We start from the raw sequence: 230,686 nt of genomic DNA, 5'->3' as shown, positions 1-230,686 counted from the left end.
TTAAGTCGCCTGCCTCTGCCAGTTGGGCTACGGGGGCGCGCCCAGTATGCCGCCGCCGCGCACCGTCCGAGCAGAGACCCACTGCCCAGACCACTGCTGCCATCATTGCGGGGTGACCGATGACCCCCGCGCCACCCTGACCCGAAAAGAGGGCCGGGCGAGCTCCGAGCGAGCGACCCTCGACAGCCTGCTCGACGAGGTGCCCGTAGGCGTTCTGTCGACCGTGGTCGACGGTATGCCGTGGTCGGTGCCCATGTTCTTCGCCCGCGACGGCGACCGGGTGCTGCTCCACGGCTCGACCGGTGCGGGCGCCCTGCGCCAGGTGAGCGACGGTGCGCCGGCGACCCTGACGGTCCTCTCGCTCGACGGTTTCGTGGTCGCCTTCAACGCCTTCGAGTCTTCTGCGAACTACCGCAGCGCTGTGCTGCGCGGGACGTTGCAGACCCTGTCTGGGCCCGAAGCAGCCGCCGGGCTGGAGACGCTCACCGACCGGCTGTTCCCCGGTCGCACCCGCGAGGTCGTTCCGAGCACGACGAAGGAGCTCTCGGCCACGGTCTGCCTGAGCCTGCCGATCGCCGAAGGGTCCTGGCTCTACAAGTGCCGCGAGGGCGGGTCGGAGCCACCTGACGGTGAGCCGACGCGGGCGTGGACGGGCGTGGTGCCGCTGCGAGTGACCGCTGGCGAGCCTGAGCGAGATGCCTGGAACACCAGCGGCGCACCGGTGCCCGACTCGGTCCACGCGATCCTGCGCGCCTACCCCCGCTGAAACCGGAACACCCCCTCGCGACGACCGGCTGCCACCCCCGTGCCGAGGCGGCGTCCTAGACCTGGCCGACCCTGCGCGACGCCCGTTCGTTGAGCCGCCGGTGACCGGTGGCCTGCAGCTGGATCGCGGCTCGCGCCAGCGGCGGCACGTACCGCAGCGCGCGCCAGCTGAGGTGGGCCAGGAACCCCACCGGGATGACCGCCTTGTTGGCGGCCAAGCCGTCGACCGCGCGCTTGGCGGTGAGCTCCGGGGTGAGGAACTTCGGCTGCATCAGCCGCACCCGCGACCGGACGCTGCCGCCTGCGAAGCTGGCCGGCGCGGCATACACCTCGTCGAGCAGCGGGGTGTCGACGAAACCCGGGCACAGCACGCTGACCTTCACCCCCTGGCTCGCAGCCTCGGCGCGCAGCGCCGTCGACAGCCCGACGACCGCGTGCTTGGTCGTCGTGTACGGCAGCATGGCCGGGGCGGGGATGAGCCCGGCGAGCGAGGCCGTGTTGAGGATGTGGCCGCTCCCCTGGGCGCGCAGGTGCGGGTATGCCGCGGTCACGCCGTTGATCACGCCGCGCAGGTTGACGTCGATGGCCTTGGCCCAGTGCCGCTCGTCGAGCTCCTCGAGCAGGCCGCCGATGGCGACCCCGGCGTTGTTGACCATGACGTCGAGCCGACCGTGCTCGGCGACGACCCCGTCGACGAGGCTCCGCACCGCCTCGGCGTCGGCGACATCGACGGTGGCCGCGACTGCCGAGGGCCCGAGCTCGCGGGCTGCCGTCTGCGCGGCAGTCCCGTCGAGGTCGGCGATCACCACGAGGCTGCCGCGGGCGACCAGCTCGGCCGCGATGGCGCGGCCGATGCCCGACGCAGCACCGGTGACGATCGACACCTGCGGTCGAAACGACTGAATAGTCTTACGCATCAACGGACTCCCTGTCCTCGGCGGGCACCTGCACGATCTCGAACTGCGCATCGTCGACCCGACGGGTGCGCCACCAGTACCCGATGGTCGAGCCGGGCCAGGTCGAGGTGTTGTGCCCGAACCGGTCGAGGTACCAGCTCCGGCATCCGGTGGCCCACACCGTGTGCTTGGTCCGGCGCAGCATCTCCTGGGTGAACGCCGCCTGGGCGCGCTCGGTGACGACCCGGGCCCCGGCGCGACCGCGGTCGAGGCACTGCAGGACGTACCCGGTCGCCAGCTCGATCATGAGCACCACGGAGTTGTGACCGAGCCCGGTGTTGGGGCCCAGCAGAAGGTAGAGCTCGGGGAAGCCCGCCACGGTGATGCCGAGGTTGGTGTGCATCCCGCCAGCCCAGGCCTGCGCCAGCGACCTGCCACCCAGGCCGGTCACGTCGATGCGCTCGAAGCTGCCGGACACATCGAAACCTGTCCCGAGCACCAGGGCGTCGACCGTATGCCGCGTGCCGTCGGCGGTGACCACCGCATCGCGCTCGACGCGCACGATCGGCTCGGTTACCAGCGACACGTCGTCGCGCTCGAACGTGGGCCAGTAGTCGTTGGAGAGCAGGATGCGCTTGCACCCGATGGTGTAGTCAGGCGTGAGCTTGGCCCGTAGCTGCGGGTCGCTCACCGACGAGCGGAGCTCACGCAGGGCCATCCGCTCCACGAGCCGCGCCAACGACGGGAAGCGCACGAAGAACGGCGCCCGCGCCTCGAGCGCCCAGTAGGTGCGCCAGCGCACGGCGCGCTGGAGGGCCGGCCAGCGGCGGAAGCGGCGCTGGCGTCCCGGGCTCCAGTCCTTGTCGTGCTTGCTCAGGATCCAGGCCGGGGTGCGCTGGAAGACGGTGGTGTGTGCGGCGCGCACGGCGACCTCCGGCAGGAGCTGCACCGCGCTCGCGCCGGTGCCGACGACTGCCACCCGTGCCCCGTCCAGGCCGTCGTCCTCGGGCCACTGGGCCGTGTGCATGACGGCGCCGTCGAAGTCGGAGAGCCCCTCGATGTCGGGCAGCCTCGGCTCGTGCAGCGCGCCGACGCCCAGGACGAGGGCGTCGCAGGTCCAGCCGCGCCCGTCGGCAGCGGTCAGGCTCCAGCGCCGCGCGCGCTCGTCATAGTTCGCCGAGCGCAGGTCGGCGCCGAACACGACGCGGTCGCGCACGGCATACCGGTCGGCGACGTCACGCAGGTAGGCCCAGATCTCCGGGGCGGTCGCGAAGTCGCGCGACCACGAAGGGTTCTGGTCGAAGGAGAACGAGTAGAGCCGTGAGGGCACGTCGCAGGCACACCCCGGGTAGCGGTTGTCGCGCCAGGTGCCACCGACGTCGTCGGCCTTCTCCAGGAGCACGTAGTCCTGGTCGCCCCGCTGCGCCAGACGGATGGCCATGCCGAGGCCGGAGAACCCGGTGCCGACGATCACGACCCTGTGGTGGGGTACGGTCATGCGGGCTAACTTACCATGGGTAAGTTGATCGGGCGAGACGCTACGATCGCCGCGTGAGCCCTGCATCCCCCACCCCGGTCCGCAAGCGGATGCCGCGCGCCCAGCGCGAGGAGCAGATCCTCGTCGCGGCCGAGCAGGTCTTCGCCGAGCGCGGCTACCAGGCCACCACCATGGAGGAGGTCGCCGACCGGGTCGGGGTGACCAAGCCCCTGATCTACGAGTACTTCGGCTCCAAGGAGGGCCTGCTGTCGGCGTGCATCACCCGGGCCCGCAGCCAGCTGCGCGAGGCGACCGAGGCCTCGTGGGCCGCGACCGGGCCGGACGCCCCGCTGGGCGAGGTCTTCCGGGCGGGCGTACGCGCATTCTTCGACTTCATCGACGAGCACGCCACCGCGTTCGTGCTCATCCAGCAGGAGGGCGCGATGGCGTCCCAGGCCAGCCCCCTCATCGAGAGCATCCGCGCGCAGCAGTCCGATGCCACGGCCCGCGCGCTCGCCGGCGCGCCAGGGCTGGGCGAGGTGCCGGACACCCTGCTCGAGGGGTATGCCGAGGTGATCGTCGGCGCGTGCGAGCGGGTCGCGGTGTGGCGCACCCGGCGCCCCGAGATCACCGCCGAGGACGCGACGGACCTGGTCGTGTCGGCGGTCTGGGGCGGCCTCGGGACGCTCTTGCCGCGCACGACCCCCACGACCTGACGGGCGTTCAGGCCCCGCTCGGGCGGCGCTCAACCGCCGTCCTGGGACACCAGCCCGCCGCGCAGCATCGGTCCGGCGAGCAGCGTCGTGATCGCTGACGGCAGGTCGCTGCCGTCGAGCAGGGCCGCCACGACCAGCTGCTCGTCGTGCGTGCCGGCCAGGCCGGAGTTCGGGTCGGGGATGGCGGCACCACTCACGGCACTGAAGTACTGGGGCAGCGCCGAGAAGCTCGGGTTCGAGCTGTAGCCCCCGATGTTGTCCGTGCCGTCGTCGAACTTCTTGCCCGGGACCGGTCGTGCCTGGGAGGTGTTCGGCGTCGGGAGCAGCCCGCAGGAGGCCGGCCGGTGCTCACCCCAGCGAGGCTCCTCGCCCGGGTGGTAGCCGGGTCGCTGCGGCGAGGTCTCGATGGTCAGGTGGAAGGTGTTGTGACGCCACGCGCCATCGATGCGGGGCAACCACTGGACCAGCGACTGGGTGAAACAGGGGTATTGCAGGGAGTACTTGGCGAACACCGCCACCGTCGGGCGCTGCACCCGACCCACCTGGATGATCCGCTCACCATTGGCATCCAAGAAATCCGCCGTCGTGTTCGCAAACCCCGCCGTCCCCGCCAAGAACCCCGCCAGCGCATCCCTACGCTGCACGATCGTCGTATTCGTCGTGATCAAGTTCGTCGCCGCCCGCACCAACGCCGGCGCCGCCACCGCATACGTCGACGCCAGATCCGCCAACCCCGAAATATCCGCCTGGATCACCGGCATCTTCGGGTTCAACGCCTTGAAATACGAATCCACCAACACCAGGCTCTGACCCAGCCGGGTCCCCCGACCATCCAACGCCGACGCCAACGCATCCAACGTCGCCGCCAGCTTCTCCGGCCGCACCGTGCGCAACAACGGCAACAGGTCCGCAAACACCTTCTCCAGCTCGATCGCCACCGACGTCCGATCCTGACCGATCGTCGCCCCCGCCACGATGTGCCCCACCCCAGCACGACCCGCCTCCGGCGACACCAGATCCACGAACCGCTCACCGAACAACGTCTTCGGCAACAACCGCGCCGTCACATCCGCCGGGATCAACGGCACCAGATCTGGGTCGAGCGCCAGGTCCAGCCGGGCACCGGTGGCGGTCGTCTCGATGCCCCGCACCTCACCGACCACCAGCCCCCGCAGCTTGACGTCGGAGGAGGTCTGCAGCTGCGACCCGATCCGGTCGGTCAGGAGGCTCACGTGGACCACGGGGCTGAAGGCCTTGACATACGACGCGACGGCAAAGGCCATGAGCAGTCCGACGACGAGCAGGAACGCCAGGCCGTAGGCACGGTCACCGAGGCGGGCCAGCGGGCCACGGGCCGGGCCTAACGGGGAGATCGGGGTCGTCGGCCGCACGGCAGCGTGGAGCCGACCGGGAGTCGCGGACTCCGGGTCACCCGCCGGTCGCATGCGTTCGTCGTCGACCGTGGTCATCACCCCTCGCTGCGTGATGGACGTCACCCGGGCAACGACCAAGTGGCCGTGAGGTTACGGCTCGTGGCCCGACATCCCGTCCCGAGTTCGACCCTCAGCGCGCGAGGGACAGCGCGATGCCGTCGAGGATGTCGTGCTCGGAGGTGACCACCCTCGTGACCCCCTGGGCCGCCAGCCGCAGGACCACCTGGCGCCAGACCAGCGCACCCGCCCCGATCACGTCGACGCGACCTGGGTGCATGAAGCCCAGTGCCGCCCGCTCGGCCCGGGTCAGGTGCAGCAGCGACTCGCACGCCGCGACGACCCGCTCGGGTGGCAGCTCGGTCAGGTGGATCAGGTCGGGGTCGTAGGAGCGCAGCCCGAGCGCCTGGGCCGTGATCGTGGTGACACTGCCGGCCAACCCCACCAGCGAGCCGATCCCAGTGAAGTCGACCTGGTCGGCCGCCTGGTCGATGGCCGCGTCGATGTCCCGAACCGCCGCGTCGATCTCTGCCTGCGTGGGTGGGTCCGAGTGGAGATGGCGCTCGGTGATGCGGACGCAGCCGATGTCGACCGACCGGGCCGACTCGACCACGGTCTCGCCCCGGACGAACTCGGTGGAGCCGCCACCGAGGTCGACCACGAGGAACGGCCCCGGTATGCCGCGTGCGCGCAGGTCGCCAGTGGCCCCACCGAACGACAGCGCGGCTTCCTCGTCGCCCGAGATGACCTCAGGCGCGGCGTCATAGTGCGTGAACGCCTCGCGCACGCCCTCGACGAAGTCGGCAGCGTTGCTGGCGTCGCGGGACGCCGAGGTGGCCACGAACCGCACCCGGGTGACGCCGAGGTCGCGGCACTGGCCGGCATACTCGCGGGTCATCGCCAGGGTGCGGGACATCGCCTCCGGAGCGATCTGGCCGGTCCGGTCCACCCCGTAGCCCAGGCGGACCACCTCCATGCGCCGCAGCACATCGGTGAGGACCCCGGTCGCCGCGTCGACATCGGCGACGAGCAGCCGGATCGAGTTCGTGCCGCAGTCCACGGCGCCCACCCGGGTCACGGGGTGGCGGGCTCGTCGCCGCCGCTGGCGGGGGACGCACGAGCCGCCGGTCCACCAGTCGTCGAGCCGGGCGAGGGCCTCGTCACCGAGCGGGTTCACCCCGGGCCCGACGGCGAGGGAGTGGGCTACGAGGACGTGTAGGCACTTGACGCGGGTGGGCATGCCACCGGCCGAGATCCCGGCGATCTCGGGGACCTCGCCGAGGCCGGAACGCCGGGCCAGGTAGTCCTCGTGCGCCGCGGCATACCGCTCGGCCAGCTCGGGATCGGCGGCGAGACGGTCGGTCATGTCCTTCATCAGCCCGGTGGACTCGAGGGTGGAGATGGCGCCGGTCAGCTTGGGGCAGGTGGCATAGAACGTCGTGGGGAACGGCGTGCCGTCGGGCAGCCGGGGCTCGGTCTCCAGGACGTCGGGGTGCCCGCAGGGACAGCGGTGGGCCACCCCGGCCACGCCACGGGGCGTCCGGCCGAGCTGGGCATGGACGGCGTCGAGGTCGGCCGGCGAGGGCAGGCCCGACCCCTGGGGCCCCAGGTACTCGCTCACTTCGCGGGCGCGATGGCGGCGGGGCCCGAGTCGGCGACGCGCACCGACTCCCACAGCTGGCCGTACCACGGGTGGTCGCTGCTCGCGGCAGGCGCCGCGGCGACGCCGGGCTCGGTCCGGGCGGCCGGCCGGCCGTCGATCACGGTGTAGGACTTCTCGCCAACCTTGACGAACTTGAGGCGCTCACGAGCCTGCTGGACGACGTAGGCCTCGTCGTTCCAGCGGGCCTGCTCCTTCTGCAGGCTCGTGACGTCCGTGCGCTGGGCGGCGACCTGGTGGCGCAGCGAGTCGATCTGCCCCTGCTGGCGCAGGTAGGACCGCAAGGTGGGCACCAGCGTCACGGCGAGCAGCACGAGGATCGACGCGAGCACGACCGACCGCAGCACAGCCCGGGAGGCGCGGCGCTCCTGCGCGCCCCGCGCGGCCACGGCCTTGCGCATCGCGCCTGAGGCGGTCGCCCGGGAGCGGCCGGGGCCCGCGCCGGGTCGGGCGGCCGCCGAGCGAGGCGTGCTGGGCCGCCCGGCGCCGCTGGCCCGGGGCACGGCGGAGCGGCGGGTGGTGGGACGCCCGCCACCACTGCCCTTGCCGTGTCCTGTGGTTGCCACTGGTCGCCGTCCTCCCCGCCCGGTGCCCGGCCTCAGGCCTTCGGTGAGAAGCGGGGGAAGGCGCCGGCGCCGGCATACATGGCAGCGTCGTCGAGCTCTTCCTCGATGCGCAGCAGCTGGTTGTACTTCGCGACGCGCTCGGAGCGGGCCGGGGCCCCGGTCTTGATCTGGCCGCAGTTCGTGGCCACGGCGAGGTCGGCGATGGTGACGTCCTCGGTCTCGCCGGAGCGGTGGCTCATCATGCAGCGGTAGCCGTTGCGCTGGGCGAGGTCGACGGCGTCGAGGGTCTCGGTCAGGGAACCGATCTGGTTGACCTTGACGAGCAGCGCGTTGGCCGTGCCCGAGGCGATGCCGCGGGCAAGCCGGGCGGGGTTGGTGACGAAGAGGTCGTCGCCGACGATCTGGACCCGGGAGCCGAGGCGGTCGGTCATCGTCTTCCAGCCGTCCCAGTCCTCCTCGTTGAGCGGGTCCTCGATGGAGACGAGCGGGTAGGAGTCGACCAGCCCGGTGTAGTACTCGACCATCTCGCCGGACGTCTTCGCGACACCCTCGAACTGGTAGGTGCCGTCCTCGTTGTGGAACTCGCTCGCGGCGACGTCGAGAGCGAGCGCGATCTGGGTGCCGGGCTCGTAGCCGGCCTTCTCGATGGCCTCGAGGATGAGGTCGAGCGCGGCGCGGTTGGACTCGAGGTTCGGCGCGAAGCCGCCCTCGTCGCCCAGCCCGGTGGCCAGGCCCTTGTCCTTGAGGACGCCCTTGAGCGCGTGGTAGACCTCGGCGCCCCAGCGCAGTGCCTCGCGGAAGGACTCGGCGCCGATCGGCGCGATCATGAACTCCTGGATGTCGACGTTGGAGTCGGCATGGCTGCCACCGTTGAGGATGTTCATCATCGGCACGGGCAGGACGTGGGCGTTGGGGCCACCGACGTAGCGGAACAAGCGGCAGACCGGCGGACTCGGCGGCCGCCTTGGCCACGGCCAGCGAGACGCCCAGGATCGCGTTGGCGCCGAGGTTCGCCTTGTTGTCGGTGCCGTCGAGACCGAGCATCACGCCGTCGACGATGCGCTGCTCGCTGGCGTCGTAGCCGACCAGCTTGGGGCCGATGTCGTCGAGCACCGCGTCCACAGCCTTCTCGACGCCCTTGCCGAGGTAGCGGCCCTTGTCGCCGTCACGGCGCTCGACCGCCTCGAACGCGCCGGTGGAGGCGCCGGAGGGCACCGCCGCGCGGGCGATCGTGCCGTCGTCGAGGGCCACCTCGACCTCGACCGTGGGGTTGCCGCGCGAGTCGAGAATCTCGCGAGCGCCTACTGCCTCGATGCTGGCCACTGCTTCTCCATCGTCTGGTGCCGTCGGATGCACCACCGAGCGCGCGGCGGGAGGTCCCACCGGATGCGCGGGGTACGAGTCGAGGCTACCTGCCCGGGCCCCCCGGACCGGACAGCGACCCGCGTCCGCACGGCCAGGACGAAGGGATGCCAACGGGATGCCGAGTCCTTACCAGAGCGCCCGGACTCCTGACACAACCTTGACGGTCCACAGACCGATGGCCGCCACAGGCAGTTGTTGACTTCCCCCACCACTGACCGTGGCCCACCAGCCGGAACGACCCCCACACGGGACCAGGTCGCCCCGGGAGGACTCGAAAGGACCAACGTTGTTGACTTTCACCACGAAGCGAGGCTCTGCGGGCTTCGTCGGCTTGAGCGCCTTGTGCCTCATGGCCGCCGCCGCCATGGCCACCCCTGCCGTCGCAGCCTCCGCCCAGGGAGCCGGACACTCCGCCGGATCCCGTCCCTCACCCAACCCGTACTCCCCCCAGGCAAACGGCCACGGCTACCGGCACGGCGCCTTCGCCACGCGTGACACCAACTCCAAGATGCAGGCCTGGGCGCATGCCAACATCGCGGCGACCGGCCCGCAGACCCTGTCCTATGGCGGCGGGGTCGACGGGATCGGTGTCACGAGCGGCACTCCGAAGGTGTACCTCGTGTTCTGGGGCACCCAGTGGGGCACCTCGAGCACCGACGGCAACGGCAACCTCGCGTTCAGCAGCGACAGCGCCGGCGGGGCCGGCAAGCTCCAGCAGATGTTCAAGGGTCTCGGCACCAACAACGAGCTGTGGTCCGGCGTCATGACCCAGTACTGCGACGGGTCGCTGGTGGCGAGCGGCGCCACGTCCTGCCCGTCCGGCGCACCGCACGTCGGCTACCCGACGGGCGGCAACCTGGCCGGTGTCTGGTACGACAACTCGGCGGCCGAGCCCAGTGCCGCCACGGGGGCCCAGCTCGGGACCGAGGCGGTCAAGGCTGCCGGCCACTTCGGCAACACCACGGCTGCGAGCAACCGTTACGCGCAGTACGTCGTCCTGTCGGCCAAGGGCCTCAACCCCGACAGCTACAAGACGGGCGGGTTCTGCGCCTGGCACGACTGGAACGGCGACGTCGGCGTCAGCTCCAGCTACGGCGACATCGCCTTCACCAACATGCCCTACGTCATGGACCAGGGCACCAGCTGCGGCCAGAACTTCGTCAACTCCGGGTCGGCCGGTACGACGGACGGCTACACCATGGTCGAGGGTCACGAGTACGCCGAGACCATCACCGACCAGAACCCGGCGGGTGGCTGGACGAACAAGACCGGAGGCAGCTACAACGGCCAGGAGAACGCCGACGAGTGCGCCTGGATCTCCCCCGGCTCGGCCGGTGGTGCCGGCAACGTCGCGATGGCCACCGGCTCGTTCGCCGAGCAGGCCACCTGGTCCAACGACACCAACCGCTGCGACCTCTCGCACACGGTCGTCGGTGGTTCGACGGGCAACACCGTGTCCGTCACCAACCCAGGGAGCCGGACCGGCACCGTCGGCACCGCGACCAGCCTGCAGATCTCGGCCAGTGACTCGGCCTCCGGCCAGACCCTGACCTACTCGGCCACCGGGCTCCCGGCGGGCCTGTCGATCAACTCGTCCACCGGGCTGATCTCGGGCACCCCGACCACGGCGAGCGCCTACACCGTCACGGCCAAGGCCACGGACACGACCGGGGCGAGCGGCAGCGCTACCTTCACCTGGACGATCTCCAGCGGTGGCACCGGCTGCTCCGGCCAGCTCCTGAGCAACCCGGGCTTCGAGTCGGGCGCGACGGGCTGGACCGCCAGCACGGGCGTCATCGGGGTCAACGGTCCGTCTGAGCCGGCCCGTTCGGGTAGCTACGACGCGTGGATGGACGGCTACGGCACCAGCCACACCGACACGATCTCGCAGTCGGTGACCATCCCGGCCGGGTGCTCGGCAACCCTGACCTACTACGTCCACATCGACACGGCCGAGACCACGACCACCTCGGCCTACGACACGCTGAAGGTCAAGGTCGGCTCGACGGTCCTGCAGACGCTGTCCAACCTCAACGCGGCGAGCGGCTACCAGGCCAAGACGGTCAGCCTCTCGGCATACGCGGGGCAGACGGTGACGCTCACCTGGACCGGGACCGAGGACACCAGCCTGCAGACGTCCTTCGTGGTCGACGACACGGCGGTGAACCTGTCCTGACCGGCCAGCGCAGTACCCGCGGGGCGGGCTCCCTCACGGAGTCCGCCCCGCGGCATACCCGGGGCGGTCAGGCAGCGGCGTAGGCGACGGCCAGGGCCGCGCCGAGGCGGGCGTTGTGGCGGACCAGCGCGATGTTCGTGTCGAGGGAGCGGCCACCCGAGAGCTCCACGATGCGGCCGAGCAGGAACGGAGTGATGTCCTTGCCGCGGATCCCGCGCTCGTCGCTCTCGGCGAGGGCCTGCTGGATGAGGCCGTCGATCTCGCCGGCGGGGATCTCGTCGACGGCCGGCACGGGGTTGGCGACGGCGATGCCGCCTCGCAGGCCGAGCGACCACTTGGCCCGCATCATCTCGGCGAGCTCCCCGACGGAGTCGACGCGCAGCGGGGCGCGGTGCCCGCTGGACCGCGAGTAGAACGAGGGGAACTCGTCGGCGCCGAAGGCGACCACGGGCACGCCGAGGGTCTCGAGCACCTCCAGGGTCAGGCCGATGTCGAGGATCGACTTCACGCCGGCCGAGACGACGGTGACGTCGGTCTGTCCCAGCTCGGTGAGGTCGGCGGAGATGTCCATGGTGGTGGCCGCGCCGCGGTGCACGCCGCCCAGCCCGCCGGTGACGAAGACCGGTATGCCGGCCAGTGCGGCGAGGCGCATGGTGCTGGCCACGGTCGTGGCGCCATGGCCGCGGCGCGCGATCACGTGCGGCAGGTCGCGCAGGCTCACCTTGGCGACGTCGGGGTGGGTCGCCAGCGTCTCGAGGTCGTCGCGCTCGAGCCCGATCCGGGGAACCCCGTCGAGGACCGCGATGGTGGCCGGCGTGGCGCCACCGTCGCGGATGATGCCCTCGACCTCGACCGCCATCTCGACGTTGCGGGGGTAGGGCATGCCGTGGCTGATGATGGTGCTCTCGAGCGCCACCACGGGCGCTCCCGCGGCCAGCGCGGCTGCCACCTCGGGGGCGAGGCGGAGCGCGGGGTGGGGGGTGGTCATCGGTTCTCCTTGGTGGGGCGCGGGCTGGGTCGGTGCAGCTCTGCGTCGACGAGCTGGGCGGTGAGGTCGGGTCGGACGGTCTCGGGGCTCGCCACGGTGAGCGCGGCAGCCATCTGTCCGAAGCGCGCCGCGTCGGCGGGGGCGTCGCCGCGCAGCAGGGCGTGGACGAACGCTGCGGTCATCGCGTCGCCCGCGCCGGTCACGTCGGCGACCTGAACGGCCGGAGCCGCGAGCGCGGTGACCGTCACGGTGCCGTCGTCGGCGACGCTGCTGAGCAGGCTGCCCCGGACGCCCCGCCGCACCCAGACGTGCCGGACCCCGAGGGCGTGCAGCCGGCGGGCGGCACGGGAGATGCCGGCCCTGGTGTTGGGGACGGGTTCACCGACCAGGGACTCCAGCTCGTCGTGGTTCGGCGTCAGAGCGGCGAGTGGGCGCGCCGGGGAGAGGCTGACTGCGAGGTGGCTCGCCTTGGCGACGCTGACCGGGTCGAGGACGACCTGCACACCGTGGGCCGCGGCAAGGTCGAGCAGCCACAGCGCTGGCGCGGTCGGCAGGTTCCCGTCGAGGACCAGCAGGTCGGCGTGGGCGAACAGCTCGCGCGAGGACTCGAGCTGGCGGACCGTGAGCTGGTCGGTGACGACCATGTTCGAGACTGCGACGACCAGCTCACCGGTCGAGTCCATCACGGCGAGGTAGGTGCCGGTGGGTCCCTCGGCGGGGATCAGGTGGTCGACGTTGACGCCCGCCGCGCGCGTCGTCGCGACGAGCTGGTCTCCGAACGCGTCGCGGCCGACCGGCGCAACAAGGTGGGTCGGGCTGCCGAGCCGCGCGAGGTTCTCGGCGATGTTGCGCCCCACCCCGCCGGGCGTGGTGATCGCCGCTCCGGGGTTGGAGGTGCGCAGCTGTGCGCGGGAGCTCGAGTGGGCGCGGATGTCCATGTTGGCGCCGCCGACCACGACCACGGAGTGCGTGTCAGGACGCACGACGTAGCCGCGCCCCAGGATCACGCCCTTCTTGGTGAGGTTGGACAGGTGCACCGACGCCGCCGCCTTGGTGCTGCCGACGCGTTCGGCGATCGCTGCTGCGTCCAGCAACGGCTCGGCACGGAGCAGCTCCACGATGTCTCGCTCGCGTTGCGTGAGGCTCATACTTGGGATCATAAAGCATCTTTGGCTTTCCAAGTACCCCTCGGATGCCCTCGACCGCCCTCGACGGCTCCGCCTGGGCAAGAATGGTGCGCATGGCGCTGGCCGTCTGCTTGCTGTTCGACCCCGGCACCGACCGGGCCATCCGCCAGCTGTGGCACCGGCTCGAGTCCGGCGGCACCCGGACCCTCGCCACGCACACCCACCGCCGACACGTCCCCCACCTGTCGTATGCCGTGTTGCGGACCTTCGACGTGGCAGCCGTCGCCGCCGCGCTGGCCGACCTCCCCCACGGCGAACCACTGACCCTCCGGTTCGACGCGGTCGGCCTGTTTCGGCGCGGCCGGGCGGTCCTGCTGCCCTCCGCCAGCGCGGACCTCCAGATGCGCCAGACCGCCGTCGTCGGAGCATGCGAGGCCACCGGCGCAGACCTCCACCGGCACTACCGGCCGGGGGCGTGGATCCCGCACAGCAGCCTGGCCACACGGGTGCGTCGGGCCGAGCTCGGGGAGGCGGCGGCCGCGGCGTTCGACATCCTGCCGATGGAGGCGGTCGCCGAGACGTGCGTGCTCATCGACAGCTCAACGGGCCAGCGGTGGTCGCTCGCACACCTCGTCTAGCGAGAACAGTCAGGGTCGGGCGTCACGCTCGGCGAAGTCGCGAACCGCCCGTCGGAGCAGGTCCTCGGCGGACACACCCTGTTGGCACGCGCGGGCGACGAGGGCCAGCATGGCGAGGCCTAGGTCTGAGTCGGAGGCGGGCTCGTCGGAGGTCGGGGGGTGCGACCAGGCCTGCGAGGTCTCCGCCCGTGCGCTCCCAGCGAGCCAGGACCTTCTCGGCGGCCAGCAGGCTCGGCAACGACCTCGGTATGCCGTGGAGCAGGCTCTCGTGGCCGGCCTCCCCACCCGTGTGGCCTGCCTTCGCGGCGCGCTCCTGAGCCTTGATCTGCTCCCAGGCGCGCTCGACCTCCTCAGGACTCGAGGCGTCCGCGTCGGCGAAGACGTGCGGATGACGGCGGACCAGCTTGTCGACGATTCCCCCGGCCACGTCGTCGATGTCGAACGGTTGGGCGGGGTGCTCCTGGGCCACGCGGGACTGGAAGGCAACCTGGAGGAGTACGTCACCGAGCTCCTCGCGGATGTGGTCGCGGTCCCCCGACTCGATCGCCTCGGCCGCCTCGTGCGCCTCCTCGAGGAGGTACTTCACGAGCGACTCCTGGGTCTGCTCGGCGTCCCACGGGCAGCCCCCGGGCGAGCGCAACCGGTCCATCACGGCCACGAGGTCCAGCAGCCGGGAGCCGGGGACGTCCCACGACCCGACCAGCACCTCCACCTCAGGCGGCTCGGGCAGCCGCGACACCTCGGAGGCCACCGCGTCGGTCAGTCCCGGGTCACCGTCGGCAGAGCCCACCCAGACCACGGTGCGCGAGGCTGCGTCGCCGACAAGGGTGCGAGCCAGCTCGGGTGGGGCCACGGCTCCGAGGTGAGTCACCGGCATACCGGCCTCGACGAGCGCCTCGGCGAGCGGCTCGTCGGGGTCACGCGCGAGCAGCGCGTCGGCGTCTTCGAGGGTGCGCCACGCGGCGCGGGTGAGCAGCCCCGGCGCGATCCGTGGGCTGCCGATGAGCAGCGTGAGGCGCCCGGGCACCGACCGCTCAGCCCTGTGCTGCGGGCGCTGGAATGGCCTTGATCCAGTTGGGCGTGGCCGCCCCGACGCTGAAGTTCTGGCGATCGAGCTTGCCGTAACGGGGGTTGAGCGTGATGTCGGCCTTCTGGAGGGCCTGCAGCACCTGCATCTGCTCCGCCTGGCTGAGCACGGCGGGGTTCTGCGGGTTGAACGCGTCACTCGTGCGCACGATGTCGATGGCCGCGGTGTTGAGCTTGTCGGTCCGGAGCGCGGCCTTCACCGCACTGTCGGACAAGCCCTTGCCTGCACCGTCGGCGACCGTGCGCGTGAACGGCGCGCGCAGCAGCAGCGTGAGGGCGGTGGCGTTGTCGAGGTGCGCCCCCGGCGCCGCGGCGTTGAGCTGGCTCACGGCGGTGAGGAGCTGCTGCTCGGTGATGCGGTCACCGTTGACGACTGCCGCCGTGCCGGCCGTGGCACACCCCGAGACCGCGAGCACCCCCACGGCTACTGCCGCCACGATGGACGCTCGCAGGGCCCCCGAAAACCGGACCCGCGACGATGGTGCCGGACGTGCCTTCACTGACATCCCTCTCTCACGACTCTTCTCCACGACTCGACGCATCTCAACGACTCGATCGGGCCGACATCGCACCCGACTGGGTGCCAACCCGGGCGGCGTCGGCGACGCTGCCCAGCAATACGGCCCGGATCAGGTCGCTGGCCCACTGCAAGACTGCCGTGTCTCGCAGCGGTTGGCCACCCACCCGGGCTGTCATCGGCTTCGGCACGAGAATGGTATGCACCGCGTCCTTGACCAACGACTTCGGGTAGAGCCGCTGCAGGCGGAGCATGCCGGACTCCGGCAGCTCGACCGGGCCGAAGCGGACGTAGTTGCCCTGCACCGAGATGTCGGCCACCCCAGCCTGGCGCGCGACGGTGCGCAGGCGGGCGACCTCCATGAGGTTGCGGACCGGCTCGGGCAGCGGGCCGTAACGGTCGACCAGCTCGGCCTCGATCTCCGCCAGGGCGGGCTCGTCGACGACGCTCGCGAGCTTCTTGTACGCCTCGAGGCGCAACCGCTCGCCCGGCACGTAGTCGTGGGGCAGGTGGGCGTCGACCGGCAGCTCGATCTTGATCTCGGCGGGCGCCGTCTCGCCATCGCCGCGGAAGTCGGCGACAGCCTCGCCGACGAGCCGGACGTACAGGTCGAACCCGACGCCCGCGATGTGGCCGGACTGCTCGCCACCGAGCAGGTTGCCGGCACCCCGGATCTCGAGGTCCTTCATGGCGATCTGGATGCCCGACCCGAGGTCGGTGTGGCTGGCCATGGTCTGGAGCCGGTCGTGAGCCGTCTCGGTCATCGGCTTCTCGGGCGGGTAGAGGAAGTAGCAGTAGGCGCGCTCCCGGCCGCGGCCCACGCGGCCCCGGAGCTGGTGGAGCTGGCTGAGGCCGAGCACGTCGGCGCGCTCGACGATGAGGGTGTTGGCGTTGGAGATGTCGAGCCCGGTCTCGACGATGGTCGTGCACACCAGCACGTCGAACTTCTTGTCCCAGAAGTCGAGGACGACCTGTTCGAGCTTGTGCTCGCCCATCTTGCCGTGGGCGGTCGCCACCCGGGCCTCGGGCACCAGCTCGCGGATGCGGCTCGCGGCGCGCTCGATGCTGGAGACCTTGTTGTGGACCAGGAAGACCTGGCCCTCGCGGAGCAGCTCGCGCCGGATCGCTGCCACGATCTGCTTCTCGTCGTAGCCCCCGACGTACGTGAGCACCGGGTGGCGCTCCTCGGGGGGCGTGGCGAGCGTGGACATCTCACGGATGCCGGTGACCGCCATCTCGAGCGTGCGCGGGATCGGGGTCGCGGACATCGCGAGCACGTCGACGGCGGTGCGCAGCGTCTTGAGCTGTTCCTTGTGCTCGACGCCGAAGCGCTGCTCCTCGTCGATGACCACGAGGCCGAGGTCCTTGTAGCGGATCTCGCCGCTGAGCAGGCGGTGCGTGCCGATGACGAGGTCGACGCTGCCGTCGGCGAGGCCGGCCAGGGTCTCGCGAGCCTCCTTGTCGCTCTGGAACCGGGACAGGGCCTTCACCCGCACCGGGAACTGTGCGTAGCGCTCGGAGAACGTCTGGAAGTGCTGCTGCACCAACAGGGTGGTCGGCACGAGCACCGCGACCTGCTTGCCGTCCTGGATCGCCTTGAACGCGGCCCGCACCGCGATCTCGGTCTTGCCGTACCCGACATCACCGCAGATGAGCCGGTCCATCGGGACTGTGCGCTCCATGTCGGCCTTGACCTCGTCGATGGAGCTGAGCTGGTCGGGGGTCTCGACGTAGGCGAAGGCGTCCTCGAGCTCGCGCTGCCAGGGGGTGTCGGGCGCGAACGCGTGGCCGGCCGTGGCCATCCGCGCCGAGTACAGCTGGATCAGCTCTGCCGCGATCTGCTTGACGTACTTGCGCGCCCGGCCCTTGGTCTTCTGCCAGTCGCTGCCGCCCATGCGGTTGAGCGTCGGCTGCTCACCACCGACGTAGCGAGTGATCTGGTCGAGCTGGTCCGTCGGCACGAACAAGCCGGTCGGCGGGCTGCCCCCGCTTGGAGGGCGCGTACTCGAGGACGAGGTACTCGCGGGTGGCACCACCGACCGTGCGCTGCATCATCTCGACGAACCTGCCCACGCCGTGCTGCTCGTGCACGACGAAGTCGCCGGGCTTGAGCTGGAGGGGGTCGACCTGGTTGCGCCGCCGAGACGGCATCTTGCGCATGTCCTTGGTCGAGCCCCCCTGGCCCGGGGTGCCCGTGAGGTCGGTCTCGGTGATGAGGGCGAACCGGCTTGCAGGAGAGATGAATCCGCTGCCCACGCTGCCGGTCGTCAGGTGCACGACGCCGTCGGACAGATCCGTGAGGTCGGCGTCGAGCCGGGCCGGGACGGACTCACCAGACAGCACCTCGGCGACGCGACGCGCCAGACCGGCACCCTCGGTGACGACCACAACGCGCCAGCCGTCGCTCACCCAGCGCTGCAGGTCGGCGACCGCGTCAGGGGTGCTGCCGCGGTACCGGGGCGCTTCCTCGAGCCCGGTGTTGACGACCGCGGCGTCGTCGTCGGCGAGCTCCTCGTCGGCAACGAACGGGCCGAGGTCCCACCACGGCATACCGGCGTCGCGGGCGTGGGCGCGCAGGTCGGCGAGGTTCCAGAACGACGCGGTGCCCAGGACGCCCTGAAGGTCGATGGGGACGGCGTTGCCGGCGGCCGCGTTGGCCCAGCCGGCCTCCAGGAACTCCTGGCTCGTCGCGACCAGGTCGTGCGCGCGCGTGCGGACGCGCTCGGGGTCGCAGACCACCACGGCGGTGCCCTCGCGCAGGGTGTCGAGAACGCTCTCCATGCCGTCGACGAGCGCAGGCGCAAGGGACTCCATGCCCTCGACCGCGATGCCCTCGGCGAGCTTGCCGAGCAGGTCGACGGCTCCCGGGAGCTGGTCCATGAGGGACCGGGCGCGGTCGCGCACGGCGTCGGTGAGCAGCACCTCGCGGCAGGGCGGCGCCCACAGGCCGTGCTCGGCGACCTCGAGGCTGCGCTGGTCGGCGACCTTGAACCAGCGGATCTCCTCGACGGTGTCGCCCCAGAACTCGACCCGCACCGGGTGGTCCTCGGTCGGAGGGAAGACGTCGAGGATGCCACCACGGACTGCGAACTCACCGCGGCGCTCGACGAGGTCGGTGCGGACGTACGCCGCGGCCGCGAGGTCCTCGACCACCTGCTCGAGCGGAGCCTCGTCGCCCGCCTTGAGCGACACCGGCGTCAGCTCGCCGAGGCCCTGGGCCACGGGCTGCAGGACCGCGCGGACCGGGGCGACCACCACGTCGAGCGGGCCGTACGTCGGGTCGCTCTCGTCGGGGTGGGCGAGCCGCCGGAGCACGGCCAGGCGTTTGCCCACGGTGTCGCTGCGAGGGCTCAGCCGCTCGTGGGGCAGGGTCTCCCACGCTGGGAAGTCGGCGACCCGGTCGGGGTCGAGGTAGCAGCGCAGCGCGCTCACGAGGTCCTCGGCCTCGCGCGTCGTGGCCGTGACCGCGAGGAGTGGGCGACCCGCGCGGCGGGCGATGGCCGCGACCAGCGCCGGCCGGGCGCCGGCCGCCACCGTGATGTCGGCGGTGGGTGCCGGGCGCTGCGCGACGGCGAGGGCACGGGTGACGCCCGGGTCGGCGGCAAGTGCGTCGAGCAGCGGGGCGAGGGTCATGAGCGGGCTCCTGGTGGACAGGCTGCGTCCTTGGACAGCGCAAACGCCCCACTGCAAGCGCTGGCGGGGTCCTCCCAGCCTAACCGTCGCCGCGGACCGCCTCCGTGCTGCCCGGGCTGCCCGCTTCGCGCGCCCGGGGTATGCCGGGATCGGCGGGCTCGCGGCATACCCCGTCGTGGCGCGGGGCTCCCGCGCCGGCCCTCTCCCCGAGCCGGCGCGGGCCCCGCAGTCCAGTGCCGGGTCCGCGGGGACGCCCGCTCCCCGGCTGCGCTGCTGTGCGACACGCTAGCCAGCGGTGTCGATCGGCAACCAGTCTCGTTTGCCGGAGGTGTCCCTACAGCATCAGGTGTAGGACGTCGTGCGGGCCGTGGAGGACCATGGGGCCAATGGGGACAGGGGTCGGCGAACGGACGCCGGACACGACGAGGAGGGGCGTCGGGCACGCCCGGATCCATCGCGCGCCGATCCGGAGCAGGGCGAGCTGGCCGACGTGGCTGGCCTTTGGTCTCACCGTGCTGTTCCTCGCGAACACTGCCCTCGTCGCGACCGGCGTCACCCAGTCGTTCGACGCCCGGGCCGTCCATGCGCTGCGGCCCGGCGACATGTGGGGCCCCTCGCAGCTGCGCTGGGCGCCCTGGATGTCGCGGCTGCGGCCCCAGCACATGTACATCGCGCTCGCTGGCACGTCGCTGCTCATGTCGGTGTGGCGTCGGTCGCCGTGGCCGCTGGCGTTCGGCGCGGTGCTGGCGGGAGCCTCCGCCGGGCTCACGGTGCTCCTCAAGTTCGTCTTCGAGCGGCCCGACCCACACGGCTTCGTGACACCCACGGGCGGCAGCTACCCGTCAGGTCACATCATCGCGGTGGTCGTGTGCCTGGGTGGATGCCTGCTCGTGGTGTGGCCACGGGTGCACTGGTGGCTGTGGACGCCGGTGGTGACGGCTGCGGCCCTGATGAGCGCGAGCCTGCTCACTGCGGCAGCGCACTGGCCCACGGACGTGCTCGGTGGAGTCCTCCTCGCACTTGTCGTGGTGAGCGCCAGCAGCCGGCTCCGGTTGCGTCGCAGAGCGTGTGAATCCCGTTCCGCCACAGAACGTTCAGCTCGGCCATGACAGCCATCGGCCCCGCGAGCGGACGGCAGGACGTCGGTGGTGCTCAGGTCACAGATCCGGACATCGTCATCGCCACGATCATGCGGGAAGTGGGCGGCTCAGGCGTCCAGAGCCACGTCGAGACCCTCCGCTCCTTTGCCCACACTGCGGGCCGGCCAACGACGCTCGTCACGCCGTTCTCCGCGTCGTCACCGCTGCTGCGACCGGTGTTCGCGGCGCGACTTGCAGTGCGCCTCGTGAGCAGACCGGCCGGGGTGTGGTGGTACCGCCACTGGCACGGTCACTACCTCGGCACCGCGTTGTCCGCTCGCCTCCGCACGACTACCGGGCCCGCCGTCGTCTACGCGCAGGACCCCGTGTCCGCGTCGGCGGCACTAGCGGTCCGCACCACGGAGCCTGTCGTGATGGTGGTGCACTTCAACGTCTCGCAGGCGGACGAGTGGGCCGACAAGGGTGAGCTCCCGCGGGGCGGTCGGACCTATGCGTCCATCCGCGCCCTGGAGGAGGACGTCCTGCCGCGGCTCGACGGCCTGGTCTACGTGTCCCAGTTCATGCGCTCCGTCCTCGAGGACAGGATGCCTGCGCTGCGGGCACTGCCGGGCATCGTCATCCCGAACTGTGTCGCGGCCATCGAACGACCGGCGAGTGAGCCGGTCGCGGACCTCGTCACGGTCGGCGCCCTCGAGCCCCGCAAGAACCAGGGCTACCTCCTCGAGGTCCTCGCGGCCGCCGCGCAGCGCGGGCACCGATACTCCCTCACGGTCATCGGCGACGGCCCGGACCGCGGCCGGCTCGAGCGTCAAGCAGCACGCCTCGGGCTCACGGGGCAGGTAAGCTTCGCCGGCTACCAGGCAGATCCGCGCCGGCTCATGGCCGGCCACCGGCTCTACTGCCATACCGCCCGCATGGAGAGCTTCGGGATCGCGCTCGTGGAGGCGATGTCCGAGGGGCTTCCGGTCCTCGCGGCCCCCGTCGGTGGCATTCCCGAGGTCGTCCGCCCCGGGGTCGAGGGGGGAGGCCTGGCCGCTTGCTGACCCGCGGGCCGGAGCGGACCGGTTGATCGCGATGATGGCGGACCCAGCCCGACTCATGGCGATGGGGGCCGCCGGCTGGGCGCGGTCCGTCACGGATTTCTCCTCCGAGGTACAGGTCCCCCGCCTGCTCGACTTCCTCAGGTCGGTCGAGCAGCGGCGGTCAACCGGTCGCTGACGTCCGCAGGGCGCGCTGCAGACCCTCGACCGGGTGGGCCATGGCGAAGCGGTAGATGTCGAGGAGCTGGTCGAGGTTGGCTTCCGGCTGGAACCGACGCTCGTAGCTCGCGCGCGCCCGTCGCCCGAGCTCGACGTAGCGCTGCGGGTCACGGTCCAGATCGGTGAGGGCTGCGGCGAGCGAGGTCGGGTCGCCGGCGCGGTACAGCGACCCGTCGGCACTGTCGCCGATGAGCTCGGGGAACGACCCGCGGTCGGGTGCGATCGGGGCGACGCCGACCGCCATCGCCTCGACCGCGACGAGTCCGAAGGTCTCTTCCCACTGCGAGGTCACGACGGCAGCCAGTGACCGGCCTAGGACGGAGACTGCCTTGTCGCGGGGCACGAGGCCCACGACCTCCACGGAGGGATGGTGTGCCGCCCAGGCGCGGACGGCATCCTCCATGGGCCCGGCACCGACGACCACGAGCCGCAGGGCCGACGACGGGCTCTGGGCGCGGAAGGCGTCCCACGACTGCATGAGCAGCGGGATGCCCTTGGCGGCGTCGAGCCGTCCGACGTAGGTCACCTGGTGCTCGGGCAGGCGTGGAGAGGGCGCGGGCGAAGGCGGCGAGACGACCAGGTTGTGCTTGACGAACACCCGGTCGGCCGGGAGCTCCAGGGCCGACATCAGGTCCCGTTGCGAGGCCGAGATGAACACGTATGCCGAGAGGAGCCGTTGCCACGCCGAGCGGTGAGCGGCATTGGCGGCGACCACCGGGATGGTGGCCAGGTGCGACCCGCGGTAACAGCCGTGCTGCACACCCGGCATGCCGATGCCGGTGGCGCAGTCGTGGCACGGCTGGCCGGCCCGGAAGAAGTCACCGGTCGCGCAGAGCAGCCGGTAGTTGTGGAACGTGGCCACGGCCGGAACACCGGCCTCGAGACAGGCGTGCAGGACCGACGGGCTCAACAAGCGGGAAGGTGTTGTGGATGTGGACGACGTCGGGCCTGGTCGCCGCGATCGACCTGGCCAGGTCACGCTTGACTGCGCCGTTCCACACCACGCGCGCGGGCAACGAGGCCTTGCGCGCCAGCGACCAGCCCGCGATCTCGTCGCTGTCGCGCTCGAAGGTCCCGACCCAGTGACCCGCGGCGCGCAGGGCGCTGCGCTCCTGGTCGGCAACGATGTTCTCACCGCTGGGCGCACTGGACCGGTAGCGCCCGTGGACGACGAGGATCCTCATCGGGCACCGCGAGCCGGTTCGGGGACGAGCAGCGACGCGGCGACGACCAGGTCGAGCAGGTATGCCGAGGCGTCGCTCGTCCCGGTCTCGGTGAACGAGGCGACGATCGTGTACACCGTGAGGAAGAGGGCCACCGCGCGCCTCGGCCCGCGGACATGGGTCACTGCCAGGCCGAGCAGCAGCAGGAGGAACATGACCTGGACGACGATGCCGAACCACCCGAGGTCGAGGTAGCTGGCGACCCAGTTGCTGTCGATGGGCAGTCCGTCGAAGGACTTGTTGGACAGGCCGTTGCCGAAGATCTCGTTGAGCCGTGGGCGTTGGGTCTGGAGCAGGGCCGACCAGACCTTGGTGCGCCCCGTGAGCTGGCTTGCATCCTGGGCCGTCTGCCCACGAGCCGCCCAGCTGACGATCTGCTGGGCGAACACGGTGCCCACGACGACCCCGACGACCAGGGTCGTCGCCGAGGCGCGCCGGACCCGGGCATGCCCGAGGAACAGGCTGGCGGACGCGATGGCCAGGCCGATGAGCACGCCGAGCACCGCAGTCCTCGTGTGGGTCCCGAGGAGCACCGCGATGCTCACCACGATGGCCACGAGGGCGTGTCGGCCGCCGATGACGCGGCACATCCACAGGACCACCGAGGTGCCGAGCAGAAGCCCGGCGTAGTGCGCGACCTGGGGCGACGGGATCGGCCACACCGCGCCGGCGAGTCGGCCCTCGCCGGCGAAGGCCTTGCCCGGGCCGAGCGCGACGCCGAGGATCACCGAGCCCAGGGCGGCCCACAGGCACAGCCGGTGGGCTCGCAGCAGCAGCATGTCGCGTCGCCCCCACCAAGGGGTGAGGAGCCAGAGGCACACGACGAAGCCGACAAAACGCAGCGCCCGGTACGTCGAACCGACGAAGAACTGGCTGTGGATGCTGACGATGAGGGCAACGACCACCATGACGGTGACGAGCACGAGGAACAGGTTGGGCCGGATGACTATTCGCGGGTTGACGAGAAAGACGAGGACGAGCGCGAGGACGAGCGAGCCCTGGGCGAACACCTGGTTGACCGAGTGCGGGATCGGCAGGACGGTGGGGTTGCTTGACGGCGTGAGGACGTTGAAGAACAACGCGGCCCAGGCGAGCAGCAGCATCCGCGGCACCGCGGCGGCGGCGGTGCGCAAGGGCGCCCGGCCCACGGTGTCGAGGCCGGGCGGCCTCAGCCTGAGCCGCTCGACGACGGTCATGGCGCCGTGGTGGGGGTGGCCACCCTCGTCGCCAGCGGATCGCCCAGCCCGAGGCTCTCGTCCGTCTCGTCGACCCCGACCATCATCGCGAACGGCAGGGCGAGCCCTGCGGCCCGGATGAGCTCGGCGGTCGTCTCCAGCAGCTCCGCCGTGCACCGGCCCGCGCTGACCAGCGGGATCACCTGGTCGACCCAGGACCGGAGGTTCTCGACCTCGATGCCGGGGTCGACCTCGACCAGGGCGATGACGACCTCGGCGGCATCCCACGCCTCCCTCAGCGGGTGGCCGACGGGCAGGTCGCTGACCGGTCCGTGTGAACCACGCGGGCCCACGGCCAGGTTCGGAACACCGGTCGGCCTGAACACGTGCGCTGCATCGGCACGGGACACGTGGCGAACCAGGGCACCGCCCGCGCTGAGGTCGACCAGGAAGACCGAGAGACCGAACACCCGCAGGTGGCTCGCGACGGCGGCGATCACCGCGGCTGCGACGCGCGCGTTGCTTCCCACAGCGGCGACGGCCACGTTCGCTGCCCACGGCACCGGGGTCGTCGGCTCCGGCTTCGCCAGCTCGGAGGTGAGACCCCGTGGGACGATCGCGGACTCGAGGCCGTAGACGAGCGCGTCCAGGTCACGCCGGCGCCATGGCGCGCGAGCCCGAAGCCGCTGCCGCGCGCGTCCCCACCGGCGTTCCAGAGGACCGGGCGAGGTGATGCTGAAGCGCACCGGTGCTCCGAGGGCCACGGCGACCTCCTGCCGGCGCCGCAGCCGTTCCGAGGTCAGCGCCCGGAAGAGCACCAGCCCCATCCCGAGCGCAGCACCCCCGATGAGCCCGGAGCCGACGTCGAGCGCCATCGCCTTCTTCGCCGACGGCCGCACGGCCCGGGCTGCGTCGATGACATGCGTCGAGGAGATCGCCGCATCGGTCTGCAGCGTGGCGTCCTCGGAGGCCTGCTGCATGGCGGTGATCTGCGTGTTCAGCTCGGCCCGACGGGTGAGGATGTCCGAGGCCTGGGTCTGGCCGGCCTGCCCCTGCTGGCTGGCCTGCGCGTACTCCTGGTTCAGCACCGTGATCTGCTGCTGCATCGAGGTGACTCGGGCCTGGTACCCCGACACGAGGCCGCTGGTCAGCGATCGCAGCTGCTCCGCGCGGAAGGCCAGGTACTGCTTGGTCACGGCATCCGCCCCTGCCACGGCAGCCGCGTCGGTCGGCGCGGCGACCGAGATCTTGAGGACCTCGGTCGTGACGGGGTCCGCCATGACGGTCGCCTGGAACTCCTCGGGCGACATCCCGAGCTGCAGGTCCCGCACGGTTCTGACGGCGACCTCGCGGGTGGCGAGCAGGCTCACGTCCGTCGCCATCGCGGAGGTCGGGTCCATCGTCGCCGGGTGCGCCATGAGCACCGTGACGGTCCCGGTGCTCACGGGTGGCAACAGGACCACGGCGGCCAACCCGACGTAGGCGCCGAGGACGGCGAGCCCGACCCACGTGTGCCAAGCGCGCCGCAGGGAGTTGCGCAGGTAGTGCCACGTGCCGAGCAGCGGCCGCGGCATACCGGAGAGCTCGGCATCGCGAGCTTCGTCCTCGATGTTCCATGCGATGTCGATCATCGGACCCTCCGGCGGGCCTCCAGCGTCGTCGCCTCCCCCGGACGTGTGGAGCCGGTCATCAGGGACGGGAGCGGCAGGTGCTGGGCCCGCTCCGTCGGGAGCAGGCGTCCCGTGGTGCGGTCGAGCGGGTCGGCGTCGACGATGACGATGCGGTCGATCGCGTGCCCGGCCTCGTCGGCCGCGAGCGCCACCCGCGCGAGGTCCTCGGGCGTGGCTGCCCCGGAGGTCACGGCGAGCAGCGTCACCGCCCGGCCCACGCCGGGGACGGCGAGCTCGGGGTGCTGCCGGTTCGTCACGGCGAGGTGGACGACCAGCTGGGCGGCAGGACGCACGTCGGGCCGGGTGTCCACCCACAGCCGCGGTCGTAGCTGTGCATCCGGCGGGAGGCTCGCGCAGGCGGCCCACAGCGCGTTCGCCGACTCGTGGTGCTGCGCGGTGACGAGCTGGGTGACTGTGCCCGTGGAGGCGGCCAGCGAGGCGAACTGTGGTCCGGCAGCCAGCGCCGGCAGGTCACCGGCCAGGGTGAGGACCACGACCTTGGCGGGCTGCGGCGGATCCTCCAGCTCGCCCGCGAGGCTCACCGGCGTGCCCGGCGTCACGACCCGGAGGAGCTGGCGAAGGGCCCACAGCTCCACGCTGTCGGGCGCATACGACTCCAGCAGGCTGGTCCACCCGGCGACCGAGCGAGGCGCCCGGCTCTGGATCGAGGCGGCGACAGGGATGCCGACGGCGTCGGCGATCTGGTCGCGGGACCGCAGGGTGCTTTCCCGCCGACCGCGCAGGACGAAGAGGAGCCCGGCCAGCAGGAAGGCCGCACCGGCTCCGGCACCACCGAACAACGCCGCCTGCAGGGCGACGGGCCTGCTGATGCCCGGCGATGCTTGCTGGATCACACTCGCGCCGCCGCCCGGCTGCCCGTCGAGGGGCTGTGCTGCGTCGGCTTCCTTCTCGATCTGGTCGATCTGCAGGACGGTCTTGCCCTGCTCGGCCGTGAGCTCGCCGAGAGCGGCGGCATCGGCCTTTCCGGCGGCTGAGGAAGCGCTCTCGTGGGCCAGACGCCCCTGGGTCTTGGCGATCTCGGCGTTCATCGCCGCCAGGCTGTCCTTGAGGGTGCTTTCCCGGGCCGCCAACGCCTTGCGCGCGGCCTGGCCCAGCGAGCTCGCCGCGGCCTGCAGGTAGTCGACCTCCGCCTTCGCCACAGCATCGGACAGGGCTTCGGCAGCCGCCGCGGTCGGCCCGGTGGCCGTGATGCTCAGGACATCGGTCGTCGGCGCGATGATCTGCACCCGGCCGGCCACCTGGCTCGGCCGCAGCTGCGGGCTGACCGAGCGCCCGGCAGGCCCCAGCACGGCCTCGCTGTTGGCGATCTGGACCTGGGTGTCGATGCTGTGGGTGCCCACGGTGCTCGAGGCCTGTGGGATGGGCGGGAGGAGGACGATGCTCGTGCTGAGGTAGGACGGCGGAACCCGATAGCCGAGAGCGCCTCCTGCGAGCGCCCCGAGCACGAGGGCGACGATCAGGGCGCCGAGGTGCCGGCGCAGGATCGCCGAGACCGACTTGAGGTCGATGATCTGCTCGCTCACGGAGCCACCTCACGGTCGGAAGAGCCGGCGTGCTGGGCCACGAGCGTCGGAACGACGGACAGCTCGAGGACGCTCGTGAGGGAGAGCACGCCGGTCCAGGCCCCGGAGCCGACCAGCGTGGCGCTGGGGACGCGTTCGCCGAACCGTGGTGAGTACCACCCGAGGACGGGCGACGTCTCGCCACGGTGCGCTGTCCACGACAGCTGTGGGGGCAGGGACAGACGCCCGCTGCGGCGGTCCATGCCGTCGGCCCAGGAGAGCTCCGCCACCCCGTCGCCCAGCTCCACGTCGACGTCCGGGCCGAGGTGCCAGGCCAGACGCAGGGTATGCCGGGCGGACCCGGTGAGCGTGTCCTCGACCCGCAGCGTCCGCTCGCCGGAGTCGAGCGTGACCTGGCGGTCGTGACGGAGCACCGGGTCGAGACGGGTGTACCCGAGGTGGTGGCCGGACCAGGTCTGGACGTCGCCGGCGAGGTCGGCGTCGTCCACGCCTGACACAGCCGAGCTGGTCCAGAGGAACGGTCCGCCCTCGACGGACTGGCTGGTCCCGTCGACCTCCACCGTGTTGTGGCCGAGGGTGGAGCGGAAGTACGTGCGCCAGTCCGGGTCGCCGTGGTAGCAGTAGGTTCCGGGGTCCGCGAGGACGTCGATCCCGCCGACCCGCACCTCCACCGACAGCGCGTCGGCCTGCCCGTGCGCGGCGATGGACCCGAAGCCGTGCGGGCCGCCGTCGCACCGGCACCAGATCTCTGGCTCCGCTCCGGCGGGGGTGCGGAGCACGTGGGTGCCGGCATCGTGGAAGGCACGAGGCCTGACCTGCGGGCGACCGCGAACCTCGGCCCGGGAGGCGAGCGCGCCGACTGCGGTGCTCGCGACACCGGGCGCGATCGGTGGCCACCAGTCGCCGGCACCGACGATGGCGGCGCCAGTGGCGAGCAGCTGCGCCCACGGGTCGGCCCCAGGTGCGTCGAGCACGAGCCCGCGGCCGTCGTCGCCGTCGCCCTGTCGTGGCGGTCGGCCGGTCGTGTCGAGCAGGGCGGCAGCGGCGTCCAGCGACGAGGCGAGCAGCCGTCTCGTCGGCTCCTCGAGCGGTCGACCCGCGCGATCCGCCTCGGCGAGGGCCAGCAGCCCGAGCTCGGTGACGAAGCGGTGGTAGTCGGTCGCCTGCTCGCGGTTCACCCCACTGGAGAAGGTGTTCGCGGCCAAGGTCGTCTCGAGCTCGGCAGCTGCCGCGGCACCCCACCGCTCGCTCTCCTCGAACCAGGGAAAGGCGCACGCGCCCACAAGCCTGCCGACGGCCTCGGCGACGGCGTGGTTGTTCGCCGACGAACCCCGGCTGCGGAAGGCGGCCAGGTACTCCTGGTGCCACCTCACCTGCCGCAGCGCCTCGTCGTCGTCCTCGAACAGGCTGCTGGCACCGGGCCACCCGTCGAGCAACCGGCGCACCCACACCCAGCTCGTCAGCCGGATGCCGAGCTCGATCCCGCTGGTCCAGTGCACGCCGGAGAGGAACGGGTTGGCCGCCCACCAGGACCGCAGCTGCGCGGCGACGCGCTCGGCATACCGCTCGTCACCGGTCAGCCAGTATGCCGCCGCGAGCACCGTGAGGTGGTGGTGGCGGGACAGCTCCCAGACGGACTTGACGTTCCCGGTGACTCCCTCGTCGCGGTGGTCGATGCGAAAGGCCAACCCGTCCTGCGGGGCCCGACGCCCGGTGACCGGGTCGAGGAACCAGTCGGGGTCGACCAGGTCGTGGCGCAGCACGCCCAGCACCGTCCAGTCGCCCGCGAGCAGGCGGTCCGCGGCGGCAACCACGGCATCGCGGGCTGCGGCGGGCACCTCTGCGCGAGCACTCGCAGGCAGGACCGCGGCGAAGGTGCGGTGCGTCAGTAGCCCGGGGACGGGACCCGTCACGGCTGCCCCCGACGGCACGCGACGGCGCGCCCAGAGTGCCTGTCGGACCCGGTCGCCCACGCGCCAGCCCACCTCGGCGGGCGACATGCCTCGCAGTCGGCGGACGTACCAGCCCAGGGACCTGCTCATGGCGCCACCGCATGCCCAGACACGAGGCTCTCACCGATCGCGATCGTCGCCCGGGTCGTCGCGACGATCGAGTCGAGGTCGATCGGCATCGGGTCGCCGTGCAGCACGGCCTCGAGGAACGCGGCAAGCTCGGCGCGCTGGCCCTTGTCCTGCCCGGCATACGAGCGCTTGGTGTCCTTGCCTGCTCGGCTCCACACGGTCGCGCGGGTGAAGTTGTCGAGCCGGGCGTTGCGGCCACCCCCGGACACGTCGAGCGTCTCCTTCGGGTACCGGCTGTCGCCGTCGGTGGCATAGGTGATGGTCCCCAGGGAGCCGTCGGCGTACCGCAGGGTGACGTGCAGGTCGAGCGCGTTCGCCGTCTGGTGGGCCACGACCTCGACCGGCGGGTGCCCGATCCACGCGCTGAGGGTGTCGATGAAGTGGCCACCCTCGCCGAGGAAACGCGATCCCTCCAGCTCCTCGTTGAGGTACCAGCTGGTCGAGTCGAGGCGCCCGGCGTTGACGAGGTAGCGGGCACTCACCGGCGCCCCGGGCATTCCGAACCGTCGGCGCAGGTCGGTGAACAAGCGGCGCGAACCGGCGGTTGAACCCGACCATGAGCCGGTCGTTGCCGGTGCGGTCCACGACCTCGAGCACGCGGTCGACGTCCTCGCGGGTCAGCGCGAGCGGCTTCTCGACGAACACGGCCTTGCCCTGCTCCAGCGCGCGACACACGAACTCCGCGTGCGAGTGGTGGCGCGTGACGACGAAGACCGCGTCGATCTGGGGATCGGCGAGGACGGTGGCCGAGTCGGTCGTGGCCGTCTGGAAGCCGAACTTGCGGACCGCGTTGACCGCGGACAGCGACCGGGTCGTCGCCACGGTCGCGAGGGTCGCGGCGGGGTTCTTCGCCAGGTGCGGGAGGAGCATCGAGCTCGCGTAGCTGCCCGCACCGATGAACCCGAGCCGCACCGTGGGGGTTGCCGCGGCGCGGGCTGTGGTGGACGGACCGGCGTGGAGCGTCCGCGCGTAGGGCGGCGAGGAGACCGAGCTGCCGTTGGAGTGCGCCTTGGGCTGGGGGTAGGAGAACAGGAACCCGACACCGCGGAGCGACCCGTCGCCCAGGGCGCCGTAGACGGCCGTCGCCTCCGCGACAGGCCGGATGCCGGAGACGAGGGACGCCACCTCGACCGAGCCGGTCGCGAGGAGGTCCACGAAACACTGCAGGTTGCGCCGCTCGGTCCAGCGGACGTACCCAGCCGGGTAGTCGATGCCCTCGAGCTCGTACCGGTCGTCGTAGCGGCCCGGGCCGTAGGAGCGCGAGAACCGGACGTCGAGCTCCTTCTCGTAGTAGGCGTTCCACGGCAGGTCGAGCTTGGTCTTGCCGATGTCGACGACCCGCGCCCGGTCCCGCGCGAGACGTGCCGCGAGCTCCACCGGTCCATTGCTGTCGCCCCCGGCCGCCAGGTAGATCTGGTCAGCGCCGAGGCCGCCGGTGGCCGCGCCGATGACCTCCTCGAGGTATGCCGCGCCCTCGGCATCCGGGCCCACGCAGGCGATCGCGCCGGCCTGCTCCGCGAGGCGGCACCGCTCAGCCACCGTGTCGACACCCACGACGCGGACCCCCGACGCGACGAGCAGGCGCACGACGAGCTGGCCGATCAGCCCGAGTCCGATCACGCACGCCAGCTCCCCGAGCTCCGCCTCCCCACGCCGAACCCCTTGCATCGCAATGGCGCCCACGGTCGCGAAGGCGGCGTGCTCCGGTGCCACGCCCTCGGGCACAGGCACACAGAGGTTGGTGGGCACCCAGTTCAGCTCGGCGTGCAGCGCGAACTCGTTGCCGGCAGCCGCCACCAGGTCCCCGATCGCGAACTCCTCCGCGCCGGGGCCGACCTCGACGACGACCCCGCACAGCGAGTACCCCAGCGGCGTGTAGCTGTCGAGGGTGTTGATCGCCTTCTTGTACGTCGCCACGGGGCCCTGCTGGGCCATCGAGTCCAGCGCCTTCCTGACCTGGTCCGGCCGCGCCCGCGCCTTCCCCAGGAGCGAGAGCCGCGCCTCGGTCACCTTCATCAGCTCGGTGCCGGTCGAGATGAGCGAGTAGAGGGTGCGCACGAGGACCCCACCGGGCTTGCAGGCCGGAGCCGGCACGTCGAGCACCACCAGCTCGCCCGAGCGGTAGTTCTGAGCCACCTGCTTCATCGCGCTTCGCTCCTCATGACGTGCCCACCCCGGCCGACCGGGCGTTGCGGTACCAGAGCTCGAGCGAGAGCAGCTGCCAGAGCTGCTTGGACTCGTCGCGGCGACCGCTGCGCTGGTCGTCGACCAGACGGCGCAGCGGCTCGGGCCGCAGGAACCCCGTGCCCACGAGCTCGCCGCGCACCAGGACGTCGTCGATGAGCTCGCTCAGGTCGTTGGTCACCCAGGCCCGCAGCGGCGCCCCGAAGCTGGCCTTCGGCCGGTCGATGATCTCGTCGGGAAGCCAGGCCCGCGCAGCGTCCTTCAGGGCGGCCTTCTGCACGCGCCCCCGGATCTTGTCCGACCCGGGCAGCGAGAAGGCTGCTGCGAACACGAGGGGATCCACGAACGGCACCCGCACCTCGGTCGACGCCGCCATGCTCGCGCGGTCGGTGTAGGTGAGGTTGAGCCCCACCATGAACATCCGGGTGTCGGCCAGGCACATGCGGCTGACCTGGTCGGTCAGGCTCGTGTCCTCGTAGACCGCCCGGTGCCGGTCCACGACCGCCTCCACGTGCGTGGCCAGCCCGGGGTCGAGCAGACCCGACAGCTCGTCGGTGTCGTAGAGGGTGTAGCTGCGCCGGAACGCCTCCTCCTCCGGGAGCTCGGCGAAGGTGAGAAACCGCTGCGCCCAGCGCACGGTCCGCAGGCCGTGCTGGCCCACGGCCACGGGCAGGGCACGAACAGCCGGGGCCACCAGACCGGTGCGCAGCGGCTTGGGCACCCGGCGGTAGCGCCCCGTCATGAGGGTCGCGAGGTGCTTGCGGTAACCGCCGAACAGCTCGTCGGCCCCCATGCCCGACAGGGAGGACCTTGACGCCCGCTGCTCGGGCGGCGTCGCACATGAGCAGGGTGTTGATCGCGGCCGGGTCACCGATCGGCTCGTCCAGGATGTCGACCATGCGCGGCAGGAGGTCGACGACATCGGGGTTGAGCTCGATCTCGTGCAGCCGAATCCCGAGGTGGGACGCCATGATCCGCGCATAGCGGGCGTCGTCCGGCATCGCCTCCATCCGCTGGTCCTGCGCGCGGAAGGCAATCGTGTACGCCTCGATCGAGGGGTCTCGCCGGTGCGCGAGGGTCGTGATGATGCTGGAGTCCAGGCCACCACTGAGGAAGGACGCCACCGGCGCATCGGAGATGAGGTGAGCCTCGACGGACGCCTCCACGACCGCACGCAGGTCGGCGCGCGGCCCCGCCGCCGCCCGGGCGGCCTCGTCCGCGGTGTTCCAGTACTCGCCCGAGGTCGTGGAACCGTTGCTGGAGAAGGTGCTCCACGTGCCGGGGGGCAGCTTGTAGACCCCCTGGACCGCGTCGTACTCCTGGGGCAGCCAGTAGTAGAGCGCCGACGCCACCATGGCCGCCGAGTTGACCCGCAGCTCGGGCCCGACCGCCGTGAGGATCGCCTTGAGCTCCGAGGCGAAGACGATGCCCTCGCCGCGGCGCATGACGTACATCGGCTTGATGCCCAACGGGTCCCGCACCAGGGTGAGGCTCCGGGTCCGCTCGTCGTGGATGGCGAAGGCGAACATGCCCCGGAACCGGCGCAGTGCGCCTGTCCCCCAGGCCCGCCAGGCCTCCAGGACGACCTCGGTGTCGGACTGCGTCGCGAACCTGGCGCCGAGTGCCTCGAGGTCGCGCCGCAGCTCGCGGTAGTTGTAGATCTCGCCGTTGTAGCTGAGCGTGAGCCCGCCCTTGACGAAGGGCTGGTCCGACGCGGTGCTCAGGTCGATGATCGAGAGCCGGCGGTGCCCGAGCACGACTGAGGTATCGGGGTCGACGAGCTCGAGGACGCCGCGCGCGTCAGGACCCCGGTGGCCGATCCGGTCGACCATCGTCGAGACGATCACCTTGCCGTCTGGTTGCTGAAAGGCCCCTGCGACCCCACACACGGCTAAGCCTCCGTGCGGGCGAGATTCGGGGGCGGGGCCGACCCGGACCCCGAGGCGATCGGCTGGCTGCTTCCTGGGGCGCCGGCTCGTCCGGCCAGCTCGTCGAAGACCGCAAGGTAGCCGGCACGCTGGTGGTCCCACGCCAGCTGCTGCTCGACCCGCTCGCGACCGCGCCGACCCATGTCCGCGCGCGTGTCGGGGTCGTCGACGAGTTCGACGATCGCCCGGGCGTAGGCCTCGACGTCACCCGGCTCGACGTACCGGGCCGCGTCCTGGGCGGAGACCTTCGTCTCCCGCAGGTCGAAGGCGACGACGGGGATGCCGAACGCCATGTACTCCATCGTCTTGTTCATGGTCGACAGGTCGTTGAGCGGATTGAGCGGGTCGGGCGAGAGGCCGACCTCCGCCGTCGAGAGGACCGCCATCACCGTCTCGTCCGGCACCCGGCCCGGCAGGTCGACGTGGTCCTGGAGACCGAGCCGGTCGCGCTCCGCCACGAGGTCGGCATAGCAGTCCCCCGACCCCATCAGCGTGAACGCGATGTCGGTGCGTCCCCAGGTGTTCACGATGACATCGGCGGCCCGCACGACGATGTCCACACCGTCCTGGGGTCCCATGACCCCGATGTAGCCGACGAGGTGCCCCCGGCCACGCCGGAGCTGCGGGTCAGGTTCGGTCCGGCGCAGGCGTTGCGGGTCGGGCCCGGTCCGCACGACGGTGACGTGCTCGGGTGCCTTGCCGCCCCGGGAGGTGGCGATACCGGCATACGACGCGTTGGTGGAGGTGACCCGGTCCGCGGTACGGAAGGTCGCCCGCTCGAGGAACAGCAGGCCCCGGAGGAAGGCGCGCGAGCCGTTCGGGAACCGCGACTCGAACAAGCTCCGGGCACAGGTCGTGGTGGTCGAAGACGAAGCGCGAACCGTCCAGCACCCGCAGCGCCCAGGCGAGCGGCCAGAAGATGTCCGGCGGGTTGCACGCCTGCACGACGGTGAAGGCACCCCGACGCCGGGCCCTGAACGCGAGCCAGGCGGTGGCGAGGAACGAGTACGCGTACTCCAGGAAGAAGCCCGCCGCCCCACCACCCGGGGCGTACGGCGGGTAGGCCAGGATACGGACGCCGTCGACGACCTGCTCGGCCCCCGTTCCCTCGCCGCGGGGGCACACGACGGTCACGTCGTAGCCGGAGCCGACCAGGCTCTGGCACTCCAGCCACACCCGCCGGTCGAACGGGACCGGAAGGTTCTGGACGATGATGAGGACCCGGGGCGGGTCGGCGTCGCGACGACGTCCGATCACCAGCTGACCCCCTCGTATGCCGGGAGTCGCTCGATGTCCTCGCCGAGCCGGCCGTGCAGGTCGATGACCAGACGCGGGTCGGCCGCCTTGAGGGCCGCGAGCGCAGCCGGATGGGAGGAGGCGACGATGACGACCTCGGCACCGTCGAGGGCCTCCTCGGGTGAGGCGGCCAGCAACCGGTTGACGTGCGAGAGCTTGCTCTGCAGGTACCGCAGGTTGGCGCCGACGAGCAGGTCGGGGTTCACGATCGGGTCGTAGATCCGCACGTCGAGACCCTTGCCCACGAAGCGTTCCGCGACCTCGAGGTTGGGGCTCTCGCGCAGGTCGTCGGTGTCCATCTTGAAGCTGAGGCCGAGCAGGCAGACGCGCCGGTACCCCGTGCCGAGCACCCGGTCGACCAGCGAGCGCACCACGATCTCGTTGCTGGTCATCGTGGCTCCGACCATGGGGATCTCCACGCCGTTGTAGCGGGCCATGCTCTGCAGCGCCCGCAGGTCCTTGGGCAGGCACGAGCCGCCGAAGGCGAAGCCGGGCCGCAGGTATGCCGGGGCGATGTTGAGCTTGTGGTCCTGGCTGAAGATCTCCATCACTCGGCGGCCGTCGACACCGAAGGCCGCGAACACCCGCCCCATCTCGTTGGCGAAGGTCACCTTGACCGCGTGGAAGGCGTTGCAGGCGTACTTCAGCGACTCGGCGGTGGCCAGGTCGACGTGGTGGATCTCCTGACCGAGGAACGCGAAGAGCTCGGCGAGGGAGTCTCGGGTGCGCGGGTCCTCGGTGCCGACCACGACGAATGGCGGCGCGAAGAAGTCCTGGACGCCCGAGCCCTCGCGCAAGAACTCCGGACACATCGCCGTGGCGACCGACCACTGGCCCGGGAGCTCGTCCTCGGCGAAGGTGGGGGCCACCACCGACGCACAGGTGCCTGGTGGGACGGTGGAGCGGATGACGACCGAGTGGATGCCCGCTGCTGGCGGCGTCGCCACGGTCATCGCGTCGCGCAGGTCGGACAACGCCCGGCGGATGTAGGTGAGGTCGGTGTCGCCGCGCGGCAACGAGGGCGTGCCGACGCAGATGAGCGAGATGTCGGCGTGCTCGAGGGCCAGCCGCGCGTCGGTCGTGGCCTGCAGCCGACCCGCGGCGACGGCGCTGCGGACCAGGTCGTCGATCCGCGGCTCGACGACGGGGCTGTGACCCCCGTTGATGGTGTCGACCTTCATGAGGTCGACGTCCACTCCGACGACCTCGTGTCCCTGCGAGGCGAGACCCGCAGCGGTGACCGTGCCGACGTAGCCCAACCCCAAGACGGCAACCTTCATGAGCGTGACCTCCCGGTCGAGGTCTGGTGTGTGTGGTGCATTCGGCCCTCCCCCAGGTCCGTGCCGGATCGTCGTGCCGGATCGTCGAAATGCGTACGCGCGCTGCGCTTTCGCGTTGCACCCATTCCACACCAGTCCCCGTATGACGCGGGTCGTCCGGATATCCCGGTCGGCACTGGGCCAAATGGCTGAGAAGGGTTGTCGAGCCGTTCAGGGAGTAGGGCTGGGGACCAGGCGGAGCAGCTGGCCGATCCGCCGCGTGTAGCGGGCCGGGACCGGGAGGATGCTCAGACCGTCGCGGATGATCCGACCCCCGATGAGGCGCAGGAGGACGAGGTTCACGACGACCGTCCCGACGGCGGTCACGACCATGCTGGCACCGGTCGACCCGGTCGCGGACATGGACCGGAGGAGCAGGGTGCCCACGACGATGGTGGCCACCGTGGGCACGAGCAGGGTGCCGAACGGCCGGGCCACCGACAGCGCACCGAGCCCGAGCAGTCGGCCGACCAGCACCCAGCGCACGACGGTGGCGAGCACCGCCACGACGACGAACCCCACGGCGACCGCGCCCAGTCCCCACCGCACGGCCAGGGCCGTCATCGCCACAGTGGCACCGTCGACCACCACGGAGTAGCACAGCCACGCTCCGGGACGACCGAGCCCGTAGTACAGGCCGTGGTCCAACATCGCGCCCAGGGTGATGATCCCGGCGGCCGCCAGTGCCTGCGCGGGAAGGACGCTGGCCAGCCACCGGTGGCCGAACAGCACCGGGATCAGGGCCGGCCCCGTCACGATGATCAGGACCATCAGGGGCGACACGACGGCATACACCAGGCCCAGCGCCTTGAGGTAGGTGCTGCCGAGCCTGGTCGCGGACTCACGCACCTTGGCGAACACGACGGTCGACACCGGGGTCAGCGAGGCGGCGGTGAGCTCCTGGGCCACCTGCACGAGCCGCTGGCTGATGTTGAACAAGCCGAGGGCTGTCGTGCCGAGGCTCGCTGCGATGATCCAGGTCTCGGCCCAGACCCGGCTGCTCGCGACGAGGTCGACGGCCGACACCCGCACCCCGAAGACGGCCATCACCCGGAACTGACGCGGTGACAGGGACAGCGACGGCACCCATCTCGCGCTGCGCCAGGCGAGCACCGCGATCACCCACTGGGACACGATGATCTGGCTCACCAGGGCCCACACCCCACCACCCATGAGGGCGATCACCACCGCGGCGACCTGGGCGAGCACCGCTGCGACGAGCGCCTGCACGGCGACGGCCCGAAACGCCATGGCGCGGCGCAGGAGCGCCAGGGGGACGCCGGCGAGCACCGTGGGCACCACGGACAGGACCAGGGCCCGCAGCACCGGCGTGAGGTCAGGCGTCCTGAAGGCCTGCGCCAGGAGCGGTGCGATGCCGAAGAGCCCGGCCGACAGGACCACGCCGGCCGCCACCGAGGTCCAGAAGGCGGTGCTCAGGCTGCGCTGGTCGGCGTCCTCGGTCTGCAGCAGGTAGGTCGAGAACCCGAGGTCGGACAGGAGGTAGACCATCGGGACGACGGTCATCGCCGCGGCGACGACCCCGAACCCGCGCGGCGAGATCTGGTGGGTCAGGACGATGAGCGTGACGAACCCGCTGACGCGGATCGCCCACTTCTGCGCAGCGAGCCAGAGAACGCCCGTGGCAGCCCGCCTGCCGAGATGCTCCTCAGGCGTTGCCCGTTCCTCCACGCTCATCGTGTGCGCACCTCCCGGTCGTCGCCTCAGGCTGGTCAGGCCGACCCGTGGCGCACGGCCTCGAGCAGCACCTCGACGACCCGGTCCTGCTGGGCGGCGGTGATGCCCGGGAACAGCGGCAACGACAGGATCTGCTCGGCCGCCCGTTCGGTCACCGGGAACCGGCCGAGGCCGTACCCGAGCCCCGCCATGGCGGGGGTGAGGTGGATGGGGACCGGGTAGTGCACCCCCGCGCCCACGCCCTCGGCCTGGAGGTGGCGCAACACCTCGTCACGCCGATCGACCCGGACGACGTAGAGATGCCACACATGCTCGTTGCCGGGCAGCGTCTGCGGCAGCCGGACGTGATCGGCTCCGGCAAGCAGGTGGTCGTAGCGGACTGCCGCCGCCCGACGTTGGTCGTTCCACTGCGCAAGCCGGCGCAGCTTCGCCCGCAGCACCACGGCCTGGAGGGTGTCCAGCCGCGAGTTGAACCCGATGTGGGTATGCCGGTACTTCGACGGGCTGCCATGGGCGCCCAGGAGGCGCACCAGCTGGGCGAGGTCGTCGTCGTCGGTGAGGACCGCGCCGGCGTCACCGTAGGCGCCGAGGTTCTTGCCGGGGTAGAAGCTCGTCGCGGCAAGCGCGCCGAAGGTGCCGGCCGATCGTCCGAACCGGGTCGCGCCCTGCGACTGGGCGCCGTCCTCGATGACGGCGATGCCGCGCTCCTCGAGGAGCGCGGAGAACTGCTCGGTCGGGGCCACCTGGCCGTACAGGTCCACCGGGATCACGGCGCGCGTCCGGGCCGTGATCGTGCGCTCGACCAGAGCCGGGTCGATCAGGAGCGCGTCGTCGTCGACATCCGTGAACACGGGCCGAGCGCCGGCTCGCACGACGGCCTCCGCCGTGGCGATGAAGCTGTTGGCCGGCACGACCACCTCGTCGCCCGGCCCTACGCCGAGGGCACGCAGGGCCAGCTCCAGGGCGTCGGTGCCGTTCGCCACGCCGACGCACGAACGCGCACCGACGAACTCGGCATACTCCTGCTCGAAGGCGGCGACGGACTTGCCGGCGATGAAGTCACCGGCGGCCAGCACCTCCGCGAACCCGGCTTCCACCTCCTCAGCGACCTGGGCGTGCTGGACGGCCAGGTCCACCAGCGGAACGGTCGTCATGACGTCTCCTGCCTGCCGTCGGCGCCCATCACGCGGCCCTCAGTCCCGCAGCGCGGCGGATGAGCGTGACCACACGCTGCTGCTCGCGCTCGGTCATCGTGTGGAAGAGCGGGAGGATCAGGGTGTTGTCGGTCAACCGCTCGGTGGTCGTGAGGTCACCGTGGGCGTGGCCCGCGTAGGCGGGTTGCCGGTGGGTAGCCATGATCCCGGCACGAGCCGAGACTCCTTCGTCGGCCAGGGCCGTCAGGAGCTCGTTCCTGCGCAGGGGGTAGTCGTCGCGCAGCTCGACCCAGAACGACTGGAAGTTCGACTCGCCCCAGGGCGGGTCCTGCACGGTCCGCAGACCGGGGACCTCGGCCAGCGCCTCCTGGTAGTTCGAGGCCAGCTCGCGGCGCCGAACCACCATCGCGTCGAGCTTGCCGAGCTGCACCAGACCCACCGCGGCCTGGATGTCGGTCATCCGGTAGTTGAACCCGACCTCGAGATAGCTCTCGATGACCGGCTGCCGGCTCTGGTGACGGTCGGCCGCACTCAGGTTCATCCCGTGTTCGCGCAGCCGACGAGCGCGCACCGCCAGCTCGGCATCCGAGGTCGTCAGCATGCCGCCCTCGCCGGTGGTGAGCAGCTTGCGCGGATGGAACGACCACGCGGCCAGAGCGGCCTGGCCGCCCGCTGGGGCTCCCCGGTAGCGGGATCCGGCCGCGCAGGCGGCGTCCTCGACCAGCGCGATGCCGCGGCGCTCACACAGCTCGCGCAACGGCTGGACGTCCGCCGGCATACCGCCCTGGTCGACGACGACCACCGCCCGCGTGTGATCGGTGAGCACCGGCTCCACGGTGCGGGCACTGACGTTTCCGTCCGCGACCTCGACATCGGCGAACACTGGTGTGGCACCGACGTACACCGCGCTGTTCGCGGTCGCGATGAAGGAGAACGAGGGCACGACCACCTCGTCGCCCAGGCCGATCCCGAGCAGGTGCAGCGCGAGGTGGAGGGCAGTCGTGCACGAGGAGACGGCGACGCCGTGGGGGGCACCGACGTATGCCGCGAACGCGGACTCGAACTCGGCGACCCGCGGTCCCTGCGCGACCCAGCCGGAGGCCACCGCCTCGGCTGCTGCCCTCGCCTCCTCGTCGCCCAACCAGGGCTTCATGACCGGGATCATGTGCGCTTCCCCTCAGCTTCAGATGTCACGGCGGCAGGCCCCCTGAACCGTGTGCGCGGACGTGGCGACCACGAAGCACGGCTACGCCACCGCGCGCCGGATCACCATCCGCCACAACGCAACATGCCACGCGGATCGGGCTCGACGGCTCAGCCAAATGAGGGAGCACGGCACCCTGCGAGAGCATCGGCCGCCGCGACGCGCAGGCGCGTAGTGTCCCCATCGGACGAGGTCTGACGAGCGGCTTGCTGGCGGGTCGACGACCCGCCACGGTGAGGGGGTCGACATTCGCACGCACGGACAGCCTGGGCCCGATGCCGCCGGCTCGGACCAGGCCGCGTCGCTGCCGCTGGTCGTCGCGACCACCCTGCGCCCGGACGGCAACACCGGCATCCACGCCCATGTCCGACAGCTGCGCCAGTACCTCGACCAGCACGGCACCCCGAGCACCCTGGTCACACCGTTCGACTGGGGTGGCCTGCTGCGGTACCCGGTGTTCGGGGCCCGTCGGCTCGCCCTCGACTGGTGGAGCCGCCCCGCCGGGGTCCTGTGGTACCGGTTCTGGCACGAAGAGTTCCTGCGCAGGGCGCTGCGACGACTGCTCGCCAGCCAGGGTGACTGTGTCGTCTACGCCCAGGACCCGCTGGCGGCCGCTGCCGCGCTCCGCGCGCGTCACGGCCCGCACCAACGGGTGGTGCTGGCAGTCCACTTCCGCATCTCCAACGCCGACGAGTACGCCGACAGCAGCGAACTGGCCAGGGGTGGGCGCGCGTTTCGCGCCGTCCGGGAGTTCGAACGCCGGACGATCCCACGCACCGACGGCCTCGTCTACGTCTCGCAATGGGGGCAGGAGGCGCTGGTGGGCTGGCTCCCCGAGGCGGCCGATGTCCCCGCCGCGGTCATTGGCAACTTCGTGGAACCCCTCCCGCCCACGGCGGACCAGGAGCCGCTGGGCGACCTGGTCACCACCGGCAGGCTGGAACCGGCGAAGAACCACCGGTACCTGCTGGAGGTGGTGGCCGAGGCGAAGCGGCAGGGCCGGCTCTTCAGCCTGGACATCTTCGGCGAGGGGCCATCCCGCGATGAGCTGGTCCGGCAGGCCGGCGCGCTGGGCGTGGACGGCCAGGTCCGCTTCCGCGGTTTCCAGCGCGACGTGCGGACCTCGTTGCCGCGGTACCGGGCGTACGTCCACGCCTCCTACTCCGAGTCGCTGCCGCTGGCGATCATCGAGGCCATGGCCGCGGGCCTACCCATCGTCGCCGGCGACACGGGCGGCATCAACGAGCTCTGCGACGACGGGATCGAGGCGAGGTTCTGGCCGCTGGACGACCCCGCTCGGGCCGCCGAAACGCTCATCGCCCTGATGGACAGCGAACCAGCTCGCCGCAAGGCAGCCCTCGCTGCACACGAACGGTTCGGTCGCGACTTCGATGCCGCTGTCGTGGCCCCGAAGCTGATCGCCTTCCTGGGGGCGTCCGCGGCGATCCGGTAGCGCCTGCTGCCTACTGCCCACCCGATTTCCACGACCGGTCGAGCCACCACGACCCGGCTCGTCGGATGGCCGCCGCAGGCAGGACGAACGGCTGGAGGTAGGGCATCGCGCGGGGCCCGATCCGTCGGCGCAACGCCAGCGCGCGGTAGATCGGGAGTCGGCGGGCCTCCGGCCAGCAGTCGACGGCGAAGGCCACCAGCTCGTCGACCGGAGTCTCGCTGGTGCGACCCCGGTCGTAGGCGCGCGCGGCGTTCAGGAGCGCCTTCCAGGCGAGCTTGCGGTGCACGACGTCGGACAGCGCGGACGCCTCGGACAGCTGGTCGTGGCACTGGGTCAGGACGAGCTCGTGGGCCAGGCGAAACTGCGCCAGCGTGGTCAGCTCGGTGTATGCCGTCGACATGTTCTGCCCGTGCCGCCGGTAGTACGCCTGGTCGGCTCCGCGGACGAACCCCACGTCGGCGTGGGCGGCGAGCCGCAGCCACATCTCCTGATCCCCGACATGCGGGAGTCGTGGGTCGTACCCGCCGACGCGCTGCTGCAGGGAGGTCCGCACGACGACCTCGGGTGAGATGATCCCGGTCTGGGCGTGACGGAACCGGCGCTCCAGCCACTGGTGACCGGGCCACACCGACCACCCCCGGGTCCTGGTCCGGGCCTTGGGTAGCGGCGCGCCGTCACTGAACCAGAGGACGTTGCCGTAGGCGAACCCGGTGTCGGGGTGGGTATCGAGCAGGTCGGTGGCGCGCCGAAGCGCTCCCGGCGTGAGCCGGTCGTCGGCCGACATCAGCACGGAGTAGTCGCCGGAGGCCCAGTCCAGCAACCCCTCGTTGTAGGTCGCGATGTGCCCGCGGTTCGCCGCGTGGGCCGCGACCTCGACACGGGGCTCGCGCGCGGCGATCCCGCGAGCCACCTCGGCGCTGTCGTCCGGGGAGGCGTCGTCGATGATCAGCACCCGGACATCCATGCCTGGTTGGTCGTCCAGCACGCTTCGCACGGCGTCCTCGAGGAAGTGGCCGTACCGGTAGCACGGGATGACCACGCTCACCGAGCCCATCGGACCCCCCTCGCCTCGATCCGGCATCCGGCCGTCGCCGCCCCTCTCATGATGCGCCTCCACCGGCCGGGGTCGCGCCGCTTTGGCCAGGGCGGTAGGTGCTGCCGCTGTCCTGACCGAAGGGACCGGCGCAGTCCCCCGACTGCCGTTCGGCGGGCGAGGCGCACTGGTCGCCCTTGCCGACCGGGCCGGTCCACTCCGACCAGCTCACGGGGTTCGCGTGGCTTCCCTGGTTCCAGGCGTAGAACGTCGACGGACCGGTGTAGACGTTGTCGGACCAGTGGTTGCGCTGGAAGAACGTGATCTGGGTGGGGACCTCCCAGCCCTGGGCGTGGCCGTTCGGTCCCCCCGTACTGGCTGAAGACTCCGTTGGCGCCGCACGCGGGCCAGGCCCGCTTCTCGCAACCGGGGATGTGGGCGGGGGTGAAGTCGATCCGGTTCTGGGTGATCCTGACGTTCTGGGTCTCCCACATGCAGCCGTCCCAGTAGTTCTCGCGCGGCTGGCCCGCGAGGTTGCCCCGGTGGGTGGCGGCGTCGAGGGTCGCGCCGGGCAGGTTCGCGGCGCAGCTGGCCATGCTGAACGGCCCGCGGGCGCCGCCCTTCACGAGCGTGCACGCCCCGTCGAAACCGTCGTTGCAGCGACGGTTCGAGTTCTGCCACAAGAAGATTCCCCCGCCGTTGTCCACCAGGGTGTTGTTCCCGATGACCGAGCGATGTGGGTAGCTCGGCATCCGAGACCGGACGCACGACTCCATCGCGCACCGGGGCACACCACCGTTCGCCGTGTCACTGCCCGACTCCGAGATGTAGATGGCAGGCATGGGGAAGCTGGGGTTGCCCGGCCCGTCGGTGAGGTTGTTCCGCGCGAGGTAGTTGTCGGTGATCGAGAAGTTGTACGACGTCTCTTCCCAGATGGCGCCGTTCTCGTTGTCGGTGATCGTGTTGCCGGTCCACGTGGTGTTGGCGTTGTTGGTGTCGGCCCAGCCACCCACGCCCCAGTTGTGGTGGATCCAGTTGTTCCTGATCATCACTCCGTTGGTGGCCCAGAGCTTGAATCCCCCCCTGGTTGCCGTTTCCCTTGACGGCGCCGCAGTTGCTGTTGCGGTACCGCTCCGGGACCGGGTTGTGGTCGCGCAGACCGAGCGCCGGGTTCTGGATCAGCCCGGACAGGTCACAGGTGTCGTTGTAGCTGATCTCGTTGTGCTCGACCCAGACGTTGTACGGACCACCCGTCAGCGAGTCTCCTCGGATCGTCTGCGCCGACTGGAACCCGTACTGGCCGTTCAGCGTCAGGCAGTTGTCCCTGAGGACGTTGTCGGTGGCAGCGAACATCCCCCCGCCCGGGACGTTCATGGTGACCGTGCTGTTCAACAAGCTTCCATCCACCAGCGCCGGTCTGGTTGACGGCGGTCTGGTCCACCGGGGGCGTGAACCTCTGGATGGTGAGGTACCGGATCGTGACGTCGGTCTGCTCGCCTATGCTGATGTTGCTGTCGATGGCCGTCCTTCGGGAGTACTGGCCGTCGAGGACGCTGGCCACTCCGTCGGCATAGCCACCCACGAACACGTCGCCGGTGTTCGCACTGAAGCTGCCGTAGTGCACGCCTGGTGCCAGGAAGTACACCGTCTGGGGTCGCAGCTGCCAGTTCTGGTACTCGGCAGTCTCCGGCGCGAGCACCTGGCCGGCCCTGGCGCCGGGAAAGTCCGTCCCGGGTGCGCCGAACGTCGGCAGACCCGGCGTGCCCGACTGGTACGGACCAGCGGCCCCGCTGTACCCGTAGGGCGAGCGCAGGCTGGGCTGCCCGCACACCGGTCCTCCGACCGGGCCGGCCGAGGAGGCACCAGCGGTGGGCGGTGGGTCTGCGGTGGAGCCCGATCGCAGCCGCAGGCCCACGGTGGTCACCGCGACGAGCAGGACGCCCACCCCGACGAGGGCGAGGAGCCAGCGCACGTCGATCGGCCTCACCTGCGCTCCCCGGGTCCGGTCATCCGGTCGAGAAGACGACGTCGACCCAGTAGTTCGTGGAGTTGAAGCTGTTGGTGGGGAACGCGCTGGTGCTGCCGTACCGGTAGACGCCGTCGCCACCACTGACGCCGTCCTGCAGCGCGTGCAGCGGGCCGTTGTCGACGCCGGAGGTGGCGAAGTACGAACCGTCACCGGCATAGTGCCCGACCGGGGCGAAGTACGACGCGACGTAGACCGTGCCCGCCGTGACCGCCACCGGGCTGGTGAACGTCACCTGTTGCCACCCGGTCGCGGTCTCACCGGTGAAGGTCGCCGAGGCCAGCTTGGTCCCCGAGGCGCTCCACAGGGTCCCGAGGTGGGTGCCGGTGTTGCCTGAGCCCTTGTAGAACCGGATCCCGGTGATCGACCCGTTGACGTCCACCTTGAACTTCACGCCCAGCTCGACGGCTGAGCTGTCCGCGTGGCTCGCGGTCGTCGGGGTCACCGTCGGCGCCCAGATCGTGCAGGCCGTGCAGCTCACCTGGGCGGGTGTCACGGCGTTCGAGGCCGCAGAGTCCGGCCCGGTGCCGATGGCGTTGGTCGCCGACACGGTGAAGGTGTATGCCGTGCCGTTGGTCAGTCCGGCGACCGTGACGCTCGTGGCCGGCGGGCTGCCGTTCACGATCGTCGCGCTCTGGGCGGTCGACCCGATGAAGGGCGTGACGGTGTACCTGGTGATCGCGCTTCCGCCAGTGGGTGGCGCGGTCCAGCTCACGACTGCCGACGCGTTGCCTGCGGCGGCAGAAACACTGGTCGGGGCGGCCGGAGCAGTCGCAGACCCGGCGAAGACGACGTCGACCCAGTAGTTCGTGGAGTTGAAGCTGTTGGTGGGGAACGCGCTGGTGCTGCCATACCGGTAGACGCCGTCGCCACCACTGACGCCGTCCTGCAGCGCGTGCAGCGGGCCGTTGTCGACGCCGGAGGTGGCGAAGTACGAACCGTCACCGGCATAGTGCCCGACCGGGGCGAAGTACGACGCGACGTAGACCGTGCCCGCCGTGACCGCCACCGGGCTGGTGAACGTCACCTGTTGCCACCCGGTCGCGGTCTCACCGGTGAAGGTCGCCGAGGCCAGCTTGGTCCCCGAGGCGCTCCACAGGGTCCCGAGGTGGGTGCCGGTGTTGCCTGAGCCCTTGTAGAACCGGATCCCGGTGATCGACCCGTTCATGTCCACCTTGAACTTCACGCCCAGCTCGACGGCCGAGCTGTCCGCGTGGCTCGCGGTCGTCGGGGTCACCGTCGGCGCCCAGATCGTGCAGGCGGTACACCCGCTGGACACCGGGGTCACCGGTGCGGAGGCCGCCGAGGCAGGACCGGTGCCGATGGCGTTGGTCGCCGAGACCTTGAACGTGTAGGCCGTGCCGTTGGTCAGTCCGGTGACCGTGACGCTCGTGGCTGGTGGGCTGCCGCTCACAGTCGTCGCCGGCTGCGCGGTGGCGCCGATGAACGGGGTGACCGTGTAGCTCGTGATGGTGCTGCCACCGTTGGACGGAGCGGTCCAGCCGACCACCGCCGAGGCGTTGCCAGCCGTCGCAGTGACGTTCGTCGGAGCAGCTGGCGCCGTCGGCGCAGACGGCGTGACGACGTTCGAGGCAGCCGAGTCGGCGCCCGTCCCGACCGCGTTGGTCGCCGACACCGTGAACGTGTAGGCCGTGCCGTTGGTCAACCCGGTGACGTTCGCGGTGGTCGCAGGCGGGTTGCCGCTCACGGTGGTCGACGCCAAGGACGTGGACCCGGCATACGGCGTGACGGTGTAGCTCGTGATCACGCTGCCGCCGTTGCTCGGCGCCGTCCAGGTCACCGTCGCCGACGTGTTTCCGGCGGTCGCGCTGACGCCACTGGGCGCGCCTGGAGCGCTCGCCTGACCAGAGGCGAAGACAACGTCGACCCAGTAGTTCGTGGCGTTGAAGCTGTCAGTCGGGAACGCGCTCGTGCTGCCGTACTTGTAGACGCCGTCGCCACCACTCACGCCGTCCTGGAGGGCATGGAGGGTCCCGTTGTCGACCCCCGCGCTGGCGAAGTACGCGCCGTCTCCGGCGTAGTGCCCGACCGGGGCGAAGTACGACGCGACGTAGACCGTGTCCGCGGTGATCGCGACCGGCGTCGCGAAGGTGACCTGCTGCCAGCCGGTCGCCGTCTCCCCGCTGAAGGTCGCCGACGCCAGCTTCGTCCCGTCGGACGCCCACAGGGTCCCGATGTGAGTGCCGCTGTTGCCGCTGCCCTTGTAGAACCGGATCCCGGTGATCGAGCCGTCCACGTCGGCCCTGAACTTCACCCCGAGCTCGACCGCTGACGAGTCCGGCTGGTCGGGCGTTGTGGGCGTGGCCGTGGGCGCCCAGATCGTGCAGGCTGCGCAGCTGCCCGAGCTGGGCGTCACCGCGGCGCTCGCCGCCGAGGCGGGACCGGCCCCGATGGCGTTGGTCGCCGACACCTTGAACGTGTAGGCCGTGCCGTTGGTCAGTCCAGTGACTGTCGCCGTGGTGGCGGGCGGGCTGCCCGAGACCGTGGTCGGCGGCTGCGCCGTCGCACCGATGAACGGCGTGACGGTGTAGCTGGTGATGGCGCTGCCACCATCGGTGGGCGCCGTCCAGGTCACTGCCGCGGACGAAGGTCCTGCGGTCGCCGAGACACTGCCCGGTGCGGCCGGGGTCGTCGCCGGCGTCACCGCGGCCGACGCGACGGAGTCACTGCCCGTCCCGACCGCGTTGGTCGCCGCCACCGTGAACGTGTAGGCCGTGCCGTTGGTCAACCCCGTCACGTTCGCGGTGGTCGCAGGTGGGCTGCCGCTCACGGTCGTCGACGCCAAGGCCGTGGACCCGGCATACGGCGTCACCGTGTAACCGGTGATCGGGCTGCCACCGTTCGAGGGCGCGGTCCAGGTCACCGTCGCCGACGCGTTGCCGGCCGTGGCGGTCACGCCGGTGGGCGCGCCAGGGGCAGAGACCGTGGCGGGCGTGACGGCATTGGATGCCGCCGACTCGGGCCCGGTACCCACGCTGTTGGTCGCCGACACCGTGAAGGTGTAGGCCGTGCCGTTGGTCAGGCCGGTCACCGCGACGCTGGTCGCCGGCGGGCTGCCGCTCACCGTGACGGGTGCCTGCGCGGTGTTGCCAATGTACGGCGTCACCGTGTAGAGCGTGATCGGGCTGCCACCCGAGGACGGCGCGGTCCAGCTCACCACCGCGGACCCGCTCCCGGCCGTGGCCGTCACCGCGGTGGGGCTAGCCGGTCGCGTCGCCGGGGTGACCGAGGCGGACTGTGCCGAGGGCAGTCCCGTGCCCACTGCGTTGGTCGCCGACACCGTGAAGGTGTAGGCGGTGCCGTTGGTCAGCCCGGAGATCGTGGCGGCTGTCGCGGGCGGGCTGCCACTGATGATCGTCCCCGCCTGGGCGGTCCCGCCGATGTAGGGCGTGACGACGTAGCTGGTGATCGGGCTGCCCCCGCTGGAGGGCGCGGTCCAGCTCACGGTGGCCGACGCGTTGCCGGCGGTCGCAGCCACACCGGTGGGAGCTGACGGGACGGTCGCCGGCGTGACCGGGGGTGACGCGGCCGAGCTCGGCCCCGTGCCGATCGCGTTGGTCGCCGACACCGTGAACGTGTAGGTCGTGCCGTTGGTCAGGCCGGTCACCGCCGCACTCGTCGCCGGCGGGCTTCCGCTGATGGTCGTGGACGCCTGCGCGCTGGAGCCGATGTAGGGCGTGATCGTGTAGCCGGTGATCGGGCTGCCACCGTCAGCGGGCGCAGTCCAGCTCACGACCGCCGAGACGTTCCCCGCCGTGGCGGTCACGGCCGTCGGCGCGCCAGGGGCGGAAACCGTGGCGGGCGTGACCTGGTTGGACGCCGCGGACTCCGGGCTGGTGCCGATCGCGTTCGTGGCCGACACCGTGAAGGTGTATGCCGTGCCGTTCGTGAGGCCGGTCACCGCGACGCTGGTCGCCGGCGGGCTGCCGTTCACGGTGGCTGGTGCCTGCGCGACGGACCCGACGTACGGGGTCACCGTGTAGAGCGTGATACCACTGCCACCGTCGGACGGCGCAGTCCAGCTCACCACCGCAGACCCACTGCCCGCTGTCGCGCTCACTCCGGTCGGGGCGGCCGGCGCGGCCACCGCCACCGGGGTCACCTGGTTCGACGCCACGGACTCCGGCCCGGTGCCGGCCGTGTTGGTCGCCGACACGGTGAACGTGTACGACGTGCCGTTGGCCAGACCGCTCACCGCGACGCTCGTTGCGGGCGGGTTTCCGCTGATGGTCGTCGACGCCTGCGCGCTGGATCCGATGTAGGGCGTGATCGTGTAGCTCGTGATCGGGCTGCCACCGTTGGCGGGCGCAGTCCAGCTCACGGTCGCTGACGCATCGCCGGCAGTGGCCGTGACCGCAGTCGGTGCGGCGGGCTTGCCGACCGGGGTGACCGCCGCCGAGGGGGCAGAGTCCGGCCCCGTGCCGACGGCGTTGGTCGCCGACACCGTGAACGTGTAGGCCGTGCCGTTGGTCAGCCCGGTGAGCGTCACACTCGTCGCCGGCGGGCTGCCGCTGACGATCGACGGGGTCTGGGCCGTCGCGCCGATGTAGGGGGTCACCGTGTAGCTGCTGATCGGGCTACCCCCGGTCGAGGGCGCGGTCCAGCTGACGACCGCCGAGCCGGCGCCGGCCGTCGCCGTCACCGTGGTGGGCGCACCCGGGGTGGTGGTCGGCGTCACCGCGGCCGACGGGGCAGAGTCCGACCCCGTGCCGACGGAGTTGGTCGCCGACACCGTGAACGTGTAGGCCGTGCCGTTCGTCAGCCCGGTGACCGTCGCCGTGGTCGCGGGCGGGCTGCCGGAGATCGTGGTCGGGGCCTGTGCCGTGGTCCCGACGTAGGGCGTGACGGTGTAGCTCGTGATCCCGTTGCCGCCGTTGCCGGGCGCGGTCCAGCTCACCACCGCGGACGCGTTCGCGGCCGTGGCCGTGACGGCCGTGGGGGCACCAGGCGGCGACACGGAGAACGGGGTGACGGCGGTGGAGGCCGGCGAGTCGGGCCCGGCGCCGACGGCGTTGGTCGCCGACACCGTGAAGGTGTAGGCCGTGCCGTTGGTCAGCCCGGTCACCGCTGCGCTGGTCGCCGGCGGGCTACCACTGACCGTCGTCGGCGACAGAGCCGTCGACCCGGCATGCGGGGTGACGGTGTAGCTCGTGATCGCGCTCCCACCGTTGAAGGGCGCGGTCCAGCTCACCGCGGCGGAGCCGCTGCCCGCGGTCGCCGAGACGTTGCTCGGAGCGGCCGGGGCGGTCGGACCGTTGACGAACGCGATGTCGACCCAGTAGTTCTCGGAGTTGAAGGTGCTCGTCGGGAAGCCACTGGTGCTGCCGTACCGGTAGACGCCGTTGCCACCGCTGACGCCGTCCTTGAGGGCGTGCAACGGCCCGTTGTCCACCCCGGAGGTCGCGAAGTAGCCACCGTCACCGGCATAGTGCCCGACCGGCGCGAAGTAGGACGCGACGTAGATGGTGCCTGCGGTGACCGCGACCGGGCTCGCGAACGTGAGCGTCTGCCACCCTGTGGCCGTCTCGCCGCTAAAGGTCCCGGTCGCCAGCTTGGTCCCCGTCGACGTCCACAGGTTGCCGACGTGCGTGCCGGTGTTGGCAACGCTCTTGTAGAAGCGCATGCCGGTGATCGACCCGTTGACGTCAGCCTTGAACTTCACGCCCAGCTCGGTCGACTGGGTGTCTCCCTCGTCGGGAGAGGCTGGCGTCGCGGTCGCCGACCAGATCGTGCAGGTCACGGCACAGCTGGTCGTGGCCGGCACGACAGGGTTGGAGGCCGCGGACGCCGGCCCGGTGCCGACCGAGTTGGTGGCCGACACGGTGAACGTGTACGCCGTGCCGTTGGTCAGGCCGGTCACGGTCATGCTCGTCGCGGGCGGGCTGCCGCTCAGGGTCCTGGGGGCCTGCGCGATCGACCCGATGTACGGCGTCACCGTGTACGTCGCGATCGTGCTACCGCCGCTGGACGGTGCGCTCCAGCTGACCAGGGCAGACCCGCTCGCAGCACTCGCGGTGACGCTGGCCGGCGCCGCCGGAGCAGTCGGCACTGCCGGAGTCACTGTGGTCGCGGCCGAGGCGGGGCTGCTGCCGACGGCGTTGTTCGCGGTGACCGTGAAGGTGTACGTCGTGCCGTTCGTGAGACCTGTCACCGTGCCGATGCTCGGCGGCGGACTGCCGCTCACCGTGGTCGACGGCTGGGCGGTGGTCCCGACATACGGCGTCACCGTGTAGCTGGTCAGCGGGCTGCCGCCATCAGCCGGCGCGGTCCAGTCGATCGTGGCCGACCGGTCCCCGGGGGACCCGATGACGCCTGTCGGCACGTCCGGTGTGGTCGCCGGGGCCGTGGCGAAGGCGACGTCGACCCAGTAGTTCTCGGAGTTGTAGGTGTTGACCGGGAAGACGCTGGTGCCGCTGTAGGTGTAGACGGCGTTGCCACCGCTGATCCCGTTCTGCAGGGCGTGCAGCGGCGGGTTGTCCACGCCGGCGGACGCGAAGTAGCCGCTGTCCCCGGCATAGTGACCGGCCGGCGCGAAGTAGGACACGACGTACACGGCGCCGGCCGTGACCGCAGCCGGGGTCGCGAAGGTCAGCTTCTGCCAGCCCGACGCGGTCTCGTTGCTGAACGTCCCAGTCGCGAGCTTGGTCCCGTCGGCCGCCCAGAGGTTGCCGATGTGCGTTCCCGTGTTGGCGACGCTCTTGTAGAACCTCATCCCCGTGATCAGTCCGTTGAGGTCCGACTTGAACTTCACTCCCACCTCGATCGACTGGGTGTCGGCCTCGTCAGGGGTCGCCGGCGTCGCCGAGGCCGGCCAGATCGAGCAGGCACTGCAGCTTGTCGACGAGGGCGTCACCGCATTCGACGCCGGTGAGGCGGCGCCCGTTCCGACCGCGTTGGTCGTGGACACCGTGAAGGTGTATGCCGTGCCGTTGGTCAGTCCGGCCACCGTCGCCGAGCTCGCCGGCGGGCTCCCCGTGACTGTCGTCGGAGTCTGGGCGACCCCGCCGAGGTACGGCGTGACCGTGTAGCCCGTGATGACACTGCCGCCGTCCGAGGGGGCAGTCCAGGTGACGACCGCAGACGAGTGACCCGGAGTCGCGGTGACCCCGGTCGCCGCCCCGGGGACCGTCGCCGGGCCGGTGTTCAGCGTGAACATGACGTCGACCCAGTAGTTGCGTGCGGTCGTGCTCCCTGCGGGGAACGTGCTGGTGCTGCTGTTCTGGAAGACGCCGTTCACCGTGCCGCCCGCGTTGCGGAGCGCGTGCAGCGGAGGGCTGTCGACGGTGCTGTAGGTGTCCGGCGTCGGGGACGGGTTGGGATAGAAGTACGAGTCGTCCTGGGCCGTGTGCCCGACCGGGGCGAAGTAGGAGGCGACGTACGTCGTGCCGGCGTTGATCGCCACCGGGGTCCCGAACGTGGCCTGCTGCCACCCTGACGAGGACTCGCCCGTGAACGTCACGGAAGCCAGCTTCGTGCCCGTAGCCGTCCACAGGTTCCCGACGTGGGTGCCGGTGTTCGTGCTCGCCTTGTAGAACCGGATCCCGGTGACCTTGCCCGAGACATCGGACTTGAACTTGACGCCGACCTCGACCGCAGTGGCTGTGCCGGAGTCGGTCTTGGTCGGCGTGGTCCCCGTCCCCCAGATCGAGCAGGTGCAGCCCACGTTGACCACCACGCCGCCGCCAGGAGTCTCGAGGTTGCCCGAGTCGTCCACCGCGCGCGTCTTGATCGTGGTCGTCGGGTTGCCGTGCGCCACCCAGCTGTAGGTCCAGCTCGTGGTGCCGGTGGCGGGATGCCAGCTGGTCCCGCCGTCGGTGGACACCTCGACCCCGGCCACGACGCCGCCGCCGGTGTCTGCGGCCGTGCCGCTGATGGTGATCCTCGTGCCGTCACCGAGGTTCGCCCCAGCAGCCGGCGAGGTGATTGTCGAGGTCGGCCCGCTCGTATCGGTCGTGGCCGTGGCCCGGGTGACCCCGGCGATCGGCGCATACGGCTGGGCAGCCATGTCCGCGAACAGGTTCACGGTGGCCTGTTGCATGGTCGGGTCCGGCGTACCCCCGGCACTGTCGAGCCCCCAGGACCACTGGACAGTCCCGGCGCCGAACACCAACGCCCCGCTCGGCGCGCGATAGAGCGACAGGTGGTGGGTGGCCGTCCCTCCGGTCTTGGTGTTGCTGCCGTAGTCGGTGAACACCTCTGCGGAGGTCGAGGTGGTGGACGACAGGTCGAACAGCCCAGCCGGGCGCGACCCGTTGTCGGGCTCGGTGTCCCACTCGTACCCGAGCGTCCCGACGCCCGGGCCCAACGTGACCGACTGTGACCCGGACAGGTTGGCCACGGCCGTGTTGCGCCAGAACCGCAGCTTCGAGTACTGCGCAGGCACCTTGATGTCTGTGGTGCCGGAGTTGACGACGAACAGCTGCCCCGTGAGAGCGTTCTGTGGCCGGCCGCCATCACCGGGCGGGCTGAACCGCGGGTCCTGGAAGGTGCCGGTCCAGGTCGGCGGGTCCTTGGGGTCGACCACGCCGTCGTAGTGCGTCTCCTTGTAGCAGACCAGGGTGCGGTTGGCAGTGGCCGAGCTGTCGATGCTCGGCTCGGTGCGCGTCTTCCAGAACACCTCGTTACCCGTGAAGAAGGCGAGGTTCACCCCGGCGTCTCGCGCTGCCTCGACGTTGGTGCGTTGCGGGCCCGACCAGTACTCGTCGTGGCCGGCGGTCATGAACATCTTGTGGTTGGTCAGCAGGGCTCCGCCGGATGCCGTGCCGACATCCATGCCCGTCGTGTAGGAGACGTCGTAGCCGTTCGCCTCCATGAACCGGATCATCGGGTACTCGGCATACATCAACCAGCTGCGGCCCGAGTCGTCGTCGGCGCTGTGGAACGGTCGGTTGTACGAGACCTTCGCCGCACCCTTGTAGGCCTGCGGACTCCCCCGCCGGGCAGTTGATCGTGCAGGAGTAGAGGCTGTTGCCGCCGTAGGTGTTGTAGGCCTGCCACGTCTCGTCGTCGGTCTGGAACAGCACGTCCGAGTGGCTCGCGTCGTTGCGAACGATGAACACGATCTGGCTGGCACCGGCGGTGTCATCACGGACGAGGTGGGCGATGTAGACCCCGGACACCGCCGTCGTCGGCACGGTCCAGGAGGCGGAGACGCCCCAGTTGCCACAGTCGATCAGCCCGGTGGGGTTGGTGTCGTTGAGGCAGTTGGGCTGGGTCTGGGGCAGCACCGCGGTGGGGTGCAGGCCAGACGCCACCTTCCGGGCGCCGTTGCCCTGGTAGTACCCGAGCCGCAGGATGTCGAAGTGGTAGCCCGTCGAGGGCGTCTTGATCTTGAACTGGACCGTGTCGCCCGGGTTCACGCTCATCGACGTCGCGAAGCCCTGGATCGTCGTCGATCCCGAACCGGTGATCTGCCAGTCGCTGGCGGGATCGCCCTGCAGGGTGTTCTCGCACGCGATCACGTTGACCACCGGGGGCCCGCATGGCCCCGCGGCAGCCGCCGTGTCGGCGAGGAGGACCTGCAGCGGCGCGAACGCCAGGGCGGCAGCCGCCAAGGTCGCCGCGAGAGCACGGCCGACCCGGAAGCGCTTGAAGCGAGGTCCACTCATGACACGCGTTCTCCCCTGCCGGCGGCGACGGCTTCTCGTTGCGGCTGCCACCACGTGACCAGCTCACGAAGTCCTTGCTCGAGGCCGACTTCCGCGCAGAAGCCCAGGTCGGCGAAAGCAGCTCGGGTGTCCGCGAGTCGACGGGTGACGCCGTTGACGGCCCGATCGGGACCGTGCTCGACCGACAGGTCGGAGTCCATCGCCCGCAGCAGTGCCTCAGCCAGGCCGAGCAGGCTGGTCTCGGTGCCGCTGGCGATGTTGTAGATCCCTTCGCGGACCCCGCTCGTGGCCGCGAGCAGGTTGGCGCGGGCGATGTCCCGGGTGAAGACGAAGTCCATCGTCTGCAGCCCGTCGCCGAAGATGAGCGGCGGCTCACCGTCGGCGACCCGCTCCATCCAGCGCACCAGGACCTCGGTGTAGAGGCCGTGCACGTCCATGCGCGGCCCGTAGACGTTGAAGTACCGCAGGCCCACGTAGTCCAGTCCGGTCATCGCCCGGAAGCTGCGCGCCATCCCCTCGTTGAAGGACTTGGCGGCGCCGTAGAAGGTGTCGTTGTTGTGGTGGTGGTGCCGCTCGCCCGTCGGGAACTCCTCGGCCAGGCCGTAGACCGAGGCCGACGACGCGAAGACCAGCTTGTCGACACGGTGCTCGCTCGCCGCCTCCAGTACCGTGAACGTGCCGTCGACGAGCACCTCGAGGGCCAACCGCGGCTGCTCGGCACACTGCGTGATCCGGATCGCGGCCTGGTGGAAGACAAGGTCCTTCCCGCACGTCACGTCGTGGACGAGGTCGCGGTCGCGCAGGTCGCCCTTGACGAGGCTGACGCGCCCCGACGCCAGCGCCCAGCCGAGGTTCTCGACCCGTCCTCGGACGAGGTTGTCGAGGACGTCGACGTGCGCGACCCCAGCCCGGAGCAGCTCGTCGACGATGGTCGAGCCGATCGTTCCCGCGCCACCGGTGACCAGCACCCTTGCGCCCTGCAGGGCGGTCACCACGCGCCTCCCCAACCGACGCCGGCCGACGTCGCAGCCAGAACCCGGCCCATCGGCATACCCACCGGGGCCATCGCTCCCGCGCGGCGCTGGCTCTCGGACGCGGCCTCGAGCACGGCGAGGACCCGCAGCCCCGCATTTCCGTCCGTCAGCGGGGTCCGGCCCTCGGTGATGGCACCCGCGAACTCGGCCACCATGGCGCCCAAGGCCTCTCGCTCCGGCAGCGCCGGCGCGTGCATGTCGCCGAGCCGGTAGTTCACGTTGACGGCGCGCCGCTCCGCCGCGTCGGCGGTCTCGGCGGTGAGGTCGAGGTCGACGCCGCGGTCGTACACCGAGAGCCGCTGCTGGGGGTTCAGGTCGTCCCAGACGACGGTCTTGCGGCTGCCACCGATGACCGTGTGGCGGATCTTCGTCGGGCTCAGCCAGTTCACGTGGACGCTTGCCATCCCGTGGCCCGGCAGGGGCATCGTCAGGTACCCGAGGCACGAGCGACCTGCGCCGATCGGGTCGGCACCGTGTGCCGACACCTCGAGCGGCGAGAGCCCCTGCGGGAGGATGAAGTCGAGGATCGACAGGTCGTGGGGAGCGAGGTCCCAGAAGACGTCGACGTCCGCCCGGACCAGACCGAGGTTGATGCGCACCGAGTCGACGAACAGGATGTCGCCGAGCTCGCCGCTGTGCGCGAGCGCGCGCAGGTGCTGGACCGCGGGCGTGTAGCAGTACGTGTGGTCGCACATGAGGACCAGGCCCAGCTCCTCGGCGGTCGCCACCATCCGCTCGGCGTCGGCACGCGTCGATGCGAGCGGCTTCTCCACGAGGACGTGCTTGCCGGACGCGAGCGCTGCCAGGGCGATGGAGCAGTGGCTGGCAGCCGGGGTCGCCACGGCCACGGCGTCGATGTCGGTGCGTGCGAGGAGCACGTCCAGGGACGTCTCGACCTCGACGGTGCTGCGGTCCCCGATGACCCGCCGGGCCCGGTCCTGATCCAGGTCGCACACGGCCACTAGGTCCCAGTCCTCGCTGGCGCGGAAGCTCCGCACGAGGTTGGGACCCCAGTAGCCGGCCCCCACCACTCCGACACGAAGCGTCATGCCACAACCCCTTTCGCGGACCGCTCTGCGGCCCCTGCGGAAACACTGGCCGGACGGTGGATCAGGCGCCTCGTCCTAATGCGGTAGTGCGTACGTACTGCAACGGCGGCAAATCCCTTGCAGGACAGTGCAGGCAGGTATGCCGCGTGGCGCGGCGGAGAGCCGGCGCGGCTCCCGTGGGGACCGGTCCGCGCCAGCTCCGTCTGCGACCTCGTGATCGCGGACGCCCCTGCACCGCTCATCACTAGGCCCCTGGGCTGCCCATCAATACGCTCCTGCCCCGCGGAACACGGCTTTCGCTGTGCGGAAGAGGATCTGGAGGTCGAGCACAAGGCACCAGTTGTCCACGTACCAGAGGTCGAGCCGCAGCGACTCGTCCCACGACAGGTCGCTGCGACCACTGACCTGCCACAGCCCCGTCAGGCCAGGCTTCACCCGCAGTCGGCGCACGGCGTCGGGTTCGTAGGCGTCGACCTCGCGCATGAGCGGTGGCCTGGGTCCGACGAGGGACATCTCGCCGCGAGCGACGTTGATCAGCTGGGGCAGCTCGTCGATCGAGAACCTGCGCAGCACCCGGCCCACTCGGGTCACCCGTGGATCGGACTTCATCTTGAACAGGACGTCGTTGCCGGCGTCCGCCTGCAGCGCGGCCAGCCTGGACTCGGCGTCGACGCACATGGTGCGGAACTTGACCATGGCGAACTCACGGCCCTGGGCGCCGACCCGCTTCTGCCGGAAGAACACAGGGCCCGGTGTGTCGAGGCGGATCGCCACCGCGACGACGAGCAGCACCGGCAGCGCGAGCAGCGCCAGCGTGACCGTCAGTACGCGGTCCACCACGGCCTTGACCACTCGCCGCCCCCCGGACATCACGGGCCGCTCGACGTGCAGCAGCGGCATACCCGCGGTCGGACGGATGGACAGCCGAGGACCGGCGACCCCGAGGAGACCCGGAGACACGACGAGGTCGACCTCGCGTTCCTCGAGGGACCAGGCGAGGCGGCGCAGCTCGGGGCCGTGCAGGTCAGGGTCGCTCGAGACGGCCACCACCTCGGCGTCGAACAGGTCCACGGCCGACATCGCCTCATCGGGGTAGCCGAAGACGGGCACGCCCTCCACCTCGGAGGGCCCGTCTCCCGACAGGTCCAGACCCGAGACGCAAGCGGCCACCACCCGCAGTCCCTGGTCGGGCGCCCGCCGGATCTCGCGGATCATCGGCACGACAGACCGGGCGTTCCCGATGATGACAGTGGCCTGCGTCTCGAGACCCTCCGCGCGCCGCCGGTAGAGGTCACGACGCAGCCCGTGGCGCACACACAGCCCCAGCGCGGCCAGCAGGCTCGTCACCACGACGACCACGTCCCGCGGGGCATCCCAGCGCAACGCGTAGGAGACCAGTGCGGCGACCCCGACGAGGATCACGCTCGAGCGCACCACGGCCCGGTACTCCTCGGGGCCCGACCCCAGGTAGCGGCGCTCGTACCCGTGGACCAGCGCCAGCGTCGCGACCCAGGCGACCGGGACGACGACGAGGAGGGCGACCCGCAAGCCGACCGGGTTGTCCAGAGCAACGGAGAAGGAGGCGACCACCCCGGCGATGGTGGCGACGACCAGGTCGCCGAAGAAGGCCCGGCGACGGTAGTGGACGTCCCACGTGCTCCGCCGGACGGCCCGCTGCGGCACTGCAGCGTCGCCGGCACTGCGCGACACGACCCGCGGGGCACCACCACTGGGTCGTCGGGCCCAAGCGGCCACCGACCACCCCGACAGGTCGGATACCTGACTCGACACGAGCGCCTCTCGCCGCCCCCGCCCTGCAGACTCAGTCATACGTGCCTCTCCCCCGAGTGGTTCTGCGAGCACGCTAGCCCCGGCCCCGACGGCGCCCATAGACCATTTGGTGGAGGAACCCGCCGTCGAATGGGCCTATGCCACAACGGAATTCGGCCGATACGCCAGTCAACTGAGCCGCTGCTACCGAGGTCGTCCTACGTCGCCAGCCGTAGCGGAGTCATCCAGGAGAACGAGAGTGGATGACCTCGACCGCGCGGTCGGGTTCGATCTCGTGTGTTTGCGTCCGGCACGCGAACGACGGCCCCGCACCTGCCCCAGGAGCGAGCCCCATCCCTGTCGACGCAAAGATGGTCAGTGACTAGTCACTGACCATCTTTGCGTCATCGGACCCCTTCAGGAGCCACTGCGGCATCACCGGGGACGCGCCGGCACGCCGACCCAGGTCTGCCCCGCGGGCACGTCCCGGGTGACCACCGCGCCCATCCCGAGCACGGCCCCCGCACCCACCGTGACCCGTTCGCGCACCGAGCTCGCCATCCCGAGGTAGGCACCCCGGCCGACCCGGACCGAGCCACCGAGGGTGACGCCGGCGCAGAGCGTGGCGAAGTCCTCCACGACGTCGTCGTGGGTCAGGACGACCCGCGGCATCGCCACGACGTGCCGGCCGACGCTGACGGAGGCGGTGAGCACGACCCCCGCGAGCAGGACGGAGCCCGGGCCGACCGAGCACGAAGCCGGGATGCTCACGGAGGGGTGCACGATGCGAGCAAACCTCGTCGCACCCACGCCCGCCGCCTCGAGGCGCGCGGCGAGCTGTTCACGCACGCCGCCCTTGCCTGCGCACAGCACCAGAGGTGCCTCGGCTCGCGAGACGACCTGCTCGAGGCCGCCCAGGACGGGCAGCCAGCCGCCCGCCGCCGTCCCCCACAGCGTGGCGTCGTCATCGACGCACCCGGCGACCTCAACGCCAGCCGCCAGCGCGGCTTCGGCCACCTCCAGTGCGAGGCCGCTCGCCGCGATCAGGACCAGTCCGCTCGCCACGTCGTCCACGGTAGGACGCGGCCAGCGCGCCGCGCAGCGGTTCGGGCGACCTCAGGCCGGACTGTGGAACTTCTGCTGCGCCACCGAGAGGCCCTCGGTGACCACCAGCTCGACCGCGTCGGCCGCATCGTGCACGAGGAACGGCAGCTCCTTGCGCTCGGTGGGCGAGAAGTCGCGCAGGACGAAGTCGGCGGCATCCATGCGTCCAGGCGGTCGACCGATGCCGACCCGGACCCGCAGGTAGTCCTTGGTCCCCAGGGACGAGCTGATGGAGCGCAGCCCGTTGTGACCCCCCTCCCCGCCCCCGCGCTTCAGGCGCACCTCACCGGCCGGGATGTCGAGCTCGTCGTGGACCACGACCAGCCGGTCCGGCTCGGTGGAGTAGAAGGTCATCAGGGCCTTCACCGGCCCGCCGGACTCGTTCATGTACGACGAGGGGACGGCCACGATGGCCGCCGGCCCCGGCGCACCCCCGGGCAACGTCCCGATGCGCACGGTCGCGGCGACGGCGCGGGCCTTGTGGGTGGTCAGCTTCACCCCGGAGCGCGAAACCAGCTCGTCGACGACCATGGCGCCGACGTTGTGGCGGTTACCGGCATAGCGCGGCCCGGGGTTGCCCAGCCCGACGACGAGCCAGGTGCCCTGGCCTTCAGCGTTCACGGGCGGCAAGTATGCCGCACGACCGGACGGTGACCTGCGGAAGGCCAGGTCCGCAGCGGACCTGGCCTTCCGGCATACGACAGCGGTCAGGCCTGCTCGGCCGTGGCCTCGCCCTCGGCATCCTCGGCGGCAGGAGCCTCGGCACCCTCGGCCGCGGGCTCGCCGGCCTCGTCGTGCTCGATGCCAGCCTCTTCCTCGGCCTCGGCCAGCTCGGCGTCCAGCGCCTCCTGGGAGATCTGGGCGGTGATGTTCACGACCAGGGTGTCCTCGTCGACGACCAGCGTCGAGCCGCGCGGCAGGTCGAGCTCGGACGCCTTGATCTGCGTACCGGCCTGGAGGCCCTCGACGGACACGACGATGTTCTCGGGGATGTGCGTCGCCTCGACCTCGAGCTGCACGGTCTGCGCGTCGAGCGTGACGACGGTCTCCGGAGCGGCCTCGCCCTCGATGTGGACCGGGACGTCGACGGTGACCTTCTCGCCCTTGCGGACGACGACGAGGTCGACGTGCTCGATGACGGGCTTGATGGCGTCGCGCTGGACGTCCTTGGCGAGCGCGAGCTGCTCCTCGCCGTCGATGACGATGGTGAGCAGGGCGTTGGCGACCTTGAGGGCCATCATCGTGTCGTGGCCGGGCAGGGTGATGTGCACCGGATCGGCGCCGTGGCCGTACATGACGGCCGGGATCTTGTGGTCGCGGCGGATCTTGCGGGCAGCGCCCTTGCCGAACTGGGTGCGCGTCTCAGCGACGAGCTTGTTGTCAGACACGGAAATCTCCTGTGCGGTGGGGGACTCGAGGATGCGGTGGGCCTCGACGCGGGGCGCAGCACGGAGACCACACCGCGTCGAATCACGGACGTGCCGGGCCGTGGTGCAGGATGGCCGTGCAGTGTCCCTCGCCGAGGCAACCCCGAGAGTCTAGGCGACGCCTGCGGGCAGAGGGAAATCCGTGTCCTCCGTGCTTGTCGTGACGCCCGCCAGGCGCTGGCGACGCAGCTCGCCGACTCGGACCGCCGCGACCCCTGCGACGATGCAGACGCCCCCACCCAGCTGCATCACACCGGGCAGCTCGCCGAGGATCACCCAGGCGAACAGCACCGCGAACAGGACCTCCGTCAGCCCGACGAACGAGGCGACCGTCGACCCGAGCAGGCGCGCGGCACTCACCCCGAGCAGGTATGCCGCCGCCGCCGCCACGAGGGCCAGCTCACCGACCGCGGCCCACCAGGGCGCCAGGTGGCCCATGAGGGCGACGTCACCGGAGGCGAAGGCCAGCGGGACGACACCCACGGCGCCGAGGAGGCCGAGCAGCACCGCGCCCGCCCCCATGCCGAGGCCGGCGAGCGCCACCGGCGGCAGGCTGCTCTCCTCGGCCGCCAGGACGAAGAACGTGGCCAGCCCCGCCGCAGCCACCAAGCCCCAGCCGACGCCGACGAGGTCGGGACGGGTCTTCCCGGCGAGGTCGAGCACGAGCACGAGCCCCACCACAGCGAGCAGGACACCGAGGCCGGTCAACCCGCTCGGGGCACGACGGGTGCGGATCCACACCCAGAGCACGACCAGCACGACGCCGAGGTACTCCAGCAGCAGCGCCACGCCCACATCAAGGTGCTGGACGGCGTGGAAGTACGCGACCTGGCATCCCGCCACCGCCACGGCGCCGTAGGCGAGGATGGTCGGCGCCGCTGCTCGAGCGAGGTGCCAGCGGCCACGCAGCGAGAGGAAGGTCGGAATGGCCAGCACCAGCGTGGCACCGGTGATGCGGAGCAGGACGATCGCCCCCGAGCTCCAGCCCTCGAGCAGGAGGGACTTGGCAAAGGGGCCGCTGCTGCCGAACGTCGCCGCGGACGCCAGGGCCAGCCACAAGCCGAGGCCGGTCGGTCGCCGGTGGCCGGTCGGTCGCCCCGTCATCGCAGCCTCCACCTGTCATGAGCAAAACGGTTTATACTCATGACGCTAGCGAACGGGGAGGTCAGGAGTCAAGATGCTTTTTGCCCATGACACGGAAATGGCGCTGCGCGGTGCGGCCGCCCTGGTCAACACCGACGCCACCCTGCCCACCGACTCCGACGACCTCACGACCGTCGACCAGCTCGACCGGTTCGTCGCCGAGTGGGAGTGGACGGGCTCGCGTGAGCACGACGAGGCGGAGCTGCGCGCCGTCCGCGCCCTGCGGCCCCGCCTGCGCGCGTTCTGGACCGCCGATGTCGACACTGCCGTGCACGAGGTGAACGCGCTCCTCGCACAGGCCGGGGCACTCCCCCAGCTGGTCCGCCACGGCGAGTGGACCTGGCACCTGCACGCGACGCCGCCCGAGGCCCCGCTGGCCACCCGCATGGCGGTCGAGGCGGCGATGGCCCTGGTCGACGTGATCCGGGCCGACGAGCTCAGCCGGCTGCGGGTCTGCGCCGCCGACGACTGCGAGGACGTCGTGGTGGACCTGTCGAAGAACCGCTCCAAGCGGTACTGCGACGGGGGGTGCGGCAACCGCCGCAACGTCGCGGCATACCGCGCACGCCGGTCCCACCCCGCTCGCTGAGCCGCGCCCGCCCGCTCGATCCCGCCTCCGCAGCAACCTCTGCTTGCAGAGGTTGCTGCGGCACGAGGATGGTGCAACGTACGCCAGCGGCAGCAACCTCTGCTGAGCGCCGGGGAGACCCGCTCAGGCGTGACCGTCGAAGAGGCTCGTCACCGAGCCGTCCTCGAACACCTCCTGGATCGCCCTGCTGATCAACGGCGCGATCGACAGGGTCGTCAGCTTGTCGAACTCGTGCGCCGCATCGATCGGCAGCGTGTTGGTCACGATGACCTCGGAGGCCGTGCACGCCTTGAGCCGGTCGATCGCCGGCCCGGACAGGATCGCGTGGGTGGCCGCGATGACCACCCCCGCCGCGCCCTCGGCCATCAGCGCGTCGGCGGCCTTGGTGATGGTGCCACCGGTGTCGATCATGTCGTCGACCAGCACGCAGATGCGACCCTGCACCTCGCCGACCACCCGGTTGGCCACCGTCTCGTTCGGCCGGTTGATGTCACGGGTCTTGTGGATGAAGGCCAGCGGCGCCCCGCCGAGCCGCTCGGACCACTGCTCGGCCACCTTGATCCGTCCCGCGTCCGGGGACACGACCGCGAGCTGCTCATGGCCGTACTTCTTGCGCACGTACTCCGACAGGATCGGCAGCGCCATGAGGTGGTCGACCGGCCCGTCGAAGAAGCCCTGGATCTGGGCTGTGTGCAGGTCGACGGCCATGAGCCGGTTGGCCCCAGCCGTCTTGAACAGGTCTGCCATGAGCCGTGCCGAGATCGGCTCGCGACCGCGGTGCTTCTTGTCCTGGCGCGCGTAGCCGTAGAACGGCAGGACGACCGTGATCCGCTTGGCCGAAGCGCGCTTGAGGGCGTCGACCATGAGGAGCTGCTCCATGATCGCCTCGTTGATGGGCGTCGTGTGACTCTGGATCACGAAGGCGTCCGACCCGCGCACGGACTCCTCGTAGCGGACGTAGATCTCACCGTTGGCGAAGTCGTACGCACTCGTGGGCACGAGCTCGGTCCCCAGCATGGCCGCGACCTCGCGCGCCAGTTCAGGGTTGGCGCGCCCCGCGAAGACCATGAGGTTCTTCTCGTTCATCTTGAGAATGCCGGTCACGCTGGGCCCTGCCCTTCGGTGGATGCATCGGTATGCCGCGTGGCGGCTGTCGCGGCCTCGACGGCGCCGTGCGCCGCCGCCTCGGCCGCCTCGGCGGTCTTCGTGCCCGGTCGCGCCCGGGCGACCCAGCCGTCGATGTTGCGCTGACGCCCGCGCGCCACGGCGATCTGCCCCGGGTCGACGTCCGCGGTGACGGCCGACCCCGCGCCGACGTACGCGCCGTCGGCGATGGTGACCGGCGCGATGAGCACGGAGTCGGAGCCGACGAAGCTGTGGCGGCCGACGGTGGTGTGGTGCTTCGCGACGCCGTCGTAGTTGGCGAAGATCGTGCCCGCCCCGATGTTGGCGCCCTCACCGATGGTGGCGTCGCCGGCATAGGTGAGGTGCGGCACCTTCGCGCCGGGGCCGATCTTGGCGTTCTTGGTCTCGACGAAGCCACCGATCTTGCCCTGCGCGCCGAGCTCGGTGCCGGCCCGCAGGTAGGAGAACGGGCCGACGCTGGCCTGCGCCCCGATGACCGCGAGGATCGCCTCGGTGCGCTTGACCTCGGCGCCGTCCCCCACCTCGGTGTCGGTGAGCGTGCTGTCGGGCCCGATGGTGGCGCGCTCCCCCACCGTGGTCGCACCGAGCAGCTGGGTGCCCGGGAGGATCGTCGTGTCGCGCCCGATGGTCACGTCGGCGTCGATCCACGTGGTGTCGGGGTCGACGATGGTGACGCCCTCGCGCATCCAGCGCTGCGTGATCCGGCGGTTGAGCTCCTTGCCGAGCCTGGCCAGCTGCACCCGGTCGTTGACCCCCTCGGTCTGCCACAGGTCGTCGATGAGGTGGGCGCTCACGCGGCCGCCCGCAGCCCGGGCGATGGCGAGGACGTCCGTGAGGTACTTCTCGCCCTGGGCGTTGTCGGTGCCGACCTTGCCGAGGGCCTGCTGGAGCACCTGGGCGTCGAACGCGTAGATCCCCGAGTTGATCTCGGTGATCGCTCGCTGGTCCTCGGTGGCGTCCTTCTGCTCGACGATCCCCTCGACGTCGCCCGCGGGTCCGCGCAGGATGCGGCCGTAGCCGGTGGGGTCCTCGAGCTGGGCCGTGATGACCGTGACCGCGCTCTGGGTCGCGACGTGCTCCGCGACGAGCCCGTGCAGCGTCGCACCGTCGAGCAGGGGGATGTCGCCGCAGGTGACCAGGATCGTGCCGTCCAGCCCGCGCGGCAGGGCCTCGAGCGCGCACTCGGTCGCACGCCCGGTGCCCTTGACCTCGTCCTGGTCGGCGATCACGGCCGCCGGGTCGACGTCCGCCACGTGGGCGGCCACGAGGTCGCGCCCGTGCCGGACCACGACGGCGAGGTGCTCGGGACTCACGCCCCGACCCGCTGCGATCGCGTGCCCGAGCAGGGTCCGCCCGCCGATCCGGTGCAGGACCTTGGGGGTCGAGGACTTCATCCGGGTGCCCTCGCCGGCGGCGAGGATGATGACGGCGGCAGGGCGGGGCGAGCCGGGGGCTGGGTTCACGCGCGAGGCTCCAACGGTCTGGTCGGGTGCGACGGGACGGCGTCATGCTACCTGCCGGTTCCGTGCCCCGGGCGTGGAGGTGCGCCGCCCGGCACGCGACAGCGAGCCTCGGTCAGCGAGTCACTTCACGCAGGGTATGCCGCCGCCGGCCAGGTCAGTCAGGGCGCTCGGCGGGGGCCCGCTGCGCCCGCCGCCGACGGCGGAGACCGCCTTCGCCGGGGGCGCGGCCGTGGCGCGGGTGGTCGGCAACCCGGCGCCGGCAGGCGGGTTGAAGTCGGTGCCGATCACCAGGCGCAGGCTGCCCGGGGCGACGCCCGCCCGGATCCGGGTGGGCAGGCCGCCGAGCAGGCTGGACAGTGCGGTCGCGGACGCCTGCTCGCCGGGGGCGTAGTCGATCACCGACGTGGCCAGCTGGGTGGGGTAGGTCGAGGCCTGGCCCTGGGTGTAGCCCTTGCGCGCCAAAGCCGCGAGCACCGAGTGGCCCACGCCCGTGCGACCCGAGGCGTTGACGGCCTCGACGACCGCATGCGGAGCCGGTGCCGTGGTCGTGGGCGAGGAGGTCGGCTTGGGCGAGCGGGGCGAGCTCGTCGCCGCGCCATAGAGCAAGGTGTGCACCGTGCTCTGGATCACCGGCAGGTCGACGATGTTCACCGACTCACCACGCGGATCCGTGCCGAACCGGGCCACCGGCAACGTGAAGAAGTGGAGGTTGCTGCCCGACAGGCTCGCGGCATCCCTGGCGAGCGAGAGCAGGTCGAGGCGGCTGTCGATGGCGGTGTTCTGCTTGGCCACGTCGAGGATGCCGGTCAGCTTGGCCGGGTTGGCGAACGTGTCCGCCTGCTTGAGCTGGTAGAACAAGCGAGGCGATGAAGGCCTGCTGGCGCCGGGACCGGTCGAGGTCGGTGAAGTTCAGGTCCGGGTGCACCGTGTCACGACGCTGACGCACGAAGGCGATGGCCTGCTCCGCGCTGATCTGCTGGCGACCAGCGTGGAACCTCGCGCCGGAGTAGCTGTCCTGGGTGTTCTGCTTGACGCAGACCGTGATCGGCTGGACGACCTGGGAGACCTGGAAGAAGGCCGCCATGGTCACCTCGACGAAGTGGTCGATCGGCACGCCTCCGAGGAACTGCCGAACCGTGTCCATCTCGGCCTTGCGGCCGGCATCGCGAGCCTGCTGTTCGCGGCGCAGGCCGGTCACGCCCTGCTGGGTGAGGCGGTTCGCCGCCTGGTCGAAGGCCAGCCCGTAGGCCTGCTTGATCTTGCCCATGCACTCACCGTCAGGGCAGCCACTCAGCGCCACGTAGTCGTCGCGTGGGATCGAGATCGCCGTGGCCTTGCCGCCGTTGCCCGGGATGTGCAGGAGCATCAGGACGTTCGAGTTGAGGCCACCGTTCGCCTGGTCGCCGGCGTGCAGGGCGGCGTAGAGCTGCTTCGGCAGCGGCTTGCCGTTCTCGTCGAGCCGGCTGTCGAGGCCCATGACGAGGATGTTGATGTCGCCGTGGGCCGACTTGCCGCCAGCGGCCACCACGTCGGACCTCTTGATGCCCGACATGAGGCCCTCGTACTGGAGCACGAAGTAGCCCACCAGCGCGACGACCAGCACGACGGCGGTGAGGGCGGCGATGGTCAGCGGGTGGCGGATGCGGCGTCGACGGGGCGTTGCGTGCACGGGCTGGGGCTGCACCTGAGGGGGCCCTTGGGGTTCACCCGGCAACGGATGCTCCTTGCGTCAGGTCCCGTGGCGCAGTGGTCCACGAGGAGGGATACGGGCCCGGCGATCGTACGGTCCGATCCTTGTGTGCTCACTGAGAACGCGCCCACCCCTGCTCCCCGGGTAGGAATCGAACCTACGTCGCTTGTCCTGATTCAAAGTCAGGCGGGCCCTGCCAGCAGACCAACCGGGGAACGCCCCGTGCAGCGCCTGCCGGGACTCGCCAAGGGTAGCCAACCGAAGACTCGACCCAGGACGCCTCGCTGGTGATGACACCCTACGTATCCGTAGGTTACGGTTGCGTAGGTTGATGGCGTAGCCCCAGACGCCCGGTTCAACGGAAAGGCCCCCGCGATGACGACCGCGACCCCTACCGCCCGCACCACCTCGTCCGCTCCGCCCACCGCGGACCAGGATGAGGCAGTCGCCCCGGAGCGCAAGCACGGTGGCGAACAGGTTGCCCTCGCCCTCTTCATCGCCATCCCGTTCCTCGCGCTGCTGGCGGCCGCACCCGTGGCGTGGGGATGGGGCCTGGGCTGGCACGACATCGTGATCGCACTGGTCATGTATGCCGTCGCCGGCCACGGCATCACCGTGGGCTTCCATCGCCACTTCACCCACGGGTCGTTCAAGGCCCGGCGTGGCCTGAAGATCGCGCTGGCCGTCGCGGGTTCGCTCGCCATCGAGGGCCCGGTCGTGCGCTGGGTGGCCGACCACCGCCGCCACCACGCCTTCTCAGACCGCGAGGGCGACCCGCACTCGCCGTGGCGCTACGGCGAGACCATCCCCGCCCTGGCCAAGGGGCTCTGGTGGGCCCACACCGGCTGGCTCTTCGACGTCGAGCAGACCCCGCGCAGCAAGTACGCGCCCGACCTCATGGCCGACCAGGACCTCCAGCGCGTCGACCGGGCGTTTCCCACCCTCGTGGCCGTCTCCATGCTGCTGCCACCCGTTGTCGGTGGCCTCTGGTCGATGAGCTGGGCGGGCGCCCTGACCGCGTTCTTCTGGGGCTCGCTCGTCCGCGTGGCCCTGCTCCACCACGTCACGTGGTCGATCAACTCGATCTGCCACGCGATGGGCGAGCGGCCATTCAAGAGCCGCGACCGGTCCGGCAACGTCTGGTGGCTCGCCGTGCTCTCCATGGGCGAGTCGTGGCACAACCTGCACCACGCCGACCCCACGTGCGCACGCCACGGCGTGGAGAAGGGCCAGGTCGACTCCAGCGCCAGGGTGATCTGGGCCTTCGAGAAGCTCGGCTGGGCCCGCGACGTCAGGTGGCCCTCGGCCAAGCGCCTCGACGCCCGCCGCGTCGCTGCCTGACCGGTCCTGGTCGTCCTGACCGTCCCGACCGTCCCGGCCGGTCCCGGCCGGCGCCGAACGGCGCACGAGGCATGATGGACCGTGTGACCGAAGCCCAGGACAAGCCGACCACCACGAGCTCGCGCTCCCGGATGACCGGCAAGCAGCGGCGGGAGCAGCTGATCGAAGTGGGTCGAAAGCTGTTCGCGGACAAGGGGTTTGAGGGCACCACCGTCGAGGAGATCGCGGCCAAGGCGAGCGTGTCCAAGCCGGTCGTCTACGAACACTTCGGGGGCAAGGAGGGGCTGTATGCCGTGGTCGTCGACCGGGAGATCGCGGCCCTCCTCGGTGGCATCACCGGCGCCCTCAGTGCCGAGCTCGGCAGCCGCGAGACCCTTGAGCGCGCCGCGGGGGCTCTCCTCGACTACATCGAGAGCAACACCGACGGCTTCCGGATCCTCGTGCGCGACAGCCCCGCCGGCCAGTCGACCGGGTCCTTCGCCAGCCTGATCTCGGATGTCGCCAGCCAGGTCGAACACATCCTCGCCGCCGAGTTCAAGCGCCGAAAGCTCGACCCCAAGACCGCACCCTTGTATGCCCAGATGCTCGTCGGCATGGTCGCGCTGACGGGCCAGTGGTGGCTCGACTCGCGCCGCATGAAGAAGGCCGATGTCGCCGCCCACCTGGTCAACCTCGCCTGGAACGGCCTGGCCGGCCTCGAGAAGAAGCCCTCTCTCACGGGCGACCGGTAGGCCCCGCCACGGGCCGGTGCCCCACGGCGAACACCCGCCGGAACGGGAAGATCACGCCGACCGAGGTGCGGGGGTATGCCGCGCGGAGCCGTGCGTCGTACTCGCGCAGGAACGCCGCTCGTTCGCCCGCGTCCGGCAGCGCCTCGAGGACCGGGCGGAGCCCCGTGCCGGACACCCACTCCAACACCGGGCTGTCTTGCCGCGCAAGGGGATCCAGCACGTGCTGGTAGGTCGTCTCCCACGCGTCCACCTCGAGCCCAGCCGCGCCGAACAGCTCGACGTACGCAGCCGGGGTCGCCACCTCCAGCCGGGCCAGGGCCGGGCGCAGCCGGTCCGCGGCGGGGTGTGCCTGCGCAACCTCTCGCATGAGTGCGTGCGACGGGGCGTCCAGGTTCGCGGGCACCTGCATGGCCAGCCAGCCGTCTGGCGCCAGGGCAGCAGCCCACCGGGTGAGCAGGTTCAGGTGGCCGGGCACCCACTGCAGGGTGGCGTTGGTGACGATGACGTCCGGTGCCGCGCCGAGGGTCGACACATCCCAGGTCCTCACGTCGGCCTCGACCAACTCGACCAGGCCGTGCGAGTCGAGGTCACGGGCGGCGGCGAGCATCTGGGGCGAGTTGTCGACGCCCACGACGCGCGCCCGCGGCCAACGCTGCGCCACGCTGAGGGTCGACGGTCCGTTGCCGCAGCCGAGGTCGACGACGAGCCGCGGAGAGGTGGCCCCGACCCGCCCCAGTAGGTCACCTAACGGGCGCGCCCGATGGTCGGAGAACAGGGCGTACTGCTGTGGATCCCACGTCGTACTCATGCGGCCTTCCTATCTTGATATCAAGATACTTGATGGAAGGTACGCTTCCGGACATGACTCCGCAAGGCGTGGGCGGGCCGACGACGCAGGCCGACGATGTCGACCAGATCGTCGACGCCTGGCGCCGCGAGCGTCCCGACCTCGACGTGGCGCCCCTGCACGTGTTCTCCCGCGTCTCGCGGTTGGCGCGCCGCCTCGACCTCGACCGCGTCCAGGCCTTCGCCAGGCACCAGCTCGAGGGCTGGGAGTTCGACGTGCTCTCGGCGCTGCGACGCGCCGGTGCGCCGTACGAGCTCTCCCCCGGCCAGCTGATCCGGCAGACCCTGGTGACCAGCGGCACGATGACCAACCGGGTCGACCGGCTGGAGCGGCGCGGCTTGGTGGAACGCAGGCCGAGCCCGAGCGACCGACGTGGGGTGATCGTCCGCCTGACCACGGGCGGCCAGGCGACCGTCGACGCGGCCATGGCCGACCTCCTCGACCGCGAGCGCGACCTGCTGGCCGAGCTGCCCGCACGCGACCGCGAGGAGCTGGCCGGCTTGCTGCGCCGGCTCCTCTCGCCGTTCGAGACCGTGTCGGCAGAGACCGCCTCGGCCTAACCGACGATCTCGGCCGCCGCCAGCCACTCGAGCTCGAGCACCTCACGCTCATCCACGATGTCGCGCAGCTGGCCGTTCAGCTCGAGCACCTTCGCGTGGTCGGTCGCGGCCTCGGCCATCGCTGCGTGGATCCGTTCCTCGCGCTCGCCCAGCCGGGCCAGCTGCTTCTCGATGCGCGCCATGTCCTTGCGGGCGTCGCGCAGCTCGGCCGGGTTGGGCGGAGTACCAGTCGACCCCTCACCACCGGCGGACTGCGCTGGGCCGCCCCGGGTGGTGCCGGTCTGGCGCGAGTTCGTAAGTGCTTGCGCGGCAACGGAATCCGCGGCGTGACGCAGTTCGAGATACTGTTCCACGCCACCGGGCAGCTGCCGGATCCTGCCGTCACCCAGCAGGGCCACCTGCGTGTCGCAGACGCGCTCGAGCAGGTACCGGTCGTGCGACACGACGAGCAGTGTCCCGGCCCATCCGTCGAGCAGGTCCTCGAGGGACGTCAGCGTCTCGATGTCGAGGTCGTTGGTCGGCTCGTCGAGCAGCAGGACGTTCGGCTCGTCCATGAGCAGCCGCGTCAGCTGCAGCCTGCGCCGCTCACCGCCCGACAGGTCGCTCACGCGGGTCTGCTGTCGACCGCCGGTGAAGCCGAGCCGTTGGGCCAGCTGCGAAGCGCTGACCTCCTTGCGGCCGAGCTGGATGTACTTGCGCACGTCCTCGATCGCCTCGATGACGCGCCAGTCGGCATACCGCTCGAGCTCGCGGACCTCCTGGGTGAGGTACGCCAGCCGGACGGTGACGCCCTGCTTGCGCTTGCCGGAGGTGAGCGCCACCTGTCCCGCGATCGCGCGCAGCAGCGTCGACTTGCCCGCACCGTTGACCCCGACGATTCCGATGCGCTCGCCCGGCGCGAGGTGCCAGGTGATCCGGTCGAGGAGCAGCCGGTCGCCCAGCGTCACCGACGCGTCGAGCAGGTCGATGACGTCCTTGCCGAGCCGCGTCGTGGCGAAACGCATGAGCTCGACGTCGTCGCGCGGTGGCGGCTCGTCGGCGATGAGGGTGTTGGCGGCCTCGATGCGGAACTTCGGCTTGGTGGTGCGCGCCGGCGCCCCTCGCCGCAGCCAGGCGAGCTCCTTGCGCAGGAGGTTGTCGCGACGCTCGGCAGTGACCGACGCCATCCGTTCGCGCTCGGCCTTGGCCAGCACGTATGCCGCGTAGCCCCCCTCGAAGGCGCTCACCGAGCCGTCGACGATCTCCCAGGTGGTCGTGGCGATGGCGTCGAGGAACCAGCGGTCGTGGGTGATCGCGACCACGGCGTTGTCAGGGCGAGCGCGGTGGCGCACCAGGTGCTCCGCCAGCCACGCCACTCCCTCGACGTCCATGTGGTTCGTGGGCTCGTCGAGCAGGAGCACGGTGGGGTCCTGGACGAGCAGGCGCGCGAGGGCCAGCCGTCGTCGCTCGCCGCCGGAGAGTGGGCCGACGGTCGCGTCCAGCCCACCCATGGCCTCTGCGGCGATTCCCCCGAGCAGGCCGGTGAGCACGTCGCGGATGCGCGGGTCCCCCGCCCAGACGTGTTCGGCCAGGTCGCCGAGCACCGCCTCGCGGACCGTGTGGTCGGGATCGAGGGCGTCCTCCTGGGCCAGCACACCGACGGACGCGCTGCCCGTCCGGGTCACCCGGCCGGAGTCGACCTCGCGCAGCCCGGCCAGGACGTGCAGCAGCGTCGTCTTGCCGCCGCCGTTGCGGCCCACGATGCCGACCCGGTCGCCACCGAGGACCCCCAGGGAGACCTCGTCCAGGACCCGGGCCGTGCCGAGGGCCAGCGAGGCGCGTTCGACCGAGATCAGGTTGGCCGCCATCAAGCCGTCACGCCGGCCGGGAGGCGGTGAGGACATGCGCGCCGTGCGCCGGCCCGGTCGCCCGGCGGACGTCCTGGACCGTGCCCGAGGCCGTGAGCGAGACAGCGAGGTCCAGGGCGGCCTCGTGGTCCTCCGCGAGAAAGGCCACCGTCGGTCCTGACCCCGAGACCACGCCGCCGAGTGCGCCGAACTCAAGCCCCGCGTCGATCACGTCGCCGAGGGCGGGCATGAGCGAGATGGCAGCCGCCTGCAGGTCGTTGTTGAGCGCGGCGCCGAGGGCCCGGGCATCACCGGAGCGGAGCGCGGTCATCATCTCCTGGCTGGGCGACGGCTCGGGGATGGTCCGGCCCACGCGCAGCCGGTCGCACTCGGCATACACCTCGGGGGTGGACAGGCCGTTCTCGCTCACGGCGAACACCCAGTGGTACGTGCCCCGCGCCAGCACCGGTGCCAGGACCTCACCGCGCCCGGACCCCATTGAGGTGCCGCCGGCGAGGAGGAAGGGGACATCGCTGCCGAGCTCGGCCGCCACCTCGTCGAGCCGGGCGCGAGGCAGCCCGAGGCCCCAGAGGGCGTCACAGGCGACGAGGGTCGCGGCGGCATCGGCCGACCCCCGGCCATGCCGCCGGCGACGGGGATGTCCTTGCGGATCGTGATGTGCACAGGCCCCTCGACCTCGCCGAGCTCGGCCAGGCGTCGCGCCGCGCGCGCGGCCAGGTTGGTGCCATCGACGGGCACGCCCAGCGCCTGCGAGCCGGACACCGTGACTCCCCACTCGGGGGCGTTCGTCACGGTGACCTCGTCGTACAACCGCACGGCGTGGAAGATCGTCGACAGGGGGTGGTAGCCGTCGGGTCGCGGCGCTCCGACCAGCAGCTCGAGGTTGACCTTGGCAGGCACCCGGGCCGTCACCGACGACGACACGGGAGCAGCGGAGGTCATGTGCGCCACCCTAACGGGGTGATGGCGAGCCGCCGGTTCACGCGGTCAGCGCCGTCCGCGCGGCGGTGATCGCGGCGAACTGCGTGATCCCGAGCTGCTCGCCGCGGGTCCGTGGGTCGATGCCCGCCGTCCGCAGGCACTCCTCGGCCCGCGCTGCGGATCCGGCCCACCCCGCGAGCGCGGCCCGCAGGGTCTTGCGGCGTTGGGCGAACGCCGCGTCGATGCACGCGAACGTGTCGGCTCGGCTCGCTGCGGTGTCGGGCGCGGGCCGACGCTGCATGGACACCAGCCCCGAGTCGACGTTCGGCACCGGCCAGAAGACGCTCCGGGGCACCGTGCCAGCCAGCCGCACCGCGGCATACCACGCCGTCTTGACGCTCGGCACGCCGTAGGTCTTGGACCCCGGGCTCGCCGCCAGCCGCTCCGCGACCTCGAGCTGCACCATGACGAGGACGCGCTCCAGCGTGGGGAACGCCTCGAGGAACGAGAGCACGACGGGCACCGAGACGTTGTACGGCAGGTTGGCGACGAGCGCCGTCGGCTGGGGGTCGGGGAGCTCGCGCAGGTGCATCGCGTCCGCGTGCACCACCGTGAGCCGCTCGGCGTATGCCGGGGCCAGGCGACCCACGGTGCCCGGCAGCGCCTGCGCGAGGGTCGGGTCCACCTCGACGGCGGTGACGTGTCCCGCGGCGGGCAGGAGCGCGAGCGTGAGCGAACCCAACCCCGGCCCGACCTCGACGACCGAGTCCTCGGGCGTCACCGCGGCGAGCCGGACGATGCGCTTGACGGTGTTGGCGTCGACGACGAAGTTCTGGCCCCACTGCTTGGTCGGCCGCATCCCGAGCCCCGCGGCGATCTCGCGGATCTGCGCGGCCCCGAGGTACCCACTCGCCACCTGCTCGACCATGCCGCCGACTCTAGGGGAAGGCGACAGTGCCCCGGACCACACGGGTCCGGGGCACTGTAGGGGTGCGTCAGGCAGTGCCGAGGTCGGCGCTGAGGTCAGGCCGCGTGCGCACAACCCCAGGGGCCGAGTCCGGCCTTGGCGTAGTAGCGGTTCGCCACCGTGATCTGCTGCTCCCGAGAGGCCAGGTCGGCGCGCGGTGCGAAGTCGGCGCCGCCGTTGGCCAGCCAGGAGCCGGAGTCGAACTGCAGGCCGCCGTAGTAGCCGTTGCCGGAGTTGATGTGCCAGTTGCCACCGGACTCGCACTGGGCGATGCGGTCCCACATCGCCGCGTTCGAGAGGTTCAGCCCGGCGCCGGAGGTGTTCCCGGCAGACGGGGCCGGAGCGGCCGGGGCAACCTGGGTGCCGACCGCGACCACGCGGCCGACGGGCTGCTGGGTGACCTGGCTGTCGAGGATGCTCTTGGTCTCGACCTTGCCGTCGACCTTGGTGATCTTGTAGGTCACGAGCTTGGCGCCGTCGGAGCCGGCCTTGAGGGTCTTGGACTGGCCGACGGGCAGGCTCGAGTCCTTCTGGGTGGTCACGGGGGCGGGAATCGCCTCGGTGACCTTCACCTGGGTCGACGTGACGCGCTGCACGGCGATCTTGAGACCCTCGGTGACGGCGGTGGTCAGCGCCGGCTTCACGCGGTCGGCGGAGCCGAGGGTGACACCGAGCTCGGTGAGGACGTCGGACACGGTCGCGCCGGTCGAGGTCTGGGAGAGGTTCTTGCCATCCACCCGGACGGTGACGTCCTTGGGCGTGGTGACGGACAGGGTCAGCCCCTGGCGGCCGAGGGGCTCGGAACGCGAGGCGGAGAGGCGCGCCGAGTCGGCGCGGATGCCCAGCTCCTGCAGGGCGGCGGCGACCGTCGTGGCGGTCGTCCAGTACTCGCGGGTCTTCCCGTCGATCGTGACGGTCAGCTTGCGGCCGTACCGGACGACGATCTTCTCGCCGTCGGTCACCGGGCTGGCGGGGCCGGGAACGACCACGTCGTGCTCGTGCACGGAGATCTTCTGCGCGCTGAGGATGTCGCCCACCGTGCTACCGAAGGCGTGGACCGTGGAGGCCTTGCCATCAACGGAGAGGACGACGGACTTGTCGAACTGTGAGACGGCGAGGGCGCCTGCGACAAGGGTCGTCACGACCGCGCCTTGGGCGATGCGCCGAACGGGAAGGGTGATCACGGTGCTCCAGAGGTCGTGCTCCCCGGGCATCGGTGTGGGCGTCGTGTCCAGGCCGCCGGGCAACCGGCGGCAATGGAAAGGGGGCGGTTCAGGTGCCGCCGTCCTGGCGGTCTGAGCGCCCCCGCTCACGTCGCCCGGGAGGGTCCGACCCCGGCCAACAGTCATCCACCATGACGACCCTTTCGCGAAAGGTCAAATTTCGGTAACGGTCGTTCCAAGTTTCCCCCAAGATGACACCGGTGGCATTACCGAGGGCGTATCCGGGCAACTCGGACGCGTCACCAGGGGCCGTAGACGGCCTCGGAGTTGGCACTGATGGCTTGGCAGAGGGTCGGCACGGCGACCCCCAGCACGCCCGCCATGGAGCGCACGGTGAGCGGCACGAGGTAGGGCGCGTTGGTCGCTCCGCGCCACGGCGCCGGGGTGAGGTACGGCGCGTCGGTCTCGACCAGGACACGCTCCAGCGGGGTCACCGAGAGCGCATCGCGCAGGCCCCGGGCGTTCTTGAAGGTCACGGTCCCGGCGAACGACAGGTAGTAGCCCCGGTCGACGCACGTGCGGGCCATACCCACGTCGCCGGAGAAGCAGTGCAGGACCGTCTTCTCCGGGGCGCCTTCCTCCTCGAGGATGCGCAGCACGTCCTCGTGCGCGTCGCGGTCGTGGATCTGCAGCGCCTTGCCGGTGCGCTTGGCCAGGTCGATGTGCCACCGGAACGAATCCTGTTGCACCCCAACACCATCGGGGCCGGTGCGGTAGTAGTCGAGCCCGGTCTCACCGATGACTCGCACCCTCGGGTGCGCGGCCAGTTCCTCGATCTCCGCGTATGCCGCGTCGAGCTGGCCCGTCTCGGCCAGCCGGGGCGCTTCGTTCGGGTGCAGAGCCACCCCGCCGAGCATCGCCGGATGACGCTCGACCATGTCGACGGTGAACCGTGCCCCAGGCAGGTCGCACCCGATCTGGACCAGCCGGTCGACGCCGACCGCCTTGGCCTGCGCTACGGCGGCAGCCACGTCGACGGCGGGTTCGCCGTCCCGGGCGATGTCGAGGTGAGTGTGGTTGTCGACCACCGCGATGGGGAGCGGGTCGGGGGCGGTCGGGACCCGACCGTGACCGCCCGTGCCCGGGTCAGCCTTCGCCATCACCAGCGAGGTCGTCGCGCAGGCGTGCCAGCTCGTCGTCGACGACGGTCGGGTCGAGCTTCTGGAAGATCGGTGTGGGCTTGTTCACAGTCGCGCCGACCCGCACCGGACGCGACTCCCAGCGCGGCGTGGTGGAGTACTCGCCCAGGATCACCGGGTAGCTGCGGTCGGCATCGTCGGCGTCGAGGCCCGTGACGGTCTCGAGCCTGGGCATCGGCATGAACTGCCCGTCGCCTCCGAACGTCGCGTGCACGGCGTTGGAGGAGCTCGGCAGGAACGGGCTGAGCATCGTGTTGAGGTCGCTCACGCACTGGGCGAGTGTGTGCAGGACCGTCGCCAGCCGCTCGCGTTGCTCCTCACCCTTGAGCTTGAACGGCTCGGTGTCGGTGACGTACTTGTTGACCTCGCCGACGGTGCGCATCGCCTCGGCCACGGCCGCCTTGATGCGCTGACGGGCCAACAACCCGCCAACGGTGTCGAAAGCGGCCAGCACCGTGCTGCGGATCGCCTCGTCGACCGGCTCGAGGACGCCCGGCTGCGGGATCTCGCCGAAGCTCTTCGCGATCATGGACGCGGTGCGGTTGACCAGGTTGCCCCAGCCCGCGACGAGCTCGGAGTTGTTGCGCTGGACGAACTCGGCCCACGTGAAGTTGGCGTCCTGGTTCTCGGGGCCCGCGGCGCAGATGTAGTAGCGGATCGCGTCGGGGCCGTAGCGGTCGAGCACGTCGCGGATGTAGATGACATACCCGCGCGAGGTCGAGAACTGCTTGCCCTCCATGGTCAGGTACTCGCTCGACACGACCTCGGTCGGCAGGTTCAGGACCCCGAACTCACCGGGCTCACCACCGCGACTGCCCTTGCCGGCATACCCGAGCAGCTCGGCCGGCCAGATCTGGGAGTGGAAGGTGATGTTGTCCTTGCCCATGAAGTAGTACGACAACGCCTCGGGGTCGTTCCACCACTCGCGCCAGCGCTCGGGCTCGCCGAGGCGGCGGGCCCACTCGACCGATGCCGACAGGTAGCCGACGACCGCGTCGAACCAGACGTAGAGGCGCTTGGTCGGCTGGTCGCGCCAGCCGTCGAGCGGCACGGGGATGCCCCAGTCGATGTCGCGCGTCATCGCCCGCGGCTTGATGTCGTCGAGGATGTTCAGGGAGAACTTGATGACGTTGGGTCGCCAGGTGCCGCTCGCCTCGCGGCCCTCGAGCCACTCACGCAGTGCCTCGGCGAGCGCGGGCAGGTCGAGGAAGAAGTGCTGGGTCTCGATGAACTCGGGGGTCTCGCCGTTGATCTTCGAGCGGGGGTTCTTGAGGTCCTCGGGCTCGAGCTGGTTGCCACAGTTGTCGCACTGGTCGCCGCGCGCCTCGGGGTAGCCGCAGATCGGGCAGGTGCCCTCGATGTAGCGGTCGGGCAGGGTGCGTCCGGTCGACGGGGAGATGGCGCCCTTGGTGGTGCGCTCGACCATGTAGCCGTTCTTCCAGACCTGGGTGAACAGCTCCTGCGCGACGGCGTAGTGGTTGGCCGTGGTCGTGCGCGTGTAGAGGTCGTAGGAGCAGCCGAGGTCGGCGAGCTCACCGGCGATGATCGCGTGGTTCTTGTCGACCAGCTCTCGGGCCGTGACCCCCTCCTTGTCGGCCAGCACGAGGATGGGGGTGCCGTGCTCGTCCGAGCCACTGACCATCAGCACGTCGTGACCCGCCATCCGCATGTACCGGCTGAACACGTCGGAGGGCACGGCGAACCCGGCCACGTGGCCGAGATGCCGCGGGCCGTTGGCATACGGCCAGGCGACGGCGGAGAGGACTTTGGTCACAAGGGGATCCTAAGGGTGGCGGGCAATCCACTTTCGGCCGCACGCAAGCGTGGCCAGCTGGCTCCGGTTCGGCGTACGACGGACGACGGCTCGGCCACGGAACCGCGCGCCTCGGCCCTTCGTCTTGTAGACATGTCCCGACAGGTATGCCGTGCCCCTGGAGGTGGCCGATGTTCGCCGCTCTGACCGGCATGGGGCTGTCTGCGGCTGCGGGCCTGAACGCCTACATCCCGTTCCTGGTCGTCGCCCTCATCGCCCGGTTCACCGACTACCTGACCCTGCCCCAGGGGTATGCGTGGATCGAGTCGTGGTGGGCCATCGGGATCGGGGCGGTGCTGCTGCTCGCCGAGGTCGTGCTCGACAAGATCCCGGCGGTCGACACGGTCAATGACGCGGTGCAGACCTTCATCCGCCCCAGCATGGGCGGGCTGATCTTTGCTGCGACGTCGGCTGCCGGAAACCTCGACCACTCCACCTGGATGACGCAGAACCCCTGGGTGGGGGTGGTCCTGGGCATCGTGACCTCGGGCCTGGTCCACGGCGGCAAGACCCTCGCCCGGCCAGCCATCAACGCCGGCACACTCGGGTTCGGGGCTCCCGTCGCGTCGACCGTCGAGGACGGCGCGTCCATCGGGCTGAGCCTCGTGGCCGTGTTCGTGCCGGTCCTGGTCATCGTGCTGCTCGTCGCCCTGGCGTGGGTGCTCGGGTGGCTGTGGCTGACCGTCCGACGGTGGCGCCGCCGGCGCGACCGACGCACGGCGGTCGCGTGAGCGCCGCCGTCATCCCCGCCCCGCCGACGCGCCGACAGCTGCTCACCGAGACGGCACTCGTCCTCGGCGTGAGCCTGGGCGCCTCGGCGGTGTGGTCGCTGCTCTCGCTGGTCAACAAGCTCACCCAGCACGTTGCCCTCAACCGCCAGACGACGGCGATGAACAGCTCCGTGACGCCGGACCGGCCATGGCTGGACCTCACCTACCAGCTCGTGGGCATGCTCATCGCGTTGGTGCCCGTCGCGCTCGCCCTGCACCTGCTCACCCGCGACCGCGCAGACGCCCGGTACGCCATCGGCTTCGACCTGCGCGCGCCCGGCAGGGACCTGTGGCGGGGCCTCGCCCTCGCCGCCGCGGTGGGCCTGCCCGGCCTGGGGCTGTATGCCGCCGCGCGCGGCCTGGGCCTCAACACCACCGTCGCGGCGGCGAACCTCTCAGACACCTGGTGGACGGTGCCGGTGCTCGTCCTCTCCGCCGCGCAGAACGCGGTGCTCGAGGAGGTCGTCATGGTCGGCTACCTGTTCACCCGCTGGCGTCGAGCCGGTTGGTCTGTCCTTGCCGTCGTGGTCGTCTCGGCCATGATCCGCGGCTCATACCACCTGTACCAGGGCTTCGGCGGCTTCGTCGGCAACCTCGTGATGGGCTTGCTGTTCGGCTGGGTCTACACCCGGACCCGGCGGGTCGGGCCGCTGGTCGTCGCGCACACGGTGCTCGACGTGGTCGCCTTCGTCGGCTACGCCCTGCTCAAGGGTCACGTGTCCTGGCTGCGGTGAGCCGCGGCGGAAGTGCCGCGTTGTAGAGCGCCGTCTTCGACAACCCGGTGCTGGCCGCCAGGTCGGCGCACACGTCCTTGAGCCGCTCCCCGGCGGCGACGCGTTCCCGGACCAGCGGCACGGCATCCTCGAGGCTGACCACCTGGGCACGGGCTCCCCCGACGACCACGGTGATCTCACCGCGCACCCCCTCGGCGGCCCATGCCGCCAGCTCGGCCACCCCGCCGCGCCGCACCTCCTCGTAGGTCTTGGTGAGCTCGCGGCATACAGCGGCGGGGCGGTCAGCGCCGAACGCCTCGGCCATCGCGGCCAGGCTCAGGTCGATGCGGTGAGGTGCCTCGAAGAACACCATCGTGCGCCGCTCGTCCGCGAGGCCGGCCAGCACGCGGGCGCGCTCTCCCGGCTTGCGCGGCAGGAAGCCCTCGAAACAGAAGCGGTCGACGGGCAGCCCCGACACGGCGAGCGCCATGAGTACAGCGCTCGGGCCGGGCACGCAGGTCACCCGGACGCCCGCCGCGACCGCCGCGTCGACGAGGCGGTACCCCGGGTCGGACACCGACGGCATACCGGCATCGGTGACGACGAGGACGCGATCGCCGGCCGTCAGGCGCTCGACCAGCTCGGGGGTGCGCGCGGCCTCGTTGTGCTCGTGGTAGCTCACGACGGCGCCGGAAGGGGTCACGCCGAGGTCCGCGCAGAGCCGGCGCAGGCGACGGGTGTCCTCGGCCGCGACCACGTCAGCGGTCGCGAGCTCGTGGGCGAGCCGCGGCGCGGCGTCGCGAGGGTCGCCGATCGGGGTGGCCGCGAGGACGAGCACGCCGGCAGGTGGGGTCACGGTGTCATCCTGTCAGGCTCGGTTGCATACGATGTCGCGCATGACTCGCGCCGAGCAGCTGCGCTCCCGCCTGCTCGGGTTCCGGCCAACAGACACGCTGTGGGGGTGGTTGGGCCCTCTCTTCTTCGCCGCAGTGGGCGGGTTGATGCGGTTCTGGGCCCTCGGACGGCCGCACCAGCTCGTCTTCGACGAGACGTACTACGTCAAGCAGGGCGTCTCGATGCTGGACTACGGCGTCGAGATGCGGGTGCCCGACTCGCTCAAGAAGCCTGACGAGCTGTTCACCGCCGGCACGCCCGACGTGTTCGGCAGCGAAGGCGACCTCGTCGTGCACCCCCCGGTGGGCAAGTGGATCATCGCCATCGGCGAACACCTCTTCGGCCAGACGTCCTCGTTCGGGTGGCGGTTCTCGGTCTGCGCGCTCGGCACGCTCTCGATCCTCATGATCGGGCGCGCTGCCCGCCGGATGTTCGGGTCGTCGCTGCTGGGCACGCTGGCCGCGTTCCTCGTGGCGTTCGAAGGTCACCACTTCGTCCAGTCCCGCACCGGCCTGCTCGACCTCATCGTGATGTTCTGGGCGCTCGCCGCGTTCTGCGCGCTGCTGATCGACCGCGACCGGTCGCGGGCATTGCTGGCCGAGCGGGTGGCGGCGATGTCGCCGCGCGAGCTCGCCCGCGGCACCGGCCCCAGCCTGGGCGCGCGTCCCTGGCGCTGGGTGGCCGGCGTCTGCCTCGGACTGTGCACGGGCACGAAGTGGTCCGGCCTGTTCTTCCTCGTGGCGTTCGGCCTGATGACCGTGCTGTGGGACGTGGGGGCCCGTCGGGCGGCCGGCGTGCGGCACTGGTTCTGGGGCGCGGTCCTGCGTGACGGGTTGTGGGCCGCGCTCGTGATGTGCGGCACCGCCCTGGTCACCTACCTCGGCTCGTGGACGGGCTGGTTCGTCTCCAGCGCCGGGTACGACCGCCAGTGGGGAGCCACCCACCGCTCGGCGTCCACCGCGTGGATCCCCGATGCACTGCGGTCCCTGTGGCAGTACCACGTCGAGATCTACCGCTTTCACGTCAACCTCCACGACAACCACCCGTACAAGACCAACCCCTGGTCCTGGATCATCCAGGGCCGCCCTACGTCCTTCTTCTACGAGGGGCCCAAGGCCGGCGCCGACGGGTGCACCGTGGCGCAGTGCTCCAAGGCGATCACCTCGATCGGCACCGTGTCGATCTGGTGGCTGGGCGCGGCGGCGATCGTCGTCCTCGCCTACTGGTGGCTGTTGCGCCGCGACTGGCGAGCCGGAGCGATCCTGGCGGGCCTCGCGGGTGGCTACCTTCCGTGGTTCGCGCTCGAGGAGCGCACGATCTACTCCTTCTACACCGTGGCGTTCGAGCCCTGGGTGATCTTCGCGGTGGTGTTCGTGCTGGGTCTGGCGCTCGGCCCCGCGACCGCCTCGCGGCGGCGGCGCGAGATCGGCCTGTATGCCGTCGGCGCCTACTGCCTGCTCACGCTGGCCCTCTTCGCGTTCTTCTGGCCGATCTACACCGCTCAGGTGATCCCGCAGTCGCAGTGGTCGGCTCGGATGTGGTTCCCCAGCTGGATCTAGTCCCATCCCCGGTTGGCCACCATTTCGGGAATAGGTGCAGGCCAGCGCCTCGCACTGCCATCATGACCACGTGACGGAGCAGGCAGGGGACGAGCCGCTGGGCAACCGGCTCACCCGGCTTGCCCGCGTGACGGCCTCGCTCGTGCGGGCCGAGGACGTCGCCACCGTCGTCAAGATCGTCGTTCAGCAGAGTGCCGATGCCGTTGGCGCGACGATCGCCTCGATGTCGCTGCGCCAGGGCGACGACCGGGTCGCCCTCATGGGGCTCAGGGGTGGCCTCGACGGCGAGGAAGAGCTCTTCGGGAGCTATCCGATGTCGCTGCGCACGCCGACGACCGACGTCATCCGGTCCGGGCGCCGGCTCATGCTCAGCGACCGGGCCGAGATCCTCGCGCGCTACCCGGAGATCCCGAATGTGGACCGCGGAGAGCGCTCGATCGTGTGTCTGCCTCTCCATGTGCCGACCGGAACGATCGGGGCGATCGGGCTGTCGTTTCCCGGACCCAGGGTCCTGGACGCCGCAGAGCTCGACTTCTTCGAGATCCTGGCCGACACCTGCGCTCAGGCGCTGGTGCGCATCAACGCCGAGAACGACGCGGCCGAGCGCCAGGCCAAGCTGACCTTCCTCGCGGAGGCCTCGGGCGAGCTCAGCAGCAGCCTCGACTACGAGGCCACCCTCGCCAAGGTCGCCCGCTTGGCCGTGCCCACCTTCGCGGACTGGTGCGCGATCGACCTCGTCCGGGATGGCGACCTGCACCGCCTGGCGGTGGCCCACGTCGACCCCGACAAGGTCGAGCTCGCCCGCGAGCTGGCCGAGCGCTACCCCGCCGACCGCGACGCCAAGAACGGCCCGTGGCACGTCCTCAAGACCGGTGAGAGCGAGATGCTGGAGGTCACCGAGGAGATGCTGGTGGCCGGCGCCCGCGATGCCGAGCACCTTCGGATCGCGCGCGAGCTCAACCTGCGTGGCGCCATCACCGTGCCGCTCATCGCCCGCGAACGCGTGCTGGGCGTCATCACCTGGGTGACGGCGGAGTCGGGACGCGTCTACACCACCGACGACCTGGCCTTCGCGGAGGACCTGGGCAAACGCGCCGCGATCGCCATCGACAACTCCGAGCTGCACAGCGAGACGCTCGCGGCAGCGGTGCGCCTCCAGCACGCCGTGCTGCCGGACTCGATGCCGACGGTGCCCGGCTGCGACATCGCCGCCTTCTACAGCCCGTCGGGTCGCACGGACGTGGGCGGCGACTTCTACGACGTCGTGGTGCTCGACGACGGTCGGCTCGCGCTGTTCGTCGGCGACGTCATGGGCCGGGGCGTTGCCGCGGCGGCGGCGATGGCACAGATGCGGTCAGCGGCGCTGGCGTACATCGCGCTCGACCCCACCCCCGAGGTGGTGCTCGAGCGCCTGGACCGCATGCTCCTGCAGCAGGGGGGCGACCAGCTGGTCACGCTGGTCTACCTGCTGGTCGACCTCGACCGCGACGAGCTCCTCGTCGCCAACGCAGGCCACCCCGCGCCGGTCATTCTGCGGGCGAATGGGGGCCACGCCCAGCTTCCGGACGCCGACGGCACCCCCTTGGGCATCATGCGCCAGGAGCGGCTCCCCCACGCTGCACCCTTTCACCCGGGGGACACCGTCCTCGTGTTCACCGACGGCCTCATCGAGCGGCGTACCGAGGACATCGACCGCGGCCAGGCACGGCTGCTCGGCGCCCTCGCAGCGTTGGCCGCTCCGGACCTCGACAAGGGGCTCCACACCGTGGTCTCGCAGGTCAGGGACCTGACCCGCGACGACGATGTCGCTGCGCTGGCGATTCGCCGACAGGTGCGCTGAGCGACGCTCGCTCCTCGTGTCGGCTCTCCGCCGTCCCGAGAGCAGTCGGAGCAAAAGCCCCCGTTCGGACAATCATCGGCCTATCGTCAATGAGGTGCAGGCAAGCCCTCCGCTGGCGTCGACGCACGCACACGCGGTGACTTTTTACGATGACGACCTCGAGGCCGTCGACGGCATCGTGTCGTTCCTCCTCGAAGGGCTCCTGCGCGACGAGGGAGTCGTCGTGGTGGCCACGGCCGACCACCGCGCGGCGGTCGACGAGGCGCTGCTGAGGCTGGGCGCCGACCCGGGTCGTGCCAAGCTCGCCGGTCGGTACCTCAGCGTCGACGCCGCCGAGACCCTCGCGGCGTTCATGGTCCACGGAGCGCCCCATCCCGAGAAGTTCGCCGCGAGCGTCGGCGGCCTGATCACCGACGCCGCGAAGGACGGCGGCCAGGTACGCGTCTTCGGCGAGATGGTCGCGCTGTTGTGGGCTGACCACCAGGTCACAGCGGCCCTCGAGCTGGAATCCCTGTGGAACAGCCTTGCCGACCATCACGAGTTCTCCCTGCTCTGCGCCTATCCGACCAGTGCGCTGAACGAGGCTGGTCTGAGCGAGGTCAGCCAGGTCTGCGACCTGCACTCGCGGCTGCTCCCGCCGACCCGGTACGACTCGGCGCCGCGCCGTGACTCCGGCGCGGCGGGCTGGCAGCGCACGGAGGTCTTCGTCCCGGTGCCGGAGGCTGTTGGTGCCGTGCGGCGGCTCGTCACCCAGGCGCTCGAGGAGTGGGGCGAGGACCTGATCGTGTACGACGCGGCACTGGCCATCTCCGAGATGGCGACCAATGCCGTCACCCATGCGCGGTCTCCGTTCCGCGTGTTCCTGCACCGCTCCCCCGAGGTCGTCATCGTCGCCGTCAAGGACGCGAGGGTGGGCTCCCCCTCGCGCCCACACCGCCGACAGCCAGGACCCGAGCGGACGAGGGCTGACGATCGTCGAAGCCGTCGCCGATCGCTGGGGTTGCGACACCCTGGAGAACGGCAAGGTCGTCTGGGCGGAGTTCGTGGTGTCCCCGGCGCTGGCTTCCCGCGGCCACACCTTGCGGTCGGCGCAGCTCAGAACGTCGCCGTAGCCCAGAACACGCCGTAGCTCAGAACACGGTGTAGCCCCCGTCGATCGTGAGCACCGAACCGGTCATGTATGCCGAGGCGGGGCTAGCCAGGAAGACGACCGCCGGGGCGATCTCGTCCGGGGTGGCGGCCCGCTGCTGGGGCGTGTCGTCGATCCAGCGACTGCGGAACTCGGGACGGTCGATGGGAGTCATCTCGGTCCGGACGTAGCCGGGCGCCACCGCGTTGACCCGCACCCCGAGCGGAGCCCACTCCGCTGCCAGCGACCGGGTCAGGTGGTGCACCGCCGCCTTGGACGCGTTGTACGCGGGCTGCCACTGCGGCCGGTTGACGATGTCGCCCGACATCGACCCGATGTTCACGATGACGCCACCCCCCGCCTCGACCATGCGCCCGCCAAAGACCTGGCAGCCGTTCCAGACCCCGGTGAGGTTGACGTCCAGCACGCTGGACCACTCCTCCTGGGTGACCTCGAGCGCCGCACGGTGGATGCACGTGCCGGCGTTGTTGACGAGTACGTCCACGGCGCCGAAGTCCGACCAGATGTCTTCGGCCGCGGCGTGCACGCTCGCCCGGCTCGCGACGTCGCCCTGGTAGGACCTGGCGACGATCCCCTTGGCCTGCAGCTCGGTGAGGACCTGCGCGCTCACGTCGCGGTCGCGAGCCAGCACCGCGACGGCCGCACCCGCCTCACCCAGCGCATGGGCGAACGCCCTGCCGAGGCCACGGTTGCCGCCGGTGACGACGGCGACCTTGCCGGTGAGCGCGAAACTGTCGAGAACTCCCATGGCACTGCTCCTTGGTGTGGTGGGCCCTCTGGTGGGCCCTGTGGTGGCCCGGTGGTGGGCCGCTGTGGCGGTGTGGTGGGCCCTGTGGTCGGCGTCAACGGGTCCAACGCTGCGCGGCGGCGACCGGGTCGCCGGCATACTCGTGCAGCAGGGCGAGGTTCGGTCGCGAGGGATGCGTGCGGCCAGCGGGGCCGGCCGCGAAGGCGCTGAGCAGGTTGGTCAGCTCGCCCCCGACCACCTGCGCGGTCACTCCGCCTGCCCCGGCCTCGGGCAGCCCGTGCGTGAACCAGTTGCTTCCTGCGGCGAACACGCCTGCTCCACTCCTGACGGTGTAGTAGGCACTGTCGGCGAAGCTGTGCACGCCGCGGCACGTCACCGGCGAGTGCGTCAGGACTTCGATGGTGGCGGGCGTCGGGACGATGGGGTTGACCCGGTCGTACTCGGGCCCGACCAGGTGCGGCAGCCGCAGGCCCCGCCGTGCCGGAGTGTGCGCGAACAAGCCAGCTCGACGGGTCGGTGATCACGAGGTCCGCATCGACGGGGTTGCACTCGTAGAAGACGCCGGTCAGCGTGCTCTCTGGCCTCGGGACCGGGGGCTCGCGCCAGTCCACGGTCACCTCACTGTCGTCGCGCCCGTACCACGGATCCGAGAGCCGCTTGTAGTCGATCTCGAGCCGGTCCGGTCCGAACCACGTCGAGCCGAACCGCATGTGACGGAAGACGGCATTGGCGCCGAGGAACGCGACGTTGGCGCCCGTGTCCCGCGCCTGGGTCACTGCCGCCCGCATGGCACTGGACCAGTACTCGTCGTGGCTGAGGCTGACGAGCCCGGCCGCCCCCGTGAGCAGGCCGGCCACGGCGTGGACGTCGACATCGGTGGCGTAGGCGAGGCAGAGCCCGAGGCGCTCGGCGTGCGCGATCGCGGGCAGGTCCTGCTGGAGGAAACCACCTGACCCGTCGCCTGCGTACGGACGGTCGAAGGAGACGGCCCGGCTCCGGCCAGCGAAGTCGACCTCGCCGCCGAGGCCGTGGTAGAGGCTGAGACCACCCCACTCGTTGTACGCCTGCCACGTGGTGACGTCGTCGACCAGGACCAGCCGCCCCCGCGTGTCGGGCGAGCGCACCGTCAGCGGCACGAAGCGCTGTCCCCGCCTGGAGTCGAGCCGGATCAGGTAGGCCCCCGGCGGCCAGCTGGCGGTGGGGAGGGCCAGGGAGGCCGGCCAGGTGGTCGTCACCGTGCGCGTCGGGGAAGCCATCCAGGAGGCCGTCGAGGGGCGGGCGCGCACCCGTCCGATGGTCCCTGGCGACCGCCACACGCGGGCACCCCCGGCTGCGCCGTACCACCCCATCCGGTATGCCGTGGCCGTGAACGTCGGGGCCGCGCTCGAGACGTGGAGGGCCACGGGTTCACCGGGCAGGACGCTCGTGCGGTCGGCCCACCCCTCCAGGTCGGCCGGCGCGCCGGGCCGGACGATCCGCCAGTGCGGGTCCAGGGTGAGCTCGGGTGGAGCGCAGGGGTTCGCCGAGGCCGGGGCGCCGGAGACCACCGATGGGGGCGCCGCCGGGGTCGCCGGCGTGGTGACGCCCGACCCGGGTCGGGAGCTCCCGGGCACGCCCGGTCGCGCGGGAGGGGCGGCGCTGCACCCGGCGACAAGAAGGCCGAGGAGCAGCGCGACCGGAGGGCACCGTCGCCTCATTCCCCAAGGGTAGGCGGCACCCTCCGACCCGGTCAGCGATCGATGACCACCATGGCCCACGCCTCGAAGGAGGGGACCTCGATGGTGACGACCTCGCCGTCCCTCGTCGCGGCCAGCTCCCGCAGACCGGGGCCCGCGCCGGGGTGTCCGCCGCGGACCCGGACCGTCTCCGAGGCGACGCGCACCGCGAGGCGCACCCCGGTGACCGGCACCGTCTCCTGACGCGGGACGTTCCACCGACCGTCGGCCTGGGACGTGTAGTCGACCAGCTGGATCACGAGCCTGGCTCCGCAGGTGGCCGCCCTGACCCACACCGCGCCGGCCGTGGGACGCAACGCGACCGGGACTCCCTCGACCGTCACGTCCCCGTTGATCCCGCCGACGAGGTGGGTCGTGGCCTCGAGCAGGTCTGGGTCGAAGAGCAGGTCGCCGTTGGCCACCGAGAAGTCGACGAACGCGCGCAGCTCCCTGGTCGCCGGCTCGGTCAGGGTCGCGTAGTTCGGGTAGTACGGGTGCACCAGCACGCCCGCGGACTCGCCGAAGAGAAGGTACTGGCCGCCCTCCGCCCACGTGGTCGCGAGCGCCAGCTTCGCCGCCGCGAGCTCGGCCGGACCGCAGCCGTTCGCGAAGGGTTCGAGGTATGCCGCCAGGATGACCGGGCGCGATGGCGCCAGCGCGCGGGCCCCCCGCACGAGGTCGACGAGGTCGGCGTGGTCGTCGTGGGGCGACCACACCTCGATATAGGTGGCATCCTGGGCCGCCGTGACGGTGGTGCGGGTCGGAAAGTTGTTGACGTTGTTGAAGATCAGGGTCGCGGCAGGCAGGCGTCGACGGACCGCGTCGATGAAGGCCGGGAAGGCTGCTGCGAGGTCGAGTACGCCGCCGGTCGCGGTCGTCGCGAGCTTGGGGTCGCCGTACTGGTCCAGGTGGAGCCCGTCGAAGCCGACGATCTCCACCGCCAGCCCCATCTCCTCGACGATGTGCCTCGACCACGACGAGCCGGCGCTGAGGTCGGTGTTCCAGAGGAAGTCACCGAGCATCCACGGGCTTCCGTCGGGGTGGTGGATCAGCTCCTCCGGGTGGGCGGCGGCGTAGTCCTTGCCCGCCGCGTACACCGCGGCATACGCGAGGGCCTCGGCTCCGGCGTCGTGGACCGCCTCGATGAAGTCGCGCACCACGGCGAGGGACAGCTCGCGACCCAGGGTGTCGACGAAGACGTCCTCCGGGGGCAGCAGCTCGGCGTGCCGGTACATCCAGTCGTAGAACTGGACGTGTGTGAGGTGGAACGCGCGCAGCGACTCGGCCACGGCCTCGCCGTCCGACCGGCCTGGCCGGAAGTCCGTCACGAAGCCGTACCGCGGACGCGTCGCCCGGTCCTCGAGCACGTCGTATGCCGTGTGCGCGACGTCGTCGTCGACCCGCACGGTGACGGCGTAGGAGCCTGCGTCGAAGCGACCCAGCACGATGCGCTGCCGCCCTGCCACGAGGTCGATCTCCCGAGTGAGGATGCGATCTCCGAGGCTGGTGACCGTGAGGCTGGCGCTGCGGGTGGCGGTTGGGGTGGTCGCCATTGTCGATGGCGTGTCGAGCAGGAGCACGACCTCGTCCTGCGGGCGAGCGTCAGAGCGCTCGAGCCTGAGGTCGAGGAGCGTGCTCATCGAAGCCCCAGCTCGTCGACCAGGGTGAGGTACATGGCGTGAGACCACAGCAGGGGTGTCGCCGACGGGCCCCAACGGTCCACCCACTCGGCCACGTGCCCCGGACTCTGGGGATGGGTGTCGACCTGTTCCGGGAGGTCGAGGGACGCGGTCGCCGTCGACTCGACCCATTTCAGGCACTCGAGGGCAGCGTGCTCCCGCCCAGCGGTGTGGTGCGCCCACCCGAGCCAGGCCGTCAGGATGACCCACTCGCCACCCCCGTAGAACGTGTCGCCGAGGTAGCGACGCACGCCGCCAGCCGGCACCTGCAGCTCGCGCTCGACGCGCGCGACGGTGCCCAGGAACAGCGGGTCGTCCGCGGCGACCACTCCGAAAGGAAGCGCAAGCCACAGCAGCGACGCGTCGACCGCGGTCGACCCGTCGTGCTTGACGAACGCACCGTCACGGCTGAAGTCGCGTACCAGGATCTGCTCCAGGCTCACAGCGGTGTCGCGAAATGCGTTCTGCTGCAGCAGGTCCCCGGCGGCCCGCAGTCCCGCGGCGCAGGCCGCGACGGTCGCGGCGTGACGGTGTTCGACGTGCTCCTCCCAGCAGTCGTAACAGCTCTGGTCCCGGGCCGCGTCGAGGTACCGGGCGATGAGCTCTACCGCTTCGAGCTCGTGCGGGCGCGCGACCTGACGGGTGCGGCGCAGGTGCTGGGCGAACGACCACAGCCAGGTGCCGTAGCCGTCGAGCTGGAAGTTGGGCCAGTCCTCCTCACCGGACTCCTCGCGGCCGTCGAGCTCGAACCGCGTGGGCAGCATCGCTGCGACGTCACCGCCACTGGCGGCCGCGACAGCTCGCTCGACCCGGGGACGCATCTTGAGCACCGTGCGACAGACCCAGGCGTGGAACCGGGCCGCCGCCTCGGTCTCGCCGAACCGGTCGAGAGCCTCGGCGACGAAGCTGCCGTCGCGCAGCCAGGCGTAGTGGTACGTGGCGAAGGTCGGGCTGGCCACGAACGCGCCGCTCGCGGCCTGGCCGGCCATGAGCACGCGCAACGAGTGGTCGACCAGCGCGGTGCGGGTCGGCGAGAGGGCGATGGTCATCCCTTGAGTGCTCCTGCCTGGACGCCAGCGACGAACTGCCGCTGGAAGATGATGAACACGGTGATCACGGGCACGACCGCGATGACGGAGGCGGCGAAGACCAGACCCCACGACGTCGCGTGCTGCCCCTGGAACAGGGCGATGGCGATGGGAAGCGTGCGCTTCTCGGGAGAGTCGATGACGGTGACGGCCCAGACGAACTCGTCCCACGCACCGAGGAAAGAGAAGATGCCTGCCGTGGCGAGCGCCGGCCGGCACAGCGGCAGGATCAGGCTCCAGAAGATGCGGAACCGGCCGGCCCCGTCGATGAGCATGGCCTCGTCGAGGTCCCGCGGGATGGTGACGATGAACCCGCGCAGCAGGAAGGTCGTGAACGCGAGCTGGCCCGCGACGTAGAAGAGCACCAGCCCGAGCCGCGAGTCGAGGACGTGCAGGTCCTTCGCGACCAGGTACTGCGGGATGATGAGCATCATCCCCGGGATCATCAACGTCGCGACGAGCATGAGGAAGATCGGGCGCTTGCCCGGGAACTCGAACCTCGCGAACGCGTAGGCCATCATCGCGCCGATCAGCAGGACGCCGGCGACCGTGGACACGGCAACGAGCACGCTGTTGAGGAAGTACGTCGCGAAGCCCGTCGAGCTCCACGCCTGCTGGTAGTTGGCCAGCGTGGGGTCGTGCGGAATCAGCTTCGGCGGAACCTCGAGGACGAAGGTCTGCTTCTTGAACGACGTCGAGACCATCATCAGGAACGGCACGCAGGTGACGACCGCGCCGACGATGAGCACGGCATACCGGAACCACGGCGTGCCGCTGCGCCGTCCTCGGGAGGTGACCACCGCTGTCATGAGCCGACCTCCTGGTCGTAGCGGAACAGTCGCATCTGGGCGAAGGAGAGCGCGAAGATCACGAGGGCGAGCAGGTAGGCGATCGCTGACCCGTAGCCGAAGTCGAGGAAGGTGAAGGCCTGCTTGTACATGTAGGTGAGGACCACCTCGGTGTCGTTGGCCGGCCCTCCGCCGGTCATGATGAAGACCGAGATGAACACGTTGAACCCCCCGATGACGAGCATGACCGTGACGAAGGCGACGACAGGCCGCAGCAGCGGCAGGATCACCGAGAAGAACTGCCGCACCGGCCCTGCGCCATCGACGGCGGCGGAGTCGAGCAGCTCTCTCGGCACCGCCTGAAGCGCGGCCAGGAAGATCAGCATCGACCAGCCGACGCCCTTCCAGATCCCGAGCAGGCTGAGGGTGACCAGGGCCGGCCAGCGCGAGCCAAGCCAGTCCACCGGTGCGCCGATCACGTGAAGCCAGTCGACCAGGACGTGGTTGACCAGTCCGGCCTGGGTGTTGAACAGGTACTCGAAGACGAGGGACACGACCACCCAGCTCGTGATGACCGGCAGGTAGTAGAGCGCCCGGAACACCACCCGCCCGCGGATCGCGCGGTTGAGCAGCAGAGCCAGCGCCATGCCGATCGCCAGCTGTGCCGGCACGGTCGCCACGAGGTAGAAGACGGTGTTGACGGCGGCCTTGCGCAGGATCGGGTCACCCAGGGCGCGGGTGTACTGGTCGAGGCCCACGAACGGGCTCACGGCGCCCTGCACGACCTTCCAGTCGTAGAAGCTGATGCGTAGCGCCAGCAACACCGGGTAGGCGATGAGCGTCACGAACAGGACCAGACCCGGGGCGAGGAAGAGGTATGCCGTGCCGGTCGAGCCGCCCCAGGCCCGCCCGCGCCGCCAGGGGAAACGGCGCGGACGGACCTGGGTGTCTGCGGGAATGGTCATCCGGCGAGGAGGGGGTCGATCTGCTTGGCCGCGTTGTCGAGGGCCTGTTGCACGCTCTGCTGGCCCTTGAACGCCTTCTGCACCTCGGTCGAGATGATCGACTCGATCTTCGGGTACTGCGGGTGCGGGAGCCGGGCCCGGGCCGACTTCAGCTGCTCGGCGAAGATCGCGTAGTACGGCTGGATGTCGGTGAGCTTGCTCCCGAGGTCGGCGAGCACCGGCATCTGGCCCACCTTGGCCATGGCCGTCTGGGCGTCGTCGCTGAGCATGTACCGCGCGAACTCTGCAGCCTGGTCCTTGTGGTCACAGCTCGACGTCATGACGAGGTCCTCGCCGCCGACGACCGACACGGACCCGCCGGGACCGGCCGGCACCATCGCCGTCTTGAGCGCGAAGTTGGGGTTCTGCTTCTGGAAGATCGGGAACATCCACGGTCCGTCGAGGATCGAGGCGTACTGCCCGCTGGGGAGCCCGACCGAGGTGTCGATGCCGCCCTTGCCGCCGAGGATCAGGTCAGGCACCTGGCCCTGCTTGTGCAGGTCGACGAGCAGCTGGACGCCCGCGACGGACTGCGGCGAGTTGAGGTAGCCGGTCGCCTTGGTCATGCCCTTGTCGGTGATGTCGCCGCCGGCCGACCAGATCCAGGGGAAGAGGTTCCAGCCGCTGGTGCCGTTGTCGGCGAAGGCGACGTCCTTGCTGCCCTTGAGCTTGTCCGCGAGGGCGCGCAGCTCGTCGAAGGTCTTGGGGGGCGCGTTCATCCCGGCCTTGGCGAGCGTGGCCTGGTTGTACATCAGGACCCGGGTGTTGGTGTCGAGCGGCAGGCCGTAGTGCTTGCCCTTCCACACGGTGGTCGCCAGGGCGCCGGGGTAGGTGCGGCTCGTGACGGCGTCATAGTCCTTCATCACCCCGTCGAGTGCGGTGATGGCTCCGAGCTGGGCGAGCTCGGGCACCCAGATGATGTCGCTTCGCACCAGACAGGGCAGGGTGCCGCCCGCCGTGGACGTGAGCAGCTTCTGGTGGAGCTGGTCGTAGGGGAAGGCGACCGCCTTGACCGTGATGTTGGGGTGCGTCTTCTCGAACCCGGGGATGACCACCGTGGTGAGGGTGTTCACCTCGGGGCTGTCGGCGCTGTACGCGTGCCAGTAGGTGAGCGTCACCTTCTGGTTGGCATCGGACGACGTGGCGGCCGTGGACCCGCCGGCACAGGCCGCCAGGCCAAGCACCGCGGTCCCGACGACAGCCCACCGGGCGAGGGGGGGATGCATGCGCATGACTCCTCCTTGAGCATGAGCGGGGCGAGAGGGAAGGCGAGCGCCATCCGTCGGTGTTATTTTCACCACGGAACTTAGTTGGCGTCAATAGCTTCCACGACACGACTTGACGCGGTGCATTAGCATCATGCTGAAACGAACGATCAGGATCACGACCGATCACCAGTGGACGACGGCAACGGAGGAAGGCGGGGGCATGGGGACCGACACGGCTGAGGGGCCCTGGACCGGGGCCGCGGGGAGCGGGGACCTTGACGGCCTGGCCCGCGACCTCGCGCTCACCGTCCTGATCCATGGTCCCCTGTCGCGACGGGAACTCGCGGACCGTCTCGGCGTGTCGGCTCCGACGCTGACGCGCCTGAGTGCGCCCCTCGTCGAGCGGGGACTGCTGGTGCCCGCCGACGAGCCGGTCGTCGGCCGCCTCGGGCGCCCGGCGCGACCGCTCGACATCGCCGCGGGCGCCCACTCGTTCATCGGCGTCAAGCTCGCCGGCGACACGCTCCACGCCGTGCGCACCAACCTGCGCGCCGAGATCCAGGCTGCGGCCGAGGCACCCCTTCCCTCGCAGGACCCAGCCGACGTGGTCGAGGCGATCCGGACGCTGCTCCCGCGCCTGGGTGACGTCGACCGCGTCAGCGGGCTGGGCCTGAGCCTCGGCGGAAGCACCCCCGACCACCGGCTCGTCACCCGCGCGCCGTTCCTGCACTGGACAGACGTCCCGCTGGCCGACCTCGCCACCCAGACGCTGGGGCTGCCCACCGTCATCGAGAACGACCTGGTGGCGCTCACCGTGGCCGAGCAGTGGTTCGGAGACGGCCGTGACGTGGACAGCTTCGCCATCCTCACCATCGGCGCGGGGGTCGGCTACGGCCTGGTCACGCACCGCCGCCTCGTCACGAGTCCCGATGCCGGCGTCGGCCTGGTCGGCCACTTCCCCGTCGACCCCGACGGACCGTGGTGCGCCGATGGCCACCGCGGTTGTGCCGACACCATGCTCAGCATCACCGGCGTGACCGCGCAGGCGGCGCTGGCGCTGCGCCGCGACGTGACGTACGACGAGGTCATGCAGCTGGCGCGCGCGGGGGACCCCGCCGCTCGGGCCATCGTGCATGCGTCGGGCCTCGCCCTCGGGCGGCTCGTCGCGGCGGTCGCGAACCTGACCATGTGCGAACGGATCTTCTTGTCCGGCGAGGGAATCGACCTGGCGGTCGTCGCACGCGATGCCGTGCTCGAAGGCGTGCAGCGCGACCGAGACCCGAATGCCGCGCCCGTGGACCTGGTCATCCAGCCGCACGACGCCGACCTGTGGGCGCGCGGCGCGGCGTCGGTCGCGATTCAGCAGTTCGTGCTGTCCCGCGACTCCTAGCCGAGGCCTACCGTGCCTCGATCAGCGTCTTGGCGGTGTCCAGTGCTGCCATCTCGCCGTTCATGGACTTCTGGACCTGCCCGGACATCAGGAGCTTCTTCAGCCCACTCAGCTCGGCACTGAGCGAGAAGGTGACCTCGGTGCCCTCACCGGACGGAGCGAACCGGAACTGGCCCGACGGACGGGCCGGGCCTGCCACCACCTGGAAGGCGTAGAGGCTGGATGGTTCATACCCGGTCACCTCGATGTCCGCCGGGATCCCCCGGCCGCCTGGGCCCTCGATCACCTGGTGGATCTTGGCGCCCGCCGTGGGGGCACCCTGCGCCGAGATCTCCTTGACCTGGGGGCGCCAGGTGGGGTCGTTGGCGGGGTTGGTGAAGAAGGCGAACACCTCCTCGACAGGACGGTTGATCACCACGGTGCGTTGGGCGTTCGGCATCGGCTGCTCCTCGGGCTGGCACAGGCGGAGGCGGTCCTCCGGCGCTCATCGTCGCAGGTCGGCCCGCCGGTGACCACGGGCGCCTCAGTCGGGTCGCCGCAGCCGCTTGATCTCGGAACGCCGCTTCTTGCCCGCGATGCGCCGCTCCACCGACGCGCGGGTCGCTCGAGTGGGGCGTCGCATCCGAGGGGGTGGGGCGATGGCTGCCGCGACTTCCAGCGCGAGTCGCCGCTGCGCGGTCTCGCGGTTGCGCAGCTGGGAGCGCTGCTCGGATGCCGTGACCGAGAGGACCCCGTCGACGAGCCGCCCGGCGAGCCGCTCCAGCGCGCGCGCCCGTTGCGCCGGGCTCAGCGCCGTCGAGTTCGCCACGTCATAGCGCAGCTCGACTCGTGAGTCGGTCGTGTTGACGCCTTGGCCGCCCGGGCCCGACGACCGCGAGAAGCGCCAGACGAGCTCGGCCTCGGGGATGACCACCGAACCTCGGACGTGCAGCGGGCCCGGCATCTCAGCTCCTCGTCCTCCTCGCCGCTGCCACTCAGGAGCGGCCGAGGCGGACCCAGGTCTCGACGACGGAGTCAGGGTTGAGGGACATCGTGTCGATGCCCTGCTCGAGCAGCCATTCGGCGAGGTCGGGGTGGTCGCTCGGGCCCTGACCGCAGATGCCGACGTACTTGCCGCGCGCCTTGCAGGCGGTGATCGCCATGGCCAGCATCGCCTTGACGGCGGGGTCACGCTCGTCGAAACCGGCCGCGACGAGGGCGGAGTCGCGGTCGAGCCCGAGGGTCAGCTGGGTCATGTCGTTCGAGCCGATCGAGAACCCGTCGAAGTGGTCGAGGAACTGGTCGGCGATGACGGCGTTGGAGGGGATCTCGCACATCATGATGACCTGCAGGTCGTTCTCGCCGCGCCGCAGCCCGTGCTCGGCGAGCAGGTCGATGACCCCCTTGGCCTCGGTCACCGTACGCACGAACGGGATCATCACCTTGACGTTGCTCAGCCCCATCTCGTCGCGGACGTAGCGCAGCGCCTCGCACTCCATCGCGAAGCACTCGCGGAACTCCTCGGACAGGTACCGCGAGGCGCCGCGGTACCCGATCATCGGGTTCTCCTCATGCGGCTCGTAGAGGTCTCCCCCGACGAGGTTGGCGTACTCGTTGGACTTGAAGTCCGACATCCGCACGATCACGTGCTTGGGCGCAAAGGCCGCGGCGATGGTCGCCACACCCTCGGCCACGCGCTGCACGAAGTACTCCCGCGGCGAGGCGTACGGCGCCACCGCCGCGTCGACCTGGTCGCGCACCGTCCCGGTCAGCAGCTCGTGGTCGAGCAGCGCCTTGGGGTGGATGCCGATCTGCCGGTTGATGATGAACTCCAGCCGGGCCAGCCCGACCCCCTCGTTCGGCAGTCGCGAGAACGCGAACGCCTGGTCCGGTGTGCCGACGTTCATCATGATGCCGACCGGGATCTGCGGCATGGCCTGCATGTCGGTCTCCTCGACCGCAAAGTCGAGCAGTCCGGCATACACGTAGCCGGTGTCGCCCTCGGCGCACGAGACGGTGACCTCACGCCCGTCGGCCAGCTCGCTCGTGGCGTTCCCGGCACCGACGACAGCCGGTATGCCGAGCTCGCGGGCGATGATCGCGGCGTGGCAGGTGCGCCCACCCCGGTTGGTCACGATCGCGCTCGCGCGCTTCATGATCGGCTCCCAGTCGGGGTCGGTCATGTCGGCCACGAGGACCTCGCCGGGCTGGAAGTCACGCATCTGGTCGGCTGAGGCCAGCACCCGCACCGCGCCGGCGCCGACCTTCTGCCCGATGGCGCGTCCCTCGACCAGCAGCGGCCCGCTCCCGGTGATGCGGTAGCGGGACACGGTGGTGGCGGACTGGCGCGACTTCACCGTCTCGGGCCGGGCCTGGAGGACGTAGAGCTGCCCGTCGAGGCCGTCCTTGCCCCACTCGATGTCCATCGGGCGGCCGTAGTGGTCCTCGATCACCAGCGCATGCCGGGCGAGCTCCTCGACCTCGGCGTCGGTCAGGCTCAGGAGCCGTTGCTGAGCGGGCTCGACATCGACGAACTCGGTCGTCTTCCCCACCGCGGCGTCGGAGGTGTAGACCATCTTGGTCGCCTTGCCACCCACGGCACGCTTGAGGATCGCGGGGCGACCCGCACGCAGGCCCGGCTTGTAGACGTAGAACTCGTCGGGGTTGACCGCGCCCTGGACGACTGCCTCGCCCAGGCCGTAGGACGAGGTGATGAACACCGCGTCGTCGAACCCCGACTCGGTGTCCATGGTGAACATCACCCCCGACGCCCCGATGTCCGAGCGGACCATGCGCTGCACCCCGGCCGACAGCGCCACCGTCTCGTGCTCGAAGCCGTGGTGCACGCGGTACGCGATCGCCCGGTCGTTGTAGAGCGAGGCGAAGACCTCCTTGATCGCCTGCAGCACGGCGTCGATGCCGTGGATGTTGAGGAAGGTCTCCTGCTGGCCGGCGAACGACGCGTCCGGCAGGTCCTCGGCCGTCGCACTGGAGCGCACCGCGAAGGTGGCCTCCGGGTTGTCGGCGACGAGCTGGTCGTAGGCCTTGCGGATGTCGGCCTCGATGTCGGCCGGCAGCGGCTGGTTCACGATGGTCGCCCGCACCCGCTGACCCACCTCGGCGAGCTGCATGACGTCCTCGGTGTCGAGCTGGGCCATCTCGCCGATGATCGTGTCGGCCAGCCCGGACTGGGCGATGAACGCGCGGTAGGCGTCGGCGGTGGTCGCGAACCCGTCCGGCACCCGCACCCCGGCCGAGGCCAGGTTGCTGACCATCTCACCCAGGGAGGCGTTCTTGCCGCCCACCTGGTCGAGGTCCTTCATGCCCAGGGTGGAGAACCACAGCACGTTGCTCATGTCCGGCTTCTTTCGCGAGAGGGTCGGGAACCAAGGGTCTGGAGGATCTGGGTGGACATCTCCTCCACCGACCTCGTGGTGGAGTTGATGACCGGTATGCCGTTGGCACGGTAGAGCGCGTCGGCGCGGCGCAGCTCCCGGGTGCACTGCTCCAGGGAGGCGTACGTCGAGTTCGGTCGACGTTGCTGGCGCACCTCGGACAGCCGCGCCGGGGTCGCGATCAGGCCGAAGCACCGGTCCCCCAGCTCGGCGATGGGCCGCGGCAGGTCGGTGCTCTGGAGGTCCTCGTCCAGCAACGGGTAGTTGGCCACGAACAAGCCCATGCTGCAGAGCCAGGTACATCGTCGTCGGGGTCTTGCCGCACCGGGAGGGCGCCACGAGGATCACCTCGGCCCGGTCGAGGGCGCGCAGGCTCTGGCCGTCGTCGTGCTCGATGGCGTACTCGATCGCCTGCATGCGCGTGTTGTAGCGCTTGACGTCTCCCACCCCGTGCAGCCGGGCAGCCACCCGGGCCCCCGAGACGCCGAGGATCGACTCGACCCGCTCCATGTGCATCTCGAAGAAGTCGATGATGGGACACCGTGACGTCCGCAGGACCTCGCGGACCTCCTCGGTCGCGGCCGTCGTGAACGCCAGCGGGGTCACCGGCCCCTCCATCGCGGCGTCGAGGATGGCGACGACCTTGCGCGCTTCCTCTGCGGTGGCGATGAACGGGATGAGTCGGCGCTCGAACCGCAGGTCCGGGAACTGGATGAGCAGCGCGTTGCCCATCGTCTCCGCACTGATGCCGGTGCTGTCGGAAAGGAAGAAGACAGGAATGGCCTCAGGCTGCACGGCGCCCTCCTCTCGCGAACCACGACTCCCCGTGCAACCTATCGACTCGGCGCGAGTCGCGTGACAGCCAGGGTGGCTTCGCTACAGGTGGAGGCTGTTGATCTTGTCCACCACCGCCTTGGTGATCGCCGCCGCATCGGCTCCCTTCGCCTGCGCCAGCGCCTGCAGCGCGGTCGTGAGCACCGCCACCTGCCCCTCGAGCCGGCGGACCTCACGCGAGTTGACGGTGCCCTCCACGACGGTGCGCCAGATGGTCTGGGCGCCGCCTTGGACGTTGTCCACTCCGGGGAACCCCCAGATCTTCTTGACGTCGTCATCGTTCAGGGGCATGTCGACCTCCAGAAGGGATGGGTTGGTGGTGAGGGCGATGAGGTCGTCGAGGGTGCCGTTGAACCGGTTGCCATCACAGGGCTTGGCGATCCCGGGCCACTGTGCGGCGTCGGTGTTCTGCCAGAGCAGATGGGGCTTGGTCGGCTCGTTGTCCTGGTATGCCGCCAGCCAGTCGATCGCGACGCCCGGCAGGTGGTGCTGCGAGAAGTCGAGGCCCGAGTAGGTCCACTCGACTGGCGCGTGGAGCTCGTCGAGGAACTCGGCCCGGCGAGCCGACTGGTCGCCGTCGCCCTCCTCGAGGTCGAGGATGGCGACCTCGCCGGGCAGCAGCGGGCCAACGGTGTCGGCGAACAGGCGGGCCGCCCGCCGGGGGTTCGCCGTCGCGTCCAGGTAGAGGTAGAAGCCGCGCCAGTCGCAGTGCGTGCGGGCACCCGGGAGGTTCTGCGCCCACGTGAGGTCTGCCCGGTAGATCGTTCGCTGCTGGTGCCTCGACCAGAAGGTGACCGCGGCCCGGACGATCACCGCACGGTGGGCTGCGCCGTAGGCCGTCCAGTCGATGTCCTCCTGGAACTCGGAGACGTCCGCGAAGAGCAGCGTCATCAGCGCTCCCGTCCCTCGACCGTCGCTTCGCCCTCGTTCCCCCGCAATGTGCCACCGGCATCCTCGCCGGGCCTCCCCCATCTGACGCAGGCGCATCCCGCTGCGTGCGCTTGACCTATCGGACCCCGAGCTGGACCTCGCGGACCCCGAGCGGGACTCAGGGTCGACTCAGGGTGAGTCTCCGGCGCCTCCCCGATGTGTCCACGTGGCCGGCGACGCCACGATGCTCGGCATGATCACAGTCGAATCACTCACGAAGACCTACGGACGCGGCCTCACCGCGGTCGACGACGTCTCGTTCACGGCGGCCACCGGCAGGGTGACCGGCTTCCTCGGCCCCAACGGTGCAGGCAAGTCGACGACGATGCGCATCATGGTCGGCCTCACGCCGGCCACCTCCGGATCCGTCACGATCGACGGACGCCGCTTCACCGACCTGCCCAACCCCGGCACCGAGGTCGGCGTCCTCCTGGACGCCTCGGCCCAGCACGCCGGGCGCACCGGTCGGGAGATCCTCACCCTCGTGCAGCGCACGATGGGCCTGCCTCGAGCCCGGGTCCAGGAGATGCTCGACCTCGTCAGCCTCACCGCGACCGAGGCCGACCGACGGGTGCGGGACTACTCCCTCGGGATGCGCCAGCGCCTCGGCATCGGGGCAGCTCTGCTCGGGGACCCGTACGTGCTGATCCTCGACGAGCCAGCCAACGGCCTCGACCCAGCCGGCATCCGCTGGATGCGTGACCTCCTGCGCGGGTATGCCGACCGGGGCGGCACCGTGCTGCTCTCCAGCCACCTGCTCCACGAGATCGAGGTCATTGCCGACGACCTCGTCGTCATCGGCAAGGGCCGCATCGTCGCGCAGGGCACCAAGGCCGACCTGCTCGCAGCGGCGGGCACCGTGGCGCGCGCTCGCGACGGCGCGGCGCTCGTCGCGGCCCTCGAGCGCGGCGGCCTGTCGGCCACGACGCATCCCGACGGCAGTGTCCACACCGACGCAACCCCGGACCGGGTGGGCGAGGTCGCGCTTGCCGCCCGCCTGGCCCTCACCGAGCTCCGCGCCGCCGACGGGGCCGGGCTCGAGGAGATGTTCCTCGAGCTCACCGCAGACACCCAGCGTGAAGGAGCAGTCGCATGACCACCACCATCCACCCGAACCGGGCGTCCGAGTCCCCCACCACCGCAGACCGCGGGCCGGACCGCACGGCAGACGCCCGGATCCCGCTGATCCGCATCATCGGGGTCGAGCTGCGCAAGATGTTCGACACCCGTTCGGGCTTCTGGCTGATGGCCAGCATCGTCATCACGAGTGTGCTCGCCACGGCGGCGCTCATCGTGTTCGCCCCTCACGACCAGCTCACGTTCGACAACTTCGCGGCCGCCATCGGGGCGCCGATGACGGTGATCCTGCCGATGATCGGGATCCTCGCGGTGACCAGCGAGTGGAGCCAGCGCAGTGGTCTGACGACCTTCACGCTGGTGCCGCACCGCGGTCGGGTGCTGGGGGCCAAGTTCCTCGCCGCCGTCACGGTGGGGGTCGTGGCGATGTTCATCGCCCTCGTCGTCGGCGTGCTCGGCACCCTCGTCGGCAGCGCCATCGCCGGCGTCGACCCGGTCTGGAACGTCACCGCGGCCCACTTCGGGCTGATCGTCCTGGGCAGTGTCCTCGGGATGCTGTTCGGCTTCATGCTCGGCCTCGTGATCCGCAACTCGGCCGGTGCGATCGTCACGTACTTCGTGTACACGCTCGTGCTGCCACCGCTGCTCGGCCTGCTGGCGGCCAACCAGAAGTGGTTCGCCGACCTGCAGCCGTGGGTGGACTACAACGTCGCGCAGCGCCCGCTGTTCGACGGCAGCGTCTCGAGCCAGCAGTGGGCCCATCTCGCCGTTGCCGGTGGGCTCTGGTTCGTCCTGCCCATGCTGATCGGGCTGCTGATCGTCCGCCGCGCAGAGGTCAAGTGACCCGAGGTTCCACCGCGCATCCCACCCTGGGATGCGCGGCGGACCTGCTCATCCACAGCCGAGCGGAGGAGGATTGAGTCATGGGACGACAGGCTTGGGTAGCGCTCTACGTGTTCACGATGGTGCTCGTCGTCGTTGTCGTCGACCTGCTGTTCTTCAGGCACCAGGCCTGGGAGCGGCTGGCGGTCAACGTCGGGATAGTGCTGGTGTTCCTCGCGTTCTACTTCCGGTTCCTGAAGGATCGGTGAAGGCGCTCAACCCGCGTCCGGGTACGACGCCGGACGCGGGTCTCGCGGTCAGCCGGCCTGGAAGACGAGCTTTCCGTCGAGGAGGTCGAAGCCAACCGCTCCGGCCGTGAAGGGCAAGGCGCCTGAGTTGAAGTGGTCCGCCGACGTGTAGTTCACCGGGTGCAGGCTGCTGCTCGTCGCGGACCCGATCGGTTGCCCCGTGGGGGTGGCGATCGCCACGCGAGTGCCGGCCGCCACATGGTTGCCCAGGTGGTCGACGTCGGGGAGCAGCGTGGAGGAGACGGTGCCGTTGTTGCCACCGCTGTCGACCGCGGTCGGGCCGCACGTGCGCCGCGCACCAACGCTCCAGCACAGCTGGACATCCTTCGACCAGGAGCTGTGGCCGTTCGGGAAACTCACGCCCGAGCGAGTCAGTGGGACGACGGCGGAGGGACTGGTCACCTGCGGCTGACCCAACCGGAGGACGTGGGCAGCGGGATCCAGCGTGAAGCCGGCCCAGAAGGGCGCGGGCAGCTGAGCCAAGGGCGACATCAAGCCGTAGCTGTGGGGAGCGATGTTCGGCCCCACGCCGAGGATGCCGTACGTCCCGGTGCGCCTCATCGATGCCGACCGGGAGCTGTCGGCGAAGGTGGCCACCGGAATCATGCCCGTCGACAGGGTTCGCGATCCGTCGTCAAGGGTCGTGACCGTCGTGATGATCGAGGTTGCGAGGTTCGAGGTTCCCTCCGTCGCGAAGCCATAATGCCGCTCGAGGTGTTGGCCCGTGGCAGTGAAGGCGCTGCCGACCGCTGCGGAGTCGATGACCAGGCCACTCGATCCCGTGTCGACGGTGACCGGGACCGGCCGTCCGCCGCCGACCTGGATCGAGGCAACGTAGCGTGTGCCGACGGTGGACATCGGGGTCTCAAAGGTTGTGCTCGGCGGGTGAGAGCTGCTCGTGGACCCACCGGCTGGGCGGCTGGTGCACCCGGTGAGCAGACCGACTGCCACCAGCCCCGCGACCAGAGCCGTCACGCCCCGACGACGCACTGTTCCCACCTGATCACTCCCGCTCTACTTGATGCTGCCGCTGGTGAGGCCTGCCTGCCAGTACCGCTGGAGGCCGAGGAAGAGCGCGATGAGGGGTAGAACTCCGAGGAGTGCGCCCTGCAGGACGGCGCCGTACTGCGGGTCGAAGTAGCTCATCATCCCGTAGAGACCCAGGGTGACCGGCTTGAGCTCCGGACTGGTGATCATCATGAGCGGCAGGAGGAAGTTGTTCCACGTCGCCACGAAGATGAACAGGAAGATCGTCACCATCGCGGGGGCGAGGAGCCGCAGCACCAGCGTGCCGAAGATGCGCAGCTCACCCGCACCGTCGAGCCGGGCTGCCTCGAGGATCTCGTCGGGCACGGACGACTCGACGTAGATGCGGCCGAGGAAGACTCCGAAGGGGCTGACGCAGGACGGGATGATCACGGCCCACGGCGTGTTCACCAGACCGATGCCGTGGAAGAGCAGGTAGAGCGGGACCGTGAGCAGCGAGATCGGCATCAGGAGGCCGACGAGTATGCCGAGCTGCACGGCGCCCTTGCCAGGGATGCGGAACTTCGCGAGGCCGTATCCGGCGGCGACCGACAGCAGTGTGCCGACCGCGCCGGCGACGCTCGAGTAGAGCACCGAGTTGGCCACCCACCGCCAGAGGTTGCCCTGGGTCCACGACAGGAGGGCGCTGTAGTTGGCCGCGAGGTTGCCGGCCGGGATGAGGCCGCTGGTGGTGAAGAGCTCGCCATTGCTCTTGGTCGAGGAGACGACGAGCCAGTAGACGGGGCCGAGGAAGTACAGCAAGGCGACGACCAGGACGATCCGGCCGAGGGCCCGCGCCCGGTGCGACGGTTGCAGCGCGGGTGGGAGGTCGGTAGCGCTCACTGGGCACTCCTGCCGGTGAGGACGGCGTAGACCGCGGCGAGCAGCCCCGCGCCCCCAGCCATGACGATGGAGATCGCGGACGCGGGCCCGGAGCCCGACGGGGAGACGCCGCCGGTCATCGAGTTGTAGGCCATCATCATCGGCGTGTAGGCCTTGCCCATCCACGGGTTGACGGCCGCGAGCACCGTCGGCTCGTTGAAGAGCTGGATCGTGCCGATGATCGACAGCAGCACCGCAAGCGTGCTGGCGCGCGCGACGAGCGGCACCTTGATGCGCCGCACGATCGTCCACTCGCTCGCGCCGTCGAGGCGGGCCGCCTCGTAGAGGTCACCGGGTATCGCCTGCAGGGCGGCGAGGAAGATGAGCATGTTGTACCCGGTGAACGTCCACGTCGTCATGTTGGCCATCGAGCCGAGGATGGTGCCGGGGGTGAAGAAGTCGAGGTGGAGGCCGAACACCCCGAGCCCTTGGTTGATCGGCGAGAGGTGGGGGGAATACATGTACGTCCAAACGAGGGCGGCGACGACGCCCGGGATGGCGAACGGCAGGAAGTAGCCGAGTCGGTAGAGGGCGACTCGGCGGACCAGGAGGGAGTCGAGCAGCAGCGCGAGCGCGAGCGCTCCGCCGATCATGACCGGGATCTGGAATGCGCCGAAGAGCAGCACCCTCCCGAGGCCCGACCAGAGCTGGCCGTTCCCGAGAACCTGCGCGAAGTTCTCCCCGCCGACGAAGGTGTCGACCAGCCCGCCGCCCCCGTAGAGTCCCCCACCACGTGGCATGGGCCGGTAGAACGACGCCTTGACGCTGAGCACGATCGGCAGGACGAAGCACAGCGCGAACACTGCGGCGAATGGTGCCACGAAGGCCCACCCGACGCGTGCCTCGCGCCGACGCCTGGCCCGGTTGAGCCGGGCCAGGCCGTCGGAACGACCGAGCGAGCCACGATGCCTCGTGTCGATCGTGGTCATGGCGAGATCGTCACTGGGCCACCGGCAGGCCGGCATCCTTGAGCGACGTGACCGAGCTCTGTTGGGTCGTCGTGAAGATGTCGCCGACCTTCCCCTGCCCCTTGCCGACCTTGTCGGCGATCTGGGCGACATCGCCGCCGATGGTCGGCCAGGTCGGGATGTACGGGAAGTTCGGGTTGAGCGCCTCGTTGGCCTTGGCCAGCTCGGCGAAGACGTCCTGGCCGCCGTAGAAGGACTTGACCGCGTCCGGCGTCGTCATCGCTCCCTTGGCCGCGACGACGAGGCCCTGCGAGACGAGGGCGTCGATCTGGGTGTTGAACCAGTTGTTGAACTCCATCGCCTGGGCGACGTTCTTGCAGCCCTTGAGGACCACGACGCCCGACCCGCCGTCGGGGCCGGTCATCGGCGCGGCTCCGAGCTGGGGGATGGGCGCGACGGCCCACTGGCCCACGTTCGTGCTTCCCGTCATGTCGCCGGACAGCAGGGGCGCCTCCCAGGCTGCACCGATGGTGCCGATGAGCTTCTGGTCGTTGAGGGCCTTCTTGAAGCCGTCACCCCAGCGGTTCTCGACGACGACGGACTGTCCGTCGAGCAGCCGCTGCCAGAGCGTCGCAACGTGCTGGGTTGCGGCGTCGGTCGCGTCGACCTTCCACTTGCCGGCGTCGGTGGAGTACCACGTGGCGCCAGCGGCAGCGGCCTGCGCGGACAACCAGTTCAGCGCCTCGTCGGGCTCGAAGGCAGCGATGTACTTGCCCTTGGCCGCAGCCTTGGCGGCGGTGGCCACGAGCTCGTCGGCGGTCGTCGGCACGGAGAGGCCGAGCTTCGCGAACTCCGCCTTGTTGTAGTAGTAGACGAGTGGGCCACCGTCCTGTGGCAGACCGACGGCCTTTCCACCCACGGTCACGAGCGTGTATGCGCCGGCTGAGTAGTTCGACTTGTACTTCTCGGCCTCAGCCGTGACGTCCTCGAGGAGTCCCTTGGTGAACAGCGAAGGCACCTCGGCATACCCGGCCTGGGCAAGGCACGGGGCCGTGCCGGCCTTGACGTTCGCCTCGAGCTTGGTGATGAGCTCGTCGGACTTGCCGTCGAACTTCGTGGCCTTGACCTGGATGTCCGGGTGCGCGGCATTCCACAGGGCCACGACATCGGCGACCTTGGTCATGCCCTCGCCGTCGGGCAGGCGGTGGAGGTAATCGATGGTGACGGGACCTGCCGACGGGTGGCCACCGGCCGATGTCGACCCCGCGCCGGGCGTGCCTGACGAACACGCGGCGACAAGGCCCAACGCAAGGACGACGATGACGCCGGCTCCACGTGAGGTACGTGAGGTCATGAGCGACTCTGCTTTCTCCTCGATGGCGGCTCGTCTCCATGGACGCGTCCGTGGCGGAATCATGTCCGCTGACCGTAAGTGTGTCAAGACTATGGACATTCCTCGAACAAGCCGGCACGGGACCTCCCCGCGCACGACCGGGGGACGAGGAAGCGTCGCGCTGTCGTCGACGGGGCGATAGCCGAACGCCTCGATGCTGGTGGTGTCCCACTCACGGCGGGAGTTCGCAGACACGCCGAACGGGACCCGGAACCCCGCGGGCGCGCCGAGCGCGACGTCGAAGAGACGGACGCAGTCGCCGTCGGAGAGCCACTGGCCGAGGTACCGGTCCTCGGTCACCGGCCAGCCAGTGAGCCCGAGCCGGAGCGCGACGACCGACGCCCCGGGCACCCGCGCGGCATACAGCCTGCCGAGCGCTTCGCCGACCACCTTGCTCACGCCGTACGCACAGCACGGCCGCGGCGGCAGGTCGGGAGAGACCGGGACATGGGCCGGCCGGTTGTACTCGCCCATGGCGTGGATCGAGCTGGCGAGCACGATTCGCCGTATGCCGTGGCGCGCGGCCGCACGCAGCAGGACGTCGGTGGTCGACACGTTGGCGAAGACCTCGTCCCACGCGGCGCGGGGGTTGCCCAGGCCGGCCAGGTGGATGAGTGCATCGGCCCCGGCCAGCACCGCGTCGAGCTGTCGACCATCACCCAGGTCACTGCGGGTGAAGTCCTCGCCCGCGCCGAGAGGGCCCTCGTCCCGATCGACCACGTGGACCTTCCATCGCCGGCCCAGCTCTGGCCGAAGGATCCGGCCGACCCTGCCGAAGCCGCCCGTGAGCACGACGGCGCCGGGGTCGCGTGGTGACATGTGCCCCTCCCTTCCTGGGCGTCGGATTCTGGGCCGTTCCGGAAACTTGCGTCAAGACAATTGACACTTAGGCCGTGGGTGGGCATAGGGTTCGTCTCACCGACCGCTTGCTCGTCTATAGGGAGTCCGCGCGCCCATGAAGGTGACATCGTTCGAACTGTTCCTGGTCCCGCCGCGCTGGATGTTCCTGCGCATCGACACGGACCAGGGCATCAGCGGCTGGGGCGAGCCCATCCTCGAAGGTCACGCGGAGTCGGTCCGAGCCGCGGTGGAGGTGCTCTGTGACGGGCTCGTCGGTGAGGACCCGACCCGCATCGAGGACCACTGGCAGGTGATGACCAAGGGCGGCTTCTACCGTGGTGGTCCGGTCCTCGCGAGCGCCGTGGCCGGGATCGACCAGGCGCTCTGGGACATCAAGGGCAAGTCCCTCGGCGTCCCTGTCTACGAGCTGCTCGGTGGCCCCGTCCGGGAGCGGGTGCGCATGTACACCTGGCTGCACGGCGCCGACCCGACTGCGCTCGCAGCCGATGCCGACGAGAAGGCAGCGGCCGGGTTCACGGCGGTGAAGTTCGCTCCGGCGGCCCTGCTACCCGCCATCCCCACGGCACGTGAGGTCCGGGAGATCGCGGCCTCCGTCGGTGCGGTGCGTCAGGCAGTGGGGGACGACGTCGACATCTGCATCGACGTGCACGGCAGGTTCACGACCGCAGCGGCCAAGCGCGTGCTGCCCTGGCTCGAGGAGTACCTTCCGATGTTCGTCGAGGAGCCGGTACTCCCCGAGCACGTGCGCAACGTCTCGCAGGTCGCGGAGTCCACGTCCATCCCGCTCGCGCTCGGCGAACGCCTGTACTCGCGATGGGATTTCGACGAGGTGCTGCGCTCCGGTGTCAGGGTCGCCCAGCCCGACCTGTCCCACGCCGGGGGAATCTCCGAGGTGCGCCGGATCGCCGCGATGGCCGAGACGCACGACGTGGTGCTGGCCCCGCACTGCCCCTTGGGGCCCATCGCTCTGGCAGCGTGCGTGCAGGTCGACGTCGCCACGCCGAACTTCCTCATCCAGGAGCAGAGCCTGGGGATCGGTTACCACGCCGAGGTCGACTGGAAGCGGTATGTGTCCAACTCGGAGGTGTTCGAGCTGAGCGGCGGCTCGTTGCGCAGACCGGTCGGGCCCGGCCTGGGCCTGGTGATCGACGAGGACGCCGTTCGCGAAGCGGCCTTCGACGGGCACGGCTGGCGCAACCCCTTGCAGCGACACGCGGACGGGAGCCATGCCGAGTGGTGACCTACCAAATCGCGACGGCCCGGATGGCAATGGCCCGGTTGACGACCAGCGCCGTCCCTAGGATGGCGTGATGGCTACTCGGGGTGGCTCGCTACAGAGTCTCAGGCGCACCAACCAGGAGCAGTTGCTGACCCTCCTGATCACCGAGGGCCCGCTCCATCGGGCCCAGCTTGCCCGCATGGCGGGGGTGTCACGAACCACCGTGTCGACGATCTCGGCTGAGCTCATCGGCCTCGGCCTCGTCACGGAGTCCGAGCCCGGCAGCGGCGTCGACGGGCGTGCGCGGGAGATCCTCTCCGTTGCCCCCAGCGTGGCGGTTGTCGGCGGCATCGACTTCACCCTCACGGACATCCACTGCCAGCTCAGCGACCTCGCCGGGCGCCCGTTGTCCGACGAGGGTACGAAGGTTCCCAGCGACGCAAGTGCCGACCAGCGCCTGGCCGCCGCGATGGCCCTGCTCGACCGCCTCCTCGCGAAGTCCGGTCACGCGCGCAACCAGGTGCTCGGACTGTGCCTGGGCGTCCCGGGCCAGATCTCGCGCGCCACCGGCGTCGTGGGGCTGTCGCTGCCCGGCCAGCCGTGGGTTGGTGTCGATGTCCGTGGCAAGGCAGCGGAGCTCATCGACGCGCCGTTGTTCGTGGAGAACAACACCCGGCTCGAGGCCGTGGCGGAGTCGATGTTCGGGGCGGGGCGCGACTGCGAGAACTTCCTCTACGTCGGACTCTCGAGCGGTATCGGCAGCGGCATGTTCCTGGACGGAACGCTCTACCGTGGCGCCGACGGCGTCGCGGGCGAACTCGGCCACGTGTCCGTCGACCCCCACGGTATGCCGTGCCCGTGCGGCAACGTCGGCTGCTTGGTCCAGTACGCGTCAGTGCCGGCCGTGCTCGCGGCGCTGCGCCCCGTGATGGGCGAGGGCGTCACCGTCGACGAGGTCCTGGCGTCCGCTCAGGAGGGTGGCCGGGCCGCGAGTGGCGTTCTCGCCGACGCCGGCGCCGTCGTCGGGCGCGTCCTAGCCAACCTCGTGAACGTGCTCAACCCGGACCGGATCATCATCGGGGGCGAGCTCGCACGCGCGGGCGAGGTGCTCCTCGACCCAGTCCGAACCTCGATCGCCCGCTACGCCATGAGCAGCTCGAAGAACGTCGAGGTCGTGCCCGCCGTGCTCGAGTCGGGCTCGCGCGCCGGCGCACTCGGTGGCGTCGCGCTCGTCAAGCAGGAGACGCCGGGACTGGCGGCCGCCCTGCTCGCCACCGTCCGGCATACCGATGCGGGTGCACAGGCGGGGGCGTGAAGAACCTCGTCGAGGTGCTGCGGCACGAGAAGGTCGTGGCGATCATCCGGACCGACAGCGCCGAGTCCGCAGTGAGCATCGCCGCTGCCGCGCGCAGCGGGGGTGTGGGGCTCCTCGAGGTCACCCTCAACACCCCCGGCGCCTTGAGCGCGATCGCCGACATCGCGCGGACCAACCCGATGGTCGGAGCTGGCACCGTGTTGACCGCGGCTGACGTTCGCGCAGCCGTCTCGGCGGGCGCGGCCTTCCTCGTCACGCCGGCGGTCGACCCCGAGGTCCTCGCCGAAGCCCGGCGACATGAGGTCGACGTCCTGTGCGGGGCCGCGACTCCGACCGAGATCCTGGCCGCCTGGCGACTCGGGGCAGCGGCGGTGAAGGTCTTTCCCGCGCACAGCCCCGATCACGTGCGCACGCTGCTCGGGCCGCTCGACGACATTCCGCTGGTCGCCGTCGGTGGAGTCCGGGCAGAGAGCGCCGCGAGCTACCTCGAGGCCGGCGCGATCGCGGTCGGCGTCGGGGGCCCGTTCTCCGCGGCCGGGCCTGAGGTTGAGGCCGCGGCCCGGCGGCTCACGTCCGAGCTGGCCGAATGACGCGGCTGTCTGCGTCCCCCGACGTCGTCACTCTGGGTGAGGCGATGGCCGTGCTCTTCGATACCGGCGGTCGTCGCCTGGAGCATCTTTCGTCCCTCGATGTCGATGTCGCCGGCTCGGAGCTCAACGTCGCGATCGGCCTGCGCCGTCTTGGCCATGCGACCGCGTGGATCGGGCGCGTCGGCGACGACGCCTTCGGGCGGCGCATCGAGCACACCTTGCGTGGCGAGGGGGTCGACGTGTCGCGGGTCGTGCGGGACAGCCGCCCCACCGGTGCCTTGGTCAAGGAGCAGGTGGGCGCCGGAGCGGTCCGTGTCGCGTACCTGCGCACGGCCTCGGCGGGCTCGCGGGTCAGCGCGGCCGACCTACCGGCCGACTTCGCGGGTGTGCGGCTCGTGCATCTGTCCGGGATCACACCGGCCATCAGCCAGTCCGCCGCGGCCGCGGTGCGACGCACCGTCGAGCTCACCCGCGACGCGGGAGCGACGCTCTCGTTCGACGTGAACTATCGCGCTGCGCTGTGGCCCGATCAGGAGGCAGCCCGGCACGCCATGTCGGGCATCGCGCAGGAGGCGGACATCGTCTTCGCCAGTGAGAGCGAGCTCGCGCTGGTCGCGGGGGTCGAGCCCGCGGAGCTGGTCGTCACGAGGGGCAGCGCGGGCGCGTCCGTCACCATCGCCGGTGAGACCTGCACGGCTGACGCAGTGGCGACGACCGTCCGCGACACCCTCGGGGCCGGCGACGCGTTCGTCTCGGGCTACTTGAGCGCCTGGCTCGACGGCCTGGCGCCACAGGAACGCCTGGAGCGCGGTGTCCGCGTCGGAGCGTTCGCCGTGGCGAGCCATTCCGACTGGCAGGGCCTGCCCACCCGCAGCGAGCTGGCGCTGCTCGGTCTCGACGGCGACACCGCGCTGCGCTGAGCTCCCACGACCGCCTAGAAGGGACCGATGAGCGCTCTGCTCGCCGAACCACTGACGACCGGTACGCACGAGCTGGCCGAGGGGCCACTCTGGTACGACGAGCACCTGACGTGGGTGGACCTCACGGCCAGCATCCTCTGGCGGGCCACGCTCACGGAGGGTGTGCTGCACGCACCGACCTCCATGCACCTGCCCGGAGAAGCCCTCGGCTGTGCCGTCCCGCGGGCGTCCGGAGGGTGGCTCTGTGCATCGGACGGCGGACTCGTCACGGTCCTCGATGACGGTTCGGTCACGCGCCACGTCGAGATCGAGCGCACCGGGCTGCGACTCAACGACGGCAAGTGCGACCCCGCGGGTCGGTTGTGGGTCGGCAGCATCGGGGTCCCGGACCGTGGAGCGCTGTACCGGGTGGATCTCGACGGCACCGTCCAGGTGATGGCCAGGGGCGTGGGGATCTCGAACGGGCTCGGCTGGTTCGGCGACCGCATGTACTACGTCGACAGCCTTCCCGGCACTCTCACGGTGCTGGACTACGACGAGGCATCGGGCCAGGTCGCGAACCCTCGGGTGCTCAGGCAGTTCGACAAGCCCGTCGACCCGGACGGCCTGGCGGTCGACGAGGAGGGCGGCATCTGGGTCGCCCTGTGGAACGGCTACGAGGTCCACCGCTACGACCCCGAGGGCGGCCTGGACCGCGTGGTCCGGCTTCCCGTCAGTCGGCCGACAAGCTGCTGCTTCGTCGACGACCTCCTGGTCATCACTTCCGCCGGTGACCGTGACATCACGGACGAACCCCTGGCTGGCGCACTCTTCGCGGCGCCCGTCGGTATCCGGGAGGCGCCGGCCACGCCGTTCCGGGGCGCCTTCCCCGGTGAGCACTCCCTCATCATCTGATCGGAATTGTGTCCATACTCTTGACATAGAGTGAGCAGTGGCTCGAATATTCATACCGGCAGCGTGTATACCTGCGAGGGGCGCAAGGGGGGATCGTGGTCCGAGGCAGACGCGCCATGGGCATGGTCACCTCCGCAGCGCTCAGCTGCCTGGTCGCGGCCTGCGCCTCGGCGACAACCCCAGCCGCCCCGACGGTGACCATCGGCGCTCTGGCGCCGGTCGTCGACTCGACGAGCGTGGACGGGCGGACGGTCACGAGCCGGGGCCACCCTGCTCTGGTCAGCTTCCTCGCCCTGGGTCCCGGTGCCGATGGCCGGTCCCGCAGCCAGCTCACCGTGCTGAAAGAGCATGGCGCAGCAGTATGCCGCCCAGGGGCTGGTGGTCGCCGTCGCCGACACCTCCGGCCTGGGCACCGACCAGCTGGTGAACCTCACCTACGACTGGGACCTCCAGGACACCGGCATCGCGCTCCTCACCGCCGCGGCCACGTCGAGGCTGTCGGCGGCATACCACCCGGCAGTGCCGGACACGATCTTGGTGACGCCGCGTGGTGTCGTGCTCGATCGCTGGCAGGGCAGCGTCGCTGTGTCGCAAGAACTGGCCCCACCCATCCAAAGCCTCGTCAACCACAGCTGACACCGTCGTGAGGAGACCCTTCGTGCACCCACTCTTGCAACGCCCCATGGCAGCCCTGGCCGGCCTGGCCCTGACCGCCACCGGGCTCGCGGCAGCGACCGCGATCGTCGCAGCGCCGCCTGCGGCAGCAGTCGGCACCACCTACTACGTCGACTGCTCCGCCGCCAGCAACGGCTCGGGCAGCGCGACCTCGCCCTGGAACACCCTCACCACCGTCGATGCGACCACCTTCGCCCCGGGCGACCAGATCCTGCTGAAGCGGGGCATGACGTGCAAGGGTGTGCTGCACCCGCTGGGTTCGGGCGCCGCAGGCTCGCCGATCGTCGTGGACGCGTACGGCACCGGGACCAAGCCCCGGGTCGCCGGCGGCGGGCTGCCCGATGCCGTGCGCCTGCACAACCAGCAGTACTGGGAGCTGCGCAACCTCGACGTGACCAACCACGGCGCCACCTCGGCCAACCGGCGAGGCGTCTACATCACGCTCCAGGACCTCGGGACCGGCAGCTACTACCGCGTCACGAACCTCACCGTCCACGACGTCAACGGAGACAACACCAAGGACCTCGGCGGCAGCGCCGGAATCGACTTCGACGTCCTCGGAACCACCACACCCACGCGGTTCAACGACGTCGTCATCGACGGCAACACCGTCTACACCGTCGACCGCAGCGGCATCACCATGTCGACGACCTGGAAGTGCCGCGCGTCGATGGGCTGGGACGGCTGTCCGAGCCACGTCGACAACTACTCCCCCTGGCCGGGCGTCGCCGTGCGCAACAACACCGTGCACGACATCGGTGGGGACGGCATCGTCATGCAGTACACCCAGAACGGCATCAACGAGTACAACGTCGCCTATGACATCAACATGCGTTCGGCGAGCAACAACGCCGGCATCTGGGTGTGGAACGCGGACGGGGTGACCTTCCAGTACAACGAGGCCTACCGGGTGCGGCGCCCCTCTGGCGTCAACGACGGCATGGCCTACGACATCGACTACGGCACCAGCGGGACGACGTTCCAGTACAACTACAGCCACGACAACGAGGGCGGGATGATCCTCTTCTGCGGCTGTGGTGGCGCGTCCGTCAACGGCGTGGTGCGCTACAACGTCAGCCAGAACGACAAGTCCCGGATCATCATGGCTGCCGGTGCGACCAACGCGGCCTTCTACAACAACACCGTCTACCTGGCCCCAGGGTCGACCACCAACATCCTCGAGGAGTGGAGCAACGCGAGCTACATCACCATCGCCAACAACATCATCGACAACCAGGGCACCGGCGGGTACTCGTTCGACAGCGCCAGCGCCAGCCACTACACCTACGTCACCAACATCCTCTTCGGCAACCACCCGGGCGGGCCTAGTGGCCAGCTGACGAGCGACCCGCTCCTGACCAACCCGGGCAGCGGCGGCACCGGGCGCGGCACGGTGGCGGGCTACAAGATCGCCGCCGGCTCCCCCGCGATCGGCGCTGGACGCGTCATGGCCCACAAAGGCGGCAAGGACTTCTGGGGCCGCACCGTGCCGCAACGATGCGCACCCGACATCGGCGCGCACCAGCGATCCACCCCCAACGACAGCGCCTGCACCCCGCCCAGCCTCGTCAGCAACGGCGGATTCGAGACCGGCTCACTGACGCCCTGGACCTCGTGGCTCGGCTCGACGGTCGTGGCCGGCAACGCGCGGACGGGCACCTACGCGTTGCAGGTCGGACCCGGTCAGTCCTCGGCCGAGCAGGTGATCACCGTTGCCCCCAACACGACGTACACCCTGTCCGGCTGGGCCAAGTCGCTCACCCCGAGCGAGGAGGTCCGCATCGGCGTGAAGGACTATGGCGGGACCGAGACCTATGCCTCGGTGGCGTCGAGCGCCTACGCCAACGGGTCGGTGACCTTCACGACCGGGCCCTCGAGCACGACAGCCACCATCTACTGCTACAAGCCCGCGGGCAACGCTGACGCCTACTGCGACGACCTCTCCGTCAGCTGAGGAGGTGGTCAGCAGGCGGTCGCCCAGCCCAGGAATCGCCATTCGTGACCCGGGAGGCACAGATGGCCCCGCTCCACCCGAGACAGCACAACGCCCGAACCCTGAGGGGCTCGGGCGTTGTGCTGTCTTGGGTGGAGCTGAGGGGATTCGAACCCCTGGCCTTCTCATTGCGAAGGCATCCCGGGCCCTGACCGGTCTTACCGGCGTGCTCCGGTTGGCGTCGAACTGGATGCATGGACTACCCCGCCCATCACCGATCGTCCGTGCATCGCAGCCTCTGTGGGACGCACTGGAGGAGGCCGGCGGGCTGGTGGATTCTTGGGGTGGTGGAGAGTTCTGCTACCTCTTCCCGAAAATGTGTGCCGCCCTCAAGTCCACCGAGTGAGCCTGCGAAGTGATGGCAAGAACGCACGCTCATGCCGCATTTCGGTTGTACCGAGGAGCGTTCGCACGTCCCGAGCCATCCCCGGCCCACTGCTCATGGACCTCATTCACCTGTCACCGCGTCCGCGATCTGCCGGGCGGCCTGTGCGGGCGTGAGGTGGGCGGTGTTGATGACCTCGGCCTCGTCGTGCAGCCACATGCGCGCCGCCTCGGCGTACGGGCTCGAGGTAGGCCAACCGGAAGGTGGAGGGACCGAGCACCGTGTCCTGCTCGATGCGTCTGCGGAGCGTATCTGCGTCAGCGTGGAGGACAAAGTGCTGTACCGGGATGGCATGGCCTGCAAAGCCGGCGTTGATCTCGCGCCAGTACTGCTCGACCAGGACGGTCATGGGCATGACCAGGGTGCCGCCGGTGTAGTCGAGGATGCGACGGGCGGTCTCGACCACGAGCGGCCGCCACGGGGGCCAGTGCTGGAAGTTGTCTGTCTCGGGCAGTCCCGGCGTGATGTCCATGAGGGTCTCGCCGACCTTCTCGGCATCGAACACCCGTGAATCCGGGATGAGCTGCTGGACGAGTGCACTGGTCGTTGTCTTGCCCACGCCGTGGGTGCCGTTGAGCCAAAGGATCACGGACGTGACACTTCGGCGCGGTGACCCAAACGCCCGGACATGCCCGGTGCGTGCGCTCAATCATGCAGATGAGCGGATGTTGGGTCCGCCCGTGGGAGACTCAGCCCGCGGCTGCGGAGGCTTCATCAGAGTGCTTGACCTCGCGGCTTGCAGCACTGCCAAACCACCAAACCCGAGCAACCCCCGAGACAGGCAATGATCGTCCAACTCCCCAGGTCCGTGCGGTCGTTGTGGTCGCCCGTCGTCGTCCTGGTCGGCCTCCTCTTCTCACTGGTGGGTGTTGCCATGGTGACGATGCCGCCAGATCCCGGCGAGACACGTCCCACCGTCATCAGCGGACTGGTTGTCGGGGCGTTCTGCATCCTGCTCGGTCTGCCCTTCATCTGGGGGGGCGCACGCATGGGCGTTTTTCGCGATGGGGACGGAGTGCAGGTGCGCGAGATTTTTCACGGCGGGCAGTCTTACCCGCCGGAGGAGATCACGGGCTTCAGCATGCGCGAGCAGGAGCATCATTCGGTGCCGCTCACGGTCATCCAGCCGGTCATTGTTCTGGCAAATGGGTCCGAGGTTTGGATCACCTCCCTGGCTACTTATCCGGTGATCCCAGGTGCGCGCAGGCAAGTGCATGCTGCTGCCAGGCGAATGAGCAAGTGGACAGGCAAGCCGGTGCTGCCCGTCCCAAGGGACTAGGCGCAGGGACCTCCGCTCATGCCGCGACCAGCGTGTGGTCGAGAAGCGGTAGACCTACCCTCATGTCATGACTTCACATTGGTCAGGTCCGTCGGGGCATGCGTTCGCTCAGTTGGTCTGCGATCGTCTCGCCGGTGTTCCGGGCTTGCATACCGACGTGCGTCAGATCGACCCGGAGGTATCGACGGCTGCGAGCTTTCTAGTGGACATCTCTTGGTCTGGTGGAGGCGTCCTATGCGAAGTGGCGGACTCGATCGACTGCGTGAGAGTCATGGATGACCACGCCGAGGACGTGCCTACAGAAGCCGCCCTGAGGTACCTGGCGGCGCTGACGGCAGGCACGTCGAGGGCGACAGCGTGGCGACAGGCCGGCTACTGACGGCGGGATGCAACACACTCATCGGCCGCAGTTCGGTCGTGCCGGATTGATTGTGTGACCCGTTCCAGCTTCGAAACTGGGGCTACACCTGGGGCGGACCCTTCCCACCGAACAGGCGGGAGACCCATCGCGGCCACCGCTGCTCCCACTGCCAACGCATCAGATCGTTTGCCACAGCCGTCAGATCCGACAAGGGGAAATTCAGCCCCAGGTGATCGCCACTGCGGGCCAGCCGCTTTCGCAGACCGTCGAGGTCGCGCACGTCGGTCGCCCGCAAGGAGACAGGAGATTCCCGTTCGCCAACGATGGTCACCTCGCGGCCATCGACCGTGAACGCCGCCTCGTACTCCCCCTCAAGCACATCTATCGACTCCATCCACCCCGCGGCGGTCTCAAGGTCGGGAAACGCCATCACGTCGCCGTCCTTGCCGAATACGAAGACGCCGCAGCCGGAGTGCTCCATGAGCAGATCATGCCTGACCTCCTTGTCGAGGAGCGTCGAGCACAGCCGGAACAACGATGTCCGCTCATGCCGCTGGTGGTGACTACCAGCGACAGCGATTCATCCGCTTCACAGCTCCATAGACCTGCCCGCAACGTAAAGGTCTGGTCAAAACCTCACGGGAGCCCTTGCATTCGGTGGACTGCCCAGCGGCGTGCGTGCAGCGTGGATGGTGTCGCACACGAGCGACCAGCCCGCGACTCAAGGGCGAGACAGCGCAACGGAAGGCAGGTGCAGAATGCCGAAGGACTTTGCTCCGGCCGGTGCCTCCGCAAGCGTTCCGCGGCTCCTGACCACAGCCGAGGTCGCAGACCTGCTCCACGTGAACGCCTCGACGCTGTGCCGCTGGCGGCAGCAAGGGATGGGGCCACGGGTGGCGTGGCTGTCGCCGGCCATTCCTCGCTACCAGCTGGCCGACGTCGCGGCGTGGATCGAACGAGCCGCGTCGTGACCATCCGCAAAGAACCGTCGGGCCGCTTTCGGGCTGTGCTCAAGGTGGGTCGCGAGTACGTCGCTGGCCGGACCTTCGACACCAAGCGGGACGCCCAGGCGTGGCTCATCCGCGAACGTGCAGCCCTCGCGGGCGGTGTGGATCCTCGAGCGGGGCGGGCCACCGTGAGATCGCTGCTCCCGGTCTGGCTCGAGGAACGCACACACTCGGTCTCGGCCAAGACCTACACGGCCGACGCCGCACTGGTCCGCCTGGTGCCGCAGTCGCTGGCGGCCCTGTCGGTCAACGTCGTAACCGATCGCGAGGTCACTCGCGTGCTGATCACCCTGACGAGCGACGGCCTGGCGGAGTCATCGGTGCGCCGTTTCAGGGCATCGCTGTCCTCGTTCTTCGCGTGGGCCGTCCGGGAGCGACTGATCCTGGTCAACCCGGTTCTTCGGACACGGGTGCCGAAGGCGAGTGGCCCCAGGACGGAGATGTTTCCGTTCGGCGAGGAGGACCTCGAACGCATCCACCTCAAGGCGGCGGCCATCGACCAGCGGCTTGCTGACATCCTGCTCGTGGCCGGATGGACCGGGCTGAGGTGGTCGGAGCTGCGAGCGGTCCGAGTCCGCGACTTCGTCGAGGTCCCCATGCCGACCTTCGTGGTCCAGCGGGCCGAGCCGGAGGGTGTCGCCACCAAGACGACCAAGTCCGGGCGCTCTCGCCGGGTGCCAGTGGCCGACCGGGTCCTCCCGCTCGTCCTGGCCATGGCGGCAGGCAGGGAGGCCGACGCTCCGCTGTTCGTCACGTCGTCAGGCCACCGGTTGCACGCATCGGCGTTCAAGCGATCGCTGGGCTGGTCGACCTTGGCGGAGGGCCGGCGAATTCACGACCTGCGGCACACCGCTGCTTGCCTTTGGCTTGCGCGCGGGGTTGATCCGGGCACCGTTCAGGCCTGGATGGGGCATGCATCGATTGCCACGACCAACCTCTATCTGCACCACCTCGGCACCCCTGTTGACCGGGCCGGACTTGCCCGGCTCAACCGTCCGGGGCACGCGGGGGAACGTGGAAGGAGGCGGGGTCCGAATGACAAAGGAAGAACCCCGCCCAACCTGGCGCGTTTCCGCTGGTCGGACGGGGTTCCCGTCGGGTGGAGCTGAGGGGATTCGAACCCCTGGCCTTCTCATTGCGAACGAGACGCGCTACCAACTGCGCCACAGCCCCATGATGCGGACGAAACAATAACACCAGCCCCGCCCGCGACGGAAAACGACGGCCGTATGCCGTGGCGCCCCGAGTACGTCGGCCGCGTGCGCCACCCGCGCGGCGTCCGTCCCCCCGAAACAAGCCGGCCGCGGGCGAGGTCAGGTCAGCACCGCCCGCATGACCGTCTGGCCGTCGTCGACCCGCCTGATCTCCACCCGTCCGATCCGCGAGTACGGCACCGGCGCCACACCACCGGGTCGCATGACGCTGCCCGCGCGGGCGGTCCACTCCCGCAGCTCGGTCGCATGCCCGCTGCGCTCGACGACCCAGACGGCGTAGTCGCCGAGCGAGTAGTCGCCACCCTTGCCCGGCCCGGCGTCGGCGGCAGTGCGGGCGTACTGGCACTCCACCGTGACCCGGGTGCTCGACCCGGCCGGCACGACATCCACCACGGCCGTCATCGTCGAGGGCTGGACCGGGGAGAACGCGAGTCGCACCGGTCCCGCGGGGTCGGCCGAGCTCGAGGACACGGCACCGGTCGAGCCCGGGCGTGAGGTCGCGGACACGGCATACCCGCCAGCGGCCCCCACGACGAGGGCAGCCGCCGCGGCGGCGAACGGCACCAGCCACCGCCGCGGCGGCCTCCCGCGACCGAGCTCAGGGCCAGACGTCGCCGAGCTGTCCCCGTCCATCGGCAGGTCGAGCCCGAGCACCTCGCCCGTCGGCACCTGGGCGAGCAGACCCGGGACCCCGGCGAGGTCCGCGACGGCGCCACGGCACTCGACGCAGGAGCTCAGGTGGTCCTCGAACTCCCGTCGCTCCGCCGCTGACAAGGCGCCGAGGACGTACGCGGCGTCCCAGTCGGCATACGTATCGCGGGTGTTCACGACCGGGTCACCCCCTTCTCCTGGAGCACGAGGCGCAGGCTGCGCAGGCCGTAGTGGAGGCGCGACTTCACGGTGCCCTCGGGGATCCGCAGCTCGGCGGCGATCTCGGCGACGGTGCGCCCCTCGTAGTAGGCCGACGCGATCACCCGACGGTGGTCGCTGGACAGCGAGCCCAGGGCGTCCGCGATGAGCCAGCGGTCGAGCACCTCGCCCGAGCGGTCACCGACACCTGGCTCGACCAGCTCGGCGACCCCGACCTCGTGCCGCATCGCGGCGCTGCGCCACCGGTCGACCACGAGGTTCCGCACGACCGTGAACAGCCACGCCCGCGCCTGGGCCTCGCTGCGCGTCGTCAGGTTGGGGTCCCGCCACGCGCGCAGCAGCGCCTCCTGGACCACGTCCTCGGCGACCTGGGCATCGCGAGTCAGCCGCAAGGCGAACCGCCACAGCTCGGGAGCATGACGGTCGTGCAGCACCTGCAGTGCCGCCTCCCGCTGCCCCTGCTCCACGCGCCGCTCCTTGCCTGTCGAGCGCTGCCGCGACCGATGGGACCCGTATGGGGCCTCGCCCTAAGGACGAGAGGCCTCCACCTAGAGTTCACCACGCGAGCACGATCGGGCGCCGGGGAACCCGGCACCGCAGCGTCGACCCGAGGGCTCAGGCGCCGGCGACCCGGCGGACCGGCTCCTGGTCGTATGCCGCGTACTCGGTGTCGGCGTCGCCGACCAGGTCGGCTGCGGTCGGCGCGGGACGTGTGGCGCGCGACTTCATCGTGTACGTCGGACGAGGCACGGGAACGGGGTCCCAGGTGAGCGGGATGTCGTCGTCGTCGACCAGGTGCCTGGCGATGGGCGTGGCGCGAGCCGGCGCGACGACAGGGCGCTCGGCAGCCTCGATGGCTTGCACGTCGTACAGCTCCCCCGCGTTCGGGTCGGGCTCGTCGACCTCCGCACCCTCGACGGGGGCGAGCTCTTCGGCGGCGGTGGGCTCGACGACGGCGGCGGGCTGGTCGACGAGGGCAGTCTCGCGGACGGCGGGGCGGCCAGGGGCGACTTCGCGGCGGGCGCGGCGCTCGGCCACGGCCGTGGTGCGCGCCCAGCCCAGGGCGAGGGCGATGCTGGCAACGGGCACTACCAGGGTCACGAGGGGAAGCAGCGCCAGGGCGACCAGCGGGACTGCCACCAGGACGGTGGACAGCGCGCCCAGCATGATCATCGCCCGCGTCCGGCGAGCAGCAGCCCTGACGGCACGAGGGTCGAGCGACGACTGCGCAGACGGGCCGACCCGTGCCCCGACCGGCTCGGCGGACGGCCCAGCGGACGACCCAGCAGACGGCTCGGCGCTCGCGCGCTTGACGAGGATCTGGGGACGGGCGGGGCGGGCCGGGCTCACGGCATACGACCGGGGCTGCGGGGTGGAGAGGTCAGCGGCGGGCAGCGGGCTGCGTCGCTCGAGGACACGCATCGACTCGGAGAACTGGTCCACGGACCGTGCGGTGGCGAGGTGCTCGCGCCGCGCGACCCAGTGCTGCACGAAATAGGCAGCCCAGACGGCGATGATGACGAGGAAGACGAGACTGCTGGGCTGCACGAAGACGACGTTAGGTGCCCTGCGTCGGCGTCCCGGGGAGGTGGTGCGGTGTGTCGCCAATGTGACTGGTGTGATTGTTGTGCAATCGGTCCATCAGGGTCTGACCGCCGAGGTCCTCGGTCGTGATCGCGAAGGTTCGGTGGTCTCGCCAGGCTCCGTCGATGTGGAGGTACGACCGGCGCAGACCCTCGTCGCGAAAGCCGAGCTTGCGCACCACGGCCAGGCTGTTCGCGTTCTCCGGGCGGATGTTGACCTCGATCCGGTGCAGCCCCAGCGGACCCAGCACGTAGTCGCCCGCGAGCGCCAGCGCCGTCGGCGCGATCCCCCGACCCGCGACCTGCTCGTCGATCCAGTAGCCGGCAGCCGCCGACATCAGGGATCCCCCGGACATGCCGAACACCGACAGCTGGCCCACGATGCGGCCGTCGGCGAGGCGAATGGTGAACGGAAGCATCCGCCCGGCCCGACCTTCGGCGCGGAAATGGCGCACCAGCGCACCGAACGTCACGACGCTCGGCGACTCGTCGGGCGAGGTGGCCTCCCACTCGCCGAGCCAGTCGCGGTTGCGGGACCGCACCTCGCGCCACCGGGTCGCGTCCCGACGCCGCAGCTGGTCGAGCCTGATGGACTCCCCCGAGGGGGTCTCACCCAGGAGCTCGACGGGCCAGCGGTGCATCAGTGGTCGCCACCCCGGACCTGGGACAACGCATGCAGCAGCACGGGTTCGAGCACCGCCAGGCCGTCGCGGACGCCACCGGTCGAGCCGGGCAGGTTGACGACGAGGGTTGGACCCGCGAGCCCGGCCAGACCTCGCGACAGCATCGCCGTGGGGACCCCGTGGCTCACCCCCGCGTGGCGGATCGCCTCGGCGATGCCCGGGACCTCGCGGTCGAGGAGGGGACGCGTCGCCTCGGGCGTGCCGTCGGTGGGCGACAGGCCGGTGCCCCCGGTCGTGATGACCACCGCCGGCTGCTGCCCCAACGCCGCCCGGAGCGCCTCGGCGACTGGCGGCCCGTCGGGGACGACGGTCGGGTCGCCCACCTCGAACCCGAGCTCGCGCAACGCCTCGACGACGATCGGGCCCCCACGGTCGGGATAGACCCCGGTGGCAGCGCGCGTCGAGCAGGTGATGACGACTGCGTGGCCGCTCACGACTGCTCCACCCAGTCGCCAGACCGACCGCCGGACTTGGCGGTGACGCGCACGTCGGTGATGCGGCCGTGCTTGTCGACCGCCTTGACCATGTCGATCAGGGCGAGCGCCGCGACGCTGACGGCGGTCAACGCCTCCATCTCGATACCGGTCCGGTCGGCCGTGCGCACGGTGGCAGTGATCTCCACGGCGTCGTCCCCGATGGTGAGGTCGACGGCCACGGCGTGGACGGCGACCGGGTGCGCCAGCGGGATCAGCTCTGGAGTCCGCTTCACCGCCTGTATGCCGGCGATGCGGGCCACCGCGAGCGCGTCGCCCTTGGGGATCTCGCCATCGCGCAACGCCGCGATCGCCTGGGGCGACAACAGGACCCGACCAGCTGCGCTGGCTTGGCGCGCGGTCACCTGCTTGGCGGACACGTCGACCATGTGGGCGGACCCGTCGGCCCGGACGTGGGTGAGCCGCGGCTCGGAGGCGTCGGTCACGGTCCCTCCCGGCCGAGGAGGGGCAGGCACTCGATGGGATCACCCGGGCGAACCTCGGTGACCTCGGCCGGGATGACGGCGAGGGCGTCTGCGGCAGCGAGCGCTCCGAGCATGTGCGACCCCTGTCCACCTGCGAGCCGGGCCCGGTCGTCGTCGAGGACGACGCGGAGGAACTCCATCTTGCCGGGGATCGACCGGAAGGTCTCCGCGGCGACGGCTGGCAGGTATCCCGGCGGCCACGACGGCTCGGGGCGTCCCGCCATCATGCGCAGGGCCGGGGCGACGAAGACGTGGAACGAGACCAGGGCGCTGACCGGGTTGCCCGGCAAGGTGAACACCGGCACCGACTCCTCGCCGAGCAGGCCGAACCCCTGGGGCATGCCAGGGCGCATCGCTACCTTGTCGAACTGCATGGTGCCGACCCGAGACAGCACCTCCTTGACCGTGTCGTACGCGCCCATCGAGACGCCTCCGGTCGTGATGATGGCGTCGGCGCGGACCAGCTGGCCCTCCAGGGTGTCGAGCAGCGCGCGCGCGTCGTCGGGCACCCCGCCGACCCGGAAGGCCGTGGCACCCACGGCGGTCAGCGCGGCGGTGAGCATGACGGAGTTCGAGTCGACGATCTGGCCGAAGCCGGGCGTGCGACCCACCTCCACCAGCTCGTCACCGGTCGAGACCACCACGACTCGGGGGCGCGGCACGACCCTGACCCGGGCCACCCCCGCGGCGGCCAGGAGGGCGATCTGGCCCGGGCCCAGCAGGGTGCCGCGGCGGAGCACCACCGTGCCTGCCTCGACGTCCTCGCCTTCCTCGCGCACGTGCTGGCCGACGACCGAGCGGGCGGTGATCGCGACCCGGACCACACCCCCGTCGGTCGCCTCGACCGGCACGACCGCATCAGCGCCGCGCGGCATGGGCGCACCGGTCATGATCCGCATGCTCTGGCCGGGCGCGAGCGACAGCGGTTTGGCGTTGCCCGCGGCGATGTCGGTGACGACGGGCAGGACCACCGGCGCCTCGGGCGCGGCGGTGGCCACGTCGGCGGCATGCACGGCATACCCGTCCATCGCCGAGTTGGTGAAGCCGGGCAGCGACCCGCGGGCCGTCACGTCCTCAGCGAGGACGCAGCCCTGGGCGTCGAGCACCCCCTGCTCGAAGGGACGGATGACCTGAACCGTGCGCAGGATGCGGTCCAGGTGCTGCTCGACCGAGATCACCGCTGGCCGGATGCTCGCTGGCCGCTGAAGTCGTCGAGCCACTCGCCGAAGTCCTTGCCGAGCTCGGCGTGGTCCACCCCCAGCCGCACCACGGCCTTGAGGTAGTCGAGCCGGTCACCGGTGTCGTACCGGCGACCGCGGAAGACCACGCCGTGCACGCCGCCGCCCGGCTCGGACGACGAGGCGAGGGTCTGCAGCGCGTCGGTCAGCTGGATCTCGCCACCACGACCGGGCGGAGTGTGCTCCAGAACCTCGAAGACGGAGGGGTCCAGGACGTACCGGCCGATGACGGCGAGGTTGCTCGGCGCCTCGGAGGGGTCGGGCTTCTCGACGAGCCCGGTGATGCGGACGACGTCGCCGTCACGGCCGTCGACCGCTGCGCACCCGTAGAGGTGGACGGACTCCGGCGGCACCTCGAGGAGGGCCACGACGCTGCCGCCCTTCTCCTCGCGGACCCGGAGCATCTCCTCAAGGAGGTGGTCGCGCGCGTCGATCAGGTCGTCACCGAGCAGGACCGCGAACGGGTTGTCACCCACGTGCTCCTTCGCGACGTGGACGGCATGCCCGAGCCCCTTCGGCTGGCCCTGCCGCACGAAGTGGACCTTGAGCACCGCGGACTCGCGCACCCGCTCGAGCCGGTGCAGGTCGCCCTTGGCCTCGAGGGCCTGCTCGAGCTCCCAGTGGTGGTCGAAGTGGTCCTCCAGCGCAGCCTTGTTGCGCCCCGTGATGATGAGCAGGTCGTCGAGACCGGCGCGCACGGACTCCTCGACGACGTACTGGATCGCCGGCTTGTCGACGACCGGCAGCATCTCCTTCGGAGTCGCCTTGGTGGCCGGGAGGAAGCGGGTTCCCAGGCCGGCGGCTGGGATCACGGCTTTGGTGATCGGACGGGACGGCTGGTCGGGGGTCATGCCGCCAACCCTAACCGCCGAGGTCAGGGCAGGATGGGACTCGTGACCGATCAGCCGGCCGGCTCCGATGCGAAGGCCCTCGTGCGCGCCCGGTTGCGCTCGAGGCGCCGCGCCGAGGTGGCCGGCCGCGACCGAGCCGAGGATGCCGAGTCGCTGGCCCTCGACGGTCTGCGCGTGGCCCACGAGGCAGGGCTCGCGCGGGGTTCCTGGGTCGCTGCGTACGAGTCGACACCGCTCGAACCGCCGACGGAGGCGCTCATCGCAGCCCTGGTGGCGCGCGGCATCCGGGTGATGGTGCCGATCACGCTGCCCGACTGGGACCTCGACTGGCGCGAGGTGGGTATACCGGACCCGCTCGGGTCCGCGGCGATCGGCCGCGCGCAGGTCGTGTTCGTGCCGGCGCACGCGGTCGACGGCTGGGGAAACCGGGTCGGCCAGGGCAAGGGCTGTTACGACCGGGTCCTGCCGCGAACCTCGGCCCTGGTCGTCGCCGTCGTCCACCCGTGGGAAGTGCTCGACGAGCCACTCCCCCACGACGCCCACGACCGGCCGGTCGATGCCGTCATGGCCGCAGGCCTGGGGGTGCGGCACCTGGGCGCCCCGGCCGCGGGCTAGCTGGACGACCCGCGCTGGCCGACGGACCTCGCTAACTGTTGGCCGGCGCCGGCACCAGGGTCAGGTCCTCGCCGCCGGCGCTGTGCACGGCGCCCGAGCTGAACGGCCAGTCGAACAGCTCGTTGTTGGCCCAGGCATCGGTCTGGTCGTCGTAGTTCGCGGCAAAGGCGTGGCCACTGTTGCCGGTCTGGTTGACCCAGCGCGAGTGGTCGAGGTTCGACAGGTCGACGACCATGCGCATCGAGGGCGCCCAGTCGACGCTGAACCCGACACTGGCGTCCCAGCCGTTGGCATCGACGATCGCCGAGCCCCCGGGCAGGTCGATCGGACCGCGGTTGAACAGCAGCGAGACGAAGCTGGGGACGTTGGACCCGCCGAGGACCTGGTGACGCAACGTGAGCTGGTGCAGCTCGCCCCACTCCCAGTCGGTCGGCTCCTTGCCGAGCTCGCGGGTCAGCTGGAGCCGCGCGTCGACCAGGGCCTTGCGGAGGATCTCGGACTCGCCCTCGGTCACCCCGGCCGTCCGCTTGTCGTCCCACCACGCCGAGCGCGGCTTCTGCAGCAGACCCGCGACCGCCTGCATCCACTGGCCACCGCCATCGGCGCGCAGGTCCTGGGGCAGCTCGTCGTTGAAGGTCAGGTCGAGCAGGTTGGACCACACGGCGTTGTAGTACGCCGCCGCGGCAGCCGACCGCGAGTTGCCCACCGGGCTGGTGAAGTCCCAGCCGCGCAGGAGGTCCTGCGCCTGCTTGGTGAAGCCGTCGTGCCCGAGGTCGACCTTGAGCAGGGCCTTGACCAACGTGGGAGCGAACTGGTTGCGGACGTCGCCCTGGATCGTCGACATCATCGCCGGCGTGACCTTGCGGTTGTTCTGCAGCAGGTCGCGGATGCGCTGGCTGCGGTAGCCGTAGTCCCACTCGGTCGTGAGGAACGGCGTGCTGCTCTGGGTGACAGCCTGGTTGGCGGCGACGATGAAGCCCTCAGGCGGGTTGTAGGTGTAGGGCATCTGGTCGAACGGCACGTAGCCGCGCCAGTCCCACGACGACACCCACCCGGGGCGGATCCAGTACCCCGGCGCAGCGTCCATGTAGCGACTCCGGATCGGGACGCGACCGGGAGCCTGGTAGCCGATGTTGCCGGCGGTGTCGGCATACAGCAGGTTCTGCGCGGGGACGTCGAAGGACTTCGCCGCCTCGCGGAACTGCTGGAAGTTCGTGGCCTCGTCGAGCCCGAAGATCGCGTCGGCCGTCTTGCCGGGCTGGATTCCCGTCCACTGCAACGCGACCTCGTAGTTGCCGGGGCTGGTGTGGCCGTTGACCGGTGGGCTCTCACCAGCCTTGGCGACGGCGTTGATAGCGTCGGACAGGATCGGGCCGTGCACGGTGCTGCGGACCGTGATGGTCTCCTCACCACCGCCGCCGATCTTGATCGTCTCGGTGCGCATCGTGAGGGGCACCTGCTTGCCGTCGCGCAGGTAGGTGTTGCCACGCACCTGCTCGAGGAAGAAGTCACTGACGTCCGGGCTGAGGTTGGTGAAACCCCAGCCGATCGACTGGTTGTGGCCGATGACCACCCCTGGCAGGCCGGCGAACGAGTACCCGGCCACGTCGAACGGGCACGCACTCGAGACGGATCGGCAGTGCAGGCCGACCTGGTACCAGATGCCTGGGATGCTCACCCCGAGGTGGGGGTCGTTGGCCAGCAACGGCTTTCCGGTGCTCGTGCGGCTGCCGGCGACCACCCAGGAGTTCGAGCCGATGCCGTCGCCGCGCCCCAGCGTCTTCGGGACGCTGTCGAGCGCCTGCTGCGTCGCTGCATACGCCTGGCGGATGACCGGGTTGGCCTCGAGACCGGGCGGGACCGCGGACTGGGCGGTCGTCGACGGGACGCCGGTCGACGGGACGCCGGTCGACGCGGGGCTCCAGTCCTGGCCCGACAAGATCGGCTTGTTGGTGTCGTAGGGGTAGGGCGGGTACAGCTCGTTGATCTGCGCGATCGGCATCGAGCCCGCCAGCCGCGCCCGCATCAGCTCAGAGGTGTAGTCACCGCGCAGGTCCCAGGCCATGGCCTTCAGCCACGCCAGCGAGTCCGCCGGGGTCCAGTCCTCGACCCGGTAGTCCGGGACCTTGGTCGACAGGAAGACGTACTCGAGGGACATGTCCGACGGACTGCCCTGCCGGTGGATGTAGGCGTTGACCCCGTCGGCATACGCCTGCAGGTAGCGGCGGGTCTCGGGCTTGAGGGTCGGGAGCTCGGCCTCGGCGACGCGACGCCAGCCCAGCGTGCGGATCACCCGGTCGGTGCTGAGCCCGGACTTGCCCACGAGCTCGGAGAGGCGGCCGGAGGTGATGTGCCGGCGCAGGTCCATCTCGAAGAAGCGGTCCTGGGCGTGGACGAAACCCTCGGCGCGGAACAGGTCCTCGGCGTTGTCGGCGTAGATCTGCGGGATTCCGTGGTCGCCCCGGAGCACCTGCACCTTGCCTGTGAGCCCAGGCACGCTGATCTCGCCCTCCGTGGTGGGAAAGGGCCGCCTGACCCAGGTCACGGCAAGCACGGCGCCCACGCCGAGGGCCACCACGAGCAGGGCGGCAACAGCGAGGGCAACACGGCGAGCGAGAATCACGCGAGACACCCTGCGAGACTAGCCGCACGCCACCGAGGGAAAGGACGGACGGGCCGTGCTCCCAGGTTTGCCTGTAGCCGACTCGTTCACCCTGCATGACCTGACGTCGGCGCTCCTCGTGGGGTCGGTCGTGCTGCTCGTATCGGTGGCGGCGGTCCGGCTGTCGGTCAAGTCCGGGCTCCCGTCACTGCTCATCTACCTGGCGATCGGGCTCGCCCTCGGCGAGTCCGGGCTCGGTATCAACTTCGACTCCGCCCAGCTCACCCAGGTGCTCGGGTATGCCGCGCTCATCCTCATCCTGTCCGAGGGTGGCCTGAGCACCCGGTGGGAAGGCATCCGCCGGTCGGTCGGGCCGGCGGCGGTGCTGTCCACCGTGGGCGTGCTCGTCTCGGTCGGCGTGGTGGCGCTGGCGGCGCGGTACGTCCTCCACCTGAACTGGGACAACGCCCTCCTCGTCGCGGCGATCCTCTCGTCCACCGACGCCGCCGCCGTCTTCTCGGTGCTGCGCCGGGTGCCGCTTCCCCGCCGCATCACCGGCATGCTCGAGGCGGAGTCCGGGTTCAACGACGCTCCCGTGGTCATCCTCGTCACCGCCCTCGCTGCGCGCAGCGCCGATGGCGGCCACGCCGAGTCCTGGGCGATCCTGGCGCTCAAGGCGGTGCTCGAGCTGGGAGTCGGTGCCGCGATCGGCCTGGCGGTGGGCTGGCTCGGGGGCCAGTTCATGCGACGGGCCGCGGGCGGCTCGTCGGGCCTGTTCAGCATCGGGGTGGTCGCCCTCACGGTCCTCGCGTATGCCGTGGCCGCCAGTGCGCACACCAGCGGCTTCATCGCCTGCTACCTCGCCGCGCTCGTGCTGGGTAACCTGCGCCTGCCACACCGGGCCGCGGTGCAGGGACTGTCGACCGCGCTGGGCTGGCTGGCCCAGATCGGTCTCTTCGTCCTCCTCGGGCTGTTGGCCTCACCGGACCGGATGGCCGGGCAGGTGGTCCCGGCGATCGTCATCGGCCTGGTGCTGCTGCTCGTCGCCCGGCCGCTGTCCGTGCTCTTCTCGGTGGCGCCGTTCCGGATCGGCTGGCGCGACCAGGTGTTCCTGTCCTGGGCTGGCCTGCGGGGCGCCGTCCCGGTCGTGCTGGCGACCGTGCCCTTGACCGTGGGCGCCAAGGGCATCGACTGGATCTTCGAGCTCGTATTCGTCCTGGTCGTCGTGTTCACGCTGATCCAGGGGCCCACGCTGCCGTGGATGGCGCGGCGGCTCGGCATCGCCGAGGACTACCAGTCCCTGGACCTCGCAGTGGAGTCCACCCCACTCGAGGAGATGGGCGCCGAGATGCTCCAGGTCACCGTCGGCGAGGCGTCTCGGCTGCACGGAGTCGAGATCTTCGAGCTGCGGCTGCCCGTGGGGGCGAACGTCACCCTCGTGGTGCGCGGCGACGGGGCCTTCGTGCCCGTGGCGAACACCGCGATCCGGCGCGGCGACCAGCTCCTGATCGTCACGACCGCCGAGTCGCGCACCCGAGCCGAGAAGCGGGTCCGGGCCGTCAGCCAGCACGGTCGCCTCGCCGGGTGGAAGAAGTAGCCGTCCGCCAGCATTACACTTGGCACTCGCCCACCCACAGTGCCAGCCGGGCCCTTCGTGCCCGCCTCGCACTCCGCGCCACCTTGGAGGAAACCGTGCCGACGTACTCCTACGCCTGCACCGAGTGCGACCACCGGTTCGACGCCGTCCAGTCGTTCAGTGACGACTCGCTCACGATCTGCCCCGAGTGCGGCGGCCGCCTGCGCAAGGTCTTCAACGCGGTCGGCGTGGTGTTCAAGGGCGGCGGTTTCTACCGCACCGACTCGCGCAGCGGCTCCTCCGCCTCGGTCCCGGCGGCCAGCAGCGACTCGTCTGGGTCGTCTGGGTCTTCTGGGTCCTCGACTGGCTCGACTGGATCGTCTTCGTCGGGGTCGTCCAGCAGCTCGGGCTCGGACAGCTCCGGGTCCAGCACGTCGAGCTCGGGCACGTCCCGTTCCAAGGACGGCTCCGCAGCCTGACCGCAGCCCCCAAGCGGCGGCATACCGCGACGTGGGCCCGTTCCTGTCCACAGGAGCGGGCATCGTCGTCGCACGGTCCACAGGGCCGCCGCCGCGCCCGAGGTGAGCCGGACCCGTGCGTAGGCTGCCGCCATGACGCCCACTTCGGAGCCTGCGCCCCGCGCCGACCTCGGCCTGATCGGCGGGTCGGGGTTCTACGAGTTCTTCGACTCGGCCGACCGGGTCAAGGTCAGCACGCCGTTCGGTGACCCGAGTGACGACCTGGTCGTCGGCGAGGTCGACGGCCGCCGGGTCGCCTTCATCGCGCGCCACGGCCAGGGTCACCGCTTCCCGCCCCACCGGGTCAACTACCGCGCCAACCTCTGGGCGCTGCGCTCGGTCGGGGTGCGCCAGGTGCTCTCCCCCTGTGCGGTGGGCTCGCTGCGGCCCGAGCTGGGTCCGGGCACCCTCGTCCTCCCCGACCAGATGGTCGACCGCACCTGGGGCCGCGCCCACACGGTGTATGCCGCGGAGGGCCCCGTCGTGCACGTCGGCTTCGCCGATCCGTTCTGTCCACGCGGCCGGTCCGTCGCCATCGAGGCGGCCCGTGCGGCGGGGGCGAGCGTGGCCGCGGACGGGACGCTCGTGGTCATCAACGGGCCGAGGTTCTCCTCCCGGGCCGAGTCGCTGTGGCACCAACAGGCCGGGTGGTCGATCGTCGGCATGACCGCCATGCCCGAAGCGGCCATCGCCCGCGAGCTGGCGATGTGCTTCACCACCATCGCCCTGGTCACCGACCACGACGCCGGGGTGGGTGGGGCCGAGGCCGTCACCCACGACGAGGTGCTGGCGGTGTTCGCCCAGAACATCGACGCCCTGAAGTCCGTGCTCCGCTCCGCCTTGGGCTCGATGCCACCGAGCGAGCCCGACGCCACCGCGACCTGTGCGTGTCGGCGGGCCCTCGACGGCATCACCCTGCCGTTCGCGCTGCCGGGCTGAGTGCGGTGACCGCGCTGGGGGGCGCGCTGGCCGCGCTGCGGGGTCCGGGTCGGCGGCGAGCCTGGCGGCGCCGCATGGTGCGGCGCGTCCTCGCTGCCGCCTGCGCGTCCGCCGCCGTACTCGGGGTCGTCGGCGCCCTGCGAGCGCCAGCGCAGGGGCCCACCGTGCCCGTGCTGGTCGCAACCCGCCCACTGGCTGTCGGCGAGTCGGCGGTGGACGCCGTGCGGGTGACGCGGTGGCCTGTCGCGATCGCCCCTGCGGCTGCCCTCCGGTCCGCTTCCGACGTCGTGGGCCGACGGCTCACCAGTGTGGTGGGTGCCGGTGAACCGCTGACCGAGCAACGACTCTCGGGCGCAGGGCTGCTCGACGGCCAGCCGAGCGGATCGGTGGCGGTGCACGTCGCCCTCGCCGACCCCGGTGCCGGCGCGATGGTCCGCCCCGGTGACCGCATCGACCTGGTCAGCCCCGACGGCGTCGCGGCGCGCGCGGTACTGGTGTTACGGGTCGATCAATTTTCCGGCGACAGCTCCGATCCCCTGGTCTCCGCCTCCCGGGTGGCGTCGAGCGCGGCCGCGCCCTCCGGCCTCATCGTCGCCGCAGGTCACGACACTGCCGAGACGCTGGCGCGCACTCCCCTCGACGCCCTCGGACGCCCGGCCCTCACGGTGGTGCTCCGGTCGCGCTGAGGTGCCCGACCCCGTGGGTGCCCGTACCCCTGCCGAAAACCGGCCTCTGATCGCTACCGTGAGCGACCGTAAGAGCTCACCTCTAGCGAAAGGTCACGACCCCCATGAAGGGTTTCAAGGACTTCGTCATGCGCGGCAACCTCGTCGAGCTTGCCGTCGCATTCATCATCGGCGCGGCCTTCGCCGCCGTGGTCACGGCCTTCACCAAGGTCATCATCGAGCTGCTCGCCAAGGCTGGCGGTGCTCCCAACTTCGACAAGTGGCATCCCGGCAACCTGGTTTCGGTCGGCCCGTTCCTGACCGCACTCGTCGCCTTCCTCATCATGGCGTTCGTCGTGTACTTCTTCGTCGTCAAGCCCTACGAGGCAGCCAAGTCCCGGTTCGCCACGTCGGAGGAGGTCGACGCCGCTCCCGACGAGGACATCCTGCTGCTGCGCGAGATCCGCGACAGCCTCCGGGCCCGCGCCTGAGCATCGCTGCAGTGCGACGACGGCGCCGGTCCCCGCACGGGGGCCGGCGCCGTCGTCGCACCGGGCTCAGTCCGTGCCCCAGTGCGGGGGACGCTGCTCCTCGAGCCACCGGTCGTGGGCGCTCTGGTCGCGCCGCTCGCCCCACCCGAGGTCGGTGTCGTCCTTGGTCTGCTCGGCCGGGCGCACGACGCGCCGCCCGCGCAGCCGACGTCCCCGGGCGCCGGCGTCGGCCGTGGGCACGAACCCGTCGTCCGTGACCGCCTCCAGCGAGCCGTCGGCGGGGTCGTCGAGACCGGCCGCTGACCCGAGGGGGAGCGGGCACGTCCGCGGCCGCTGGGTCCGCGGCCGCTGGGTCCGCGGCCTCTTCGTCCGCGGCCGTCGGCTGCGTCCGCGCGGCTGCCGCACGGGTCAGGGCCGCGTGGACGCGAGAGACGTCCCGGGCGGGGTCGCGGAACAGGTCCGTCGACCAGACGCGCACGTGCGTCCACCCGAGTCGCCCGAGCTGCTCGGCCCGCAGCCGGTCACGGTCCCGGGTGCTGTGCATGCCGACATACGCCGGGCCGTCGGTCTCGACGGCAACGAGCACCCGGCCAGGCAGGTCCGGGTCCTCGACGGCGAGGTCGACCGGATGGTCGGCGCCGCCGTAGCTCTCGTGGACGACCAGGCCAGAGCCCCGCAGCCGCGCGGCGAACTCGCTGCGCAGCGGGTCCGCCACCGCGGCGCCGCCCTTCGATGCCGGCGCCTGGCCATCGGGTGCCACCGGCAGGGTGCCGTCGGCGGCATACGCCAGGAAGTCGCGCAGCATGACCGCCCCACGCGCCTTGAGCCGGGCGGGGTCGAGGTCGGCTGCCACGAGCGAGGACACGACGGTCATGCGGCGCCGGGCACGGGTGATCGCGACGTTGAGGCGCCGCTCGCCGCCCTCGAGGTTGAGCGGGCCGAAACGGTGGAGCACCCGGCCGTGCGGGGTCTTGCCGTAGCCGACGGACACGATGATGGCGTCGCGCTCGTCGCCCTGGACGCGCTCGAGGTTCTTGACGAAGAAGCGCTCGGGACGGTCCTCGTCGAAGAAGTCGCCGAGGCCGTCGGCGTCGGCGAGCGCCCTCCGCAAGGCGTCGTCCAGCCGGTTGGCGTGCTTGATGCCCAGTGCGATGACGCCCAGGGACTCCTGAGGGCGCGAGCGGGCGTGGTCGAGCACGAGCGCGACCACCCGGCTGACCTCGGCCTCGGTCGACTCGATGGCCTCCTCACCGGGCTGCACGACACCGGATCCCTCCACGCACTCGAGACGCACGACCGGCTCGGACCCCGTGCCGGGGAACGTCACGAGCGAGCCGTCGTAGATCTCGTGGTTGGCGAAGGCCACCAGCCGCTGGTCGAGCGAGCGGTAGTGCCACGCGAGCCGGCGGGTGGGCAGCGCCGCGGTGAGCACGTCGAGCACCGACTCGAACCCCTCGGTGAGCACCTCGCTCTCGGGGGCGCCCTCCTCGTCCACCGCCGAGGTGAAGAAGGTCGTCGGCGGCAGCTGGCGCTCGTCGCCGGCGACCACGACCTGCTTGGCTCGCGAGATGGCAGAGACGGCCTGGGCGGGCGGGATCTGGGAGGCCTCGTCGAAGATGACCACGTCGAACCACTGACCGGGCGGCAGCACCGACGCGACGACGAGGGGCGACATCGCCCAGGCGGGCTTGGCAGCGGTGAGCGTCTCGCCGGCCCGCGGCAGCAGGTCGCGCAACGATCGGTGGCGACGGGCCTTGCCGGCCTCGGCGCGAACCAGCGCCTCCTGCTCGGGGTGGTCGGCGAGGACCTCACGCAGCCGGCGGCCGGCGCCGGCCCGCACCCGGTCGACGCTCGCCCGCAGGTGGTCGTGGTCGGCGGCGACGTACTCGCCGACCACCCGCTGCAGCTGCGCGCCGTCGTGGGCGCCGTACCTCGGGTCCCGCACAACGAGGTCTTCACACAGCGACGTCCACCACACGAAGTCCAGCTCGGTCGCCACGTCGTCAGGCTCGACGCCGCGACGGGCGAGGTCGTCGACGAGGGCGCCCATGCCTGCCTCGCGCAGATCGTCGAGGGCGCCGAGCACCTGCGGCAGGATCGTGAGTCGCTCGGGTCGGTCCGCGAGGTCGCGCATCCGCTGCTGCAGCTCGTCGATCGGAGTCGCCACGAGCTCGCCCCCGCCGGCGGTCGGCGCGAGCCGCTCGCCCAGCCAGGTCAGGTCGAGGGCGACCTTCTCGTATGCCGCGCGCGCCCGATCCAGGTCTGCGGGGATCTCGGGGCGGCCGCCTGCGCCGGCCATCTGCTGCCACGCGACCCGCTGCTTCTGGGCGTCGAGGAGCGCGCCGTGCAGGTCCTGCGGCGGGGGTCCGGGCCTCAGCAACGACCGCGTCTGGCGGCGCAGTCGGAGCCGGGCGTACCAGCCGAGGTCGATCCCGTGCGTCTCGCGGTAGTCCTTGCTCCCGGTGGCGGCCACCAGGTCGGCAAGGGGGATGTCGAACACCTCGGGTCGGAACACCTCCAGGGTCTCGCGCACGCGTCCGACGGTGTCGAGCACCGCGCTCCAGTCGGAGATCCGGGTGGCGTCGGGCAGGCTCACCTCGGCGAAGACCTCGTGCATGGTCTGCTCGAGGTCCTGCAGGCCACCCTGGCTGTACCGCGTCGTGATGTCGCGAGCGCGCACGGCCTCGTCAGCGGTGGCGATCCGGGCGCCGAACCACGGGTCGGTGCCCGGGTCGGTCGACCACGCTCCCAAGGACGCTGCCTCGGTCAGGGCCCGGCCGAGGTCCTGCACCCTGCGCCGGTCGAGGCCGGTCAGCTGCTCGCCGCGCAGCCGCACCCGCGACGTGGGCGGGCGCGGGGCCGCACCGAGCCTGGAGATGGCCTCCTGCGCCTGGTAGGCGGAGACGCCCCACGGCTGGCGCACCTCGTGCAGGGCCTGCGCGTGGCCGACGAGGGTGGCGCGGCGCTCGACCAGCGTGCGCTCGAGCTCTGCGGTGTCGGGGTCCTCGGTCTGGGTGCCGCGCTCGAGGGCGGCGCCGAACTCCTGGGCGAGCCGGCGCTTGTTGGCCGCGCCGTCGTAGGCATCGAGCACGAGGTCCGACAACCCCACGCGGTCGAGTCGCGAGAGCACCGCGTCGATCGCGGCGCGCTTCTCGGCGACGAACAGGACCCGCTTGCCCTCACCTGCGAGGCTCGCGATGAGGTTGGCGATGGTCTGGGACTTGCCGGTGCCAGGTGGGCCCTTGATGACGAGGTGGGCACCGGAGCGCACCGCGTCGATCGCGGCCTGCTGGGTCGAGTCGGCGTCGAGGATGAGCAGCTCGTGGGCAGGGTCGGCGTCGACAGGCGAGTCCGGCACGACGCTGCGAACAGCACGGAGGGCGCTCGGGTCACCCGCGAGCGCAGCCACGACATCGTGGTCGGCCAGCGAATCGCCTTGCGCTGCAAGGTCGGCCACCATCGGAAGCTTGGCGTAGGAGAACGTGCCCACCACGAGCCGCGGTGTCACCGCGAAGTCGGGCACCGACGCGCAGAGACGGATCAGCTCGGCATACACCGGGTTGGGGTCGAAGGCGCCACTCACGGTGGCGAGCTCCTCGAGCGCGCCGGTGTCGAGGTCGAGGCCCTGCTCGGAGCGCAGGTAGTGCTCGAGCACGGGGTTGAGCTCGACGTCGTTGCCGAGGTCGAGGTCGAAGTCCTCCCGTGCGGCCCCGGTCGGCTTGAGCACGCACGAACGCAGCAGGACCGGTGCGGCGGGGGCCCGCGACGCCCCCCGGACGGTCCAGCTGGCCATGCCGATGGCGACGAAGCCCGCGGCGATGCCTCGCTCCTCGGACAGCTCCAGGGTCTTGGCGCGGATGGTGCGCGCTCGCCTGCGTGCCTCGTCGAGGGCCGCGGGCTCACGCACGAGGTCGGACAGCCGGGTGGGGCGTCCCGCGAGCAGCATGGCCAGCCCGCCCGGGTGGGCGGTGGTCAGGTCGAGCGTGCCGCTGGGCAGGTCGCGGTACCAGAGCAGGGTGTTGCGCCCGCCGAGGTCGACGAGGTGGCGCTGCCAGGTCTTGACGGCCTGGGCGACCCGGGTGGCGCGGGGGTCGGCGTCGGGGGCCTCGACCTCGCGTGGCGCCTCGTCGGTATGCCGGGCGGGCGGGTTCGCGGGGCCGCTGGGCTGCGGCGCCACGGGGGTCTCGTCGTTCGGCTGGGTCACCCAAGCAGGCTAACCGCCTCGCAGGTCCATCTGGTCGAGCGACTCAGGCGCAGGGCGCACATCTGCGCCTCGCACCGAGCGGGGGGGCCCGGGACTCGCAGCTAGCTGAGGTCGCGGAGCGGGAGGTACCGGGTGTCGATGCAGCCGGCTCGGCGACCCACGAGCCCGAAGGCCGTCCGGTCGCCCCAGTTGCCCAGCCGCGGGGCCGTGGTGAGCAGCGCGGGGTACATCGCCTGGCGGGCGTCGCCGACGTGCTGGAGCCCCACCACGTGGCCCAGCTCGTGCATGAGCAGGTTGGTCCGCCGCATCCCGGTGCCGAAGCCGCCGTGCAGCTGGCGCAGCATCTGGGGGGTGTCGATGACGACGAAACCGCGCTGCGCGGCCACGGAGTACCGCGTCGTGCCGTTGCTGGTCATGCTCGACCAGGCGTAGTAGAGGCCACCCTCGCCGACGGCCGAACCCGACAGGTTGTAGGTGGTCTGGCTGGGCGTCGTGTAGGCGATGACCAGCTCGGCGCTCTGGCGTGGCAACGAACCGACGCGCGGCACCTCACTGGTGGCCCCCTTGTAGGAGAACCGGAACCCGGTGTAGAGGGCGAGCTGGTTGACGGTGGTCTGGGTCTCGCTGAGGATCGTCGGGCGCAGCGAGGCGGGGACCGCGGCGAGGTTGACCTTGTAGGTGATGTCGGTCTGGCAGCCGTTCCAGCGCACGACGGCCCTGGTGCCGTTGGGCAGGGAGGCGTAGGTGAGCTGGTAGCTCGCGACGGCGCCGGTGGCGTTCAGAGGTGCGCTCGCCAGGACGGCGGCGACCATGCTGAGCGCGCCGACCAGGCTGGCAAGGACGCGGAGCGGCCTGTTCATGACGGTCCTCGGGTGGGTTGCGGTGGACGAGGCGCCCCCGACTGGCACCCGTTTGGGTCCTTTGAGTATGGGTCGCGACTTTGGTCCGCCTCGCCAACCGCAGCCAAACTCAACCGAATGGAGGAGCAAGGTTCACCCAGCAGTCGGAGGGGTGGACCCATCCAGCGCCCCAGCCGCACCGAATGACCGACACACGAGCGGGCGCCGAGGCGTTCGCCCTCCTCGTCCATCGATCGGCGGCCCAGCGATGTCCACTGTCGTCCTTCCATCCCCTGCGCGGGGCCTGGTCCGCGCCCCGTCCCGCCTGAGCCGCACTCGCGAGCGGCTGGCGTGGGCACTCGGGGCCGCGTGGCTGCTGGACGCCGTGCTCCAGCTCCAGCCGTTCATGTTCACCCAAGGCTTCCCGAAGGACGTCTTGCTGCCCGCCGGCGAGGGCAGTCCGGCGTGGGTCTCGGCGCCCGTGGCCTGGTCGGCCGGTCTGGTCGCGGACCACGTGGTGCTGCTCAACTCGCTCTTCGCCCTCACCCAGCTGGCGATCGCGGTCGGCATCATCAGGCGACGCACCCGCAAGGCTGCCCTCGTGGTCTCGATCGCCTGGGCGCTGCTGGTCTGGTGGCTGGGCGAGGGGCTCGGCATGCTCTTCGCCGGACCGATGTCGCCGCTCATGGGGCTGCCTGGCGCTGTCGTGCTCTACGCCCTGATGGGCGTCCTCGTCTGGCCCGTCGCGAACGACGGCATCGGCGCGGTCGCGTCCGACGGCGGCGCGGTGGCGACCACCAGCCCACTCAGCGCGACGGGTGCACGGCTGGCCTGGCTGGGGCTGTGGACGCTCTTCGTCGTCGAGACCCTCGTTCCCGCCGGCCGGGACGTCGAGGCGTGGGTTCTGGCCACGGCCTGCGCGGTGGTCGCCTCGGGTGCCTTCGCGCCGCCGCGCTGGCAGAAGCTCTCGCTGCTCCTCGCCGTGGCCCTCTCCGCCGTGATCTGGACGTTCGGCGAGGACTTCGGAGCACTGGCGACGGGGCGCTCCACCGACCCCAACAGCGGCCCGCTGCTGGCCCTGCTGGCGCTGTGCTATTGGCCGTGGCCCCCCATCCGGTATGCCGCCGGCGACGAAGTACCGGTGGTGATGCGGAAGCGATCCGCACCGCAGGGATGACCCGAGGAGGCCGCGCCCATGGCTGGAAGTCCACGTACGAGAACGACCGATCCTCATCGCATGACCCGGACCGCCCTGGTTCTCGGCGCGACGGCAGTCGCGGCAGTCGTCCTTGCCGCGTGCGGCGCGTCCGGCTCCACCGGGGCGAGCGCCTCCGCCGGCACCTCGATGTCATCGACCTCGGCGACCTCGATGCCGTCGGCGTCGGGGTCCTCGTCGACGATGGCCCCGATGCCGAAGTCCGGCGCCATGATCCACATCAGCTCGTTCCGATACGAGGTTCCCGCCTCAGTCGCGCCAGGAGCGACCGTGAGCGTCATGAACATGGACGGGGAGAACCACACCGTCACCGCTGACTCCGGCAACGCCTTTGACGCCAAGGCCACGGCCGGCACCACGGTCACCTTCGTCGCACCCGCCAAGGCCGGGACCTATCCGTTCCACTGCGCCTACCACGCGAACATGCACGGCGTCCTGGTCGTGAAGTGACCAGGTCAGGTTGCGTGAAGTTGTTGCCGCAGAGGGCAATCCGAAACAGCTCGTGATCCGAATCACGCAGCGTACGAACTCACGACGGGAAACCCCGCACCGAACAGGAGATTCACGCATGAAGAAGTCAAAGAAGGCTCTACTGCTGCTCGCCCCCACCTTCGCCCTTGGCGCAGGAATGCTGGCGATGGCGGGCTCGGCGTCGGCTGCCTCCTCGACCGCGTATGAGGCCCAGCTCAAGGCCCTCAACCACTCGACCGCCAGCGGCACCGTGATGATCTCCCTCAACGGTTCGCAGGCGACCATCACCGAGCACGTGTCCGGTCTGGCGGCGACGTTCGGCGGCAAGCCCTACCCGCACGTGCAGCACATCCACATCGGCGCCCAGGGCTCCTGCCCGACCCCGTCCGCGGACAAGAACGCTGACGGCGTCGTCTCCACCACCGAGGGCGCTCCGTTCTACGGTGGCATCGGCACCACGCTGTCCACCTCGGGCGACACGAGCCCCGCCGCCGGCACCACGCTGACGGTCGCCCCCTCGGGCGCCTCGTTCACCTACAGCCGGACGATCACCCTGGACGCCAAGACGCTTGCGTCGCTGCAGGCCGGCACCGGTGTCGTGGTCGTCCACGGGCTCGACCCGGCCACCCTGTCCGCGAAGGCCCAGGCCGAGAAGAGCGACCTGGTCCCCTCCCTGCCGCTCGCGGCAACCTCACCTGCGCTCTGCGGCACCCTCACGGCCTCGCAGATGACCGCGATGCCCGGCGGCGCTGCGGGCACCGGCGGCGGCAGCACTGCCGGCACCCAGGATGAGGGTGTCCTCGCCCTGGGCGGCGCCCTGGTCCTCGCCGGCGCCATGGCCGGTGGGGTGGCGCTGCGTCGCCGCACCCCGGTCGCCAGCTGATCGACAGCAGCACCTCACCGATGAACACCGCGCAGCACGGTCGACGCATTCGCCTGTCGGCGGGCGCGTTGGCCGTGCTGCTCGCGCTCGTGGGCGCGGCGTTCCTGGGCATCGGCATCCACGCCCAGGAGCACGCACCGCAACCACCGGCGTCGGCGGCGATCCCGTACTCCACAACCGCCACCCACTCGACCTCACCCACCCCATCGGCAGCAACCCCAGGGCCGCGGTCCGCAGGCGCGGTGACCGGCCCGGTCCTCAACGCCTCGATCCCCACGCGCCTCGACATCCCGGCGATCGGGGTGAGCTCGACGCTGATCGAGCTGGGCCTCAACCCCGACCACTCGGTGCAGGTCCCACCACAGGGTCGCGACTCTCGCGCCGGCTGGTACCGCTACTCACCGACACCCGGAGCCCTCGGGCCGGCGGTCCTGCTCGGCCACGTGGACTCAGTGCAGTACGGCCCCGGGGTGTTCTTCAAGCTCGGCGCGCTGCGTCCCGGCACCCTGCTGACCGTCACCCGCGCAGACCACACCGCTGCGGTCTTCCGCGTGGACCGGGTGGTGTCGTACCCGAAGGACCGCTTCCCCACCCTCGAGGTGTACGGCAACACCGACCACGCGGCGCTGCGGCTCATCACCTGCGGCGGCGCGTTCAACCTCTCCAGCCACAGCTACGAGAACAACATCGTCGCCTACGCCTCACTGGTCTCCAGCCACGCGGCGTGACGCCCGCTCCCCGGCGCACGCGAACAACGACCCGACGAAAGGAACGCCGCCATGAGAGCACAAACCTGGCCACTGGTCGCCATCACGGCGGGCCTGCTCCTGACCGGCTGTGGCGCCCCACCGCCCACGCACCCGACGAGCAGCGCGATGCGGGGAATGTCGATGGCGCCGGGCGCGACCATGCCAGCGACAGCCGCGAAACCCTCGGCTGCTGCCCAGATGATCTGCAGCGACGACATCATGAGCAAGGTGAAGCAGGTCCTCAAGCTGCGCTCGACGCCAGCGACCCACACGACATTCATCGACCAGCGCTTCACGTGCACCTACGACCTGCCGATGGGCCCCCTCGCCCTGTCGGTCAAGGACTCCCCCGGCAAACCCGCGGCCGGCGCGTACTACGCGGCTCTGCGTCCCACCCTCGGAGCGACCGAGAGCCTGATCGGCCTCGGCGAGAAGGCCTACGGCACCAGCACGGGAACGGTCGTGGTGCTCAAGGACAGCCAGACCCTGCGCGTTGACGCCACCGGCCTGCCCCCGGTGTTCGGGCCCGAGGGCCAGAAGCGCACCGACCTCGCCTACGAGATCGCCTCCGACGTCCTGGGCTGCTGGACCGAAGGCTGACCGCGGCATACGCGAACGGCACGACGCCGAGCAGCTTCGACGCGCCGGTCGCCGGGCCGCTCCACGAACTCTCAGCCGGGTTTGCAAGGGTGTCCCCATCGCCCGTCAAGGAGGCACAGGTGCTGAAGTTCTTCATCGTCGGGATCCTGGCTGTCGCGACCGCCGTGGTGGCCCTCGCTGCGACCCTCGGAGGCTGGGCCTGGTGGGTGCTGCTCGCGCTCGTGGTCGCCCTGCTGGCCCTCGGCATCTGGGACATCGTCCAGCGCAAGCACTCGATCCTGCGCAACTACCCCATCCTCGGGCACATCCGGTTCCTCATGGAGGACATCCGGCCCGAGCTCCAGCAGTACTTCATCGAGCGCAACTACGACGGTCGGCCCTACGACCGCGACATCCGGTCCCTGATCTACGAGCGGTCCAAGGACATCGCCGGTGAGCAGGCCTTCGGCACCGAGCGCGACGTCTACGAGCCCGGGTACGAGTACCTCGTGCACTCGACCACTCCCCTCGACCCGCCGAAGGAGACGCCGCGGGTCCTGGTCGGCGGCCCGGACTGCAGCAAGCCCTACGCGATGGCCTTGCTCAACGTCTCGGCGATGAGCTTCGGCGCGTTGTCCGCCAACGCAATTCGCGCCCTCAACCAGGGCGCCAAGCTGGGCGGCTTCGCCCACGACACCGGTGAGGGCGGCCTGTCGCCGTACCACCAGGAGCATGGCGGCGACCTCGTCTGGGAGATCGGGTCCGGCTACTTCTCCACGCGCACCAAGGACGGCCACTTCGACCGTGGCGAGTTCGCCAGCAAGGCGTCCAGCGACCAGGTCAAGATGGTCTCGCTCAAGCTCAGCCAGGGCGCCAAGCCCGGCATCGGCGGGGTCCTGCCCGCGGCCAAGGTCAGCGCCGAGATCGCCAAGATCCGCGAGGTACCGCAAGGCGAGAAGTGCGTCAGCCCGTCGGCGCACTCGGTCTTCCGCACGCCGGTCGAGCTGATCGAGTTCATCGCCGAGATGCGCGAGCTCTCCGGTGGCAAGCCCGCCGGATTCAAGCTGTGCGTGGGTTCGCGGGTCGACGTGCTGGCCATGTGCAAGGCGATGATCGAGGTGGGCACGACACCGGACTTCATCATCGTCGACGGCGCGGAGGGCGGCACGGCCGCCGCGCCACTGGAGTACGAAGACCACATGGGTATGCCGCTCACCGAGGGCCTCATGCTCGTGCACAACGCGCTGGTCGGCGCTGGCCTGCGAGACAGGGTGCGCATCGGCGCCAGCGGCAAGGTGGCCGCTGCCAACGACATCGTCAAGCGGCTCATCCAGGGCGCCGACTACACCAACGCCGCGCGGGCGATGATGATGGCCGTGGGCTGCATCCAGGCCCAGATGTGCCACACCGACAAGTGCCCGGTGGGTGTCGCGACCCAGGACCCGCGGCGCGCCCGGGCCGTCGACGTCGAGGACAAGAGCCAGCGCGTCCTGCACTACCAGCAGGGCACCGTCGACGAGGCCGTGAAGATGATGGCCTCGATGGGCGCGCGCGACCCCCGCGAGCTCTCGCCCACCCAGCTGCGCAAGGTCATCAGTCCGTGGGAGACCCGCTCCTACGCCGAGCTGTTTGAATGGCTCGCGCCGGGGCAACTGCTTGCCGAGGCCCCGCAGAGCTGGGCGGCCGACTGGGCCGCCGCCGACGCGTCCGCCTTCCGCCCCAGCCTGTCGAGCCCCGGCCCGTCGAATCCCAGGAGCTGATCTGCCATGAGCACCGTCGCCGAACTCATCGTCGAAGCCCTCGCCAACCACGGGGTGTCCTCCGTGTGGGGCGTCGTCGGTGACGCGCTCAACCCGGTCACCGATGCGATCCGGCGCGAGGACCGGGTGGAGTGGATCGGGGTGCGCCACGAGGAGGTCGCGGCCTTCGCGGCATCCGCCCAGGCGCAGCTCACCGGCGACCTCGCGGTGTGCATGGGCACGGTCGGCCCCGGCTCGATCCACCTGCTCAACGGGCTCTACGACGCGAAGAAGTCACACGCACCGGTGCTGGCCATCTGCGGGCAGGTGCCGCTGGCCGAGGTGGGCACGGACTTCTTCCAGGAGGTCGACAACAACCGGCTGTTCAGTGACGTCGCGGTCTTCGCCGAGACGGTGACCAGCGCCGAGCAGATGCCCCAGCTCCTCGAGCGGGCCGTCAACGCGGCGCTCGGTGGTCGGGGCGTCGCGGTGCTCACGCTCCCGGGCGACGTCGGCGGCCTCGAGGTCGCCAAGGGCACCCTGCCGCCCCGCTTCGTCCCGCCTGCCCACCCGGCGGCTGCGTCCTCGGCCGCCATCCAGGACGCCGCAGACGCCATCGGTGCCGATGCCAAGGTCACCCTGCTCGTGGGCTGTGGCGCGCGCGCCGCGCGCGCCGAGGTGCTCTCACTCGCCGAGACGCTCGCCGCACCCATGGTGTTGACGCTCAAGGCCAAGGAGGGACTCGAGCACGACAACCCGTATGCCGTGGGGCAGACGGGCCTGATCGGCAACCCGGCCGCGACGTCCGCCATGGAGGACGCGGACGTCCTCGTGCTCGTGGGGACCGACTTCCCCTACCGGGACTGGATTCCGACGGGGAAGACGGTGATCCAGCTCGACTCCCGGGCTGAGCACGTGGGGCGGCGCACCGCAGTGACCCATGCGCTGGTGGGCGACGCTCGCGCGACCCTGCGCACGCTGCTCCCACTGCTGTCGTCCCGCGAGCCCGGCCGCCACCTGCAGAAGGCGCAGGAGCGCTACGGCGAGTGGATGCAGGCCCAGCGCAAGCTGGCCGAGCCCGGTCACGACGAGTCGCTCCTCGGGCGCCTGCGCAGCAAGGCCGACAACCCCGACGAGCTGATCCGGCCCGAGGCCGTGGCCGTCGCCATCGACCGGCACGCCGGCCCCGACACGATCTTCACGAGCGACACCGGGATGTCGACGGTGTGGCTGGCGCGCCTCGTGCCGATGAGCAACAACCGACGGCTGGTCGGCTCCTTCAACCTCGGGTCGATGGCCAACGCCATGCCCATGGCCCTGGGGGCGCAGGCCCTCGACCGCGACCGCCAGGTCGTGGCGTTCTGCGGGGATGGCGGGCTGATGATGCTGCTCGGCGACCTGCGCACCGCGGTCACCTACAACCTGCCCGCGACCTTCGTCGTCTTCAACAACGGCCGGCTCGGCATGGTCAAGCTCGAGCAGGAGCAGGGTGGCCTGCCCGAGTTCGGGACCGTGCTCGACAACCCCGACCTGGCTGCCGTCGGCGCGGCCCTCGGCCTGACGACCCGGCGGGTCACGGATCCCCACGACCTCGACGAGGCGGTGGCGCAGGCGCTGGCGGCGCGCACGCCCTACCTCCTCGATGTCGTGACGAACCCCGACGAGATCGCCGTGCCGGGCCGCACGAAGCCGTCCCAGGCCTGGGGTTTCGCGATCGCCAAGGCCAAGGAACACATCGTCAGCGCGTGAGCCGTCACGGCCCCCTTCTCGGCCACGGCGTCAGCCGGCGGGCACCAGCTTCCCGAGCAAGCCGTCGGACTCGTGGTTCGGGCCCGCCGAGAAGAGCAGCTCGCCCGTCTTGGCGGCAGCCCCGTTGCCGAACCGCAGACCCCACAGACCGTCGATGGCGATCGGTGCGCCCCGCGGGCTCCGGAGCGGGCCCAGGGAGGCACCGGTGGCCGGGTCGTAGGCGTTGATGTGGCCGTTGCCGAAGTTGCCGACGAGCAGGGCGCCGCCGAACCGGCCGAACCCTGCTGGTGCGAGGGCCAGTCCCCACGGCGAGTTCAGCGCACCACGGGTGACCAGCCGCCGGATCAACGCGCCGTCGTTGGTGTAGACGTCAACGAACCCGTGACCGGGACCGGCGACATCGTCGTGGAGCCGGGCATCCTGCTTCGCGTAGGCGACGTACAGCCTGCCGGCGAGCTCCTGGACATTGAAGGGCGCGTACCCAGCCGGGATCCGCGGGTCCACGAACAGGCCGCCCGGCAGCTCGACGGGCATGAAGGTCGAGTCGTACGCCTCGACCCGCCCGGACCGGAAGTTCGCGGCATACAGGTAGGTCTGGCCGTTGGAGCCCTGCCCGATGGCCAGGCCCTTGTAGACCGCATTGGCGCCGTTCGCCACGGCGGTCTCGGTGACTGTCGACGGCCCGGTGCTCGTCGCCCCGACGGTCCGGTTCCACCCGTCGATGCCACCGTTCTCGGAGTCGAGGAGGAAGGTCGCCGGGCCCGAGTGGCCGCTCGAGTCGCGGACGACGAACCCGGTCGGGTCGGTGTTGAACACCTGCCCGGTGGGTGCGCCGGACGTGACGGTCACGACCAGCGGAGCCTTGGTCACCGAGGTGGCGGTGCCGCCGGTGTACAACGTGGTCAGGTCGGTGCCGTTGTCCGACACCCACAGGGGCGAGCCGGGCGACTGGTCGGTGCCCGGGGTGGCAGACAGTCCCCAGGCGTTGACCAGGTCGAGGTCGAGCACCGCGGCGAGGCCGGGGATGTCCGAGACCAGGTTGACCTGGTGGAACCCCGCCGGGTGCGCACCGGCGGAGGTGGCGCCTGCCGGGCCGACCGCGGCGCCTGCCGGGCCGACCGCGGCGGCAGTCAGGGTCAGCATCGCGGCCGAGGCCAGGGCGGCGGCCGACCCCCAGCGCGCTCGCCGGTTCCCGACGGTGCGTGCGGTGGGCTGGGTGAGGAGGGCGGATCGGGCATTCATCGCGCATCACCGGCATGTGTCGACGCGGCACCGTAGTTGAAGGCGGCGACTCCTTCAGCCAGTCCTACCCCCGCCCTCGGCCCGTGGCAAGACGCAAGCTCGACTCGCCTGCGCGGCATCCGCCCCTATCCTCGAGCCATCCCCGAATCCCGCAAGGAGTCATCGCATGGACATGCGCCTGGAACTCGTCCCCCTGCCCACGAAGGACGTGGAGCGCAGCAAGGAGTTCTACGTCGACCGGGTGGGGTTCGTCCTCGACCATGACGTGGAGCCGGGGAACGGTATGCGGGTGGTGCAGCTGACCCCGCCCGGCTCCGCCTGCTCGATCGTCGTCGGCGTCGGCATCGGCGACCCCGAGGCGCCGCCGGTGCGCAACCTCCACCTCGTGGTCGACGACATCGACGACGCGCGCGCGTCCCTGTCGGGCAAGGGCGTCGACATCTCCGACGTCCACGACATGGGCGGCGTCAAGTACGCGTACTTCAGCGACCCCGACGGCAACTCGTGGGCCCTGCAGCAGCTGTCTCGCTGACCGGGGCGAGGGGCCGCGCATGGAGCGCCTCGTCTCAAAAGTGCGCGAATGGTGCGAAGGTCATGCAGACTGGCCGAATGGCCGCGAAAACCCTTCGACAGCATTTTTCCTGCAGATGACCGGAACCGCGAACGCCGAGGGCAGCGTCGTTCGCCGAATTCTTGTGGTCGATGACGACGAGCTCATCCTCGAGGTCGCCCAGATGAGCCTGGAGATGGTCGGCGGCTGGACCGTGACGACGGCCGCCGACGGCCGAGAGGGGCTGGAACGCGCTCGCGCCGACCTGCCGGACGCGATCGTCATGGACGTCATGATGCCCGGCATGGACGGTCCCACCGCGGCGCTGGCGCTGCGGGCGGACCCCGCCACCGCCGGCATACCCATCGTGCTGCTCACGGCGAAGGTCCAGGCCGCGGAGCGCGCGGCGATGGCCGTGCTGCCCGTGGCGGGCGTGCTCACCAAGCCGTTCGACCCGATGCAGCTCCCCGCCGAGCTCTCCGCACTCCTGGGCTGGTCCTGATGGCGATGGACAGGGAACCCATGGACCAGGAACCGATGGACCACGAGCCGATGGACGCGGCGATGGCTGCCTTCCGCGACCGCGCCCGAGCCACCAACCTTGCCCGGGCGCAGGTCATCGCCGAGGCGCTCCAGTCCATGCACGACGGCGAGCTCGTCGAGGACGTACGGCTGACCGCGAGTCGCGCCGCACACTCGCTCGCCGGGTCGGCCGGCACGTTCGGCTTCGCCGCGGCCAGCCAGCTGGGCCGGGACCTCGAGGCACTGCTGGACGGCGTGGACGAGCCGGCCCGCGTCGACGACGCCGAGGTCACGCAGGCCCGGGCGGCGCGCGGCTTGGCGCAGGTCGCCCAGCTCCGCGAGGCGCTCGCCGCCACGCCGACGACCAATGGAAGGGAATCCGGTGAAGCGACCACCTGAGCAGGAACGCGCCGAGCCGACCGGCGGGATCGCCCTGCGCCGCGGGCTGCTGCTCGCGGCCGTCGTGGCGGTCGTCCTGCCGCTGCTGGTCGTGGCCACCGCCCTGACCGGCTTCACCGAGGTCCAGCGATCACACGGGAACGCCCTGCGGCTGCTGACCGCGCAGCGGTACCAGCAGGACGCGGACATGCTGCACGACGCGATCTATGCCGACGTCTTGGCGGCCGTGCTCAACAGCGGCGCTGACGGAGGGGTCCCGGCGCTGGACGAGTCGGTGGACGTGCACGTCGCACAGCTCGACCGCGACTTGGTCCGCCTGGACCCGGTCGACACGCCTGCCTCGCTCGCGGCCGACATCGACCGGCTGCGACCCACGCTGAGGGCCTATGGCGCCCAGGCCGTGGCCCTGGTCGACCTCATGCGGACCGATCCGACGGCGGCGCGGGCCAAGCTGCCGAGCTTCGAGAGCGCCTACCGGGCGCTGGAAAAGCCTCAGGCGGACCTCACGGTGAGTCTGGCTCGCGAGGCTGCGGTGCAGACTGCTGCGGCCGACAGCCGACAGACCCAGGCGGTGGCATCGACCACGGCCGCGGCGGCCGCGGTGCTGGTGGCGATGCTGCTCCTGGCCTTCTTCCTGTACCGCCTCGTGACCGGCAACGAGGTCCTGCTGCACCGCCTGGAGGACAACGCCGAGCAGCTGGCCCACAGCAACGACGAGCTGCGGGATGCCCAGCAGATGGCCCACATCGGCAGCTGGCAATGGAGCCCGCACCTCGGTGTCGCCCAGTGGAGCGACGAGTTCTACCGCATCCTCGGCCTTGCTCCCGGCACTGCGGGCGACCATGAGGCCCTGTTCGCCGCGCGGGTCCACCCCGAGGACATGCCTGACGTCCTCCGCGACCGGCACGAGGTCGCGCGGTCCCTCGCCGACGTGTACTCCCACTACCGGATCGTTCGGCCCGACGGGAACGTGCGAGAGGTCGTGGCCCTGGGTAAGGCAGTTCGTGACGACCAGGGCGAGATCGTGCGCCTGGTCGGGACCTTGCAGGACGTCACCGAGCAGCGCGAGCTGGAACGGCTGAAGGACGAGTTCGTCGGCGTCATCAGCCACGAGCTGCGCACCCCGCTGACCTCCATCAGGGGCGCGCTCGGACTCATCGCAGGCGGCGCCGTGGGCACCCTCCCGCCGAAGGCGCAGCGGATGGCCGACGTGGCCCTCAACAGCTGCCAGCGACTGGTGCGCCTCGTCAACGACATCCTCGACGTCGAGAAGATGGCGGCCGGCAAGCTCGAGCTCGACCTGGCGCCGCTGCCCGCGGCCGAGGTCGTCGCCGACGCGATCGCCGAGATGAAGGCTATGGCCGACCAGGCGAACGTCACCATCGCCGCGATGCCGATCGACGCCGTGGTCCTGGCAGACCGCGACCGGGTGGCCCAGGCCCTGACCAACCTGATCAGCAACGCCGTGAAGTTCTCCCCGGCCGGTGGCACGGTGCTGGTGGCGGTCGGACCGTCGGACTCCAAGGACCCCAATGCCTCCAAGGAGTTCGTCCAGTTCACCGTCACCGACGAGGGCAGCGGCATACCGGCTGACCAGCTCGAGGCGATCTTTGACAGGTTCACCCAGGCCGACGCGTCCGACACCCGCGCGAAGGGCGGCACCGGTCTGGGCCTGCCGATCTGTCGCGGGATCGTCGAGCAGCACGGCGGCCGGATCTGGGCCACCAGCGAGCCCGGTCAGGGGAGCACCTTCGCGTTCACGCTGCCCGCGGCTCCCGCTCCGGGCGAGGAGATGGATGCCGGCCCGCTACCGATCGGCGCGGTGCTGGTCTGCGATGACGACCCCGACGTGGTCGAGGTGCTGGGCGCGATGTTGGAGTCCCATGGCTACAGCACGCTGCGCGCACACAGCGGCCCCGAAGCGCTCGCCCTGGCCGCCGACCAGGCACCCAGCGTCGTGCTGATGGACCTGCGCATGCCCGGCATGACCGGCTGGGAGACCATCGCCGCGCTGCGCGCCGACCCGGTCACGGCGGAGATCCCGATCATCATCCTCAGCGCCCTGGCGCCCGACGACATGGCCGTCCCCGCAGCCTCGTCCTGGCTCACCAAACCGGTTGACCAGCGGGCCCTCATGGCGTCCCTGCGCCGAGCACTGGGAACGGGTCCCACCACCAGCGTCCTGGTCGTCGAGGACGACGAGGACCTCGGTGACGTCCTGCAGGCGTTCTTCACCGACCACGGGGTCCACGCACGGATCGCCCGGACCGGCGCGCAGGCCCTGGCGATGAGCCGCGAGGTCCCCCCGGACCTGCTCGTCCTGGACCTGGGCCTCCCGGACATCGACGGGTATGCCGTGGTCGAGGCGATGCGACGCGACGACCGGTTGCGGTCCCTGCCGTTGCTCGTCTACACCGGGTCGCAGCTCACCTCGGCGGACCGGCACCGGCTGCTGCTCGGCGAGACCCGGTTCGTGACGAAGTCCGGCGAGTCGTCGGCGGACTTCGCACGCAAGGTCATCAGCCTCCTGCGCAAGGTCACTGCCGACTCGTGACCGGATCTTCGCGCGGCAGGACCAGGTCGAACGCGGTGGTCGGAATCGGCGCGCGGACCATCCGGCCACCGCAGGCCGCGGCGAGCTTCTCCGCCACGTCCAGACCCATCCCGGCCCCGGCCGTCGCGTGCTGTCCGGCTGCCGGGCGCACCGACGTGCCCTGATCGGCCACCCGCAGCCGGACGCTGTCGGCCATCACCCTGACGCTGACCTCGATGTCACCGGACCCGTGCTTGAGGGCGTTGTCGATGAGGACGTCCAGCACCTGGGAGGTCGGGCCCGCCGGGGCCGGCACCTGGCAGTCGGGCAGCGTGCCAGCGACCCGCAGCTCGCGGCCGGCCGCCCGCGCCAGCGATGCCCATCGGTGCGTGGCGTGCACCGCCACGACCGCGGGGTCGGTCTGGTAGCGCCCGGTGGGCAGTGCACCACGACGGGCCAGGGCGAGCAGGTCCGCGATGATCTCGGCGAGCCGGTCGACCTCGTTGCGGGAGCGGTGCACTGCTGCCCGCACGCGACGAGGCGTCTCGGGATCCATGGTGAGCTCGTCGAGCTGCAGCCCGAGGGCGGTCAGCGGCGTACGCAGCTGGTGCGCTGCCTGCCCACTGAAGGCCCGCTCCTGGGCCAGCTGGGTCCTGAGGCGCAGGGCACTCAGCCCCATGGCCGCCGAGACCTCTGCGGCCAACCCATCGGTGGGCGGCTCGACGTCCTGGCTTGCCGGGCTCAGGTCGCCGAGCTGCCGCGCCTGGACCAGCAAGACTTCCAGCGAGCGGCGGTGGCGTGCGTTCAGGACGTACGACCCGGCAGCGAAGACCGCGCACGCCAGCGCGCCCACGACGGCGCCCCACACCCACCCCTCGATGGTTTCGAGCTGGGTGAGGCCGAACACCCCACCCAGGACAGCCAGGGCTGTCGCGAGCACCCGGTGCCAGGGCGCAGCCGACCAACGGGCCAAGCGGTGCGCTCTGGTCATGTGCATCCCCTAGCGAGAATCCCCCGTGCTCTTCAGTTGTGCTCTTGGTGGTCTCAATCTAGGCCAGATTCTCCCGATTCGCGCTCTTTGGCCCCTCCTGTCGTCGAGTGACTAGTCCTTTTCGCTCGGAATGTCCTGTGGCGCCGGACGGGGGGTGCCGCTCGCGCCGTCCGCGCGTGGCTGTCAACAGGCCACGGGCACGGCCGGGGTTTGTCCACAGGGGGCCCTGTGGACCCAACTGGGCTAGTCACAGCGACCAGCGGGACGCGTATCCTCGCCACGCTGCAGGTGAGGGACCGGGCGCAGGCCGCGGACGCGGCATACGAAGGCGGGCGGTCGGCTGGGTCGACGCGGTCCGGCTGGCGACGACGGGTGAGGAGCTGATGTGGTGGAGGACGAGCGCGAGGTCGAGGACCGCGCCGAGGTGACCGCCTGCGTGGAGCGGTTCTTCGCGGCGTTCAGGACCGAACCGGGCCTGGACGAGCGGCTCGATGCACTCGCCGCGTCGTTCCTGCCGCAGGCGACGATCGCGCACTTCACTGCTGCCGGCGAGCTCGTGGTCGATGACGTGGCCGCGTTCGTCGAGCCGCGGCGGGCCTACCTGGCCGGCGACGCGGTGGCCGAGTTCCGGGAGTGGCCGCTGCCGGGCGACCTGTGGGTTCACGGCAACCTCGCCGTGTGGTCCGGGGCGTACGCGAAGAAGGGTCGAGGTCCGGACGGGCCACTCGCTGGCAGCGGCGCCAAGGTCATCCAGCTCGTGCGGGTCGACGGCGCGTGGCGGATCGCGTCGGTCGCCTGGGAGGACGACCAGCCCTCGTCGTGACCTGGCCCTGGTCGCCGGTCGGCGATCAGGCCAGTCGCCGGTCAGACCAGCGTGGCGCCGAGGCTGAGGAGCTGCTGCTCCACGAGGTCGAGGGCTCGCATGCTGTGCTCTGCGCGAGCGAAGACGAGCGCCCCCTCGGTCGAGGCGAAGAGCATCCAGGCGAAGTCGGCGGCCTTCGACGGGTCGACGCCAGCGGCCTCGAGCAGCTCGGTGAGGTCGGCGATCCAGAGCTCGAAGACCTTCCTCGCGGCGGCCCTGGCCGACTCTGACTCCCCGCTCACGGTCACGCCGGCTGTGGCGCACCCGGCCGCGAACTCGCTCCTGGTCAGCACGCCCCGCCACAGGTTGATGAAGCCGGTGACGATGCCGGGGACATCAGAACCACGCAGGGCGTGCAGGGGGACCCGGCCGTCGGTCGCCATGTAGTCCATGGCCGCGGCCACGATCTCGTCCTTGCCACCGGGGAAGTGGTGGTAGACCGAGCCGCGCGGCGCTCCGCTGCGCTCGAGCAGGTCGGCGATGGAGGTGCCCTGCACGCCGCGCTCGGCGATCAGCGTGAGCGCGCTGAGCACCATCCGGCGTCGCACGTCGCCAGCCAAAGTTTCACCCTCTCGACGGTTCCCGCGGACGGATTCTATGTTAACTTGCATAGATTCTATGACGCTCGTCATAGTCACCTTCTCGACTCGCCTGGAGCCCGCCGTGCCGATGATCGATGTGTATGCCGCGACCGGAACCTTCCCGGACACCGCCCAGCTCGCCACGGACCTGGCCGCCGCCGTGATGGCCGTCGAGGGGGTCCCGGACATCCCGATGTTCCGCAAGAACACTGCCGCCTTCGTGCACGACCTGCCGGCAAGCGCGCTCGCGAACGTGGACGGAGACAGCACGTACGTCCGCGTGCAGGTCCTGACCAATGCCGGCGCCCTCGACCGCGACAAGCAGCTCGCGCTCGTCCGCAGGCTCACCGACCTGGTCGCCGACGCCGCTGGGGATGCGACGCTGAGCGAGCGCACGTGGGTGCTGCTGACCGAGGCGCCCGAGGGTGGCTGGGGTCTGTGGGGCCACGCCCACACCAACGACGAGCTCGTCGCAGCCGCGCGGGCCGAGATCGCCAAGCTGCAGGCGTGAGCCCACCACGCTAGGTCGGGGGAAGTGCGCGGCAGCGCTGCGGCACACCTGGCGATCGGCCCGGCGAACCCGGGGCGGGCGGTCTCGGCTACTCTGGCCGCTGCGTGAGTGGCGGTACCTGCACGAGGCCTCCGGGTTTCGAGCGATCGACCCAGCCACGCTCGCCCTCGTAGCTCAGGGGATAGAGCACCGCTCTCCTAAAGCGGGTGTCGGCAGTTCGATTCTGCCCGGGGGCACTTTTACGTTTTCGCAGGTCAGAGGCCATTTTCACGCCTCGCCGTTGCTCTCGGAGTCTGACGATTTCGCAGGCCGGGTGCCCGCCGGGTTCCCAAGAGCCTTGTTGACCCGGTCCAGCGCCGCGCGGTCCGCGTCCGTCCCCATCAGATGCCCATAGGTGTCGAGGGTCAGCTTCGCCGTCGAAGGACCGAGCCAGGACGACACCGTCTTGATATCGACGCCAGCCGCGATCCACAGACTCGCTGCCGTGTGCCGCAGGTCGTGCGGACGCCTCCCGAGGCCGGTCGCATTCCAGTGAACGGACCGCCGCCAGTTCTGGGCATGGATGTATCCGCCCTCAGGCGCCGGGAAAAGCAGGTCGTTGGGTTCCCTGCCCTCGGCCGCCTTCAGGACCACCGGCAGCACCAGCTCTGAGAGAGGCACCATGCGAGACCGGCCGCTCTTCGTGGTGGCCCTCTCGATGACCGCACCCGTCAGCCCCGACTGAGGCACCGACCGCTTCACCACGATGCCCGGATATGGCACCGACACCACGTCCCGGACCCGGAGACCGCGGAGCTCGCCGAACCGGAGACCAGTTAGTGCCAGAACCAACGTGACCTCGGCACCCCAAGGCGACAGCTTCCGCTGCGCGTCGACAACATCGAGGAGTGCCGCGACCGTGAACGGATCGACCTCGATGACCTTCCCCGTCCTCGAGTCCGGGTGCGGCAGAGGCACGAGCTCGGCGGGCGACACCTGCAACCGACGTGTCTTGACGGCATACCTGAACAGACCCCGCAAGGTGGTCCGGACCCGAGCCGCCGTCCGCACCGACCGCGACACGGCCAGGTCGACCAAGAATCGCTCGACCAAAGGAGGCGTGACCGACGAGATCGGGAACTTCCCGAAGGCCGGCACGATGTGGACGCGGAGCGCGCTCTCGTCGGACTCCCAGGCCCGTACCGACACCTGTCCCTTGCGCGCCTCCCGAAACTCGTCGGCCAGCTCGCGCACGGTGATCCGACCGGCAGCGGGAGCGACGAACTCCCCCGAGTGCAGGAGCCGCTTCTGCTCGACCTCCCACCGCACCGCATCGCCGCGACGATCGAACGTCCGATCAGCGACGACCCGGCTGCGGTATTTCACCTGCACACGCCACCTCCCGTTGGGGCGCTTGATGATCACGCCGGTTCCTTCTGCGACTCCAACCACGCCAGCAGGTCCTTCGGCGTCCAGAAACAGCGTTTGCCGATCCTGATCGCCGGAGCGAACCGCCCGTGGTATCGCAGGTGATTCAGCGTTCCCACGCTGATGTGGCACCACGCCGCCGCCTCATCCGGGGAGAGCAGGATCGGAGCGTGGACGTCGACCTCTTCGTTCATCGTGATCCTCCCTTCAAGCCCCTGGGCTACAACCCTCATTTGATCCCGGTGGTTTCTGCATGGCCATCCTTCGTTGCTGTTGTGTGGACAACGGCGCTGCGGGGGCACTATGCGACCCAGTCCCACATCGAGTAGGATTGAGTCCTACTCCGATGCAGAGGAGGGTCATGAGGACGACTCGACAACTGAGCATCACCCTTCCCAACGAGATGGCAGACACGTTGGCGGAACGCGTGCGCTCGGGTCGGTACGCCAGTGAGAGCGAAGTGATTCGGGACGGGCTGCGTACCCTCTTCGCCCGTGACGCTGCGGTGGAGGCGTGGCTCCAGGACGAGGTGGCCACGGCTTACGACGCCCTGGTAGCCGACCCGTCCCGTGCGATCACGGGCCGTGACCTGCGAGAGAGACTCTCGGACCGAGACACCGGCCGGTGAGTCTGCGAGTCGTCTTCGCTCCCGAGGCCGAAACTCAGCTCGGCGAGCTGTATGACTACATCGCGAGCCGAGCCACGCCCGAGGTTGCCGGACGCTACGTCGAAGAGCTCATCGACTACTGCGAGGGCCTGGCGGTCTTCCCGACCAGAGGGTCCGCGCGAGACGACATCAGACCGGGCCTGCGCACGACGAGCTACAGGAAGCGCACGCTCATCGCGTTCGCCGTATCCGGGGAACGGCTGATGGTCGTCGGCGTCTTCCACGGTGGTCGTGACTACGAGTCAGCCCTGGGACTCGACGACTGACCGCGCCAGTGGAGGCGCCTGGGTGGCCGACCGCGAGAACGACCGGCGGCCACCCTGGGAGTCGCCTCACTGACCGAGCCGGCCCCCTCTCCGTCTGCCCACCTCGCCACCCTCGCTCACACCACTGGCTCCGTCCCGCCCCCCACTCCCGGCTGCCTCCAATCGCCGGCCCCGCGCCGTCCCGACCCTCGCCCGTCGCGCCCCTCTCATCCACCACCATCACCCCGCTTCACAGGTGGCGGACAAGCGGGCCACGTTCACCCGGGCCAACCTGCTGGCCGAGGCGCACCGGCAATTGCACGGGGTCCGGTTCGCCACCTCCGCCGACCGCATCACCGTGGCGGAACGGACCGCCACCTTGGCAGCGAAACGGGCGGTCATGCTCACCCCGGCCGAGGTCCTGCACGCGCCCGAGCACCTGCAGCGCGCAGACGGGTCGAGCATGCTGCGGCCCCGCAACAGCGAGGTCTATGCCACCCAAGACCTCCTGGACGCCGAGGCTCGCCTGCTCGCCGCCGGACAGGCTACCGATGCCCCTTTAGTGACAACATCGGTCGCGGCCCGCCTGCGGCGGATGGTCGCGCCCGGCAAGGATCACGTGCTGTCAGCGGAGCAGGCCCACGTCGTCGCTGCCGTGGTCACCTCAGGTCGTCGCCTCGACGTGCTCGTCGGCGCTGCAGGCACGGGGAAGTCGACCACCATGGCGGGAGTGAGGGCCGCGTGGGAGGCCGAACATGGACCCGGGTCGGTGGTCGGTCTGGCGCCGTCCGCGGCCGCGGCGGGAGTACTCGCCGACGCCGTCGGCGTGCCCACTGAAAACACTGCCAAGTGGATTACCGAGAACCAGCGCGGTACGGAGCGGGAGGCCAAGTTGCGACAGTATGCCGCGCGCCTAGCCGGCGGGTATCCCTCCCCAGCGACCCGACAACTGCAACTGCAAGCACGGGCGGAGCTGGCGGCCTACCGGCGGTGCGCGCTGCGGCCCGGGCAGCTGGTCATTGTCGACGAAGCGTCCATGGCTGCCACCCAAGACCTGGACCAGATCACCGCCGCAGCCACCGCGGCGGGGGCGAAGGTGCTGCTCGTCGGAGACTGGGCGCAACTGTCGCCGGTGCAGGCCGGGGGCGCGTTCAAGCTGCTGGCGGACGCGGCCGGCCTGGGTGTCGCGACCCTACACGACGTGTTCCGGTTCCGACACGAGTGGGAACGCGACGCGACACTGCGGCTCCGCGTCGGCGACGAGACGGTCGCGGAGGAGTATGCCGCGCACGGCCGGCTCGAGTCCGGGGTGCGCGCGGACATGCTGGACCTGCTGTTCGAGGGATGGCTAACCGACCAGCGGGCCGGGCGGGCCTCGCTCATGGTCGCCGCAGACGCGGACACCGTCGTCGAGCTCAACGCCCGCGCGCGAGCCTGGCGTGTCCGAGCCGGGCACGTCGCGCAGGATGGGGTGCGATGCAGCGACGGGACCGTCGTCGGGATGGGCGACGTGGTCGTGACCCGGCTCAACATGCGCGCCCTGACCACTGGGCGCGGCTGGGTCAAGAACGGCGACGACTGGGTCGTCACCGCCACCGGACAGTATGGGTCACTACGTGTGACCCATCGCGGCGGGCGCGCCACCGCGGTGCTGCCAGCGGACTACGTCCGCGAGCACCTCGAGCTCGGGTACGCCTCCACCGCACACCGGGCGCAGGGGCGAACCGTGGACACCGCCCACGCGTACGTCACCGCGACCACGCTTCGCGAAACGCTATACGTAATGGCGTCCCGGGGGCGTGAGTCCAACCTGCTCTACATCGACACCGCCCACGAACCGGACTCGGCGACCGCGCATGCCAATCCCGAGAGAGTCGAGCCGGTCGAGGTCCTGCAGAAGGTCATCGCCGCGAGCGGTGCCGAGTTGGCAGCCCACGAAGTGCGCCACAAAGAGCAGATGCACACCCAACGAACCCGGAGTCGCGCGGCAGCGATATCGCCTGGCGCGTGGCCGTCTGTCTCACCGGGTCACCAGTTCTCGCCCCATACGTGCTCGAGATAGTGGTAGCTGGATCTGCTCGACGCTATGTGTACCGGTGGCGAAGTCGTCTCAGGGATCGCTCGGGCGTCGTTCTCCGAAGAACGGCCGCAAGTAGCGGCGGAGGTCAGGGTCGCAGACGTAGACGTAGGTGCCCTGGATGCCACGTGTGAGGAGAACGGCATAGATGTTCCGGACGTACTCGAGCAACTTCTCGTCGCCGTAGGTGAGCCCGAGTTGTTTGTTGTTGGCCTTGCCGTTGCGGTCGTAGTACTGGGAGCGGTCAAAGTAGATCCGCCCCTGGCTGGGGTCAAAGCGCAACTCTCGGCCGATGACAACACCTGCATAGTTGAGGTCGTAACCCTGGATCGTGTGAATCGACCCCATCTCGTCGCGGGATGACTTGGAGTTAACCCAGTCGACCGGGCGGGTGTTCCACTGGATGTGCTCGCTGTCGATCACGATGTCGTACGCGCCACGGTCCTGCTTGCTCACCCATTCCCACGCGTACCCCGCCACAAGACGTGCAAGACCAACCTCGTCGTCGCGCTTCAAGATGTCTCGCCGCATCTCGCCGAAGTCGTCGTAAAAGCGCAGGTCGTACTCGCCGAAGTCTCTTGGCTGCATGGGCACGCCTGCCAGAATGCCTCGCACGAAACCGACGTAGTCGGTGCCGGCTCGCACTCGGTGCTGGGCGGTCAAGCGATAGCCTCGCTGTGCGCGGTGGGCTCCATCGACAAGCGCGTCGACGATCTCAGCTGGGATGTCCGCGGGCCTGACGCTCTGGTCGCGGTCCAAGAGGAAGACCTGGTTGGCGCTCTTGGCAAAGATCCAATCCAGCTGTGTCTTGGCCTTGTCATCAGTGCCGAACAAGCGCCTTCGTGATCTCGGCGTACTCCTTGTTGCGCGGCCCCGAGCCCTGACTCGCGCGCTGGGTCAGACGGTGGGCTTCGTCCACGAGCAGCAAGTCAAAGCGACCTGGATCCTTCCCGACGTCGAACGGCGAGAGGACCATCCCTCGGTTGAGACCCGGCGTCTTGTCGAACACTTTCTGAATGGAACGGCGCAATGACTGTTGGGGAACGACGAGGCCCACACGAAACCCCGCCAGCATGTTCGAGGACTCCTCGTCGAAGAATTCCTCGAACACCGACAGCTCGGCCCTTGGCTGGGCCGGGTCGTAGTCACGGATGTCGCACAGCAGCTTGATGAGGAAGATCGCGACGATGGTCTTGCCGGTTCCCGGCGACCCCTGGATTACGATCGTGCTGGCGTCACTCCGGTCGATGTCATCGAACAGACCCTCCACGATGTCGAACACCACCCCGAGCTGATCCTCCGACAAGGCCTTGAACGGTGAGAGCTTGAACAGATCGCTGTTCTCGATCTCGGTAATGCTCTGGGTGAAGAGCCCGCGCTCCCGCAGCGCGTTGAAGACCTCCGCGAACGTTTTGCGATAGACCTCCCGCCGGTAGTAATCGGCGTCCGTGATGCCCTCGTTGCCGTTGATCACGGTATACCGACCGTCACCGGCGAACAGGCGGATGAGGAAGGACTCAAGGTCAAGGCAAACGGACTTGTTGAACGTCTCGTCGACGACAACGCGCGCCCGGCCGAGCGCAGCCTTGTTCGCGCTCTCCAGGTGTTGGCGGAGCCGCATCGCGACGTTGAGGGACTCCCCCACGTAGATCTGCCCGGACCCGTCAAGGGCGTAGACGACGGGCCAGTTCCTCAGGCGGGGGTCGGTGCCGGACCAGAGCCGGACTGGCTCGCGGGCCAGGTCGACCTCGAGGATCTCAAAGCCGGTCATACTTCGTGGACTTCCCCCGGGCCTGGTCAGCTGGGTACTTCGAGCGGCTGCTCTGCAGCTTGTCCGCCACAATCCTGTCTGCGTCAACCTCGAGCCGGTCCGCCATTAGGTAGCAGTAGGTCAGAACGTCGGCCAGCTCCTCGACGAGCCGGGCTTGGTCGGCATCGCTGTTCCATTGAAAGCACTCCAAGAGCTCCGCGGCCTCGATCGAGATGCTCTTTGCGAGGTTCTCTGGCGAGTGGAACTGGCTCCAATCGCGCTCGCTCACGAACGCGCGCAGTTCGGCCAACACCTTGGGATCGGGCATGGCCATGACCCTAGCGTCGGCGACGCGGTCGTTTTGGCGGTTACCACGGATGTCTTCGAGTTCGGCGACGAAGCCTCTGCGCTTCATGGCCTCCCGGCGATTCCTGCGTCCGACGCCGCGAGATTGGCGAGAACACTGGGCAACTGGCGAGACGACCTTGCCCAGCATTGGCGCCCGTCGCTGCTCCTACGCGTCTTGGCGGACGGCTTGAAATCGCACTGCGCAGTGAAGAGCACCTAACACTCATGGATCCACAAGAAGCGTTACGGGCCAGTGGACCCGATCTCTCCATCTAGCAGCCCAGTCGGCTGTCCGCGCCCGGTCCAACTACATGGGCGACGCTGTGCGTCGTAGGCAACTTCTCACTCGTCGAGTTGACTGTGCGTCCTTGCGCCCACTAAGGGCGCCACACGAAGGATGGCACGTTCGGGGCGTGGAGAGGACACAGGAGGCAGGCGAACTAGATTGGCCGCATGGACGTGGAAGGACTGCTCAAGGCCGGGCTCGCAGTGGCCGTGCCTCTCCTTACCGCCGTTGGCATCGGCTCACGCCGATCTCGCCTGAGGAACGAGATCCGCGAAAACTTGGCTCTCGTTGAGGAAGTGCAAAAGCACGCCTTGTTGAGTGACCACACTCTGTCTGCCGCATGGCTTCAGGGACGCATCGCGACTGACATCGCCAGACTTACGGGCCAGACAGGCGGGAAGCGCAAGAAGCCGGTTCAAAAGGGATCCGCAGTCGTGGCGCTCGTGTTGGCGTTGGCCTTCGGTTACTGGACATGGTTCATCGACCGCAACGATTTCGTCTGGTATTCCGTCTTTCCTGGCACGGTGTCCGCACTCATGGCCATCTCCTTCTGGGGCCACTTCGTTAATCGAGACCTGATTGACGACTCGGACCTCCCTGCGGGCGCCCATGCGTTGGCTACGGACGACGGCGACGAACAAATTGCCAACTCGGTGATCCTCGCCGCCACGGGCGGGATCGACGATCGGTTCAATGACGGTGGGCAAGTCGACGTGGTGTTCCGCTTCTGCAGGTTCGCGCAGTCGTGGCAGTTCGAGGAAGCCATCAAATTGGCCGACGCCAACTGGTTGGAGTGTCGCCTTAAGGCGTGGCTGTGGAACAACAGGTCCGTGTTCGGCGACGATCTAATGAAACTGGACTCACTTGTTGATGAGGCATTGCGAGATCGAAGCGCCAGTGAAGTTTGGCGAGACTTCGTCGAGACCGAGAACCGGTCGATCAATGAGGCTTGGGGGAAGATCGACTTTGATCAGATGGGAGCTGGAAGCCGTCGGCGCAGGGTTGCACCCGACTACGACGTGGTTATCCTCGCGCCGGTAGGGAGCACGGGGGGCTACTTCGTGGAGTCCGCCGTCCAGCTTCCAAAGGCTCTGCAGTTCTTGGTGCACCGACTCGACGATCATTGGCTAGTGGCCAACCACATCGCGACGGCGGCGCCCGTGCCTACGTGGCCACCGACTTGGTGGGCTATCGGCGATCCAGCCCTCGAGGAGCTCGAGCACTAGTGGATGCCACCGCAGCGACGTCGGGGATCGCCAAGCGTCCGATCACCTTTGGTGACTCAACCGGGCTCTATGAGAAACGGCGGACCAACGTTTTGGTGAAGGGCCGCTCAAAGCGCAGTCGCCGGGACGAGGGTTGGACAGTCTCAACGAGTGTTGTGAAGCTGGGTGCCTTTTCTGGCTTCGCATGCCAAGAGTGCGGAACGGCGCACAGGCGGGGCCCCGAGAGTTTGATGCATACTTCCGGGGCGGGATGTGGCATTGCCAGTCGTGTCAGGCAGAGGAATCTCTCTCACGAAACCAGTAATAATCCGGAGTAGGCTGGAACTATGCACTTTTGTCCTGTCTGAGAGGTAGCGGCCTTCCTAGGCCGTTTGGCCGGCGGAGTCACCTGTCGACCTCAGGGATAGCAAGTCGTCCAATTCCTGTTCAATGGCTCGCCCAACGCGGTCAAGATCCAAGCGCGCGTCGTCCATCGGCCTGTCAGCGTCCAGGTGCCGCATCACGACGTCCACTGCTTCGCGTACATCAGGATGGCGGGACGCGAAACGCAGGGGCCAGCGCGTTATCGCTAGCGTCTGCGCGAGCTGTAGCCCAATCGCGCGCTGGATCGGAGTCCACGGTGAATCGCGCGGCAATATTGCCCCTAGCCACGGCATCGAGCACGGACACGCTCATGGCGTCGAAAGCATTCACCAGTCGCTGTGCCACCAACGCGGTTCGCCTTTCGCGATCAGCGGCCATCCGCTCGTCGCGCTCCTGCGCTGCCTGCCGTTCACGCTCTTGGCGTTCCCTTGCCCAGAGAGAGCGACTGCCGAAATAGGTGGCCGCTGCGCCAACCACGGCGCCGCCAACCGTCCGTACCACTTCTGCATAAAGCGGCTATCACGTCGGGCCGCTGAGTTACGGAGATCATGGCCGCGATACTCGCGTCTGCCCCAGTCTGGGATCGGCTTGGGAGGGTTACAGGTCGTGGGCAGAGCTCACACCTTGCGGCTAAAACAAGCGAAGGGGGAAGTCTTCGCGGTCTCGCCATTTTCGAGCATTCAACTTCAACATGGCACAGGGGTAGGGCTCTCCGTCAAACTCGCACTGTTGCCTGGTGTCGGCTGAAACGAGTCCGTGCGTTGCGCCGTGCTTCTGCATGGCCGCGATCAGGCGCGTTGCCTCTTCCTCTCCTTCTGCATCGCCCCCTACCTGGGCCTCGGAGAGATCGTCGTGCAACCTCTCAAGGACATACTCCTGCGGGTCGATGTACTCACGTTCTTCTCCGAAGGTCATGCAGGAGGATTGCATGCCCCTCGTCCGGGCGCACGTCCGCCCAACAGAACTGCGGCCACGTTTTGAGACTCCCACCAGACCGAGCGCCCCGTCGCGAAGGCTCTGGGCAAGCGCCTCGCTCAGGAGTACACCCGGACAGGCGCCCCCGCGGGATGGTCCACGTTTAGCCTCAATCCTTGGCCAAGTCCCAGGTCATCAATCTGATCCTCCCGGGCGAACCCGTGGTTAGGCAACCCGCGACGACTCAAGCGTTTCGCTCTCGAAGGCACGCAGGTGCGGGCTAAGGTGGCGCGGCGGCATCTAGCGGACACTTGGGGAGGAACCACATGGGCGACCTGACCCCTTGCGCTGTCGTTGTGGATAGTCGAAATGCGCGCGGACAGAGCCGGAAGGCCTTCGGTTGGCCACGGCACATCACTATCGAGGGAATCCGGTCAGCGCTCAACCTGTATGGACTCGATCCTGTATCGATAGATGTTGGGGTGGCGACACGCTCAATCGATAACCGCCCCAGCGTCAAGGTCGCACATCTGTTGGCTAGCAACGCGCGGTACGCGGAGCAATTACGTTCGGGTGGAGCGAACGTGCTTGAGGGCTACCTGGTCGAACGACGTTCTAAGGGCAAGCCGGAAGAGAAGCAGATTGACGTGCTTTGCGCGGTGCAAGTGTGTCGTTTAGCGGACGCAATCCTGTCCGAGCAGAGCACGGCCAAGTGCATCGTGATCATGTCCGAAGACATGGACCTGATGCCTGCGTACGAATTTGCCCTTGAGCGCAAGGTGCCGGCGTACGCGGTCGCGTTCGACACGGTGCACAAGCGGGACCAACAAAGGGAATGGATCCTACTGTCTGAAGAGGCGTTGCGGCTCATCCACGAACCTCTAGGTCGACAGGTTGGCTCGGGGCTGCGCACCCGACTTGCCACCATTGCAACGTCTTCCGAGCCACGACAGCTTCGCTGGACGGTGCACGCGCCGCCGGACGATGCAGGTCAGTTCCTGATGCGTACCAGTTTGGGAGCGCCCGGGCTTTGGACGCCGGGAAGGTCTGTCGAGGTCGGTGCCAAGATTGATCTGTACGCCAAGGGCTTGCGGATCTATCCGACGGACGGTGGACGATTCCCCCACCTCATTCTGTCCGAGGACGCTCCCTCTGGACCGATGCCAGAGGTACAGACCGCCGAGGTCCTGTACTGGCAGGGGCCGACGGCGGCGAAAGTGCGAACGTTGGCGGGCGAAGAAGCGAGCCTTCGCGTTCTACCCGGAACGCTTCTTCCCGGACAGCGCGTTGCGGTGTTGCGCCATGCGACCGGTCCCGATCCGGCGACGTACCTTGTCGGGCCGCTCGAAGGTCGTCCGGCGATCGCAGGCTGGTCAAGCCAGGACACTATCGCTCGCGTGAAGTTAATCGCAGACGCCCAGGGCGCGTGGTATCCAGGTGAGGTGCTAGGAACGACGGACCGCGTGATGGTCCACGCAGCCTTCCTCGACCACGCTCGAATTGATACTGAGCTCATGGCGTTCGTGTGCGGCGTTCACGATGGCGCGAGCCAGCCAGCTGTGATGCCGATCACCTGCTGCCTGCCAGCTTGGTAAAGACACGGTTGTAGTTTCGCCAATGCGCTTGACGAGTGCCACCGTCAATACTGATAGTGGTAGCGCGCACGAAAGTGACGCGAATAGCTGCGCCGGACGTATGGGCCGGTAGATGGGGAGTCAGCCTACGGGCTGACTCCCCATCTGTCTGTCGCGGGCCGATCGTCTGTCGCGTGTACGTCGACCCTCGTCACAACGATGCTCGGCCCCGAGGTTGCGGGTGAGCTGGCGGAGCGTCTGGAGGCTCACGGGGTTATTGTTGCTGATCCGGTGTCCGAGGCTCGGGAGTGATCTGGGAGCGACCAATCCGCCTCCGTTCTTTCGGCGCGGGTGCGCTGCTCCCCCGCGTAACACCGCCGCTTCGAGGCCGGGGCTAACGTCGTTGGGTCCGAGTGCCTGACCGCGGTGGCGGCGGGCGGGGTCGGGCCGTTCATGCTGTCGCCGCATGAGGTGAAGCCATGTCGGAGTCAACAGTTCTCTTGCCCTTTCAGCCCGCATCGATGTCGACTGCGCAACTCGCTGCGGTGTCGTACCTGGCCCGTTACTCCGGGCACACCCACGGCTTGTACGAATACCAGCTCCGGGAGTGGTTTTCGTGGTGCGAGGTTCACGGCCTCGACCCGCTAGTGGCCGTCCAACGCGCACACGTGGAGTTGTACATTCGGCAGCTCGGTGACCGCGGGCTGATGGACTCCTCGGTGGTCACCATGATGCACGGCGTGCGGGGCTTCTTCCGGTTCGCACATATTGACGGCCTGATTCCGTCCGACCCAGCTGTCTACGCGAGGCTGCCGAAGGTGCACCGGGATGAGTCGCGCACTCAGGGACTGGACCGGCTCGAGCTGATCCGGTTCCTGCAGGTCGCGCAGACCATCACTGTTCACCACGGCGCGTTGGCGTTCCTGTTGGGCATCAATGCCCTCCGCGCCTCAGAGGCAGCGGCCGTCCGGATCGAGGACTACGCCGAGACTCTGCGCGGACATCGGGTGCTGCACCTGGTCGGTAAGGGCAACAAACCAGCCACCATGCCGATCACCGTTCCGGTGCTGCGCGCCCTGGAAGCCTGCCGCGGCGAGCGGACCAGCGGCCAGCTCATCATGCGCCCGCTCACGGGCAATCCCGTCGACCGGAGGGACGTCTACAGAATGGTCGCCCGGGTCGCGAAGGCTGCCGGCATCCCGCGACACATCAGCCCCCACTCGTTGCGCCACGCCGCGATCACCACCGCCCTGGACGCCGGTGTGCCGCTGCGCGATGCGCAGATATTGGCCCGTCACGCCGACCCAAGGACGACCGAGCACTACGACAGGGCTCGCGGCAACCTCGACCGCCATGGCGTCCACTTCCTGACGGCCTACGTGGCCGGAGTTTGAGGTCGCCTGAGGCCGCCCTCATTCAAAAGGCTGGCCAGGCGGGCTCTGTAGGTGCGGAGTTCGTCATAGGTCAATGACACCTGCGCTCCGGCAGCGCGCCTCGGCGCACCAGCGACACTGAGCCTCTTGGATGCAGTTGCGTCAACGCGCCGAGTGCCATGCGCAAATGCGTTCCGCACAACGGCGAGTTCCACCGCCCCACTCTCGCCGTCCTTGACGGCGGTCCAGTCGGCGCCGGCACGACGAAGGAGCTGCGCACCCCAGTGCTCGACGCCTTTCGGCGCCCTGTCCAGTCCGAGCTCGTCGATTGCCGCGGACTCGGCAAGCGCGTAGCTATGAATGAGCACCGAGGCGTACAGCATCTCCTCGTCTGCCACCGCCTGAACATGTTGGTCCAAGCGGGCCTTGTACCAACCGTCCCCCACCCTCACCTTGAGTTTGGCCTGATCACGATTGGCCAGTTCCAACGACTCCCAAAGGGCGCGCTCGCGGGCGAACGCCAGACGAGCACTTTCAAGGAATCTCGTCAGCTCAGCCCAGCTGTCCCAAAGACTCGACATTGGCCTACCTCATCAGAATTGCCGCTCGATAGACCGCCAATCGAACGAAACCTGTCGATCGCCGCATGCAGCAAGCACGCACGTTCTCGACCGATAGCTCCAGTAACCGCGCAGGGTAGATACGCAAGCCGGACTACTCCTGCAGATGTGCGGGGGTAGGTTCTGCTTTTCAAGGAAGGGACGATCCGTGGAGCCAACGCAGCAGGACCTCAAGGACGCCGGCTGCTGGTTCGACAGCGATAGGGCTGGCACCCCCGAGATGACCGCCTTCAAGCGAGAAGCGCGATGGCGTCAGCATCGGTGGGCCGTCGACACGATGGGAATCAGGACGTTCGGCACGCACCGTGGCCGCCAGATCGACCCGGATGTCCCGGCCGAAGAGATCTGCAACGGAACCAAGCTCGTTCCACGGGACGCTGAGGCCGGCAGTAACTTCCTCAATCCCACCATTCACAAGATCGCCAGGGATCGAGCCGAGGCGCACGAGGATCATCAGACGCTTGACGCCACCCGACTCCATCGGGGACCTGCTGTCCTCCATGCCGATGGCCTTCAACCTGTTTGGCGAAGCGTCGCATACAGATAACGACGAGGCACGGTCCCGCCTCGGAGCGCTCTTCGGAGTCGAAGCAGCAGGCGACAGCGACATCGTTTTCGAGTGGTCGCCCGGCCGCCGCCAACCTGCGTACACGCGCGACCGAACCGCATTTGACGTGGCGCTACGCATCGGTGATCCAGCGGGTCCTCGGACCGTCGTCGGGATGGAGACGAAGTACCACGAGCACTCGCTGAAGGAGAAGATCCCCAGCGGACGGAACCCGCAGGCGGCTCTCCGGTACCAAGAGCAGACTGATTTCCTCGTCGCGATCGCGGAAGAGTCCGGAGTATTCAAACCAGGTTGGCAGGACCGCGTCCTGACCACGGACCTCAGACAGATCTGGCGCTACCACCTACTGGCACTCTCCATGCGGCGCCACCCTCAACTCTGGACAGCCCAAACCCGGTACGCGCTGCTCTATCCCGAGCGCAACGCGAGCTTCCGAACCGCCACGCGCGCCTACGCTGATCTTCTGGCCGATACAACGGGCAGCTTCCAAGCCGTCACCATCGAGCGGATCATCGCTGCAGCATTTAATGATGTCAGCCCGACCAGGGACCAATTTCGCAGTCGCTACCTCTGGTAAGCGAGACCCCTTGGACATCGATCCGTGTGCGTCTTTGCGCCGCATTTTGGGTGGCTCATGGCTTACGAAGCAACTAATCGACGTCACGAGGTCGAAGATACGAGCGGCTCAGTGGCGCAAAGCCCTGGCCAGGGTGTACCAGGGCCCGGAAGGATTTAGACCCAAGTGCTCCGCCACCTGGTCGGGGTCAGAGCGAGTCGCCCCCACTCGGTAGAGGCGGAGCAGGAGAGATTGTGGATCCTGATCAAGCACCGACAAGGGTATTGCGACGGCCAATCGTTCTGCACCCTCAGAGCGGCATGCGTTGCAGTACAAGAGCAGCCTGCCCGGCGCCGCCGAGTGTTCGCCGCCGGTGACCAGCCACTGCGCCGGGCGACCGCAACGGGCGCAAGGGCGATCGGCTGTGGTCGGTGGTGGGGTCTTTCCGTCCGACGACATGGCGGCGACGTCTTCACGCCGCCCAGCATCAGTCGACGTTGGTGGGTTGTTGGCTTCGTCGCGCCGAACTGTGGACGGTGCGAACAATTCACCGGCAGGCTTGACCACAGTGCCCTGAGCGTCGCGAATCTCGATGTCCTGCGGCTGCCACACGAATCTGGACTGGGCTGGCGCTCTCTCGGACTCAGCGGAACGTACTGCGACAGCGCCCGCGAGGAGGGGTGACGTAGGCAGTGACGGGTCATCGCAGTTGAGGTAGATGGTGACGGCTCCGCTCCCTTGTCGAAGGGACTTGACGGACCTGTTGAGCAAATGCGTCATTTCAGGGGCTGGGCTGCCGGCGAACCCGGTCCGCGCCGGCTGATCGTCGGCTGTGTAGTCGCGGTCCCCGGGAACCCGTTCACGCCAATACTCGATGCGCCAAACCCCGCGGGTGACTCCTCGATGCACCGCGACGGCGTACTTCGCCCGCCTGGCCTTGGGTCCCAGAACCCACCAACCCCTTGTGGCTTCGTACAGATCGCCCTCGGTCATCGCGGGTGTCCAGAGCTTGGGGATCTTGAACATCACCAAGGGTTCATCCACCTCTGGCAGAGGCGGCGCATCATAAATACTCGCAGCCACCCAGGTGCTAGCCAGCCCATAGAGCTGGCTGTGGTGACCGGACACCGCATTGGTGAGCTCGAGTCCGACTGCGCGCATCGCGTCGATGACCGCGGCCTCGACAAGGTAGGCCGTCTGCTCAGTTGGGATGTGATGGCGCACCAACTCGGTGACCACCTGACGACCATCCTCGTGGATCACTCTGATGCGCGAAAGCTTGGGCTTGTCAGTATCTGGGAGAGTGTCCGCGTCCTGAGCGTGCTGGAAGACCCGATTGCCTTTGCCCTTGCCGACATAGAACACCTCGCCGTTGCGGGGGTCGCGCAGCAAATAGACGTACCAGCCGATCTGCTCCTGAACGTACGGACTGAACGGCCCGTCCAGCGGCAAAAGGTCGTCGTGTGGGGTGCTGGCCATCGTGTTCTCTACCTCAACTGTGCTCCACGCGTAGGCGCACGTGTTGGCACGCTATGTCACGAGAGCGACACAAGCACCACACACGCAGAAATCGCCTCACTGGCTGAAGTGACCTCAGGGATCAGAACAGGCCCTTCCACACCAGCGAGCCAAGCAGCACGACCACGATTGTGGCACCGATAAAGCAGCGCCCCGTCGATGCCCTTCTGCCGTTCGGACCAAGAACTGGATTCGGGGGCCGGTAGTGGGACGTCCTCAGCAGGTCGATCGGTGTCTCTCATGAACATTGCCTTTCGCCCGAGCCCCGGCCTTCCACGAAAGTAGAACGCCGGTGGTCCCCGCGCATTCGCGCCGACGCCCGTGGTTTCATCGCAGCTCCGGACCAACATCCCAGGCGTAAGAGAGGTGCCGATCATGCAGCGATGCGCCACGTAAGGGGCACCGCGCGAAGCCAACCACGTATGCGTCATTCCGCCGCCTGAAGGTCGTAGCCTTTCGACGCAGACGATCAATGTCGGTCTACCCGTTCTGACCGGGATGATCGACGTTCCTGAACAGATAGAGCCCCATCGTTATACCGCTCACGGCGGTCTGCTGACCTGAGCTCATGAACTTGTCACGACTGCTTTCGGACGTGACGATGAAGACATGCCCCACGTGCTCCAGGTGCCACCCGACGGCTTCGATGGCGGCCAGCGTTCCGGCATGCGATTTCGATGAGCCTCTGGCGAGGTTGAAGTTGTTTCCGCCGAGGACTGTGCTGTCTCTTTGCGACGAGCCGACTTCGAGCTGCACCTCAAAGAAGCCCTGGCCCTGCTGCTTGGCGACAGTTGCCTGACCCACGGGGCTCTTCAGGAACTGTTGACGTTCCCGCTCCTCGTTAGCCGCCGCGCGGGCGGCCAGCTTCTGCTGCTCTTCGGCGGCCTTCTGCTCCGGTGTCCTTCCGAATGCCATCGGTCCTGCCCCCTTCAGATCCACGACGAGGGGCCAAGGCTAACTCTCGATCACTACCGACGGGGGGAGTTCGCGCCCTCCAAGCTGCGTCACACCGCCGCCTGTCGGGGCGAAAGCGAACTTCCGCTCATGCCGATGAGAGTGCGTTCCACAAGGCCAAAGGATGGGGCGCTGGACTCGCTGCTTCGTAGGGCTGCCTAGTGAGCGAGCCCCAGCTGTTCGCGTACGGCGGCGACCGTGGGGCTGTAGTGGCGCCGGTTCATCAGGCGAAGGTCTTGCATACGAGCCATAGTCAGGAGCGGGGTTAGATCCCCGTCGTCAATGGTGGTCGAGCCGTAGAGGTAGAGCCGTTCGAGGTAGGTGAGCCCCGCGATGGGGCGAAGGCTCTCAAGGCTGCCGGCTTCGCTGACATCGAGTTCTCGAAGGCCGACCAAGCCGCTCAGGTCGGAAAGGGAGGTCAGACGGCGGCACGATGCGAGGTCCAGGCGGGTGAGGACGGGTGAAGCCAGTTCGGCGAGGGCCGAGGTGTCTTCGAGGAGTGCGCCGTAGATCCCCAAACGCGCTAGCCAGGGCATGGTCTGGACGCCATCGAGCGAGCGAACCCGCGGGCGTTGCTTCATCTGGAGTGATCGGAGCGACGTCAGATGCTGCAATGGCTTCAGATCGATTTCGGTGTAGGGGCTGAGAAAGAGTTCCTCGATCCGTTCGGCGTGGTCGACCGAGCTCTTGATCTGGTCCCAGGCGCAGGAGAGGACTGTCAGCCTCGGCAGGAGCGCTAGGTCGATATGCGAGCCCGGCGCTGACTGGACGCGAAGCTCTTCGAGGGAGTTGCCCAAGTCGTGGATGGGAGTGAGATCTGAGATCCCGCGGTCCAAGACATTCAGTCGGCGTAGCGGCAAACGGCCGACGAAGTCGAGGCCCGGGCCCTCGAAGCCGCGAGCGTAGTTAGCCACGAGCCCGTCCGCGCCGCTCTTGATGAAGGCGTCGTGGAGCGCGGGGGTCCACTCGGTCTGCACGTCAAAGTCAAGACGGCCCGCAGCGTCCTCAACGATCTCGAATCCAGAACTCACGGACGCATCATCCACTGGTGCGGAGGCATGTGGGCCCGCAATGCCGAAGCATCCGCTCGTGCCGATGAGCGCGCACTCGCAGGACGACGCGGCTCAACGCTGTTCCGGTGAACCATGGCGTGCCTTGGACCTCAATCGTGATCGCGCCAGGGGATACCCGACACCATGGGCGCGATCCACGGAACTTGGACTCGACGTTATGCGGAGAGGTTGAGGTCACGGACCAGACGTTGTACTGAAGCCCGTTCCACGGAACCCGAAATGCTGATTGCCAGAGGTGCGCTGAGTTGCTGTTGGAAAACCACTACTGAGCATCCGCTCAGGCCGCGGTCAGGGCGTGTCTTTCCACCGCCTATGCAGTGAGTCTTGGCTCCGGGCCAGCCACAACGAACATGCACTCAGCCTGGCCGGCGAACTGGCGACGACAAGACCTCGACGAGGCCCAGCGGGTAAGTCACACTCGTGGGAGCTGGCTGCAGCACCCATAGAGTCAGGTACCCGAGAGGTACCTACCGCGCCGGAAGCAACCAGAACTACCAAACGGGTCCGGTCGCTATTCCGTTGCTACAGAACGAAATTCGATGACCATCATCGCCTTGGGCAGACTCCTAAAGCGGGTGTCAGCAACTTGATTCTGCAGGCGCACATGCAGGTTCGGGTTGCTTCGCCTGACCCCTGGCGTTCAGCCTCCGACGCCCGCCACCTATGGCGTCGTGGAACCATCCGCCCGTGCGGGGCGCCCCCGCATTCCGACCAACAACGCCGCGGTGGCAGGTCCGAGCAGGGGGAACCAGCGTGAGAACGAGGAGAAGGAGCACCATCTCCAGCCCTGTAATCCGGCTTGCGCGCAAACCCCAGAACACCGCGCCGACACCGAGCAGCCACGCGAGACCTGCGAGCAGTTCGAGAGTTGAGAGTGCCATTCGACGTGTCTCCTCTCAGGGACCCCACGTCGCTTCAACGCCCCTGCCGTTCACGCGCATACCCTGATCGCTGGTGTCCGTCCAGAAGTTCAGCTTGGTGAGGGTCCACGTTGCCACACAGGTGCCCTTCCCACCGCCCACATAGTGGTTGACCTGCACCGACATCGAGCGCAGCGGCACGCGGTTGGAGTACGACGCCGAACAGTAGTGGTCATACAGGACGACCCCCGCACCCGTGACGTAGTAATAGTCGAGTCGAGTCGTGGCGTACGCGATTCCAAAGATTGTCCACGTTCGTGAGTACCAGGACTGGACCTGGTACGTCGTCGTCGCCGCGGTGGGCATTGCTCGAACCGGAGTCCTGGCGGTGTCGCGAGTCTCGACGAGGTCGATCGCGCTTGAGACGGCCTTGGCCTGTCCCACAGTGGCGAACCCGCGCTGGACTCGTGGGTCGGCCAGGAGGGTCAGAGTGGCACGCTGTTGGGCCGGCGCCAACGCCCGCCACCTCAGTAGCTCGCTTTGGGTCAGCCGGTCGACGAACACTGACGAGTTGATCGTCGGACCTTCGTTGGCCGCCTCGGATCGTGCTGCCCCACCCAACATGATCGCCACTGAAACTGCGGTCGCGGCTGCCAGGTTCCGCGTCAGCATTGCATATATGTTCCGCAGGTTTTCGGTGTCCATGCCAGCCACCGTGTCGCCGCCGTTGGGTGAAGCACAAGGGACTATTCAGAACTCGAATAGCCCGTTGTCAGATTGCGTTCCGGTGCGCTACGCGGCCCCGAGCGCACCCCACCGCGCGCCACGCACGACAACGAGCGGGCCTCCAAACCAGACCCCGCCTCCTGTCACCACGATCGTGAGAACATGCGCGCGTGCAGCCTGACCTCCTCGCCGAACTCGCCCAAGACATCGACCGCACCTGCCGACTGGGCGGCAGCTTCACCCTCCGGTCCGGCCAGACCGCCACTGAGTACTTCGACAAGTACCTCTTCGAGTCCGACCCCCAGCTCCTTCGCCGCGTCGCGGAGGCCATGCAGCCACTCGTGCCGATCGACACCGACCTCCTCGGCGGACTGGAGCTTGGTGGCATCCCGCTGGCAACGATGCTCAGCAGTCTCACCGGCATACCGGCGCTGTTCGTCCGGAAGAAGGCCAAGGAGTACGGGACCCGGCGCCTCGCCGAGGGAGCCGACATCGCAGCGCGTCGTATCACCCTCGTCGAAGACATCGTGACGACCGGCGGTGCGGTCCGAGACGCCACCCGCGCCCTCCGGGCAGCCGGCGCCATCGTCGAAACGGCCATCTGCGCGATCGACCGCAGCCCCACTCCCGGCATGGCCTTGAGCGACATCGGGCTCACCACGTTGCCGCTGCTCACCAGGGACGACCTCGACCGGGCGCAGGGCCGACCGGACCGATCATGACGTCGACCAGATTGACGGTGCTCGTTCCGCCGCCACCACGGTCACTTCGGCGGTAACCTCGCAACTGTAGGCCCACCCGAGACCCCGATGGGCACCCTCCGTGACCCTCGGGCGCCGTCTCCAGTTGAGCCAACGCTCCGCGGTGTTCCCAGCACGATTGCACCTGGAGTTGCTGTGCATCCTCGGCCCCCTGAAGACCTGCTCGCCCTCGACGGATCGGCATCCGCGTGGTGCGGCGGCGGCGCGCTCCCCATGCTCGGTCCGATCCTCGACGCGACCGAACAGCTCGCGCCCGGAGGCCATGTGGGTATCTGCGTGGTGAACAGCGACGACACCTACACAACCCTGGATGGGACCGATGCCCTGGTGTTCGTGCTCGACGACCTGCAGTACGTCCTCGACGAAGGCCCCGGCATCACCGCCATGCGGGAGGGACGCACCGTGATCGTGGGCGATGCCGAGAGCGAGCACCGGTGGCCGAGGTTCATGTCCCTAGCTGCCGCCCTGGGCCTGCGTTCGCACTTGGGGGTGCCGATCTCCGTCGAGGGCAGGACCCTGGGCGGCCTCAACCTGTATTCGACGGTGCACGCATCCGTCGATGCCCGCCGGTTGGCCCACGCAAAGCTCATGGCCGCCCGGGCGGCCACCGCCCTGGCGCAGGCCCACCGGGAGAACGACCTGCTGCAGTCGCTCCAGTCGAGCAGGACCATCGGGAAGGCCATCGGGTTGGTGATGGAACAGCTCAACCTCGACGACCACGAAGCATTCGTGCACCTGACCACGCTGTCTCAGCGGTCGAACGTCACTCTCCGTGAGACCGCGGCACACCTGGTCAAGCAGTCGAACGACCTGCGGCACATGACCAAGGGACACACGGGCGGCGACAAGAAGCGCGCGACCGTTCTCACGCTGGTCCCTCGCCCGGGCCCCACGGACGGCCGGGAATGATCCCGTCGACCTCTCCTTGGGCTACGTCGCACGCGACAAAGATTCTCTCGAAGGTCCCCTCGTGGCGACATACAGCAGCGCCGCCAGGGGTCCGACGAATGCAACCACGGTGAGAGCGCCGAGGAGGACCACGGCCCGGGCCCGATGAACGCGCCGCGTGAGAACGGCCCACACGACAGCGCCCGCGCCAACAAGCCAAGCAAGGGCAGCTAGGAGCTCAAGGCCCGAGAAGTGCACAGGCCCCTACCTTCTGGACGTCAGATGACTCCGCGACGGTCACCGTCAATCACCTCCGGTGGTCGCGGTGCTCGGCGCTCAAGAACACTTGGGACGGATCATCAAACGGGTGCTGTTTCGAACGCGCATCCTCACCCCATGGCTGACGTAAGTGACCTCGACCGCATCGATCGTCGCCAGCCCCTGTGCGTTGATGTGGACGACAAGGTTGGCCCACTCATGGGGATCGACTCGGGTCGGGACCGGTCTCTTCGCGGCGAATCCGGGTGTCATGCCAGCGCTTGGTGGCCATCCTGACGACACGCCAATCAGCATCTTGTCGATGATCGGTGCCAGGTAAACCCCACTCATGGAGGCGTGGTCCGGATTGACCAAGCTCACGTCGGTGACCTCAATGGCGGCATCGGTGGAATTGTTGACCGCGTCCTGCGCGAACGTGTAGTCGCCCGAGCGTGTGGCCGGGACGCACACAGTGCCTTGATCCCCGCCGAGACGCAGGGCGCCGTCGTGCGGTGCTGCGACGCCCTCATCGCCTGAACATCCCACCGCGCAGACGAGGATCGTGCCGATCCCGACCAAGGCCTCGGCGCTAGACCTGCGCAACGAGCCTCCCTGGACTTGCGCCCGGGTAGCCGTTCGTCCCGCACAGATGGCGCGTGGCCGTAAAGCGGAATACCAGCTTGAGCGTGCTCGAGTAGCCACTTTGGCTTGACAGGTCGATCCCGATGGATCCTGAGGTATCAGCGCCCGTGGAGAACGTGTATGCCATAGAGGTCTGCTGCGTGACGGTCACGCCACTCCCATAGGACAAGCAGTACGGGACGCTCGGTGCGGTACTGGGCGAGTATGTGGATGCGCCGCCGGCCCAGTACCTCGCTCGCACCTGGTACTGCTTGTAGCCGGGGTAGATGTCGCACGAGTACCCGTACTTGCCGTAGACGAACTGGGTGTAGTCGTGCTGGAAACCGTAGTTCGTCGGGTAGTCGATCGACCCAGTCGACGCGATCGACATCGTGCCAGATGCGGAGTAGCTGCCATAGGCGCCAGTGGTCGACACCCCGACGCCCAAACTGCTGGACGCGCCGCTGGAGTACTGAAGATCGGCCGACACCCCAGTGGCTCGGACGTACGTCCCACCCACCCACACGGTCTTCGGGCCGAGATCGCTCACCAAGATCCACGAGCACACGACGATTGAAGGCGAAGCCACGTTCGCGCTCCCACCGGTCCCGTTCACAAACGGGTCCGTAGAAGGAAGGGGCAGCACCCACTTTTTGGGCTCTTCGGCACCCGGGTCGCCCAGCTCGGTAGCTGGGTCGCCGCCCCTTCCCGCAGCGGCGGGCACCGTGGCGCCTGGAGATGAGTTCGCCGCAACAGTCTGGTCCGGGGTGTCGAGCGTCAGATCGGAGATCGCCACCGGCTCCAGGGCCGGACCTTCGGCGGACAAGGCTCCGCTCTCGGCGGTCTTGTCGGCGACAGGGGCCACTGGCGCCAACCCAAAGCTCATGCTGGCGGTGTGTCCGCTGGCGTCGCGAGCAATCAGAAGAAGGTTGACGTTGCCCCCTGGGCCGCGGAATGGGGTCAAGCTCGCACGCTTCACCGCGGCGGCATACCGTCCTTGGTGGTCGGCGCGAACCTGTCCGACCATTGTGAGGGTGCCCGAATCGCCTTGGTTGAAATGATGTTCCGCTGTCTCGACTGGCTGGGCGTACACGTCAACAAGTGCACCTGCCGCCGGTCGACCGTCAGCCTGGAGCAGCCTGCCTTTCGCCATGCCCTGGCTCCCGACCACTGCCGGGGTTGCGGATGCGTTCCCTGATGCCATGACAGGAATGAGCGCCAGTGCGGCCGCGGCTGCAACGATCCGCCGCAGATTGTTCCTTTTCATGCCGGTTCCTCCCCGTCCCACATTTGAATGCCTTCAAATGCCCCTCGATTGCTGGCACGTTCCCTGCGCCCCACAGCGGGCACGCATTTCTCGAACCTCTTGGGCAGCAGCACGAGACTGACCGTGATCCGTGGTTGAGCGGAAGGGGGTATTCGGAACTCGAATACCCCCTTGTGCGCGACGAGGACGAGCGGTATGGGGACGAGCCTGCCGCGCCCGGGGTGGGCTCGGGGCGGTCTAGACAGGCGAGCCTGACGACGCGCGATGGCACCGCATACCCCGTCGTGGAGGTCGGCTCTGGAGGCGACCCCTGACACGCGCCAGCCCGCGCCCCAGCACAGCAAAGCGGCGCCCGGTCTGCCCACCGAGGCGCCGCTCCTCCCTGCTCGCGCTCGTCTCAGCCCCTAGGAGCAGGTCACGCTCATCTTGTCGAAGCTGACCACGGGCGCTCCCGGGTTGGCGGCGTTGAACGCCACGTGCGCAACCTCGTGACCCACCTCGAGGTGCGTCACGCCGGAGGAGTCCACGGCGCTGAGCGTGAACGTCGCGGTGAACGTGTTGTTGCTGTTCTTGTTGTTCACGTTGAAGTTGCCCCAGACCGTGACCCGACCACTGAACAACAGTCCCGTCGACGGCTGCACAAACGAGCCCCGGCCCTCGGTCGTGAAGGTGCCCCACGCCTCGTCCCCACCCGGGAAGTAGGTCACGTGCATGACCGAGTTCCCGGTGATCGTCGGGCTGATCAGCTCACCCGTGCAGAAGTCCTGGTCACCGGTCTCCGTCCAGGTGCCGTGCTGTGTCTGCGTCATCGTGACGGTGTGCCCGGTCCCACCCGCCGCGGCGCCAGCCGGAGCCATCTGCGCGGCTGCCAGCGCCGAACAGACGGCGATCACGCCAATGAGTCCACGTACCTTGCGCTTGCCCACCATGAAAACCACTTCCTGACCCACTGTTTCAGTGCCCCTTCACGCGCCATGCGTGCGAGAACACCTCACACCCGCTCCCGCACGCAGAGATCCACCAAAAGGGTTACTGCGGGCGGGCCAGCTCAGACCTCCACCGTCAGACGCACGCTGACGACGTCGCCCAGCTCCAGCCGCTCGGCCCTCTGCGCGGCCACCCGCACCGGCACGACATACGCCCCGTCCTTGGGAAACAAGGAGGTCTTCCAGCGCGTCTGTCCGATCTGCGCGGTCACCGGGATCATCCCCCAGCCGTAGCTCACGCGCGACGCCACCGCCTCCAGCGCACCGCACTCGTCGTCGGGCACCGTGATGAAGTGCCACGGCGACGGGCCCTTCCAGAACCAGATCTCCCCGGTGAACTCCAGGTCCATCGAGTCAGGATAGGGCCCGCCCCAGGGCCGATCAGGTGAAGCTGGACGGCGACGCGCTCGAGCTCGGAGCCGGCGCCGGGGCCGTCCCGCGCTGCGGCAGGTTCTTGGCCTCGTCGCCAGCGTGCAGCTTGTCGATCTGCTTGGCGTTGGACTGCGCGACGCTGAACTTCACGACGTCCCCGACCTTGAGGTCGGACAGCTTCGCCTCGCCGTTCTTGTCGATGTCGCTGCTGCTGGTCACCGCGTACTGCGTGGTGCCCTGGGCGGTCTTGATGGTGACGCTGGCGGATCCCACCGCGGTGACCGTGCCGGTCAGGCCGAGGTCGAAGCCACCCGGGCCGCCGCCGTGGTGCTCCTGGGCCCACGGCGTCCCGTCGGCCCCGTTGCCGCCGGGGTGCGGGTCCTGCGCCGAGGAGCCCCTGGAGCTGGTGGGGGTGGGCGTCGGCGTGGTGTTGGCTGCCTGGGCGCTCAGGGTCGTGGCGAGGACTCCGCCAGCCAGCAGTCCTGCTGCGACGTATCCCACCTTCGCGAGTCGTGAATCAAGGGGCATGACATTGGTCTCCGGATCTGGAAGCCGTGACACGGAGTTGTCACAGGCAAGCAGACTCCGCCCCGGGACTATGCCGGGACTGTCATCGACCTAGGACTTTGCTTTGAATCTCGATCTCGCGCGGCCCTCACAGCGACTTGAAGAACGAGTACTCGAAATCACCCAGCGAGATCGTGGCGATCAGCTGGCTTCCGTGCGGCGACGCCGGACAAACCACGCGGTATGCCGTGGGGTCGCCGGCCTTCTCGACCGTCGCCGGGCACGGGACCGCGAGCTCCATGGTCGGCCCGATCCGGAACCGGGTATCGGCAGGCGCCGTGACGCGCAGCACCCGGTTGCCTCCCAGCGAGCGCCGACTCACGATCGTGATCGACTCCGGCCCCAACGTGGGTGACGTCGTCGTGCTGCTGGGCGTGGACAGGGTCGTCGGCGCGGCCGACATCGAGGCGTGAGCCACGCTGCCGGCTGTCGCGCAGCCGGCGAGAGTCGCGAGGCCCGCGCACAGCGCGAGCCCCAGTGCCCCCGACGTCGGGAGGGTCACGAGACGAGATTCCACGCGCGCAAGACTGGCGACGCGGTACGGCCCAGGGCAAGGAGGTATTCAGAACTCGAATACCTCTTGCGCGGAAGCAGCGGTGTGACGAAGGGTCCTTGCTAGCCTCGCGCCGTGGGGGTCCATGAGCTCGATCGCACGCAGGCTCGGCGCATCGCCGTCCGCGCCCAGCTGCTCGATGCTCCGCGTCCCACGGACCTGCTCGCGGTGGTGCAGCAGCTGACCCTCCTGCAGATCGACCCGACGGCGGCGATCGCGCCGAGCGCCGACCTGGTGGCCTGGAGCCGTCTCGGCTCGTCCTACCACCCCTCCCACCTGCAGCGCGCGCTCGAGCAGGACCGGACACTGTTCGAGCACGACGCGATGATTCGTCCGATGAGCGACCTGCCGCTGCACCTGGCGGGCGCCTCGGACTGGCCGCACCACGAACGGTCCCGAGCCTGGTTCCAGGCCAACGACTCGTTCCGACGCGATGTCCTCGAACTGCTCAGGGCCTCCGGGCCGTTGCTCTCGCGCGACATCGCCGACACGAGCGTCGTGCCGTGGCCTTCGTCCGGATGGACCAACAACCGGAACGTCACCCAGATGCTCGAGTACCTCATGCTGCGCGGCGAGATCGCCATCGCCGGCCGTCGTGGGCGCCAGCGCGTCTGGAACCTGGCCGAGCGTGTCTACCCCGCCGGCATACCCGTCCTGTCTGTCGAGGAGGCGCAGCACCTGCGCAACGAGCGACGTCTGGCTGCCCTCGGCATCGCCCGGGCCAGGAGCGCCGTCCAGCCGGGCGAGCCTGCCGACGTCGGCGAGGCGGGAGTGCCGGCCACCGTGGAAGGTGTCGCCGGGACCTGGCGGGTGGACCCGGGGGCGCTCGCCCAGCTCGACCAACCGTTCATCGGGCGCACCGCACTGCTATCACCCTTTGACCGGTTGGTGCACGACCGGGTGCGGGCCCTCGCCCTGTTCGACTTCGAGTACACGCTCGAGATGTACAAGCCGAAGGCGCAACGGCGGTGGGGGTACTTCGCGCTGCCCGTGGTCCACGGCGACAGGCTCATCGGGAAGGTCGATGCCACCGCCGACCGCAAGAACGGCACCCTGGTGGTGCACGCGGTCCACGAGGACGTCGCGTTCGACGCAGCAATGAGGCGGGGCCTGCAGCACGAACTCGACGACCTCGCCGACTGGCTCGGGCTGGCCCTTCACGGATACCCGCGCTGACCGTCTGCGCCCTCTCGAAAGGGTATCGTCCCTGCTCAGCGGGCTCTCAGGCATGAAATGATGGAGTTTGGGCACAGTGCGGATAACCCCGACCAAAGAACCTATGAGGAGGACAGCGTGAGCGGCATGAAGTCGTTGTGGGCATCGGTGCAGGGTGACCCGGTCTTCATGCGGAAGGTGAACGGCTGGCTCGCCATCTTCTGGATCGTCATGATCCCGATCTCGATGGTGATGGGCTGGCTCAACTCCGTCGTCTACGTGTCGGCGTTGTCCCTCTGGGCCCTCGTGTCCGGTCACTGGTCCGCCTGGCAGGCCGCCCGCGTCGAGGTCAAGCAGCAGGAGGACGCGGCGAAGGTCGAGCAGGAGGACCTCCCCGAGCAAGTCGTCGAGAAGATCGTGGAGAAGACCGACATCCAGCCGGAACCGGCGGGCTGACCGCTCACGCCGCCTGACCGTTCAGGCGGGACGGCCTCGCCCCGCCCGTTCAGCGCGGGCAGCGGCCACCTTGGCGTCCCGTTCGCGTTGCAGCCTGGCGAGCGGGTCGTCTCCCTCGCCGAGCTGCGCCGGTCCGTACATCTGCATGATCATCCGCTTGAGCCGGTACATGAGCCGGTAACCCAGCGACAGCCCTTCGCGATCAGCCTTGCCCACGGCATACTCCAATTAGTTAGTGGACTAATGTTTCGTCTACTAAAGATAGTCCCGATCACCGTAGAATCGAAATCGTGCCGAAGACTCCGACCGCGACGCCCGACCTGCTCAAGCTCGACCGCCAGGTCTGCTTCGCCCTTGCCGTCGCCTCCCGCAACGTCATCGGCCTCTACCGCCCGCTGCTCGAGCCGATGGGCCTGACCCATCCGCAGTACCTCGTGATGCTCGCCCTGTGGGAGGAGGCCCCGCTCACGGTGTCCGAGCTCTCGCGCCGACTCAGCCTCGAGCCGGCCACGCTCTCACCGCTGCTCAAGCGTCTCGAGGCCAGCGGCATGGTCACCCGCGACCGCAACCCGCACGACGACCGGGCGCTCGCCGTGTCACTGACCACCAAAGGGGTCCGGGCGCGGGCCCAGGCCGAGCGCATCCCGCCCGCCATCATGGCGCGGCTCGACCTCGGCCTCGGCGAGCTCGAGGAGCTGCGGGACACCCTGACCCGCCTCATCGACGCCACCCGCTGACAGGCCGAGCCGTTGCCGGGGTGTCGGCTGCCCGCAAGACTGTCGGCCATGAGCCAGTGGTTTCGCGAGTCCGTGGTCTACCAGATCTACCCCCGCAGCTTCCAGGACACCAACGGCGACGGCATCGGCGACCTCCCGGGAATCATCAGCCGCCTCGACTACCTCGAGCAGCTCGGCATCGATGTCCTGTGGCTGTCGCCGATCTACACCAGCCCGCAAGACGACAACGGCTACGACATCAGCGACTACCAGGACATCGACCCCACGTTCGGCACCCTTGCCGACGTGGACGAGCTGATCGAGCAGGCGCACGCCCGCGGCATACGCATCGTCATGGACCTCGTCGTGAACCACACGTCCGACGAGCACCCATGGTTCGTGGAATCCCGCTCCAGCAAAGACAATCCGAAGCGGGACTGGTACTGGTGGCGCCCCGCGCGCGACGGCATGGAGGCCGGCACCCACGGGGCCGAGCCGACGAACTGGGAGTCCCACTTCAGCGGGTCTGCGTGGGAGCTCGACGACGCCACCGGCGAGTACTACCTCCACCTGTTCAGCCGCAAGCAGCCCGACCTCAACTGGGAGAACCCCCAGGTGCGCCAGGCCATCTACGCGATGATGCGGTGGTGGCTCGACCGCGGGATCGACGGCTTCCGCATGGACGTCATCAACATGATCTCCAAGGACACGTCGTTGCCCGACGGGCACCTCACGCACGGCGGCCTCTACGGCGACGGCAACCCGTTCTTCCTGTGCGGCCCCCGGATCCATGAGTTCCTCCAGGAGATGCACGGCGAGGTCTTCGCGGGGCGCACCGAGCAGCTGCTCACCGTCGGCGAGATGCCCGGCGTGACCGTCGACGAGGCGGTGCTGTTCACCGATCCCGAGCGACACGAGCTCGACATGGTCTTCCAGTTCGAGCACGTCGGCCTCGACCATGGCGCCCACAAGTGGGACCGCGTGCCGCTGGACCTGCGCGACCTCAAGGCCAGCATGGCGCGCTGGCAGAACGGTCTCGCCGAACGCGGCTGGAACTCGCTCTACTGGAACAACCACGACCAGCCGCGTGCCGTCTCGCGCTTCGCCACCGACGACCCGAAGTACCGGGTGGCCGCCGCCAAGCTGCTGGGCACCGTGCTGCACCTGCACCGTGGCACGCCCTACGTCTACCAGGGCGAGGAGCTCGGCATGACCAACGTGCCGTTCCCCGACGAGAACGCCTTCCTCGACATCGAGTCGGTCAACTACTACGAAGCGGCGATGGCGGCCGGGCTCGACTCCGACACCGTGCTCGGGGCGCTGCGCGTCGGCAGTCGCGACAACGCCCGCTCCCCCATGCAGTGGGACAGCAGCGCGCACGCCGGCTTCACCGAGGGCTCACCGTGGGCCCCCCTCAACCCCAACTACCCGGACATCAACGCAGCGGCGGCCGTCGCCGACGACGACTCGGTGTTCCACCACTACCGCCGGGTCATCGCGCTGCGCCACACCGAGCCCGCGATCGCGCACGGCGACTTCCACATGCTCGCCCCGGACCACCCCGCCTTGTACGCGTACACCCGCTCGCACGAGGGCACGGACGTGCTCGTCGTCGCCAACTTCTCCGGCGACGAGCTCGACCTGGGCGGGTGCCTCGAGGACCTCTACAGCTGGACCGGCGCCGAGCTCCTGCTCGGCAACCTGGCGACCGCCGAGTCGGCCACGGCTCCGCTGCGCCCCTGGGAGGCCCGCATCCTCAAGCGGTGACCGCAGGTGGCCGGAAGTCTGCCTATGCCGTGGCGTCGCGGAGTGCGGCCAGCACCTTGGCGTCGATGCCGTCCGGGCTCAGTCGCGTCTCGTAGTTCTCCGCCGAAGCCCACGCGGCGAGCGCCTCGGCCACAGCCCCGTCGTCGTACCCCAGCCCGGCGAGGCGAGCGCCCACCTCGGAGGCCAGCACGCCGACCAACGGCTGTACCTGCTCGGGCGCGCCGAACATGAGGTCGTTGAGCCGCAGCAGCCGGGCCAGCTCACGAGGTGCGTCCGGGTGGTCGTCCACGCGCACGTCGGCGAGCACCCCGCACGCGTCGTACCCCGCGCCGGGCTGCACGGCATACAGCGCGGCGCCCTGCCGACCGCGGGAGTCGCCGCCGGCCTCGTCGCCGGCGAGCAGCGCGGCACACAGGCGGTCGCTGAGCGAGGCACCGGCGGACCCCAGCCAGGCCCGCTCCATCGCCTCCACCACCTCTGGCCCGGTGAGGATATTGCCCTGGATAGCGTAGCCGCCGCTGGCTTCGCGCCCGGACACCCCGCCGGCCCACGACAGGCACTGCGGGCCGGTGTAGGTCGCTTGCGAGTCGACGCCGACCACGCCGAGCTGCCGGTGGTCCCGGTCACCGTCGGGGCCCGTGCAGGCCGCGACCGCATCGGCCGCGGACACGCCCTCACCGAGCGCCGTCAGCGCGACGTCGCGATAGGACACCCGCGCCATCGCCTGCGTGGCGACCGCGCCGACCCCCAGGCGCGCGGCGGGCACGACGGCACCCACGAACGGGAACTTGCTGGCGACGGCCACGCCGAACGCCTCGCCGACCTGACCCACGATGGACAACGTCACACGCCGACGCTAGCCGCTCACCAGTCCGTGTCACGACAGGAGTCGCCGGTACTCGGCTCGACCTGCAGCGTGGCGTGCGCGATGGCATGGCGTTCGCGCAGCAGGGTCTGGCCGTCGCTGAGGATCCGCTCGACGTCTGCCCCGGCGACGGACACGAGGTGGACCGTGGCGACGTTCATGCCCGAGGTGAGGGTCCAGACGTGCAGGTCGTGCACGTCTGCCACGCCACCGATCCCCGCGAGATCCGCTGTCACGCGGGCGGGCTCGAGACCCTCAGGCACGTGCTGGCCCAGCACGGCGAGCACCTGTCGGCCCAGCATCACGGCCCGGACCGCGACGAACACCCCGATCGCCACCGCGACCACGGTGTCCCAGACCGGCCTGCCGGTCACGCGGATCAGCAGCGCGGCCACGATGACGCCGACCGATCCTGCGGCATCGGCCACGACCTCGAGGTAGGCGCCACGGACGTTGAGGCTGTCCTGCGCACCACCGCGCAGCAGCACGATCGCGACGACGTTGACCACGAGCCCAAGCGCGCCCACGAGCAGCAGCGGGCGGCCCGGCACCACGACCGGCTCGCCGATGCGGCGCACCGCCTCGACCACGACGTATGCCGATACGCCGACCATGAGGAGCACGGCCAGGGCGCTCGCGAACACCTCGGCGCGGTACGACCCGTAGGTGCGCCGGCCGGTCGTGTCGCGTCGGGAGGCGACCCGCGTCGCGACCAGGGCTGCGCTCAGCCCGACCACGTCGGCGGCCATGTGGCCCGCGTCCGACAGGAGGGCGAGCGAGGACGAGGCGAGGGCGACCACGAGCTCGATGAGGAAGAACGCCCCGACGAGCCCGACGGTCACAGCCAGCCGCCAACGGTGCCGCGCCCCGGCGTGATGATCGTGGCCAGCACCCATCACTCGATCCTAGGCGGTGGGGCTCGGAGGCTTACGGTTGGTCCGTGGCCATCATCGACGCCGTTCTGGGCGACATCACGACCCAGTCGCTCGACGCCATCGTCAACGCGGCCAACTCCTCCCTGCTCGGTGGCGGAGGGGTCGACGGAGCGATCCACGCCGCGGCCGGCCCAGCACTGCTCGAGGAGTGCCGGCGCCTGCGCGAGACGACGCACCGGTCGGGCCTGGGAGTCGGCGACGCGGTCGTCACGGGCGCGGGCAACCTCCCGGCGCGCTGGGTCATCCACACCGTGGGCCCGAACCGGCACATCGGGCAGACCGACCCTGCCCTGCTGGCCTCGTGTTTCAGCCGCAGCCTCGCCGTCGCACGCGAGGTCGGGGCGCAGAGCCTCGCGTTCCCGGCGGTGAGCGCCGGCATCTACGGGTGGGACTCTGCGCAGGTCGCGCGGATCGCCGTCGAGACGGTCCGGACCGAGCTCGACGAGCACGGCGCTCCGGAGCTGGTCCGCTTCGTGCTGTTCAGCCGGGCGGCCCTGGCCGACTTCGAGGCGGCCCTGGCGACCCCAGCTGACGCGGGCTAAGCGCCCTGGCTCATCGCCTCGTGCTCGCCTGCACCCGCCTCGATCAGCTGACCGATGACCTCGGCGGTGTGGGCGCCCTGCAGCGCGACGCGGCGGTTGGCCATGAAGAACGGGACGCCGGTGATGCCGACCTCGGTCGCGGCGGCCTCGTCGGCCCGCACCTGATCGGCGTAGTCGGTGCCGGCCAGGACCGCTGACAGCCGTCGTCCGTCCAGGCCGGCCTCGGCGCCCAGCCGCTGCAGGGTCTCGATGTCGTCGACTGCCTTGCCCTCGGCGAAGTAGGCGGCGTACAGCCGCTCGAGAACCGCCGCCTGCAGGGCGTGGCCACCCTGGGCCAGCCCGAGCGCGATGATCCGGTGCGCGTCGAAGGAGTTGGCCCGCAGCTGGCGATCGACGTCGATCTCGATGCCGTCGGGACGGCCCATCGTGGCCGGGCGCTCGGCGATCTCGCGGGCCCCGTCGAGGTCGGTCTGGTAGCGCTCCGCCAGCCACTGCAGGATCGTCGTGCCGTCACTGTGTGGGGTGCCACGGTCCAGCTCGTAGGCGTGGTACGTCACGGTGACCTCGGCAGGGTGGGCGCTCTCGGCGATGGCCTGTTCGAGACGTCGCTTCCCGATGTAGCACCACGGGCAGACCACGTCCGCCCAGACATCGATCTCGACTGCGGTCATGCCTCCATACAAGCACGAACGCCGGTGGGCGGCGCGGGGCGCCCACCCGCCGGGCCACGGGCGCGCACGCGCCGAGCCACGCGGCATACCCCTGCTGTCGCTCGGCGACACAGACGCGCAGGCCCCCACCCGCCGAGCGGGAGGGGGCCTGCGTGCGTGGCTCCGCGGGGGGCCGTGGGTCAGGGGCGGCCGTAGGTGGCGCTGGACGACCAGATCGGGTGCAGGCCCACCGTCGTACCGGAGTGCGGGCTGTCCCACATCATGCCGTTGCCGGCGTAGATGCCCACGTGGTAGGCGGGCGACCCGAAGAACACGAGGTCACCGGGCTGGGGGTTCGACACCGGGGTCGCGGCCGCCTGCTGCTCGGAAGCCGTCCGGGGCAGCGAGATGCCGACCTGGCGGAAGACGTATGCCGTGTAGCCCGAGCAGTCGAAGCCGGCCGGGGTGGTGCCGCCGTACATGTACGGGACGCCCTGGTACTGGGCGGCGATGCCGAGGATGCCGCCGGTGGCGGGCTTCGCGGCGATCAGCGGCACTCGCGCCATCGACCGGCTGGCCACCGGCGCAGTGCGCGTGACGGGGGCCGGAGCAGGAGCGGGGGCGGGCTTCGGCTTGGCAGTGGCCTGGAAGCCGATGAGGCCGAACGCGCCAGCGGCCTGGGGCGCGGCGGCCTGGGGGGGCCTGCACAGCGGCCGGAGCCGAGAGCGTGGGGACCTTCTCCGTGCCCTGGGAGGCAGTTGCTGCGGACGCCGGCAGGGCGAACGAGGCCACGAGACCGCCAGACGCGGCAATGACGGCAGAGGTCTTGACAGCAGGCTGGGCGGATTTCGCCACGATGCCGCTGATCTCGGAAACGGGGTTGTAACGGCCAGGCGCGCGATGGCGGCCAGCAGTGTGAGAAGCCACGATGATTGAACCTCCAGCGCCTACGAGGTGAGCTGTCGGGTTCGGGTGGAGGTAGTTCACCCGGCCTTCACGTCTGAACACCCGTCCTAGCGGGCTCGCGCGTGAGGGCTTCACCCCGAGGACCTTCCGAGGAAGGCCCAAAAGTGGGTCCCCCGCTCCTGTCAAGCGGTCTTGCTGAGGACTCGGGCGTGGTGACAGGACTAGGCAGTCCACATCGAGCCAATCTCTCCCAGGGGAGGAAAGATCTCCGCGAGACTACACAGAGCGGCCACCAATGTCACATTGCGGTCACGGCGCGTCCAAGAGCCTGCCAAGGTAAACCCACAGAAACGCCACGGAACCCAGACAAAATGGCAGCCGAGAGGGCCGCCACGTCAGACGAGGGCTCCGAAGACGTGCTGAGCCACGTCGTCGGGAAGCGACACCGCGGTCGAGTCGGGAGCGTTCTCGCGGACCGCGACCACCCGGCCGTCTGCGCGGTGCACGCGCACCCGCTCGCCCGGCAGCAGGCGCGCCATCGTCAGCAGGCTGAGCGCCTCGTGGTCGACCTGGACCGGCTCACCGATGCGCCGCACGAGGACCGTCTCGGGGTGGTCGGTGGCGAGCTCGGTGAGCGTGCGCAGGCCGGAGCGGAAGTCCTCGGTGGGCTCATCCTCGCCGAGCTCGTCGAGCCCGGGGATCGGGTTGCCGTAGGGCGAGTCGTGGTGGTCCTTGAGCATCGCGAGGATCTTGCGCTCGACGCGCTCGGACATGACGTGCTCCCACCGGCACGCCTCGTCGTGGACGTACTCCCACTCCAGGCCGATGACATCGACGAGCAGGCGCTCGGCGAGGCGGTGCTTGCGCATCACCCGGGTCGCCAGCAGGCGCCCGTGGACGGACAGCTCGAGGTGCCGGTCGCCGGCGAGGCTGAGCAGACCGTCGCGCTCCATGCGCGCGACCGTCTGCGACACGGTCGGGCCCGAGTGCCCCAGCCGCTCGGCGATGCGCGCGCGAAGCGGTGGAATCCCCCTCTTCCTCGAGCTCGAAGATGGTCTTGAGGTACATCTCCGTGGTGTCGATCAGGTCCGTCACAGCACCAAGCCTCTCACCTGCGGGCGTCAGGCCCTCATCACCGGTCGTTCTGCCTCTTCGCGCGTCGGCTACGTTCGGGTCCATGAGCTTCGTGGTGCCCGCGCGCTTCTGCGGCCCTCCCGAGTCGGGCAACGGCGGCTGGGTGAGCGGACACGCCGCCTCCCTGCTGTCCCCGGGGCCCGGCGAGGCCGTCACCGTGCGGCTGCGGACGCCTCCGCCGCTCGACCGAGAGCTGGCCGTGGATCGGCTCGACGGGTCCCTGCGCGTTCTCGACGGTGACCGCCTGGTCCTCGAGGCGAGCATCGGCGCGGCGCCCGACCCCCGCGGCATACCGGCTCCGGTGTCCTTCGCGGACGCACAGGCGGCCGGCGAGCGGTACGAGGGCCTGGTCGCGCACCCGTTCCCCACGTGCTACTCGTGCGGCACCGCTCGTGAACCCGGCGACGCGTTGCGGCTGCAGCCCGGGCCGGTCGACGGCGGCCTCTACGCATGCGCGTGGGTTCCCGCTCCGGACGTGGGCCCCGAGACCGTGTGGGCCGCCCTGGACTGCCCGGGCGGGTGGGCCTCGGGCATCGCCGGGCGCCCGATGGTCCTCGGCACGATGACCGCCACTGTCCACACGGCACCGGTGCCGGGCGAGCCGTACGTGATCATGGCGTGGCAGCGCGGCTCGCAGGGCCGCAAGCACCTGAGCGGAACCGCCGTGTATGCCGCCGACGGCGACCGGCCGGCCCAGCTCCTCGGCCACGCCGAGGCGACCTGGATCGCGGTGGACCCCGACACCGTCCGACCCCTGGGAGAGAACGCATGAGCAGGCTGGCAGTGGTGACCGGAGCGAGCAGTGGCATCGGCGCGGAGACGGCGCGACAACTCGCCGCGGCCGGCTACGAGGTGGTCTGCGCGGCACGGCGCTCCGACCGCATCGACGCGGTGGCCGCGGAGATCGGCGGGCGAGCCGTCCCCTGCGACGTCACCAGCGCCGACGACGTCGCCCGGCTCGCCAGCGCCGTGGGCGGCCGGCTCGACGTGCTCGTCAACAACGCCGGCGGCGCGCTGGGACTGGCACCCGCCGCCGCGACCGACGTGGCCGACTGGCGCGGGATGTACGAGTCGAACGTCATGGGGACCCTGCAGGTGACGCAGGCGCTGCTGCCGGCCCTGGTGGCCTCGGGCGCGGGCACCATCGTCAACGTCGGCTCGATCGCCGGTCACGTGGCCTACGAGGGCGGCTCGGGCTACGTCGCTGCCAAGCACGCCGTCGCCGCGCTCACCGCGACGTTGCGGCTCGAGCTCGTCGACCAACCCGTCAGGGTCGAGGAGATCGCCCCGGGCATGGTGCGCACCGAGGAGTTCGCGCTGACCAGGTTCGCGGGCGACCAGGAGCGCGCCGACGCGGTCTACGCCGGGGTGTCCGAGCCATTGGTGGCACAGGACATCGCCGAGGCGATCGTGTGGATGGTGCAGCGTCCCGCGCACGTCAACATCGACCTGCTCGTCATCAAGCCGCGCGTCCAGGCGGCTCCCCACAAGGTGCACCGCGAAAGCTGATCGCGATAAGACGTTGCAGGAGCCGACGCCGCCGTTTACCTTCGAGCTACACGGAAGGGAGGTGGTCCAAGAAGTGATTTCTCATTGGACGCGTGAGGTGACTGCGCGCTAGCGCACCTCGACTGCTCGAGGTGACGCCACCGGCGCAATCCCCAGCAGTTCACCGCAGCCCGCGGGTCGTGCAGGTCGTCCCCTGCCCACGCCACGCCGCTCGAGTTCGGCACGGCAGGCCCGCGGGCTGTTCCACGCCCTGGGGAGTCAGGGACGCAACGCCAGCGCCGACGCCGCGAGCGCCTCGATCCGGGCCCAGTCCCCTTGGGCGACAGCATCTTTCGGGGTCAGCCAGGACCCGCCGACGCAGCCGACATTGGGCAGGGCGAGCCAGTCGGCGGCAGTCTCCGGGGTGATTCCGCCGGTCGGGCAGAACCGCAGCTGCGGGCACGGTCCACTCACGGCGGACAGGTACTGCCGTCCGCCGCTGGCCTCGGCCGGGAAGAACTTCATCGCCTCGAGACCGGCCTCGGCCAGGGTGAGCATCTCGGTGAGCGTGCCCGCGCCGGCCAGCAGCGGCAGCCCACTGTCGAGGGCTGCCTGCAGGAGCCGCGGCGGCGACCCCGGCGTGACGATGAACTGCGCGCCGGCATCGACCACCTGCCGGACCTGCTCCGGCGTCACCACCGTGCCGGCCCCGACGACCATGCCCTCCACCTCGGACGCGACCGCCTCGATGGCGCCCAGCCCCGCCGCACTGCGCAGCGTGAGCTCGATGACCGGTATGCCGCCGCGCAGCAGGGCCCGGGCGAGCGGCACCGCCTGCTCGACGGAGTCGACGACGACCACCGGGATGACCGGGGCGAGGGCGAGGATGTCGGCCTCGCTGCGCAGGGCTGGGGTGGCAGTGGTTGCAGTCGTTCCGGTGGTTTGCAGGGTCATCGGACGTCTTCCTCCTGGGGCACGGACTTCAGGTAGTCGGGTTCGGCATCGCCACCACCGTGGACGCCAGAGGCAAAGGCGCGCCCCATGGTGGCGAACACGTGGGCGCCCTCGTCGGCACGGCCGACGGCGGTGCGCATCGAGGCGAACAGCTCGCGACCGGTGCCGACACCGTCCTCGGTGACTCGTTGCGCGGGCACGCGGGCGGCGAACTGGGCCTCGTCGACGAGTACGTCGAGACGGCCGGTCAGCGAGTCCACCCGGACGATGTCGCCGTCGTGGATCTTCGAGATCGGACCGGCGTGGACCGACTCCGGGGTCACGTGGATCGCGGCGGGGATGGCGCCCGAGGCACCGCTCATGCGTCCGTCGGTGACCAGCGCCACGGCATACCCCCGCTTCTGGAGGACGCCGAGGGACGGGGTGAGCGCGTGCAGCTCGGGCATGCCGTTGGCGCTCGGGCCCTGCTCGCGGATCACGACGACCACGTCCCGGTCGAGCTCGCGCCTCGAGAACGCCTGGAGGAACCCCACCTGGTCGGTGAAGACGCGCGCGGGGGCCTCGATGACGCGGTCCTTCTCGCTCACGGCAGACACCTTGATGACCGCGTGGCCCAGCGTGCCGCGCAGCATCCGCAGGCCACCGTCGGCCGCGAACGGCTCGGTTGCCGGGCGCAGGACGGCCGGGTCGCCGGACTCCGCGGCGATGTCGACGAACTCGAGCACGCCGTCGACCAGGGTTGGGCGCTGGGTGTATCGGCGCAGGCCCGGGCCCGCGAGCGTCAGGACGTCCTCGTGCAGCAGGCCGGAGTCGAGCAGGGTCCGGATGAGGAAGGGCGTGCCACCGGCCTGATGGAAGTGGTTCACGTCGGCCGGCCCGTTGGGGTAGATGCGAGCGACCGACGGGACGGCCGCCGACAGGTCGTCGAAGTCCTCCCAGGTGAGGTCGACGCCCGCAGCCGCCGCCATCGCGATCAGGTGCATCGTGTGGTTGGTCGAGCCCCCGGTGGCGAGCAGGGCGACGACCCCGTTGACCACGGACTTCTCGTCGACGACCTGGCCGATGCCGTAGGGCGCCGCAGAGCCCGCGATCTCAGCCACCCGACGGGTGGTGGCCGCGGTCAGGGCCTCGCGCACCGGGTCGTCGGGGTGGACGAACGCGGCGCCCGGCAGGTGCAGCCCCATGACGTCCATGAGCATCTGGTTGGAGTTCGCCGTGCCGTAGAACGTGCACGTGCCCGGCGAATGGTAGGACGCGACCTCGCTCGCGAGGAGGTCGTCGCGACCGACCTCGCCCGCGGCATACGCCTTGCGGGTCTCGGCCTTCTCGGCGTTGGACCGCCCGCTGGCCATGGGTCCTGCCGGCACGAGGGCTGCCGGCAGGTGGCCGAACGACAGCGCACCCGCGACCAGGCCCGGCACGATCTTGTCGCAGACCCCCAGCATCAGGACACCGTCGAACACGTCGTGCGACAGCGCGATCGCCGTCGACATGGCGATGACGTCGCGGCTGAACAGGCTGAGCTCCATGCCAGCGCGACCTTGGGTGATGCCGTCGCACATCGCCGGCACTCCGCCCGCGACCCGCGCGACCGCACCGACCTCACGGGCGGTCTGCTTCATCGCCGCGGGGTAGTGCTCGAACGGTGCGTGCGCCGAGAGCATGTCGTTGTAGGACGTGACGATGCCGAGGCTGATGCCAGTGTCGGCGGCCATCACGACGCGGTCCGACCCGCCACACGCGGCCACCGCGTGGGCGAGGTTGGAGCAGCCGAGGTCGGTGCGCGCGGGGCGCAGGCTGAGTTCGGAGGCGGCTCGGGATAACCGCTCGAGGTATGCCGTGCGGCTCGCTCGGCTGCGCTCGGTGAGGCGTGCAGTGACGTGGGCAACGACAGGGTGGACGGCGGGCGCCATGGGGCTCCTGGATCAAGCGGCGGTCAGGGAGGTGGACCGCGCGAACGGCGACGATGGCGCGCGCGTTGTGATTCCGTTCACAAGTGTGGCGACGTCTCAGCTCTCGGCAACCGCCATCCCGCCATACGGACCGGTAGGGTCCGCGACGCGACGGCAGGGCGGCTCAGCGGCTCAGCGGCTCAGGGCTGGCGGCGGGACAGCGCCCAGGCCGTCGGCTCATCGAGGGACCCCTCGGCAACGCGGGTGAACACCAGCCGGTCATGCAGCCGGTTCCGCCGCCCGCCCCAGAACTCCACCTCGTCGCAGACCACCCGGTACCCGCCCCAGAAGTCGGGCACGGGTACGTCGTCGGGGCGGCCGCGGTCGGGCCACTGCGCGGCATACCGCTCGTAGGCCTCCTCCAGAGCGGCGCGGCCGACGACGGGCTGGGACTGCCGCGACGCCCACGCCGAGATCCGCGACCCCCACGGTCGCGAGCCGAAGTAGCCGCTCACCTCGTCGCGACCGAGCTCCTGGGCCACGCCCCTGAAGCGGATCGCGCGGCACATCGCCGGCCAGGTCAGGCTGGCGGCAAGCCCTCCGGTCGCCGCGATCTCCAGGCCCTTGGTGGACTCGGTGTTGGTCACGAACCCGGGGCCACGCTCGTCGAAGAAGCGCAGGAGCACGGTCCGGACATTCGGTCGGCCCGCGGCATCCACGGTGGCGACCGAGAGCGCGAGCGGCTCGGGCACGTCGGGCTGCGCCTGCGAGCGCTCCACGGCCTCGTCGACCCAGCGCTGGGCCTGCTGCCACGGGGTGGGGGCGACGTGCTCCTCGGAGAGCCCCTCGCCCTTGTAGTCGATGCGTACCGGGTCAGCGCGCCGCACGTCAGCCATGGCACGAGATTAGGGTGAGGTCGAAGCAGACCGTCAGGGAGGCACGATGCCCAGCAAAGGCAAGGCTGTCGGGAGCATCATCAAGTGGGGCGTGAAGTACGGCCCGCACGTGGTGGTGCTGGCCCAGCAGGCCAAGGAACCGGCGATGGCCGCGGCACAGAAGGCGCTCGACCGCCAGCGCGCCAAGCGTCGCGCCGTCGAGCACGCCGCCACCGTGCGAGACGGCATGGTCCTCAAGACCTTCGACCCGCGAGCTGACCACAGCGAGCCGATCTGGGTCGTGTTCTCCGGGGACGAGCCGATCGCCGCCCACCCCGCCACGACGACTCCGCTGACCGAGCTCATCGCGCGCAGCGACCTGAGCACGAGGGTGCGCCCCGCGGAGCTGCCCAGCCCCGCGGAACGGCTGCGTAACCTGCCGCGCCGCCGGTAGGCCGGCGGCTCCGTCGCCGGTAGGCCGGGCGGCTCGCTCGCCGGTCGCGGCCGGGAGACGGTCGTCAGGCCGTCGGGTGCCGGGCGTCGTACCGCACGAAACCGGGCTGCAGCCGAGCCAGGGCGACGATGGCCAGGATGCAGGCGAGACCGCCCAGGACCGCGGTGCGACCCTCACCGATCGCGCTCGCGACGAGCCCACCGGCGAGCTCGCCGAGCCGCGGCCCGCCGGCCACCACGACGATGAACACGCCCTGCAGCCGACCACGCAGGTGGTCCGGCGTGGCGGACTGGAGGATGGTCGTCCGGAACACGGCGCTCACCGAGTCGGACGCACCCGCGACCGCCATCGCGGCGAGACCCGCCCACAGCGCGGCGCCGCGCGTCAGCACTCCCCGGCCGCGAGCATCGCCACCCCGAACCCGGCGATCGCAGCCCCCCATCCCACGATCGACACGAGGATCGCCAACCCCTGACGGCGCACGTGGCCGAGGCGCCCCGAGAAGAACATGGCGCCGATGCCCCCGACGGCAGCGGCCGCGCTGAGCGCACCGACCGTCTTCGCACCCCCGCCGAAGATCACGGCACCCGCCGCCGGGAACAGCACCCGTGGCTGGGCGAGCAGCATCGCGCAGATGTCGGCGACGAAGGTCATCCGCACGTTGGGCCGGGTCGCGAGGAACGCGAAGCCGTCGAGCACCGACCGCAGCCCCGGCCGGGTCGGCGCGGACCCGTCGGTCGCCGGCTCAGGGGGCAGCGGCTGGAGCCGGGCCAGCCCCCACAGCGCAGCCGTGGTGATGACCGCATCGGTGGTGTACGCCGCCCGGAAGCCGCCCCAGTCGACGAGCACGCCCGCCATGAGCGGCCCCACCGTCATCGCCGAGTTCATCGCGAACACCGACAGGGCGTTGGCGGCCGGCAGCTGCTCTCGGGTGAGGATCCGCGGGTAGATCGAGGTGCGCGCCGGCGACGAGACGGCATACGCGCCGTTCCACAACGCGACGAGCGCGTAGAGGACCCACACCTGGGTGTTGCCGAGCCACGCCTGGGTGGCGCAGAGCACGCTCGCGACGAAGGCCACGCCCTGCGCCACCAACCCCACGGTGCGGCGGTCGAAGTGGTCGATGAGGGTGCCGCCGTAGAGCCCCATGAGGACCAGCGGCACCAACGCACACAGACCCACGATGCCCACCGCAGCCGTGGACCGCGTGAGGTCGTAGACCTGCAGTCCGACCGCGACCACGGCGAGCTGCGAGCCGACGTTGGACAGCGTGAACCCGGCATACAACCGCCGGTATGCCGGGTTCACCCGCAACGGGGTCAGGTCCAGGAGCAGCGGCACAGGGCGACCCTAGGCCCGACCGCCGACCGTAGGGGTCTCGGGATCCTGCCTAGACGGGCCAGATCTGGTCGACCGGTCGCCCATCGACCGGGCACGCCCACACAACAGCTCCCGCGCCGCTCACCTGCGGCGTCATCGGGTGGGCATGACCCGGGCACGGCGGGATCGCCTCTCCCCAGAAGAGCTCGGAGAGCTCGTCGGCGAGCGCACTCGCGATCGCCAGCGCTGCTGAGGCGGGATCGCCGTCCATCGCGTAGACGTCCACCTGCTGACCCTCAGCGTCGAAGGACGCCAAGTACTGGCCATCTGGGTCGCCTGACGACCTCGCCCCCGAGAAGCGAATGGAGTGGGCAACCACTCGGGCCAGTGAGGCGTCAACCGCGTCAGCAGCCTTGACGACCACCTCAGGAACTGGAGGCGATGACGGTTCCGAAAACATGGACGTGCGCGGTACCTCCCTTTACCGGGAAGTCAACTTCGTCGGTGTACGAGACAACATCGGCGTTGGACACGCCAGCCAGTGTTCCATGAAAGATGTAGTTGCACGGCGCGACGTGAGGCGCGTTCTTGGGTTTCGGACCTCCATTGACGGTGTAATTCATGCCTCTCTCGGTACATGTCCCGATAGAGATCGCAAGCAGTGCTGGGGACATCGTCCACGACCAATTGATGTTGCGATATGGACAGTTGTATCGAAGGTTCATGTTGCCGCTCGGATCGCGGAAGAGGTAGTTGCCATAGCTGCAATACAAGACCGGATGTGTGGGGCCGGGGTCGGTAATCGTCGGTCCCGCGACGTCCGAAGTGCCGACTCGCGCCGTGGCACTCCGTCGGTGTGGCGCATCGTCAGTCCGCGTGATTTCCACCGACGAGCGGACAGCCTCAGCCCGGTCGCCTGGTCCGCCACTCATTGCATCGACGTGCGTTGTCCTGTTCTTCAAACATGCTCCGCGGAAATCCGACACCGGAGTTCTTGAGCCCTTCGAGCACGCATTGTCGGCAGCCCAAGCGGGCTGGGAGAGCGGTGGGACCAGAACGGCTGCCACCACGGCGAAGATGCAAGTCCTTCGAAACATCGGTCCTCCATCAGCACAGCGCCGGCGAACCCGCGAGGAACAGCAGATGAGCGATGGTTCGGGTGGGAGGCGGGCTCGTATGACGAGACGTTCGAGTGGTCGGGAAATGACGCAGCCCCACCCAAGGGGAAAGGGCGACGCCGCTTGGGCCCCTGCCTAGTCGGTGACGATGACGCCGAGCTCGGCGGCGAACGCGGCCGCGAGGTCGATGAGCTGCAGTGAGGAGATCGTGGCGCCCCTGAGCCCGGTGAGCCCACGGGGGCCGACCACCTCGGCCGCACTGAGGTCGACGTCGCGCAGCGTCGCCCGGCCGAACTCCGGCGTCACCAGCCGCGACCCCTCGAACGAGACCTGCGTCAGGCTCGCCTCGGAGAAGTCAGGCTCGAGCAACTGGCAGTCGACAAACTGGCAGTCGAGCAGGGTGGCGCCGCGCAGGTTGAGGAACTCGATCTTGCAGCCCTCGAACCGCACCCGACGCAGCTCGGCGCCGTAGAGCTGGACGGCCCCGAGCCGCGCCCCCTGGACCACGCAGTCCAGCCACGTGGACTCGGCGAGGTCCAGGCCCGCGCCGTGCACGGCATACAGCCCGGTATCGCCGAAGCGCGCCCGCGTGAGCTTCACGTCCGACAGGTCGCACCGTTGGAAGGTGCACTCGAGGAAACGGGCGTGCGGTGCCGACTGACCGGAAAGGTCGCCCGTCAGCACCTCCGCGTCGTAGTCGGTCTCGGCTCTCAGCACCCGGCAATGGTGACTCATCAGCCCGACAAGGCAGAATGAACCCGCCAGTAGGAATCGGGCACCAGCCCTCCTTCACGACCAGGCCGAGAGGACACTGATGTCCGACAGCGACTTCAAGCCCGGACTCGAGGGCGTCATCGCCTTCGAGTCAGAGATCGCCGAACCCGACAAGGAAGGCGGCTCGCTGCGCTATCGCGGCGTGAACATCGAGGACCTCGTCGGCAGGGTGGCGTTCGGTCAGGTCTGGGGCCTGTTGGTCGACAACGAGTTCGACCCAGGACTGCCGCCGGCCGAGCCGTTCCCGCTGCCGGTGCACTCCGGTGACGTCCGCGTCGACGTGCAGTCGGCCCTCGCCCAGCTGGCGCCCCTGTGGGGGTTCAAGCCGCTGCTCGACATCGAGCCCGAGGAGGCCCGCGACAACCTCGCCCGCGCCTCGGTCATGGCTCTGTCCTTCGTGGCGCAGTCGGCCCGTGGGCAGGAGCGCCCCATGGTGCCCCAGCGCGATGTCGACAAGGGCAAGACCATCGTCGAGCGGTTCATGATCCGCTGGCGCGGCGAACCCGACCCCAAGCACGTCGAGGCCGTCGACGCGTACTGGGTGAGCGCCGCCGAGCACGGCATGAACGCGTCGACCTTCACTGCCCGGGTCATCGCCTCCACCGGCGCCGACGTCGCGGCCTGCCTCAGCGGTGCCGTGGGCGCCATGTCGGGTCCGCTGCACGGCGGCGCCCCCTCGCGCGTGCTGCACATGATCGAGGGCGTCGAGGAGACCGGCGACGCCACGGCATACGTCAAGGGAGTCCTCGACCGCGGCGAGCGCCTGATGGGCTTCGGGCACCGGGTCTACCGCGCCGAGGACCCGCGCGCCCGCGTGCTGCGCGCGACCTGCCAGCGCCTCGACGCCCCGCGGTACGAGGTGGCGGCCGCGTTGGAGCAGGCGGCTCTGACCGAGCTGCGCGAACGTCGTCCTGACCGCGTGCTCGAGACCAACGTCGAGTTCTGGGCCGCGGTACTGCTCGACTTCGCCGAGGTCCCGGCCTCGATGTTCACCCCGATGTTCAGCTGTGCCCGCTCGGCTGGCTGGTCGGCGCACATCCTCGAGCAGAAGAAGACGGGGCGGCTGATCCGACCGAGTGCGCGCTACATCGGCGAGGCCCCCCGCGGCCTCGAGGCCGTGGCCGGCTACCGCGCCTGACCGCGGCTCCCTGCCCGTCGTGCAGCAACCTCTGCTTGCAGAGGTTGCTGCACGGCACCCATGGTGCTGCCTACCACTGGGGCAGCAACGTCTGCTGACTGCTAGCCCACTTCGGGTTGTCCACAGGCCCTCAGCGCGCACCCGCTCGAATCGGGCACCCTGCACAGGTGGAACTGCACGACTTGGCCAAGCACGGCGTGGTGTCGACCGCCGACGCCACCGCCCTTGGACTCGGCCCTTCCGACCTGCGGCGGCTGGTCAAGGCCGGCACGGTTCGCCGCCTCATCCGAGGGTGGTATGCCGTATGCCCACCCGGCGCCGAACGGCCGCCTTGGGAGGGCGCGGACTCCTTCGAGTCGGCCCGTCGGCAGCACCGGCTGCTCGTCGCCGCGCTGCTGCGGTCGTTTGCCGGGCGCGCTGTGGCCAGCCACCACTCTGCGCTGGTGCTGCACGACGTGGAGGTCTGGCGATCGGACCTCGGGGTCGCCCAGCTGTGTCGCTCGGAGGACGACCACTCGCGTCACCGCCCCGCCGCGATGCTGCATCCGGCCGTCGGACTCCCTCCCGTCCTCGCGCCAAGCGGACTGAGGACGGTCCCTCTGGCAACCGCCGTGGTCCAGGTCGGACTGCGGCCTCCCGCTCGCGGCGTCGCGCCGCTGCCCTTGGAGAGCCTTGTCGCCGCCGACAACGCCCTGCATCAGGGCCTCGTCACCACCGAGGAGCTCGCGGCGGCCATCCGGGCACATGCGGGCGCACCCGGCATACCTGGGGTTCGGAGCCTTCTCGCCCACGCGGACGGTCGACACGAGTCCGTCGGTGAGTCTCGGTTGGCCCACACCATGCGAGTGCTCGGGTACCGCTTCACCCCGCAGATCCCGGTGACGTTCCTGGGCCGGAAGTGGCGTGTGGACTTCGAGCTCGACGACCACCCCGTCGCCATCGAGTTCGACGGTCTCGCGAAGTATGCCGGCGGCGTGGCGAACCCGACGCCGGAACAGCTGCGACAGGCACTGGCCAGGGAGAAGTGGCGCGAGGACCGGCTCCGGGATAGCGGGCGTGAGGTGGTCCGGTTCATCTGGTCGGAGGCCGACGACGCGCGTCTGGTCCGAGCGCGGATCAACGAGGCGATCCTGCGCGCCAGGAGACGCCGCTCGGCCTGAGCCGATAACACCCCGCTCGAGCTCAGGTTGCTGCCCCTGCGGTATGCAGCAACCTGTCCTTACGGCAGCAATCTCTGCAAGCAGAGGTTGCTGCGAGTCAGGCGGCGACGGGCGGTGGTCCGGGTGGTGGACCTCATGTCCCACGCCTCGGGACGGGGTGAGAGACTGTCGCGCGTGACCGAGACGACCGCTGTGCAGACCATCCCCGCCGACCTGCTGCCCAAGGACGGACGGTTCGGCTCCGGCCCGTCGAAGGTCCGCCCTGAGCAGGTCGACTACCTCGCGGGACTGGCCACCACCCTGCTGGGCACCTCACACCGCCAGGCCCCGGTCAAGAACCTCGTGGGCGCCGTGCGTGAGGGTCTGTCCGAGCTGTTCAGCCTCCCCGACGGCTACGAGATCATCCTCGGCAACGGCGGCTCGACCGCGTTCTGGGACATCGCCGCGTTCGGCCTGGTCCGCGAGCGCGCCCAGCACCTGGCGTTCGGCGAGTTCTCCAGCAAGTTCGCCACGGTCACCAGCAACGCTCCCTTCCTCGGCGAGTCGACGGTCATCAAGGCCGACCCCGGCACCCTCGCCCAGCCGAGGGCCGAGGCTGGCGTCGACGTCTACGCCTGGCCCCACAACGAGACCTCCACTGGCGTCATGGCGCCGGTCACCCGCGTCGCCGGGGCCGACGACGGCGCCCTCGTCCTCATCGACGCGACCAGTGGTGCCGGCGGCCTGCCGGTCGACGTCAGCGAGACCGACGTCTACTACTTCGGCCCCCAGAAGTGCTTCGCCGCCGACGGTGGCCTCTGGCTCGCCGCCTTCTCCCCCGCGGCGCTCGCCCGGGTCGAGGAGATCGCCGCCGGCGGTCGCTGGGTGCCCGACTTCTTCAGCCTCCCCACGGCGATCTCCAACAAGCCGCCTGAACCAGACCTACAACACCCCGGCCCTGGGCACGCTGGCCCTGCTGCGCTCGCAGATCGACTGGATCAACGGCCAGGGCGGCCTCGACTGGGCCGTCAAGCGCACGGCTGACTCCTCCGGCCGCCTCTACGACTGGGCCGAGCGCACGGCATACACGACGCCGTATGTCGCGGATCCCGCCGCCCGCTCGCAGGTCGTGGCGACGATCGACTTCGCCGACGACATCGACGCGTCGGCGATCGCCAAGACCCTGCGGGCCAACGGTGTCGTCGATGTCGAGCCGTACCGCAAGCTCGGCCGCAACCAGCTGCGGGTGGCGACCTTCCCGGCTGTCGACCCCGAGGACGTCTCTGCCCTGATTGCGTGCATTGAGCACGTTGTGGGCTGATCGTCCCCGCTCCTCGCGCCCTTTACGGGCACTCCCTCGCGTAACCTCGGCTTCATCTGCTCGTTAAGCCCAGTGATCCCTGCCGGGTGGGACAACGACGTCGAGGAGCAAGACCATGAAAGCCGTGACGCGACAGCCGTGGCGCACCATTGCCGCCGGCGTGCCCGCCATCGCCCTGATCGGGGCCGGGGTGGCCCTGGCCACCACCGGGGTCACTCCCGGCGGCACCCACGTCGTGGCCGACTCCAAGCCCCTCGTCACCGTGCCGTCGGCGCCGCTCGCCCAGCCCGAGGCGCCCACGCTCCCGCCGCTGCCCGCTCCGCCGGAGCAGTCCGCGACGTCGTTCGCCGCCGGACCAGCCGCCCTGCCGAGCACGATGACCGCCAACGGCATCCCCGCCCTGGCGCTCGCTGCCTACCAGCGCGCAGCCTCCCTCGTCGATGCGGCCGACCCCGGCTGCAAGATCGACTGGGCGCTCATCGCGGCCATCGGCAAGGTCGAGTCCAACCACGGTCGGTACGGCGGCAACGGCATCGACAAGGACAGCACGGTGCGGCCCGGCATCTTCGGCATCCCGCTCAACGGTGCTAACAGCACCGCTGTCATCCACGACACCGACAACGGCGTCTACGACCACGACACCACCTGGGACCGCGCGGTGGGCCCGATGCAGTTCATCCCGAGCACCTGGCAGGTCGTCGGGGTCGACGCCAACGGCGACGGCAAGAAGGACCCCCAGAACATCTCGGATGCCGCAGCCGCGACCGCCGTGTACCTCTGCTCGGGCCCCGGCGACCTCAGCACCGACTCCGGCGCGCGCTCGGCGGTCCTGCGTTACAACCAGAGCGACGCGTATGCCGCCGAAGTGCTCGCCATCGCGGCGGGCTACCGCGGCGGCTACACCGTCGAGCCGGCCTCGGCACTGACCCCGGACCAGCGCAACGGCAGTCCGTTCCTGCCCTCGGGTGACCCGCAGACGATGGCCCAGTACAACCCGGCCGTCGCGAGCCAGCCGGCGTCGAGCACCAAGCCGGCCGCCAAGCCCTCGGCGGGCTCGGGCTCGAAGACCATCGTCGCCGCGCCCGGCACACCCGGCAGTGGGACGGGCAGCGGCGGCACGAGCGCAGCCGGAACGGGATCCGGGAGCACGCCCCCCGCCCCCAGCGTCGGAGGTGTCGTCGGCGGCGTCGTGGGAGGCCTCACCGGCGGCCTGACTGGCGGGGGCTCGACCCCGACACCCACCCCCGCACCCAGCCCGTCGCCGTCCTCCACGCCGACGCCGGCGCCGACCCCGACGCTCGTTGGGCCCCTCAAGATCCCGACCTGCCCCACTCCCTACGTGTACAACGCCCTGACGAAGACCTGCGTCAGACTCTGACCCCACCCCGGTAGCCGTCCCCCCCACGGCTACCACGAAGGCCCACCAGTACTCCTCCTGGTGGGCCTTCGGCATTCGGCCGGCGCGGGCCGGCATACGACCGGCGCGGGACGGCGGGAGGGCCACTCAGTGCAGGATGCTCGCCACGACGGCAACGGCCACGACGATCACCAGCACCGCGATCGTCACCCGACGGCGGAAGACCGGCGTCACCGGACCGCCTCGGGAATCGGCTCTGAGACGGTGGGCTGGGCGACCGTGCGGATGCGGATCCTCGGGCGCCGCTGGGACTCGTAGCTCACCTGCACATTCTCGTGCCTGGCCATCCAGATGGACACGGCAACCAGCATGAGTCCCACGGCGATCGTCCCGATCCCGATGGTCCACCGCGGACCCCAGACCTCGCCGATCCAGCCGATGACCGGGGCGCCGAGCGGTGTGCCACCCATGAAGATCGCCATGTAGAGCGCCATGACCCGACCCCGCATCGCCGGGTCGACGCTGAGCTGGACCATCGCGTTGGCCGTGGTCAGCGCGGTGAGCGCCGACAGGCCGACCGGGATGAGGGCGAGCGCGAACAGGGGGTAGGTCGGCGCGAGGGCAGCGAGGCCGCTCGAGACCGTGAACCCCACGAGGGCGACGAGCAGCACGCGCAGGCGCGGGCGGGCCCGCCGAGCGGACAACAGGGCCGCGGCCAGTGAGCCGATCGCCATGATCGAGCCGAGCAGGCCGTACTCCTGGGGACCCTTGTGGAACAGCTTGGTCGCCATCAGGGCCGTGGTGATCTGGAAGTTCATCCCGAACGTGCCGAGCACGAACACCAGGGCCATGACGAGCTGCAGGTCCGGTCGCGTCCTGACGTAGCTGACGCCCTCACGGATCGCGCCCTTGCCTCGGCGGAGCATCGGGGCCGGTCGCAGGTCGTCTCGGCGGATCGAGGCGAGCGCAAAGAGCACGGCGACGAACGTGCCGGTGTTGAGCAGCAGGGTCCAGCCGGTGCCGAACGCCGCGATGGTGAGGCCGGCGACGCCCGGGCCGACCAGTCGGCCGGCGTTGAACGAGGCGCTGTTGAGCGACACGGCGTTGGCGAGCCGGTCGTGCGGCACCATCTCGGAGACGAAGGTCTGTCGCGCCGGGTTGTCGACGGCGGTGACCAATCCGGTGAACAGGGCGATGGCGTAGACCATCCAGAGGTGGGCGGAGCCGGTGACGACCAGCAGGCCGAGCACGAGGGAGGACAGCGCCAACGAGGTCTGGGTGATCGCGAGGATGGCCCGCTTCGGGTAGCGGTCGGCGATCATGCCCGCCCAGGGCGCCAGCAGCAGGAACGGCAGGAACTGCAGCCCCGTGACGATGCCGAGGGCGGTCGACGAGTGATGAGTCAGCTCGGTGAGCACGAGCCAGTCCTGGGCCACCCGACCCATCCAGGTGCCGATGTTGGACACGAACGCGCCCATGGCATAGACGCGGTAGCTGCGGACGCTGAGCGAGGAGAAGGTCGGGCTCACTCCGCGGCCACCCGGGTGAGGATCGCTGAGGCCTGACGCAGGATGTCCTGCTCCTGGGGCGAGAGGCGGCCGACCCGGACCGACATCCAGGCGTCGCGCTTGCGGCGGATGTCGCGCAGCAGGGTGACGGCCTCCGGCGTGAGCGTGAGGATCACCTGTCGGCGGTCGGCCGGGTCGTCGGTGCGCGCGATGAGTCCTCGCTCGACGAGTCCGGCGACAGTCCGGGTCATGCTGGGCGCGCTCACCTTTTCGATCTCGGCCAGCTCACCAGGGGTACGGGGCGTCTGCTCGAGGCGGGACAGCACCGAGAACTGGTGCGGCGCGACGCCATCGGTGCTCTCGAACCGAACTCGTCGCGAGATCCGCATGCAGGCCAGACGCAGCTCGCCCGCGAGGGCTGAGATCGCTGAGGGGCTGAGCCCAGCATCGATGGCGCGGCGGGTGCGCGTTGGCGATGGGGTCATGGGCGTCTCCTTGTTGATACTTAGCATAACTCATTACCTGTGCTAAGTATTTCGTGACGCAACCATCCCCTCGCCAGACGTATGCCGCGTGGCCCCGGCGGGGGCCACGCGGCATACGGGCGGGGCGGGGGGCGGTCAGCCCCAGCAGCTGGTCAGTGAACCCCGAGCAGGCTCTTGACGGGATCGATCGCGAAGTAGATCACGAACAGTCCGGACACCGCCCAGAGCAGCGGGTGGATGGCGCTGGACTTGCCGCGGACGACCTTGATGAGCGTGTAGACGACGAAGCCCGCACCGATGCCCGCCGTGATCGAGTAGGTGAACGGCATGAGCACGATCGTCAGGAACGCCGGGATCGCGACCTCGAGGTCGTCCCAGTCGATGCCCTTGACCTGCTGCATCATCAGAAAGCCGACGACGACCAGGGCGGGCGTGGCTGCCTCGTACGGGACGATCTTCACGAGTGGTGCGAGGAAGGTCGCGAGCAGGAACAGGACGCCCGTGACGACCGAGGCCAGCCCGGTGCGGGCGCCCTCACCGACGCCCGAGGCCGACTCGATGTACGAGGTGTTGGACGAGACGGAGCCAGCGCCACCAGCGATCGCGGCGACGGAGTCGACGAGCAGGATCTTGTCGGAGTTCGGCGGGTTGCCGGCCTTGTCGAGCAACCCGGCCTCGGCGCCGATGGCGACCATCGTGCCCATGGTGTCGAAGAAGTCGGCCAGCAGCAGGGTGAAGACGAGCAGCACCGCGGACACGACGCCGATCTTCGAGAAGGACCCGAGCACGCTGAAGTGGCCGAGCAACCCGAAGTTGGGGACGTCGACGATCGTGTCGGGCAGCTTGGGAACGTTGAGGCCCCAGCCCGCTGGGTTGACGACCTTGCCGGTGGCGTCGGTCTGCGACCCGATCTTGCCGATGGCCTCGACGACCACCGCGAGGACGGTGGCGCCGACGATGCCATAGAGGATCGCGCCCCGGACCCGCTTGACCATCATCACGATGATCGACAGCAGCCCGACGACGAAGACGAGCAGCGGCCAGCCGTTGAGGAAGCCACCGATTCCCAGCTCGACGGGCACGGGGCCGCCCGCCGGCTTGCGCACGAACCCCGCGTCGACGAGCCCGATGATCGCGATGAACAGGCCGATGCCGACGGAGATCGCCGTCTTGAGCTCGGCGGGGACGGCGCGGAACACCGCCTGTCGGAAACCGGTGAGCACGAGGATCGTGATGATCACGCCCTCGATCACGACCAGCCCCATCGCGTCGGCCCACGTCATGTTGGGCAGCTTCGCGATGCCGAAGGTCACGAACGCGTTGAGGCCCAGGCCCGTGGCGAGCGCGATCGGGAAGTTGGCGACCACGCCCATGAGCAGCGTCATGACGCCGGCAACCAGCGCCGTACCCGCGGCGACCAAGGTGATCGCGTGGACCACGCTGCCGCCACCGAGGAACTTGCCGCTGGCGTCCTGCTGGGTGCCGATGATGAGCGGGTTGAGCACGACGATGTAGGCCATCGTGAAGAACGTGACGAGTCCACCGCGGATCTCGCGGCCGAGCGTCGAGCCGCGCTCGGTGATCTGGAAGAAGCGGTCGATTCCGCCGACCTCGGTCGGCTGGTGAGTCACGCGAAGGGGCGTGGAGAGCTTTGCCATGGGCAGCAGAGTAGGGCCTGCAGGTTTCCGAGGCGTGAAGGCTAGGCTGGCGCCGTGACCGAGTCGGAGCGCAGCCCGGAGCTCGAACCCCTTCCGGTGAGCACGCCTCGGATCATCGTCGGGGGCACCGCCGCGTGGGTCGTGGCGCTCGTGGTCACGCTGGTCGTGCCCAGCCTCCACCGGGGCGACCAGGCGTGGTGGCCGTGGACCTGCGTCACCGGGATCGCCCTGGGGCTGTTCGGCTACGCGTACGTCCGGCGGGGCCGGGGCAACGCCCACGAAGCGAGCTAACGGTCTCAGACGAGGTCGTACGCCATCTCGTCGACGATCGGCTCGGTCGCGACCAACGGCTCGGCAGCCTCGACGTCGATCTCGGAGTGGGCGCCGCAGCCGTGGTCAAGACTGACGACGTGACCGTCGCTGGGTGACCAGGCGTTGGCGCACACGCCGAAAAAAGCGCGAAGTGCACCCGCCATCGGGAGGAAGTACCCGCACGTCGAGCAGGGGGCGGGGGCCTTCTCGGCGACGTCGGAGTGCGGGCCGCCCTCGCCTTCGTACCACCGCTGGGCCGCGGCCTCGCGGCCCTCGGCCGACAGGACGCGCTTGCGACCGAGTCCGAGCTCGAACGTCGCGAGCTGGTCGACCTCCTCGTCACCGGTCGCCTCGAAGCCAGCCTCGAGCAGCGGGTCGTCCTGCTTGTAGGGGAGGACGTCGCCGGCGCCGACGTCGCCCGGCGCGAGCCGGTCGGCATACGGCAGCCACTCGGGTGAGAGCAGCGCACCCTCACCGGGCACGAGGTTGGTCTCACACACCGTCGCGACCTTGCCGCGGGGCACGCGGGCGATCGTGACCGCCCACCGCCAGCCGGGGTAGGCCTTGGCGGTGCAGGCGAAGTAGTGGGTCGCAAGCCGCTCGTCCTCGAGCTCCATGCTGAGGTGGTCGCCGACGGTGCCGGGCTCGGCGATCGTCTCGGCGGCCGCACGGGCGAGGTCGACCGCTGCAGCGAGGACGGCGTCCTTGGCGGGTGCCATCACGGCTCCAGCTGGTCGGCGAGGAAGCGCAGCACCTGGGCGAGCTTGGCCCCGTGGTCCTTGTCTAGGCGTCGGCCGCGCCGAAGCGAGTTCGAGGCGTTGTCGAGCAGCTTGATGGCGTCCTCGACCAGCGGAGCAAGGTCCTCGGGAGACTTGCGGCTGGCTTCACGCTTGCCCGCGGCCACCGACGGGGCCGGCTCGAGCAGCGTCACCTGCAGCGCCTGGGTGCCACGGCGACCTTCGGCCACGCTGAACTCCACGCGGACGCCGCCCTTGAGCGTGCCCACGCCCTCGGGCAGCGCGTTCGCGTGCAGGAACACGTCACCACCGTCGTCGTCGGAGATGAAGCCGAAGCCCTTCTCCGCGTCGTACCACTTGACCTTGCCAGTAGGCACTGTCCACCTCTGCCGTGAATGAGAGACCGCTGTCTCGAAACGTTGGGGTGCGCCGTTGCGCTCCCGCAAGGCTAACGCGTGCCGCCAAATCCTTTCCGCGGGCGCATGGGCGCGAGACCCGGAGCGGAAAACCCGGTGGGGCGATGTCGGTGCCGTACGGCAGGATTGACGGGTGAGTGAGGCAACGGCGTCGGGGCAGAGCATGCGCGGCTTCTGGGCGGAGCTGTCCACCGAGGGTCGCTGGCTGCTCTCGACGGTGGCGGTGCAGACCCTGGGCCGCGGCATGACCCTTCCGTTCACCGTCATCTACCTGCACGAGGTCCGTGGGATCTCGCTCGACCTGGCCGGTCTCCTGATGGCGTTCATCGCCGTGGTGGCCCTGGCCGTCACCGGCCCGGGGGGCTCGCTGACCGACCGGGTCGGCGCCCGCACCATGGTGCTCGCCGCCACGGCTGCCCAGGTGGTCGGGTGCACGATCCTGGCGTTCGCGACCACACCCGCCGTGGTGGCCGTGTCGTTCCTGTTCATCGGGTTCAACTTCGGCGTGAGCTGGCCAGCGTTCAACGCACTGGTGGCGGCGATCGTGACGGGGCCCGCGCGACAGCAGTACTTCGGGGTCAACTTCGCCCTGGTCAACCTCGGCATCGGGCTGGGCGGCGTGATCGGCGGCCTCTACACCGACGTGCGTGAGCCGAGCACCTTCACGGTCATCTTCCTGGTCAACGCCGTGACCATGCTCGTCCCGATCGTCCTTCTCCTCGGTCCCCTGCGCCACGTCCACGGCCGGGTCGAGCGGCCCGCAGACGTCGATGCCGGGCAGGGGTCCTACCGCACGATCCTGCGCGACCCCGCGGTCATCTGGGTGACCCTGCTGACCTTCCTCGGCACCTTCGTCGGCTACGGCCAGATGGAGGCCGGCTTCCCGGCCTTCGCCCGCCAGGTGAGCCACGTGTCGACCGGCGTCGTCGGTTTCGCGTTCGCCGTCAACACCGCCGTCATCGTCGGCTTGCAGTTCTTCGTCCTGCGCCGCATCACGGGCCGACGCCGCACCCGGGCCCTGGTCGTCATGGCGGCCCTGTGGGCCAGCGCGTGGGTGCTGCTGGGACTGACCGGTCTGGCTGCGGGCACCGTCCTCGCGGCAGCCGGGGTGCTGGCCTTCCACGCGCTGTTCGCCCTGGGCGAGACCCTGCTCCAGCCGACCATCCCCGCCATCACCAACGACCTCGCACCCGACCACCTGCGCGGCCGCTACAACGCGGTCAACGCCGGCGCATTCCAGGCGGGCACAATCCTCGGCCCCGTCGTCGCGGGCGTCATGCTCGACCACCAGTGGTCGAGCGCGTTCGTTGTCATGATCGTGGCCGGGTGTGCGGCGATGGCCGCGCTCGCCCGGGTTGTCGAGACGCGCATCACCCCGGCGGTCAACGGTCTTCAGACGGACTCGGGGCGGATCCCCCAGGTGCCCGTCCACGACTGACCCGGCGCGAGCGTCACGAGCCCGGCGCCCGAGTTGAACGCATCGGCGGGGCAGCTCATCGGCTCGACGGCGACGCCACGCGATCCCTTCACCCCGGTGTCGGCGCCCTGGGCGGTGAAGACCTGCACCCATTCGAACGCCTCATCCCCCCAGATCGTCACGTCGGGGCGGTCGCGCAGTCCCGAGATCGCGACCTCCCAGCGCCCGCTGGCTGCGTCGCGGTCAACCATCGTGTATGCCGTGTCGAGCCTGGTCGAGCCGAGCGCACGGGGGTGACGGAAGTCGACCTCTGGCCGCACCGGGGTGGTCTCCGTCGGCAGCAACCGGTCGTCGACCAGGATCTCCATGCCTGCAGGCACCCGCAGCACCACCTCCGCCAGCGGGGTGTCGCCGATGGCGACGTACGGATGGGCGCCGTACCCGAACGGCACCGGCCCGGGACCAGCGTTGGTCGCCGTGCTGGTCACGGCAAGCCCCGCCTCGCCCAGCGCGTAGACGACCTCGAGCTCGAGCAGGCCGTCCCACCCCGGCTGGGGAAAGAGCGTCGTCGTGACCGACAGCGCGTTCTCGTCGCGCCACGCCGCCTGCCACGGCATCCAGCGGACGAGGCCATGACTGGCGTTCAGGTGGGCAGGTTCGCTCAGCGGCAGCTGGTACTCCGTGCCACCCCAGGTGTAGCGGCCGTCGCGAATCCGGTTCGGCCACGGCATGAGCAGCTGACCGCGGCCGAATCGGGCGACCTCATCGGCCCGGTAGCCGGCCACGAGGTCGACCCCGTCGACCGTGTACGTCCGCAGCCCACCACCCACCTGCACGACGGTCACCTCGTGGCTGCCGTGCCGGATCGTCCACTGTTCACCGCTGAGAGGAGAGGTCACCCGGTCAACCTAGCTCCGGTCCGGTGCCTCAGGGGGTGCGGGCGGCTCGAACCAGGACGGCCTTGGCGCCAGCCTTGTTCGCGACCACCAGCACGACATCGCCCTTGGCCAGCCCGGTGCGCAGCCCGCGGGTGGTCGCATCGACGGCATACGTCGCGGTGAAGCCGTCGTCGCTGCGCACCGTGAGGGAGGTCGCGCTGGCGGCCGTGACGGTACCTCGCTGCACGGTCATCACGGTGGCGGTGCCGTTCGCGCCCTGCGTGGTGAACTCACCGTGCTGGATAGCGCCGAGGCCGGCAACGCCGCCCATGAGCGGGCCGAGCCGCGAGCCGTTGCCCTGACCCTTGCCGAAGCCGGGCATTCCCGGGGCCATCGGGCCCTTGCCCTCCAGCTTCTTGCGTTGACCGGGAGACAGCTGACCCGGCCCCGCGTGCTGGACGCGGGCCACGTCGGCGTGGTGGCCGAGCAGCCGCGCGCCGACGAACAGGCCAGCGCCGGCCAGGGCGATCACCATCAGGGCGACGAGGCAGGCCGCGACGATCACCGCGATGAGCCCGCCCGTGGTCGACGTGGCCTGACGGAACAGGCCCGGACCCCTGACCGGGCGGGGAGGGGGGGCTCACCGGCATCGGCGCGGTGGGGTGCACGGCTGGGGTGGGCGCGGTCGGGTCGGGCCCTCGCCCGCCTGCGTTGGGGTCACTCTGCGGCTGGCTCGTGGGCTCCTGCGGTCCTCGCGGGGTGGTCGGCTCCGTCATGGCGCCTCCTCTCGTCAGCACCACTATGAATGAGCAGGCTGTGAGTCGGGTGCGAAACGACTGAGAGTCCGCCCCGCGCCGGGGCACTACCGTGGTGCGGTGACCCTCACCTCTCGTCCACCGCGCCCGAGCGCCGCACGCTCGATGGCCGACGACATCCGTGGGCGGTCCGATGAGCAGCTGCGCGACCTCCTGCACGGACGCCAGGACCTCGCCCGGCCAGCCCCGGCAGACCTGTCCTCGCTGGCCGCGCGCGCCAGCACGCGCGCCAGCGTGCACCGGGCTGTCGACGGACTCGACCTGGCCCACCTGCAGGCCCTCGAAGCCGCCACCGCCAGCCCCTCACCCATCGACCCCGGCGCTGTGGCCGGGCTGCTCGACACCGACATCCCGACTGCCACCGGGCTGCTCGACGACCTCTGGGAACTCGCCCTGCTGTGGCACAGTCCCGAGGGGCTGCGGCTGGTCCGCACCGTCGGCGAGGTGCTCGTCCACCCGGCGGGCCTGGGTCCCGCGGCAGCCGACCTCCAGCTCCCGGCCCGCGACTCCGCCGACCTCACCGCCCTGGTCGCCTCGGCCCCCGCGGCAGCTCGGGCGATCCTCGACCGCCTCGCATGGGGGCCGCCGGTGGCGCTGCTGCCAGCGGGAACGCCCGACCGGGTGGCAGAGGGCGCGCGCTGGCTGCTCGAACACCACCTCGTCGCCTCCTCGGGTGAGCAGCTCGTGCTGCCTCGCGAGGTCGCCCTGGTCCTCCGCGGCGGCCGCACGCACGCCGAGCCCGCACTCACGCCCCAGCCGGTGGTGGGCATCGAACGCGACCCGGCCGCAGTGGATGGCGCGGCTGGCCAGGAGGTCACCGACCTGCTCGCCCTCGTCGACGAGGTCGCGGCCACGTGGGGGCTGCGACCGCCCCGGGTGCTGCGCGCGGGTGGGCTGGCGGTGCGGGACCTCAAGCGGATCTGCACCACCCTCGACGTCGACGAGGTCCGCGGCGCATTCGTGGTCGAGGTCGCGTATGCCGCGGGGCTGCTCGCCGACGACGGCTCCCTCGAGCCGTCGTGGGCACCCACGCCTGCGTACGACGAGTGGCAACAGCAGCCGGGTGCCGACCGATGGGCCACCCTCGCCCAGGGCTGGCTCGGGAGCACCCGCGCCGCCCACCTGGTGGGGACGACGCCCCCAGGGATCTCGGGGACGGTCAACGCCCTGGGCCCCGACGCGCACTGGCCACCGGCCCGCGCCCTGCGGCGCGACGTCCTCGAGCACCTCCAGGCCGCGGCACCCGGCGTCGCCGTCTCGGCGACGGACATCGAGGCGGCGCTGCGGTGGCGGCGCCCGCGGCGGGTGCCGTCGAGCCTCCGCGCAGTCATCGAGGGGGTCCTGCGCGAAGCCGAGTGGCTGGGCGTGACGGGGCGCGGCGCGCTCTCCTCGGCCGGCCGGGCGCTGCTGGCGGCTGACGGCCCGCGCGAGCTCGCGGCCGCCATGCAGCCGCACCTGCCCGAGCCGATCGCCCACATCCTGCTCCAGGCGGACCTCACGGCCATCGCGCCCGGCCCGCTCGAGGGCGGGCTGGCCACCTTCCTGCGACTGGTGGCCGACATCGAGTCGCGCGGCGGTGCGACCGTCTACCGGTTCACGCCCGACTCGGTGCGTCGCGCGCTCGACGCCGGATGGTCCGTCGACCAGGTCCTCGGCGGCCTGGGTGACGCCAGCCAGACGCCGATTCCCCAGCCGCTCGAGTATCTCGTCCGTGACGTGGCACGACGGCACGGTCAGGCGCGGGTCGGCGCCGCGCGCGCCTACATCCGGTGCGACGACGAGACGACGCTGGGCGCCATGCTGGCCGAGCGCGCCCTGTCACCGCTGCAGCTGCGCAGCATCGCTCCGACGGTGCTGGTGTCCCAAGCGGCCGCCGACACCGTCCTGGAGTTCTTGCGCGAGAACGGATTTGCCCCCGTCGCCGAGACTCCTGACGGCGGAGTCGTCGTGCCGTCGGCCGGACGCCACCGCACTCCGCAGCAGCGCCGCTCGGCACCGGTGACCTCGCGGGCCGTCGACGAGGAGCTGGTCACCACCCTGGTGAGCGCGCTGCGCGCGGGCGAGGAGTCGGCGGCATACCAGCGCGAGCAGCTGGCGATGCGCCCCGGTCCCTCACTGGGGAGCACCGACCCGACCACCACCCTCGCCGTGTTGCGTGAAGCCGCGGCAGACCGGCAAGCCGTGTGGCTGGGGTACTCCGACGCCGACGGCCGGGTGCAACGGATGCTGTTCTACCCGCAGCGGGTCGAGGGCGGGCGGGTCCAGGGGATCACCGATGGCGCGACCCGGACGCTGTCGATCCACCGCGTGACCGGCGCCGCACCGGGGTGACCGGCAGGGCTGTCAGCCGCCTCCGGCGAGGGCCTTGACGACCCGTGAGGGTGAGGGGCGGCCGAGGTGGCCGGCCATCCACGTGCTGGTCTCGACCAGGGCAGCGAGGTCGACACCCGTCCGGACGCCCGCGCCGTCGAGCGCCCAGACGAGGTCCTCGGTCGCGAGGTTGCCCGTGGCGCTCTTGGCGTAGGGGCAGCCGCCGAGCCCGCCCGTCGAGGCGTCGACCACCGTGACACCGTGGCGCAGGGCCGTCATCGTGTTCGCGAGCGCCTGGCCGTAGGTGTCGTGGAAGTGCACCCCGATGCGGTCAGCGCCGACCCCCCGCGTGTCGAGGGCATCGAGCAGCCGGCTCACGTGGCCCGTGGTCCCGACGCCGATCGTGTCGCCGAGCGAGAGCTGGTCGGCCCCGAGGTCCATGAGCCGGACTGAGACGTCGACGACCTGGTCGATGGGCACCGGGCCCTCCCAAGGGTCGCCGAAACACATCGACACGTAGGCGCGCACCCAGAGCCCCGACTCGCGCGCGCGCTGGACCACGGGGGCGAACATCTCGATGGACTCGGCCACGGAGCGGTTCAGGTTCTTGCGCGCAAAGGTCTCGGTGGCGCTGCCGAAGATGGCGATCGCACCGACCCCCGCCGCGAGGGCGTTGTCGAGCCCGCGCTGGTTCGGGACCAGGACGGGACGCCGCAGGCCGAGGCCCTCCTCGCCGAGGGCGGAAAGCACCTCGGTGGCGTCGGCGAGCTGGGGCACCCACGCCGGTGGCACGAAGGAGGTCGTCTCGATGGTCTCGAGCCCGGCAGCCGCCAGGCGGCGGATGAACTCCACCTTGACCATCGCCGGAACCACGGTCTTCTCGTTCTGCAGGCCGTCCCGGGGGCCGACCTCGTAGATGGTCACCCGCTCGGGCAGCTCAGGGTTGGCCTCGCGCTGCGGCAGTCCGGTACTCACCCCCTGATAGTGCCATTCCCGGACCTGGCGACCCCAGCCGCGCGGCAGGAGTTAGATTTGGCCCCTGCACCGGACCGAGCGAAGGACTGGCGATGAGCGAGACGCCGCACGACGAGAGCCCAGAGTTCCGCGACCCCACCGCTCCCAGCGAGCCCACGCCGCCGACCGACGACACGTCGGCCATCGAGACCTCCCACACCCAGCAGGTCCCTTCCGACGTCCCCGCGTCGCCCGCCCCGCCGGCGCCGCCCGCCCCGCCGGTGCCGCCCGGTCCCGGCGCGCCGGCATACGGCCCGCCCCCCACGGCCCAGAACCCCTACGCCAACCCGTATGGCAACCCCGTCGGCCAGGTCCCTCCCCCGCCGCAGAACCCCTACGGCGCACCCGCGTACGGCGCCCCGACCTCGGGCGCCGGCCTGGCCTACGGATCCCCCGCCTACAGCCCGCCCCAGACCATCAGCGGCAACACGATCGCCCTGCTCGTCGTGTCGGGCCTGCTGACACTGGGCTGCGGGTTCGGCCTCGTGGGCCTGATCCTCGGCATCATCGCCGCTGTCCGCAAGGACGAGCCCGCCACCTCGGCCAAGCTCACCAAGTGGGGCTGGATTGCGCTCGTCGTGTGCTTCGTGATCGCGGTGGTCGTCGCGATCGTGATCGCGCTCGTCGTTGCGACGAACAGCACCTCCTCGACCTACAGCCCGGGGGCCTAGCCCGTGCCCGACGGCCCCCTGATCGTCCAGAGCGACAAGACGTTGCTCCTGGAGGTCGACCATCCGCGCGCGGAGGAGGCCCGCCGGGCAATCGCCCCGTTCGCCGAGCTCGAGCGCGCCCCCGAGCACATCCACACCTATCGGGTCACCCCCCTCCGGACTCTGGAACGCCCGGGCCGCCGGCCACGACGCGGAACAGGTCGTCAACGCCCTCATCACCCACAGCCGGTACGCCGTCCCGCACGCGCTGCTCGTCGATATCGCCGACACGATGGACCGCTACGGTCGGCTCACCCTCCTCAAGGACCCCGAGCACGGTCTGGTCCTGCGCACCACGGACCGCCCGGTGCTCGAGGAAGTGTTGCGGCACAAGAAGATCAAGCCGCTCATCGGCTCCCGCATCGACGCGGACCGCGTGCTCGTGCACCCGTCCGAACGCGGCCACCTCAAGCAGGAGCTGCTCAAGGTGGGCTGGCCGGCCGAGGACGAAGCCGGGTACGTCGACGGCGAGGCACACCCCATCGACCTCGACACGTCGACCTGGTCGCTGCGGCCCTACCAGCAGCAGGCGATTGACGGCTTCTGGCACGGCGGCTCCGGCGTGATCGTGCTGCCCTGCGGCGCCGGCAAGACGCTCGTCGGCGCCGGGGCGATGGCCCAGGCGAAGGCGACCACCCTGATCCTGGTCACCAACACGGTCTCGGCTCGCCAGTGGCGCGACGAGCTGCTCAAGCGCACCTCGCTCACCGACGAAGAGATCGGCGAGTACTCCGGCGCGCGCAAGGAGATCCGGCCGGTCACCATCGCGACGTACCAGGTGCTGACGACCCGTCGCAAGGGCGTCTACACCCACCTCGACCTGCTCGACGCCCGCGACTGGGGCCTGGTCGTCTACGACGAGGTCCACCTGCTCCCCGCACCCATCTTCCGCATGACCGCAGACCTGCAGGCCCGGCGACGGCTCGGCCTCACGGCGACGCTGGTCCGCGAGGACGGTCGCGAGGCCGACGTCTTCTCCCTCATCGGGCCGAAGCGCTTCGACGCCCCGTGGAAGGACATCGAGGCGCAGGGCTACATCGCGCCGGCCGACTGCGTCGAGGTCCGGGTCACCCTCCCCGACAGCGAGCGCCTTGCGTATGCCGTCGCCGAGCCGGAGGACCGCTACCGCCTGTCCTCGTGCAGCCCGGTCAAGATCCCCGTCGTGGAACGCATCGTCGAGCGGCACCGCGGCGAGCCGACGCTCGTGATCGGCCAGTACCTCGACCAGCTCGACGAGCTCGCCCAACGCCTCCGGGCCGACGTCATCACCGGCGAGACGCCCGTGTCGCAGCGGCAGAAGCTCTTCCAGGCCTTCCGGGTCGGCGAGATCGACCTGCTCGTCGTGTCCAAGGTGGCGAACTTCTCCATCGACCTCCCCGAAGCAAGCGTCGCGATCCAGGTGTCCGGCACCTTCGGGTCCCGCCAGGAGGAGGCGCAACGACTGGGTCGGGTGCTGCGTCCCAAGGGCGACGGTCGCACCGCGCACTTCTACACCGTCGTCGCCCGTGACACGGTCGACGCCGAGTTTGCCGCGCACCGCCAGCGGTTCCTCGCCGAGCAGGGCTACGCCTACCGCATCGTCGACGCCGACGAGTTCGTCGCTCCCGCCGAATGACAGGCTGATTCCCAGAGCGCATACAGCGAACTCTCAGCATCAGGCCCGAGACTGGCGGCGTGACCACTGCCCAACCAGAGGCCCGCCTCCTCGTCGTCGAGGACGAGCCCAACATCCGTGAGCTGCTCGCCACCTCGTTGCGCTTCGCCGGTTTCGAGGTGCACATCGCGGGTGACGGCGCCACCGCGCTGCACCTGGCCAACAGCCACGAGCTCGACCTCGTGGTGCTCGACGTCATGCTCCCCGACATGGACGGGTTCACGGTCACCCGCAAGCTGCGCGACACCGGTCGCCGACTGCCCATCGTCTTCGTCACGGCGCGCGACTCCATCGACGACAAGATCAAGGGGCTCACGGTCGGTGGCGACGACTACGTCACCAAGCCGTTCAGCCTCGAAGAGGTGGTCGCCCGGATCCGCGCGGTGCTGCGCCGAACCCGTGGCGAGATCGACGACAGCGCCGCCTTGCGGTTCGAGGACCTCGAGCTCGACGAGGACTCCCACGAGGTGATGCGGGCGGGGCGCACGATCGACGTCTCGCCGACGGAGTTCAAGCTGCTGCGCTACCTCATGCTCAACCCCAACCGCGTCCTGTCGAAGGCGCAGATCCTCGACCACGTGTGGGACTACGACTTCCGGGGCGAGAGCGGCATCGTGGAGTCGTACATCTCCTACCTGCGCCGCAAGATCGACGTCGACGGCGTGCCGCCCCTGATCCACACCAAGCGTGGGGTGGGGTACGTCCTGCGTCGACCACCGGAGGCCTGAGCCGTGACGACCGCGGTCACGCGACGCCTCGAAGCGCTCCCCCTGCGCCTGCGGCTCATTGCGATCATGGTCGTCCTGCTGCTGGCCGCACTGACGCTGACCGCGTCGGCGACCGCGGTCCTCATGCGCCGCGACCTGACCACTCGCGTCGACCAGGACCTGCAGCGGGCCTGGCCGAGCGTCGCCCAACAAGCTCTCGACACCCTGGTGCGCCAGCAGGGCGCCGCCCGCCTGCCCAGTGGGTACGCGGTCGTCTTCTACCCAGCTGACGGGGCGAACCCGCTCGAGCTCGACCCCACCAGCGAGCAGCTTCGTCCCGACCTACCCGCCAAGCTCCCGCTCACGAGCGCGCACGTCCGCTCGGGTGCACCGTTCACCATCGGCTCCGGCGGCGGCAACTCGTGGCGGGCGATCGCCGGCCGGACCAGGGACTTCTCGGCCACCTTCATCGTGGCCGTCCCGCTGTCCAGCGTCGACCGCACGGTCGGCCGGCTGGTGCTGGTCGAGCTGCTCATCGGCGTGAGCGTCCTCCTGGTCTGCGCAGGCGTCGGGTGGTATGCCGTGCACCGCGCCTTCCGACCCCTCCGACAGATCGAGGACACCGCCGCCGCCATCGCCGACGGCGACCTGACCAGGCGCATCCCGACCCGGACCGCCAAGGACGAGGTCACCTCCCTGTCCCGGTCGCTCAACGTCATGCTGGCCCAGATCGAGCAGTCCTTCGCCGCCCGAGAGGCCTCCGAGGACCGGATGCGCCAGTTCGTCGCCGATGCCTCGCACGAGCTCCGGACTCCGCTCGCCGCAGTGCGCGGGTATGCCGAGCTGTACCGCCAGGGCGCGGTGCGTGAGCCCTCCGACGTGGCCAGCGCGATGTCCCGCATCGAGGGTGAGGCCACCCGCATGGGTGGCCTGGTCGAAGACCTGCTCGTGCTGGCGCGCATTGACGACCAGCGCCCGCTGCAGTTCGGTCAGGTCGACCTGACCGTTCTCGCGGCCGACGCAGCGCAGGATGCGCGCGCCATCGCACCGGACCGTTCCATCTCGGTGGTCGGGCTCGACGGCCCGCTCGGCCCGACGGTTGCCGCCGGCGACGAGGCCAAGCTGCGCCAGGTGGTGGCGAACCTCATGTCCAACGCCCTCAACCACACTCCGCCGCGGTCCCCGATCGAGGTCGCCGTGGGCACGAGGGACTCCGGCGCGACGGCCGCACTGGAGCTGCGCGACCACGGGCCGGGGGTCGACCCCGACAAGGCGCGCAAGGTGTTCGAGCGGTTCTACCGGGCCGACCCGTCCCGCGTCCGCGGCCAGGGCGGAGGCAACGGCCTCGGCCTGGCCATCGCCGCAGCCATCGTCTCCGCGCACCACGGTCGCATCGGGGTCGCCCCGACTCCTGGCGGCGGCGCCACGTTCCTCCTGCAGCTGCCCACAGGTAACTCTCAGGTGGACCCCAGAACTTCTTGACGTTGGGTGGCTTGACTGTGGTCACCAAGCCAGACCGAGGAGCATCCCCATGACTCAGACACACCAGGACACCCAGTCCCCGCAGGGCGAGCCCACCACACCAGTCTGGTTCGGCCACACCCAGGAACTTTCCCAGGAGCACGCGGCCTTCGGCGGCGCGCCCTCGGGTGAGCCGCCGGCATACCCGCCGGTCTTCCAGCCACCGGCTGGGCCGCCCCCCTCCTTTCCCACTCGGGACGGGGCAGAGCCTGCCCAGCCGGCCAATCGGCGTCGATGGACGGAACTCACCGCCGTCGCGGCGCTTGCCGCCCTGCTGGCCAGTGGCGGCACCTATGCCGTGACCCAGCTGGACACCTCGCAGACCTCCTCCGCTGCGAGCTCGTCCACGCTGGGTCGCGGCACGGACGCCGGGCCGGTGGTCCAGGCCAACGCGAACACCCCGAACTGGACCGCGACCGCGGCTGCCGTGGCGCCCAGCGTCGTGTCGATCACGGTCGACTCGGGTCAGGCGTCCGCCCAGGGCTCGGGCGTCGTCATCGACCGCAAGGGCCATGTGCTCACCAACAACCACGTGGTCAGCGGCGTCGGCCAGGGCGCGACCATCACGGTCACGCTCAAGGACGGGCGCACCTACAAGGCCACCGTGGCTGGCACCGACCCGAGCACCGACCTGGCCGTCATCACGCTGACCAACCCGCCGTCCGACGTCAGGCCGGTCGCCCTCGGCAACTCCGAGGACCTCAAGGTGGGCGACCCGGTCATGGCCATCGGCAACCCGCTCGGACTCGCCGGCACGGTGACCACGGGCATCGTCAGCGCCCTGAACCGCCCGGTCACGACGCAGGCGGACACCCCGCAGGGCCAGAACCCGTTCGCCCCCGGCAGCGGCACGAGCAGTGACTCGGGGCAGGTGGTGACCAACGCCATCCAGACGTCTGCGGCGATCAACCCGGGCAACTCCGGTGGCGCCCTGGTCAATGCCAGCGGCCAGCTCGTGGGCATCAACTCCTCGATCGCGTCGCTGGGCTCGTCCGGCTCGGGGCAGAGCGGCAGCATCGGCATCGGCTTCGCGATCCCGGTCAACGAGGCCAAGAGCATCGCGGCCCAGCTCATCGCCAAGGGCAGTGCCGAGCACGCCTTCCTCGGCGTCACGCTGCAGGACGGCACGGCCTCCGACGGCTCCAGCCAGCGCGCCGGTGCCGAGGTCACGAGCGTCTCCGCCGGCACCCCCGCGGCCAACGCCGGACTGCGCAAGGGCGACGTCGTCATCGGAGTCAACAGCAACTCGGTCGACTCCTCGCTCGCCCTCGTCGCGAACGTCCGCGAGCTCTCCGTCGGCGACAAGGTCACCCTCACCGTGCTGCGCGCGGGCAAGCAACTCACTCTGACCACCACGCTGGTCGCCAAGTCCGCCACCACCCAGTGACGGACTGACGCACCACACGACGTCCGTCGGACGAGCAGACCCCTCGCCCGCCCGACGGCCACCGCCGACGTGCGGACGGCGGTGCAGACGGTGGGTCCCCGGGATGCCCCTTCTCCGGTGGACCCACCGTCGCTTTATGCGTTCGACGGCGGGCCCCGGGACTGGCAAGGTGGACCCTTGTGTCTGCTGCCCCCGAGCTCGAGCGAGAGCAGGACTACCTCCGTCAGGCTCGGGCGGAGCTGGCGCGGATGCGGGAGCAGACCCTCTCCCTGAAGATCCAGGCCCACGACCCGATCTCGGCCGAGCACCTCGCCCGGACCCTGCACCTTCGGGCCGCCTCCCTGCAGGACGACCCGTCCACGACGTTGTTCTTCGGTCGGATCGACACCGACTCGGCCGAGCGCTGGTACATCGGCCGCCGGCACGTGGCCGACGCGAGCGGGGACCCGCTGGTCATCGACTGGCGGGCCCAGATGTCCACCGCCTTCTACCGCGCGTCGCGCACCGAGCCGATGGGGGTGGTGCTGCGGCGCCGGTTCGGCCTCGACCGGGGAGCACTCACCGCCTACGAGGACGAGCACCTCCAGGACCGTGCCGAGCACGAGGTCCACAGCCAGATCCTGGCGGAGGAGATCGAGCGGCCCCGCGTCGGTCCCATGCGCGACATCGTCGCCACCATCCAGCCGGAACAGGACCAGATCGTCCGGGCCGGCGCCGAGCAGACCATCTGCGTCCAAGGCGCACCCGGCACCGGCAAGACCGCCGTCGGCCTGCACCGGGCGGCGTGGCTGCTCTATGCGTTCCGCGACCGGCTGGCGCGTTCCGGGGTGCTGGTGATCGGCCCCAACCGTGCCTTCCTCGAGCACATCGGGGCCGTGCTGCCAGCTCTCGGCGAGGTCGCCGTCGGCCACACGACGATCGAGGAGCTCGTCGCGTCGGTGGCCGTCCGCGGCGAGGACTCGACCGAGACCGCGGTGCTCAAGGGTGACGCCCGGCTCGCCGACGTCCTGCGGTATGCCGTGTGGTCGGCGGTGCGCCCCGCCACCGAACCGCTCGTGGTGCCGCGCGGCGTGCGGAAGTGGCGCGTGCCGGCCTACGAGGTGAACGAGGTGCTCGACGAGCTCAAGACGCGAGGGGTTCGCTACGACGCCGCACGCCAGATGCTGCCGCAACGGCTCGCGCACTCCGTCCTGCTGCAGATGGAACGCGCCGGGGACTCACCGGACGATCGCGTGCAGGACCAGATTGCCCGCTCTGCCGTCGTGAAGCGGTACGCCCAGTCGCTGTGGCCCGCACTGGACGCGAAGGCGGTCCTGTTCTCCCTGCTGTCCGAGCCGGAGGAGCTCGGTCGCCACGCGAAGGACGTCCTCACCGACGCCGAGCAGAAGGCCCTGTTGTGGAGTACGGCGCCGCGCAGCAAGGGTGCGGCGCGATGGTCGCGCGCCGATGCCGTGCTCCTCGATGAGCTGGGTGACCACATCACGCGTACGCCGTCGCTGGGTCATGTGGTGCTCGACGAGGCGCAGGACCTGTCCCCCATGCAGCTGCGGGCCGTCGGGCGCAGGTGTTCTACGGGCGCAGCCACGGTGCTGGGCGACATCGCCCAGGGGACCACCCCGTGGGCCACTGACTCGTGGGAGGCCTCGCTCGCCCACCTGGGCAAGCCGGGCAGCCACGTCGAGGTGCTGGACCGTGGCTTCCGGGTGCCGGCGAGCGTCATCGAGTACGCCGCGCAGCTGCTGCCTCGCATCGCGCCCGGGCTGGGTGCGCCGGTCTCGGTGCGTGACAACCCCGGTCGCCTCGAGGTGGTCGCCGTCGACGCTGCCGAGCTCCTGACGGCCACAGCCCGGCACGTCCGCGACGAGCTGGCCGAGCCCGGTTCCATCGGCGTCATCGCGCCCGACGCCCTGGTCGGCGCGGTGTCGGACGCCCTGGCGTCCACGGGCATCGAACACGGTGTCCTCGGGCAGGACCACGGCGACATCGACCACCAGGTCGACGTGGTCCCGGCCACGGTCGCCAAGGGACTCGAGTTCGACCGTGTCGTCGTGGTGGAGCCTGCGGCCATCGCCAGGGCCGAACCCGACGAGCGCACCGGTCTGCGGCGGCTCTACGTCGTGCTGACCCGTGCCGTGTCCGCCCTGACCGTGGTCCACGCCGAGCCGCTGCCCGCCGACCTGGCCAGGACTGTCACACTCTGAGCGTGGCCGCCCTCGTGACATGGTGGACCCTCGACATCGCCGAGCTGGCTCCCGGCGCGCGTCCGGATGCCGCCAGGGCCATCGGCGCCGACCTCCTGCGCCGGCTCGAAGAACCACACCGCCGGTACCACACGACCCGGCACCTGGTTGAGGTGTTCTGGGCGCTGGAGGACCTCGAACAGGCTGGCGAGATCACCGCGGCTCAGGGCGCCATCACCCGGCTGGCCGGCTGGTTCCACGATGCGGTCTACGACCCGCGCGCGACGGGCGGCGAGAACGAGCTGCTCAGCGCCGAGCTCGCCAGCCGCGACCTGGCCGGGCTGGGCGTGCGGCCCGGGGACGTGGCGGCCGTGCGCGCCCTGGTCCTGGCGACCCAGTCCCATGCCCTGACGCGCGGCGGCCCCGCCGCGGCGTTCCACGACGCCGACCTCTGGATCCTGTCGGCGCCCCCTGACCGGTACGCCGAGTACACCGCACAGGTGCGCGAGGAGTATGCCGCCGTGCCCGACGAGGCCTTTCGGGCCGGCCGTGCGGCGATCCTGCGACCGTTCCTGGAGCGCACCTCGATCTATGCAACGGGCACAGCGCGCGAACGGTGGGAAGAGCGGGCTCGAGCCAACGTCACCGACGAGCTGGACGTGCTCACCGCCCGATAAGGCGTGATTGACGCGTGATTGTCTCGATTACGCAGTCGCTATCCACAGCATTTCGCTAACCACACATCAGTGTCGGTAGTCAAGCAGATATTCAAGGTTCGCATAGCTCGTTGCATCTCGTCGGGTCGGCTGTTTTGTTGGGGCGGGACAAAACCACACAGTCCGGGGGACGCATTGGATCTGCACTTGTTGAAGGCCTTCCTGGCGGTCGCCGAGGCAGGCTCGGTCTCCTCCGCGGCCGAGCAGCTCGGGTACTCCCAGCCCGGGCTGAGTCACCGGATCCAGACCCTCGAGCGCGAGCTCGGCTGCGTCCTGTTCCGTCGTCGCGGCAACGGCATGACGCTCACGCGCGAGGGGCAGATGCTGCTGCCTTATGCGCGGATGACCGTGGCCATGATGCGCGACGTCAACCAGGCCATCGCCGAGTTCCGCGACCTGCGACTGGCAGCACGCAACGCCCAGGAACGCAACGCCCAGGATCGCAACTCCCCGGACCGCAACTCCCCGGACCGCAACGAGCCCCGCGACTGATCGACACCAACGCGCCCGGCCACCCTGGACCCCTCACCCGGACTGCATGGCATGGGCGACCAGCGGCCACCAGAACCGTGAACCGGACAAGGCGGCGAACTGCTCGGGACTGACCCAGGCGGGAGCCACCGCGTCAGGTTCCGAGGCGTGCAGGTCCGTTCCCTCCTGGGCGATCGTCGCCCGAAAGAGCTGCATGCTGCCGCCCCGCTCGGGCCATCGACCACTCGAGACCGGCTCGAACCTCTCGAACCCCACCGCCCTCAGGTCGCTCGGCCGCAGCTGCACCCCGGTCTCCTCTGCCAGCTCGCGCAGGGCGCACCCGACCACCGACTCCCCGGGCTCGCGCCATCCCCCCGGCGAGCCCCACTCCGCGCGCCGCGGGCTGTAGACCGCGATGAACTTCCCCACCGCGTCGCTGACGACGACCATCGCTGCGAAAACCGACTCGTCGTCGAGGGGCCGCTCAGAGAGCCACAGCTCGACGTGAGCCACCGACCCGTCGGCGAACTCGACCGCCTCGACCCGGGCGAGCAGTTCGGTCACCGATGGTCCCCGTCGAGCAACAGCGGCCACCAGTGCCGACCCGACAGCGCCGCTCGCGCACCATCGGCGTCCAGCCACCTGCCGTCCACCGCCTCCTCGAGGACATCTCGTTCGACGAACACCGCAAAGCAGGCCTGCGGAGTCGGCCATGGATACTCCGGACCGGCCTTGGGCACGGTGTTGCGGACATACCCGAGCAGCTGCGGTGCGGCGTCACGGGACGCACCGAGGATCGAGTGGCGCAGCTCCTCCACCGCGTCGGCCGCGCCGGTGTCTCCAACCGGCCTCGAGGGCAGGTCCAGGCCGCCGTCAGGTCCCGCCACGGCCAGCAGGTTCTCGCCGCGGACCAACGCGAGCCGCACCACGACCGTGTTGGCGGGCACGGCCTCGTGGCGCGATGCGATCACGTCGACCCTCGAGCCCGGCGGCAGCCAGGGCGCGTCCGGCACCGAGCGGATCACCCGCTCTCGCGTGCGCTTCTGGATCCGTAGCCCGCTGTCGCGAAGGATGCGGGCGAGCTCGCGTCCCCCGACCGACCGGGCGCCCGCCGCCACCAGCGCGGCATGGCGCTCCTCGGGCACGTCGTAGTGGTCGCCCTCAAAGCCTCGAGGCGGAATCCCTTGTGCCGCAGCGAAGTCGTGCAGCTCGGCATACGACTCGTCGCTGATGAGGTGCGACCACAACCGGCCGTGCGCCGGCCACGCAGGGGGGTCGATCCAGATCGTCACCCGTCCGACGCTACTGCCTCGGCCCGGGCCTGTGGATAACCTCCACGTCCCGGGCCGGGGGTCGCCTACCGTCGAGGCACACGCGCGCCAGCACGGCCGCCACCCGAGAGGAGCCATCCATGTCAGCGCAGTTCCAGGTCGACACCGGCCGCATCAGCGCCGCTTCCGCAGACATCGCCCGCATCTCCGGCGAGATCGACAGTCAGGTCTCGGCCATGCTCGGCCGGCTGCAGGGTCTTCAGGACGCGTGGACCGGCACCGCGTCGGCCCGTTTCCAGACCCTGGTGGGCGAGTGGCAGGGCACTCAACGCCAGGTGCGTGCCTCGCTCGACTCGATCGGCTCGGTCCTCGCGGCGGCCGGGGCGCACTACGCCGAGACCGAGGCCCAGACGCTGCGCATGTTCAGCTGACCACGGCGGCCGCTACTCCGTGGTGATCGCCTTGAGCACGTCGAGACGCGCTGCGCGCCGACCTGGCCACAAGGCGGCGAGCACCCCGACGAGACCGGCGAGCACCACGAAGACCGCGAGCTGCGCGCCCGGGATCGCGAGGACGTCGATCCCGTCGTCGGCCAGGCTGCGTTGCAGCGCCCAGCCGGCGCCGAGGCCGAGGGCCACCCCGAGCACCGCTCCGAGCAGCGCGATCGCCACGGACTCCAGCCGGAGCATGGTGCGCAACTGTCGCCGGCTCAGGCCGACCGCGCGCAGCAGTCCGATCTCGCGGGTGCGCTCGATGACCGACAGGGCCAGGGTGTTCACGATGCCCAGCACCGCGATCACGACGGCCAGGCCGAGCAGCGCGTAGATCATGTACAGCAACTGGTCGATCGGCTTGCGTTGTTCGGCGGCGAAGGCGTTCTGGTCCTTCAGGGTGACGGTCGGCAGGTCGGCGATGACCTTCTCGATGCCGGCCTGCACGGCCTTGGTGTCGGCGCCGGGCTCACGCAGGACGAAGGCCATGCTGTCCTGCTCCGGCACACCGGCCGCGTCAGCCGCGGCCAGCGAGATGAGCACGGGCACCTGCATCGCTTCCATCGAGCGGTACACCGCCGCGACGCGGTAGGTCGACTTCTGGCCGGCCACGGTGGCCTGGACGGTCGAGCCGACGCTCAGATGGGTCTTGCGGGCCTCCTTGTCGTCGAGCAGCAGGCCGTTCCTGCCCAGGTCGGCGAGTGATCCGGACAGGATCTCGATCGGCACTGCCGTCGCGAAGGTCGCGGGGTCGATCGCCGCGCCGAAGGAGCGGTCCTGGCCGATGGTGATGCTCAACGACCGCAGCGGCGTGGCGGTGCGCACTCCCGGCACCGCCGCGACCTCGCTGGTGACCTTCGTCGAGAACGGCTGACCGATGGCGTTCGAGACGACGTAGTCAGCGACGAAGTTGTCCCTGATCGACTTGTCGACGCTGGCCTTGGCCGATGCGCCGAAGACGGACATCATCGACACCAGGGTCAGCCCGATCATCAGCGCTGAGGCGGTGGCGGCAGTCCGTCGTGGGTTGCGCACGGCGTTCTGCTCGGCCATGACACCGACCGCGGCGAACACCCTGCGGTAGACCACCCCGCACAGCGCGATCACCGGCCGACCGATCACGGGGCTGGTCAGGGCGACGCCGAGCAGGAGACCGAACACCCCGGCACCGACGTAGTAGGCCGAGTTGTCGATCGTCGTGAACGAGCCCAGGTAGGCGCTCACCACCCCGCCAGCCATCAGCACCCCACCCACCAGCAGCCGCCACCGCAGCGCCGACTCCGGTAGGGCGACGTCGTCCCGCATGGCCGCCACCGGTGGCATCTTGCCGGCCCGGCGCGCAGGCAGGTATGCCGCCACCATCGTCACGACCAGCCCCACGGCATACGACCAGAAGGCCGTCGGCCACTGGAAGACCAGCGGTGACCCGCTCAGGTCCAGCCCGAACGTCGCGAACAGCGCCTTGATCCCCAGCGCGAGCAGGAACCCCAGACCCAGGCCCAGCGTCGAGCCCACCAGGCCGACGACGAACGCCTCGAAGAGCACCGACCGGGTGACCTGCCGCCGGGTGGCCCCGAGGGCGCGGAACAGCGCCAGCTCGCGGCTGCGCTGGGCCACCAGGATCGAGAACGTGTTGATGATCAGGAAAGACCCGACGAACAGGGCGATCCCGGCGAAGATCAGCAGGAAGGTGCTGATGAACGACAACGCCTTGTTGATGCTGTTCTGCGACTCCTTGGCTGCCGCCTCACCGGTAATCGCCTCGAAGCCCCGGGGCAGCCGCGCCTGGACGGCCTTCGCGAGGTCGGTCTGGCTGGTGCCCGGTGCGGCCGTCACCCACGCGTCGCTGTAGGCGTCCTTGCCGCCCAGGAACAACTGCTGCGCGGTGCGGGTGTCGAAGAAGGCGAGCGTGGCGCCGACCAGTCCCCCGGACTTGAACTGGGCCGTGCCGACCAGGGTGGCCCGCACGATCGGGTCGGCTCCGCTGGTCGCGAGCGTGACCGTGTCCCCGACCCGGTATGCCGCCCGCTCGGCGGTGAGCACGTCGAGCACCACCTCACCGGCGCGCACCGGCCAGCGGCCCTGGGCGATCGTGGCGGGCGGGTCACCCGCGGCGGTCGGCGCGTCGTTGTACGAGATCCCCAGTCCGGGCGCGCCCTGGCCGCCGATCAGCTTGCCCGACTTGGACACGACGAAGGTGGTGGGGTCGGAGACGTTGCCGTCGGCGCGCGCTGCGCCCGGGACCGTCGCGAGCGACCGCACCAGGGAGCCGGGCACGGTGGCGGCGGTGCGGGACGTGTCGAAGTCGCTGCGTGCGGTCTGGGGGCGTACGACGACGTCACCCACGGTGTCGACGATGCCGCTGAACGCCTTGCCGAGGGTGTCGGTGAAGATCAGCGAGCCGGAGACGAAGGACACGCCGAGGATGATCGCGAACGCGCTCATGAGCAGCCGCAGCTTGCGACCGAGAAGGCTCTGCCAGCTCGCCCGGAGCATGGCTCAGCCCCGCGCCTGGCGCGGGCGGGCGGAGACCTCGGCCATTCGCTCGAGGATCCGCTCGGCGGTCGGCTCGCGCATCTCGTCGACGACTCGGCCGTCGGCGAGGAAGACCACCCGGTCGGTGTGGGAGGCCGCCACCGGGTCGTGCGTGACCATCACGACGGTCTGCCCGAACTCGTCGACGCTGCGGCGCAGGAAGCCCAGCACCTCCGCGCCCGAGGTCGAGTCGAGGTTGCCGGTCGGCTCGTCGGCGAAGACGATCTCGGGCCGGGTCACGAGGGCCCGCGCACATGCCACGCGCTGCTGCTGGCCACCGGACAGCTCGCTCGGCCGGTGGGTCAGGCGGTCGCGCAGGCCGACCGTGTCGATGACGAGGTCGAACCACTCCGGGTCAGGCTCGCGCCCGGCGATGGCGAGGGGAAGCACGATGTTCTCGCGGGCGTTGAGGGTCGGGATGAGGTTGAACGACTGGAAGACGAACCCGAGCCGGTCGCGGCGCAACGTCGTCAAGGCCTTGTCCTTCAACGCGGTGAGGTCGACGTCCCCGATCAGCACCTGGCCGCTTGTCGCCGCGTCGAGACCGGCCGCGCAGTGCATCATCGTCGACTTGCCCGAGCCCGACGGTCCCATGACCGCGGTGAACTCACCGCGGGCGATGTCGAGGCTCACGCCGTCGAGGGCCCGCACCTGCGTCTCGCCCTTGCCGTAGACCTTGGTCAGGCCGATGACCCGAGCTGCGATGGCTGGCTGACCGGGTCGTGGGTCGGACGGATCGACTCGGGTCACAGGGGTTGCGGTCATCTCGGGCTCCCGGCTCATGGTGGAACTTCCTTCTGCTCAACCTAGGGATCCGCCCCCCTCTGACGCCTTCAGGATCGACCCTGAACTGACCCTGAGTGAACCCCCCAATGTGCCCAGGAAACGGCGACCCGGATCGCACGATCGGGGCTCAGCTGACGACGACGCGGGCAACCTGCTCGAGGGTTGGAGCGTCGTACTGCTCCCCGCGGACCTGCCCGGCGTCCCAGCGAATCACCAGCCCGCGACCGCGGATCTCGACCGTCGCGAGCGTGTTCTCGAACCACGGGCCCTCGACCACCGACCAGGGGTATGCCGGGACGGGCACCTTGGTCGAGCGGCGCGCCAGGCTCCGCAGCGGCCGCGCGAGCCAGCGAGCCGACACGGCCTGGGCTACCCGTGCCGTCCGCGGCAGTGGGTTGCGGATCGGCGAGCACACCGCCTGCAGGACTCGGCTGCTGCCGCCGGGCAGGCTGCCCGGGTCGAGGCTGGTCACGTAGGAGTTGTGGACGTCGCCTGACAGGAAGGTGATGGTTCCGGGCGCGGGACCGCGCGTCCCGGTGGCCACCTCGACGACCAGGTCGAGCACCTGCAGGAAACCGTCCTGGAACGCCGCCCAGTGCTCGAGGTCGAGGGCCCTGCGCATCCGTTCCCCGAGGCTCCCCACCGCACGCCCCCACGCGCCCTCGGCCATCGCCTCGTCGATCGCTTCGAGGTCGTGGATGCCGGGGGCGATGAGGAACGGCAGCGAAGTGGCTACGAGCAGGTGGTCGAAGCCGCCCCGCAGGTGGTCGTCGAGCCACGCCAGCTCGGCGTCGTCGAGCATCGAGCGGCGGTCGGGGGTCAGCACCCGCGAGGCCCGCGAGTCGATGACGACCAGCCGCGACTCACCCAGGTCACGCGCGTAGCTCCAGCGGTAGCTGTCCGGGTGGGCGTCCGCCCGTGCAGCGAAGGTGTCGAGGTACTCGGTGAGGTCCGGCTCGCGCTCGGGCTCTGCGGCGAGCCGGGACTGGAGGTGCTGCCAGACCTCGTCCTCCGCGAGGTCCTGTGGCGAGAGGTTGCCCGCGTGCTGGTAGACCCAGTAGGACGCGAGACCCCCCACGATGCGCTCGTGCCACCACGGGGTGGCTCGGATCTCGTGGAGCCAGTCGATCGAGGTGTTCCAGTCGTCGCGGATGTCGTGGTCGTCGAAGATCATGACGCTCGGCAGCGTCGAGAGCAGCCACCGGTTCAGCGGGTCGGACCACGCCAGCCGGTAGAGGTGCGCGTACTCGCGAAAGTCCTTGAGCTCGGCATACGGCGGCTCGTCGAGGCTGCGCCGCGACGCGATGTAGGCGCGCATCTCCTCGGACGTCTCGTCGGCGTACACCTGGTCCCCCAGGAACGCGACGAGGTGCGGCCACTCCGGCGCCCCGGTCTCCGGTCGGCTCAGGTGGTAGGCGTAGGCGCGCAGGGCGTCGACCCCGTGGCTCTCGATCCCCGCGGCGTCGTGGGACACACTCGTGCGGCACGACCCGAACGCCATCCGGGTCGGCTCCTCGGAGCGCAGCGTGCGGATCCGGCTCGGCGGCAGGCCGTCGAACTGCGGCTCAGGCTCGGGCCAGACCGTGGCGTCGTCGATCTCGACCGCGTAGTCGCTCGTGGTCCCGGGCTCGAGGCCGTCGAGGACGACCAGGGCGTAGTGGTGGCCGTGCACGGTGAAGGTCCGCGACTCCCAGGACCGGCCGAACGCGCGCACGCGCACGGTGGCGGCATGGGCCGCCTGAACCCAGATGGTCGCCGACGTCTCGTCGACATAGCGGAGCAACGGTCCGAGGACCAGGGAGCCGTGCGCGTCGTGACCTGCCACTGCTCAGTTCTACACGGCGGACGACCGAGCCCGACGCCGAACGACCGAGGGCGGCCCACCTTTCGGTGAGCCGCCCTCAGCTGTGGCGTATGCCGGTTGCGCGGGTTTCGTCAGAAACCCATGCCACCCATCTCGTCGCCACCGGGAGCCATCGGAGCAGCCTTCTCGGGCTTGTCGGCGATGACGGCCTCGGTGGTGAGGAACAGCGCGGCGATCGACGCGGCGTTCTGCAGCGCGGAACGCGTCACCTTCGCCGGGTCGATGATGCCCGCAGCGATGAGGTCGACGTACTCGCCGGTCGCGGCGTTGAGGCCCCAACCTGCATCGAGCGTGCTGACCTTCTCCGCCACGACGCCACCCTCGAGGCCGGCGTTGATCGCGATCTGCTTGAGCGGAGCCGAGGCGGCGACGCGAACGATGTTCGCACCGGTGGCCTCGTCACCATCGAGCTCGAGCTTCTCGAACGCGGCCTTGGTGGCCTGCAGCAGGGCGACGCCACCACCGGCGACGATGCCCTCCTCGATGGCAGCCTTGGCGTTGCGCACGGCATCCTCGATGCGGTGCTTGCGCTCCTTGAGCTCGACCTCGGTCGCGGCACCGGCCTTGATGACTGCAACGCCGCCGGCCAGCTTGGCCAGGCGCTCCTGCAGCTTCTCGCGGTCGTAGTCACTGTCCGACTTGTCGATCTCGGCGCGGATCTGGTTGACGCGACCCTGGATCTGGTCGGCGTCGCCGGCACCCTCGACGATGGTCGTCTCGTCCTTGGTGACGACGACCTTGCGGGCGCGGCCGAGCAGGTCGAGCTCCGCGGTGTCGAGCTTGAGGCCGACCTCCTCGGAGATGACCTGGCCACCGGTGAGGATGGCGATGTCGGCCAGCATGGCCTTGCGACGGTCACCGAAGCCGGGAGCCTTGACGGCGACCGACTTGAAGGTGCCACGGATCTTGTTGACCACCAGGGTCGACAGGGCCTCGCCGTCGACATCCTCAGCGATGATCAGCAACGGCTTGCCGGACTGCATGACCTTCTCCAGGAGCGGCAGCAGGTCCTTGATTCCGGAGATCTTGGAGTTCACGACGAGGACGTAGGGGTCCTCGAGCACGGCCTCCATGCGCTCGGTGTCAGTCACGAAGTAGTGGCTGATGTAGCCCTTGTCGAAGCGCATGCCCTCGGTGAGCTCGAGCTCGAGGCCGAAGGTGTTGCTCTCCTCGACGGTGATGACGCCTTCCTTGCCGACCTTGTCCATGGCCTCGGCGATCATCTCGCCGATCTGGGGGTCAGCAGCGGAGATCGAGGCGGTCGAAGCGATCTGCTCCTTGGTCTCGACATCCTTGGCCATCTCGAGCAGCTGCGCCGAGACGGCCTCGACGGCCTTCTCGATGCCCCGCTTGAGGGCCATCGGGTTGGCGCCTGCGGCGACGTTGCGCAGACCCTCCTTGACGAGGGCCTGGGCGAGAACGGTGGCCGTGGTCGTGCCGTCGCCAGCGACGTCGTCCGTCTTCTTGGCAACTTCCTTGACCAGCTCGGCGCCGATCTTCTCGTACGGGTCGTCGAGCTCGATCTCCTTGGCGATGGACACACCATCGTTGGTGATCGTGGGTGCACCCCACTTCTTCTCGAGCACGACGTTGCGGCCCTTCGGACCGAGGGTGACGCGGACGGCGTCGGCGAGGATGTTCATACCCCGCTCGAGGCCGCGGCGCGCCT

At 70.0% G+C, this 230,686-nt stretch carries 202 protein-coding genes, 4 tRNA genes, 12 pseudogenes and 1 riboswitch (2 of these 219 cut by a window edge); of the genes and pseudogenes, 85 read left to right on the top strand and 133 right to left on the bottom strand.

The genetic code is table 11. From position 1 onward, the window contains the following. Positions 1–37 (bottom strand) — tRNA-Leu (locus tag GKE56_RS16150); it reaches 38 nt to the left of the window's first position. Between the two features lie 75 nt (positions 38–112). On the opposite strand from GKE56_RS16150, the gene GKE56_RS16145 reads away from it, so the two are divergent. Further along, positions 113–766: a pyridoxamine 5'-phosphate oxidase family protein gene (locus GKE56_RS16145; protein WP_230209039.1), complete on the top strand. Its 654-nt coding sequence runs from the start codon at positions 113–115 to the stop codon at positions 764–766. Positions 767–821: 55 nt separating this feature from the next. Here the strand turns inward: GKE56_RS16145 and GKE56_RS16140 are convergent, their stop codons facing one another. Together GKE56_RS16140 and GKE56_RS16135 are read right to left on the bottom strand one after the other, a co-directional pair. Beyond that, positions 822–1,682 carry an SDR family oxidoreductase gene (locus GKE56_RS16140; RefSeq protein WP_154685413.1) on the bottom strand — a complete coding sequence of 287 codons (861 nt, stop codon included), beginning with the start codon at positions 1,680–1,682 and terminating at the stop codon, positions 822–824. After that, a complete protein-coding gene (locus GKE56_RS16135; protein ID WP_154685412.1) occupies positions 1,675–3,159 on the bottom strand; it encodes an NAD(P)/FAD-dependent oxidoreductase in 1,485 nt (494 codons plus the stop codon). The genes GKE56_RS16140 and GKE56_RS16135 overlap by 8 nt, the downstream gene beginning before the upstream one ends. A gap of 53 nt (positions 3,160–3,212) precedes the next feature. Here GKE56_RS16135 and GKE56_RS16130 point away from each other — a divergent pair, with 53 nt between their 5' ends. Then, a complete protein-coding gene (locus GKE56_RS16130) occupies positions 3,213–3,854 on the top strand; it encodes a TetR/AcrR family transcriptional regulator (RefSeq protein WP_230209038.1) in 642 nt (213 codons plus the stop codon). Between the two features lie 29 nt (positions 3,855–3,883). Here the strand turns inward: GKE56_RS16130 and GKE56_RS16125 are convergent, their stop codons facing one another. The 4 genes and pseudogenes from GKE56_RS16125 to eno all read right to left on the bottom strand — a co-directional run bounded on the left by GKE56_RS16125 (position 3,884) and on the right by eno (position 8,833). Next, on the bottom strand, positions 3,884–5,323 hold the full coding sequence (locus GKE56_RS16125; RefSeq protein WP_230209037.1) for an MCE family protein: 1,440 nt from the start codon (positions 5,321–5,323) through the stop codon (positions 3,884–3,886). 94 nt (positions 5,324–5,417) lie between these two features. After that, complete coding sequence (locus GKE56_RS18440; protein WP_154685411.1) at positions 5,418–6,905, bottom strand: DUF501 domain-containing protein; 1,488 nt, start codon at positions 6,903–6,905, stop codon at positions 5,418–5,420. Then, complete coding sequence (locus tag GKE56_RS16115; protein ID WP_154685410.1) at positions 6,902–7,510, bottom strand: septum formation initiator family protein; 609 nt, start codon at positions 7,508–7,510, stop codon at positions 6,902–6,904. Before GKE56_RS16115 ends, GKE56_RS18440 begins: the two co-directional genes overlap by 4 nt. A gap of 32 nt (positions 7,511–7,542) precedes the next feature. Then, positions 7,543–8,833, bottom strand: a pseudogene (eno, locus tag GKE56_RS16110) (phosphopyruvate hydratase). Between the two features lie 331 nt (positions 8,834–9,164). On the opposite strand from eno, the gene GKE56_RS16105 reads away from it, so the two are divergent. Beyond that, entirely contained in the window at positions 9,165–11,051 is a 1,887-nt protein-coding gene (locus tag GKE56_RS16105) for an Ig domain-containing protein (protein ID WP_230209036.1), read from the top strand. Positions 11,052–11,118: 67 nt separating this feature from the next. Here GKE56_RS16105 and GKE56_RS16100 read toward each other — a convergent pair whose 3' ends face one another. Together GKE56_RS16100 and GKE56_RS16095 are read right to left on the bottom strand one after the other, a co-directional pair. After that, positions 11,119–12,039 (bottom strand): pseudouridine-5'-phosphate glycosidase, encoded by a 921-nt coding sequence (locus tag GKE56_RS16100; RefSeq protein WP_154685409.1) that lies wholly within the window; start codon positions 12,037–12,039, stop codon positions 11,119–11,121. Continuing rightward, a complete protein-coding gene (locus GKE56_RS16095; protein ID WP_154685408.1) occupies positions 12,036–13,187 on the bottom strand; it encodes a carbohydrate kinase in 1,152 nt (383 codons plus the stop codon). The genes GKE56_RS16100 and GKE56_RS16095 overlap by 4 nt, the downstream gene beginning before the upstream one ends. Positions 13,188–13,279: 92 nt before the next feature. Here GKE56_RS16095 and GKE56_RS16090 point away from each other — a divergent pair, with 92 nt between their 5' ends. After that, complete coding sequence (locus tag GKE56_RS16090; protein WP_154685407.1) at positions 13,280–13,804, top strand: 2'-5' RNA ligase family protein; 525 nt, start codon at positions 13,280–13,282, stop codon at positions 13,802–13,804. A 22-nt stretch (positions 13,805–13,826) separates the two neighbouring features. Here GKE56_RS16090 and GKE56_RS16085 read toward each other — a convergent pair whose 3' ends face one another. The 3 genes and pseudogenes from GKE56_RS16085 to mfd all read right to left on the bottom strand — a co-directional run bounded on the left by GKE56_RS16085 (position 13,827) and on the right by mfd (position 19,040). After that, on the bottom strand, positions 13,827–14,831 hold the full coding sequence (locus tag GKE56_RS16085; protein WP_154685406.1) for a MazG family protein: 1,005 nt from the start codon (positions 14,829–14,831) through the stop codon (positions 13,827–13,829). A 7-nt stretch (positions 14,832–14,838) separates the two neighbouring features. Continuing rightward, complete coding sequence (locus GKE56_RS16080; RefSeq protein ID WP_154685405.1) at positions 14,839–15,327, bottom strand: hypothetical protein; 489 nt, start codon at positions 15,325–15,327, stop codon at positions 14,839–14,841. A 106-nt stretch (positions 15,328–15,433) separates the two neighbouring features. Next, positions 15,434–19,040, bottom strand: a pseudogene (gene mfd, locus GKE56_RS16075) (transcription-repair coupling factor). Between the two features lie 512 nt (positions 19,041–19,552). Between mfd and GKE56_RS16970 the strand changes: the two are divergent. Both GKE56_RS16970 and GKE56_RS16065 read left to right on the top strand, forming a co-directional pair. After that, positions 19,553–20,149 carry a phosphatase PAP2 family protein gene (locus tag GKE56_RS16970; protein WP_195908185.1) on the top strand — a complete coding sequence of 199 codons (597 nt, stop codon included), beginning with the start codon at positions 19,553–19,555 and terminating at the stop codon, positions 20,147–20,149. Further along, positions 20,146–21,183, top strand: coding sequence for a glycosyltransferase (locus GKE56_RS16065; RefSeq protein WP_154685403.1), 1,038 nt, complete (start codon positions 20,146–20,148; stop codon positions 21,181–21,183). The genes GKE56_RS16970 and GKE56_RS16065 overlap by 4 nt, the downstream gene beginning before the upstream one ends. 160 nt (positions 21,184–21,343) lie before the next feature. Here GKE56_RS16065 and GKE56_RS16060 read toward each other — a convergent pair whose 3' ends face one another. From GKE56_RS16060 to GKE56_RS16000, 15 genes and pseudogenes are all read right to left on the bottom strand, one after another. Beyond that, on the bottom strand, positions 21,344–22,261 hold the full coding sequence (locus GKE56_RS16060) for a glycosyltransferase (protein ID WP_154685402.1): 918 nt from the start codon (positions 22,259–22,261) through the stop codon (positions 21,344–21,346). Continuing rightward, positions 22,218–22,583, bottom strand: a complete 366-nt coding sequence (locus GKE56_RS16055; protein ID WP_154685401.1) for a hypothetical protein — start codon at positions 22,581–22,583, stop codon at positions 22,218–22,220. The genes GKE56_RS16060 and GKE56_RS16055 overlap by 44 nt, the downstream gene beginning before the upstream one ends. Beyond that, positions 22,580–23,818, bottom strand: a complete 1,239-nt coding sequence (locus tag GKE56_RS16050; protein ID WP_154685400.1) for an O-antigen ligase domain-containing protein — start codon at positions 23,816–23,818, stop codon at positions 22,580–22,582. Before GKE56_RS16050 ends, GKE56_RS16055 begins: the two co-directional genes overlap by 4 nt. Next, positions 23,815–25,428: a hypothetical protein gene (locus tag GKE56_RS16045; RefSeq protein ID WP_154685399.1), complete on the bottom strand. Its 1,614-nt coding sequence runs from the start codon at positions 25,426–25,428 to the stop codon at positions 23,815–23,817. The genes GKE56_RS16050 and GKE56_RS16045 overlap by 4 nt, the downstream gene beginning before the upstream one ends. Beyond that, a complete protein-coding gene (locus tag GKE56_RS16040) occupies positions 25,425–27,011 on the bottom strand; it encodes a hypothetical protein (RefSeq protein ID WP_154685398.1) in 1,587 nt (528 codons plus the stop codon). Before GKE56_RS16040 ends, GKE56_RS16045 begins: the two co-directional genes overlap by 4 nt. Further along, positions 27,008–29,053, bottom strand: coding sequence for an alginate lyase family protein (locus GKE56_RS16035; RefSeq protein WP_154685397.1), 2,046 nt, complete (start codon positions 29,051–29,053; stop codon positions 27,008–27,010). The genes GKE56_RS16040 and GKE56_RS16035 overlap by 4 nt, the downstream gene beginning before the upstream one ends. A gap of 30 nt (positions 29,054–29,083) precedes the next feature. Next, positions 29,084–31,237: a bi-domain-containing oxidoreductase gene (locus tag GKE56_RS16030; RefSeq protein ID WP_230209035.1), complete on the bottom strand. Its 2,154-nt coding sequence runs from the start codon at positions 31,235–31,237 to the stop codon at positions 29,084–29,086. 13 nt (positions 31,238–31,250) lie between these two features. Beyond that, positions 31,251–32,198 carry an asparagine synthase-related protein gene (locus GKE56_RS17890; protein WP_255424972.1) on the bottom strand — a complete coding sequence of 316 codons (948 nt, stop codon included), beginning with the start codon at positions 32,196–32,198 and terminating at the stop codon, positions 31,251–31,253. Then, positions 32,125–33,108: pseudogene (asnB, locus tag GKE56_RS18435) on the bottom strand (asparagine synthase (glutamine-hydrolyzing)); the annotation flags it as partial. The gene GKE56_RS17890 and the pseudogene asnB, both read right to left, overlap by 74 nt. A gap of 59 nt (positions 33,109–33,167) precedes the next feature. Continuing rightward, a complete protein-coding gene (locus GKE56_RS17705; RefSeq protein WP_230209034.1) occupies positions 33,168–33,782 on the bottom strand; it encodes a glycosyltransferase in 615 nt (204 codons plus the stop codon). Between the two features lie 49 nt (positions 33,783–33,831). Next, the gene (locus tag GKE56_RS17700; RefSeq protein WP_230209033.1) at positions 33,832–34,461 is read right to left on the bottom strand and encodes a glycosyltransferase; all 630 of its coding nucleotides are present in this window, start codon (positions 34,459–34,461) and stop codon (positions 33,832–33,834) included. Continuing rightward, positions 34,458–35,780, bottom strand: coding sequence for a nucleotide sugar dehydrogenase (locus GKE56_RS16015; RefSeq protein WP_154685396.1), 1,323 nt, complete (start codon positions 35,778–35,780; stop codon positions 34,458–34,460). Before GKE56_RS16015 ends, GKE56_RS17700 begins: the two co-directional genes overlap by 4 nt. A 210-nt stretch (positions 35,781–35,990) precedes the next feature. Then, complete coding sequence (locus GKE56_RS16010) at positions 35,991–37,514, bottom strand: oligosaccharide flippase family protein (RefSeq protein ID WP_154685395.1); 1,524 nt, start codon at positions 37,512–37,514, stop codon at positions 35,991–35,993. A 35-nt stretch (positions 37,515–37,549) separates the two neighbouring features. Then, on the bottom strand, positions 37,550–38,668 hold the full coding sequence (locus GKE56_RS16005; protein WP_154685394.1) for a DegT/DnrJ/EryC1/StrS aminotransferase family protein: 1,119 nt from the start codon (positions 38,666–38,668) through the stop codon (positions 37,550–37,552). A 28-nt stretch (positions 38,669–38,696) separates the two neighbouring features. Continuing rightward, complete coding sequence (locus GKE56_RS16000) at positions 38,697–39,821, bottom strand: DegT/DnrJ/EryC1/StrS aminotransferase family protein (protein WP_230209032.1); 1,125 nt, start codon at positions 39,819–39,821, stop codon at positions 38,697–38,699. A 298-nt stretch (positions 39,822–40,119) separates the two neighbouring features. Between GKE56_RS16000 and GKE56_RS15995 the strand changes: the two genes are divergently transcribed. Next, positions 40,120–41,325: a glycosyltransferase family 4 protein gene (locus tag GKE56_RS15995; protein ID WP_370518500.1), complete on the top strand. Its 1,206-nt coding sequence runs from the start codon at positions 40,120–40,122 to the stop codon at positions 41,323–41,325. A gap of 10 nt (positions 41,326–41,335) precedes the next feature. Here GKE56_RS15995 and GKE56_RS15990 read toward each other — a convergent pair whose 3' ends face one another. The 12 genes and pseudogenes from GKE56_RS15990 to GKE56_RS15940 form a co-directional block, all read right to left on the bottom strand. After that, positions 41,336–42,370 (bottom strand): glycosyltransferase, encoded by a 1,035-nt coding sequence (locus GKE56_RS15990; RefSeq protein ID WP_230209031.1) that lies wholly within the window; start codon positions 42,368–42,370, stop codon positions 41,336–41,338. Then, positions 42,367–43,407 (bottom strand): right-handed parallel beta-helix repeat-containing protein, encoded by a 1,041-nt coding sequence (locus GKE56_RS15985; RefSeq protein WP_154685390.1) that lies wholly within the window; start codon positions 43,405–43,407, stop codon positions 42,367–42,369. The genes GKE56_RS15990 and GKE56_RS15985 overlap by 4 nt, the downstream gene beginning before the upstream one ends. A gap of 143 nt (positions 43,408–43,550) precedes the next feature. After that, positions 43,551–44,345 carry a hypothetical protein gene (locus GKE56_RS15980; protein WP_154685389.1) on the bottom strand — a complete coding sequence of 265 codons (795 nt, stop codon included), beginning with the start codon at positions 44,343–44,345 and terminating at the stop codon, positions 43,551–43,553. Between the two features lie 19 nt (positions 44,346–44,364). Then, positions 44,365–53,490: a DUF4082 domain-containing protein gene (locus GKE56_RS15975; RefSeq protein ID WP_154685388.1), complete on the bottom strand. Its 9,126-nt coding sequence runs from the start codon at positions 53,488–53,490 to the stop codon at positions 44,365–44,367. Then, positions 53,420–53,770 (bottom strand): annotated as a pseudogene (locus GKE56_RS18430) (N,N-dimethylformamidase beta subunit family domain-containing protein); the annotation flags it as partial. The pseudogene GKE56_RS18430 and the gene GKE56_RS15975, both read right to left, overlap by 71 nt. A 239-nt stretch (positions 53,771–54,009) precedes the next feature. Further along, the gene (locus GKE56_RS15970) at positions 54,010–55,005 is read right to left on the bottom strand and encodes an NAD-dependent epimerase/dehydratase family protein (protein ID WP_154685387.1); all 996 of its coding nucleotides are present in this window, start codon (positions 55,003–55,005) and stop codon (positions 54,010–54,012) included. Continuing rightward, the gene (locus tag GKE56_RS15965; protein ID WP_154685386.1) at positions 55,002–56,096 is read right to left on the bottom strand and encodes a Gfo/Idh/MocA family protein; all 1,095 of its coding nucleotides are present in this window, start codon (positions 56,094–56,096) and stop codon (positions 55,002–55,004) included. Before GKE56_RS15965 ends, GKE56_RS15970 begins: the two co-directional genes overlap by 4 nt. A gap of 264 nt (positions 56,097–56,360) precedes the next feature. Continuing rightward, the gene (locus tag GKE56_RS15960; RefSeq protein ID WP_154685385.1) at positions 56,361–57,926 is read right to left on the bottom strand and encodes a sugar transferase; all 1,566 of its coding nucleotides are present in this window, start codon (positions 57,924–57,926) and stop codon (positions 56,361–56,363) included. Between the two features lie 375 nt (positions 57,927–58,301). Beyond that, on the bottom strand, positions 58,302–58,931 hold the full coding sequence (locus tag GKE56_RS15955) for a NeuD/PglB/VioB family sugar acetyltransferase (protein WP_154685384.1): 630 nt from the start codon (positions 58,929–58,931) through the stop codon (positions 58,302–58,304). 51 nt (positions 58,932–58,982) lie between these two features. After that, complete coding sequence (gene pth / locus GKE56_RS15950; protein ID WP_154685383.1) at positions 58,983–59,591, bottom strand: aminoacyl-tRNA hydrolase; 609 nt, start codon at positions 59,589–59,591, stop codon at positions 58,983–58,985. 86 nt (positions 59,592–59,677) lie between these two features. Further along, positions 59,678–60,358 carry a 50S ribosomal protein L25/general stress protein Ctc gene (locus GKE56_RS15945; RefSeq protein WP_154685382.1) on the bottom strand — a complete coding sequence of 227 codons (681 nt, stop codon included), beginning with the start codon at positions 60,356–60,358 and terminating at the stop codon, positions 59,678–59,680. 150 nt (positions 60,359–60,508) lie between these two features. Further along, entirely contained in the window at positions 60,509–61,501 is a 993-nt protein-coding gene (locus GKE56_RS15940) for an EamA family transporter (protein WP_154685381.1), read from the bottom strand. Positions 61,502–61,574: 73 nt separating this feature from the next. Here GKE56_RS15940 and GKE56_RS15935 point away from each other — a divergent pair, with 73 nt between their 5' ends. Beyond that, positions 61,575–62,129 (top strand): CGNR zinc finger domain-containing protein, encoded by a 555-nt coding sequence (locus tag GKE56_RS15935; RefSeq protein ID WP_154685380.1) that lies wholly within the window; start codon positions 61,575–61,577, stop codon positions 62,127–62,129. A 123-nt stretch (positions 62,130–62,252) separates the two neighbouring features. On the opposite strand, the gene GKE56_RS15930 is transcribed toward GKE56_RS15935, so the two are convergent. The 5 genes from GKE56_RS15930 to GKE56_RS15915 form a co-directional block, all read right to left on the bottom strand. Continuing rightward, on the bottom strand, positions 62,253–63,215 hold the full coding sequence (locus tag GKE56_RS15930) for a ribose-phosphate diphosphokinase (protein WP_154685845.1): 963 nt from the start codon (positions 63,213–63,215) through the stop codon (positions 62,253–62,255). 14 nt (positions 63,216–63,229) lie between these two features. Beyond that, positions 63,230–64,669, bottom strand: a complete 1,440-nt coding sequence (glmU, locus tag GKE56_RS15925; protein ID WP_230209348.1) for a bifunctional UDP-N-acetylglucosamine diphosphorylase/glucosamine-1-phosphate N-acetyltransferase GlmU — start codon at positions 64,667–64,669, stop codon at positions 63,230–63,232. 189 nt (positions 64,670–64,858) lie between these two features. Next, positions 64,859–65,389, bottom strand: a complete 531-nt coding sequence (locus tag GKE56_RS17690; protein WP_230209029.1) for a LytR C-terminal domain-containing protein — start codon at positions 65,387–65,389, stop codon at positions 64,859–64,861. A gap of 4 nt (positions 65,390–65,393) precedes the next feature. After that, entirely contained in the window at positions 65,394–66,407 is a 1,014-nt protein-coding gene (locus GKE56_RS17685; protein WP_230209028.1) for an LCP family protein, read from the bottom strand. A 157-nt stretch (positions 66,408–66,564) separates the two neighbouring features. Beyond that, positions 66,565–66,643 (bottom strand) — tRNA-Gln (locus GKE56_RS15915). Between the two features lie 160 nt (positions 66,644–66,803). Here GKE56_RS15915 and GKE56_RS15910 point away from each other — a divergent pair. Both GKE56_RS15910 and GKE56_RS15905 read left to right on the top strand, forming a co-directional pair. Beyond that, positions 66,804–67,769 carry a fatty acid desaturase gene (locus GKE56_RS15910; RefSeq protein ID WP_154685378.1) on the top strand — a complete coding sequence of 322 codons (966 nt, stop codon included), beginning with the start codon at positions 66,804–66,806 and terminating at the stop codon, positions 67,767–67,769. A gap of 131 nt (positions 67,770–67,900) precedes the next feature. Next, positions 67,901–68,500, top strand: a complete 600-nt coding sequence (locus GKE56_RS15905; protein WP_230209347.1) for a TetR/AcrR family transcriptional regulator — start codon at positions 67,901–67,903, stop codon at positions 68,498–68,500. Here GKE56_RS15905 and GKE56_RS15900 read toward each other — a convergent pair. Then, positions 68,484–69,308, bottom strand: coding sequence for a methyltransferase domain-containing protein (locus tag GKE56_RS15900; protein ID WP_154685376.1), 825 nt, complete (start codon positions 69,306–69,308; stop codon positions 68,484–68,486). The two genes, GKE56_RS15905 and GKE56_RS15900, sit on opposite strands and share 17 nt — an antisense overlap. Positions 69,309–69,361: 53 nt before the next feature. Here GKE56_RS15900 and GKE56_RS15895 point away from each other — a divergent pair, with 53 nt between their 5' ends. Continuing rightward, positions 69,362–69,907 carry a MarR family winged helix-turn-helix transcriptional regulator gene (locus tag GKE56_RS15895; RefSeq protein ID WP_154685375.1) on the top strand — a complete coding sequence of 182 codons (546 nt, stop codon included), beginning with the start codon at positions 69,362–69,364 and terminating at the stop codon, positions 69,905–69,907. On the opposite strand, the gene GKE56_RS15890 is transcribed toward GKE56_RS15895, so the two are convergent. The 7 genes and pseudogenes from GKE56_RS15890 to metG all read right to left on the bottom strand — a co-directional run bounded on the left by GKE56_RS15890 (position 69,904) and on the right by metG (position 77,778). After that, complete coding sequence (locus GKE56_RS15890) at positions 69,904–71,754, bottom strand: ABC-F family ATP-binding cassette domain-containing protein (RefSeq protein ID WP_154685374.1); 1,851 nt, start codon at positions 71,752–71,754, stop codon at positions 69,904–69,906. The two genes, GKE56_RS15895 and GKE56_RS15890, sit on opposite strands and share 4 nt — an antisense overlap. Before the next feature lie 7 nt (positions 71,755–71,761). Beyond that, positions 71,762–72,163, bottom strand: coding sequence for a hypothetical protein (locus GKE56_RS18425; protein ID WP_370518499.1), 402 nt, complete (start codon positions 72,161–72,163; stop codon positions 71,762–71,764). A gap of 135 nt (positions 72,164–72,298) precedes the next feature. Beyond that, positions 72,299–72,529: pseudogene (locus GKE56_RS18420) on the bottom strand (hypothetical protein); the annotation flags it as partial. A 204-nt stretch (positions 72,530–72,733) separates the two neighbouring features. Continuing rightward, positions 72,734–73,603: a 16S rRNA (adenine(1518)-N(6)/adenine(1519)-N(6))-dimethyltransferase RsmA gene (rsmA, locus tag GKE56_RS15880; RefSeq protein ID WP_154685373.1), complete on the bottom strand. Its 870-nt coding sequence runs from the start codon at positions 73,601–73,603 to the stop codon at positions 72,734–72,736. A gap of 95 nt (positions 73,604–73,698) precedes the next feature. Next, positions 73,699–74,856, bottom strand: coding sequence for a resuscitation-promoting factor (locus GKE56_RS15875; protein ID WP_154685372.1), 1,158 nt, complete (start codon positions 74,854–74,856; stop codon positions 73,699–73,701). Between the two features lie 248 nt (positions 74,857–75,104). Then, positions 75,105–75,965: a TatD family hydrolase gene (locus GKE56_RS15870; RefSeq protein WP_154685371.1), complete on the bottom strand. Its 861-nt coding sequence runs from the start codon at positions 75,963–75,965 to the stop codon at positions 75,105–75,107. Beyond that, positions 75,952–77,778, bottom strand: a complete 1,827-nt coding sequence (metG, locus tag GKE56_RS15865) for a methionine--tRNA ligase (RefSeq protein ID WP_154685370.1) — start codon at positions 77,776–77,778, stop codon at positions 75,952–75,954. The genes GKE56_RS15870 and metG overlap by 14 nt, the downstream gene beginning before the upstream one ends. A gap of 170 nt (positions 77,779–77,948) precedes the next feature. On the opposite strand from metG, the gene GKE56_RS15860 reads away from it, so the two are divergent. Next, positions 77,949–78,548, top strand: coding sequence for a DUF4126 domain-containing protein (locus GKE56_RS15860; protein ID WP_154685369.1), 600 nt, complete (start codon positions 77,949–77,951; stop codon positions 78,546–78,548). Beyond that, on the top strand, positions 78,545–79,321 hold the full coding sequence (locus GKE56_RS15855) for a CPBP family intramembrane glutamic endopeptidase (protein ID WP_154685368.1): 777 nt from the start codon (positions 78,545–78,547) through the stop codon (positions 79,319–79,321). Before GKE56_RS15860 ends, GKE56_RS15855 begins: the two co-directional genes overlap by 4 nt. Here GKE56_RS15855 and rsmI read toward each other — a convergent pair. Further along, the gene (gene rsmI, locus GKE56_RS15850; protein WP_154685367.1) at positions 79,293–80,156 is read right to left on the bottom strand and encodes a 16S rRNA (cytidine(1402)-2'-O)-methyltransferase; all 864 of its coding nucleotides are present in this window, start codon (positions 80,154–80,156) and stop codon (positions 79,293–79,295) included. The two genes, GKE56_RS15855 and rsmI, sit on opposite strands and share 29 nt — an antisense overlap. A 40-nt stretch (positions 80,157–80,196) precedes the next feature. On the opposite strand from rsmI, the gene GKE56_RS15845 reads away from it, so the two are divergent. From GKE56_RS15845 to GKE56_RS15835, 3 genes are all read left to right on the top strand, one after another. Then, entirely contained in the window at positions 80,197–81,753 is a 1,557-nt protein-coding gene (locus GKE56_RS15845) for a dolichyl-phosphate-mannose--protein mannosyltransferase (protein ID WP_154685366.1), read from the top strand. Between the two features lie 70 nt (positions 81,754–81,823). Next, positions 81,824–83,593: a GAF domain-containing SpoIIE family protein phosphatase gene (locus tag GKE56_RS15840; RefSeq protein WP_195908182.1), complete on the top strand. Its 1,770-nt coding sequence runs from the start codon at positions 81,824–81,826 to the stop codon at positions 83,591–83,593. A 136-nt stretch (positions 83,594–83,729) separates the two neighbouring features. Further along, a complete protein-coding gene (locus GKE56_RS15835; protein ID WP_195908181.1) occupies positions 83,730–84,722 on the top strand; it encodes a sensor histidine kinase in 993 nt (330 codons plus the stop codon). 1 nt (position 84,723) lies between these two features. On the opposite strand, the gene GKE56_RS15830 is transcribed toward GKE56_RS15835, so the two are convergent. The 3 genes and pseudogenes from GKE56_RS15830 to GKE56_RS18415 all read right to left on the bottom strand — a co-directional run. After that, positions 84,724–85,491, bottom strand: coding sequence for an SDR family NAD(P)-dependent oxidoreductase (locus tag GKE56_RS15830; protein WP_154685363.1), 768 nt, complete (start codon positions 85,489–85,491; stop codon positions 84,724–84,726). Positions 85,492–85,585: 94 nt separating this feature from the next. After that, the gene (locus GKE56_RS15825; RefSeq protein ID WP_154685362.1) at positions 85,586–85,990 is read right to left on the bottom strand and encodes a N,N-dimethylformamidase beta subunit family domain-containing protein; all 405 of its coding nucleotides are present in this window, start codon (positions 85,988–85,990) and stop codon (positions 85,586–85,588) included. A 67-nt stretch (positions 85,991–86,057) separates the two neighbouring features. Further along, positions 86,058–86,807 (bottom strand): annotated as a pseudogene (locus GKE56_RS18415) (N,N-dimethylformamidase beta subunit family domain-containing protein); the annotation flags it as partial. Here GKE56_RS18415 and GKE56_RS15815 point away from each other — a divergent pair. Continuing rightward, complete coding sequence (locus GKE56_RS15815) at positions 86,716–87,201, top strand: hypothetical protein (RefSeq protein WP_154685360.1); 486 nt, start codon at positions 86,716–86,718, stop codon at positions 87,199–87,201. The pseudogene GKE56_RS18415 and the gene GKE56_RS15815 sit on opposite strands and share 92 nt — an antisense overlap. A gap of 19 nt (positions 87,202–87,220) precedes the next feature. On the opposite strand, the gene GKE56_RS15810 is transcribed toward GKE56_RS15815, so the two are convergent. From GKE56_RS15810 to GKE56_RS15790, 5 genes are read right to left on the bottom strand one after another with little or no spacing between them, the layout of a single operon-like run. After that, positions 87,221–88,846: a glycoside hydrolase family 66 protein gene (locus GKE56_RS15810; protein WP_195908180.1), complete on the bottom strand. Its 1,626-nt coding sequence runs from the start codon at positions 88,844–88,846 to the stop codon at positions 87,221–87,223. Beyond that, on the bottom strand, positions 88,843–89,934 hold the full coding sequence (locus GKE56_RS15805) for a glycoside hydrolase family 15 protein (RefSeq protein WP_154685358.1): 1,092 nt from the start codon (positions 89,932–89,934) through the stop codon (positions 88,843–88,845). The genes GKE56_RS15810 and GKE56_RS15805 overlap by 4 nt, the downstream gene beginning before the upstream one ends. Then, on the bottom strand, positions 89,931–90,782 hold the full coding sequence (locus GKE56_RS15800) for a carbohydrate ABC transporter permease (RefSeq protein WP_154685357.1): 852 nt from the start codon (positions 90,780–90,782) through the stop codon (positions 89,931–89,933). Before GKE56_RS15800 ends, GKE56_RS15805 begins: the two co-directional genes overlap by 4 nt. After that, positions 90,779–91,726 (bottom strand): carbohydrate ABC transporter permease, encoded by a 948-nt coding sequence (locus GKE56_RS15795; RefSeq protein ID WP_154685356.1) that lies wholly within the window; start codon positions 91,724–91,726, stop codon positions 90,779–90,781. Before GKE56_RS15795 ends, GKE56_RS15800 begins: the two co-directional genes overlap by 4 nt. Then, entirely contained in the window at positions 91,723–92,997 is a 1,275-nt protein-coding gene (locus tag GKE56_RS15790; RefSeq protein WP_154685355.1) for an extracellular solute-binding protein, read from the bottom strand. Before GKE56_RS15790 ends, GKE56_RS15795 begins: the two co-directional genes overlap by 4 nt. 196 nt (positions 92,998–93,193) lie before the next feature. Between GKE56_RS15790 and GKE56_RS15785 the strand changes: the two genes are divergently transcribed. Beyond that, positions 93,194–94,363, top strand: a complete 1,170-nt coding sequence (locus GKE56_RS15785) for an ROK family transcriptional regulator (RefSeq protein WP_154685354.1) — start codon at positions 93,194–93,196, stop codon at positions 94,361–94,363. 7 nt (positions 94,364–94,370) lie between these two features. On the opposite strand, the gene GKE56_RS15780 is transcribed toward GKE56_RS15785, so the two are convergent. The 6 genes and pseudogenes from GKE56_RS15780 to GKE56_RS15760 all read right to left on the bottom strand — a co-directional run bounded on the left by GKE56_RS15780 (position 94,371) and on the right by GKE56_RS15760 (position 99,462). Next, positions 94,371–94,802, bottom strand: a complete 432-nt coding sequence (locus GKE56_RS15780) for an SRPBCC family protein (protein WP_154685353.1) — start codon at positions 94,800–94,802, stop codon at positions 94,371–94,373. A gap of 84 nt (positions 94,803–94,886) precedes the next feature. Continuing rightward, positions 94,887–95,306, bottom strand: coding sequence for an alternative ribosome rescue aminoacyl-tRNA hydrolase ArfB (arfB, locus tag GKE56_RS15775; protein ID WP_154685352.1), 420 nt, complete (start codon positions 95,304–95,306; stop codon positions 94,887–94,889). A 31-nt stretch (positions 95,307–95,337) separates the two neighbouring features. After that, entirely contained in the window at positions 95,338–97,698 is a 2,361-nt protein-coding gene (ppsA, locus tag GKE56_RS15770) for a phosphoenolpyruvate synthase (protein WP_154685351.1), read from the bottom strand. Continuing rightward, on the bottom strand, positions 97,695–98,021 hold the full coding sequence (locus tag GKE56_RS18410) for a kinase/pyrophosphorylase (protein WP_370518498.1): 327 nt from the start codon (positions 98,019–98,021) through the stop codon (positions 97,695–97,697). The genes ppsA and GKE56_RS18410 overlap by 4 nt, the downstream gene beginning before the upstream one ends. Before the next feature lie 79 nt (positions 98,022–98,100). Continuing rightward, positions 98,101–98,469, bottom strand: a pseudogene (locus GKE56_RS18405) (kinase/pyrophosphorylase); the annotation flags it as partial. 144 nt (positions 98,470–98,613) lie between these two features. Then, on the bottom strand, positions 98,614–99,462 hold the full coding sequence (locus GKE56_RS15760) for a GH25 family lysozyme (protein ID WP_195908179.1): 849 nt from the start codon (positions 99,460–99,462) through the stop codon (positions 98,614–98,616). Positions 99,463–99,694: 232 nt separating this feature from the next. Here GKE56_RS15760 and GKE56_RS15755 point away from each other — a divergent pair, with 232 nt between their 5' ends. The 3 genes from GKE56_RS15755 to GKE56_RS16965 all read left to right on the top strand — a co-directional run bounded on the left by GKE56_RS15755 (position 99,695) and on the right by GKE56_RS16965 (position 101,669). Further along, the gene (locus tag GKE56_RS15755) at positions 99,695–100,597 is read left to right on the top strand and encodes an ATP-binding cassette domain-containing protein (protein ID WP_195908178.1); all 903 of its coding nucleotides are present in this window, start codon (positions 99,695–99,697) and stop codon (positions 100,595–100,597) included. Further along, positions 100,594–101,421 (top strand): ABC transporter permease, encoded by an 828-nt coding sequence (locus tag GKE56_RS15750; RefSeq protein ID WP_154685349.1) that lies wholly within the window; start codon positions 100,594–100,596, stop codon positions 101,419–101,421. The genes GKE56_RS15755 and GKE56_RS15750 overlap by 4 nt, the downstream gene beginning before the upstream one ends. Positions 101,422–101,501: 80 nt before the next feature. Continuing rightward, positions 101,502–101,669, top strand: a complete 168-nt coding sequence (locus GKE56_RS16965) for a hypothetical protein (RefSeq protein WP_195908177.1) — start codon at positions 101,502–101,504, stop codon at positions 101,667–101,669. Positions 101,670–101,717: 48 nt separating this feature from the next. Here GKE56_RS16965 and GKE56_RS15745 read toward each other — a convergent pair whose 3' ends face one another. The 4 genes from GKE56_RS15745 to GKE56_RS15730 all read right to left on the bottom strand — a co-directional run bounded on the left by GKE56_RS15745 (position 101,718) and on the right by GKE56_RS15730 (position 106,736). Next, positions 101,718–102,566: a hypothetical protein gene (locus GKE56_RS15745; RefSeq protein WP_154685348.1), complete on the bottom strand. Its 849-nt coding sequence runs from the start codon at positions 102,564–102,566 to the stop codon at positions 101,718–101,720. 156 nt (positions 102,567–102,722) lie between these two features. Then, positions 102,723–103,577, bottom strand: a complete 855-nt coding sequence (locus tag GKE56_RS15740; RefSeq protein ID WP_154685347.1) for a carbohydrate ABC transporter permease — start codon at positions 103,575–103,577, stop codon at positions 102,723–102,725. After that, positions 103,574–104,545 carry a carbohydrate ABC transporter permease gene (locus GKE56_RS15735; RefSeq protein WP_154685346.1) on the bottom strand — a complete coding sequence of 324 codons (972 nt, stop codon included), beginning with the start codon at positions 104,543–104,545 and terminating at the stop codon, positions 103,574–103,576. Before GKE56_RS15735 ends, GKE56_RS15740 begins: the two co-directional genes overlap by 4 nt. Before the next feature lie 10 nt (positions 104,546–104,555). Continuing rightward, positions 104,556–106,736: an NAD-dependent epimerase/dehydratase family protein gene (locus GKE56_RS15730; protein ID WP_154685345.1), complete on the bottom strand. Its 2,181-nt coding sequence runs from the start codon at positions 106,734–106,736 to the stop codon at positions 104,556–104,558. Positions 106,737–106,872: 136 nt separating this feature from the next. Here GKE56_RS15730 and dgoD point away from each other — a divergent pair, with 136 nt between their 5' ends. The 7 genes from dgoD (at position 106,873) to GKE56_RS15695 (ending at position 114,345) form a co-directional block, all read left to right on the top strand. Beyond that, positions 106,873–108,018 (top strand): galactonate dehydratase, encoded by a 1,146-nt coding sequence (gene dgoD / locus GKE56_RS15725; protein ID WP_154685344.1) that lies wholly within the window; start codon positions 106,873–106,875, stop codon positions 108,016–108,018. 124 nt (positions 108,019–108,142) lie between these two features. Continuing rightward, entirely contained in the window at positions 108,143–109,312 is a 1,170-nt protein-coding gene (locus GKE56_RS15720; RefSeq protein WP_195908176.1) for an ROK family transcriptional regulator, read from the top strand. After that, positions 109,309–109,902 (top strand): bifunctional 4-hydroxy-2-oxoglutarate aldolase/2-dehydro-3-deoxy-phosphogluconate aldolase, encoded by a 594-nt coding sequence (locus GKE56_RS15715; RefSeq protein ID WP_154685342.1) that lies wholly within the window; start codon positions 109,309–109,311, stop codon positions 109,900–109,902. Before GKE56_RS15720 ends, GKE56_RS15715 begins: the two co-directional genes overlap by 4 nt. Continuing rightward, on the top strand, positions 109,899–110,822 hold the full coding sequence (locus GKE56_RS15710) for a sugar kinase (protein WP_154685341.1): 924 nt from the start codon (positions 109,899–109,901) through the stop codon (positions 110,820–110,822). The genes GKE56_RS15715 and GKE56_RS15710 overlap by 4 nt, the downstream gene beginning before the upstream one ends. A 27-nt stretch (positions 110,823–110,849) precedes the next feature. Beyond that, positions 110,850–111,716 carry an SMP-30/gluconolactonase/LRE family protein gene (locus GKE56_RS15705; protein ID WP_154685340.1) on the top strand — a complete coding sequence of 289 codons (867 nt, stop codon included), beginning with the start codon at positions 110,850–110,852 and terminating at the stop codon, positions 111,714–111,716. Positions 111,717–112,064: 348 nt separating this feature from the next. Continuing rightward, complete coding sequence (locus GKE56_RS15700; RefSeq protein WP_154685339.1) at positions 112,065–112,352, top strand: hypothetical protein; 288 nt, start codon at positions 112,065–112,067, stop codon at positions 112,350–112,352. A gap of 22 nt (positions 112,353–112,374) precedes the next feature. After that, the gene (locus GKE56_RS15695) at positions 112,375–114,345 is read left to right on the top strand and encodes a carbohydrate binding domain-containing protein (protein ID WP_154685338.1); all 1,971 of its coding nucleotides are present in this window, start codon (positions 112,375–112,377) and stop codon (positions 114,343–114,345) included. Positions 114,346–114,836: 491 nt separating this feature from the next. On the opposite strand, the gene GKE56_RS15690 is transcribed toward GKE56_RS15695, so the two are convergent. Next, positions 114,837–115,358 carry an AAA family ATPase gene (locus GKE56_RS15690; RefSeq protein WP_230209027.1) on the bottom strand — a complete coding sequence of 174 codons (522 nt, stop codon included), beginning with the start codon at positions 115,356–115,358 and terminating at the stop codon, positions 114,837–114,839. 195 nt (positions 115,359–115,553) lie between these two features. Here GKE56_RS15690 and GKE56_RS15685 point away from each other — a divergent pair, with 195 nt between their 5' ends. Next, positions 115,554–116,048, top strand: a complete 495-nt coding sequence (locus GKE56_RS15685) for a hypothetical protein (protein WP_154685337.1) — start codon at positions 115,554–115,556, stop codon at positions 116,046–116,048. Between the two features lie 461 nt (positions 116,049–116,509). Here GKE56_RS15685 and GKE56_RS15680 read toward each other — a convergent pair whose 3' ends face one another. After that, positions 116,510–116,890 carry a hypothetical protein gene (locus GKE56_RS15680; protein WP_154685336.1) on the bottom strand — a complete coding sequence of 127 codons (381 nt, stop codon included), beginning with the start codon at positions 116,888–116,890 and terminating at the stop codon, positions 116,510–116,512. A gap of 277 nt (positions 116,891–117,167) precedes the next feature. Here GKE56_RS15680 and GKE56_RS15675 point away from each other — a divergent pair, with 277 nt between their 5' ends. Together GKE56_RS15675 and GKE56_RS15670 are read left to right on the top strand one after the other, a co-directional pair. Further along, positions 117,168–117,380, top strand: a complete 213-nt coding sequence (locus tag GKE56_RS15675) for an AlpA family transcriptional regulator (protein WP_154685335.1) — start codon at positions 117,168–117,170, stop codon at positions 117,378–117,380. Then, positions 117,377–118,525 carry a tyrosine-type recombinase/integrase gene (locus GKE56_RS15670; RefSeq protein WP_154685334.1) on the top strand — a complete coding sequence of 383 codons (1,149 nt, stop codon included), beginning with the start codon at positions 117,377–117,379 and terminating at the stop codon, positions 118,523–118,525. Before GKE56_RS15675 ends, GKE56_RS15670 begins: the two co-directional genes overlap by 4 nt. Here GKE56_RS15670 and GKE56_RS15665 read toward each other — a convergent pair. The 9 genes from GKE56_RS15665 to galU form a co-directional block, all read right to left on the bottom strand. Continuing rightward, a tRNA-Ala gene (locus GKE56_RS15665) sits at positions 118,517–118,589 on the bottom strand. The two genes, GKE56_RS15670 and GKE56_RS15665, sit on opposite strands and share 9 nt — an antisense overlap. 140 nt (positions 118,590–118,729) lie before the next feature. Further along, on the bottom strand, positions 118,730–119,458 hold the full coding sequence (locus GKE56_RS17950) for a zf-HC2 domain-containing protein (RefSeq protein WP_154685333.1): 729 nt from the start codon (positions 119,456–119,458) through the stop codon (positions 118,730–118,732). Beyond that, complete coding sequence (locus tag GKE56_RS15655; RefSeq protein WP_154685332.1) at positions 119,455–119,967, bottom strand: sigma-70 family RNA polymerase sigma factor; 513 nt, start codon at positions 119,965–119,967, stop codon at positions 119,455–119,457. The genes GKE56_RS17950 and GKE56_RS15655 overlap by 4 nt, the downstream gene beginning before the upstream one ends. Positions 119,968–120,115: 148 nt before the next feature. Next, the gene (locus GKE56_RS15650) at positions 120,116–121,048 is read right to left on the bottom strand and encodes a hypothetical protein (RefSeq protein ID WP_154685331.1); all 933 of its coding nucleotides are present in this window, start codon (positions 121,046–121,048) and stop codon (positions 120,116–120,118) included. Between the two features lie 10 nt (positions 121,049–121,058). After that, positions 121,059–121,724 (bottom strand): GNAT family N-acetyltransferase, encoded by a 666-nt coding sequence (locus GKE56_RS15645; protein ID WP_154685330.1) that lies wholly within the window; start codon positions 121,722–121,724, stop codon positions 121,059–121,061. Then, positions 121,724–122,200, bottom strand: a complete 477-nt coding sequence (locus tag GKE56_RS15640) for a molybdenum cofactor biosynthesis protein B (protein ID WP_154685329.1) — start codon at positions 122,198–122,200, stop codon at positions 121,724–121,726. Before GKE56_RS15640 ends, GKE56_RS15645 begins: the two co-directional genes overlap by 1 nt. Beyond that, a complete protein-coding gene (gene moaC, locus GKE56_RS15635) occupies positions 122,197–122,628 on the bottom strand; it encodes a cyclic pyranopterin monophosphate synthase MoaC (RefSeq protein WP_154685843.1) in 432 nt (143 codons plus the stop codon). The genes GKE56_RS15640 and moaC overlap by 4 nt, the downstream gene beginning before the upstream one ends. Positions 122,629–122,681: 53 nt before the next feature. Then, a complete protein-coding gene (gene glp, locus GKE56_RS15630; RefSeq protein WP_230209026.1) occupies positions 122,682–123,944 on the bottom strand; it encodes a gephyrin-like molybdotransferase Glp in 1,263 nt (420 codons plus the stop codon). Further along, on the bottom strand, positions 123,899–124,813 hold the full coding sequence (galU, locus tag GKE56_RS15625; RefSeq protein ID WP_154685328.1) for a UTP--glucose-1-phosphate uridylyltransferase GalU: 915 nt from the start codon (positions 124,811–124,813) through the stop codon (positions 123,899–123,901). The genes glp and galU overlap by 46 nt, the downstream gene beginning before the upstream one ends. Positions 124,814–124,855: 42 nt before the next feature. Between galU and GKE56_RS15620 the strand changes: the two genes are divergently transcribed. Beyond that, complete coding sequence (locus tag GKE56_RS15620) at positions 124,856–125,428, top strand: 5-formyltetrahydrofolate cyclo-ligase (RefSeq protein ID WP_195908175.1); 573 nt, start codon at positions 124,856–124,858, stop codon at positions 125,426–125,428. 31 nt (positions 125,429–125,459) lie between these two features. Here the strand turns inward: GKE56_RS15620 and GKE56_RS15615 are convergent, their stop codons facing one another. Further along, entirely contained in the window at positions 125,460–128,051 is a 2,592-nt protein-coding gene (locus GKE56_RS15615; RefSeq protein ID WP_230209024.1) for a penicillin acylase family protein, read from the bottom strand. Positions 128,052–128,118: 67 nt separating this feature from the next. Here GKE56_RS15615 and GKE56_RS15610 point away from each other — a divergent pair, with 67 nt between their 5' ends. Together GKE56_RS15610 and GKE56_RS18400 are read left to right on the top strand one after the other, a co-directional pair. Continuing rightward, on the top strand, positions 128,119–129,627 hold the full coding sequence (locus tag GKE56_RS15610) for a potassium/proton antiporter (protein WP_195908174.1): 1,509 nt from the start codon (positions 128,119–128,121) through the stop codon (positions 129,625–129,627). Next, positions 129,615–129,815, top strand: a pseudogene (locus GKE56_RS18400) (FmdB family zinc ribbon protein); the annotation flags it as partial. The gene GKE56_RS15610 and the pseudogene GKE56_RS18400, both read left to right, overlap by 13 nt. 62 nt (positions 129,816–129,877) lie before the next feature. Here the strand turns inward: GKE56_RS18400 and GKE56_RS18395 are convergent. Beyond that, the gene (locus GKE56_RS18395) at positions 129,878–130,066 is read right to left on the bottom strand and encodes a hypothetical protein (RefSeq protein ID WP_370518504.1); all 189 of its coding nucleotides are present in this window, start codon (positions 130,064–130,066) and stop codon (positions 129,878–129,880) included. Positions 130,067–130,217: 151 nt separating this feature from the next. On the opposite strand from GKE56_RS18395, the gene GKE56_RS15600 reads away from it, so the two are divergent. The 3 genes from GKE56_RS15600 (at position 130,218) to mscL (ending at position 132,219) form a co-directional block, all read left to right on the top strand. Next, positions 130,218–131,063, top strand: a complete 846-nt coding sequence (locus GKE56_RS15600; RefSeq protein WP_154685323.1) for an S-methyl-5'-thioadenosine phosphorylase — start codon at positions 130,218–130,220, stop codon at positions 131,061–131,063. A 5-nt stretch (positions 131,064–131,068) separates the two neighbouring features. After that, a complete protein-coding gene (locus tag GKE56_RS15595) occupies positions 131,069–131,749 on the top strand; it encodes an SAF domain-containing protein (protein ID WP_154685322.1) in 681 nt (226 codons plus the stop codon). Positions 131,750–131,853: 104 nt separating this feature from the next. Then, complete coding sequence (mscL, locus tag GKE56_RS15590) at positions 131,854–132,219, top strand: large conductance mechanosensitive channel protein MscL (protein WP_154685321.1); 366 nt, start codon at positions 131,854–131,856, stop codon at positions 132,217–132,219. Here the strand turns inward: mscL and GKE56_RS15585 are convergent. Both GKE56_RS15585 and GKE56_RS15580 read right to left on the bottom strand, forming a co-directional pair. Then, positions 132,101–136,423, bottom strand: coding sequence for an AAA domain-containing protein (locus GKE56_RS15585; RefSeq protein WP_230209023.1), 4,323 nt, complete (start codon positions 136,421–136,423; stop codon positions 132,101–132,103). The genes mscL and GKE56_RS15585 overlap by 119 nt on opposite strands. 101 nt (positions 136,424–136,524) lie before the next feature. After that, on the bottom strand, positions 136,525–137,283 hold the full coding sequence (locus tag GKE56_RS15580; RefSeq protein WP_154685320.1) for a hypothetical protein: 759 nt from the start codon (positions 137,281–137,283) through the stop codon (positions 136,525–136,527). A gap of 247 nt (positions 137,284–137,530) precedes the next feature. Here GKE56_RS15580 and GKE56_RS15575 point away from each other — a divergent pair, with 247 nt between their 5' ends. Beyond that, on the top strand, positions 137,531–138,439 hold the full coding sequence (locus tag GKE56_RS15575) for a hypothetical protein (RefSeq protein WP_154685319.1): 909 nt from the start codon (positions 137,531–137,533) through the stop codon (positions 138,437–138,439). 53 nt (positions 138,440–138,492) lie between these two features. Here the strand turns inward: GKE56_RS15575 and GKE56_RS15570 are convergent, their stop codons facing one another. Next, on the bottom strand, positions 138,493–138,690 hold the full coding sequence (locus GKE56_RS15570) for a hypothetical protein (RefSeq protein ID WP_154685318.1): 198 nt from the start codon (positions 138,688–138,690) through the stop codon (positions 138,493–138,495). A gap of 67 nt (positions 138,691–138,757) precedes the next feature. On the opposite strand from GKE56_RS15570, the gene GKE56_RS15565 reads away from it, so the two are divergent. The 6 genes from GKE56_RS15565 to GKE56_RS15540 all read left to right on the top strand — a co-directional run bounded on the left by GKE56_RS15565 (position 138,758) and on the right by GKE56_RS15540 (position 144,648). Continuing rightward, positions 138,758–138,928 carry a cupredoxin domain-containing protein gene (locus tag GKE56_RS15565; protein ID WP_230209346.1) on the top strand — a complete coding sequence of 57 codons (171 nt, stop codon included), beginning with the start codon at positions 138,758–138,760 and terminating at the stop codon, positions 138,926–138,928. A 118-nt stretch (positions 138,929–139,046) separates the two neighbouring features. Next, on the top strand, positions 139,047–139,832 hold the full coding sequence (locus GKE56_RS15560; RefSeq protein WP_154685316.1) for a hypothetical protein: 786 nt from the start codon (positions 139,047–139,049) through the stop codon (positions 139,830–139,832). 20 nt (positions 139,833–139,852) lie between these two features. Beyond that, positions 139,853–140,560, top strand: coding sequence for a class F sortase (locus GKE56_RS15555; RefSeq protein WP_154685315.1), 708 nt, complete (start codon positions 139,853–139,855; stop codon positions 140,558–140,560). A 51-nt stretch (positions 140,561–140,611) separates the two neighbouring features. Then, positions 140,612–141,181: a hypothetical protein gene (locus GKE56_RS15550; protein WP_154685314.1), complete on the top strand. Its 570-nt coding sequence runs from the start codon at positions 140,612–140,614 to the stop codon at positions 141,179–141,181. Positions 141,182–141,300: 119 nt separating this feature from the next. After that, complete coding sequence (locus GKE56_RS15545) at positions 141,301–142,920, top strand: FMN-binding glutamate synthase family protein (protein ID WP_195908173.1); 1,620 nt, start codon at positions 141,301–141,303, stop codon at positions 142,918–142,920. A 6-nt stretch (positions 142,921–142,926) separates the two neighbouring features. Further along, on the top strand, positions 142,927–144,648 hold the full coding sequence (locus GKE56_RS15540) for a thiamine pyrophosphate-dependent enzyme (protein WP_154685313.1): 1,722 nt from the start codon (positions 142,927–142,929) through the stop codon (positions 144,646–144,648). A 30-nt stretch (positions 144,649–144,678) separates the two neighbouring features. On the opposite strand, the gene GKE56_RS15535 is transcribed toward GKE56_RS15540, so the two are convergent. Then, positions 144,679–145,890 (bottom strand): TIGR03118 family protein, encoded by a 1,212-nt coding sequence (locus tag GKE56_RS15535; protein WP_154685312.1) that lies wholly within the window; start codon positions 145,888–145,890, stop codon positions 144,679–144,681. 166 nt (positions 145,891–146,056) lie between these two features. On the opposite strand from GKE56_RS15535, the gene GKE56_RS15530 reads away from it, so the two are divergent. The 4 genes from GKE56_RS15530 (at position 146,057) to GKE56_RS15515 (ending at position 149,915) form a co-directional block, all read left to right on the top strand. Continuing rightward, entirely contained in the window at positions 146,057–146,422 is a 366-nt protein-coding gene (locus GKE56_RS15530; protein WP_154685311.1) for a VOC family protein, read from the top strand. Positions 146,423–146,537: 115 nt separating this feature from the next. Beyond that, positions 146,538–146,942: a response regulator gene (locus tag GKE56_RS15525; RefSeq protein ID WP_154685310.1), complete on the top strand. Its 405-nt coding sequence runs from the start codon at positions 146,538–146,540 to the stop codon at positions 146,940–146,942. A gap of 20 nt (positions 146,943–146,962) precedes the next feature. Further along, on the top strand, positions 146,963–147,361 hold the full coding sequence (locus GKE56_RS15520; RefSeq protein ID WP_195908172.1) for an Hpt domain-containing protein: 399 nt from the start codon (positions 146,963–146,965) through the stop codon (positions 147,359–147,361). Beyond that, complete coding sequence (locus GKE56_RS15515) at positions 147,345–149,915, top strand: response regulator (RefSeq protein ID WP_195908171.1); 2,571 nt, start codon at positions 147,345–147,347, stop codon at positions 149,913–149,915. Before GKE56_RS15520 ends, GKE56_RS15515 begins: the two co-directional genes overlap by 17 nt. Here the strand turns inward: GKE56_RS15515 and GKE56_RS15510 are convergent. After that, complete coding sequence (locus GKE56_RS15510) at positions 149,899–150,867, bottom strand: sensor histidine kinase KdpD (RefSeq protein ID WP_195908170.1); 969 nt, start codon at positions 150,865–150,867, stop codon at positions 149,899–149,901. The genes GKE56_RS15515 and GKE56_RS15510 overlap by 17 nt on opposite strands. 403 nt (positions 150,868–151,270) lie before the next feature. Here GKE56_RS15510 and GKE56_RS15505 point away from each other — a divergent pair, with 403 nt between their 5' ends. Then, complete coding sequence (locus GKE56_RS15505) at positions 151,271–151,708, top strand: DUF4440 domain-containing protein (protein ID WP_154685306.1); 438 nt, start codon at positions 151,271–151,273, stop codon at positions 151,706–151,708. 41 nt (positions 151,709–151,749) lie between these two features. Here GKE56_RS15505 and GKE56_RS15500 read toward each other — a convergent pair whose 3' ends face one another. Next, entirely contained in the window at positions 151,750–152,307 is a 558-nt protein-coding gene (locus GKE56_RS15500; protein ID WP_195908169.1) for a TetR/AcrR family transcriptional regulator, read from the bottom strand. Between the two features lie 58 nt (positions 152,308–152,365). Here GKE56_RS15500 and GKE56_RS15495 point away from each other — a divergent pair, with 58 nt between their 5' ends. Beyond that, on the top strand, positions 152,366–152,839 hold the full coding sequence (locus GKE56_RS15495; RefSeq protein ID WP_195908168.1) for a tautomerase family protein: 474 nt from the start codon (positions 152,366–152,368) through the stop codon (positions 152,837–152,839). A 163-nt stretch (positions 152,840–153,002) separates the two neighbouring features. Next, positions 153,003–153,075 (top strand) — tRNA-Arg (locus GKE56_RS15490). Between the two features lie 31 nt (positions 153,076–153,106). On the opposite strand, the gene GKE56_RS15485 is transcribed toward GKE56_RS15490, so the two are convergent. Both GKE56_RS15485 and GKE56_RS15480 read right to left on the bottom strand, forming a co-directional pair. Then, a complete protein-coding gene (locus GKE56_RS15485) occupies positions 153,107–154,072 on the bottom strand; it encodes a site-specific integrase (protein ID WP_195908167.1) in 966 nt (321 codons plus the stop codon). 167 nt (positions 154,073–154,239) lie between these two features. Further along, entirely contained in the window at positions 154,240–154,440 is a 201-nt protein-coding gene (locus tag GKE56_RS15480; RefSeq protein WP_195908166.1) for an AlpA family transcriptional regulator, read from the bottom strand. A 59-nt stretch (positions 154,441–154,499) separates the two neighbouring features. Here GKE56_RS15480 and GKE56_RS18390 point away from each other — a divergent pair, with 59 nt between their 5' ends. The 3 genes from GKE56_RS18390 to GKE56_RS15465 all read left to right on the top strand — a co-directional run bounded on the left by GKE56_RS18390 (position 154,500) and on the right by GKE56_RS15465 (position 157,220). Continuing rightward, positions 154,500–154,874 (top strand): type II toxin-antitoxin system ParD family antitoxin, encoded by a 375-nt coding sequence (locus tag GKE56_RS18390; protein WP_370518421.1) that lies wholly within the window; start codon positions 154,500–154,502, stop codon positions 154,872–154,874. Then, on the top strand, positions 154,871–155,179 hold the full coding sequence (locus GKE56_RS15470; RefSeq protein WP_154685301.1) for a type II toxin-antitoxin system RelE/ParE family toxin: 309 nt from the start codon (positions 154,871–154,873) through the stop codon (positions 155,177–155,179). Before GKE56_RS18390 ends, GKE56_RS15470 begins: the two co-directional genes overlap by 4 nt. Positions 155,180–155,414: 235 nt before the next feature. Continuing rightward, complete coding sequence (locus tag GKE56_RS15465) at positions 155,415–157,220, top strand: ATP-dependent RecD-like DNA helicase (protein WP_230209020.1); 1,806 nt, start codon at positions 155,415–155,417, stop codon at positions 157,218–157,220. Between the two features lie 48 nt (positions 157,221–157,268). Here the strand turns inward: GKE56_RS15465 and GKE56_RS18385 are convergent, their stop codons facing one another. From GKE56_RS18385 to GKE56_RS15455, 3 genes are read right to left on the bottom strand one after another with little or no spacing between them, the layout of a single operon-like run. Continuing rightward, positions 157,269–158,069, bottom strand: a complete 801-nt coding sequence (locus tag GKE56_RS18385; protein WP_370518420.1) for a DNA/RNA helicase domain-containing protein — start codon at positions 158,067–158,069, stop codon at positions 157,269–157,271. Next, positions 158,056–159,006: a DNA/RNA helicase domain-containing protein gene (locus GKE56_RS18380; protein ID WP_370518419.1), complete on the bottom strand. Its 951-nt coding sequence runs from the start codon at positions 159,004–159,006 to the stop codon at positions 158,056–158,058. The genes GKE56_RS18385 and GKE56_RS18380 overlap by 14 nt, the downstream gene beginning before the upstream one ends. Further along, a complete protein-coding gene (locus GKE56_RS15455) occupies positions 158,993–159,313 on the bottom strand; it encodes a nucleotide pyrophosphohydrolase (RefSeq protein ID WP_154685839.1) in 321 nt (106 codons plus the stop codon). The genes GKE56_RS18380 and GKE56_RS15455 overlap by 14 nt, the downstream gene beginning before the upstream one ends. A 473-nt stretch (positions 159,314–159,786) precedes the next feature. Here GKE56_RS15455 and GKE56_RS15450 point away from each other — a divergent pair, with 473 nt between their 5' ends. Then, positions 159,787–160,845, top strand: a complete 1,059-nt coding sequence (locus GKE56_RS15450) for a hypothetical protein (protein ID WP_154685299.1) — start codon at positions 159,787–159,789, stop codon at positions 160,843–160,845. A 993-nt stretch (positions 160,846–161,838) separates the two neighbouring features. On the opposite strand, the gene GKE56_RS15445 is transcribed toward GKE56_RS15450, so the two are convergent. Next, positions 161,839–162,123, bottom strand: a complete 285-nt coding sequence (locus tag GKE56_RS15445) for a hypothetical protein (RefSeq protein ID WP_154685298.1) — start codon at positions 162,121–162,123, stop codon at positions 161,839–161,841. 326 nt (positions 162,124–162,449) lie between these two features. On the opposite strand from GKE56_RS15445, the gene GKE56_RS15440 reads away from it, so the two are divergent. Both GKE56_RS15440 and GKE56_RS15435 read left to right on the top strand, forming a co-directional pair. Continuing rightward, positions 162,450–163,718 (top strand): hypothetical protein, encoded by a 1,269-nt coding sequence (locus tag GKE56_RS15440; protein ID WP_154685297.1) that lies wholly within the window; start codon positions 162,450–162,452, stop codon positions 163,716–163,718. Positions 163,719–164,176: 458 nt separating this feature from the next. Next, entirely contained in the window at positions 164,177–165,091 is a 915-nt protein-coding gene (locus GKE56_RS15435; RefSeq protein ID WP_154685296.1) for a tyrosine-type recombinase/integrase, read from the top strand. Here the strand turns inward: GKE56_RS15435 and GKE56_RS15430 are convergent. Continuing rightward, positions 165,073–165,651, bottom strand: a complete 579-nt coding sequence (locus GKE56_RS15430; RefSeq protein ID WP_154685295.1) for a hypothetical protein — start codon at positions 165,649–165,651, stop codon at positions 165,073–165,075. The genes GKE56_RS15435 and GKE56_RS15430 overlap by 19 nt on opposite strands. A 145-nt stretch (positions 165,652–165,796) precedes the next feature. On the opposite strand from GKE56_RS15430, the gene GKE56_RS18375 reads away from it, so the two are divergent. Together GKE56_RS18375 and GKE56_RS15420 are read left to right on the top strand one after the other, a co-directional pair. After that, a complete protein-coding gene (locus GKE56_RS18375) occupies positions 165,797–166,237 on the top strand; it encodes a hypothetical protein (RefSeq protein ID WP_370518418.1) in 441 nt (146 codons plus the stop codon). Beyond that, the gene (locus GKE56_RS15420) at positions 166,152–166,835 is read left to right on the top strand and encodes a hypothetical protein (RefSeq protein WP_195908164.1); all 684 of its coding nucleotides are present in this window, start codon (positions 166,152–166,154) and stop codon (positions 166,833–166,835) included. The genes GKE56_RS18375 and GKE56_RS15420 overlap by 86 nt, the downstream gene beginning before the upstream one ends. Before the next feature lie 108 nt (positions 166,836–166,943). Here the strand turns inward: GKE56_RS15420 and GKE56_RS15415 are convergent, their stop codons facing one another. From GKE56_RS15415 to GKE56_RS15400, 4 genes are all read right to left on the bottom strand, one after another. Continuing rightward, on the bottom strand, positions 166,944–168,293 hold the full coding sequence (locus tag GKE56_RS15415; protein WP_154685292.1) for a hypothetical protein: 1,350 nt from the start codon (positions 168,291–168,293) through the stop codon (positions 166,944–166,946). A 519-nt stretch (positions 168,294–168,812) separates the two neighbouring features. Further along, a complete protein-coding gene (locus tag GKE56_RS15410) occupies positions 168,813–169,271 on the bottom strand; it encodes a hypothetical protein (protein ID WP_154685291.1) in 459 nt (152 codons plus the stop codon). Positions 169,272–169,444: 173 nt separating this feature from the next. Beyond that, a complete protein-coding gene (locus GKE56_RS15405; protein WP_154685290.1) occupies positions 169,445–170,317 on the bottom strand; it encodes a hypothetical protein in 873 nt (290 codons plus the stop codon). A 938-nt stretch (positions 170,318–171,255) separates the two neighbouring features. Continuing rightward, the gene (locus GKE56_RS15400) at positions 171,256–171,924 is read right to left on the bottom strand and encodes a hypothetical protein (RefSeq protein WP_154685289.1); all 669 of its coding nucleotides are present in this window, start codon (positions 171,922–171,924) and stop codon (positions 171,256–171,258) included. Positions 171,925–172,115: 191 nt separating this feature from the next. On the opposite strand from GKE56_RS15400, the gene pyrE reads away from it, so the two are divergent. Both pyrE and GKE56_RS15390 read left to right on the top strand, forming a co-directional pair. Continuing rightward, positions 172,116–172,667 (top strand): orotate phosphoribosyltransferase, encoded by a 552-nt coding sequence (gene pyrE / locus GKE56_RS15395; RefSeq protein ID WP_230209018.1) that lies wholly within the window; start codon positions 172,116–172,118, stop codon positions 172,665–172,667. Positions 172,668–172,841: 174 nt separating this feature from the next. Next, positions 172,842–173,615: a GAF and ANTAR domain-containing protein gene (locus GKE56_RS15390; RefSeq protein ID WP_195908163.1), complete on the top strand. Its 774-nt coding sequence runs from the start codon at positions 172,842–172,844 to the stop codon at positions 173,613–173,615. 315 nt (positions 173,616–173,930) lie between these two features. Here the strand turns inward: GKE56_RS15390 and GKE56_RS15385 are convergent, their stop codons facing one another. From GKE56_RS15385 to GKE56_RS15360, 6 genes are all read right to left on the bottom strand, one after another. Then, a complete protein-coding gene (locus tag GKE56_RS15385) occupies positions 173,931–174,431 on the bottom strand; it encodes a hypothetical protein (RefSeq protein ID WP_154685287.1) in 501 nt (166 codons plus the stop codon). Positions 174,432–174,441: 10 nt separating this feature from the next. Then, complete coding sequence (locus GKE56_RS15380; protein WP_154685286.1) at positions 174,442–175,740, bottom strand: hypothetical protein; 1,299 nt, start codon at positions 175,738–175,740, stop codon at positions 174,442–174,444. A 404-nt stretch (positions 175,741–176,144) separates the two neighbouring features. Next, positions 176,145–176,633: a hypothetical protein gene (locus GKE56_RS15375; protein ID WP_154685285.1), complete on the bottom strand. Its 489-nt coding sequence runs from the start codon at positions 176,631–176,633 to the stop codon at positions 176,145–176,147. Positions 176,634–176,788: 155 nt separating this feature from the next. Next, positions 176,789–177,076 carry a DUF1905 domain-containing protein gene (locus tag GKE56_RS15370; RefSeq protein WP_154685284.1) on the bottom strand — a complete coding sequence of 96 codons (288 nt, stop codon included), beginning with the start codon at positions 177,074–177,076 and terminating at the stop codon, positions 176,789–176,791. 31 nt (positions 177,077–177,107) lie between these two features. Next, the gene (locus GKE56_RS15365) at positions 177,108–177,626 is read right to left on the bottom strand and encodes a hypothetical protein (protein ID WP_154685283.1); all 519 of its coding nucleotides are present in this window, start codon (positions 177,624–177,626) and stop codon (positions 177,108–177,110) included. A 127-nt stretch (positions 177,627–177,753) separates the two neighbouring features. Beyond that, complete coding sequence (locus GKE56_RS15360; protein ID WP_154685282.1) at positions 177,754–178,182, bottom strand: hypothetical protein; 429 nt, start codon at positions 178,180–178,182, stop codon at positions 177,754–177,756. Between the two features lie 111 nt (positions 178,183–178,293). On the opposite strand from GKE56_RS15360, the gene GKE56_RS15355 reads away from it, so the two are divergent. Further along, complete coding sequence (locus GKE56_RS15355) at positions 178,294–179,394, top strand: DNA glycosylase AlkZ-like family protein (RefSeq protein WP_154685281.1); 1,101 nt, start codon at positions 178,294–178,296, stop codon at positions 179,392–179,394. Between the two features lie 117 nt (positions 179,395–179,511). Further along, positions 179,512–179,829 carry a hypothetical protein gene (locus GKE56_RS15350; protein ID WP_154685280.1) on the top strand — a complete coding sequence of 106 codons (318 nt, stop codon included), beginning with the start codon at positions 179,512–179,514 and terminating at the stop codon, positions 179,827–179,829. Positions 179,830–179,850: 21 nt separating this feature from the next. Here the strand turns inward: GKE56_RS15350 and GKE56_RS15345 are convergent, their stop codons facing one another. Next, on the bottom strand, positions 179,851–180,057 hold the full coding sequence (locus GKE56_RS15345) for a hypothetical protein (protein WP_154685279.1): 207 nt from the start codon (positions 180,055–180,057) through the stop codon (positions 179,851–179,853). Between the two features lie 62 nt (positions 180,058–180,119). Here GKE56_RS15345 and GKE56_RS15340 point away from each other — a divergent pair, with 62 nt between their 5' ends. Together GKE56_RS15340 and GKE56_RS15335 are read left to right on the top strand one after the other, a co-directional pair. Continuing rightward, the gene (locus GKE56_RS15340; RefSeq protein ID WP_230209017.1) at positions 180,120–180,566 is read left to right on the top strand and encodes a MarR family winged helix-turn-helix transcriptional regulator; all 447 of its coding nucleotides are present in this window, start codon (positions 180,120–180,122) and stop codon (positions 180,564–180,566) included. A gap of 48 nt (positions 180,567–180,614) precedes the next feature. Further along, complete coding sequence (locus tag GKE56_RS15335; RefSeq protein ID WP_154685278.1) at positions 180,615–182,312, top strand: alpha-glucosidase; 1,698 nt, start codon at positions 180,615–180,617, stop codon at positions 182,310–182,312. Between the two features lie 22 nt (positions 182,313–182,334). Here GKE56_RS15335 and GKE56_RS15330 read toward each other — a convergent pair whose 3' ends face one another. Then, positions 182,335–183,159 carry a DUF1028 domain-containing protein gene (locus GKE56_RS15330; protein WP_154685277.1) on the bottom strand — a complete coding sequence of 275 codons (825 nt, stop codon included), beginning with the start codon at positions 183,157–183,159 and terminating at the stop codon, positions 182,335–182,337. Between the two features lie 17 nt (positions 183,160–183,176). After that, positions 183,177–184,073 carry a cation diffusion facilitator family transporter gene (locus GKE56_RS15325; RefSeq protein ID WP_154685276.1) on the bottom strand — a complete coding sequence of 299 codons (897 nt, stop codon included), beginning with the start codon at positions 184,071–184,073 and terminating at the stop codon, positions 183,177–183,179. 44 nt (positions 184,074–184,117) lie between these two features. Here GKE56_RS15325 and GKE56_RS15320 point away from each other — a divergent pair, with 44 nt between their 5' ends. Continuing rightward, on the top strand, positions 184,118–184,654 hold the full coding sequence (locus tag GKE56_RS15320; protein WP_154685275.1) for an O-acetyl-ADP-ribose deacetylase: 537 nt from the start codon (positions 184,118–184,120) through the stop codon (positions 184,652–184,654). On the opposite strand, the gene GKE56_RS15315 is transcribed toward GKE56_RS15320, so the two are convergent. The 3 genes and pseudogenes from GKE56_RS15315 to GKE56_RS15305 form a co-directional block, all read right to left on the bottom strand. Further along, the gene (locus GKE56_RS15315) at positions 184,651–185,325 is read right to left on the bottom strand and encodes a DsbA family oxidoreductase (RefSeq protein ID WP_195908162.1); all 675 of its coding nucleotides are present in this window, start codon (positions 185,323–185,325) and stop codon (positions 184,651–184,653) included. The genes GKE56_RS15320 and GKE56_RS15315 overlap by 4 nt on opposite strands. Positions 185,326–185,504: 179 nt before the next feature. Beyond that, positions 185,505–185,885: a C40 family peptidase gene (locus GKE56_RS15310; RefSeq protein ID WP_230209016.1), complete on the bottom strand. Its 381-nt coding sequence runs from the start codon at positions 185,883–185,885 to the stop codon at positions 185,505–185,507. A gap of 348 nt (positions 185,886–186,233) precedes the next feature. Continuing rightward, positions 186,234–186,430: riboswitch (cyclic di-AMP (ydaO/yuaA leader) on the bottom strand. Between the two features lie 175 nt (positions 186,431–186,605). After that, positions 186,606–187,305, bottom strand: a pseudogene (locus GKE56_RS15305) (metal-dependent transcriptional regulator). An 82-nt stretch (positions 187,306–187,387) separates the two neighbouring features. Here GKE56_RS15305 and GKE56_RS15300 point away from each other — a divergent pair. After that, the gene (locus GKE56_RS15300) at positions 187,388–188,116 is read left to right on the top strand and encodes a hypothetical protein (RefSeq protein ID WP_154685273.1); all 729 of its coding nucleotides are present in this window, start codon (positions 187,388–187,390) and stop codon (positions 188,114–188,116) included. Further along, positions 188,113–188,853, top strand: a complete 741-nt coding sequence (locus GKE56_RS15295; protein ID WP_154685272.1) for an SDR family NAD(P)-dependent oxidoreductase — start codon at positions 188,113–188,115, stop codon at positions 188,851–188,853. Before GKE56_RS15300 ends, GKE56_RS15295 begins: the two co-directional genes overlap by 4 nt. Positions 188,854–189,111: 258 nt before the next feature. On the opposite strand, the gene eda is transcribed toward GKE56_RS15295, so the two are convergent. The 3 genes from eda to pdxH form a co-directional block, all read right to left on the bottom strand. Then, positions 189,112–189,786, bottom strand: coding sequence for a bifunctional 4-hydroxy-2-oxoglutarate aldolase/2-dehydro-3-deoxy-phosphogluconate aldolase (gene eda, locus GKE56_RS15290; RefSeq protein ID WP_154685271.1), 675 nt, complete (start codon positions 189,784–189,786; stop codon positions 189,112–189,114). Continuing rightward, positions 189,783–191,699, bottom strand: a complete 1,917-nt coding sequence (gene edd / locus GKE56_RS15285; protein ID WP_154685270.1) for a phosphogluconate dehydratase — start codon at positions 191,697–191,699, stop codon at positions 189,783–189,785. The genes eda and edd overlap by 4 nt, the downstream gene beginning before the upstream one ends. A gap of 179 nt (positions 191,700–191,878) precedes the next feature. Next, positions 191,879–192,574, bottom strand: coding sequence for a pyridoxamine 5'-phosphate oxidase (gene pdxH / locus GKE56_RS15280; RefSeq protein WP_154685269.1), 696 nt, complete (start codon positions 192,572–192,574; stop codon positions 191,879–191,881). A gap of 46 nt (positions 192,575–192,620) precedes the next feature. On the opposite strand from pdxH, the gene GKE56_RS15275 reads away from it, so the two are divergent. Continuing rightward, positions 192,621–193,007: a hypothetical protein gene (locus tag GKE56_RS15275; RefSeq protein ID WP_154685268.1), complete on the top strand. Its 387-nt coding sequence runs from the start codon at positions 192,621–192,623 to the stop codon at positions 193,005–193,007. Between the two features lie 64 nt (positions 193,008–193,071). On the opposite strand, the pseudogene GKE56_RS15270 reads toward GKE56_RS15275, so the two are convergent. The 3 genes and pseudogenes from GKE56_RS15270 to GKE56_RS15260 form a co-directional block, all read right to left on the bottom strand. Then, positions 193,072–194,348, bottom strand: a pseudogene (locus tag GKE56_RS15270) (MFS transporter). Between the two features lie 49 nt (positions 194,349–194,397). Then, the gene (locus GKE56_RS15265; RefSeq protein WP_154685267.1) at positions 194,398–194,613 is read right to left on the bottom strand and encodes a hypothetical protein; all 216 of its coding nucleotides are present in this window, start codon (positions 194,611–194,613) and stop codon (positions 194,398–194,400) included. Between the two features lie 967 nt (positions 194,614–195,580). Then, entirely contained in the window at positions 195,581–196,162 is a 582-nt protein-coding gene (locus tag GKE56_RS15260; protein WP_195908161.1) for a pentapeptide repeat-containing protein, read from the bottom strand. A 97-nt stretch (positions 196,163–196,259) separates the two neighbouring features. Between GKE56_RS15260 and GKE56_RS15255 the strand changes: the two genes are divergently transcribed. The 4 genes and pseudogenes from GKE56_RS15255 to GKE56_RS17670 all read left to right on the top strand — a co-directional run bounded on the left by GKE56_RS15255 (position 196,260) and on the right by GKE56_RS17670 (position 201,195). After that, positions 196,260–197,357 carry a citrate synthase 2 gene (locus GKE56_RS15255; RefSeq protein WP_154685265.1) on the top strand — a complete coding sequence of 366 codons (1,098 nt, stop codon included), beginning with the start codon at positions 196,260–196,262 and terminating at the stop codon, positions 197,355–197,357. 167 nt (positions 197,358–197,524) lie between these two features. Continuing rightward, complete coding sequence (locus tag GKE56_RS15250; RefSeq protein WP_195908160.1) at positions 197,525–198,517, top strand: type IV toxin-antitoxin system AbiEi family antitoxin domain-containing protein; 993 nt, start codon at positions 197,525–197,527, stop codon at positions 198,515–198,517. A 135-nt stretch (positions 198,518–198,652) separates the two neighbouring features. Then, positions 198,653–199,817: pseudogene (serC, locus tag GKE56_RS15245) on the top strand (phosphoserine transaminase). A gap of 115 nt (positions 199,818–199,932) precedes the next feature. Next, positions 199,933–201,195 (top strand): lytic transglycosylase domain-containing protein, encoded by a 1,263-nt coding sequence (locus GKE56_RS17670; protein WP_230209015.1) that lies wholly within the window; start codon positions 199,933–199,935, stop codon positions 201,193–201,195. 209 nt (positions 201,196–201,404) lie between these two features. Here GKE56_RS17670 and GKE56_RS15235 read toward each other — a convergent pair whose 3' ends face one another. The 3 genes from GKE56_RS15235 to GKE56_RS15225 form a co-directional block, all read right to left on the bottom strand. Beyond that, entirely contained in the window at positions 201,405–202,703 is a 1,299-nt protein-coding gene (locus GKE56_RS15235; protein ID WP_154685263.1) for an MFS transporter, read from the bottom strand. Then, positions 202,700–203,167 (bottom strand): MarR family winged helix-turn-helix transcriptional regulator, encoded by a 468-nt coding sequence (locus GKE56_RS15230; RefSeq protein ID WP_195908159.1) that lies wholly within the window; start codon positions 203,165–203,167, stop codon positions 202,700–202,702. The genes GKE56_RS15235 and GKE56_RS15230 overlap by 4 nt, the downstream gene beginning before the upstream one ends. 152 nt (positions 203,168–203,319) lie before the next feature. Then, a complete protein-coding gene (locus GKE56_RS15225; RefSeq protein ID WP_154685262.1) occupies positions 203,320–204,825 on the bottom strand; it encodes an NCS2 family permease in 1,506 nt (501 codons plus the stop codon). A 54-nt stretch (positions 204,826–204,879) separates the two neighbouring features. On the opposite strand from GKE56_RS15225, the gene GKE56_RS15220 reads away from it, so the two are divergent. Further along, positions 204,880–205,116, top strand: a complete 237-nt coding sequence (locus GKE56_RS15220) for a DUF2530 domain-containing protein (RefSeq protein WP_154685261.1) — start codon at positions 204,880–204,882, stop codon at positions 205,114–205,116. 5 nt (positions 205,117–205,121) lie between these two features. Here GKE56_RS15220 and GKE56_RS15215 read toward each other — a convergent pair whose 3' ends face one another. After that, positions 205,122–205,856, bottom strand: a complete 735-nt coding sequence (locus GKE56_RS15215; protein ID WP_154685260.1) for a DUF3027 domain-containing protein — start codon at positions 205,854–205,856, stop codon at positions 205,122–205,124. Next, positions 205,856–206,251, bottom strand: a complete 396-nt coding sequence (locus GKE56_RS17945) for a cold-shock protein (protein WP_154685259.1) — start codon at positions 206,249–206,251, stop codon at positions 205,856–205,858. The genes GKE56_RS15215 and GKE56_RS17945 overlap by 1 nt, the downstream gene beginning before the upstream one ends. A 172-nt stretch (positions 206,252–206,423) precedes the next feature. Here GKE56_RS17945 and GKE56_RS15205 point away from each other — a divergent pair, with 172 nt between their 5' ends. Further along, positions 206,424–207,728: an MFS transporter gene (locus GKE56_RS15205; RefSeq protein ID WP_230209014.1), complete on the top strand. Its 1,305-nt coding sequence runs from the start codon at positions 206,424–206,426 to the stop codon at positions 207,726–207,728. Here GKE56_RS15205 and GKE56_RS15200 read toward each other — a convergent pair. Next, positions 207,683–208,606 (bottom strand): aldose 1-epimerase family protein, encoded by a 924-nt coding sequence (locus GKE56_RS15200; RefSeq protein ID WP_154685258.1) that lies wholly within the window; start codon positions 208,604–208,606, stop codon positions 207,683–207,685. The two genes, GKE56_RS15205 and GKE56_RS15200, sit on opposite strands and share 46 nt — an antisense overlap. Before the next feature lie 28 nt (positions 208,607–208,634). Then, positions 208,635–209,150, bottom strand: a complete 516-nt coding sequence (locus tag GKE56_RS15195; protein ID WP_154685257.1) for a hypothetical protein — start codon at positions 209,148–209,150, stop codon at positions 208,635–208,637. Positions 209,151–209,460: 310 nt separating this feature from the next. On the opposite strand from GKE56_RS15195, the gene GKE56_RS15190 reads away from it, so the two are divergent. After that, positions 209,461–211,731, top strand: coding sequence for a helicase-associated domain-containing protein (locus GKE56_RS15190; protein ID WP_230209013.1), 2,271 nt, complete (start codon positions 209,461–209,463; stop codon positions 211,729–211,731). Positions 211,732–211,743: 12 nt separating this feature from the next. Here the strand turns inward: GKE56_RS15190 and GKE56_RS15185 are convergent, their stop codons facing one another. Continuing rightward, complete coding sequence (locus tag GKE56_RS15185; protein WP_230209012.1) at positions 211,744–212,685, bottom strand: hydroxymethylglutaryl-CoA lyase; 942 nt, start codon at positions 212,683–212,685, stop codon at positions 211,744–211,746. 92 nt (positions 212,686–212,777) lie between these two features. Between GKE56_RS15185 and GKE56_RS15180 the strand changes: the two genes are divergently transcribed. From GKE56_RS15180 to GKE56_RS15145, 8 genes and pseudogenes are all read left to right on the top strand, one after another. Further along, complete coding sequence (locus GKE56_RS15180) at positions 212,778–213,395, top strand: hypothetical protein (protein WP_154685256.1); 618 nt, start codon at positions 212,778–212,780, stop codon at positions 213,393–213,395. 3 nt (positions 213,396–213,398) lie between these two features. After that, positions 213,399–215,049: pseudogene (locus GKE56_RS15175) on the top strand (DNA repair helicase XPB). A 59-nt stretch (positions 215,050–215,108) separates the two neighbouring features. Next, entirely contained in the window at positions 215,109–215,816 is a 708-nt protein-coding gene (locus GKE56_RS15170; RefSeq protein ID WP_154685255.1) for a response regulator transcription factor, read from the top strand. Between the two features lie 3 nt (positions 215,817–215,819). After that, entirely contained in the window at positions 215,820–217,277 is a 1,458-nt protein-coding gene (locus GKE56_RS15165; protein ID WP_230209011.1) for a cell wall metabolism sensor histidine kinase WalK, read from the top strand. 49 nt (positions 217,278–217,326) lie between these two features. Then, the gene (locus GKE56_RS15160) at positions 217,327–218,703 is read left to right on the top strand and encodes a S1C family serine protease (protein ID WP_154685254.1); all 1,377 of its coding nucleotides are present in this window, start codon (positions 217,327–217,329) and stop codon (positions 218,701–218,703) included. Between the two features lie 179 nt (positions 218,704–218,882). Beyond that, entirely contained in the window at positions 218,883–220,904 is a 2,022-nt protein-coding gene (locus GKE56_RS15155) for an AAA family ATPase (protein ID WP_230209010.1), read from the top strand. A gap of 2 nt (positions 220,905–220,906) precedes the next feature. Next, positions 220,907–221,560: a metal-dependent phosphohydrolase gene (locus GKE56_RS15150; protein ID WP_154685253.1), complete on the top strand. Its 654-nt coding sequence runs from the start codon at positions 220,907–220,909 to the stop codon at positions 221,558–221,560. Between the two features lie 186 nt (positions 221,561–221,746). Further along, positions 221,747–222,091, top strand: coding sequence for a LysR family transcriptional regulator (locus GKE56_RS15145; RefSeq protein ID WP_195908158.1), 345 nt, complete (start codon positions 221,747–221,749; stop codon positions 222,089–222,091). Between the two features lie 33 nt (positions 222,092–222,124). Here GKE56_RS15145 and GKE56_RS15140 read toward each other — a convergent pair whose 3' ends face one another. Together GKE56_RS15140 and GKE56_RS15135 are read right to left on the bottom strand one after the other, a co-directional pair. Next, complete coding sequence (locus GKE56_RS15140) at positions 222,125–222,634, bottom strand: NUDIX hydrolase (RefSeq protein WP_230209009.1); 510 nt, start codon at positions 222,632–222,634, stop codon at positions 222,125–222,127. After that, the gene (locus GKE56_RS15135; RefSeq protein WP_154685251.1) at positions 222,631–223,362 is read right to left on the bottom strand and encodes a DUF4031 domain-containing protein; all 732 of its coding nucleotides are present in this window, start codon (positions 223,360–223,362) and stop codon (positions 222,631–222,633) included. The genes GKE56_RS15140 and GKE56_RS15135 overlap by 4 nt, the downstream gene beginning before the upstream one ends. A 119-nt stretch (positions 223,363–223,481) precedes the next feature. Here GKE56_RS15135 and GKE56_RS15130 point away from each other — a divergent pair, with 119 nt between their 5' ends. Continuing rightward, positions 223,482–223,772, top strand: coding sequence for a WXG100 family type VII secretion target (locus GKE56_RS15130; protein ID WP_154685250.1), 291 nt, complete (start codon positions 223,482–223,484; stop codon positions 223,770–223,772). A 12-nt stretch (positions 223,773–223,784) separates the two neighbouring features. On the opposite strand, the gene GKE56_RS15125 is transcribed toward GKE56_RS15130, so the two are convergent. From GKE56_RS15125 to groL, 4 genes are all read right to left on the bottom strand, one after another. Further along, positions 223,785–226,277, bottom strand: coding sequence for an ABC transporter permease (locus GKE56_RS15125; RefSeq protein WP_230209008.1), 2,493 nt, complete (start codon positions 226,275–226,277; stop codon positions 223,785–223,787). 54 nt (positions 226,278–226,331) lie between these two features. Further along, on the bottom strand, positions 226,332–227,132 hold the full coding sequence (locus GKE56_RS15120) for an ABC transporter ATP-binding protein (RefSeq protein WP_154685248.1): 801 nt from the start codon (positions 227,130–227,132) through the stop codon (positions 226,332–226,334). A 148-nt stretch (positions 227,133–227,280) separates the two neighbouring features. After that, positions 227,281–228,978, bottom strand: coding sequence for an alkaline phosphatase D family protein (locus GKE56_RS15115; protein WP_230209007.1), 1,698 nt, complete (start codon positions 228,976–228,978; stop codon positions 227,281–227,283). Positions 228,979–229,088: 110 nt separating this feature from the next. Then, positions 229,089–230,686: the 3' portion of a chaperonin GroEL gene (groL, locus tag GKE56_RS15110; protein WP_154685247.1), read on the bottom strand. Its footprint extends 28 nt past the window's final position; the window shows 1,598 of its 1,626 coding nt (coding positions 29–1,626); its start codon lies off the right edge, out of view; its stop codon occupies positions 229,089–229,091.

Origin of the sequence: Nostocoides sp. HKS02, from assembly GCF_009707485.1 — a bacterium.
GTDB lineage: Bacteria > Actinomycetota > Actinomycetes > Actinomycetales > Dermatophilaceae > Pedococcus.
Note: the sequence above shows the minus strand (reverse complement) of the source record. Positions and strands in the feature narration are given on the sequence as shown.

Excerpts from the sequence above, each read along its gene's own strand:
- GKE56_RS15760 (WP_195908179.1), bottom strand. The coding sequence starts at position 99,462 with ATGACGCTGCTCTTCGCGGACGTCTCCGAGTTCCAGGAGGACATCGAC.
- GKE56_RS18375 (WP_370518418.1), top strand. The coding sequence starts at position 165,797 with ATGTGCGGGGGTAGGTTCTGCTTTTCAAGGAAGGGACGATCCGTGGAG.
- GKE56_RS15780 (WP_154685353.1), bottom strand. The coding sequence starts at position 94,802 with ATGCCGAACGCCCAACGCACCGTGGTGATCAACCGTCCTGTCGAGGAG.
- GKE56_RS15705 (WP_154685340.1), top strand. The coding sequence starts at position 110,850 with ATGAGCGCTCTGCTCGCCGAACCACTGACGACCGGTACGCACGAGCTG.
- GKE56_RS15295 (WP_154685272.1), top strand. The coding sequence starts at position 188,113 with ATGAGCAGGCTGGCAGTGGTGACCGGAGCGAGCAGTGGCATCGGCGCG.
- GKE56_RS15645 (WP_154685330.1), bottom strand. The coding sequence starts at position 121,724 with ATGCACCGCTGGCCCGTCGAGCTCCTGGGTGAGACCCCCTCGGGGGAG.
- GKE56_RS15570 (WP_154685318.1), bottom strand. The coding sequence starts at position 138,690 with ATGGCGCCGGACTTCGGCATCGGGGCCATCGTCGACGAGGACCCCGAC.
- GKE56_RS16095 (WP_154685408.1), bottom strand. The coding sequence starts at position 13,187 with ATGAGCCTCACGCAACGCGAGCGAGACATCGTGGAGCTGCTCCGTGCC.
- GKE56_RS15255 (WP_154685265.1), top strand. The coding sequence starts at position 196,260 with ATGTCCGACAGCGACTTCAAGCCCGGACTCGAGGGCGTCATCGCCTTC.
- GKE56_RS15575 (WP_154685319.1), top strand. The coding sequence starts at position 137,531 with ATGTCCACTGTCGTCCTTCCATCCCCTGCGCGGGGCCTGGTCCGCGCC.
- GKE56_RS15745 (WP_154685348.1), bottom strand. The coding sequence starts at position 102,566 with ATGTCCACCGTCGGCACACGCTACGTTGCCTCGATCCAGGTCGGCGGC.
- GKE56_RS17890 (WP_255424972.1), bottom strand. The coding sequence starts at position 32,198 with ATGTCGTCGACCTCCTGCCGCGCATGGTCGACATCCTGGACGAGCCGA.
- GKE56_RS16055 (WP_154685401.1), bottom strand. The coding sequence starts at position 22,583 with ATGAGGATCCTCGTCGTCCACGGGCGCTACCGGTCCAGTGCGCCCAGC.
- GKE56_RS15430 (WP_154685295.1), bottom strand. The coding sequence starts at position 165,651 with ATGTCGAGTCTTTGGGACAGCTGGGCTGAGCTGACGAGATTCCTTGAA.
- GKE56_RS15860 (WP_154685369.1), top strand. The coding sequence starts at position 77,949 with ATGTTCGCCGCTCTGACCGGCATGGGGCTGTCTGCGGCTGCGGGCCTG.
- GKE56_RS15435 (WP_154685296.1), top strand. The coding sequence starts at position 164,177 with ATGTCGGAGTCAACAGTTCTCTTGCCCTTTCAGCCCGCATCGATGTCG.
- GKE56_RS15735 (WP_154685346.1), bottom strand. The coding sequence starts at position 104,545 with ATGACCACGATCGACACGAGGCATCGTGGCTCGCTCGGTCGTTCCGAC.
- GKE56_RS17670 (WP_230209015.1), top strand. The coding sequence starts at position 199,933 with ATGAAAGCCGTGACGCGACAGCCGTGGCGCACCATTGCCGCCGGCGTG.
- GKE56_RS15130 (WP_154685250.1), top strand. The coding sequence starts at position 223,482 with ATGTCAGCGCAGTTCCAGGTCGACACCGGCCGCATCAGCGCCGCTTCC.
- GKE56_RS15230 (WP_195908159.1), bottom strand. The coding sequence starts at position 203,167 with ATGACCCCATCGCCAACGCGCACCCGCCGCGCCATCGATGCTGGGCTC.
- GKE56_RS15910 (WP_154685378.1), top strand. The coding sequence starts at position 66,804 with ATGACGACCGCGACCCCTACCGCCCGCACCACCTCGTCCGCTCCGCCC.
- GKE56_RS15940 (WP_154685381.1), bottom strand. The coding sequence starts at position 61,501 with ATGACGGGGCGACCGACCGGCCACCGGCGACCGACCGGCCTCGGCTTG.
- GKE56_RS16125 (WP_230209037.1), bottom strand. The coding sequence starts at position 5,323 with ATGACCACGGTCGACGACGAACGCATGCGACCGGCGGGTGACCCGGAG.
- GKE56_RS15550 (WP_154685314.1), top strand. The coding sequence starts at position 140,612 with ATGAGAGCACAAACCTGGCCACTGGTCGCCATCACGGCGGGCCTGCTC.
- GKE56_RS18380 (WP_370518419.1), bottom strand. The coding sequence starts at position 159,006 with ATGACCGGCTTTGAGATCCTCGAGGTCGACCTGGCCCGCGAGCCAGTC.
- GKE56_RS15560 (WP_154685316.1), top strand. The coding sequence starts at position 139,047 with ATGAAGAAGTCAAAGAAGGCTCTACTGCTGCTCGCCCCCACCTTCGCC.
- GKE56_RS18390 (WP_370518421.1), top strand. The coding sequence starts at position 154,500 with ATGGCCATCCTTCGTTGCTGTTGTGTGGACAACGGCGCTGCGGGGGCA.
- glmU (WP_230209348.1), bottom strand. The coding sequence starts at position 64,669 with ATGAAGTCCTCGACCCCCAAGGTCCTGCACCGGATCGGCGGGCGGACC.
- GKE56_RS15810 (WP_195908180.1), bottom strand. The coding sequence starts at position 88,846 with ATGAGCACGCTCCTCGACCTCAGGCTCGAGCGCTCTGACGCTCGCCCG.
- GKE56_RS15300 (WP_154685273.1), top strand. The coding sequence starts at position 187,388 with ATGAGCTTCGTGGTGCCCGCGCGCTTCTGCGGCCCTCCCGAGTCGGGC.
- pdxH (WP_154685269.1), bottom strand. The coding sequence starts at position 192,574 with ATGGCTGACGTGCGGCGCGCTGACCCGGTACGCATCGACTACAAGGGC.
- edd (WP_154685270.1), bottom strand. The coding sequence starts at position 191,699 with ATGGCGCCCGCCGTCCACCCTGTCGTTGCCCACGTCACTGCACGCCTC.
- GKE56_RS15120 (WP_154685248.1), bottom strand. The coding sequence starts at position 227,132 with ATGACCGCAACCCCTGTGACCCGAGTCGATCCGTCCGACCCACGACCC.
- GKE56_RS15540 (WP_154685313.1), top strand. The coding sequence starts at position 142,927 with ATGAGCACCGTCGCCGAACTCATCGTCGAAGCCCTCGCCAACCACGGG.
- GKE56_RS15580 (WP_154685320.1), bottom strand. The coding sequence starts at position 137,283 with ATGAACAGGCCGCTCCGCGTCCTTGCCAGCCTGGTCGGCGCGCTCAGC.
- GKE56_RS15700 (WP_154685339.1), top strand. The coding sequence starts at position 112,065 with ATGGCGCAGCAGTATGCCGCCCAGGGGCTGGTGGTCGCCGTCGCCGAC.
- GKE56_RS15225 (WP_154685262.1), bottom strand. The coding sequence starts at position 204,825 with ATGGCAAAGCTCTCCACGCCCCTTCGCGTGACTCACCAGCCGACCGAG.
- GKE56_RS15480 (WP_195908166.1), bottom strand. The coding sequence starts at position 154,440 with ATGAACGAAGAGGTCGACGTCCACGCTCCGATCCTGCTCTCCCCGGAT.
- GKE56_RS16965 (WP_195908177.1), top strand. The coding sequence starts at position 101,502 with ATGGGACGACAGGCTTGGGTAGCGCTCTACGTGTTCACGATGGTGCTC.
- GKE56_RS15530 (WP_154685311.1), top strand. The coding sequence starts at position 146,057 with ATGGACATGCGCCTGGAACTCGTCCCCCTGCCCACGAAGGACGTGGAG.
- GKE56_RS15795 (WP_154685356.1), bottom strand. The coding sequence starts at position 91,726 with ATGACCATTCCCGCAGACACCCAGGTCCGTCCGCGCCGTTTCCCCTGG.
- GKE56_RS16000 (WP_230209032.1), bottom strand. The coding sequence starts at position 39,821 with ATGAAGCCCTGGTTGGGCGACGAGGAGGCGAGGGCAGCAGCCGAGGCG.
- GKE56_RS15800 (WP_154685357.1), bottom strand. The coding sequence starts at position 90,782 with ATGACAGCGGTGGTCACCTCCCGAGGACGGCGCAGCGGCACGCCGTGG.
- GKE56_RS15870 (WP_154685371.1), bottom strand. The coding sequence starts at position 75,965 with ATGGCGAAGGCTGACCCGGGCACGGGCGGTCACGGTCGGGTCCCGACC.
- GKE56_RS15525 (WP_154685310.1), top strand. The coding sequence starts at position 146,538 with ATGACCGGAACCGCGAACGCCGAGGGCAGCGTCGTTCGCCGAATTCTT.
- GKE56_RS15160 (WP_154685254.1), top strand. The coding sequence starts at position 217,327 with ATGACTCAGACACACCAGGACACCCAGTCCCCGCAGGGCGAGCCCACC.
- GKE56_RS15965 (WP_154685386.1), bottom strand. The coding sequence starts at position 56,096 with ATGACGCTTCGTGTCGGAGTGGTGGGGGCCGGCTACTGGGGTCCCAAC.
- GKE56_RS16140 (WP_154685413.1), bottom strand. The coding sequence starts at position 1,682 with ATGCGTAAGACTATTCAGTCGTTTCGACCGCAGGTGTCGATCGTCACC.
- GKE56_RS15935 (WP_154685380.1), top strand. The coding sequence starts at position 61,575 with ATGCTTTTTGCCCATGACACGGAAATGGCGCTGCGCGGTGCGGCCGCC.
- GKE56_RS15495 (WP_195908168.1), top strand. The coding sequence starts at position 152,366 with ATGACGCTCGTCATAGTCACCTTCTCGACTCGCCTGGAGCCCGCCGTG.
- GKE56_RS15750 (WP_154685349.1), top strand. The coding sequence starts at position 100,594 with ATGACCACCACCATCCACCCGAACCGGGCGTCCGAGTCCCCCACCACC.
- GKE56_RS18410 (WP_370518498.1), bottom strand. The coding sequence starts at position 98,021 with ATGGGCTTGTTCGTGGCCAACTACCCGTTGCTGGACGAGGACCTCCAG.
- GKE56_RS15450 (WP_154685299.1), top strand. The coding sequence starts at position 159,787 with ATGGACGTGGAAGGACTGCTCAAGGCCGGGCTCGCAGTGGCCGTGCCT.
- GKE56_RS15440 (WP_154685297.1), top strand. The coding sequence starts at position 162,450 with ATGGGCGACCTGACCCCTTGCGCTGTCGTTGTGGATAGTCGAAATGCG.
- GKE56_RS15830 (WP_154685363.1), bottom strand. The coding sequence starts at position 85,491 with ATGGGAGTTCTCGACAGTTTCGCGCTCACCGGCAAGGTCGCCGTCGTC.
- GKE56_RS15565 (WP_230209346.1), top strand. The coding sequence starts at position 138,758 with ATGAACATGGACGGGGAGAACCACACCGTCACCGCTGACTCCGGCAAC.
- GKE56_RS15905 (WP_230209347.1), top strand. The coding sequence starts at position 67,901 with ATGACCGGCAAGCAGCGGCGGGAGCAGCTGATCGAAGTGGGTCGAAAG.
- GKE56_RS15680 (WP_154685336.1), bottom strand. The coding sequence starts at position 116,890 with ATGGAGCACTCCGGCTGCGGCGTCTTCGTATTCGGCAAGGACGGCGAC.
- GKE56_RS16100 (WP_154685409.1), bottom strand. The coding sequence starts at position 12,039 with ATGACCACCCCCCACCCCGCGCTCCGCCTCGCCCCCGAGGTGGCAGCC.
- GKE56_RS15805 (WP_154685358.1), bottom strand. The coding sequence starts at position 89,934 with ATGACCATCGCCCTCTCGCCGACCCGCACCGCGCTGGTCGACCACTCG.
- GKE56_RS15370 (WP_154685284.1), bottom strand. The coding sequence starts at position 177,076 with ATGGACCTGGAGTTCACCGGGGAGATCTGGTTCTGGAAGGGCCCGTCG.
- GKE56_RS15380 (WP_154685286.1), bottom strand. The coding sequence starts at position 175,740 with ATGAAAAGGAACAATCTGCGGCGGATCGTTGCAGCCGCGGCCGCACTG.
- GKE56_RS15335 (WP_154685278.1), top strand. The coding sequence starts at position 180,615 with ATGAGCCAGTGGTTTCGCGAGTCCGTGGTCTACCAGATCTACCCCCGC.
- GKE56_RS16065 (WP_154685403.1), top strand. The coding sequence starts at position 20,146 with ATGACAGCCATCGGCCCCGCGAGCGGACGGCAGGACGTCGGTGGTGCT.
- GKE56_RS16005 (WP_154685394.1), bottom strand. The coding sequence starts at position 38,668 with ATGACGACCGTTCCGCTGGTGGACCTGGCCGTCCAGCACGCCCAGGTC.
- GKE56_RS16015 (WP_154685396.1), bottom strand. The coding sequence starts at position 35,780 with ATGAAGGTTGCCGTCTTGGGGTTGGGCTACGTCGGCACGGTCACCGCT.
- GKE56_RS15535 (WP_154685312.1), bottom strand. The coding sequence starts at position 145,890 with ATGAATGCCCGATCCGCCCTCCTCACCCAGCCCACCGCACGCACCGTC.
- GKE56_RS15730 (WP_154685345.1), bottom strand. The coding sequence starts at position 106,736 with ATGTCACCACGCGACCCCGGCGCCGTCGTGCTCACGGGCGGCTTCGGC.
- GKE56_RS15400 (WP_154685289.1), bottom strand. The coding sequence starts at position 171,924 with ATGGACACCGAAAACCTGCGGAACATATATGCAATGCTGACGCGGAAC.
- GKE56_RS16010 (WP_154685395.1), bottom strand. The coding sequence starts at position 37,514 with ATGAGCGTGGAGGAACGGGCAACGCCTGAGGAGCATCTCGGCAGGCGG.
- GKE56_RS15785 (WP_154685354.1), top strand. The coding sequence starts at position 93,194 with ATGGGGACCGACACGGCTGAGGGGCCCTGGACCGGGGCCGCGGGGAGC.
- GKE56_RS15875 (WP_154685372.1), bottom strand. The coding sequence starts at position 74,856 with ATGCCCGGGGAGCACGACCTCTGGAGCACCGTGATCACCCTTCCCGTT.
- GKE56_RS15445 (WP_154685298.1), bottom strand. The coding sequence starts at position 162,123 with ATGACCTTCGGAGAAGAACGTGAGTACATCGACCCGCAGGAGTATGTC.
- GKE56_RS15930 (WP_154685845.1), bottom strand. The coding sequence starts at position 63,215 with ATGAACGAGAAGAACCTCATGGTCTTCGCGGGGCGCGCCAACCCTGAA.
- GKE56_RS15215 (WP_154685260.1), bottom strand. The coding sequence starts at position 205,856 with ATGGCACCCGCCAAGGACGCCGTCCTCGCTGCAGCGGTCGACCTCGCC.
- GKE56_RS15675 (WP_154685335.1), top strand. The coding sequence starts at position 117,168 with ATGCCGAAGGACTTTGCTCCGGCCGGTGCCTCCGCAAGCGTTCCGCGG.
- GKE56_RS15755 (WP_195908178.1), top strand. The coding sequence starts at position 99,695 with ATGATCACAGTCGAATCACTCACGAAGACCTACGGACGCGGCCTCACC.
- dgoD (WP_154685344.1), top strand. The coding sequence starts at position 106,873 with ATGAAGGTGACATCGTTCGAACTGTTCCTGGTCCCGCCGCGCTGGATG.
- GKE56_RS16090 (WP_154685407.1), top strand. The coding sequence starts at position 13,280 with ATGGCGCTGGCCGTCTGCTTGCTGTTCGACCCCGGCACCGACCGGGCC.
- GKE56_RS15975 (WP_154685388.1), bottom strand. The coding sequence starts at position 53,490 with ATGACACCGCCGGTGCCAGCCAGATCGTGTTCATCGTTCGCAACGACG.
- GKE56_RS15555 (WP_154685315.1), top strand. The coding sequence starts at position 139,853 with ATGAACACCGCGCAGCACGGTCGACGCATTCGCCTGTCGGCGGGCGCG.
- GKE56_RS15790 (WP_154685355.1), bottom strand. The coding sequence starts at position 92,997 with ATGCGCATGCATCCCCCCCTCGCCCGGTGGGCTGTCGTCGGGACCGCG.
- GKE56_RS15710 (WP_154685341.1), top strand. The coding sequence starts at position 109,899 with ATGACGCGGCTGTCTGCGTCCCCCGACGTCGTCACTCTGGGTGAGGCG.
- GKE56_RS16045 (WP_154685399.1), bottom strand. The coding sequence starts at position 25,428 with ATGATCGACATCGCATGGAACATCGAGGACGAAGCTCGCGATGCCGAG.
- GKE56_RS15315 (WP_195908162.1), bottom strand. The coding sequence starts at position 185,325 with ATGACCGCAGTCGAGATCGATGTCTGGGCGGACGTGGTCTGCCCGTGG.
- mscL (WP_154685321.1), top strand. The coding sequence starts at position 131,854 with ATGAAGGGTTTCAAGGACTTCGTCATGCGCGGCAACCTCGTCGAGCTT.
- GKE56_RS15600 (WP_154685323.1), top strand. The coding sequence starts at position 130,218 with ATGACGCCCACTTCGGAGCCTGCGCCCCGCGCCGACCTCGGCCTGATC.
- GKE56_RS16135 (WP_154685412.1), bottom strand. The coding sequence starts at position 3,159 with ATGACCGTACCCCACCACAGGGTCGTGATCGTCGGCACCGGGTTCTCC.
- GKE56_RS16030 (WP_230209035.1), bottom strand. The coding sequence starts at position 31,237 with ATGAAGCAGGTGGCTCAGAACTACCGCTCGGGCGAGCTGGTGGTGCTC.
- GKE56_RS15960 (WP_154685385.1), bottom strand. The coding sequence starts at position 57,926 with ATGACTGAGTCTGCAGGGCGGGGGCGGCGAGAGGCGCTCGTGTCGAGT.
- arfB (WP_154685352.1), bottom strand. The coding sequence starts at position 95,306 with ATGCCGGGCCCGCTGCACGTCCGAGGTTCGGTGGTCATCCCCGAGGCC.
- GKE56_RS15685 (WP_154685337.1), top strand. The coding sequence starts at position 115,554 with ATGATCGTCCAACTCCCCAGGTCCGTGCGGTCGTTGTGGTCGCCCGTC.
- galU (WP_154685328.1), bottom strand. The coding sequence starts at position 124,813 with ATGACCCCCGACCAGCCGTCCCGTCCGATCACCAAAGCCGTGATCCCA.
- GKE56_RS15895 (WP_154685375.1), top strand. The coding sequence starts at position 69,362 with ATGACTCCGCAAGGCGTGGGCGGGCCGACGACGCAGGCCGACGATGTC.
- GKE56_RS15325 (WP_154685276.1), bottom strand. The coding sequence starts at position 184,073 with ATGGGTGCTGGCCACGATCATCACGCCGGGGCGCGGCACCGTTGGCGG.
- GKE56_RS15985 (WP_154685390.1), bottom strand. The coding sequence starts at position 43,407 with ATGATCAGGAACAACTGGATCCACCACAACTGGGGCGTGGGTGGCTGG.
- GKE56_RS15275 (WP_154685268.1), top strand. The coding sequence starts at position 192,621 with ATGCCCAGCAAAGGCAAGGCTGTCGGGAGCATCATCAAGTGGGGCGTG.
- ppsA (WP_154685351.1), bottom strand. The coding sequence starts at position 97,698 with ATGAGCAACGTGCTGTGGTTCTCCACCCTGGGCATGAAGGACCTCGAC.
- GKE56_RS15520 (WP_195908172.1), top strand. The coding sequence starts at position 146,963 with ATGGACCAGGAACCGATGGACCACGAGCCGATGGACGCGGCGATGGCT.
- eda (WP_154685271.1), bottom strand. The coding sequence starts at position 189,786 with ATGACCCTGCAAACCACCGGAACGACTGCAACCACTGCCACCCCAGCC.
- moaC (WP_154685843.1), bottom strand. The coding sequence starts at position 122,628 with ATGGTCGACGTGTCCGCCAAGCAGGTGACCGCGCGCCAAGCCAGCGCA.
- GKE56_RS15900 (WP_154685376.1), bottom strand. The coding sequence starts at position 69,308 with ATGAGTACGACGTGGGATCCACAGCAGTACGCCCTGTTCTCCGACCAT.
- GKE56_RS15845 (WP_154685366.1), top strand. The coding sequence starts at position 80,197 with ATGACTCGCGCCGAGCAGCTGCGCTCCCGCCTGCTCGGGTTCCGGCCA.
- GKE56_RS15890 (WP_154685374.1), bottom strand. The coding sequence starts at position 71,754 with ATGGCGGCCAACCTGATCTCGGTCGAACGCGCCTCGCTGGCCCTCGGC.
- GKE56_RS15180 (WP_154685256.1), top strand. The coding sequence starts at position 212,778 with ATGAGCGAGACGCCGCACGACGAGAGCCCAGAGTTCCGCGACCCCACC.
- GKE56_RS15125 (WP_230209008.1), bottom strand. The coding sequence starts at position 226,277 with ATGAGCGCGTTCGCGATCATCCTCGGCGTGTCCTTCGTCTCCGGCTCG.
- GKE56_RS16035 (WP_154685397.1), bottom strand. The coding sequence starts at position 29,053 with ATGAGCAGGTCCCTGGGCTGGTACGTCCGCCGACTGCGAGGCATGTCG.
- GKE56_RS15415 (WP_154685292.1), bottom strand. The coding sequence starts at position 168,293 with ATGGCCAGCACCCCACACGACGACCTTTTGCCGCTGGACGGGCCGTTC.
- GKE56_RS17705 (WP_230209034.1), bottom strand. The coding sequence starts at position 33,782 with ATGGGACCCCAGGACGGTGTGGACATCGTCGTGCGGGCCGCCGATGTC.
- GKE56_RS16050 (WP_154685400.1), bottom strand. The coding sequence starts at position 23,818 with ATGACCGTCGTCGAGCGGCTCAGGCTGAGGCCGCCCGGCCTCGACACC.
- rsmA (WP_154685373.1), bottom strand. The coding sequence starts at position 73,603 with ATGGTCGAGCAGGTGGCGAGTGGGTACCTCGGGGCCGCGCAGATCCGC.
- GKE56_RS15455 (WP_154685839.1), bottom strand. The coding sequence starts at position 159,313 with ATGCCCGATCCCAAGGTGTTGGCCGAACTGCGCGCGTTCGTGAGCGAG.
- GKE56_RS15365 (WP_154685283.1), bottom strand. The coding sequence starts at position 177,626 with ATGCCCCTTGATTCACGACTCGCGAAGGTGGGATACGTCGCAGCAGGA.